Source organism: Flavobacterium enshiense, assembly GCF_022836875.1.
Lineage (GTDB): Bacteria > Bacteroidota > Bacteroidia > Flavobacteriales > Flavobacteriaceae > Flavobacterium > Flavobacterium enshiense_A.
This window is the reverse complement of the sequence record NZ_CP090376.1, coordinates 1,903,158-2,133,843: the sequence shown is the minus strand read 5'-3', so window position 1 is coordinate 2,133,843 and position 230,686 is coordinate 1,903,158. Positions and strand designations below refer to the sequence as shown.

202 protein-coding genes, 3 tRNA genes and 1 pseudogene (2 of these 206 only partly in view) are annotated in these 230,686 nt (G+C 37.3%); 103 read left to right on the top strand and 103 right to left on the bottom strand.

From position 1 onward, the window contains the following. The 5 genes from tilS to LZF87_RS09450 all read right to left on the bottom strand — a co-directional run. Nucleotides 1-427: the beginning of a tRNA lysidine(34) synthetase TilS gene (gene tilS / locus LZF87_RS09470; RefSeq protein WP_244338685.1), read on the bottom strand. It extends 878 nt beyond the left edge of the window; 427 of the gene's 1,305 nt are visible here — the first part of the coding sequence; the start codon lies at nt 425-427; the stop codon falls past the left edge of the window. Nucleotides 428-469: 42 nt separating this feature from the next. Then, nucleotides 470-820 carry a four helix bundle protein gene (locus tag LZF87_RS09465; protein WP_244338684.1) on the bottom strand — a complete coding sequence of 117 codons (351 nt, stop codon included), beginning with the start codon at nt 818-820 and terminating at the stop codon, nt 470-472. 95 nt (nt 821-915) lie between these two features. Beyond that, entirely contained in the window at nt 916-2,202 is a 1,287-nt protein-coding gene (locus LZF87_RS09460) for an anthranilate synthase component I family protein (RefSeq protein WP_244338683.1), read from the bottom strand. A 9-nt stretch (nt 2,203-2,211) separates the two neighbouring features. Beyond that, a complete protein-coding gene (locus LZF87_RS09455) occupies nt 2,212-3,570 on the bottom strand; it encodes a hypothetical protein (protein WP_244338682.1) in 1,359 nt (452 codons plus the stop codon). Beyond that, on the bottom strand, nt 3,567-4,994 hold the full coding sequence (locus tag LZF87_RS09450; protein ID WP_244338681.1) for a choice-of-anchor B family protein: 1,428 nt from the start codon (nt 4,992-4,994) through the stop codon (nt 3,567-3,569). The genes LZF87_RS09455 and LZF87_RS09450 overlap by 4 nt, the downstream gene beginning before the upstream one ends. 196 nt (nt 4,995-5,190) lie before the next feature. Here LZF87_RS09450 and LZF87_RS09445 point away from each other — a divergent pair, with 196 nt between their 5' ends. From LZF87_RS09445 to LZF87_RS09435, 3 genes are all read left to right on the top strand, one after another. Beyond that, a complete protein-coding gene (locus tag LZF87_RS09445; RefSeq protein ID WP_244338680.1) occupies nt 5,191-6,915 on the top strand; it encodes a tetratricopeptide repeat protein in 1,725 nt (574 codons plus the stop codon). 149 nt (nt 6,916-7,064) lie between these two features. After that, a complete protein-coding gene (locus LZF87_RS09440) occupies nt 7,065-7,967 on the top strand; it encodes a DUF4349 domain-containing protein (protein WP_244338679.1) in 903 nt (300 codons plus the stop codon). 64 nt (nt 7,968-8,031) lie between these two features. Beyond that, the gene (locus LZF87_RS09435) at nt 8,032-8,406 is read left to right on the top strand and encodes a DoxX family protein (protein WP_244338678.1); all 375 of its coding nucleotides are present in this window, start codon (nt 8,032-8,034) and stop codon (nt 8,404-8,406) included. A gap of 73 nt (nt 8,407-8,479) precedes the next feature. Here the strand turns inward: LZF87_RS09435 and lpdA are convergent, their stop codons facing one another. The 3 genes from lpdA to LZF87_RS09420 all read right to left on the bottom strand — a co-directional run bounded on the left by lpdA (nt 8,480) and on the right by LZF87_RS09420 (nt 10,823). After that, on the bottom strand, nt 8,480-9,883 hold the full coding sequence (lpdA, locus tag LZF87_RS09430; protein ID WP_244338677.1) for a dihydrolipoyl dehydrogenase: 1,404 nt from the start codon (nt 9,881-9,883) through the stop codon (nt 8,480-8,482). A 201-nt stretch (nt 9,884-10,084) separates the two neighbouring features. Next, nucleotides 10,085-10,282 (bottom strand): hypothetical protein, encoded by a 198-nt coding sequence (locus LZF87_RS09425; protein ID WP_244338676.1) that lies wholly within the window; start codon nt 10,280-10,282, stop codon nt 10,085-10,087. 82 nt (nt 10,283-10,364) lie between these two features. Continuing rightward, on the bottom strand, nt 10,365-10,823 hold the full coding sequence (locus LZF87_RS09420; protein WP_244338675.1) for an Lrp/AsnC family transcriptional regulator: 459 nt from the start codon (nt 10,821-10,823) through the stop codon (nt 10,365-10,367). A gap of 178 nt (nt 10,824-11,001) precedes the next feature. Here LZF87_RS09420 and LZF87_RS09415 point away from each other — a divergent pair, with 178 nt between their 5' ends. Together LZF87_RS09415 and LZF87_RS09410 are read left to right on the top strand one after the other, a co-directional pair. Beyond that, entirely contained in the window at nt 11,002-12,231 is a 1,230-nt protein-coding gene (locus LZF87_RS09415) for an aminotransferase class I/II-fold pyridoxal phosphate-dependent enzyme (protein ID WP_244338674.1), read from the top strand. A gap of 122 nt (nt 12,232-12,353) precedes the next feature. After that, nucleotides 12,354-13,604, top strand: a complete 1,251-nt coding sequence (locus LZF87_RS09410) for a T9SS type A sorting domain-containing protein (RefSeq protein ID WP_244338673.1) — start codon at nt 12,354-12,356, stop codon at nt 13,602-13,604. Nucleotides 13,605-13,763: 159 nt separating this feature from the next. Here the strand turns inward: LZF87_RS09410 and LZF87_RS09405 are convergent, their stop codons facing one another. Next, complete coding sequence (locus LZF87_RS09405) at nt 13,764-16,751, bottom strand: fibronectin type III domain-containing protein (RefSeq protein WP_244338672.1); 2,988 nt, start codon at nt 16,749-16,751, stop codon at nt 13,764-13,766. 205 nt (nt 16,752-16,956) lie between these two features. On the opposite strand from LZF87_RS09405, the gene LZF87_RS09400 reads away from it, so the two are divergent. Together LZF87_RS09400 and LZF87_RS09395 are read left to right on the top strand one after the other, a co-directional pair. Next, nucleotides 16,957-19,125, top strand: a complete 2,169-nt coding sequence (locus LZF87_RS09400; protein WP_244338671.1) for a S9 family peptidase — start codon at nt 16,957-16,959, stop codon at nt 19,123-19,125. 140 nt (nt 19,126-19,265) lie between these two features. After that, on the top strand, nt 19,266-20,558 hold the full coding sequence (locus LZF87_RS09395; protein WP_244338670.1) for an amidohydrolase family protein: 1,293 nt from the start codon (nt 19,266-19,268) through the stop codon (nt 20,556-20,558). A 152-nt stretch (nt 20,559-20,710) separates the two neighbouring features. On the opposite strand, the gene LZF87_RS09390 is transcribed toward LZF87_RS09395, so the two are convergent. Next, on the bottom strand, nt 20,711-22,411 hold the full coding sequence (locus LZF87_RS09390) for an amino acid permease (RefSeq protein WP_244338669.1): 1,701 nt from the start codon (nt 22,409-22,411) through the stop codon (nt 20,711-20,713). 260 nt (nt 22,412-22,671) lie between these two features. On the opposite strand from LZF87_RS09390, the gene LZF87_RS09385 reads away from it, so the two are divergent. The 3 genes from LZF87_RS09385 (at nt 22,672) to LZF87_RS09375 (ending at nt 23,953) form a co-directional block, all read left to right on the top strand. Further along, the gene (locus LZF87_RS09385; protein WP_244338668.1) at nt 22,672-23,307 is read left to right on the top strand and encodes a peroxiredoxin; all 636 of its coding nucleotides are present in this window, start codon (nt 22,672-22,674) and stop codon (nt 23,305-23,307) included. Nucleotides 23,308-23,384: 77 nt separating this feature from the next. Then, complete coding sequence (locus LZF87_RS09380; protein ID WP_244338667.1) at nt 23,385-23,693, top strand: thioredoxin family protein; 309 nt, start codon at nt 23,385-23,387, stop codon at nt 23,691-23,693. Nucleotides 23,694-23,695: 2 nt separating this feature from the next. Then, the gene (locus LZF87_RS09375) at nt 23,696-23,953 is read left to right on the top strand and encodes a DUF6952 family protein (RefSeq protein WP_244338666.1); all 258 of its coding nucleotides are present in this window, start codon (nt 23,696-23,698) and stop codon (nt 23,951-23,953) included. Nucleotides 23,954-24,021: 68 nt separating this feature from the next. Here LZF87_RS09375 and LZF87_RS09370 read toward each other — a convergent pair whose 3' ends face one another. From LZF87_RS09370 to LZF87_RS09360, 3 genes are all read right to left on the bottom strand, one after another. Then, nucleotides 24,022-24,441: an arsenate reductase ArsC gene (locus LZF87_RS09370; protein WP_345945644.1), complete on the bottom strand. Its 420-nt coding sequence runs from the start codon at nt 24,439-24,441 to the stop codon at nt 24,022-24,024. 145 nt (nt 24,442-24,586) lie between these two features. Further along, nucleotides 24,587-25,057 carry a DUF6428 family protein gene (locus tag LZF87_RS09365; protein ID WP_244338665.1) on the bottom strand — a complete coding sequence of 157 codons (471 nt, stop codon included), beginning with the start codon at nt 25,055-25,057 and terminating at the stop codon, nt 24,587-24,589. A 17-nt stretch (nt 25,058-25,074) separates the two neighbouring features. Then, entirely contained in the window at nt 25,075-25,398 is a 324-nt protein-coding gene (locus LZF87_RS09360; protein ID WP_244338664.1) for an ArsR/SmtB family transcription factor, read from the bottom strand. A 116-nt stretch (nt 25,399-25,514) separates the two neighbouring features. Here LZF87_RS09360 and tpx point away from each other — a divergent pair, with 116 nt between their 5' ends. The 10 genes from tpx (at nt 25,515) to LZF87_RS09310 (ending at nt 35,859) form a co-directional block, all read left to right on the top strand. Further along, nucleotides 25,515-26,012, top strand: a complete 498-nt coding sequence (tpx, locus tag LZF87_RS09355) for a thiol peroxidase (RefSeq protein ID WP_244338663.1) — start codon at nt 25,515-25,517, stop codon at nt 26,010-26,012. Beyond that, entirely contained in the window at nt 26,012-26,386 is a 375-nt protein-coding gene (locus tag LZF87_RS09350; RefSeq protein WP_244338662.1) for a diacylglycerol kinase family protein, read from the top strand. The genes tpx and LZF87_RS09350 overlap by 1 nt, the downstream gene beginning before the upstream one ends. Before the next feature lie 44 nt (nt 26,387-26,430). Then, nucleotides 26,431-28,980: a DNA translocase FtsK gene (locus tag LZF87_RS09345; RefSeq protein WP_244338661.1), complete on the top strand. Its 2,550-nt coding sequence runs from the start codon at nt 26,431-26,433 to the stop codon at nt 28,978-28,980. Beyond that, nucleotides 28,981-29,670, top strand: coding sequence for a LolA family protein (locus LZF87_RS09340; RefSeq protein WP_413614272.1), 690 nt, complete (start codon nt 28,981-28,983; stop codon nt 29,668-29,670). It abuts the gene before it with no gap. A gap of 7 nt (nt 29,671-29,677) precedes the next feature. Continuing rightward, complete coding sequence (locus tag LZF87_RS09335) at nt 29,678-31,153, top strand: LptF/LptG family permease (protein WP_244338660.1); 1,476 nt, start codon at nt 29,678-29,680, stop codon at nt 31,151-31,153. 1 nt (nt 31,154) lies between these two features. Beyond that, a complete protein-coding gene (ribB, locus tag LZF87_RS09330; protein ID WP_244338659.1) occupies nt 31,155-32,294 on the top strand; it encodes a 3,4-dihydroxy-2-butanone-4-phosphate synthase in 1,140 nt (379 codons plus the stop codon). 159 nt (nt 32,295-32,453) lie between these two features. Further along, nucleotides 32,454-32,538: transfer RNA gene (locus LZF87_RS09325), tRNA-Ser, on the top strand. Between the two features lie 319 nt (nt 32,539-32,857). Further along, complete coding sequence (locus tag LZF87_RS09320; protein WP_244338658.1) at nt 32,858-33,028, top strand: hypothetical protein; 171 nt, start codon at nt 32,858-32,860, stop codon at nt 33,026-33,028. 324 nt (nt 33,029-33,352) lie between these two features. Next, on the top strand, nt 33,353-34,588 hold the full coding sequence (locus LZF87_RS09315) for an MFS transporter (protein ID WP_244338657.1): 1,236 nt from the start codon (nt 33,353-33,355) through the stop codon (nt 34,586-34,588). Nucleotides 34,589-34,719: 131 nt separating this feature from the next. After that, nucleotides 34,720-35,859 (top strand): formylglycine-generating enzyme family protein, encoded by a 1,140-nt coding sequence (locus LZF87_RS09310; RefSeq protein ID WP_244338656.1) that lies wholly within the window; start codon nt 34,720-34,722, stop codon nt 35,857-35,859. 138 nt (nt 35,860-35,997) lie between these two features. On the opposite strand, the gene LZF87_RS09305 is transcribed toward LZF87_RS09310, so the two are convergent. Further along, nucleotides 35,998-36,549, bottom strand: a complete 552-nt coding sequence (locus LZF87_RS09305; protein WP_244338655.1) for a DUF4494 domain-containing protein — start codon at nt 36,547-36,549, stop codon at nt 35,998-36,000. Nucleotides 36,550-36,914: 365 nt separating this feature from the next. On the opposite strand from LZF87_RS09305, the gene LZF87_RS09300 reads away from it, so the two are divergent. After that, nucleotides 36,915-37,598, top strand: a complete 684-nt coding sequence (locus tag LZF87_RS09300; RefSeq protein WP_244338654.1) for a protein-L-isoaspartate(D-aspartate) O-methyltransferase — start codon at nt 36,915-36,917, stop codon at nt 37,596-37,598. Beyond that, nucleotides 37,599-40,016, top strand: coding sequence for a hypothetical protein (locus LZF87_RS09295; RefSeq protein WP_244338653.1), 2,418 nt, complete (start codon nt 37,599-37,601; stop codon nt 40,014-40,016). Nucleotides 40,017-40,114: 98 nt separating this feature from the next. Here the strand turns inward: LZF87_RS09295 and LZF87_RS09290 are convergent, their stop codons facing one another. Then, the gene (locus tag LZF87_RS09290; protein WP_244338652.1) at nt 40,115-41,245 is read right to left on the bottom strand and encodes a hypothetical protein; all 1,131 of its coding nucleotides are present in this window, start codon (nt 41,243-41,245) and stop codon (nt 40,115-40,117) included. Nucleotides 41,246-41,605: 360 nt separating this feature from the next. Here LZF87_RS09290 and LZF87_RS09285 point away from each other — a divergent pair, with 360 nt between their 5' ends. Then, nucleotides 41,606-42,169: a DUF4136 domain-containing protein gene (locus tag LZF87_RS09285; RefSeq protein ID WP_244338651.1), complete on the top strand. Its 564-nt coding sequence runs from the start codon at nt 41,606-41,608 to the stop codon at nt 42,167-42,169. A 127-nt stretch (nt 42,170-42,296) separates the two neighbouring features. Next, entirely contained in the window at nt 42,297-42,980 is a 684-nt protein-coding gene (locus LZF87_RS09280) for a hypothetical protein (protein WP_244338650.1), read from the top strand. A 103-nt stretch (nt 42,981-43,083) separates the two neighbouring features. Here LZF87_RS09280 and LZF87_RS09275 read toward each other — a convergent pair whose 3' ends face one another. Further along, the gene (locus LZF87_RS09275) at nt 43,084-44,034 is read right to left on the bottom strand and encodes a PhoH family protein (protein ID WP_244338649.1); all 951 of its coding nucleotides are present in this window, start codon (nt 44,032-44,034) and stop codon (nt 43,084-43,086) included. 96 nt (nt 44,035-44,130) lie between these two features. Between LZF87_RS09275 and LZF87_RS09270 the strand changes: the two genes are divergently transcribed. The 5 genes from LZF87_RS09270 (at nt 44,131) to dnaN (ending at nt 48,970) form a co-directional block, all read left to right on the top strand. Next, a complete protein-coding gene (locus LZF87_RS09270) occupies nt 44,131-44,958 on the top strand; it encodes an SAM hydrolase/SAM-dependent halogenase family protein (protein ID WP_244343811.1) in 828 nt (275 codons plus the stop codon). Between the two features lie 28 nt (nt 44,959-44,986). Then, the gene (locus LZF87_RS09265) at nt 44,987-45,283 is read left to right on the top strand and encodes a putative quinol monooxygenase (protein ID WP_244338648.1); all 297 of its coding nucleotides are present in this window, start codon (nt 44,987-44,989) and stop codon (nt 45,281-45,283) included. A gap of 58 nt (nt 45,284-45,341) precedes the next feature. Further along, nucleotides 45,342-46,067 carry a gliding motility-associated ABC transporter permease subunit GldF gene (gene gldF, locus LZF87_RS09260; protein WP_244338647.1) on the top strand — a complete coding sequence of 242 codons (726 nt, stop codon included), beginning with the start codon at nt 45,342-45,344 and terminating at the stop codon, nt 46,065-46,067. Beyond that, on the top strand, nt 46,067-47,755 hold the full coding sequence (gene gldG, locus LZF87_RS09255; protein ID WP_244338646.1) for a gliding motility-associated ABC transporter substrate-binding protein GldG: 1,689 nt from the start codon (nt 46,067-46,069) through the stop codon (nt 47,753-47,755). The genes gldF and gldG overlap by 1 nt, the downstream gene beginning before the upstream one ends. Nucleotides 47,756-47,851: 96 nt before the next feature. Beyond that, a complete protein-coding gene (dnaN, locus tag LZF87_RS09250) occupies nt 47,852-48,970 on the top strand; it encodes a DNA polymerase III subunit beta (RefSeq protein WP_244338645.1) in 1,119 nt (372 codons plus the stop codon). 143 nt (nt 48,971-49,113) lie between these two features. Here dnaN and LZF87_RS09245 read toward each other — a convergent pair whose 3' ends face one another. Continuing rightward, nucleotides 49,114-49,950: a universal stress protein gene (locus LZF87_RS09245; protein ID WP_244338644.1), complete on the bottom strand. Its 837-nt coding sequence runs from the start codon at nt 49,948-49,950 to the stop codon at nt 49,114-49,116. Nucleotides 49,951-50,172: 222 nt separating this feature from the next. Here LZF87_RS09245 and mnmE point away from each other — a divergent pair, with 222 nt between their 5' ends. Together mnmE and LZF87_RS09235 are read left to right on the top strand one after the other, a co-directional pair. After that, the gene (mnmE, locus tag LZF87_RS09240) at nt 50,173-51,606 is read left to right on the top strand and encodes a tRNA uridine-5-carboxymethylaminomethyl(34) synthesis GTPase MnmE (protein WP_244338643.1); all 1,434 of its coding nucleotides are present in this window, start codon (nt 50,173-50,175) and stop codon (nt 51,604-51,606) included. A 377-nt stretch (nt 51,607-51,983) separates the two neighbouring features. Beyond that, entirely contained in the window at nt 51,984-53,507 is a 1,524-nt protein-coding gene (locus LZF87_RS09235) for a T9SS type A sorting domain-containing protein (protein WP_244338642.1), read from the top strand. A gap of 124 nt (nt 53,508-53,631) precedes the next feature. Here the strand turns inward: LZF87_RS09235 and LZF87_RS09230 are convergent, their stop codons facing one another. Then, nucleotides 53,632-54,393, bottom strand: coding sequence for an XRE family transcriptional regulator (locus tag LZF87_RS09230; protein ID WP_244338641.1), 762 nt, complete (start codon nt 54,391-54,393; stop codon nt 53,632-53,634). A gap of 88 nt (nt 54,394-54,481) precedes the next feature. Here LZF87_RS09230 and dinB point away from each other — a divergent pair, with 88 nt between their 5' ends. Both dinB and LZF87_RS09220 read left to right on the top strand, forming a co-directional pair. Next, a complete protein-coding gene (gene dinB, locus LZF87_RS09225; protein ID WP_244338640.1) occupies nt 54,482-55,663 on the top strand; it encodes a DNA polymerase IV in 1,182 nt (393 codons plus the stop codon). Between the two features lie 4 nt (nt 55,664-55,667). Beyond that, complete coding sequence (locus LZF87_RS09220) at nt 55,668-58,724, top strand: DNA polymerase III subunit alpha (RefSeq protein ID WP_244338639.1); 3,057 nt, start codon at nt 55,668-55,670, stop codon at nt 58,722-58,724. A gap of 689 nt (nt 58,725-59,413) precedes the next feature. On the opposite strand, the gene LZF87_RS09215 is transcribed toward LZF87_RS09220, so the two are convergent. Then, nucleotides 59,414-61,564 carry an ATP-dependent helicase gene (locus LZF87_RS09215; RefSeq protein WP_244338638.1) on the bottom strand — a complete coding sequence of 717 codons (2,151 nt, stop codon included), beginning with the start codon at nt 61,562-61,564 and terminating at the stop codon, nt 59,414-59,416. Between the two features lie 7 nt (nt 61,565-61,571). Further along, complete coding sequence (locus LZF87_RS09210; RefSeq protein ID WP_244338637.1) at nt 61,572-62,210, bottom strand: viroplasmin family protein; 639 nt, start codon at nt 62,208-62,210, stop codon at nt 61,572-61,574. Between the two features lie 592 nt (nt 62,211-62,802). On the opposite strand from LZF87_RS09210, the gene LZF87_RS09205 reads away from it, so the two are divergent. Together LZF87_RS09205 and LZF87_RS09200 are read left to right on the top strand one after the other, a co-directional pair. After that, entirely contained in the window at nt 62,803-63,192 is a 390-nt protein-coding gene (locus LZF87_RS09205) for a (deoxy)nucleoside triphosphate pyrophosphohydrolase (RefSeq protein ID WP_244338636.1), read from the top strand. Beyond that, nucleotides 63,189-66,329 (top strand): DUF3427 domain-containing protein, encoded by a 3,141-nt coding sequence (locus tag LZF87_RS09200; protein WP_244338635.1) that lies wholly within the window; start codon nt 63,189-63,191, stop codon nt 66,327-66,329. The genes LZF87_RS09205 and LZF87_RS09200 overlap by 4 nt, the downstream gene beginning before the upstream one ends. Before the next feature lie 376 nt (nt 66,330-66,705). Here the strand turns inward: LZF87_RS09200 and LZF87_RS09195 are convergent, their stop codons facing one another. Both LZF87_RS09195 and LZF87_RS14765 read right to left on the bottom strand, forming a co-directional pair. After that, nucleotides 66,706-67,455 carry a hypothetical protein gene (locus LZF87_RS09195; RefSeq protein ID WP_244338634.1) on the bottom strand — a complete coding sequence of 250 codons (750 nt, stop codon included), beginning with the start codon at nt 67,453-67,455 and terminating at the stop codon, nt 66,706-66,708. A 303-nt stretch (nt 67,456-67,758) separates the two neighbouring features. After that, a complete protein-coding gene (locus tag LZF87_RS14765) occupies nt 67,759-68,061 on the bottom strand; it encodes a hypothetical protein (protein ID WP_319800005.1) in 303 nt (100 codons plus the stop codon). A 127-nt stretch (nt 68,062-68,188) separates the two neighbouring features. Between LZF87_RS14765 and LZF87_RS09185 the strand changes: the two genes are divergently transcribed. Then, nucleotides 68,189-68,482, top strand: a complete 294-nt coding sequence (locus LZF87_RS09185) for a GIY-YIG nuclease family protein (protein WP_244338632.1) — start codon at nt 68,189-68,191, stop codon at nt 68,480-68,482. A gap of 202 nt (nt 68,483-68,684) precedes the next feature. Here LZF87_RS09185 and LZF87_RS09180 read toward each other — a convergent pair whose 3' ends face one another. The 4 genes from LZF87_RS09180 to LZF87_RS09165 all read right to left on the bottom strand — a co-directional run bounded on the left by LZF87_RS09180 (nt 68,685) and on the right by LZF87_RS09165 (nt 70,739). After that, nucleotides 68,685-69,242, bottom strand: a complete 558-nt coding sequence (locus LZF87_RS09180; RefSeq protein ID WP_244338631.1) for a DUF6642 family protein — start codon at nt 69,240-69,242, stop codon at nt 68,685-68,687. Between the two features lie 293 nt (nt 69,243-69,535). Further along, complete coding sequence (locus LZF87_RS09175; protein WP_244338630.1) at nt 69,536-69,934, bottom strand: DUF2809 domain-containing protein; 399 nt, start codon at nt 69,932-69,934, stop codon at nt 69,536-69,538. A gap of 56 nt (nt 69,935-69,990) precedes the next feature. Then, nucleotides 69,991-70,371 (bottom strand): hypothetical protein, encoded by a 381-nt coding sequence (locus LZF87_RS09170; RefSeq protein ID WP_244338629.1) that lies wholly within the window; start codon nt 70,369-70,371, stop codon nt 69,991-69,993. A gap of 74 nt (nt 70,372-70,445) precedes the next feature. Next, nucleotides 70,446-70,739, bottom strand: coding sequence for a hypothetical protein (locus LZF87_RS09165; RefSeq protein ID WP_244338628.1), 294 nt, complete (start codon nt 70,737-70,739; stop codon nt 70,446-70,448). Nucleotides 70,740-70,913: 174 nt separating this feature from the next. Between LZF87_RS09165 and LZF87_RS09160 the strand changes: the two genes are divergently transcribed. After that, entirely contained in the window at nt 70,914-71,681 is a 768-nt protein-coding gene (locus LZF87_RS09160) for an oxygenase MpaB family protein (protein ID WP_244338627.1), read from the top strand. Nucleotides 71,682-71,814: 133 nt separating this feature from the next. Here LZF87_RS09160 and hmpA read toward each other — a convergent pair whose 3' ends face one another. The 4 genes from hmpA to LZF87_RS09140 all read right to left on the bottom strand — a co-directional run bounded on the left by hmpA (nt 71,815) and on the right by LZF87_RS09140 (nt 74,972). Further along, nucleotides 71,815-73,023, bottom strand: coding sequence for an NO-inducible flavohemoprotein (gene hmpA, locus LZF87_RS09155; protein WP_244338626.1), 1,209 nt, complete (start codon nt 73,021-73,023; stop codon nt 71,815-71,817). Nucleotides 73,024-73,284: 261 nt separating this feature from the next. Then, nucleotides 73,285-73,701 carry an OsmC family protein gene (locus LZF87_RS09150; protein ID WP_244338625.1) on the bottom strand — a complete coding sequence of 139 codons (417 nt, stop codon included), beginning with the start codon at nt 73,699-73,701 and terminating at the stop codon, nt 73,285-73,287. An 84-nt stretch (nt 73,702-73,785) separates the two neighbouring features. Further along, the gene (locus LZF87_RS09145) at nt 73,786-74,073 is read right to left on the bottom strand and encodes a chaperone modulator CbpM (protein WP_244338624.1); all 288 of its coding nucleotides are present in this window, start codon (nt 74,071-74,073) and stop codon (nt 73,786-73,788) included. After that, nucleotides 74,070-74,972: a DnaJ C-terminal domain-containing protein gene (locus tag LZF87_RS09140; protein ID WP_244338623.1), complete on the bottom strand. Its 903-nt coding sequence runs from the start codon at nt 74,970-74,972 to the stop codon at nt 74,070-74,072. The genes LZF87_RS09145 and LZF87_RS09140 overlap by 4 nt, the downstream gene beginning before the upstream one ends. Nucleotides 74,973-75,186: 214 nt before the next feature. On the opposite strand from LZF87_RS09140, the gene LZF87_RS09135 reads away from it, so the two are divergent. From LZF87_RS09135 to LZF87_RS09125, 3 genes are all read left to right on the top strand, one after another. After that, nucleotides 75,187-75,522: a hypothetical protein gene (locus tag LZF87_RS09135; protein WP_244338622.1), complete on the top strand. Its 336-nt coding sequence runs from the start codon at nt 75,187-75,189 to the stop codon at nt 75,520-75,522. A gap of 209 nt (nt 75,523-75,731) precedes the next feature. After that, on the top strand, nt 75,732-76,727 hold the full coding sequence (locus LZF87_RS09130) for a metal-dependent hydrolase (protein WP_244338621.1): 996 nt from the start codon (nt 75,732-75,734) through the stop codon (nt 76,725-76,727). A 184-nt stretch (nt 76,728-76,911) separates the two neighbouring features. After that, entirely contained in the window at nt 76,912-78,054 is a 1,143-nt protein-coding gene (locus LZF87_RS09125) for a saccharopine dehydrogenase family protein (RefSeq protein WP_244338620.1), read from the top strand. 20 nt (nt 78,055-78,074) lie between these two features. Here LZF87_RS09125 and LZF87_RS09120 read toward each other — a convergent pair whose 3' ends face one another. Continuing rightward, nucleotides 78,075-79,679, bottom strand: a complete 1,605-nt coding sequence (locus LZF87_RS09120) for a class I SAM-dependent methyltransferase (RefSeq protein ID WP_244338619.1) — start codon at nt 79,677-79,679, stop codon at nt 78,075-78,077. A 132-nt stretch (nt 79,680-79,811) separates the two neighbouring features. On the opposite strand from LZF87_RS09120, the gene LZF87_RS09115 reads away from it, so the two are divergent. After that, the gene (locus LZF87_RS09115) at nt 79,812-80,366 is read left to right on the top strand and encodes a 2'-5' RNA ligase family protein (RefSeq protein WP_244338618.1); all 555 of its coding nucleotides are present in this window, start codon (nt 79,812-79,814) and stop codon (nt 80,364-80,366) included. On the opposite strand, the gene LZF87_RS09110 is transcribed toward LZF87_RS09115, so the two are convergent. The 5 genes from LZF87_RS09110 to LZF87_RS09090 are packed head-to-tail and all read right to left on the bottom strand — an operon-like array spanning nt 80,363 to nt 82,331. Next, complete coding sequence (locus LZF87_RS09110; protein ID WP_244338617.1) at nt 80,363-80,926, bottom strand: hypothetical protein; 564 nt, start codon at nt 80,924-80,926, stop codon at nt 80,363-80,365. The two genes, LZF87_RS09115 and LZF87_RS09110, sit on opposite strands and share 4 nt — an antisense overlap. Beyond that, a complete protein-coding gene (locus tag LZF87_RS09105; RefSeq protein WP_244338616.1) occupies nt 80,926-81,312 on the bottom strand; it encodes a YchJ family protein in 387 nt (128 codons plus the stop codon). Before LZF87_RS09105 ends, LZF87_RS09110 begins: the two co-directional genes overlap by 1 nt. Nucleotides 81,313-81,357: 45 nt before the next feature. Further along, complete coding sequence (locus tag LZF87_RS09100; protein WP_244338615.1) at nt 81,358-81,660, bottom strand: hypothetical protein; 303 nt, start codon at nt 81,658-81,660, stop codon at nt 81,358-81,360. Next, complete coding sequence (locus tag LZF87_RS09095) at nt 81,644-81,784, bottom strand: hypothetical protein (RefSeq protein ID WP_165571682.1); 141 nt, start codon at nt 81,782-81,784, stop codon at nt 81,644-81,646. The genes LZF87_RS09100 and LZF87_RS09095 overlap by 17 nt, the downstream gene beginning before the upstream one ends. Further along, complete coding sequence (locus LZF87_RS09090) at nt 81,771-82,331, bottom strand: hypothetical protein (protein ID WP_244338614.1); 561 nt, start codon at nt 82,329-82,331, stop codon at nt 81,771-81,773. The genes LZF87_RS09095 and LZF87_RS09090 overlap by 14 nt, the downstream gene beginning before the upstream one ends. Before the next feature lie 214 nt (nt 82,332-82,545). Between LZF87_RS09090 and LZF87_RS09085 the strand changes: the two genes are divergently transcribed. Further along, nucleotides 82,546-82,920 carry a DUF423 domain-containing protein gene (locus tag LZF87_RS09085; RefSeq protein ID WP_244338613.1) on the top strand — a complete coding sequence of 125 codons (375 nt, stop codon included), beginning with the start codon at nt 82,546-82,548 and terminating at the stop codon, nt 82,918-82,920. Between the two features lie 132 nt (nt 82,921-83,052). Here LZF87_RS09085 and LZF87_RS09080 read toward each other — a convergent pair whose 3' ends face one another. Beyond that, complete coding sequence (locus tag LZF87_RS09080) at nt 83,053-84,327, bottom strand: Glu/Leu/Phe/Val family dehydrogenase (protein ID WP_244338612.1); 1,275 nt, start codon at nt 84,325-84,327, stop codon at nt 83,053-83,055. Between the two features lie 230 nt (nt 84,328-84,557). Here LZF87_RS09080 and LZF87_RS09075 point away from each other — a divergent pair, with 230 nt between their 5' ends. The 9 genes from LZF87_RS09075 to LZF87_RS09030 all read left to right on the top strand — a co-directional run bounded on the left by LZF87_RS09075 (nt 84,558) and on the right by LZF87_RS09030 (nt 92,266). After that, nucleotides 84,558-85,190, top strand: a complete 633-nt coding sequence (locus LZF87_RS09075) for a Crp/Fnr family transcriptional regulator (protein WP_244338611.1) — start codon at nt 84,558-84,560, stop codon at nt 85,188-85,190. Then, the gene (locus LZF87_RS09070) at nt 85,190-85,984 is read left to right on the top strand and encodes a sulfite exporter TauE/SafE family protein (RefSeq protein ID WP_244338610.1); all 795 of its coding nucleotides are present in this window, start codon (nt 85,190-85,192) and stop codon (nt 85,982-85,984) included. The genes LZF87_RS09075 and LZF87_RS09070 overlap by 1 nt, the downstream gene beginning before the upstream one ends. 59 nt (nt 85,985-86,043) lie before the next feature. Further along, nucleotides 86,044-87,459: an MBL fold metallo-hydrolase gene (locus LZF87_RS09065; RefSeq protein WP_244338609.1), complete on the top strand. Its 1,416-nt coding sequence runs from the start codon at nt 86,044-86,046 to the stop codon at nt 87,457-87,459. Between the two features lie 172 nt (nt 87,460-87,631). Then, nucleotides 87,632-88,756 (top strand): TlpA disulfide reductase family protein, encoded by a 1,125-nt coding sequence (locus LZF87_RS09060; protein ID WP_244338608.1) that lies wholly within the window; start codon nt 87,632-87,634, stop codon nt 88,754-88,756. A 159-nt stretch (nt 88,757-88,915) separates the two neighbouring features. Further along, a tRNA-Tyr gene (locus tag LZF87_RS09055) sits at nt 88,916-88,997 on the top strand. A 274-nt stretch (nt 88,998-89,271) separates the two neighbouring features. After that, nucleotides 89,272-90,510, top strand: a complete 1,239-nt coding sequence (locus tag LZF87_RS09050) for a site-specific integrase (RefSeq protein WP_023571584.1) — start codon at nt 89,272-89,274, stop codon at nt 90,508-90,510. 530 nt (nt 90,511-91,040) lie between these two features. After that, nucleotides 91,041-91,796 (top strand): hypothetical protein, encoded by a 756-nt coding sequence (locus LZF87_RS09040; protein WP_023571585.1) that lies wholly within the window; start codon nt 91,041-91,043, stop codon nt 91,794-91,796. A gap of 28 nt (nt 91,797-91,824) precedes the next feature. After that, nucleotides 91,825-92,103 (top strand): hypothetical protein, encoded by a 279-nt coding sequence (locus tag LZF87_RS09035; protein ID WP_023571586.1) that lies wholly within the window; start codon nt 91,825-91,827, stop codon nt 92,101-92,103. After that, on the top strand, nt 92,090-92,266 hold the full coding sequence (locus LZF87_RS09030; RefSeq protein WP_165569388.1) for a hypothetical protein: 177 nt from the start codon (nt 92,090-92,092) through the stop codon (nt 92,264-92,266). Before LZF87_RS09035 ends, LZF87_RS09030 begins: the two co-directional genes overlap by 14 nt. A gap of 93 nt (nt 92,267-92,359) precedes the next feature. Here the strand turns inward: LZF87_RS09030 and LZF87_RS09025 are convergent, their stop codons facing one another. Both LZF87_RS09025 and LZF87_RS09020 read right to left on the bottom strand, forming a co-directional pair. After that, on the bottom strand, nt 92,360-92,539 hold the full coding sequence (locus tag LZF87_RS09025; RefSeq protein WP_023571587.1) for a hypothetical protein: 180 nt from the start codon (nt 92,537-92,539) through the stop codon (nt 92,360-92,362). A 27-nt stretch (nt 92,540-92,566) separates the two neighbouring features. Next, nucleotides 92,567-92,989: a DUF6943 family protein gene (locus LZF87_RS09020; protein ID WP_023571588.1), complete on the bottom strand. Its 423-nt coding sequence runs from the start codon at nt 92,987-92,989 to the stop codon at nt 92,567-92,569. Between the two features lie 789 nt (nt 92,990-93,778). On the opposite strand from LZF87_RS09020, the gene LZF87_RS09015 reads away from it, so the two are divergent. Beyond that, on the top strand, nt 93,779-94,216 hold the full coding sequence (locus tag LZF87_RS09015) for a hypothetical protein (protein WP_035118367.1): 438 nt from the start codon (nt 93,779-93,781) through the stop codon (nt 94,214-94,216). A gap of 191 nt (nt 94,217-94,407) precedes the next feature. On the opposite strand, the gene LZF87_RS09010 is transcribed toward LZF87_RS09015, so the two are convergent. The 5 genes from LZF87_RS09010 to LZF87_RS14760 form a co-directional block, all read right to left on the bottom strand. Continuing rightward, nucleotides 94,408-96,399 (bottom strand): heavy metal translocating P-type ATPase, encoded by a 1,992-nt coding sequence (locus tag LZF87_RS09010; protein WP_023571590.1) that lies wholly within the window; start codon nt 96,397-96,399, stop codon nt 94,408-94,410. A gap of 11 nt (nt 96,400-96,410) precedes the next feature. Further along, nucleotides 96,411-96,776: a DUF3703 domain-containing protein gene (locus LZF87_RS09005; RefSeq protein ID WP_035118369.1), complete on the bottom strand. Its 366-nt coding sequence runs from the start codon at nt 96,774-96,776 to the stop codon at nt 96,411-96,413. 16 nt (nt 96,777-96,792) lie between these two features. Further along, complete coding sequence (locus LZF87_RS09000) at nt 96,793-98,061, bottom strand: efflux RND transporter periplasmic adaptor subunit (protein WP_023571592.1); 1,269 nt, start codon at nt 98,059-98,061, stop codon at nt 96,793-96,795. Nucleotides 98,062-98,072: 11 nt separating this feature from the next. Beyond that, on the bottom strand, nt 98,073-102,392 hold the full coding sequence (locus LZF87_RS08995; protein ID WP_023571593.1) for a CusA/CzcA family heavy metal efflux RND transporter: 4,320 nt from the start codon (nt 102,390-102,392) through the stop codon (nt 98,073-98,075). Nucleotides 102,393-102,490: 98 nt separating this feature from the next. Beyond that, nucleotides 102,491-102,817 (bottom strand): DUF6660 family protein, encoded by a 327-nt coding sequence (locus LZF87_RS14760; RefSeq protein ID WP_316928593.1) that lies wholly within the window; start codon nt 102,815-102,817, stop codon nt 102,491-102,493. A gap of 122 nt (nt 102,818-102,939) precedes the next feature. Between LZF87_RS14760 and LZF87_RS08990 the strand changes: the two genes are divergently transcribed. Genes LZF87_RS08990 through LZF87_RS08980 form a run of 3 tightly spaced genes read left to right on the top strand, consistent with a single transcriptional unit; the run spans nt 102,940 to nt 105,812 of the window. Then, the gene (locus LZF87_RS08990) at nt 102,940-104,142 is read left to right on the top strand and encodes a di-heme oxidoredictase family protein (protein ID WP_035118371.1); all 1,203 of its coding nucleotides are present in this window, start codon (nt 102,940-102,942) and stop codon (nt 104,140-104,142) included. Between the two features lies 1 nt (nt 104,143). Then, nucleotides 104,144-104,584: a Rieske (2Fe-2S) protein gene (locus LZF87_RS08985; RefSeq protein ID WP_023571595.1), complete on the top strand. Its 441-nt coding sequence runs from the start codon at nt 104,144-104,146 to the stop codon at nt 104,582-104,584. 1 nt (nt 104,585) lies between these two features. Next, nucleotides 104,586-105,812: a hypothetical protein gene (locus tag LZF87_RS08980; RefSeq protein WP_035118373.1), complete on the top strand. Its 1,227-nt coding sequence runs from the start codon at nt 104,586-104,588 to the stop codon at nt 105,810-105,812. Between the two features lie 83 nt (nt 105,813-105,895). On the opposite strand, the gene LZF87_RS08975 is transcribed toward LZF87_RS08980, so the two are convergent. The 17 genes and pseudogenes from LZF87_RS08975 to LZF87_RS08900 all read right to left on the bottom strand — a co-directional run bounded on the left by LZF87_RS08975 (nt 105,896) and on the right by LZF87_RS08900 (nt 124,198). Beyond that, nucleotides 105,896-106,117 (bottom strand): GDCCVxC domain-containing (seleno)protein, encoded by a 222-nt coding sequence (locus LZF87_RS08975; protein WP_035118559.1) that lies wholly within the window; start codon nt 106,115-106,117, stop codon nt 105,896-105,898. Nucleotides 106,118-106,165: 48 nt separating this feature from the next. Continuing rightward, nucleotides 106,166-106,504: pseudogene (locus LZF87_RS08970) on the bottom strand (MerC domain-containing protein); the annotation flags it as partial. 14 nt (nt 106,505-106,518) lie between these two features. Then, nucleotides 106,519-109,053, bottom strand: a complete 2,535-nt coding sequence (locus tag LZF87_RS08965; protein WP_073312196.1) for a heavy metal translocating P-type ATPase — start codon at nt 109,051-109,053, stop codon at nt 106,519-106,521. Between the two features lie 73 nt (nt 109,054-109,126). Further along, entirely contained in the window at nt 109,127-109,681 is a 555-nt protein-coding gene (locus LZF87_RS08960) for an AAA family ATPase (protein WP_073312197.1), read from the bottom strand. Between the two features lie 28 nt (nt 109,682-109,709). Further along, nucleotides 109,710-110,930 (bottom strand): efflux RND transporter periplasmic adaptor subunit, encoded by a 1,221-nt coding sequence (locus LZF87_RS08955; RefSeq protein ID WP_073312198.1) that lies wholly within the window; start codon nt 110,928-110,930, stop codon nt 109,710-109,712. Nucleotides 110,931-110,932: 2 nt separating this feature from the next. After that, nucleotides 110,933-112,177, bottom strand: coding sequence for an efflux RND transporter periplasmic adaptor subunit (locus tag LZF87_RS08950; protein ID WP_023579478.1), 1,245 nt, complete (start codon nt 112,175-112,177; stop codon nt 110,933-110,935). A 2-nt stretch (nt 112,178-112,179) separates the two neighbouring features. Next, a complete protein-coding gene (locus LZF87_RS08945) occupies nt 112,180-113,433 on the bottom strand; it encodes a TolC family protein (RefSeq protein ID WP_035677971.1) in 1,254 nt (417 codons plus the stop codon). Next, entirely contained in the window at nt 113,420-115,357 is a 1,938-nt protein-coding gene (locus LZF87_RS14730) for an efflux RND transporter permease subunit (protein WP_262917883.1), read from the bottom strand. Before LZF87_RS14730 ends, LZF87_RS08945 begins: the two co-directional genes overlap by 14 nt. A gap of 1 nt (nt 115,358) precedes the next feature. After that, complete coding sequence (locus LZF87_RS14725; RefSeq protein ID WP_262917882.1) at nt 115,359-116,648, bottom strand: efflux RND transporter permease subunit; 1,290 nt, start codon at nt 116,646-116,648, stop codon at nt 115,359-115,361. A gap of 90 nt (nt 116,649-116,738) precedes the next feature. Next, nucleotides 116,739-116,990, bottom strand: a complete 252-nt coding sequence (locus LZF87_RS08935; RefSeq protein WP_244338607.1) for a heavy metal-binding domain-containing protein — start codon at nt 116,988-116,990, stop codon at nt 116,739-116,741. Between the two features lie 93 nt (nt 116,991-117,083). After that, entirely contained in the window at nt 117,084-117,959 is an 876-nt protein-coding gene (locus tag LZF87_RS08930) for a DUF3347 domain-containing protein (protein ID WP_244338606.1), read from the bottom strand. A gap of 195 nt (nt 117,960-118,154) precedes the next feature. After that, a complete protein-coding gene (locus LZF87_RS08925; protein WP_244338605.1) occupies nt 118,155-118,625 on the bottom strand; it encodes a hypothetical protein in 471 nt (156 codons plus the stop codon). A 25-nt stretch (nt 118,626-118,650) separates the two neighbouring features. Further along, nucleotides 118,651-119,307, bottom strand: coding sequence for an ATPase (locus tag LZF87_RS08920; protein ID WP_244338604.1), 657 nt, complete (start codon nt 119,305-119,307; stop codon nt 118,651-118,653). After that, a complete protein-coding gene (locus LZF87_RS08915; RefSeq protein WP_244338603.1) occupies nt 119,291-120,178 on the bottom strand; it encodes a transcriptional regulator in 888 nt (295 codons plus the stop codon). The genes LZF87_RS08920 and LZF87_RS08915 overlap by 17 nt, the downstream gene beginning before the upstream one ends. A 97-nt stretch (nt 120,179-120,275) precedes the next feature. Next, entirely contained in the window at nt 120,276-120,554 is a 279-nt protein-coding gene (locus LZF87_RS08910; RefSeq protein WP_244338602.1) for a helix-turn-helix domain-containing protein, read from the bottom strand. A gap of 340 nt (nt 120,555-120,894) precedes the next feature. After that, a complete protein-coding gene (locus LZF87_RS08905; RefSeq protein WP_244338601.1) occupies nt 120,895-121,734 on the bottom strand; it encodes an RteC domain-containing protein in 840 nt (279 codons plus the stop codon). A gap of 37 nt (nt 121,735-121,771) precedes the next feature. After that, nucleotides 121,772-124,198: an aminotransferase class I/II-fold pyridoxal phosphate-dependent enzyme gene (locus LZF87_RS08900; protein WP_244338600.1), complete on the bottom strand. Its 2,427-nt coding sequence runs from the start codon at nt 124,196-124,198 to the stop codon at nt 121,772-121,774. Nucleotides 124,199-124,425: 227 nt separating this feature from the next. Between LZF87_RS08900 and LZF87_RS08895 the strand changes: the two genes are divergently transcribed. The 5 genes from LZF87_RS08895 to LZF87_RS08875 all read left to right on the top strand — a co-directional run bounded on the left by LZF87_RS08895 (nt 124,426) and on the right by LZF87_RS08875 (nt 127,719). Continuing rightward, nucleotides 124,426-124,809, top strand: coding sequence for a hypothetical protein (locus LZF87_RS08895; protein ID WP_244338599.1), 384 nt, complete (start codon nt 124,426-124,428; stop codon nt 124,807-124,809). Nucleotides 124,810-124,826: 17 nt separating this feature from the next. Then, nucleotides 124,827-125,738, top strand: a complete 912-nt coding sequence (locus LZF87_RS08890; protein WP_244338598.1) for a helix-turn-helix domain-containing protein — start codon at nt 124,827-124,829, stop codon at nt 125,736-125,738. A 95-nt stretch (nt 125,739-125,833) separates the two neighbouring features. Beyond that, entirely contained in the window at nt 125,834-126,277 is a 444-nt protein-coding gene (locus LZF87_RS08885; protein ID WP_051364352.1) for a MauE/DoxX family redox-associated membrane protein, read from the top strand. Further along, nucleotides 126,274-127,353, top strand: coding sequence for a hypothetical protein (locus LZF87_RS08880; RefSeq protein ID WP_023579492.1), 1,080 nt, complete (start codon nt 126,274-126,276; stop codon nt 127,351-127,353). The genes LZF87_RS08885 and LZF87_RS08880 overlap by 4 nt, the downstream gene beginning before the upstream one ends. 90 nt (nt 127,354-127,443) lie before the next feature. After that, entirely contained in the window at nt 127,444-127,719 is a 276-nt protein-coding gene (locus LZF87_RS08875; protein ID WP_035677982.1) for a DUF6520 family protein, read from the top strand. Between the two features lie 81 nt (nt 127,720-127,800). On the opposite strand, the gene LZF87_RS08870 is transcribed toward LZF87_RS08875, so the two are convergent. Genes LZF87_RS08870 through LZF87_RS08860 form a run of 3 tightly spaced genes read right to left on the bottom strand, consistent with a single transcriptional unit; the run spans nt 127,801 to nt 134,833 of the window. Then, entirely contained in the window at nt 127,801-130,443 is a 2,643-nt protein-coding gene (locus LZF87_RS08870; RefSeq protein WP_244338597.1) for an alpha/beta hydrolase family protein, read from the bottom strand. 2 nt (nt 130,444-130,445) lie between these two features. Next, nucleotides 130,446-131,873 carry a RagB/SusD family nutrient uptake outer membrane protein gene (locus tag LZF87_RS08865; protein ID WP_244338596.1) on the bottom strand — a complete coding sequence of 476 codons (1,428 nt, stop codon included), beginning with the start codon at nt 131,871-131,873 and terminating at the stop codon, nt 130,446-130,448. 17 nt (nt 131,874-131,890) lie between these two features. After that, complete coding sequence (locus tag LZF87_RS08860; RefSeq protein WP_244338595.1) at nt 131,891-134,833, bottom strand: SusC/RagA family TonB-linked outer membrane protein; 2,943 nt, start codon at nt 134,831-134,833, stop codon at nt 131,891-131,893. A 628-nt stretch (nt 134,834-135,461) separates the two neighbouring features. Between LZF87_RS08860 and LZF87_RS08855 the strand changes: the two genes are divergently transcribed. The 4 genes from LZF87_RS08855 (at nt 135,462) to LZF87_RS08840 (ending at nt 138,481) form a co-directional block, all read left to right on the top strand. Further along, on the top strand, nt 135,462-135,704 hold the full coding sequence (locus LZF87_RS08855) for a helix-turn-helix domain-containing protein (RefSeq protein WP_244338594.1): 243 nt from the start codon (nt 135,462-135,464) through the stop codon (nt 135,702-135,704). Between the two features lie 110 nt (nt 135,705-135,814). Next, the gene (locus LZF87_RS08850) at nt 135,815-137,323 is read left to right on the top strand and encodes a hypothetical protein (protein WP_244338593.1); all 1,509 of its coding nucleotides are present in this window, start codon (nt 135,815-135,817) and stop codon (nt 137,321-137,323) included. A gap of 305 nt (nt 137,324-137,628) precedes the next feature. Next, the gene (locus tag LZF87_RS08845; RefSeq protein ID WP_244338592.1) at nt 137,629-138,111 is read left to right on the top strand and encodes a Panacea domain-containing protein; all 483 of its coding nucleotides are present in this window, start codon (nt 137,629-137,631) and stop codon (nt 138,109-138,111) included. A 4-nt stretch (nt 138,112-138,115) separates the two neighbouring features. Beyond that, complete coding sequence (locus tag LZF87_RS08840) at nt 138,116-138,481, top strand: hypothetical protein (protein WP_244338591.1); 366 nt, start codon at nt 138,116-138,118, stop codon at nt 138,479-138,481. A gap of 442 nt (nt 138,482-138,923) precedes the next feature. Here LZF87_RS08840 and LZF87_RS08835 read toward each other — a convergent pair whose 3' ends face one another. Beyond that, a complete protein-coding gene (locus tag LZF87_RS08835; RefSeq protein WP_244338590.1) occupies nt 138,924-140,006 on the bottom strand; it encodes a Fic family protein in 1,083 nt (360 codons plus the stop codon). A 743-nt stretch (nt 140,007-140,749) separates the two neighbouring features. Between LZF87_RS08835 and LZF87_RS08830 the strand changes: the two genes are divergently transcribed. Together LZF87_RS08830 and LZF87_RS08825 are read left to right on the top strand one after the other, a co-directional pair. After that, entirely contained in the window at nt 140,750-143,485 is a 2,736-nt protein-coding gene (locus tag LZF87_RS08830; RefSeq protein WP_244338589.1) for an aminopeptidase, read from the top strand. A gap of 203 nt (nt 143,486-143,688) precedes the next feature. Continuing rightward, the gene (locus LZF87_RS08825; RefSeq protein ID WP_244338588.1) at nt 143,689-146,091 is read left to right on the top strand and encodes an alpha-ketoacid dehydrogenase subunit alpha/beta; all 2,403 of its coding nucleotides are present in this window, start codon (nt 143,689-143,691) and stop codon (nt 146,089-146,091) included. A gap of 225 nt (nt 146,092-146,316) precedes the next feature. Here the strand turns inward: LZF87_RS08825 and LZF87_RS08820 are convergent, their stop codons facing one another. After that, on the bottom strand, nt 146,317-148,587 hold the full coding sequence (locus tag LZF87_RS08820; RefSeq protein WP_244338587.1) for a cation:proton antiporter: 2,271 nt from the start codon (nt 148,585-148,587) through the stop codon (nt 146,317-146,319). Between the two features lie 158 nt (nt 148,588-148,745). Between LZF87_RS08820 and hemN the strand changes: the two genes are divergently transcribed. The 5 genes from hemN to LZF87_RS08795 all read left to right on the top strand — a co-directional run bounded on the left by hemN (nt 148,746) and on the right by LZF87_RS08795 (nt 154,308). After that, nucleotides 148,746-150,110, top strand: coding sequence for an oxygen-independent coproporphyrinogen III oxidase (gene hemN, locus LZF87_RS08815; RefSeq protein ID WP_244338586.1), 1,365 nt, complete (start codon nt 148,746-148,748; stop codon nt 150,108-150,110). 149 nt (nt 150,111-150,259) lie between these two features. After that, a complete protein-coding gene (locus LZF87_RS08810) occupies nt 150,260-151,786 on the top strand; it encodes a carboxypeptidase-like regulatory domain-containing protein (protein ID WP_244338585.1) in 1,527 nt (508 codons plus the stop codon). Nucleotides 151,787-151,955: 169 nt separating this feature from the next. Further along, nucleotides 151,956-153,080, top strand: a complete 1,125-nt coding sequence (locus LZF87_RS08805; protein WP_244338584.1) for a transglutaminase-like domain-containing protein — start codon at nt 151,956-151,958, stop codon at nt 153,078-153,080. A gap of 62 nt (nt 153,081-153,142) precedes the next feature. Then, nucleotides 153,143-153,583 carry an SRPBCC family protein gene (locus LZF87_RS08800; protein ID WP_319800004.1) on the top strand — a complete coding sequence of 147 codons (441 nt, stop codon included), beginning with the start codon at nt 153,143-153,145 and terminating at the stop codon, nt 153,581-153,583. Between the two features lie 242 nt (nt 153,584-153,825). Beyond that, nucleotides 153,826-154,308: a hypothetical protein gene (locus LZF87_RS08795; protein ID WP_244338583.1), complete on the top strand. Its 483-nt coding sequence runs from the start codon at nt 153,826-153,828 to the stop codon at nt 154,306-154,308. Between the two features lie 220 nt (nt 154,309-154,528). On the opposite strand, the gene LZF87_RS08790 is transcribed toward LZF87_RS08795, so the two are convergent. The 9 genes from LZF87_RS08790 to LZF87_RS08750 form a co-directional block, all read right to left on the bottom strand. Beyond that, nucleotides 154,529-154,759 carry a YdcH family protein gene (locus tag LZF87_RS08790; protein ID WP_244338582.1) on the bottom strand — a complete coding sequence of 77 codons (231 nt, stop codon included), beginning with the start codon at nt 154,757-154,759 and terminating at the stop codon, nt 154,529-154,531. A gap of 40 nt (nt 154,760-154,799) precedes the next feature. Further along, nucleotides 154,800-155,507, bottom strand: coding sequence for a sulfite exporter TauE/SafE family protein (locus tag LZF87_RS08785; RefSeq protein ID WP_244338581.1), 708 nt, complete (start codon nt 155,505-155,507; stop codon nt 154,800-154,802). 104 nt (nt 155,508-155,611) lie between these two features. Then, a complete protein-coding gene (locus LZF87_RS08780) occupies nt 155,612-156,058 on the bottom strand; it encodes a FixH family protein (protein WP_244338580.1) in 447 nt (148 codons plus the stop codon). 111 nt (nt 156,059-156,169) lie between these two features. Beyond that, nucleotides 156,170-157,588 carry a cytochrome c oxidase accessory protein CcoG gene (gene ccoG / locus LZF87_RS08775; RefSeq protein ID WP_244338579.1) on the bottom strand — a complete coding sequence of 473 codons (1,419 nt, stop codon included), beginning with the start codon at nt 157,586-157,588 and terminating at the stop codon, nt 156,170-156,172. Between the two features lie 23 nt (nt 157,589-157,611). Further along, nucleotides 157,612-158,550: a cbb3-type cytochrome c oxidase N-terminal domain-containing protein gene (locus LZF87_RS08770; protein ID WP_244338578.1), complete on the bottom strand. Its 939-nt coding sequence runs from the start codon at nt 158,548-158,550 to the stop codon at nt 157,612-157,614. Nucleotides 158,551-158,553: 3 nt separating this feature from the next. Further along, nucleotides 158,554-158,748, bottom strand: a complete 195-nt coding sequence (locus tag LZF87_RS08765) for a cbb3-type cytochrome oxidase subunit 3 (protein ID WP_023572227.1) — start codon at nt 158,746-158,748, stop codon at nt 158,554-158,556. Between the two features lie 5 nt (nt 158,749-158,753). Beyond that, nucleotides 158,754-160,949 carry a cytochrome-c oxidase, cbb3-type subunit I gene (ccoN, locus tag LZF87_RS08760; RefSeq protein WP_244338577.1) on the bottom strand — a complete coding sequence of 732 codons (2,196 nt, stop codon included), beginning with the start codon at nt 160,947-160,949 and terminating at the stop codon, nt 158,754-158,756. A gap of 2 nt (nt 160,950-160,951) precedes the next feature. Beyond that, nucleotides 160,952-161,128: a cbb3-type cytochrome oxidase assembly protein CcoS gene (gene ccoS / locus LZF87_RS08755; RefSeq protein ID WP_244338576.1), complete on the bottom strand. Its 177-nt coding sequence runs from the start codon at nt 161,126-161,128 to the stop codon at nt 160,952-160,954. Between the two features lie 114 nt (nt 161,129-161,242). Then, nucleotides 161,243-163,618 carry a heavy metal translocating P-type ATPase gene (locus tag LZF87_RS08750; RefSeq protein ID WP_244338575.1) on the bottom strand — a complete coding sequence of 792 codons (2,376 nt, stop codon included), beginning with the start codon at nt 163,616-163,618 and terminating at the stop codon, nt 161,243-161,245. A 99-nt stretch (nt 163,619-163,717) separates the two neighbouring features. Here LZF87_RS08750 and LZF87_RS08745 point away from each other — a divergent pair, with 99 nt between their 5' ends. Then, the gene (locus LZF87_RS08745) at nt 163,718-164,398 is read left to right on the top strand and encodes a Crp/Fnr family transcriptional regulator (protein WP_244338574.1); all 681 of its coding nucleotides are present in this window, start codon (nt 163,718-163,720) and stop codon (nt 164,396-164,398) included. A gap of 33 nt (nt 164,399-164,431) precedes the next feature. Here the strand turns inward: LZF87_RS08745 and LZF87_RS08740 are convergent, their stop codons facing one another. From LZF87_RS08740 to LZF87_RS08730, 3 genes are read right to left on the bottom strand one after another with little or no spacing between them, the layout of a single operon-like run. Beyond that, nucleotides 164,432-164,746, bottom strand: coding sequence for a rhodanese-like domain-containing protein (locus tag LZF87_RS08740; protein ID WP_244338573.1), 315 nt, complete (start codon nt 164,744-164,746; stop codon nt 164,432-164,434). Nucleotides 164,747-164,768: 22 nt separating this feature from the next. Then, nucleotides 164,769-165,383: a thioredoxin family protein gene (locus LZF87_RS08735; protein ID WP_244338572.1), complete on the bottom strand. Its 615-nt coding sequence runs from the start codon at nt 165,381-165,383 to the stop codon at nt 164,769-164,771. A 3-nt stretch (nt 165,384-165,386) separates the two neighbouring features. Continuing rightward, a complete protein-coding gene (locus tag LZF87_RS08730) occupies nt 165,387-165,923 on the bottom strand; it encodes a TlpA disulfide reductase family protein (RefSeq protein ID WP_244338571.1) in 537 nt (178 codons plus the stop codon). A gap of 230 nt (nt 165,924-166,153) precedes the next feature. Between LZF87_RS08730 and LZF87_RS08725 the strand changes: the two genes are divergently transcribed. From LZF87_RS08725 to LZF87_RS08715, 3 genes are read left to right on the top strand one after another with little or no spacing between them, the layout of a single operon-like run. Continuing rightward, entirely contained in the window at nt 166,154-166,609 is a 456-nt protein-coding gene (locus LZF87_RS08725) for a MarR family winged helix-turn-helix transcriptional regulator (protein WP_244338570.1), read from the top strand. 2 nt (nt 166,610-166,611) lie between these two features. Then, nucleotides 166,612-167,244 (top strand): NAD(P)H-dependent oxidoreductase, encoded by a 633-nt coding sequence (locus LZF87_RS08720; protein WP_244338569.1) that lies wholly within the window; start codon nt 166,612-166,614, stop codon nt 167,242-167,244. Nucleotides 167,245-167,295: 51 nt separating this feature from the next. Beyond that, a complete protein-coding gene (locus tag LZF87_RS08715; protein ID WP_244338568.1) occupies nt 167,296-167,868 on the top strand; it encodes a YceI family protein in 573 nt (190 codons plus the stop codon). Between the two features lie 50 nt (nt 167,869-167,918). Here LZF87_RS08715 and LZF87_RS08710 read toward each other — a convergent pair whose 3' ends face one another. The 14 genes from LZF87_RS08710 to LZF87_RS08645 all read right to left on the bottom strand — a co-directional run bounded on the left by LZF87_RS08710 (nt 167,919) and on the right by LZF87_RS08645 (nt 184,673). Beyond that, nucleotides 167,919-169,373, bottom strand: coding sequence for a TSUP family transporter (locus LZF87_RS08710; RefSeq protein WP_244338567.1), 1,455 nt, complete (start codon nt 169,371-169,373; stop codon nt 167,919-167,921). Between the two features lie 7 nt (nt 169,374-169,380). Continuing rightward, nucleotides 169,381-170,172, bottom strand: a complete 792-nt coding sequence (locus tag LZF87_RS08705) for a DUF2490 domain-containing protein (protein ID WP_244338565.1) — start codon at nt 170,170-170,172, stop codon at nt 169,381-169,383. Then, nucleotides 170,117-171,766 carry an NADPH-dependent assimilatory sulfite reductase hemoprotein subunit gene (locus tag LZF87_RS08700; RefSeq protein ID WP_244338563.1) on the bottom strand — a complete coding sequence of 550 codons (1,650 nt, stop codon included), beginning with the start codon at nt 171,764-171,766 and terminating at the stop codon, nt 170,117-170,119. The genes LZF87_RS08705 and LZF87_RS08700 overlap by 56 nt, the downstream gene beginning before the upstream one ends. Before the next feature lie 31 nt (nt 171,767-171,797). Continuing rightward, on the bottom strand, nt 171,798-173,459 hold the full coding sequence (locus LZF87_RS08695) for a diflavin oxidoreductase (RefSeq protein WP_244338561.1): 1,662 nt from the start codon (nt 173,457-173,459) through the stop codon (nt 171,798-171,800). After that, on the bottom strand, nt 173,449-174,264 hold the full coding sequence (cobA, locus tag LZF87_RS08690; protein ID WP_244338559.1) for a uroporphyrinogen-III C-methyltransferase: 816 nt from the start codon (nt 174,262-174,264) through the stop codon (nt 173,449-173,451). The genes LZF87_RS08695 and cobA overlap by 11 nt, the downstream gene beginning before the upstream one ends. A gap of 80 nt (nt 174,265-174,344) precedes the next feature. Continuing rightward, on the bottom strand, nt 174,345-175,256 hold the full coding sequence (gene cysK / locus LZF87_RS08685; protein WP_244338557.1) for a cysteine synthase A: 912 nt from the start codon (nt 175,254-175,256) through the stop codon (nt 174,345-174,347). 155 nt (nt 175,257-175,411) lie between these two features. Next, nucleotides 175,412-176,227: a serine O-acetyltransferase EpsC gene (gene epsC / locus LZF87_RS08680; protein WP_244338555.1), complete on the bottom strand. Its 816-nt coding sequence runs from the start codon at nt 176,225-176,227 to the stop codon at nt 175,412-175,414. Nucleotide 176,228: 1 nt separating this feature from the next. Next, nucleotides 176,229-177,461, bottom strand: coding sequence for a sulfate adenylyltransferase subunit 1 (locus tag LZF87_RS08675; protein WP_244338553.1), 1,233 nt, complete (start codon nt 177,459-177,461; stop codon nt 176,229-176,231). Between the two features lie 47 nt (nt 177,462-177,508). After that, nucleotides 177,509-178,414: a sulfate adenylyltransferase subunit CysD gene (gene cysD, locus LZF87_RS08670; RefSeq protein ID WP_244338551.1), complete on the bottom strand. Its 906-nt coding sequence runs from the start codon at nt 178,412-178,414 to the stop codon at nt 177,509-177,511. A gap of 60 nt (nt 178,415-178,474) precedes the next feature. Then, nucleotides 178,475-179,170, bottom strand: a complete 696-nt coding sequence (locus LZF87_RS08665; protein ID WP_244338549.1) for a phosphoadenylyl-sulfate reductase — start codon at nt 179,168-179,170, stop codon at nt 178,475-178,477. A 545-nt stretch (nt 179,171-179,715) separates the two neighbouring features. Next, nucleotides 179,716-182,910 (bottom strand): ABC transporter permease/M1 family aminopeptidase, encoded by a 3,195-nt coding sequence (locus LZF87_RS08660; protein WP_244338547.1) that lies wholly within the window; start codon nt 182,908-182,910, stop codon nt 179,716-179,718. Beyond that, nucleotides 182,907-183,788, bottom strand: a complete 882-nt coding sequence (locus LZF87_RS08655) for an ABC transporter ATP-binding protein (RefSeq protein WP_244338545.1) — start codon at nt 183,786-183,788, stop codon at nt 182,907-182,909. The genes LZF87_RS08660 and LZF87_RS08655 overlap by 4 nt, the downstream gene beginning before the upstream one ends. A gap of 158 nt (nt 183,789-183,946) precedes the next feature. Then, nucleotides 183,947-184,153, bottom strand: a complete 207-nt coding sequence (locus LZF87_RS08650) for a helix-turn-helix domain-containing protein (protein ID WP_023572205.1) — start codon at nt 184,151-184,153, stop codon at nt 183,947-183,949. A gap of 4 nt (nt 184,154-184,157) precedes the next feature. Continuing rightward, nucleotides 184,158-184,673, bottom strand: a complete 516-nt coding sequence (locus LZF87_RS08645; protein WP_244338543.1) for a DUF2975 domain-containing protein — start codon at nt 184,671-184,673, stop codon at nt 184,158-184,160. Nucleotides 184,674-185,003: 330 nt separating this feature from the next. On the opposite strand from LZF87_RS08645, the gene LZF87_RS08640 reads away from it, so the two are divergent. The 12 genes from LZF87_RS08640 to LZF87_RS08585 all read left to right on the top strand — a co-directional run bounded on the left by LZF87_RS08640 (nt 185,004) and on the right by LZF87_RS08585 (nt 197,108). Next, nucleotides 185,004-186,404 carry an anthranilate synthase component I family protein gene (locus tag LZF87_RS08640; RefSeq protein WP_244338541.1) on the top strand — a complete coding sequence of 467 codons (1,401 nt, stop codon included), beginning with the start codon at nt 185,004-185,006 and terminating at the stop codon, nt 186,402-186,404. 10 nt (nt 186,405-186,414) lie between these two features. Further along, nucleotides 186,415-186,984, top strand: coding sequence for an anthranilate synthase component II (locus LZF87_RS08635; protein WP_244338539.1), 570 nt, complete (start codon nt 186,415-186,417; stop codon nt 186,982-186,984). Between the two features lie 86 nt (nt 186,985-187,070). Then, on the top strand, nt 187,071-188,069 hold the full coding sequence (gene trpD, locus LZF87_RS08630; RefSeq protein WP_244338537.1) for an anthranilate phosphoribosyltransferase: 999 nt from the start codon (nt 187,071-187,073) through the stop codon (nt 188,067-188,069). A 96-nt stretch (nt 188,070-188,165) separates the two neighbouring features. After that, entirely contained in the window at nt 188,166-188,957 is a 792-nt protein-coding gene (gene trpC, locus LZF87_RS08625; protein WP_244338536.1) for an indole-3-glycerol phosphate synthase TrpC, read from the top strand. After that, nucleotides 188,954-189,559, top strand: a complete 606-nt coding sequence (locus tag LZF87_RS08620) for a phosphoribosylanthranilate isomerase (protein ID WP_244338534.1) — start codon at nt 188,954-188,956, stop codon at nt 189,557-189,559. The genes trpC and LZF87_RS08620 overlap by 4 nt, the downstream gene beginning before the upstream one ends. Next, a complete protein-coding gene (gene trpB, locus LZF87_RS08615) occupies nt 189,543-190,724 on the top strand; it encodes a tryptophan synthase subunit beta (protein WP_244338532.1) in 1,182 nt (393 codons plus the stop codon). Before LZF87_RS08620 ends, trpB begins: the two co-directional genes overlap by 17 nt. 121 nt (nt 190,725-190,845) lie before the next feature. Then, nucleotides 190,846-191,607 carry a tryptophan synthase subunit alpha gene (trpA, locus tag LZF87_RS08610; RefSeq protein ID WP_244338530.1) on the top strand — a complete coding sequence of 254 codons (762 nt, stop codon included), beginning with the start codon at nt 190,846-190,848 and terminating at the stop codon, nt 191,605-191,607. Between the two features lie 332 nt (nt 191,608-191,939). Then, complete coding sequence (locus LZF87_RS08605) at nt 191,940-192,563, top strand: TetR/AcrR family transcriptional regulator (RefSeq protein ID WP_244338528.1); 624 nt, start codon at nt 191,940-191,942, stop codon at nt 192,561-192,563. Continuing rightward, nucleotides 192,553-193,872 carry a TolC family protein gene (locus LZF87_RS08600; protein WP_244338527.1) on the top strand — a complete coding sequence of 440 codons (1,320 nt, stop codon included), beginning with the start codon at nt 192,553-192,555 and terminating at the stop codon, nt 193,870-193,872. The genes LZF87_RS08605 and LZF87_RS08600 overlap by 11 nt, the downstream gene beginning before the upstream one ends. A 16-nt stretch (nt 193,873-193,888) precedes the next feature. After that, on the top strand, nt 193,889-194,968 hold the full coding sequence (locus LZF87_RS08595; RefSeq protein ID WP_244338525.1) for an HlyD family secretion protein: 1,080 nt from the start codon (nt 193,889-193,891) through the stop codon (nt 194,966-194,968). 1 nt (nt 194,969) lies between these two features. Further along, on the top strand, nt 194,970-196,547 hold the full coding sequence (locus LZF87_RS08590) for a DHA2 family efflux MFS transporter permease subunit (protein ID WP_244338523.1): 1,578 nt from the start codon (nt 194,970-194,972) through the stop codon (nt 196,545-196,547). Between the two features lie 207 nt (nt 196,548-196,754). Then, complete coding sequence (locus LZF87_RS08585; protein WP_244338521.1) at nt 196,755-197,108, top strand: hypothetical protein; 354 nt, start codon at nt 196,755-196,757, stop codon at nt 197,106-197,108. On the opposite strand, the gene yaaA is transcribed toward LZF87_RS08585, so the two are convergent. Continuing rightward, nucleotides 197,105-197,863 carry a peroxide stress protein YaaA gene (yaaA, locus tag LZF87_RS08580; protein ID WP_244338519.1) on the bottom strand — a complete coding sequence of 253 codons (759 nt, stop codon included), beginning with the start codon at nt 197,861-197,863 and terminating at the stop codon, nt 197,105-197,107. The two genes, LZF87_RS08585 and yaaA, sit on opposite strands and share 4 nt — an antisense overlap. A gap of 249 nt (nt 197,864-198,112) precedes the next feature. Between yaaA and LZF87_RS08575 the strand changes: the two genes are divergently transcribed. After that, nucleotides 198,113-198,901 carry a slipin family protein gene (locus LZF87_RS08575; protein ID WP_244338517.1) on the top strand — a complete coding sequence of 263 codons (789 nt, stop codon included), beginning with the start codon at nt 198,113-198,115 and terminating at the stop codon, nt 198,899-198,901. 343 nt (nt 198,902-199,244) lie between these two features. After that, on the top strand, nt 199,245-199,733 hold the full coding sequence (locus LZF87_RS08570; RefSeq protein WP_244338515.1) for a cupin domain-containing protein: 489 nt from the start codon (nt 199,245-199,247) through the stop codon (nt 199,731-199,733). Nucleotides 199,734-199,814: 81 nt separating this feature from the next. Here LZF87_RS08570 and glmM read toward each other — a convergent pair whose 3' ends face one another. Beyond that, nucleotides 199,815-201,203 carry a phosphoglucosamine mutase gene (gene glmM, locus LZF87_RS08565; RefSeq protein ID WP_244338513.1) on the bottom strand — a complete coding sequence of 463 codons (1,389 nt, stop codon included), beginning with the start codon at nt 201,201-201,203 and terminating at the stop codon, nt 199,815-199,817. A 124-nt stretch (nt 201,204-201,327) separates the two neighbouring features. On the opposite strand from glmM, the gene LZF87_RS08560 reads away from it, so the two are divergent. The 3 genes from LZF87_RS08560 (at nt 201,328) to LZF87_RS08550 (ending at nt 204,459) form a co-directional block, all read left to right on the top strand. After that, nucleotides 201,328-201,912 carry an ACP phosphodiesterase gene (locus tag LZF87_RS08560; protein WP_244338511.1) on the top strand — a complete coding sequence of 195 codons (585 nt, stop codon included), beginning with the start codon at nt 201,328-201,330 and terminating at the stop codon, nt 201,910-201,912. Continuing rightward, nucleotides 201,912-202,577 carry a DNA alkylation repair protein gene (locus LZF87_RS08555; RefSeq protein WP_244338510.1) on the top strand — a complete coding sequence of 222 codons (666 nt, stop codon included), beginning with the start codon at nt 201,912-201,914 and terminating at the stop codon, nt 202,575-202,577. Before LZF87_RS08560 ends, LZF87_RS08555 begins: the two co-directional genes overlap by 1 nt. Before the next feature lie 61 nt (nt 202,578-202,638). Then, entirely contained in the window at nt 202,639-204,459 is a 1,821-nt protein-coding gene (locus LZF87_RS08550; RefSeq protein ID WP_244338508.1) for a chloride channel protein, read from the top strand. A 94-nt stretch (nt 204,460-204,553) separates the two neighbouring features. Here the strand turns inward: LZF87_RS08550 and LZF87_RS08545 are convergent, their stop codons facing one another. Beyond that, entirely contained in the window at nt 204,554-205,246 is a 693-nt protein-coding gene (locus tag LZF87_RS08545; RefSeq protein ID WP_244338506.1) for a hypothetical protein, read from the bottom strand. A gap of 348 nt (nt 205,247-205,594) precedes the next feature. Between LZF87_RS08545 and uvrA the strand changes: the two genes are divergently transcribed. The 4 genes from uvrA (at nt 205,595) to LZF87_RS08525 (ending at nt 211,489) form a co-directional block, all read left to right on the top strand. After that, entirely contained in the window at nt 205,595-208,426 is a 2,832-nt protein-coding gene (uvrA, locus tag LZF87_RS08540) for an excinuclease ABC subunit UvrA (protein WP_244338504.1), read from the top strand. Between the two features lie 35 nt (nt 208,427-208,461). After that, nucleotides 208,462-209,187, top strand: a complete 726-nt coding sequence (locus LZF87_RS08535) for a TIGR00730 family Rossman fold protein (RefSeq protein ID WP_244343809.1) — start codon at nt 208,462-208,464, stop codon at nt 209,185-209,187. 133 nt (nt 209,188-209,320) lie between these two features. Further along, nucleotides 209,321-210,397, top strand: a complete 1,077-nt coding sequence (locus tag LZF87_RS08530) for a DUF3667 domain-containing protein (RefSeq protein ID WP_244338502.1) — start codon at nt 209,321-209,323, stop codon at nt 210,395-210,397. 63 nt (nt 210,398-210,460) lie between these two features. Beyond that, a complete protein-coding gene (locus LZF87_RS08525) occupies nt 210,461-211,489 on the top strand; it encodes a M28 family metallopeptidase (protein WP_244338501.1) in 1,029 nt (342 codons plus the stop codon). Between the two features lie 48 nt (nt 211,490-211,537). Here LZF87_RS08525 and LZF87_RS08520 read toward each other — a convergent pair whose 3' ends face one another. Both LZF87_RS08520 and LZF87_RS08515 read right to left on the bottom strand, forming a co-directional pair. Further along, the gene (locus LZF87_RS08520) at nt 211,538-211,867 is read right to left on the bottom strand and encodes a YegP family protein (protein ID WP_244338499.1); all 330 of its coding nucleotides are present in this window, start codon (nt 211,865-211,867) and stop codon (nt 211,538-211,540) included. Between the two features lie 256 nt (nt 211,868-212,123). Further along, nucleotides 212,124-213,062, bottom strand: a complete 939-nt coding sequence (locus tag LZF87_RS08515; protein WP_244338497.1) for an SdiA-regulated domain-containing protein — start codon at nt 213,060-213,062, stop codon at nt 212,124-212,126. Nucleotides 213,063-213,706: 644 nt separating this feature from the next. Here LZF87_RS08515 and LZF87_RS08510 point away from each other — a divergent pair. After that, on the top strand, nt 213,707-214,198 hold the full coding sequence (locus LZF87_RS08510) for a hypothetical protein (protein WP_244338495.1): 492 nt from the start codon (nt 213,707-213,709) through the stop codon (nt 214,196-214,198). Nucleotides 214,199-214,235: 37 nt separating this feature from the next. On the opposite strand, the gene LZF87_RS08505 is transcribed toward LZF87_RS08510, so the two are convergent. From LZF87_RS08505 to LZF87_RS08490, 4 genes are all read right to left on the bottom strand, one after another. Beyond that, nucleotides 214,236-214,311: transfer RNA gene (locus tag LZF87_RS08505), tRNA-His, on the bottom strand. Between the two features lie 62 nt (nt 214,312-214,373). Continuing rightward, nucleotides 214,374-215,090, bottom strand: a complete 717-nt coding sequence (bshB1, locus tag LZF87_RS08500) for a bacillithiol biosynthesis deacetylase BshB1 (protein ID WP_244338493.1) — start codon at nt 215,088-215,090, stop codon at nt 214,374-214,376. Nucleotides 215,091-215,093: 3 nt separating this feature from the next. After that, a complete protein-coding gene (locus LZF87_RS08495) occupies nt 215,094-216,158 on the bottom strand; it encodes an isochorismate synthase (RefSeq protein WP_244338492.1) in 1,065 nt (354 codons plus the stop codon). Continuing rightward, on the bottom strand, nt 216,151-216,585 hold the full coding sequence (locus tag LZF87_RS08490; protein WP_244338490.1) for a PaaI family thioesterase: 435 nt from the start codon (nt 216,583-216,585) through the stop codon (nt 216,151-216,153). The genes LZF87_RS08495 and LZF87_RS08490 overlap by 8 nt, the downstream gene beginning before the upstream one ends. Nucleotides 216,586-216,749: 164 nt before the next feature. Here LZF87_RS08490 and LZF87_RS08485 point away from each other — a divergent pair, with 164 nt between their 5' ends. From LZF87_RS08485 to purL, 3 genes are all read left to right on the top strand, one after another. Beyond that, complete coding sequence (locus LZF87_RS08485) at nt 216,750-218,285, top strand: hypothetical protein (RefSeq protein WP_244338488.1); 1,536 nt, start codon at nt 216,750-216,752, stop codon at nt 218,283-218,285. Nucleotides 218,286-218,310: 25 nt separating this feature from the next. Beyond that, the gene (locus tag LZF87_RS08480; RefSeq protein WP_244338486.1) at nt 218,311-218,961 is read left to right on the top strand and encodes a DUF1579 domain-containing protein; all 651 of its coding nucleotides are present in this window, start codon (nt 218,311-218,313) and stop codon (nt 218,959-218,961) included. Nucleotides 218,962-219,130: 169 nt separating this feature from the next. Continuing rightward, complete coding sequence (purL, locus tag LZF87_RS08475; RefSeq protein ID WP_244338484.1) at nt 219,131-222,799, top strand: phosphoribosylformylglycinamidine synthase; 3,669 nt, start codon at nt 219,131-219,133, stop codon at nt 222,797-222,799. 191 nt (nt 222,800-222,990) lie between these two features. Here purL and LZF87_RS08470 read toward each other — a convergent pair whose 3' ends face one another. Then, entirely contained in the window at nt 222,991-223,581 is a 591-nt protein-coding gene (locus LZF87_RS08470) for a dual specificity protein phosphatase family protein (protein ID WP_244338482.1), read from the bottom strand. Between the two features lie 16 nt (nt 223,582-223,597). Next, a complete protein-coding gene (locus tag LZF87_RS08465; protein WP_244338481.1) occupies nt 223,598-225,520 on the bottom strand; it encodes an LTA synthase family protein in 1,923 nt (640 codons plus the stop codon). 408 nt (nt 225,521-225,928) lie between these two features. Between LZF87_RS08465 and LZF87_RS08460 the strand changes: the two genes are divergently transcribed. The 3 genes from LZF87_RS08460 to LZF87_RS08450 form a co-directional block, all read left to right on the top strand. Then, entirely contained in the window at nt 225,929-227,707 is a 1,779-nt protein-coding gene (locus LZF87_RS08460; protein WP_244338479.1) for an AMP-dependent synthetase/ligase, read from the top strand. Nucleotides 227,708-227,821: 114 nt separating this feature from the next. Further along, nucleotides 227,822-228,271 (top strand): MarR family winged helix-turn-helix transcriptional regulator, encoded by a 450-nt coding sequence (locus LZF87_RS08455; protein ID WP_244338477.1) that lies wholly within the window; start codon nt 227,822-227,824, stop codon nt 228,269-228,271. Between the two features lie 100 nt (nt 228,272-228,371). Further along, nucleotides 228,372-230,686: the 5' portion of a 3-hydroxyacyl-CoA dehydrogenase/enoyl-CoA hydratase family protein gene (locus LZF87_RS08450; RefSeq protein ID WP_244338475.1), read on the top strand. It continues 76 nt past the right edge of the window; the window shows 2,315 of its 2,391 coding nt (coding positions 1-2,315); its start codon is at nt 228,372-228,374; the stop codon falls past the right edge of the window.

Sequence of the window (230,686 nt, the reverse complement as noted above, 5' to 3'; positions counted from 1 at the left end):
CCAAGCCCGTTCCTCTCGTAAAATTGATTAAAAACGTTTCGATGGAATCGTCTAAATGATGTGCTGTTAGCAAATAATCAAAGCCTTCTTTTTCCAGTAATTCATTAAACCAGTTATATCGAAGCTGTCGTGCAGCTACCTGAATAGACAGTTTATGTAAATCAGCATATCTTTTTGTATCAAAATTATTTACAAAAAAACCAATGTTTAAATTTTTGCAAAATGATTTTACAAATTCTTCGTCGCCATTACTCTCATCACGTCTTAAATTAAAATTGCAATGCGCAACCGAAACATCAAATTGTAACTGATGTAAAAGATGAACCAAAACCATACTGTCGATACCTCCGCTAACAGCCAAAAGGAGTTTTTTTCCTTTTAAGAAAGGAAGGTCTTTATTCAGATGATTTTGTAATTTTTGAAGCATTTTATAGGAAAAAGGGATAAGCTAAAAGGGATAAGGGTAAGCCTACTCCATTTTTTTAATTAACGAATTTAGCATTTTTTCTACTTCTATAGAAAGTTCCTTAATTTCTTTTAATTCTTCTTCATTTAGAAATGAAAGATTTGCTGCAATTTCTAATTGTGTTTGATTTTCAAAAAGTGACCCTTTTGAAATTTGAAGAAATCTTGAATAATCTTTCCTGTAATTTCTTCCATATCCTTCAGCTATATTTGAAGGGATTGAAACAGCACTTCTTTTAATTTGTGATATTAACCCAAACTTTTCGTCATCGGGAAATTTACTTGCTAATTTATATATTGAAGTCACTAACAACATCGACTTCTTCCAAACTATCAAATCTCTATAACTGTTCATGGCGTATATAATTTAAAATTTATTTCTTGTTCTCTTCTTCTCCCTTCCTTCTTTTCCCTGATCCCTTTTCGCTTTTCGCTTTTCCCTTATCCCTTTCAACTCAACACTTCCCTCATCGCTTTAGCCTTCAACAGGCATTCCTCGTATTCACTTTCCGGTTTGGATTCTGCCGTAATAGCACTTCCCACGGAAAACGAAACATATTTCTCCTTGGAATTGTACAAAATACTTCGGATCACCACATTGAAATCGAAATCGTTGTTTGGGGTGAAATACCCCACTGCCCCACTGTATAAACCGCGTTTGGTTTCCTCTAGTTCTTCAATGATTTTCATAGCCGAAATTTTTGGAGCTCCGGTCATACTTCCCATAGGAAAAGTTGTTTTGATGATTTCCAAAGGAGATGTCGATTCCTTAACCTCGGAAACCACGGTCGAAATCATTTGGTGCACTTGTTTAAACGTATAAATACCACAAAGTTCTTCTACCTGAACGGAACCTTTTGTAGCGGTATGAGACAAATCATTGCGAACCAAATCGACTATCATGATATTCTCTGAACGTTCTTTGGGATTTTGAGACAATTCTGTTTTGGACTGTTCATCCATTTCCGAATCAAAAACTCGTTTTGCCGTACCTTTTATGGGTTGAGAAATAACTTTAAGACCTTCCTTGCGGAGATAACGCTCCGGCGAAGCTGAAAGCAAATAGTTGGTGTTGTTCTTAAAAAATACCGCGAACGGAGGTTCCGAAATGGCATTTAGTTTTTCATAAATTTCAAATGGATTGATTTGGGCGTTTTCGGCAAAGAATTCCATGCAGAAATTTGCCTCATAAATATCCCCGCGATGAATGTGCTTGAGCATTTCACCTACTTTTTCAAGATAACTTTCTCTTGAAATACGCTGCTGAATAGTTACTGATGACTGACTTATCCCTTTTTCCTCTTCCCTTTCGACTATTTTTACAAAATCATCTTCCAATTCATCATCACACATGTTCAGATAACAGATTTCCAATTCATTCCCTTTCAACAGGAAAAGTTTCTTTGGCTGAAAGAAAAACAAATCCGGAAAATGCAGGCCATCAAAATTCTGAGACTTCAAATCTTCAGTGTCGTTTTTTAAATCGTACGACAAATAGCCAAAAAGCCAATCTTTAGCTTGCTGCTGATATTGCTTTAAATCTTCAAAAGCATTGTGATAATCTGTTTTTATGGAAGTAAAAGCATCACAGGCCAAAACACAATCATAACTTCCGTAATGTTGCGGGTAATTGTTGCTGTCCAGAAAAACGATTTCTCTGAATTGCTGCGCCCAGGCCAATAGTTTGGCTTTGAACAAATCCGGCGCTGCAATCGGTTTAAAAACTGAAACTCTCAAAAAAGGAAATTATTTTAATTTCACCATCCACAAATCATTACCTCCTTTATTTTCAAGAACGTCCAGATTATTGCTTTGGGATTCTCCAACGAGTAGGATTTCATCATTTTTCGTCTGTATAAAATCTGTAGCAATATCAATTCCTGAACCTCCTAAGGTTTTCTGAAAATGTATTGGTGAATTTGGGTGAATATCAATTTCAAAATACCAAAAGTCGTTTTCCCCATTTCCGGAATTATTTTCAACATTCCCTCTGGTATTTCCGACCACCCCAAATTTACCGTTTTTTAATTTCTTAATTGATGTAGCGACATCAAAATCTGAAGTCCCAAAAGATTTATCCCATAGCAATTCCCCATGGTCGTTAATATGAATCACCCAGGCATCAGAATCTCCTTTTGGATTTGATACATCTCCGTCCTCACTATTGGAACGACCTGCCACCAAATATGAATTATTATCGGTCTTTACAATACTAAAAGCCTGATCAATACCGGAACCCCCGAAATTCTTTTTCCAATGTAAATGTCCGTTCGAATCCAGTTTTAGTATCCAATAGTCATAACTTCCTTTGTTGTTGTCGATGTCATAATCGGTACTTTCCGAATAGCCTGCCAAAACAATTCCGCCGTCATTCGCTTCCGCAATATCGTTGATTCTGTCGTTTTGTCTTCCACCGAAATAACGATACCATTTAAAATCACCGTTAGCATCCAAACGAATCCCAAAATATTCGCCAACACCATGTTTTGCAACATTCTGATTCTGTCTGAAAGAGTGTCCTTCCCCGTGATTTCCATCTCCGGGTGTACCTTCAATTCCAGCATAATCTGCGTATCCTGCAATGAAAAAACCACCATCTTTCAACTGTATTACTTTGTGAGCATGATCGTGGCTCACAAATCCGTAATTTTTACTCCAGATAATATTGCCTTCTCCTGTAATTTTTGTGATTAAAAAATCATGAAAACCAATATTTCCGGGTATATCACCATCATTACTTCCAGTATAACCTGCTATTACATAATTTCCGTCATTGGTTGCAATTATACTGGTCCCGAAATCGTCCTGAGAACCTCCAATAGTTTTTGTCCAAACCAGATTCCCTTCAGCATCCAGTTTTGCTAACCAAATATCCATCAAGGCATTGGATTTAACAATATTACCATCGCTACTGTTGGTAAATCCCAAAACCAGACTTCCACCATCCGGTGTTTCCACTACACTTGTAATTCTATCCTCAAGGCTTCCTCCGTATGATTTCGTCCAAGCCAATTCGCCTTTAAATTTATTTTCGTAGGAATCCGCACCATCATTTGAACAAGATAGCGATAAAAGCACTAAACTTAACCCTGCAACTATTCTCATTTCACTATCAGTTTCTTAGAAATCTCATTATTTATTCTGATCAGATAAATTCCAGAATCCAAATTGGATACCTCAAACGAATATTCCTGTACCTCCAGATTTGAAATTTCTTTTACTTTTTTTCCAAGAAGATCAAAAACTTCTATCAGCTTAATGCCTTTTTCATAGCTAATACGTACCTGATTATCTGTAGGGTTAGGATAAATTCCTATTGCATTTTTCTCAAAATCATCATTACTTAAAACTGTATTTTTCTTTACAATGAACAACCCTCTACTTATATCGCTCATGATGATGTTACCACTTGGAAAAAACGGATAAATATTCCAGACTCCATCAAATGCAGCGGAATCATTACTTGGATATGTATCGAAATATCCAATTTCATTCATCGTACCTGTTGCTGTGATGTTAGAAGTATTAATAATACGTATTCCTGCAGTGTAATTTGCCAAAAAGTAGTCGTTACCTACTACATAACCGTTATGCTCTATAGCCTTGGTTGGTCCAAAATAATTCCCTTTTAAAACAGGATTATTCAAATCAGTCATGTCTATAATTATCGTTTTGGAATTAAATCCTAAATCCACTTCATCCATTTCATCTCCCAACATCCAATACTTTTTATCGGCAGTAAACCAGCCTTGGTGTGTATAAGAAGCATTTGGGTATGTAAAAGTTGAGATTAAAACCGGATTTGACTTATTGGTAACATCCAAAATAACCACTTTATTTTCACGGCCATTGGCTCCGATAAAAATCTCATGCCCTGTATAATCCGTATCTGGCCCGTCGTAGGTTACAATCTGAGCATCGTGGGTATAGCCCTGAGCTGCATATCCAAACGATAAAGTCGGGGCTAACGGATTTTGCAGACTTATAACATGAGGTCCACCGCCGTAAGTATTGGAACCGTTACAATAAGCGTACCCCGAAGTAGCATTAATGGCTACTGTATGGCAACTTCCAAAACCGGTATAACGCCCATCCGGAGTAAAAACCTGAGGAGTAGTCACTCCTCTTAAACGTGTCAGATTAAAAATCTGCATACCGTGTCCTGATGCTTCACTAACGATATATAAATAATTGTTATACACGTTAACTTCCCTCCAAATGCTGCTAGTATTATTAGTCGAATTAATTTTACCCAAATAAACAGGAGCATGCGGAACTGTAATATCAACAATTGCAGTGTGAGTTGTACACCCCATTATCGCATATTCTTTATTGGTCAGGGGGTCTGTCCATCCCCAGCAGCCACTTCCTTTAGTTGAAGTATCTCCACCAATCTGAGAAAAATTCAAGTTAGCTTGTAAATCAATTTTGTTACACGGAAAGATTCCGGCCAAGCCATTTGTACATGGAGTTTGGGCAAATATGAATTCAGACATTAATACAATGCCGGCAAGTAAAATTCTTTTCATTTGGTTAGTTAGGTTATGTTTTTTGCCATTTAGTTTAGCTGCGGCTAATATACAAACTAATTCACAAAGTATTATATGTGAAATTATTCCCACAATAAACAACAGAAATCTTTAACTTAAAACAAAAGAAAAATCGCATAAACCATTCATTTTAAGTAACTTTATATAGATTTTCTATTCACTAAAAAATGCTGTCATGAAAAAACAAATTATCTTCCTGATGTTTGCATTTGCCCTATTTCTTTCGTGCAAAAAAGAAGTTCCTAAACCTGTTGAAACTGCAAAAACTGGAACAAACAGCATGAGCTGTGCCCCGCCGGTTGTTGATGCAAAATGGTATGAGTCCGATAATAAAGCACCGCTCTTCAAAGGCATGGATGTTATTAATTATCCCATAACTACCAAGAATCCGGAAGTACAAAAGTATTTTAATCAGGGATTAGCACTGGCTTATGGTTTTAATCATGCCGAAGCAGCCCGATCTTTTCATTATGCCACAAAACTTGATCCCGAATGCGCAATGGCTTTTTGGGGATTTGCTTATGTGCTTGGCCCGAATTACAACGCCGGAATGGAACCCGACAATTACGAAAGAGCCTACAAAGCAATTCAGCAAGCAATAAAACTACAAGATAAAGTCAGCGAAAAAGAAAAGGCATTAATCAACGCATTATCAAAAAGATATGTAGCCAAACCGGTTGAGGATCGAAGCAAATTGGACATTACCTATTCGAATGCGATGAAGGAAGTCAACAGCAAATATCCAGAGGATATCAATATTAATGCTTTGTATGCCGAATCGGTGATGGATTTGCATCCTTGGGATTTATACGAGAAGAACGGCACCCCAAAACCCTGGACTCCGGAAATCATTTCTCTGATGGAGAAAATTTTGAAGAAAGATCCTAAACACATTGGTGCTAACCACTTTTACATTCACGCTGTTGAGGCTTCTAATGAACCACAGCGAGGTTATGCCTCAGCTAAATTCTTTGACGACGGAAATGCGGCTGCTTTCGGACATTTGGTACATATGCCTTCGCACATTTACATCCGAACTGGTGATTATCATAAAGGTACCATGGCCAACATTAATGCCTGTAAAGTAGACAGCGATTATGTGGCCATGTGCCATGCGCAAGGCGCTTATCCAATCAGCTACTACCCTCACAATTATCATTTCATGGCGGGAACAGCCACGCTGGAAGGCAACTCAAAATGGGCAATGGTTGGCGCCACTGAAACTGCAAAATTAGTGCATCCTGAAAACATGATCATTCCTGGATTGGAAACCTTACAGCATTATTATATGATTCCATATTTCGTTTCGGTGAAATTTGGAAAATGGGATGATATCCTGAAGATGAAATTGGTTTCAGACACTTTAAAATACCCGAAAGCCATTTCACACTATGCCAGAGGAATGGCTTATTTAGGAAAAAACGATTTACGCAAAGCCAAATCAGAATTGATGAGACTACAAGTGTTATCCAACGACAAATCGCTTGAGAAAATGACCATTTGGCAAATCAATTCAATGAGTTCCATCGCAAATATTGCGGCCAATGTATTGAATGCCGAAATTTTAGCACACGAAAGAGATTATACCCAAAGCATCCATTTACTTCAAAAAGCCATCGTTATTGAAGACGGTCTGAATTACAATGAACCACCAGATTGGTTTTTCTCTGTCCGCCATCATTTGGGAGCCATTTTTATTGAAGACGGCAAATATAATGAAGCCATTAAAGTTTATGAAGAAGATCTAAAACGATTACCTAAAAACGGCTGGGCTTACCACGGATTGAAATTGGCTTATGAGAAACTGAACAACCAAACGAAAGTAAAAGAAATGGAACAGCTTATTGCGAAAAGCTGGGCTACAGCAGATATAAAGCTAACATCCTCAAGAATAAAATAAACTTAGTATCTGATTCGGATTCCGAATTTTCTGGCACGGTTTTTATTGGAACCAAAACAATAAAATCAACCAACGAAAGCCAGAACCTATTGACTGAAAATTACTATTGCAACTTTATCAAGTAACATTAACCCTCTAAATAGTAATTTATGAAAACAGTCACCGGACTTGCCCTGGCTTTGCTTGTAATTGGCATAGCAGTTTCCTGCAAGGAAAAAATGGAAGAAAAAGTAGATTATCCCACATCAGAAACTACAGAAACCGTTTCCCCCGAAGTCGTTTCATCTTCGGCGGCGGTTGAAAAAAAAGATTCAGACCGGAAATTCATAAGGACGGCCGACATAAAATTCAAAGTCAAAAACGTTGCTAAATCGACTTATGCTATTGAAGATGCCACGACTAAATTTGGAGGCTTTGTAACTTATACCAATCTGCAGAGTGAAATTTCGGAAAGAAACGAGACTAAAGTCAGTAAAGACAGTATTTTAGAAACTATAAAATATCAGGTTAAGAACGATATTACTATTCGCGTTCCCAATACCAAATTGGATACGGTAATCAAAACGATTGCCAAGCAGATTGATTTCCTTGATTTCAGGGTAATCAAAGCCGATGATGTTTCGCTGCAATTCTTAGCCAACCAGATGGAACAAAACCGATCTGTGTCCAACGAAAAAAGACTTGAGAAAGCCATTGATACCAAAGGAAAGAAACTTAATTCTGTAATCGATGCTGAACAGACACTAGCCGACAAAAAAGAACAGAACGACAGTAGTAAATTGAAGAATCTCTCGTTAAAGGATCAGGTTAATTTCAGCACCTTGACCCTTCAGATTTATCAGAACGAAGCCATCAAACACGAAATGCTGGCCAGCGAAGAAAGTATTGATGCTTACAGACCTCATATAGGTTTACAGCTGCTGGATTCCCTAAAAACGGGTTGGTATTTCCTGGAGAATATCATTGCTTTTATAGTTAGTTTGTGGGGCTTTATTCTGATTCTTTTCGGAGGTTATTTTATCTACAAAAAATACTACAAAACTAAAAGCTAAAACATAACACCCTGTTAATTAATTCATTAACTTTGTAATATAAACCTTTAAAATCATAAAAGTTATGAAAGTCGCAACTATTATCATCAGGGTACTTTTGGGGTCGCTGTTGCTGTTTGCTTCCATTTCGTACTTTTTGACCTATGGGGAACAACCGGCACTTGCAGGCGACCTGAAAACCGTTTTTGAGGGATTCAAAGCCACAAAGTATTTGCTTACATTGGTAAAAATCATTGAATTACTGAGCGGACTGTCTTTCCTTACCGGGAAATTCATTAAACTATTCAGTCTCGTATTTTTACCGGTTTCAATAAATATTTTACTTATGAATGTTTTTTTGATTCCGGCGGGACTTCCAATTGCGATGTTTGTCTTTTTGGGAAATATTTTTCTGATTTACAGAAGTTGGGAAAGTTATAAAGGAATATTGGGTAGTTAGTTATTTTCTATAAAAAGAAAACCCGTCCCGTTGCGAACAACGAGACGGGTTTTTATTTTAATATAATTCCGAATTATACGTGTAACGCTCTGTTATCCGTAGCTGCTAAAGCTGCTTCTTTGATAGCTTCAGCGAACGTTGGGTGCGCGTGAGACATTCTTGAGATATCTTCTGCAGAAGCACGGAATTCCATAGCTGTTACTGCTTCAGCGATTAAATCTGCTGCACGGGCACCAATCATGTGGATACCTAATACTTCATCCGTTTTAGCATCGGCAAGGATTTTCACAAAACCTTCGATGTCAGCACTTGCACGTGCACGACCTAAAGCTTTGAACGGAAAGCTTCCTGATTTGTAAGCTACTCCTGCTTCTTTCAATTGCTCTTCGGTTTTACCAACAGCAGCAACTTCCGGCCAAGTGTAAACAACTCCAGGGATTAAGTTATAATCGATATGTGGTTTTTGACCCGATAAATATTCAGCAACCATTACTCCTTCTTCTTCCGCTTTGTGCGCTAACATGGCTCCGCGAACTACGTCACCAATAGCATAAATGTTAGAAGCCGATGTTTGTAAATGATCGTTTACTTCAACCTGACCTCTTTCTGTAATTTTAACTCCGGCTTTCTCAGCGTTCAATCCATCAGTATAAGGACGACGACCAACAGAAACCAAAGCATAGTCACCTTCTAAAGTGATAATTTCTCCTTTTGCGTTTTCTGCTTTCACAACCACACCTTCTCCTGCTCTGTCAACAGCTTGTACTTTGTGAGAAGTGTAGAATTTCATTCCCTGTTTTTTCAACACTTTTGTCAGTTCTTTAGACAAACCTCCGTCCATACCAGGAATGATTCTGTCCATAAACTCAACAACAGAAACTTTAGCACCTAAACGTAAGTATACCTGTCCTAACTCTAATCCGATTACTCCACCACCAATAATTACAAGGTGTTCTGGGACTTTTGGTAATTTTAAAGCTTCGGTAGATGTAATGATTCTTTCTTTATCAATTTTGATAAAAGGCAAAGAAGATGGTTTTGAACCTGTAGCAATAATAGTGTTCTTAGCTTCAATTTTCTCTACTGAACCATCTGCTTTAGTCACATTGATTGTAGTTGCATTTTCGAATGAACCAACACCATTGTATACAGTGATGTTATTTTTGTCCATTAAATATTTTACTCCTCCTGAAGTTTGGTCAACAACTGCCTGTTTGCGGGCAATCATTTTCTCTAAATTCACTTTTACGTCTCCTGAAACCTCGATTCCGTGATCTGCAAAGTGCTGTAATTCTTCGTAATGGTGAGAGGAAGCCAGTAATGCTTTAGACGGAATACATCCTACATTAAGACAGGTACCTCCAAGGGTTGAATATTTTTCGATAATGGCAGTTTTCATTCCCAACTGTGCACAACGGATTGCTGCTACGTACCCGCCGGGACCTGAACCAATAATAACTACGTCAAATGAACTCATAGTATTTATTTTATGATGTGTTTTTAAAAAATTCGAGTGACAAAATTAAGGAATTTTGTTTATACCGAGTCGGTTTATTTTAGGAAAATAAAGATGATTTCTTTTTATGACAGAATTTCAACCAGGCATTAAAAATCACACAAAATCACATAAAAAAAACCCTAAAATCTCTTTTAGGGCTTCGCATTTTATTGGAAATGATTATATCTCATCATTACAAGTATACACTTGCGGGCATGCTATATATTTCACACAATAATCCGGTCCTATAACGGCTCCACTGCATGAACATCCGCAAAGTGATAAATCCGGGTTACCTTTTCCGGATCCTTGAATCATTTTTTGACTTTCTCTAGAAAGTACTTCAACACCTTTAATGTTTAGAAGTCTTGTTTTCATAAAAATTACTTTTTTTGATTAATAAGTATAAAAGTAATCTTTTATTTACATCACGCAAATATTTTTCAAAAAATGTAATCTTTTACATATAAAAAGCTGTAGTGTTCTTTACTTCGCCGATCATAAAAGTACTGTGTGTACTTCCAATATGTTGTAACGTAGTGAGTTTTGTAACCATGAATTCGCGGTATTCCTCCATGTCTTTAACGCACACTTTCAGAATATAATCGTAATCACCACTTACGTGAAAGCATTCCAAAACTTCATTCAGCTGAACCACTTCTTTCTCAAACTGATTGATGAATTCTTTGGTATGTTGTAATAATTTCAGATGACAGAATACCACAAACCCTTTTTCAATCTTGTTTCTATTGACCAAAGCAACGTACTTATCAATTATACCTTCTTTTTCAAGTTTTTTGATACGTTCGTACACGGCAGTAACTGAAAGATTCAATTTCAGGGAAAGCTCTTTTGTTGTCTGTTTACTGTCTGATTGCAGTAATTTCAGTAATTTTTTATCGATTGCATCAAAAGTCATCGGAGATTATTTTTTGGTTTAAAGTTCAAATTTAACAAACTGAATCCAAATTTCATCTTTAAAAATGAATTTTAATAGTTTTATTATCTAATTATCAATACATCGGTTGATTTTTTTTCTTAAATAAACTTATTTTGATTTCTATATAACTGAAACAACATACAAAAAATACCTATTTATGGAAAAATTTAATCCGGCAGACAAAATTCAGGATTTACAGTATTTTGGCGAATTTGGCGGCGTAAACCCTTCTATTTCTGACAGTTCAACATACACTTTTCTTTCAGCAAAAACAATGTTTGACACCTTTGAAGGTAATGCAGAAGGCTGTTATTTATATTCCCGTCATTCTTCTCCTAGTAATTTATACTTAGACAAAGCTTTGGCAGCAATGGAAGGAACTGAAAGCGCGAACGTCGCTGCTTCGGGAATGGGTGCCATCACTCCTACTTTATTACAATTATGCGGAAATGGTGACCATATTGTATCCAGCCGTACTATTTATGGGGGAACATATGCATTCTTAAAGAACTTCGCTCCACGTATGGGTGTACAAACCACTTTTGTTGATATTACAAAATTAGATGTAGTTGAAGCAGCTATTACTCCGGACACAAAAGTATTATACTGTGAAACGGTAAGTAATCCACTATTGGAAGTAGCCGATATTGCTTCATTGGCTAAAATTGCGAAAAAACACAATATTAAATTGGTGGTAGACAATACGTTCTCACCATTATCGGTTGCGCCTGCGAAATTAGGTGCCGATATTGTAATCCACAGTTTGACAAAATACATCAACGGAAGCAGTGATACTGTTGGCGGTGTGGTTTGTGCTTCGCAGGAATTCATCAACGCTTTAAAAAATGTAAACGATGGTGCCAGTATGTTATTAGGTCCGACAATGGACAGCATGCGTTCGGCGTCTGTAATGAAAAACCTTCGCACGCTTCATATCCGTATAAAACAACACAGTCAAAACGCACAGTATTTAGCTGAAAAATTTGAAGCAGACGGAATTAAAACGGTTTATCCGGGATTGAAATCACACCCAAGTCATGAAATTTACAAAACCATGATTAATCCTGAATACGGTTTTGGAGGTATGATGACAATTGATGTTGGTTCATTAGACAACGCCAATGCTTTAATGGAATTAATGCAGGAAAGAAACCTGGGTTACTTAGCCGTGAGTTTAGGGTTTTACAAAACTTTATTCAGCGCACCAGGAACTTCAACATCTTCTGAAATTCCGCTTGACGAACAAAAAGAAATGGGTCTAACCGACGGATTAATTCGTTTCTCAATCGGTTTGGATAATGATATTGAAAGAACCTATACAATGATGAAACAATGTATGGAGGAACTTTCGATTTTAAATAAGGAACTTTCGATTCTAAATAATTAAGAAGTTTATTTTGGTTTAAATGTAAAATCCGCTTTTGAGCAATCATGAGCGGATTTTTTATTATTTTGAAGCCTTTACATTTTTCTTATTTTTCTTATATATTTGCGCAAAAAATATATAAAATGAAAAAATTCTTACTTATTTTTATTCTATCCGTTTATACAACAGGGTTCGCCCAAACAATCTCTGTAGTCAATATTACTACCAATGATATCGTTTACAGCACTTATAACAGTAAACTTTATGCTACAGTACCAAGCGCAAATGGAACCAACGGCAACAGTATCGGGAGGATTAATCCACTGACTGCAGCACTTGAAGGAACAACCCCTATTGGAAGTGAGCCAAGTGTAATGGCAATTTCTTCAGATGGGCAGACTATATATTGCGGTTTCAACGGAACTTCAACAGTAAGAAAATTCAATACTACAAACAACACTGCCTCTACCCAATTTTCTTTAGGTTCAGATACTTATTCAGGAGCATTTTATGCCGAAGATATTGAAGTTATGCCTAACAATCCGAACACAATTGCCGTGGCAAGAAGAAACTTAGGCTATTCACCTAAACATGAAGGTGTTGCGATTTACGATAATGGAATTATGAGAGCGACTACCACCCCAGACCATTCAGGAAGTAATCAAATTGAATTTGATGATGAATTTTCTCTGGTAGGTTATAATAATGAATCTACGGAATATGGATTTAGAAGAATGAGTATTAACGCTGGCGGGGTCACTGAAACAAGCTTATCAAGAAGCTTGGTTCATGGATTTGGATTAAATTTTAGCGCGTATAACAAAAAGGCATTTTTTACTAACGGAACTGTAATCGATTTTAACTTTTCTCCTTTCGTTTCCGGAACTTTTTCAAACGCAAATGGTCCGACAATTTATGACACTTTTACCGGACTGGTATGTATTGCCAGTAATGACGCTAACGGAGCAATTACGTTTAAGAGATATAATCCTGAAACTTATTTATTGGTAGATAGCTTACCAATACCTCAAGCAAACGGACAGGCAAAAAATATTACAGTGTGTGGTAATGGATGTTATGCTTTCAATACAACAAATAACAAAGTAATAATTATTAAAAATTTCCTTAATCTAAATTCAGAAGAGTTTAAAGCCAAGTCATCTCTCTCCCTGTACCCTAACCCCGTAAGCAGCACTTTGAGTTTTTCACATGACAATACTTTAAATATAGAGAAGGTTGAAATTTATAGCAGTATTGGCCAGAAAATAAAAACCCTGGAAAGGAATGATATTACTATTTCACATCTTGAAGTCTCCGATTTGACAGCGGGTATTTATTTTGCTGATATTTTTACCAACGAAGGAAAAATAACGAAGAAGTTTATTAAAAAGTAAACAAAAATTACACAACCAATTAATCCGCTTTTGAGCAATCATGAGCGGATTTTTTATTATTCTGCATTTTGTGCGTTTTTCAAATCATAAAAAAAGTCGGTTGGAACTATTTTCCAACCGACTTTTTTTATTGGGAGTTATATTTCCAGGGAAATTTTCCTAATGTTTGATAACAACTTTTGTAGTAGTCAATACATCATCAGAATAAATTCCTATGAAATACAATCCATCAGACACTTCTGAAGTATTAACATTAAATACGTTAGTTCCTTCTACAGCGTCTCTGTTTTGTACAATTATCTCTTTTCCGTATAAATCCAACAATTTAACCTGAACTGGAGCTACTTTGTTTGAAGAATAAGAAACAGAAACCGTTCCATTACCAGGATTAGGGTATGCCAACAACTGAGAACGAGTCACAAATCTAGATTCCATCGACCAGTTAGCGGCTAAAGTAGTTCCATTAGCACAAACAGCCGACACCTGCCATACATAAACTGCTCCAAGAGTCAAATTACCAATTTGAACCGAATTGGTTGTCGATGTAACAGTTGTAAACGCCGCATCACTATAAGCCGGCTTGTATCGAACAATATAAGCAGCTACACCTGCAACACCATTCCATTGAAGTAATGCTCCATTTTGACTGATATTTATTGCAGATAAATTAGTCGGAACCGGACAAGCTGGCGCCGGACAATCACCCGTTGCAAATACAGCTCCAACAGACCACGGACTTAAAGCAAGTGCCCCGCTAGCCGTTGTGCCGCAAATCTTCTGTGCCTGCCATTCATATCTTGTATTGCATCTCAATTCTTTTAATTGGAACGGAACAGCAACATTGTTCAATGTAATCCAGGTTGTGGAATTCGGGCCATGGTAACGGATGTTATATCTTCCATCAGTTGCAGTCGTTCCAAAATGAAGCACTGCTCCATTTGGACCGATATTCGTTGCTGTTAAATTAGTCGGCGAAGGACAAGCCGTGTCGGGACAAGCAGATGTTGTGAATGCTGCTCCAACTGACCAAGGACTTAAGTTATTGTTTACAGTTCCCGGAGTAGCACAAATCTGTTGCGCCTGCCATTCATAAGTAGTATGGCAAGTTAAATTACCCAACTGGAACGGAACCGTAACATTGTTAAGCATAATCCAAGTTGTAGAGTTTGGACCATGATAACGGATGTTATACCTTCCAGTCACTGTACTGCTTCCAAAATGAAGCACAGCTCCGGTTTGGGTGATATTTGATGCTGCCAAATTAGTCGGAACTGAACATGGTGCAGGATCAGAACAAGCAGTTGTTGTGAAAGCCACTGCTGTAGACCAATTGCTCAAAATAGCTGTGGAATTATCTGCATTAGTACAAACTTTTTGTGCTTGCCATTCGTAACCTGTATGACAAGTCAACCCATGTAATTGATGAGGCATCGTAACATTATTGATAACAATCCAGTTTGCAGCATTCGGAACACGATAACGGATATTGAAAATTCCGGTATTCGCAAGAGTACCTAAATTAAGTACTGCACCTGTTTGGCTAATATTTGTAGTTGACAAATAAGTCGGCACAGGACAAGTAGTCGTTGGACAATTAGCTGTAGTAAAAGCTGCCCCTGTTGACCAATCACTTAAAGCACCTGGTGTTCCTGCTGAATTGGCACAAACTCTTTGTACCTGCCATTCATAAACTGCATGACAAGTCAAATTACCCAATTGATAAGGCATTGTAACATTATTAACAGTAATCCATGTTGTGGAATTTGGACCATGATAACGGATGTTGTACACTCCCGGATTGCTTGTAGTTCCTACATTAAGTACTGCACCTGATTGACTAATATTTGTTGCTGATAAATTAGTAGGAACCGGACAATTAGAAACCGGACACCCAGTCGTACTGAAAGGTAGTGGTGCAGACCACTCGCTTAAAATAATCGTGGAATTATCCGCGTTAGAGCAAATTTTCTGTGCTTGCCATTCATATGCCGTATGACAAGTCAATTCATGCAGCTGGTACGGCATCATAACATTATTGATAACAATCCAGTTTGCAGCATTCGGAACGCGATAACGGATATTGAAAATTCCGGTATTCGCAAGAGTACCTAAATTAAGTACTGCACCTGTTTGGCTGATATTCGTAGTTGACAAATAAGTAGGAACAGGACATGATGGTGCCGGACAGGCAGCTGTTGTAAACACTGCTTCAACTGACCAATCACTTAGATTATAATTTGTAGCACCGGTAATAGAACAAATCTGTTGCGCCTGCCATTCGTAAGTTGTATGGCAAGTCAAATTGCCTAACTGGAATGGAACCGTAACATTGTTTACAGTAACCCATGTTGTGGAATTCGGACCATGATAACGAATGTTATATCTTCCGGAAGTTGCATTCGTTCCAAAATGAAGGACAGCTCCCGTTTGACTGATGTTTGTTGCTGTTAAATTAGTCGGAACCAGACATGGTGTTGGTGTAGTACAGGCCATCGTAGTAAACGCAGATCCGACAGACCACGCACTTAAATTAGCTGTACCAGCCGAAGTACCACACACTTGTTGCATTTGCCACTCATAAGCAGTACCACATGTTAAATCACCCAGTTGATAAGGAATCGCTACGTTATTAACAGTAATCCAGTTTGTAGAATTTGGACCGTGATAACGAATGTTATACACTCCATTTGTTGCATCAACTCCCAAAGAAAGTACAGCCCCATTCTGACTAATGTTTGTTGCGTGCAAATTGGTAGGTACCGGACAAGTTGGCGTTGAGCAAGCTGAAGTAGTAAATGCTGACCCTAAAGACCATGCACTTAAAATAGGTGCATTATTAGGCGTCACACCACAAACTCGTTGTGCCTGCCATTCATAGGCGGTGTTGCATATCAAATTTCCTAATTGAAACGGAACGATGACATGGTTCAGTGTAGTCCAAGTCGTAGTTCCCGGACCATGGTAACGAATATTGTATGTCCCCGCGTTCGCAGTAGTCCCTATATAAAGTACCGCTCCTGTCGGACTGATATTCGCTGCCGTTAAGTTAGCAGGTGTTTCACAATTTATTTGTGCCATTAATCTGCCTGGAATAGACAGAAAAAGAAAAAACAAAAGAAACACGATTCGAGTAAAGTTTTTTCCCATCTTATTCTTATTTAAGATTTTACAATTTTAAAATTAACATTTTTTTATTACAAATAACTCACTAAACACCTGATATTTAATTGCACATTATAACAATTTTGTTAAAATTGTAACTATTTTACATAAGAATTGATTTTTAGGATTCCTTTACCACATCAGATTATAAACTTTATATAAATTAGCCATCAAATTATTTAATCAAACAATGAAAAAGTTTACTTTATTCTTTCTTCTGACAGGATCAATGACATTCGCCCAGCGAAACCTGACCATCGAAGAAACTGTAATGGGTGGAAGAAAATATGCTCCAACCACACAAACAGCGCAACAATGGCGTAAAGACTCCAAGTCAATAACTTATTTAAGTGCCGATTTTTCAACATTATTTGAGAAAAGTGCAGCAACATCTTGGAAGGAAACCACGTTAGCAACAAAAGCTGAATTAGAAAGCGCTCTGAAAGCAAAATTCCCTAACGAAGAGTTTTCGGTTAGAACATTTCCTGTTTCAATTAACTGGAAAACCACCAATTCATTTGAAACCGAAATAGCTGGTAAAAAAAACAATTATAAAGTGATTTACGATGTAGCTTCTAAGCAAATCACAAACACAATTGCTTATGATGTTCAAGGCACCAGCGCTGCATTTTCTTCAAACAACAATACAGCCTGGTTAAAAGGTAACAACATCAGAATTACAGATGCTTCAGGAAAAATAATCGAAGTAACCAACGATGAAAACCCTGCAATTGTGAACGGTAATGATTATGTTCACCGTCAGGAATTTGGTATCGACCGCGGTATGTGGTGGAACGAAGCCGGAACACAACTTGCTTACTACAGAAAAGATGAAACCATGGTGGGCAACTACCCTATCATTAACTGGAACGAGCGTGAAGCAGCAAACAAAGAAGTTAAATACCCGATGGCTGGAATGACGAGCGAGAATGTTTCGCTTGTAATTTATGATGTTGCCACAGGTAAAAAAGTTACCGTTCAAACCGGCGAACCAAAAGAGCAGTATTTGACTATGGTTTCATGGGAGCCGACAGGTAAATACATTTTCATCGGAATATTAAACCGTGAGCAAAATCACCTGAAATTCAACAAATACGATGCAAAAACAGGAGCTTTCGTAAAAACACTATTCGAAGAAAAAGCAGCAACTTGGGTTGAGCCTCAGCATGCTTTAACTTTTGTACCTAATAATCCGAACCAATTCATTTATCAGACAGATTTCAATGGTTTCAACCAAATGTATTTATACAACACTGACGGTAAACAATTGAAAAACCTTGCTTATAAGGATGTAATCGTAAAAGACTTTTTAGGTTTTGATGCTAAAAACACAAAAATCAATTACATCGGAACTTCAAACAACGGTTTAGACAGACAATTATATCAGGTCGATATCAAATCGGGAAAAACAGTTCAATTAACATCGATTTCCGGAACACACAATGCATCCGTTTCTTCAGACGGAACTATGATTTTGGATCAATACAGTAATGTTACCACTCCAAATGAAATTTCGGTTATCGACGTAAAATCAAATAAAGCAACCACTTTAGTAAAAGCTGAAAACCCGTTCACAGGAAAAGTGGAAATGCCAAAAATGGAATTGGTAACCATCACTTCTGCAGACGGTAAAACGCCTTTAAACGGAAGAATCATCTACCCTGCTAATTTTGATGCTACTAAAAAATATCCTGTAATGCTTTATGTTTACGGAGGTTCGCATGCACAATTGGTAAACAACCGTTGGATGGGCGGCGGAGGTTACTTCGATTATTACATGGCTCAGGAAGGATACGTGGTATTTACATTGGATAACCGTGGAAGTGATGCACGCGGAAAGAAATTCTGTGATGTAAACCACCGTCAGTTAGGTGTAAATGAAATGGCCGATCAGATGAAAGGGATTGAATTCCTTAAATCGAAATCGTTCGTAGATGCTGATAAAATCGGTGTTTTCGGATGGAGTTTTGGTGGATTTATGGCTACTTCTTTAATGACCAGCCAGAACAATGTATTTAAAGTTGGTGTTGCCGGTGGTCCGGTAATCGACTGGAAATACTATGAAGTAATGTACGGAGAGCGCTATATGGACACGCCTCAGGAAAATCCGGAAGGTTATGCCAAAGCTTCATTATTGGATAAAGCAAAAGACTTAAAAGGAAGATTGTTGATTATTCACGGAGCTCAGGATCCGGTAGTAGTTCAACAACAGAGTATGAACTTTGTCGAAGCATGTATCAAAGCCGGCAAGCAGGTGGATTACTTCTTATATCCTAACCACGAACACAATGTGGGAGGTAGAGACAGAATTCACATGTATGCAAAAATCGCTGATTACTTTAATGTGCATTTGAAGTAATAGACTTCTTAGAATTCTTAGAATTCTAAGAATTTTAGATAATTAGAAAATCCGTTGTGAAAGCAGCGGATTTTATATTTTTATACAGAAAAGTTTTATAAATTTGAATCACATTCAAGTACAACGCATCATACTGAAAAATGAAAAAATTTCTTTGCATTCTGATAATTCTTAGTTTTCAAATCGCTTTTTGCCAAAATATAGAAGCCGATTTCATCATTACCAATGTCTCTGTAGTCCCGATGAATACTGAACTGGTTCTTAAAAACAAGTCAGTTGTAATTAAGAACGGAAAAATCATTGAAATTACCGATGACAGGAAATTAAAAACCAAAGCGAAACAAACCATTGATGGTAAAGGAAAATTTTTAATTCCTTCCTTAGCCGATGCACATGCTCATCTTCCGGAAAATGATGTAGAATTAGAGAAGTATTTCAAACTCAACCTTATTAACGGCGTTACAAAACTTCGTTCAATGCGAGGCGATTCGAAGCATATTGAAATGAAAAAGAAATATAACACCGAGAATTCATATTATCCGAAATTATACCTCTCTCCTAATCCTATCACAAAAAATCTAAGCTTCACAAAAGAGCAAATAGTTACATTCGTAAAAGAAACAAAAGAAAACGGATTTGATTTCATAAAAGTTCTGAGCATTAAAAATCAGGAATTATTTGACGAATTAAACGCAGTTTGTAAAGAATACGATGTGAAAATCGGCGGTCATTTTCCGAGCAATCCAAAAGGTGTTATCATTAGTGATGAAAGCTTTTTTGGATCAAACTATACTTCTTTCGAGCATTTGGGCGGACTTATCGGTGAGCCAAATTCTTTTGAATCGCGAGTAAAATCAATAAAGGAAAAAAAATTATTTGTCTGCCCTACCCTGCAATGGTACATAATTAGTTACGGACAATATTCGGTTGAGGATATGATAAAACAAAAAGGAATGCAATTCATCAATCCTGAAACAGTAAAAGAATGGGCCGAGAAAACAAATTTGTATCGGGAAAAAACGGGCAAAAAGGAGTTTGAAGAAGAAGTAGCCCTTTATGCTAAAGAATTACAGGAACGTCATGCTGTTATCAAACGATTAAATGATGAAGGGGTTCCTTTATTATTGAGTCCGGACAGCAGTTCAAAATTCATCGTGGCGGGTTTTGCAATGCACGAAGAAATGAAATCATACCAAAAAGCCGGTTTAACAAATTATGCTGTTTTAAAAACTGGAACAGTAAATTTTGCCAATTTATTTAATGAAAATTACGGAACGATTGAAGTCGGAAAAAATGCAGATTTCCTTATTGTTTCAAAAAACCCATTGGAAAGATTAGATGCTTTGGAAAAAATTGAAGGCATTTACTTTAACAATCAGTATTTGAATAAAAATATACTTGAAGAAATGTCAAGATCAATTTTACCAAATTAAAAATTATTGTCTTCTTATCATCAATAAAACCCTGAGCTTTACTCAGGGTTTTTTAATTCCGCCGAGCAAAATTAATTGGAGATACATCAAAGTTTAATCGCTGAGCGTCCTATGATAAAAAAATCCCGAGCGTTAAACTCGGGATTCTTCTTTTAATCTTCAATTGTCGCTTTAATTCTGTTGAAATTCAGTTTACTGTTTTTATAGCCGAAACTGAAATAGAACACCAATCCGATTATCAGCCAAACTCCGAACCATTTCCAGTTGGAAACCGCCATCCCGGTTAACAGGTAACAGCAGGAAATCAATCCCAATAACGGAATTAACGAAAGGTTTTTAAGGAACGCCATCACCGCCATCACACCACATAAAACAAAGAATACCACCATCGAAATATTTGTCGCGAATTTGTCTCCCGAGAAATCAAACGTATCGGTAAAGAAAGTTGGGAAAACATAGTTTACGATAAAAATGGTTCCCACCACGATGGCTGGGAAAATAAACTTTGAATTTATGTAAGGTATTCTGAATTTACCATTGCTTTTGCGTTCAGCCAATTCTTCTTCGCTCTGTGGAGACAGCAGCAATACACCGCCACAAACCAATACGAAGGCGAATAAAGTACCGATACTTGTAAAATCCAACACGAAATTCTCATCGGTAAAGAAAATTGGCAGACCTACCACTAAACCGGTCACGATTGTTGCAAATCCCGGCGTTTTATGCTTCGGATGAATTTCCGCAAATTTCTTCGGCATCAGTCCGTCACGGCTCATGGTCATCCAGATTCTCGGCTGTCCCATCTGAAACACCAGCATCACACTGGTCATCGCCACAACGGCCGCAATGGACACAATGAACAACATCCATTTCACCCCTTTTAAAGCAAAAATTTCAGCTAACGGATCGGTTACACCCAATAAATCGTATTTTACCATGCCGGTTAAAACCAAGGCCAAAATGATATAAATCACGGTACAAATCACTAAAGAATAAATCATTCCTTTCGGTAAATCCCTTTGCGGATTTTTACTTTCTTCTGCCAAAGTCGAAACGGCATCAAAACCGATATATGCAAAGAATACTGCCGATACTCCGGCCATAACACCGCCAAAACCATTCGGCATAAATGGTGTCCAGTTGTCGATATCCACATAAAAAACACCTACCGCAATTACCAAAGCAATAATAGCTAATTTAATGATTACCATGACATTGCTAAAGTTTTTTGATTCCTTGGTACCTTTATAAACCAAATAGGTAATCAACAAATTAATCACCACAGCAGGTAAATCAAAAATCACTTTCAGGCTCCCCAGCATTGGTGCATTTTGCCATGCATTGAAACCTTCCCCGGCTTTATTTTCAAGGAAAGCAGAATGAGCCGACTGATAATTAATCGTTAGCCACTCCGGCAAATGAATGTGGAAACTCTCTAACAAATTGGTAAAATAACCACTCCATGAAAAGGCGATATAAATATTTCCGATGGAATATTCCATAATCAATGCCCAACCGATAATCCATGCGAATAATTCGCCAAATGAAACATAGGCATACGTATAAGCACTACCTGAAACAGGCACTCGTGAAGCGAATTCGGCATAACACATAGCTGTAAATCCGCACGCGATTGCACAAATAATATACAAAAGCGTTACACCCGGACCACCTGAAAAACAGGCATTCCCGATAGCAGAAAAAGTTCCGCCACCAATAATTGCTGCTATCCCGAAAAAGGTTAAATCGCGAACGGTAAGAACTTTGTGTAATCCAGTGGCGTGATCTCCGTCCCCACCCTGTTTCAATATAGTTGATGTTGATTTTCTTCTGAATAAATCGGTAAAAGACATAAAAATTCTTTGTAAATAGTGTTAGTTTATCGGCAAAAACCTTTCAAAATCACAGAATATCCCTGCTTTTTTTTAAGGTAAACAAATATATAAAACCAATTGAATAAATAACATTTTGGGTTTGAAAATTTAAAAAAACGTTACGATAACTATTTGTTATCATTAAATAAGAAATTATAATAAAGGGTAATGGTAAAGCAATTCAGGAATCGCTATTTTTGCACTGTTAAAAAAAAATAATCTTTAAAAACCGATACATTATGTCATTAGTTGGAAAAAAATTCCCGAACATTACAGTAGATGCTATTTCAGAAATGGGTGATAACTTAAGAATCAACATTCTTGAAGAAGCAACAAAAAACAATAAAAAAGTATTATTATTCTGGTATCCGAAAGATTTCACATTCGTTTGTCCAACAGAATTACACGCTTTCCAGGCTGCTTTACCTGAGTTCAATGCAAAAAACACTATCGTAATCGGTGCTTCTTGTGATACTAACGAAGTACACTTTGCTTGGCTAAATACAGCCAAAGACAACGGTGGTATCGAAGGTGTTACTTACCCTTTATTAGCTGATACTACAAGAAACTTATCTACTGCTTTAGGAATTTTAGATGCTGAAGAAGTATTCAACGAAGAAACAGGAGATTATTTAATCGAAGGTTCAAACGTTCCTTACAGAGCTACTTACCTGATTGATGAGACTGGAAAAATTTTCCACGAAAGCGTAAACGACATGCCACTAGGAAGAAATGTTGGTGAGTACTTACGTTTAATCGACGCTTACACTCACGTTCAGACTAAAGGTGAAGTTTGTCCTGCAAACTGGGAAAACGGAAAAGAAGCTATGACAGCTGACAGATTAAGTACTGCTGCTTACTTAAGCAAAAACTAATCAGTAAAACCTATACAAAACTCCAAATTCCAATAAAAATTGGGATTTGGAGTTTTAATTAAAAAATCAAAAACGCCATGTTAATAGAATTAAACGAAGACACGCTTCAAAATATAGTTGATACAAACGAAAAAGTGGTAGTACAATTTTCTGCCTCATGGTGCGGGAACTGCCGAATCATGAAACCGAAGTTCAAAAAACTTTCAACTGAAAATGAAAATATTGCTTTTGTTTTAGTCGATGCTGAAAATTCTCCGGAATCAAGAAAATTAGCAAATGTTTCCAACCTTCCAACATTTGCAACTTTCGTAAACGGGAAACTGGTAAACGAAACGCAGACCAACAAAGCGGAAGTTTTGACCGAACTGGTTAACGAAATTGTATAATTATGAAGTTACCGGTAATAAAACAACTGACTCAGTTTATTGAAGAAAACGATCAGGATTACATTGTAGAAACCATCGAAGTATTGGAAGCCTTAACGGAAGTTCCGTCGTTAAAAGATGAAGAACTGGACGTTATCGGAGAATTACTTTCCAATATGTATGGAGCACTGGAAGTAAACAAAATGATAAAGGACGGAACCGATAAAAAAGAAGCATTAAATACTTTCATGCAACGCGTTTTGGGTTCTATCGACAAATAATATTTTTAATACCAAAGCCCTTCTTTTGACAAGAAAGGCTTTTTTAGTATCCAAAATAGCGATTTGAATTATAAATTATCCTCCACAAATTGCTTACAATACATTTTTATTTCCCCGCGAACTAACCGGAACTGGTTCAAAATTTCTTCTTCATTTCCTATAGCTTTGGCAGGATCCGTAAAATTGTGATGAAATTTCACTGCATTGCTTGGGAAAAACGGACAGCGTTCTTTTGCATTATCACAAACGGTGATTACAAAATCAAACGGGATCCCGTAATACTCATTAATATTATTTGAAGTATGATTGGAAATATCAATTCCGTCTTCCTTCATGATTGCCACAGCCTTCGGATTAACACCGTGAGTTTCTACCCCGGCACTGTAAACATCTGCTTTCTCTTTTGAAAAGTAACGCAGATACCCTTCAGCTATCTGACTTCTGCAACTGTTACCGGTGCAAAGGACTAAAATGTTTTTTTTCATCATCCTAAACAAATAACCAAACCATATTGATGATGCAGAATTTTGGGTCGAAGCCAAAAATAAGCTGAAGTACAATAACTGAAGTAGTTATTATGATAGGCTTTTTATACTTTAAAATCTTTTCTTTCATTTTAATTTGAGATTATTATTAGCAACATGATGAATTTGGCGTGCAACATGATGATTGTTCCTGCAAATCTTTTAAAGAAACTTTCATCTTTTCTTTCGGTACACCGCATTGGTCCTGCGCTAAACAGGCCGTTTTCTTAACAACCAAAACAAAATCGGTTCCGTTAAAATCCAAATCATACTTTCCTATGGTTGTGGATTGGTATTCCACTTCGATTTCATTATCATCAATATTCAATATTCTTTCCGATAATTCGATGATGTGTGACAGCTTTTGCGGTTTTAATCGATGCTCATAATCATTGGCATCCCACAGCTGAAAATTCACTACGGTTTCTTTTCGAACCGTTCCTCCGCAGTCGATAAAATTCTTGGTAATCTCCCCTATTTCTGTCACGTGAAAATGCTCCGGAACGAAACTTCCGTCAGGCAATTTAAAGTTTACCGTTTCAACTGTTTTCAAAACTTCTTTAATTTCTGATAGTCTCATAATTACAGTATTTTATATTAACAACATTTCATTATTAGATTATTCGATATTCCTGAAAAATAATTTTCCAGTTTTTTCATAGTGTCCGGATTTAAGCAATAACAAATCGCTGTACCTTCGATGTTTCCCTTAATAATCCCAACACTTTTCAATTCCTTCAGATGCTGGGAAACTGTAGGTTGTGCCAAGGGTAATTCATTTACGATATCACCGCAAATACAGGAATCCACTTTTAGCAGATACTCAATTATGGCCACTCTTGCCGGATGCGAAATAGCTTTAAACAATGACGCCATTTCATTTTGCTGCTCCGAAAAGAATTCTGATTTTGAAGCTCCCATTTGATATATTTTTATATTGCAATATTACAATAAACAAATGAAATAAAAAAGCAATTCGCCAAAAAACCAATTCTAAAATAAATTCATTACTTTTGAAACTCTAAAAAAACAGAATTATGGCTCAGATAAAATTGAAAGGAAACCCAGTAAACACAACGGGTTCATTACCTCAGGTAGGTACACCTGCATTAGACTTCACTTTAGTAAAAACTGATTTATCAACGGTTTCATTAACCGATTTCAAAGGAAGTAAATTGGTTTTAAATATATTCCCAAGTATTGATACAAGCACTTGTGCTACTTCGGTTCGTAAATTCAATGAAACAGCAAGCAACTTAACAAACACGAAAGTATTATGTATTTCTCGCGACTTACCATTTGCTCAAAATCGTTTTTGTGGAGCTGAAGGTTTGGAAAATGTGGTTAACCTATCAGATTTCAGAGACGGATCTTTCGGAGAAACATACGGATTAACCATTACTGATGGCCCATTAACAGGATTACATTCCCGCGTGGTAATCGTTTTGGATGAAAACGGAGTTGTGAAACATGCTGAACAGGTTGAGGATATTGTTGACGAACCAAATTACGAAAAAGCTTTAGCAGCACTTTAATGGAAATAAACAAAGATAACGCCTTTATTTCAGGACGAATAAAAAGTGTTGGATTTGCAGTAAAAGGCGCTATAAAACTGATTACTACCGAGCACAGCGTCATGGTTCAGTCCTCAATTGCTGTGCTTATGATTGCTGCCGGATTTTATTTTAATATCTCACAAACCGAATGGATGTTTCAGATACTCATTTTCGGTTTAGTATTAAGTATTGAAGGTTTAAATACGGCTGTTGAAAAAATGGCCGATTTTATTCATCCCGATTATCATGAAAAAATCGGTTTCATCAAAGATATTGCTGCCGGCGCAGTTTTTTTCGCTGCCATGGCTGCAATCGCAATTGGATTAATCATATATTTACCAAGAATAATCTAATTTAGAAACGATTATCTATTTTTTACCAAATTTTAGTATTCTAAATGGCGAAGACATCAAAAAAAGAAACATCTGAACCAAAATCTAACGACGGAACTCCAAAAACTCCTTGGAAATTAAACCGCAGAAACAAAGTCCTTTTTGGGGCTTTGCTCGTTTTATTTGCAGTCGCTTTACTACTTTCCTTTGTTTCCTATTATATTTATGGAGAATACGACCAAAGTGCAATTGGCTCATTTGCCGACAGAAGCGAAAAAACCTACAACTGGTTAGGGAAATTCGGAGCCTATCTTTCTAATTTCTTTTTATACAAAGGATTTGGGATTTCCTCATTTTTGTTAGTACGCCTTTTCTTTTTAGCCGGGTCGTATCTTTTGGTTGACATTTCATTGGCTAAACTGAAAAGTTCCATTTTCTGGGATATGTTTGCCATGGTAATCATTTCCATTCTTTGCGGTTTCTTTTGGAATTATATCCCGCAATTAGGTGGCGTTATCGGTTATGAAATGAATCTTTTCGCTCAAGATTATATCGGTAAAACAGGAACATTCCTGGCACTTCTTTTTGGAGTTATCGTTTATCTGATATTAAAAATTAAGATTTCCACTGAAGGAATCAAGAACTTCTTCGAAAGCAGAAGCCGATCATTTGAAGAAGAGTTAAACGAAGGGAAAGAAGTTACTAAAAACAATATAAACACCCCTACCCCACTAGTTGCAGATAGTAACGATTTTAATGACATTATAGAGGAGGAAGTTCCGACTTCAAATCCGAGTCTTGATTTTAATGATGCCGAAGACGATGAGATTTTGTCCAATATCGAATTAAAAACAGTTCCTTCAGCATTCGAAATAAACAAGGAAGCTTTAAAACCAACGATCGAACATCCGTCAGAGATCACGCTGAAACCCGTTCCTCCAGTGGCAGTTCAGCATGTTCTTGATACAGCAACCCCTGTAGTTTCGGAAACACCGAAATCAGAAATTATTCATACCGATGACGACAGTTTCACCATAGAGAAAATCGAGGAGGAAACTACCATTGAAGAAAATATGGCAGCCCGATTGGTTCAGGATTTTGGCGAATTTGATCCGACATTAGAGTTATCAAATTACCAATTCCCGTCAATCGATCTTTTAAAAGAATATTCGTCTGGCGGAATTACCATCAATCAGGCTGAATTGGAAGAAAATAAAAACCGAATTGTAGACACGCTGAAAAACTACAACATCGGAATTTCCCAAATCAAGGCCACTGTTGGTCCGACAGTTACCTTATATGAAATCGTTCCGGAAGCCGGTATCCGAATTTCAAAAATCAAAAACCTTGAAGACGATATCGCACTTTCATTAGCGGCGTTAGGCATCCGTATCATTGCCCCTATTCCGGGCAAAGGAACCATTGGTATTGAGGTTCCGAACAACAATCCGACGATGGTGTCGATGAAAAGCGTAATCGCTTCACCGAAATTCCAGACTGCCGAAATGGAATTACCTATTGCTTTGGGTAAAACCATCTCAAATGAAACCTTTGTGGTGGACTTGGCAAAAATGCCACACTTATTGATGGCTGGTGCTACCGGACAAGGTAAATCGGTTGGATTAAATGCCGTTCTTACATCAATATTGTACAAAAAGCACCCTGCCGAAGTAAAATTTGTTTTGGTAGATCCAAAAAAAGTTGAGCTTACCCTTTTCAATAAAATTGAAAGACATTATCTAGCAAAACTTCCGGATGACGGCGATGCTATCATCACGGATAACACCAAAGTAATCTACACTTTGAACTCGCTTTGTATTGAAATGGACAATCGTTATTCTTTACTAAAAGACGCAATGGTACGTAACATTAAGGAGTACAACGAAAAGTTCAAACAAAGAAAACTGAATCCGGAAAACGGACACCGCTTTTTACCATACATCGTTTTGGTTGTCGATGAGTTTGCCGATTTGATTATGACCGCTGGAAAAGAGGTAGAAACCCCGATTGCCCGTTTGGCTCAGTTGGCCCGTGCTATCGGAATTCACCTTATTATTGCAACGCAACGCCCTTCGGTAAACGTAATTACTGGTATGATTAAAGCGAATTTCCCTGCCCGTATTGCCTTCAGGGTAACATCAAAAATCGATTCAAGAACGATTTTGGACACTGGTGGTGCCGATCAGCTAATTGGCCGCGGAGATTTATTGTATACACAAGGTAACGATATCGTTCGTGTACAATGTGCTTTCGTGGATACACCTGAAGTGGAAAAAATCACGGAGTATATCGGATCGCAAAAGGCTTATCCTAACGCTTATCTGCTTCCGGAGTACGTTGGCGAAGAAAGTGGCATAAGTCTTGATATAGATATTTCAGAAAGAGATTCTATGTTCAGGGATGCTGCCGAAATCATTGTTACGGCACAACAGGGTTCTGCGTCGTTACTGCAACGAAAACTAAAACTAGGTTACAACCGCGCCGGCCGACTTATCGATCAGCTTGAAGCCGCCGGAATTGTTGGTCCGTTTGAAGGCAGTAAAGCAAGAAGCGTTAATATTCCTGACCTGGTAGCTCTGGAGCATTTTTTCGCTAACGAACAAAACAATATGTAAATGAAATCGAAAATACACCTATATAACAATACTCCCCTATTTCTTGGCAAAACCATGATTGCGCTTGTTTTTGCTTTATTTATGTGGATTCCTGTAACCGCTCAGAATTCTCAAAAAGCCAAAGAACTATTGGACGATGTTACAGCCAAAGTAAAAAGTTATGATAATATCGTAATTAACTTCAGCTATTCTGTACAGAATTTAAAGCAGAACATCGATCAGGAAAGCAAAGGGAATGTTACCCTGAAAGGAAATCAATATGTTCTGAATTTCATGGGGGTAACCAAAATTTTTGACGGAAAGAAGAATTATACCATTGTACCGGAAGACGAAGAAATCACGATTTCCAAACACGATGATAATGACCCAAACACTTTGACCCCGGCTAAAATGCTCACTTTCTTCAATTCGGGATTCAAATATTCATGGGATATTTTACAGAACATCAAAGGAAGACAAATTCAATATGTAAAGTTAGTTCCGATAAACCCAAAAGACAACCGAAAAGAAATTTTACTAGGAATAGACGCACAGACAAAAAACATTTATAATTTAATTGAAATGAATAAAAATGGCTCTAAAACCACGATTGTAGTTAATTCTTTTAAAACAAATCAACCTATTTCGAAAAATCATTTTACCTTTACCCAGAGTAAATATCCTAATTACTACATCAATAATTTAGACTAGATTTCGGGTGAAAATTTTAGATCGTTACATTCTTAAATCGTTCCTAACTACATTTACTTCGGTATTTGTAATTCTTTTTTTTATATTCATTTTACAGGGAATCTGGCTGTTCATATCCGAATTGGCCGGTAAAAACCTCGATTACATGGTAGTTGTAAAATTCCTTGTTTTTTATTCGCCAAAAATCGTTCCTTTAGTTTTACCGCTTTCGATATTACTGGCTTCCATTATGACTTTCGGAAGTTTTGCCGAAAATTATGAATTTGCTGCTATGAAATCGGCAGGTATTTCTTTGGGAAGAGCCATGAAAGCATTGACTGTTTTCATCCTTTTACTGAGTTTTGCCGCATTCTTTTTTGCCAATACCGTAATCCCAAAGGCCGAATATAAATTCATCAATCTTCGAAAAGACATTCTACAGACCAAACCAGCCATGGCAATTGCCGAAGGACAGTTCAACACCATTGGAAATTCCAACATCAAAGTAGATAAAAAAGCTGGAGAAAATGGTGAATTATTGGAAGGCGTGACCATGCACATTAAATCTGCCCAAGGTTTTGGAAATAAGACAGTCATAAAAGCCAAAAGAGGTGTTCTTAAAAGCGAAGAAGGCTCAAACATCCTCAAGCTGGATTTGATTGACGGCTATTATTATGAGGACGTTTATCCTAAAAAACACGAAGAACAACAAAGACTTCCTTTCGCCAAAGCTACATTTAAAAAATACACAATCAATATCGACCTTACCAGTTTAAACAAGAAAGAAACGGAAGGTGAAATCGCTAACACCAATACGATGTTGAACGTGAGTGAATTGAATTTTACTATCGATTCACTTCAGAAAAACTATAAAAAAGATGTTATTTCGTTTACAGAAAATATCTCTCAAGGCATTGAATTTACATTAAGACCGAAGCATTATACTTCTCCAGGAAAATTTAAAAGCACAGACGATGTCCTGGCTTCTTTTACACCATACCAAAGAAGCCAAATTTTCGAAACGGCGTTGAATAATATTTCCAGCACTGATTTTTCAATTCAAAACAACAAAAACGATTTGTTTGAAAAGAAAAAGAACATAAACAAACACTGGATTGCACTGCACGATAAGTTCGTTGTTGCGTTCTCCTGTCTTCTTATGTTCTTTATCGGAGCGCCTTTGGGCGCCATCATCCGAAAAGGAGGATTGGGATTACCGATAGTTTTTGCGGTATTGATATTTATCATCTTCCATTTCATCAATACTTTCGGAAAAAAAGTGGCTCAGGAGAACGGTATTCCTCCATTTTTGGGTTGTTGGTTGTCCTCGATGGTCTTATCCCCATTGGCAATATCATTAACTTACCGGGCTACCAACGATATTGGCGTAATGGTTAATTTTGACTGGATCACAGAACCTGTCCAAAAATTAATAAACAGAGTATTAAACAACACTGAAAAAACAGATCTCGAAGACCAAAGAGATGAAATAAACGAAAACTAAAATGTCAACTACTGAAAAAATACAACTCAACACTATTGAAGAAGCAATAGAAGATATCCGCCAGGGGAAAGTAATCATTGTAGTAGATGATGAAGACCGTGAAAATGAAGGCGATTTTTTAGCTGCTGCGGATAAAGTTACGCCGGAAATGATCAATTTTATGGCAACACACGGAAAAGGTCTTATTTGTACGCCTTTAACCGAAAAACGCTGTAAAGAACTTGATTTACATGTGATGGTGGGTAATAATACCGATCCTATGCAAACCGCTTTCACAGTTTCTGTTGATTTAAGAGGCAACGGAGTAACTACCGGTATTTCTGCAGCTGACAGATCCAAAACAGTTGAAGCATTGGTAAATCCGAACACAAAGCCTTTCGAATTAGGGCGCCCTGGACACATTTTCCCTTTAATTGCAAAAGAAGGAGGCGTTTTGAGAAGGACAGGCCACACGGAAGCTGCTATTGATTTTGCACGTTTGGCCGGATTCCGTCCTGCGGGAGTTATTTGTGAAATCATGAACGATGACGGTACGATGGCGCGTTTACCTCAATTAGTTGAAGTAGCTAAGAAATTAGATCTGAAACTGGTTTCCATTGAAGATCTAGTGGCTTACAGAATGCAGCACGACAGTCTTATCCACAAAAAAGAAGATTTTGAAATACATACCCGTTTTGGGGAGTTTCGTTTGCGTGCTTATTTGCAGATTACTAACAAACAGGTTCATATTGCATTGACCAAAGGAAGCTGGAGTGCGGGTGAACCAATTTTAACGCGTATCAATTCCACGCACATCAATAACGATATATTAGGGACACTGACAAACGACGATGCCGACAAAAAACTGGACGATATGTTCAAACGTATCAACGAAGAAGGAAAAGGCGCTATTTTGTTTATAAACCACCAAAGTCAGGCTTCTGACCTACTTAGTCGTTTATCAGAATTAAAAGGATTGCAAGAAAAAGGTGTTCACAAAGCGCCGCAAATTAAGATCGATATAAAAGATTTTGGAATCGGTGCACAGATTTTACACGATTTGGACATTTCAAAAATCCGATTATTGACCAATTCGGCACAAACAAAACGTGTCGGAATGATTGGATACGGACTTGAAATTACAGAATACACAAGTTTTTAAAAAAATATTTTTAACTTTTTTTATTTTGTAAAACAAACGAAATGAAGCAGTTAAAAAAAGATTGAAATTTATTTCATTTTTTTATCCGAAAAAGGTTTGCAGAAATAAAAAAACCGTCTATATTTGCACTCGCAATACGGAAGTAAAGCGAGACATACTGGAGAAATGGCAGAGTGGTCGATTGCGGCAGTCTTGAAAACTGTTGACTGTAACAGGTCCGGGGGTTCGAATCCCTCTTTCTCCGCAAAAAATTAAAGCACCTCAAAGAGGTGCTTTTTTTGTTGATAATACAGCCGAAAAAGTATAAATTTTAGTCACTTATCTATTTTGTTGCTTCTTACCTTTTGTGCCTTAGAAATTCAACTATTACGTTTTATTAATTAAATCAAACCGTTTTTCCTGACGTTCTTTAACGATTTTTAGATTTTCAATTAAAAAACAATCTGAATTCAAAAAAAACTTTTGATTCAAATCTACAACAAACACATATAACTAGCCAAAAAACAGTAGATTACAAACATAAAGGATGAAAAAATTGATTATCTTTAATAAAATTTGTAGTCATGAAAATCTCTGTAATCATAATTGTAGCGGTTGTCATTGTTTCATTATTATTGGTGGCATATCTAATTATACGAAATGAAAAGGACAGAAAAGAATTGGAAAATTTCTTAAATAATGATTATAAAAAACCAGAAGAATCTGAATTTAATGATGGTGGGAAGAAGGATTAATGCAGTTACCGTATTGAATCCAAATCATCTACAGGTGATTAACAATACTGGAAGCACCACGAAAAAGCATTGAATAAAAATTACCGGTATCCAAAAGAACAAATCGTTCAATGCTATTAACGTTCCGGTTCCACCCATCAATAAATATTATTTTCGCTGCAAAAATTAAAGTATCTTATCTTAAAGAGGTACTTTTTTCATTTAAAGGTTCTTCTTATTTTTACCGTCAAATAAACCTCGATAGGGAACAAATGAAAAAGCAAAAACAAGTTTAGGATAACCTTAAAACTAAACTTGTTTCTAATATACCTAGAACGATTTAAAATGGAAGGCATAACACTCGGTTTAAAAGAAAATTGGAAACAATTTACCGTTTTGGTTATTATTAATGCTTTTGTTGGTGGTATGATCGGGATGGAACGATCCATCTTCCCAGAATTCGCCCATAGTGAATTTGGCATAGCCTCTAAAACAGCCATACTTTCCTTTATAACGGCTTTCGGGATTACAAAGGCACTCACGAATTATTTTACCGGAAAACTGGCAAATAGGTATGGACGCAAAAATCTTTTATTATTCGGTTGGTTAATCGCCATACCAATCCCTTTTTTACTGATTTATGCCCCAAGTTGGGGTTGGGTAATTTTTGCAAACGTGCTTTTAGGAATCAGTCAAGGGTTAACCTGGAGCAGCACTGTTGTTATGAAAATAGACCTTGTCGGAGAAAAAGACCGAGGCCTTGCTATGGGACTCAATGAATTCGCAGGCTATTTCGCTGTGGGGCTCGTCGCTTTCTTAACCGGTTATATTGCGAATAAATATGGCATTACCCCCTACCCTTTTTACATTGGGATTGCAATTTCTGTAATCGGTTTTCTGTTAACCGCTTTATGGGTAAAAGACACCAGAATTTTTGTCCACAAAGAGAGTACAACCGACACTACGGCACACTTAGACAATGTATTTATCGAAACCACTTTCAAAAACAAAACTTTAAGCTCAGTTACTCAGGCCGGATTGATCAACAACCTTAACGATGGTATGATTTGGGGATTACTACCAATCGTTCTTGTTTCCCTACAATATAATACCGAGAATATTGGGATAATTACAGCTATTTATCCTACTGTTTGGGGAATAGGGCAACTTTTTACAGGTAAAATGTCAGACCATTATTCTAAAAAAGCTATGCTGTTTTGGGGAATGTTGTTACAGGGAATAGCTATTCTGATTCTTCCATACAGCAGTAGCTTTGTGGTTTTAGCTACACTTTCGGCATTTTTGGGATTAGGAACTGCTTTAGTGTATCCAACGTTCTTATCCACTATTGCTCAGGCCACCAGTCCGAAACAACGAGCGGAAAGCATCGGTACATTCCGACTCTGGAGAGATCTGGGTTATGCCTTTGGCGCAATAATATCAGGTATCATGGCTGATTTGTTCGGAATTGAATATGCCATTCTTTTTATTGGGGCACTTACAATTGTTTCGTCGTTAATAATTCAATTTCGCATGCCTGAGAAATTGAAAACACAAAAGAAGGCATTGAGAAACAGATAAGCAGCATAGTCCTAAAATATTATTTTTCGCAATCTGAGTAATCACTTACTACTGATTAAGTGTATTTTTCTTAACTTTAAATTCCTTTTTAAGTACTGACTGTCAATTACATTCAAATAAAATTGGAGATTATGAAAAATAAGACTTATTTGATTTTTGCAATACTCAGCATCTCAATTATCTCTATCCTTTGCGGTTATACTAAATTTACTGTTCCAAAAGATAAAATGGGTGAAATGAATTGTACAGAAAACCCAACAACTTTGAGAACATCATTATTTGAGCCAACAATCGAAAATAAATACATTCCTTCCACAAATAAAACTCCGAAAGGAATGGTATGGATACCTGGAGGCGAATTCTCAATGGGCAGTAATATTGAAGATGAAAGTTTATGCAGTTTAAAGGGAGTTACAAAAGATGCTTCACCAATACATCGGGTATATATCGACGGATTTTACATGGACAAAACCGAAGTTACTAATGAAGAATATGAAAAATTTGTAAAAGCAACCGGCTATGTCACCGTAGCAGAACAAAAACCAACCAAAGAAGAATTTCCTACCGCTGCCGAGGAAGATTTAATTACAGGTTCTGTTGTTTTTACTCCGACACCTACCGCAGTAAATCTAGATAATTTCCTTCAATGGTGGAGTTATGTTGGCAAAGCCGACTGGAAACACCCTGAAGGCCCGGGAAGCTCTATAAAAGGAAGAGAGAAATATCCTGTTGTTCACATAGCTTATGAAGATGCATTGGCATATGCTACATGGGCAGGTAAAAGACTGCCAACAGAAGCAGAATGGGAATTTGCCGCCAGAGGTGGAAAAACCGGCAACTTATATACTTGGGGAAATACACTGAAACCAAACGGAAAGTTTCAAGCCAACATATACCAAGGTCGTTTTCCGGTTAAAGAAGGTGATACCGGAGAAGATGGTTTTAAAGGAATCGCTCCAACTGCACAATTTACACCAAATACATACGGCTTATACGACATGGCCGGAAATGTTTGGGAATGGACAAATGACTGGTACAGTAACGACTATTATCAATACCTGAGCACAAAAGAAAAAGTATCAAAAAATCCTCAAGGGCCCATCGCCAGCAATGATCCTTCTGAACCGGATCAAAAGAAAAAAGTGCATCGTGGCGGATCATTTTTATGTACCGACCAATATTGTACCCGTTACATGGTAGGAACAAGAGGGAAAGGCGAAGTGCGCTCAGCTGCAAACCATTTAGGTTTTAGATGTGTCAAAAGCAAGTAAATAATATTTGCATCCTATTTTTCAAGAGCCTATTCAAATTTCAATTCGAATTTCAATTCGAATTTCATTATCTAACTCAATCGAATCCAATACAAGATAATGGCCCCGACTTTCAGGGCCATGAATAACATCATTTCTTTAGTCTTCTACCGCAATTTCAAATTCCATAGGATCCAAAATTTCCACTCCATTCCCTCTTTCCAATTTAGATGCTTTGACAGCATTAAATTTCTCCAATTGTTCAAGACTTCCTTCTTCCCCGCTGAAATAAGGAAAAACATCTAAAATCGGAGATTCCGAAATAGCCGGTATCGTATACTCCCCCATGGTGTTTTTCATTGCATAAGTAGTATTATCGAAAGCTTCTTTAATATCATTGGCCTGCACCAGTAAATACAGATTTGTTTTTCGTTCTTTCCCGCTTTCTTCATCATAAGCCAGCAAGGAAACTTTTGACTTAAACCATCTGTCTGTATTTTCGAAAGGATGTATTTCTGAATAATTAGCCACTTTTATATTCGTGATTTTAAACTCTTCACTAACATAAGCTGACATCTCCTGATTGATTCTTGTTTCTGCTTCTGTATAAGATAAAGCATCTACCAAGTAAGGTTCTGTAGTGACTTTTTGTACTCCATTTTCATCTGTCTTTCTGTATTTTACCTTGCATTCATACCAAATTGTGCTCATCTTTTTATTTTTTTTAATGGGTGTCAAAGATAAATTTTAAGAGCAAAAAATTTCATCTCTCACAAAATAGATATTCACAATTTTGGAATGAAAGTGAACACATGCTTGTTCCAATTTTTGAAGACCATAATACAAAAATTAAAGATATGGTTGGCTTTTAATACTCTCCAGGAATACTCGAGCGCTATGAAACTTATTTAAAGCGCACAAAGGACTTTACTCTATAAAAACTCAACATAATTTAATTTAAAAAACTGAAATACAGTCAGTTATTTAGACAAAATAGGACCCGAAATTATTTCTGAAATCACTAACTTTGATAGGAAAGCAATTTTTGAAATGATTATTATTTAAACCACTTAGTCATGAAGTCTGCATTATTTTTATTACTAATAGGAGCGTTGTTTTCGACCCAGACAGACAATTTTTCAAAGAAACGTGGAGAAATGGTGAAGAATCAGATACAAAACAGGGGCGTAAAAGATGCTGCAGTGCTTGATGCAATGCGAAAAGTACCACGCCATCGCTTTGTTCCATCTGATAAAGTTTCGGATGCTTATGGAGATGGTCCATTACCTATTGGTTATGGTCAAACCATATCCCAACCATATATAGTTGCGTATATGACAGAAATAATAAATCCGAAACCTGCTCACCGCGTGCTTGAAATTGGCACGGGATCAGGCTATCAGGCAGCAGTACTGTCTGAAATTGTAAGTAAAGTTTACACCGTTGAGATTGTTGATGAATTGAGCAAACAGGCGGCCAGCCGTCTTTCCAATTTGAACTATAAAAATGTGCATGTTAAAACCGCTGACGGATATTATGGCTGGAAAGAACATGCTCCTTATGATGCCATTGTTGTTACAGCTGCTGCAGAACATATTCCGCCACCATTAATTGAACAGCTCAAAGAAGGAGGGAAAATGATTATTCCGGTAGGATCGCCTTTTATGGTTCAGGAACTTATGTTAATAGAAAAGTCCAAGGGAAAGATTCGGACATCGGCAAAGATGCCTGTGCGGTTTGTTCCTTTTACAAGAAAATAAATGAAAGAAATGTTCAACTATCCCAGCCGCCTTCTTGCAGCCACGGGGTTGCTATCGATTGCTCTGATTGCATACCAGATTGCCATCATACAGGTGTTATCGTTCACACAATGGCATCATTATGCATATATGGTTATTTCTATAGCATTACTGGGATTTGGTGCTTCAGGTACTTTTCTTTCATTAAAACGCGATGTACTGCTTCGTCAAAGCAAAACGCTACTGCCATTTCTTATGATTCTCAGCGGGGTACTAATGCTTTTACCATTATGGGTTGGTAATAGTGACTTGGTGCGATTTGATTCCTATCTTTTATTCGCGGAACGCAAGCAATGGTTTGCTCTGGTAATTAATTACCTATTATATTTCCTTCCCTTTTTCTGCGGTGCATTAGCACTTGGAATTATTTTTATAGGTAAGGTTTCTCAAATAGGAAAGTTTTATTTTTCCAATCTTATCGGATCGGGTATTGGGGCAGTTATTGCAGCCCTGCTTGCCTGGTATTTTGTACCGGCTTCATTACCGGCTGTTGTTTCAATAATAGCAATAGTTTCAGGAATAATTTTATTTTCAAAGGATAGTCACAAACTGTTGATTGTTTTTGCAGCAGCAGCAACTGCAATATGTTCTTATAGGATTTTATATCCTGTAACCCTTGTCGCATCTGAATACAAAAGCCTGAGCCGCACACTCAATTTGCCGAATGCAACTGTTTTATTGGAAAAAGCCAGTCCTTATGGATTGGTTCAGGTGGTATCCGCAGATGCTTTACGTTATGCACCCGGATTAAGTCTTTCCTTTACAGGGGAAGTCCCTGTTAAAAAGGCAGTCTTTAATAATGGCGACTGGTATGGGCCGTTAATTTCATGGAGTGTAAAAGATACTTTTCATCTTCTTGACTATACTACCAATGCCCTTCCTTATGAATTAAAGAAATTAAATAATGTGTTGACACTTCATTCAGGCACAGGTATGTTTGTTTCTCACGCAATCAGCAGGAATGCCTCTTTCATTGACGCAGTCGAACCTCACTCGGCAATCGCTGGTCTTTTAAAGCATGAACTTGCTTCAGATAATGATTCTCTGTTTTTTCATCCTGCCGTACACCTGCATACCGTTGAGCCGCGTACATTTTTGACTTTCACAAAAAATAAATACAATCTTATTCAGCTTCCGATTATTGGTGACTTCGGTGGAACGTCGGGCTTGCATGCCACACGGGAAGAATATATTCTGACCAAAGAGGCTTTTTTGCAGATGTGGAATTTGCTTGATACTGACGGAATGGTATGTGTAACATCATGGATGGACTATCCTTACCGAAACCCGTTAAAAATTGCGTCAACAATTGCTGAAGTGATGGATGAAATCAAAATTGCCAATCCTGAAATGCATTTAGCTGCCGTGAGAAATTGGGGAACCATCACTTTTATTTTAAAAAAATCCTCCCTAACAGATATTGAAATTGGCAGGATCAGAAAATTTTGCGACCGTTATTATTTCGATCCGGTTCTGCTCCCGGACATTTCCACAGATGAGCGTATGCAGTACAATGGCATGAGCGACCCTACCTTTTTTAAATTCATTGATCAAATTTTATCAGATAAGGTAAAGAGAGAGGAATTTTACAAAGAATATGATTTTCAACTGCAACCCGCAACAGACAACAAACCTTATTTTTCACAGTTTCTTCGCTTAAAAAGTTTACCCAAACTTTCCGCACTGTTTGGATCGGAGTCTGTTCCGTTTATAGAACTGGGATTTATTATATTAGTTTTGACTGTTATTCAGATTTCGCTACTGGCAATATTGCTTATTATTTTACCGCTGTTTAAAATTGGATGGAAAGGCAAAAGCAGGAATTGGACATTTTTATATTTCAGTTGCATTGGTATAGGATATATGTTTCTCGAAATTGTTTTTATGCAAAAATTCATATTGTTTCTGGGCAATCCAGTATATGCAGCCACGTTGGTTATTGGAATTATGATGTTAGGTTCAGGAATCGGTAGTTTGATTTCATCATATTTCCCTATAAACCGTCATACTTTAAAGTTAATCTTATTAATGATCGCGTTACTGCTGTTACTCTATTCATTTTTTCTTCCCTCATTGCTTGAAAATATTTTAGGGCTGCCTGCTTTTCAAAGAATATCAGTATTAATAACTTTGGTTATAATCCCCTCTTTTATAATGGGTTTCCCTTTCCCCATTGGTTTGAAATTACTGTCTCAAATTGAAGAAAAAAATGTCCCATGGGCCTGGGGAGTTAACGGATGCATGTCTGTAATCAGTGCTTCCCTGGCAGCTTTAATAGCCATAGAATCAGGTTTTACGATGGTCATAATACTTGCCTCTTTTGCTTATGCGGTTTCTTTATATTCACTATTGCGATTGAAAATACCATCCAAAACCTAAAGAAACCAACAGATACTTCTGCATAAAAACATACATGTCGAGTGCCGGAATGAAAGAGAGGAATGGAACAAATAATCCGTAAATTAAAATCCTATTCATTACCGCATCCAATTGGATCCCAGCACGATATAGTAACCCCAGCTTTCTGGACCATGAGCAACATCCAATCCCATTCGGAGTTTAAGCTTTCGGGCAATCAGGTATCTGCCACCTAGACCTCCGGAAACCCTCCAAGGCGAATTATCAAAGTCGGACCAATTTTCCAGTGCTTTGGCTGTACCAACAAAACCAACAATACTATACCGGGGAACAACGTCCCAACGCCATTCCGTTTCTGCCAGCGTAGTAACTTCCCCCTGATAACGGACAGCAGGAATGCCTCTCATGTTAATATAAGGTTTAATATAGAATGGAAAATCCCCAAAAACCTGCTGATATTCCACCCGGTAACCGGATATCAGTTTAGGAGTAATCGGTACATAGCCTATTAAAGCCGAATTAACCGATTCATAATTATAATCACTGCCTATAACATCAGATGAGGCGGCAACCAGAGTATTCCAACGAAAACCTTTATCAGGTGTAAAAATATTATCCCTACCGTCATAATCCACCAAAATCCCCAAACGGCTGACTATGCTTTTAATCTCTTTTGGCGTATGAAATTCCGCATTGGTTCTTGCTAATTCGGTATTCAGAAATAAATAACTCAATCCCGCAAACCAATCGCTTCGTCCAAATTGTTTGATTAAATGCCCATTAATCGGAAAACTTCTTAGATTGAATTCAAATGACTTCTCCCCTGCCAATTCTGTTTCTCTATAGAATTTCAGATTCACATCAGCGTAAGCAGTCCCGATTCGATAATTGGCTCTCCATTTCTTTATTACCCCCATCATCATTCCTCCAACAAACCAGGTACCGTTTGCCGTATAAGCTCCACCTGCACCATAAATATTAGGTTTCACCCTGGACTTAACAATATTACCGTTTATCGTATCGGTATAGGGTGTATTCTTATCCACAAATACTCCGAATAAAGCTCCTCCTATTCCTCCCAAAGCAGGCTCAGTAATAAGCATGGGAACAGGAATAAACCCATTAGCTTCTAATACCCAATCACTTAAATCGAGTTTTTGATCTAATGAATCCTTCAATGAGATTTTTTGCTGACTATGAACACAAATTGTAAACAAACCTAAAATTGAAGCAAAGAGAATCTTTTTCATATTGGCGATGTTTAAGCACAACTAATTTACTGAATTTTCCGATATGTTTACGATTAGCATCTCCTAATCAATATTTTAAGTTTTTTATAAATATAAATAGACATTTTTCAATTTCATGTTCCAAATCAATATTATACAATATATAAACTTTACACATAAAATCCTTTGATTAATTATCATTTAATCATTTTACGTCGTATTTATTTGTAAGAACATCGATAATACAGTTAAAATAACAAATTAAATCAAACGATTATACCTATATTTACATACAAAATTTGCTACAAAAACTAATTCATAGGGTTAAAAACTAAAAGTAGCAAAGAACACAGTAAATGGAATAAACTAAATTTCAATTCAATGAAAACAATTAGACATTTCTTACTACTTTTTCTGGCAATCTCTGCATTATTAATTTCCTGCAACTCAGTAACCGTACAAACCGACTACGACAAATCGGTTGATTTTTCAAAATACAAAACCTTTTCTTTTTATGAATTGGCGGACAAAAGTGGATCCATAAGCCAATTAAACAAAAACCGAATTATTAATGCCGTGCAAGCTGAAATGATAAAAAAAGGCTTGACTGTATCAGCAGATAACCCCGATGTTTTAGTTAACATCACTACTATTTTGACAGACAAAAAATCAGTTACGGCTAATACCGATTATTACAATTACGGAGGATACTATCGCCCTTACCATTGGGGAGGCGGATATGTAGGCAGCACAACCACATATAACGTTTATGAATACAAAGAAGGCTCCCTGATTATTGATGTTGTCGATGCTTCCAACAAGCAACTGATATGGCAAGGCATAGGCAATAAGGAAATAGATTCGCCTTCTAAAAATCCGGACAAGAACATAACTGAAGCGGTTGCTAAAATCCTGGAGAATTATCCTCCAAAACCAAAAAAATGATATTTACCATTCATAAATCAGGCGTTTTTTTAAGAAAACACAGAGCCTAGTAACAATTTGCGTTAAAATGAAACAATAGCTAAAAAATTAATCCAAAACCAAAATAAGAACTTAAAACAAAAAAAACATGAAAACAAGATCAATCTTAATAACAGGTTTTCTATTGGTTTCCTCACTTTTTGTACAGGCTCAAACCAGTAGCGGCGGTGCTCCCAGTTCAGGCGGAATCAGGCTAAACCTTTATGGCTCATATGCCTTTGAAGACAGTTTTGATTCGTATTACGACTACGGTTATTATTACAATGGAAAAATAGAAGATGGTTTCCTGTATGGAGTCGGAATCGAGTATGAAGCTGCCCCGATGACTTTTGTAGAGCTATCCTGGCAAATGATGGATACAAACGTACCAGCACAATACTACAATGGTGGAATTTTTGATGAGACTGCTAACTTTGATGTAGGGCTAGACTACATCATGTTGGGCGGAAATCGCAGTTTCAGAAAACCAGGCTCGAAAGTGGAAGGCTTTTTTGGTTTAAGCGCTGGTGTTGGTATCATAAAGTTAGAAAACCCTATTAATGGAAATTCAGATTCCACAACTAAATTCGCATGGGGAATGAAAGGTGGTGCAGCTATTTGGGCTACTGAAAAAGTAGGTATTAAACTTCAGGCTCAACTGTTGTCTATAGCACAATCAGTTGGTGGCGGTGTATATATCGGCACAGGAGGACCTGGAGCCGGTGTTAGCAGTTATTCTTCTATTTATCAGTTTACGCTGGGAGGCGGACTCGTATTTAACGTGGGAAATTAATTCATCTCTCCTAATAAAAAAACCTACATGACTTTTGTTATGTAGGTTTTTTTATATTCCGGTTTTTTTATTAATTGTCCGGACGTTTAATAGCTTATTCTATTTAATCGTTATTTTCAATGCTCTTATAAGCATCAATTACCTTCTTAACTAATCGGTGGCGTACAATATCTTTATCATCAAGATAGATGATTCCGATTCCTTCAATATCTTTCAGTACCAATAAAGCTTCTTTTAAACCGGAAATTGTTCTTCTAGGTAAATCCACCTGCCCGGGATCTCCCGTAATGATAAACTTAGCATTCTTACCCATACGTGTAAGAAACATTTTCATTTGCGAGTGCGTGGTGTTTTGTGCCTCATCTAAAATTACAAATGCGTTATCCAATGTACGTCCACGCATAAATGCCAACGGTGCAATCTGAATAATTCCTTTCATGATATAATCATCCAGTGTTTGCGGTGGTATCATATCACGCAGAGCGTCATACAACGGCTGCATATACGGATCTAACTTTTCCTTCATATCACCGGGAAGGAAACCTAAATTTTCGCCGGCTTCAACGGCAGGACGCGTTAAAATGATTCGTTTTACCTGTTTCTCCTTTAAGGCTTTTACTGCCAAAGCCACTCCAGTGTAAGTTTTCCCTGTTCCGGCAGGACCTACGGCAAATACCATATCATTTTTGGTTACATAATCAACTAATTTTTGCTGATTAGGCGTCATGGCTTTAATCAACTTACCTCCTAATCCATGTACCAGAATTTTGTCATGATCCGCCATACGTTGCTCGTCCTGACTGTTCGTTTGCACAATGCGCTCAATTACATTGTCGTCAATGGAATTGTAACGCGAAAAATGATTGATTAAGCGATTAAAGCGTATCTCAAATTCATCCAAAATTTCCTTTTCTCCGTAGGCTTTCACCAGCGTGCCCCGGGCTACAATTTTTAATTTCGGGTATAATTTTTTAATTACTTCAAGATGTGCATCTTGAGCACCCCAAAATTCTTTGGGAGTGATGTCTGTCAATTCGATGGTTCTTTCGTTCAAAAGCAGCTGGATTTAATTAAAAAATAAGTTAGCTTTGCATTATCTCAAATCTAGTGAATTTTAGAAAAACTTTCTGTAATAATTATAAACAAAATGATGTCAATAATTACGCTAACTACCGATTTCGGCTTGAAAGACCACTTTGTTGGCGCGTTAAAAGGCAAGATTATCACAGAACATCCTCAGGCACAGATTTTTGACATTTCGCATAACGTAGATTTGTTCAATATTTCAGAAGCAAGCTATATCATTAGTGCCGCCTACAACAGCTTTCCGAAACAAACCGTGCATATTATTGGGGTCGATTCAGAACGTACTCCGGAGAATAAACACATTGCTATGCTATGGAACGATCATTATTTTATTTGTGCCGATAACGGCATCCTAAGCATCCTCACCCAAAAAATAGTCCCTCAGAAAATTGTGGAAATCAATGTACATGATCGTTTCCCCGAAGGAACTTCTGATATGGAGGTGTTTGTAAAAGTAGCCTGTCACCTGTCAAAAGACGGTTCAATGAGCGTTATCGGAAGAGAAATTACATCATTAAAAACAATAAATGAGTTGCAGGCTATTGTGGTATCTGACTCCAGCTCCATCAGAGGTGCCGTGGTATACATTGATCATTTCGGAAACTGTGTAACTAATATTTCCCGAAAACTGATTCAGGATACGGCAAAAGGACGCTCTTTCGAGATTAAATTCGGAAATAAAACCATCAGAAGTATCCATAAAAGTTATTCTGATTTTAAAGTATCTGACAAATTCACCCTTAAAGACTTCGAAGGAGAACGGCTGGCACTGTTCAATGAGGCCGATTTTCTGGAAATTGCCATTTACAAAAGTAATCCGTCAACCGTTGGTTCTGCTACTTCTTTGCTAGGCCTGAAGTTCAGGGACACTGTTACTATTCAATTCATATAATCAAATCATCAAATAATAAAAAATTAGTATGTTTGTACGCATTGTAAAGCTGAGTTTTCACGAAGAGAATATCCCTGCATTCCTGGAGAATTTTGAACAAATGAAAGAGAAAATCCGAAACGCACCGGGAAACCGTTTACTTGAACTATATCAGGACAAAAACAATCCGTGTATATTTTTCACTTACAGCTATTGGGAAAAAGAGCAGGATCTGGAAAATTACAGAAATTCCGAATTGTTCTACGACGTTTGGACATTCACAAAAAAACTGTTCAACGACAAACCCGAAGCGTGGAGCGTGGACAAGTTAGTTACTTTAGAATAATTAATAAATAATAATAAACAATGAGGATTAAAATGGTTTCAATCCTCGCTTTGACAAGATGAAAGCATTATTACTAAGAGAAATCAAATCCTTTTTCGGTTCGCCAATCGGGTATTTGGTTATCGCTATTTTCCTTTTGATCAACGGATTATTCCTATGGGTCTTTGAAGGAGATTTCAATATTTTAAAAAGCGGATTCGCTGACTTGAGTCCGTTTTTCACTTTAGCTCCGTGGATTTTAATTTTCCTGATTCCTGCTGTAACCATGCGCAGTTTTTCGGATGAGAAAAAACAGGGAACCATCGAATTAATGCTGACCAAACCGTTAAGTACCTGGGAAATCGTAAACGGGAAATTCTTCGGCGCCTTTTTACTGATTGTCATAGCAATCATTCCAACAATCATATATGTTTTCATTATCTCCGATTTAGGAAATCCTACCGGAAACCTTGATATGGGAAGCACTTTAGGTTCATATTTCGGGTTATTGTTCTTAATTGCTGCTTACTCTGCGATTGGAATCTTCACTTCCACCCTTTCAGACAATCAAATTGTTGCTTTTATCCTGGCCGTTTTCTTCTGTTTTATTTTCTATTTCGGATTTGAAGGTTTAGCAACGTATATGGGTGATTTTGGAAGTTTATTTTCAAGCTTCGGATTCGATTATCATTTCAAAAGTATGAGCCGCGGGGTTTTAGACACGCGAGATATTTTATATTTCGTTAGTGTTACCATTACTTTTTTGGCTGGAACAGTGTATCAACTTAAATCTTTGAAATGGTAATGAAAGAAGCTAAAAAACAAGGATTAAAGCAATTAGGATTACTGATCGCCGGATTAATTGCCATTAACGTTTTCGGAAATTACTTTTTCAAACGATTCGATTTAACAGCAGACAAACGATATACTTTATCGGAAGCCTCGTTGAACATCATCAAACAAATTGACAGTCCGCTTTACATTGATGTATTTTTAGAAGGTCAGTTCCCAGCTGAATTCAAGCGTTTACAAGGAGAAACCCGGCAGACCTTAGAAGAATTCAAAGCCTACAACTCCAACATCATTTTCCAGTTTGTAAATCCATTGGAAAAAGAAGAAGAGCGCGAGGCCAATATGAAAATGCTGTATCAAAGAGGTTTAACACCTGTAAGCATCACGGTTGATGACAAAGGAAAACAATCTCAGGAAGTGGTTTTCCCTTGGGCTATTGCAACCTACAACGGTAAAAGCACTAAAGTACAATTGCTGAAAAACATGATGGGCGCTTCTACGGAAGAAAAAGTAGTGAGTTCCGTTCAGCATTTGGAATACGCTTTAGCCGATGCTTTCAATAAAATCACTAAAGCGAAAGAAAAGAAAATCGCTGTAATCAAAGGTATTGGCGAATTGCACGACATTCAGATTGCGGATTTCCTGAAAACGATCCGCGAAAGCTATTATATCGGGCCGTTTACGATGGATTCCGTAGCTAAGAGTCCACAGCGCTCGCTTGAAGCTCTTAAAAAATATGATTTAGCCATTATTGCTAAACCATCCAAACGCTTTACTGAAGAAGAAAAAGAAGTGCTGGATCAATTCATCCTTAACGGAGGAAAAACACTTTGGATGGTAGATGATGTTCAGGCGGAAATGGACAGTCTATACAATGAATCAGGTGCTATTTTGGCCTATCCGAAAGATTTGAACCTTACCGACATGTTCTTCAAATATGGTGTGCGAATCAATCCAACGCTGGTAAAAGACGAACAGGCGACGCCAATAAAACTGGCAACAGGAGAACCAGGAAGCAAGACAGAATACCAGCAATACCCTTGGAAATATGCACCTTTTGTATATCCGCAATCGCAGCATCCAATCGTAAAAAATATTGAAGGAGTTAAATTTGATTTCGTCAATCCGATTGAATTGCTTAAAAACGATATTAAGAAAACTGTTTTAATGGAATCATCCAAATATTCCAAAGCCGTTGGGGTTCCAACCGAAGTTAACCTTGAAATGGTAACGGAAGAAACCAGTCCTAAAGACTATCCTCCAGGAAGTGGTTCATTACCTGTAGCCGTATTATTGGAAGGAAAATTCCATTCGATGTATGAAAACCGCGTACTTCCTTTTAAAGACAAATCATTTGTAAATCAGGGAAAAAACAACAAGATGATTATTATTTCCGACGGTGATGTAATTAAAAACCAGTTGGATCAGGCTTACCAACCTTTGGAATTGGGTTATGACAAATGGACGAATAACCTGTTCGGAAACAAGGAGTTCTTATTAAACTGTATAAATTATCTGCTTGATGACAACGGACTTATCAACATTCGTGGCAAGGACGTAGATCTTCCATTATTGGACAAAGAAAAAGTACACGAAAATTATACGTTCACACAAGCTGTAACTGTCGGATTACCAATAGTTGTGCTGGCTATTTTCGGATTCCTGTTTACCTTCTTGAGAAAGCGTAAATATGCCCGCTAGTTGTTAATAAAAAATATTTTTAAGTTACATAGTTTAGAATATATTTGTGAAGCGTAAAATGAAAATAAAGTTTTACAGCTCTAAAAAAGAAAGAAGATGAAGTTTATTGTATCCAGTTCCTATTTGTTAAAACAGCTACAGGTTTTAGGTAGTGTAATCAACAGCAGCAACACCCTGCCTATTTTAGATAATTTCTTATTTGAATTAGACAACAACCAGTTACGTGTTTCAGCATCTGATTTAGAGACTACCATGTCTTCTACTTTAGAAATTGATTCTACCAGTCAAGGCAGCGTAGCCGTTCCGGCAAAATTATTATTGGAAATACTTAAAACGTTCCCTGAGCAGCCTTTAACATTCACTGTTGAGGATAACAATACTATCGAAATCAGCTCTAATTCGGGTAAATATGCATTAGCATACGCTCCGGGAGAAGAATTCCCTAAAGCTGTTGTTTTAGAAGAACCGTCTTCAACATTAGTTCCTGCCGAAGTATTGGCAACTGCGGTAAGCAAAACCATTTTCGCAGCCGGAAACGATGATTTACGTCCGGTAATGTCAGGAGTTTTCTTCCAGTTCTCTACAGAAGGATTGATTTTCGTAGCAACGGATGCTCATAAATTGGTAAAATACGCCCGTGCAGATGTAAAAGCATCGCAGGCTGCCGATTTCATTATGCCGAAAAAACCTTTGAACATTTTAAAAGGAATCCTTGCAACATCAGATGCAGAAGTAAAAATCGAATACAACGATTCTAATGCAACTTTCTCTTTTGACAACTATACATTAACATGTCGTTTAATTGATGGTAAATACCCTAATTATGAAGCGGTAATTCCAAAAGAGAACCCTAATAAACTGGTTATGGACAGATCACAATTTTTAAGCTCTGTTCGTCGTGTGGCTATCTTCGCCAACAAAACCACGCACCAAATACGTTTAAAAATTGCGGGAGCTGAATTGAATATTTCAGCAGAAGATATCGATTACTCAAACAAAGCTGAAGAGCGTTTAACATGTGATTATCAAGGTGACGATATGCAGATTGGTTTCAACTCACGTTTCTTAACAGAGATGCTTACAAACTTACAATCGGATGAAATCCAATTGGAAATGTCTTTACCAAACCGCGCCGGAATCCTTACTCCTGTTGACGGATTAGACGAAGGCGAAACAGTTACCATGTTGGTAATGCCGGTAATGTTGAATAATTAGTAAACAGTCACAGTAAAAAGTAAAAAGTGAAAACTGAGACTGAAAACTAAAAAAGTCTATAACTAACCCTTTTATACCAAAAAACCGCAATCCAGTTATGAGGAATTGCGGTTTTTTATTGTTGTATATTCTTTAACTACCACTTATTTACTCTCATGAAACGCTAAAATAGGTGTTTCGATGTGGTAAGAAAGTTTTTGTGTCAGGCTGTGGGTAAACAATTCCTGGAAGAAGTTGCGTTTATGTGTAACCATCGCCAGCATATCAATGTGTTGATGCTCGATAAAGTCAAGAATGGTTTCCTTCACATCATCGTGTGGGATCAAAAAGAACTCCACCGGTTCGTTTTTAAATGGCGCTTTCCAAAATTCCATACCTTCTTCGGTTACATTAAATCCGTGTGTTCTGACGGTTACACATTTCACTTTGGCGTGGAATTTCTTAGCAATAGCCACTACTCGATGCAATACTTCACTATCTTGATCGTTGAATGTTGTAGTGAATCCTATATTTTGCAATAATTTGAATTTGGCTTTATTAGGCACACTCAAAAGTGTTACAGGTACATTCACAATCGCATTTCCAGTATTGGAACCCAAAAACACTTCTTGCATGCCGGAAGCACCATTAGTACCCATCACAATCATGTCTATTTTTTCGTCATGACACATTTCTTTCATGATGCGCACCAAATCACCGTGGCGCAACACGTGACTCATCTTAACATTCCCAAGCTGGTGTTTATCTGCTATTTCGCGTAAAATCGGAATTTGATCCTTAAAATTTTCAAAGTTGTCCAATTCAATAGAATCGTAAATCTCAACCAATGTCACCGGAACTTCCCCGAATGACACCGTAGGCAAATCATAAACATGGAGTACAATGACTTCCGCATCGATAGATTTTGCCATATCCAAAGCATAAACAAACGCATTGTTTGCTGTTTCGGAAAAATCGGTAGGGAAAAGTATCTTTTTCATAACTGTCGGTTTTCGTGTTGGTTTTCAAATTGTTACATAAAGTTACTAAAAGAAAAGCAAATAAAATCTGATTAATATGAGTTTTTCAATTATTTAACCGTGAGGAAGTTATGAGCTATGAATCATAAGTTATGAGTTACAGAATATGGTATTTGGAATCTGGAATTTGAAACTTTGAAATTTTGTAACTTTGCAACCGGTAAACCAAGTAACTCAAAAAAAATGATTCCAAACGATACTATTGTAGCCTTAGCAACACCTTCCGGAGCCGGTGCGATTGCTGTTATCCGTCTTTCAGGGAAAGATGCTATTGCTATTGCTTCGCTGGTATTCCAGTCGGTTTCCGGGAAGGACATTACCCTTCAAAAAACCCATACGCTGCATTTAGGGCATATTGTCGACGATAGTAAAGTAATCGACCAGGTATTGTTATCACTTTTCAGAGGAACGAATTCGTATACCGGAGAAAATACCGTTGAAATCTCTTGTCACGGCTCAACCTATATCCAACAGCAGATTATCCAGCTATTGCTTCGTAAAGGATGCCGAATGGCACAACCGGGTGAATTCACGCTCCGTTCGTTTTTGAACGGGAAAATGGACTTATCGCAAGCCGAAGCTGTAGCCGATTTGATTGCTTCGGATAATGAAGCATCCCACCAAATTGCCATACAGCAGATGCGTGGCGGATTCAGTAATGAAATTGCGAAACTGCGAGAAGAACTTTTAAACTTCGCTTCCCTTATCGAGTTGGAGTTGGACTTTGCCGAAGAAGATGTTGAATTTGCTGACCGTACACAGTTTCATGACCTGTTAAACCGAATTGAATTTGTTCTTAAGCGTTTGATTGATTCATTTGCTGTGGGTAACGTAATCAAAAACGGAATCCCCGTAGCAATTGTAGGTGAACCGAATGTTGGAAAATCTACCCTGCTGAATGCGTTGCTGAATGAAGAACGTGCCATCGTATCCGACATCGCCGGAACAACCCGCGACACTATCGAAGATGAGTTAGTTATTGACGGTATTGGGTTTAGATTCATCGATACAGCCGGTATCCGTGAAACACAGGATCATGTGGAAAGCATCGGTATCAAAAAAACATTTGAGAAGATCGAATTAGCTCAGGTGGTTTTGTATTTAGTTGACGGTTCACAGTTTGCGGCTGACAGTCAATTAGACACTTTTATTAATGAAATAGGTAAAATCCAAAACCAATACCCGCTAAAATCGTTAATCGTTATTGTTAACAAAAAAGACTTAATTCCTCAGGATACTTTGACCCAAATCAACAACAGGTTAAGTACTTATCAAGAGGAACTATCAACAATCAACCGTACACTTTCAACTATCTTCATATCTGCCAAAAACAAAGAAGGCATCGACGACCTGAAAAACCAGTTACTTTCTTTTGTAAACACTGGAGCGCTTCGCAACAACGAAACGATCGTAACCAACACAAGGCATTACGATTCGTTACTGAAAGCCTTGGAAGAAATCCAAAAGGTACAATGGGGCTTACAAAGCGGTATTTCCGCCGATTTAATGGCAATCGACATCCGTCAGGCGTTGTTCTATTTCGGTGAAATTACAGGACAGGTTACTAACGATGAATTGTTGGGGAATATTTTTGCTAATTTCTGTATCGGAAAGTAAACCCAGTTCGTTAGTTGGCAGGTTTGATTCCTTCAAAAACAGGCAATATTCCTATGTGACCTCACTTCATATTCTGTTAGCACATTCTTGACAGAATCAACACACAATCACTTGTAATTCAATTATTTATTATTAATTTTAACAAATAAAACAGTATATTAAACCAATTTTGGTTTACAATTTTGCTATTCTAAATCTAACTTGGTTAGAATGATTTTTAAACAGTCGTATTTTTCTATTTTCGATTAACAAAAACTTTAAAAAACATCTTTCAGAAGAAGTCTGCTAAAAACTCTGAGGCCCCATTTCATAAAATTTATTTTTAAGTGAAGATACTGTAGAGACCGACCTTCACAGTTCTTAAAAAATTAAATAGTATGAAAACATATTTTACTTTTTTAATCGGATTATTACTTTCTTTTCTTAGTTATTCCCAACCCGCCATACAATGGCAAAAAAACTATGGCGGCTCAGCAGATGATTACGGAAAGAGCATTTGTCAAGCCTCAGACGGTGGTTATCTTATTTCCGGACTGACAGGTTCTAATGATGGTGACATTACAGGATTTCATGGAGATTATGATTGTTGGATTGCAAAAATAAACAGCACCGGAACGATTCAATGGAAAAGAACATTGGGAGGTTCCGGTTTGGACAACATTAACAGCATACAACAAACCTTGGATGGCGGCTATATTCTCGCAGGCTCAACCAATTCATCAGATGGAGATATTACAAGCAATCAGGGAGGTTATGATTGTTGGGTTATAAAATTAAATAGCTCAGGAACCATTGTGTGGAAAAAAACGTTTGGGGGTACCGGTTGGGAATCAGTACTAAGCATCCAACAAACCTCAGATGGAGGATATATATTTGCCGGTTATAGCGGCTCTGCAAATGGTGATGTCGCATCAGTTTATGCGGGTACTAATTTTTGGGTAGTAAAGCTGGATGCTGCAGGAACTATTCTGTGGCAGAAAACATTTGGCGGCAACGGGCAAGACTATGCATGGAGTATACAGCAAACTACAGATGGCGGATACATTGTTGCCGGGGAAACCAATTCTACTGATGGTGATATTACTTCAAATGTCGTAAATTACGATGGCTGGATTGTAAAATTGAATGCAAACGGAATTATGCAATGGCAGAGAACCTTGGGAGGAGACAATGCTGATAGTATTTATTGCATTCGACAAACCTCTGATGGTGGGTTTATCCTTGTAGGGAATAGTTATGGCAATATCTACATCCATAAATTAAATGCAAACGGCATTCCTCAATGGTATGAAATTGCTGGAGGTACAGGCGCTGATATCCCCTATGACATACAACAAACTGTTGATGGTGGTTATATTGTTGCAGGTGTCACTTCTTCTACTGACGGAGATGTGACGGAAAATCATGGTGGTTATGATTATTGGATTGTAAAATTTGACGCATCAGGAGGAATACTGTGGCAAAAAACACTGGGTGGTTCAGGTGATGACAGGGCCTTTGCTATCCAAAAAATTTCTGATGGGGGCTATATTATCGCAGGAATGAGCAATTCTACAAATGGAGATATAACAGAATATCATGGCGATTATGATTATTGGATCGTTAAATTAACATCCGAACAATTAGCAACTAATGACTTCCAACAAGAAAATTCATTTATAATTTATCACAACCCAATTTCAAATTTAGCAACGATCTCCTTGTCCCTTTCACAACCGGAAAATGTTTCCATCCATCTTTTTGATTTAAATGGAAGATTCATAAAAAGTTTATTTGATGGTGATTTGGATTTTGGCAAAAAATCCATCGACATGAATACCAGTCATTTAACAAGTGGGATATATTTAATTCAAATAAAGATAGGCAGACATTATAAAACTCAAAAATTGATAGTCAGATAATCTTCATCAATGAAATAATTCAATAAAAAAGACGTGGCTTCGACAGGCTCAGCCACCGGAACTCCAATTTAATGACTGCATGGATCCTGAGCCTGTCGAAGGGTCGAAGGGTCGAAGCCCTTTTTCACCTATTCTTCAATTCATTAATTTCCCTTTTCAATTCCAGGAACATATCTTTTACACTTTCCGTTTCTGAGACCTCCTGTTTTCTGTCGCTTAGACCTATATTACATTTATATTCCCAAATTTCAAGAATGTCCGAAGCCTTGACTTCATAGGGCGGGTAAAAGCTGTTATCCGATTCAACCACCAACACGTTTCTTTTGTTCTTATTCAATCGTTTATAGACTATACCTTCATCTTTAGTAATAAAAATATAGGTCTTACCATCCACTACCCCACCTAAATTCTCAACATAACGTCCTACGATTATGCTTCCGTCTTCATGGGGCGGCATGGAATCGCCTTCTACAGGAAAACCCCTGAATTTTCCCGAACCTAAAAAAGGCAGGGAAATATGTTGCAGGCTTTCTATAAACTCAGGGTCTGCATATCCGGTAAGGTAACCAGCTTTTGCTTTATGCGGAACGACTTCAATAAAACTTTCGCCGTATTTATCCACTGTAATTGGCAAAAGGAGCCTGTTATCTTCCAGTTTCAGCAGTTCATCCATAGGCACTTTCCTCACATCCACAGAAAGTAGCAGATCAATACTGATATGATAAAAATAAGATATGCTTTTTAATATTTCATAAGGAGCTTCCGAAGTCCCGTCTTCATATTTAACGTACCTGCCCCGGGTTATACCCAGTGATTCGGCAAGCTTTTCCTGAGAAATCTTCTTTTCTGCTCTAAGATACCTGATGTTGTCCGAAAATAAAGACATGGTTATTTTGTTACAATTTGTAACATCAAATATACTAAATTTTGTTACAACCTGTACTAATTTTGTATGATACAAATAGAGAAAGATTATGGCAAGGGCAATTGTACACATGGATTTAGATACATTTTTCGTATCGTGCGAAAGAAAAACAAACTCCCAATTAATCGGAGTTCCACTGATTATAGGAGGCGGAGACAGAGGTGTTGTGGCTTCCTGTTCGTATGAAGCCCGTGTCTTTGGAGTGCGTTCAGCTATGCCTGTCAAAATGGCCTTACGATTATGCCCTCAGGCCAAAGTAATGAAAGGCGACATGGAATTGTATTCCCGATTATCGCACGAAGTAACCGAAGTCATCAAAGAAAAAGCTCCTATTGTAGAAAAGGCAAGCATCGATGAGTTTTACCTCGACATTACCGGCTTGGACAAGTTTTTCGGCTGCTACAAATGGACGGATGAACTGGCCCAGTCAGTTACCAGGGAAACAGGTTTACCAATAAGCTTTGCGCTATCAGTCAACAAAACGGTTTCTAAAATTGGAACCGGAGAAGCCAAGCAAAAAGGAAATCTCGAAATTCCTGAAAATAGGGTCAAACAATTCTTAAATCCGCTGTCCATCCAAAAAATCCCTATGGTGGGCGATGTGACGTTCCAGTTACTGTCCCGTATCGGAATTCGAACGATTCAGACGCTTTCCGAAATGCCTGTGGAGGTATTACAGCGCATGATCGGTAAAAACGGCATTGAGTTATGGAAAAAAGCCAATGGTATCGATAATAATCCTGTTGAACCATATACGGAACGGAAATCTATTTCAACCGAACATACTTTTGTACACGACACCATCGATGTTCACAAACTCAAAGCGGTGCTTTCCGGCATGGTCGAAAAACTTGCTTTTCAACTGCGGTCAGAACAATGGTTAACATCAACGGTGACGGTCAAAATCCGATACGCCAATTTCGATACCGAAACCAAACAGTGCCGAGTACAATATACTTCGGCCGATCATATCCTGACAAAAACGGTTACCGATCTATTCGATAAAGCCTACCAGCGTCGCATGCGGCTTCGGTTAATCGGAATCCGTTTCAGCGGACTGGTAAGGGGAACGTATCAGATAAACATGTTTGAGGATACCGAGGAAATGCTCTCACTGTATCAGGCTATGGATAACATAAAGAACCGGTTCGGTTATGATGCTGTAATGCGCTGCGCCGGCGCAACTTTCAAACCCAACAATAAGGCAGAAATCTTAAAACGTAAATTATAACGCGATGTACCTGAATTGTCATTCCTTTCATTCCCTGCGCTACGGAACTATTCCTGTTTCCGAATTGGTCCAGCAGTCTGTTGCCAACAATGTACAGGCAATGGCTTTAACAGACATTAATACGGTAACCGGCATTTATGATTTTATAAAACTATGCAATGAAGTCAATATCAAACCGCTTATTGGAATGGAGTTTCGTTGCAGTCACAAATTACGTTACATCGGCTTGGCTAAAAATGCAAACGGACTGGCCCAAATGAACCGCTTTCTTACCAAACACAATTTTGACAACACTCCCCTACCGGTTTTAGCTCCGGAGTATAATGATGTGTATTTCATTTATCCTTTCGAAGATACGCCTACTGAATTGAAAGAAAACGAATATATAGGCATCCGTCCAGAACAGCTTTCAAAATTATTTCTCCCGCATTGGAAAGCCTGGCTGCATAAAATGGTGATACTTCAGCCTGTTACCTTCCGAACAAAAAAAGAATTCAATTTGCATAAGATAGTACGAGCCATAGATACCAACGCAATCTTATCCAAACTTTCGGATGACGATTATTGCAAAACTTCAGATGTAATGATTCCTTTGGAACAATTGCTTGCGAAATTTTCAGAATACCCGCAAATCATAGAAAACACTGGAAAACTAATCGAACAATGCAATTTTGAATTCGAATTCAAAAAACCCAGAAACAAAAAATTCTATACCGAAAGCCGGGAAAGCGATATAAAACTGCTGACCAAACTCGCTCTTGAAGGATTATCAAAAAGATACGGTCAAGATAATCTGCAAGCCTTGGCAAGAGTTGAAAAGGAATTAAAAGTAATTGATCAATTGGAGTTCAGCGGTTATTTCCTGATAACCTGGGATATCATCCAATACAGCAATAGTCAGGGGTTCCTCCATATCGGTCGTGGCAGCGGCGCGAACAGTATCGTGAGCTATTGCCTTGGCATAACGGATATCTGTCCCATCGAACTGGATTTATATTTTGAACGCTTCCTGAATGAAAACCGCAAGAGCCCTCCCGATTTTGATATTGACTGGTCATGGAAAGAGCGTGATACTATTCTCGCATACATCTTTAATAAATATGGAGCCGATTACGTTGCTTTTTGCGGAACGAATGTAGAATTTAAGTACCGTTCCATATTCAGGGAAGTGGGGAAAGTTTTTGGTTTACCGAAAGAAGAACTAGACGTATTGGCCAAAAATCCCATGGCGCTTCATGATACTAATTCTGTGGTAAAACTTGTTCAGGAATACGGAATGCTGCTCGAAAAATATCCCAATCAACGCAGTATGCATTCCTGCGGGATATTGATTTCCGAAGAGCCCATAACCAATTACACCCCCTTGGAAATGCCTCCGAAAGGTTTTCCAATTGTTTTATTTGACATGCACATTGCAGAGGATATCGGTTTTGAAAAATTCGACATCCTTAGCCAGCGTGGCATTGGCCATATCGATGAAAGCGTAAAAGTGATTGAAAAAAACCGGAATATCAGAGTAGATATCCGCGATACTTCTTTATCAAAAAATGAAGCAACGGCTAACGAATTCCTGAGCCGGGGAAAAACAATCGGATGTTTTTATATTGAAAGTCCTGCCATGCGGGGATTATTACGCCGTCTGAAATGCGATAACTATAAAACCCTCGTCGCCGCTTCATCCATTATACGTCCCGGCGTGGCACAATCCGGTATGATGAAGGAATATATCTTCAGGCATAACCATCCCGACCGTTTCGAATATTTCCATGATGTTTTTAAAGAACAGCTCGGAGAAACCTATGGCATTATGGTGTATCAGGAAGACGTAATTAAAATCGCCCTGCATTATGCCGGACTTCCGGCTGCCGATGGCGATATTCTCCGCCGGGCCATGAGCGGTAAAGGACGTTCAAAATCGGCATTGCAAAAAGTAAAAGATAATTACTTTGCCTGTTGTGCCCAAAAAGGACATCCATTGAAATTGAGCGAGGAAATCTACAGACAGATTGAATCCTTTGCCGGTTATTCATTCTGCAAGGCGCACTCTGCTTCCTATGCTGTGGAAAGTTACCAGAGTCTTTATCTGAAAGTACATTATCCCATCGAATTCATGGTGGCTGTCATCAATAACCAAGGCGGTTTTTACCGTACCGAAGTATATGTGCATGAAGCCAAAATGTCTGGGGCGACAATACAGAATCCATGCGTAAACAAAAGCGAATTCGAAACTACGGTATATGGCACAGATGTATATTTAGGATTCATGCATCTGGATAGCTTTGAAACCAAAATAGCACAGTTTCTGATTAAAGAGCGTAAGAATAATGGTGAATTCAGATCATTGGAAGACTTTATCACCCGAATTCCCATTGGTATCGAAAGCATTCAGATTTTAATTTTTATCGGGGCTTTCCGCTTTACCGGAAAATCGAAAAACGAGTTGCTGGTGATTGCAAGACTGCTTTTGGTAAACTTCAAACCTGAAAACAGAAATCTCATGCTCCTTCAGGAACCCATAAAAGAATATGAATTGCCGGCACTCGAACGCTCACCGTTTGAAGATGCTTTTGATGAAATCGAACTGCTGGGCTTTCCGGTTTCCTTTACGCCATTCGATTTATTACAGACAAAATATCGTGGAAGCGTATTGGCCAAAGATTTATTGCACTACCATAAAAAAAGCGTAAAAATGCTGGGGTATCTGATTTCAAGAAAACATGTTCCTACCAAAATGGGCACCATGTATTTTGGTACCTGGATCGATAATGACGGAGAATATTTTGACACTGCCCATTTTACAAACAGTCTGGAACAATACCCTTTTCAGGGTGGCGGATGTTATCTGCTGCTCGGAAATGTCGAAGTCGATTTTCATTTTCCTACGATAACCATTACCAAAATGGCTAAAATGCCCTTTGTCGCCGATCCCCGATATTCGAATGCAAACGACAGGCAGTATAAAGTACATCAGCAAATCCGTGAAGATGTCAGCATGACACATCGTGCTCCCTATCCGCAGGAACATGAAATTAACCTGCCAAGGAGAAAGATGAACTCGTAAATTATATATATCATCTGCTAGGTGGCTGAGACTCTCTTCGTTCCAGTGACTAAGTCTGTCTTCGCTCCGGTGACTGAGGCTCTCTTCGTTCCAGTGGCTGAGGCTCTCTTCGTTTCGGTGGCTGAGGCTCTCTTCGTTCTGGTGGCTGAGGCTCTCGAAGCCTCACTTTCCAGAAACCATTACAACTGGCATCTGATGCTCTCTTCTTCCCAATGCATGAAGCTCTCTTCGCTCCGGTGGCTGAGGCTCTCGAAGCCCCGGCTCATTAACTTTTAGAACGGTCGAAGCCCGGTGCCTGCGCCAAAGTCAGCCACTTCGATAGCATCACACCTAATCCCTCATCTCTATTGAAATCTTTAAAATATCACATTCAGAAGTTACAACTCCATTAGTCACACTTTGTATTTTACAGGAACCATTATCAAAAAAATAATAAAAAGCAATCTGCCCTTTTAGTTTCAAAAAACCATTTTGTTTTTCATTCCTCAATTTTACCCTCCATATTGTGCCAAGTTGTACCGAATAGAACAATAAAAACTCAGGATATATTCCTGTTTTTTCAAAAGCCTTGAATCCTCCCTTTTGTATTGTTAGCGTAAAATCCATCGCCATTATTTACTTGTATTTTAGGATTATCTTTTCTTAATTAGGCCATCCTTTTTTTTACGGCTAGATTACAGTTATCACAACTACAACTTCACAATAGAACCGCATTTTGGACATGCGACCCAATCCTCTTTTACGGGCGCATGACAATTTTCACACTCATTTTGTCTATGATTAATTTTCTCCAATTGCTTGCTTCTTGATGTGTATACTTCCGGAATTTCATTTAAAAAACTAGATTCATTTCCTTTTTCAGTAACCAGATATAATTTATCCTTTGCTCTTGTAATAGCCACATAAAACAATCTTCTTTCTTCCTCTAAAAGCAAATTATAGTCGGCTGTTTTGATGATTTGAAACAACCTGTCTTCTAACCACACATCTGGAAATCCTCCTTTACCTTCTGTTAAACCTATAATAAAAACTACTTTAGCTTCTAATCCTTTTGAAGCATGAATTGTTTTTGCATTAACAAAAAACTTATGTTGCTTAAACTCATCTCTGTAGTTTGAAAACATATTGTTTCTTCTGTATAAAAACAAAATGTCGTCTTTTGCATAGCCATCTTCAAGCAATTCTTGTATTTTTTCAATACAAAATCTAACATTATCGTCTAAATTATTTCCTTTTTGGATGATGATTTTTTGCTGCGTATCTTTAACTGCGGCAATATCTTTATCAATTTTGTGCTTATTATATTTGATTACTTCGTTACTGGCATCAACAATGTTTTTTTCACTTCGGTAATTTTGATTGAGTTTGATTACTTGCGCATTTGAAAAATATTTTTCAAAATTGATAATGTATTCTACATTTGACCCTCTAAAACCGTAAATACTTTGCCAATCATCTCCCACGCAAAACAATTGGGTGTCAGGCTTTATAAGTAATTTTATAAGTTCAACTTGAAGATTATTCACATCCTGGAACTCATCTACTAATATGTATTGAAACTTATCTTGATAGCGTTGTCTCACATCTTCATAATTCGTAAACAAAGAAGCTGTTTTAGTAATCAAATCATTAAAGTCTAAATAGGATTTATTAGTACTATAATTGATATAATCGTTAATAATCGGAATCGCTAATTCATAAAACACTCTGATTCGTTCGTGTTTGTCGTTGGCGGCTCTTTTAATAACATCTTCAATAGCAATATTTTCAACCTTAATCATGTCGCAGATTCGAATGATTTGGCGAACAAAATCTTTTACTTCTTCATAATAGCCGTTAAACTCTTCCAAGTAACTTAACTGTTTATCCTGATGAAAATTAATGGGCAATCGACTTTTAACGATCTGGTCTAAAGTATGATTAAATAATGCTGAATCTTGTGTATGATTTTCAAAAGTTTTGGCATATAAAATATTTCCTTTGGCAAACTGCTTTTCTTTAGCCTCCATTGGATAGCTTTTATCACTTACATGCTCTAAGTATAAATTGGCATCCTGAATATAAAAATCAGGATGAAAATCAAAGTCTTTTACATTCAGCAAAGGTTCGTATTCAAAAGGAATGCTGTGCCGATACAACCAGTCTGCAATATATTGCTCTGATTTAGATTTTACTTTGGTTCCATTTAGAGAAGTATAATATTTTCCGTTGGTTACTTTAGGGGTTTCAAATTCTTTTGCAATGTGAATTTTATCCACCAGATAATCCAAAATATAGCGCTTGGTTTTTAAAAGAAAATCATTGTTTTCACATTTTTCAATAAACAATTTGTGAAAAACTTCAAAAACCGTTTCATCAGCAATTCTATTGGAAACATCTTCTAAATCGCTGGCTTTTTCATCGCCAATAATCTTAAACTTATTGTCAAATTCCTTAACACCATCAGAACGCAAAACACTGTAGCAAAAGCTGTGAAAAGTTCGTACCGTTAAACCTTCTATCCATTTATACTTTCGCTGCCAGTTTATGCGTTCAATATCTTTTTCTTTTTTGGTTAATACCTTACTGAAAATAATACGTTCATACATACCTGTACTGTCTGCCGAAACAATCAGACGATCCATCATTTCGTTAGTGGCATTTTTAGTAAACGTAATGGCTAAAATGCTGGAAGGATGCACTTTCTTTTCTTCTATTAAATAGATAATTTTTTGCAATAACGTTTTGGTCTTCCCCGAGCCTGCTCCAGCCAAAACCAATAATCGCTTCGCATCACTAACGACAGCTTCTGTTTGTTTCTCGTTTAATCCTTCTAAAATAGCAGTGTTTTGTTCTGGCATACTTTTTTTATTTTCTTCCGAAGTCAGCAGGATTTTCCCCCCAGGCTTTGGTTTCCCATTTTAAAATATTATTTTCATAGGTATTATTTGCCAGCCATTTTTCGGCTCTATCCAACATTTCAAATAATTTTTTATTCTTTTCACTCGGCTCATGATTAGTGCGGACTTGTTTATCGCTAACCCAACCTATTGCAATTTTACTATCGGAATAAATGGGCAACGTCCATTCTTCTTGTTTGGACAACGCCAAAGCATGGACAATAGCTAGAAACTCTACCATATTGATGGTGCCGTCCTCTAAGGGCCCTACGTGAAACAATACCTCTTTTGTTTTATAGTTCACACCTTGATACTCCACTAAACCTGTATTGTTATCCCAGGCACCATCTACCGCGATACTTTCCTCAATAGGACTGCCAATTAACAGTAGTTCCTCTTCTGATAATTGACTGACTACCTTTTTATCTTTACCGATATAGTCGTAACTTGAACTGTGAAAAGCCTTTTCCGCCAGTTCTTTAGTTTCAAACGATTTAAAAACCGCACCATCAAACCCATTGGTTTGTTCTTTACAGTCATCCCAAGAAGTAAAAACACCTGTTTTTCTTCCTTTCCAGACTACATAAAATTTAGTTTTCTTTGCCATTTAATTTTCTTTTACAAACTTATTTCCTAACATTACTTAGCCTTGAAAAAACTAATCTAATGTTCAAGAATTGAAATTTAGAATTGAATTCGTTCAGCCCTTTAGAGCTAATTTACTATCTAGACAGTCATCCTTGGCATTTCTGGAATGTCTTGACCAAATAGTTTTCTAATTGTAATTGGTATTTTCTTGACACAAATTCTTCTTTTTTATTAGATTTTTAATGTTTTTGCCAAACTTGCGGCTAACTAATTCATATATACAGCATTATTCCTTTTTAATCAAAAATTAAAATACACGCACACATCATCACTAATTTAACAAAAAGTTTAAATTACATCAACACAAGACTTAGCTTTATAACAAAGTTTTCAACATGCCATGTTTTTTTTTACAATTTAATAATAAGGAATTCTTTTTATTTGTTTTATATCAGAGAATGCGTAGCGATTAGGAAATATGTTTAATCAGATTGTTTTGATAAAAAGACAAAAGATAATCGTAAATTGTTGAAAACTTCAAAAGTGAAAATTAGTGCCCCCTTTCTGAATCGCTATTTTTGTTTTTAATCTTATTCCTAAAGCAATTTTGTATGATTAATGTTACCTGTGCAATAATTTTTTTCGACGATAAAATATTGGCTGTTCAAAGAAGTGATAAAATGAAGTTGCCTTTAAAATGGGAATTTCCTGGAGGAAAATTAGAACAAGGAGAAAGTGAAATAGATTGTATAAAACGAGAAATAAAAGAAGAGATTAATATTGAAATTGACATTATTAAGAAGATTTCTAATAGCATTTACGATTATGGAGACTTCAAAATCAATTTGATACCATTTCTAGCGCATTATACGACCGGTGAAATCCAATTATATGAGCATTCCGATTATAAATTATTATCAAAATCAGAGTTGTTAAATTTAGATTGGGCCGAAGCAGATTTACCAATTGTTGACGAACTCTTAAAGATTGGACAGTTATGAATCAAGGCATTTATGAAGAACTAGTTACAAAACTAGTGAATAAGAAAATTGAAGAATTAGACAAAAGTGTTTTCCAAATTAAAACAACTACAATAGATAAAGCCGAAGCTGCTCAATTGTTATCACAACATATCGGCAGTACTATTAAACATGCCTTTAACCTTATTAAAGCAGATGATGTTTTAGAGAGGCAAATAGATGTTGCTAATAAAATTATTCTGTTCTTAAGAGATGAAATAAACAAAGAAGAGTTTGATAATGATTTAATCATCACGGAAGGTAAAATCCTTAAAGCTGTCTTTACGAAAATTGACTCTCATTTCACTGATTTAGATTTACGTCTTAAAGAAATAACTCCATATACAAGATTAACTCATAGCGAACTATTCACAGGTGGTAATTCGGGAACAACGCTCGAAAGTGAATTAAGAAAAGAAATTCTTTCTTCAGATAGAGTGGATTTGTTGGTGTCTTTTATCAAATGGAAAGGCATTAGAATTTTAGAACAAGAATTGAAAGAATTTACCAATCGAGGAGGAAAACTACGAGTTATAACAACCACATATGTTGGAGCAACTGACTCCAAAGCTGTTGAATTTTTAGCTTCTTTACCTAATAGTGAAGTTAAAGTTTCTTATAACACAGGCAATGAGAGATTACATGCTAAAGCATATTTGTTCGAAAGAAATAGCGGATTTCATACTGGTTATATTGGGTCATCTAATTTTTCGCGTTCAGCATTGACCGATGGTTTAGAGTGGAACCTAAAAATTACGACAAAAGAAGTCGGTCATATTATCGATAAATTTCGTAAAACTTTTGAATCATATTGGCAAAACACAGATTTCGAATTGTTTGATCCTAAAAATCATGTTGAGAAACTTGCAAAAGCATTAAATGAAGGGAAATTCTCTAAAGATTTTCAATTAAATGTTTCTTTTTTTGATATTAAACCGTTTACATATCAAAATGAAATTCTTGAAAAATTAGAAGTGGAACGATCGATCCACGGGAGAAATAAAAATCTAGTTGTTGCTGCAACCGGTACCGGAAAAACTGTAATTTCTGCGTTTGATTATAAAAACTTTAAAAGAAATAATACTTCTTTTAAGTTATTGTTTATTGCTCACCGCAAAGAAATTTTGCAACAAGCAAGAGCTACCTTTCAAGGAATTTTACAAGATAATAATTTTGGAGATTTATGGGTTGATGGCTTAGAACCTTCAAATAACGAGTATGTATTTGCATCCGTTCAAACATTGAATAATAAATTAAATAGTGTAAAACTTTCACCTGAGTACTATGATTTCATAATACTTGATGAAGCACATCATATTTCTGCAACATCATACAGGCCTATTTTAAATTATTTTAACCCCAAAGTTCTTTTAGGACTTACTGCCACACCAGAACGTATGGATGGTGAAAATATTTTAGATGATTTTTGTAATCGTGTTGCTGCAGAAATTAGACTTCCTGAAGCATTGAACAAAAAGTTACTTTGCCCTTTTCAATATTTTGGAATTACCGATAGTGTTGATTTAACAAAAGTTAAATGGGAAAAAGGTAGATATGTTGCTAGTGAATTAACTAATCTTTATACCAATAATGATTCACGAGTTGGTCAGATAATTAAAAATCTCCAAAAGTATACAATAGATTTAAATAACGTTTGCGCACTTGGATTTTGTGTTAGCATCGAGCATGCAATTTTTATGGCGGAAAAATTTAGTCTTGCGGGCCTCAAAGCAGCCTATTTGACCGGTAAAAATTCTACTGAAAGAGAACAATTAAGATGGCAATTAAAGAACAAAGAAATAAATTATTTATTTGTTGTAGATATTTTTAATGAAGGTGTTGATATTCCCGAAATAGATACCGTTTTGTTTCTAAGACCAACAGAAAGTTTAACTGTTTTTTTACAGCAATTAGGTCGTGGTCTACGTTTGGCTGATGGAAAAGAATGTTTAACAGTACTTGATTTTGTTGGGAATGCTAGGCCTGAATATGATTTCGAAAGCAAGTTTAGAGCCATAATTGGTAAAACAACTACTTCAGTTCAAAAAGAAATTGAAAATGATTTTCCACACTTACCTTTAGGCTGTTCAATTGTTTTAGAGAAAAAAACAAAAGAGACAATCCTTGAAAACATTAGAAAAGCCACTTCTTTAAATGTAAATCAGCTCTTAAATAAAATCAGAAACTATCAGCATCAAACTACTTTACCCCTAACATTAAATAATTTCATTGAATTTAATCATATTCCTATTGAAACAATTTATAAAAAAGATAGTTGGTCAAGGTTGCGTCAAAGAGCCGGAGTCATTGAAAATTTTGAAGACATTAATGAAAAACAAATTTATTCCGCTATTAGAAATAAATGGTTGTCAACTAATTCTACTAGCTATTTCAATTTTATTTTAGACATAGCCAATCAAGGTTTCAACATTAATATCAATGAATTTAATGAAAATGAAAAAATGATGTTATTAATGTTGCACTACGACGTTTGGCAAAATGCAGGAGGATTTGATTCATTAGAAAAAAGTATAAATGAAATAGGAAAAAACAAAGTCCTAGTTAAGGAAATTATAGAAGTTTTAGAGCTATTAATTGATAAAGTTGATTTTAAAGAAGTTGATATTCAATTACCATATAATCAACCATTAAAACTACATGCTCGCTACACAAGAGATCAAATATTAGCTGCATTCAGGTTAAGTACTTTTGAAAAAAAATCATCTAGTAGGGAGGGTAATGCTGAAAATATAAATTTAAATACAGAAATACTCTTTATTAATTTAATCAAATCGGAAGAAAATTTTTCTCCAACAACTATGTATGATGATTACGCTATAAGTGAAACATTATTTCATTGGCAGTCCCATAATGCTTACAGACCTGATAAAGGAAAAGGATTGTCTTATATAAATCATGTTGTGGATAATAAAAAGATATTACTTTTTGTTAGAGAAAAGGCAAATGATGAAAATGGAAACACATTAGGTTATGTTTTTATAGGCGAAGGAATTTTTAAAGAGACAGAGGGATCAAAACCTATGAATGTAAAATGGGAACTAAAAGAACCGTTGCCAAATTATCTTTGGAAAGACTCAGCTAAAATGGCTATAGGATAATTTTTTTATGGAAAAAGATTGGGAAACAGAAAAACACAAAATAAAACCTAATCAGGAATAGTTGGTATAAAAAAATAGAACGGAATATTCAACGATAATGAATATCTGTCAGTAAATCTAAAGGAGGCTCAGCCACCGAAACGATGAGAACCTTATCTGTAAGAAAAGCTATTTTAATGCCAACGTGGTACCTGATACTACACTGAGCCTGTCATAGGGTAAAAGTCACATTTATTTCTCCTAGATTTTGTGGCAGATAAATTAAAATTAATGTCGTCACGATGGTTGAGGCTCTAGAAGCTACATCTGCAAAAAAAGAAACCCCATGCTATAAAAAGCACAGGGTTCCATCATTGCGAACAGAGCGAAGCAACCTCTAAATCACCTCCAAAATATTCAGCACATTATACTCCTCATTCTTCATAGAATACTGCACTCCGTTCACCTCCTGATAAAATGATAAGAATAGTACGAAAAACTGCTGTCCCGTTCCCGTAGGTACGCTGCTGGGCGTTAAAGTAATGGTAGTCGGAGTCAGGTTGAGCGGACGGTTCACAATATTCGAGTACGCCACTTCCCATTTCTCCGTACCGAAATCCAATGCCAAAACCGCCCCTTGAAAACTCACATGAGTGGCCCCTTGTGGAAACAAAACCTGCTCGGCAGGAAGTACATTATTTAAAGAAATCACGCCCGTTGCGGTGTCCAGATCATAAGCGGCAAACAACACACTGCTAAGTTCCGCACGATTATTAAAATCAAACCCTTTTAAGGCTTGTTTTCCTTCCGGAGTAGCAATCCCTTCCGCCACATTGCGTTTTCCTCTTGCCGATACCGTATCGAAACCCTTAACTCGGGACATCGTTTGTAACAAGCGGCTGGCCAAACGGCTGTCTTTAGCCTTAAACACCATCGTACCCAAAGCCGTGCGCAGCAGTTTACCGCTTCTGCCACTACCCCCAAATTCCGAATTGTTCTCTCTCGTACGGATAAAGTTCGCATCCTTAGCGATACGGCTTTTATCGATACCTCCTTTTTTGCGCACATAATACACCCCATCTTGTTTATAGAATGTTAAATCTTCTACTGTTCCCTCAATCTTGATAATTCCTTTGGACTTTGCCATAATCTAAAAATTTAAAAAAGTTAGTAATTGTTTCATGCCAAAGTCAAAACAAAGCCCGGGCCAAAAAACCATGCCATTGCCGAAATTGCCGCCTTTTGCCGAAAAACACCAAAACCGCCACTTTTAGACCATAATCTCCAAAACAATATATTTTCTTACAAATATGGCATAATATTTGTATTTCAAATTTGAAAGAAAAATCATAAATATTTAAACCATATTTACTCCATACTTAAGCCATACCAAAGCCATACCAAAGCCATACCAAAGCCATACCAAAGCCATATATAAGCCATACAAAAGTCATGTAAAGCCGAGTAATAAAATGAGCATCAAAAACAGTAAAACAACCACAAAAAAACAGCCATGAAAAGAATGTGTATCTACCCCAAAGACATCCAGCAAATCACCGGAAAAAGCGAGCGCCAGTCCCGCAACATCTACGCCAGGATCAAAGAACAAAACAACAAACAAAAACACCAGATGGTCACCATCCACGAATTCTGCGAATACATGGGCCTCGACCCAGACACCCTCCTGATGAAATAATTCAGTGAAAAGACGTGGCTTCGACCCTTCGACAGGCTCAGAAACCTCATCAGCCACCGGAACGTAGTAAAAGAGAAAGCCAATTTAACGCCAGCACGGTGCCTGAATTAATTCCCTGAGTCTGTCGAAGGGTCGAAGGTCGGTGCCTGAGGTTCTCGAAGGCACATCAAAAAAACAAAAAAAAATGAAAGGATACTTATACATCTTAGAATGCGCAGACGGAAGCTACTATACAGGAAGCACAACCGATTTAGAAAGAAGGCTCGAACAACACCAACGAGGAGAAGGCGCAAATCACACAAAGAAACGACTCCCCGTAAAACTTCGCTACTATGAAGAATACCATAGAATTGACCAAGCCTTTTACAGAGAAAAACAAATACAGGGTTGGAGCAGAAAAAAGAAAGAAGCACTAATGCAAGGCAATTTAGAACTTCTGTCCACATTAGCCATTTCATATAAAGATTTAAATAAATAAGTGTGGCTTCGAGAACCTCAGCCACCGGAACGCTGTAAAAGAGATAGCTGCTTTAATATTAGTACGGTGCCTGAAGTCCTCGAAGACACATCTTTTTACAGCCTAAAGCACGTGTGGCTTCGAGAGCCTCAGCCACCAGAAGGGACTAAAAGAGATAGCCAATTTAATGCCAGCTCGGTCCCTGAGCCTGTCGAAGGGCCCCTTAATAATAAACCCTAAACCCCATACCGGCACACAATGTATACTGCTTCTCAAACAAAGCCTCAGTCAACTCCACCACGTCGTCATACTCCTGACTAAGCGAAAAATACAGATTGTCCAGCATCGTACTTAAAATAGGAACCGAATTTACATAACCGGAAACCGCTTTGGCTCCGGTAACATCTAAGAAGTACTGAAAGGTTTCCTCTTCCAGGTCCAGTTGCAGGGTATTGGCAAAGTGGATGATCTTGCCTTTCAGTTTGCCTTCAAAAAACTCGGCAATTTCCTCGAAGCTATAGTAGTAATTGTCTATTTTGAGTTCATTACTTCTCCCCTCAAACACTAGATAAATAAGAGCATAATCCTTAAAATGACGGTCTTCATACAACAAGGTACTGATACTCTCTTCAAACCCCTCTATGCAGTCGCAGGCTTTGTATACATTAGTAATACCGTACTGCATCGCTAACGCTTCCAGCGATGGGACAATAGGGCTCTTTCCGGATACTTCTGCATCCTGGACCGATTCAAGACAGTATATATACTTCTTATCAGACATAATAATCATAAACAGTTGTACTAAAACCTCTCCTTCTCTATCCTCTACTCTATTCCCTTCTCTCTTTTCCCTTTTCCCTTTTCTCTTATCCCTTTTCTCTTATCTCTTATCCCTTCCTTATCCCTTATCCCTTATCCCTTTATAACTGCTTATAACAAAGTTACCACAATGTCTGCCCAAATGAAAATATGATGTTGATTTATCTCCCTAAACCTCATCGCGTCCAGCCCTATCACCTTTTTACTGATACATTTTCGGTTTATAATGATTTTGATTTAGCATAACCTAACCAATCACACGTTTTCCGACAGTGTTTTAATATCTTTATTAAACCAATACTTTTCTGCAGCAATTACAATAGAGATTCCTGCAACATAGGTCAATAAATCAATCCAGGAGAATGAAGTTCCTATTACCGTTCTGGCCACTTTTGATGATTCTAAATGCAGTTTTTCGACTATATCCAAAAATTGAAGAAATTCTATACCGAACGCAAAAAGCAGTACAGCTACCGAGGCCGTCAAAACAGGAAGCTTTATGAACGATTTCAAAAAACAATAAATTAAAATAACAACCAGAACATCCCCAAGATAAGGACGTACAAAATTGTCATGTACAAATAGAGCAATCAAAACCTCAACACAGAAAATCAAGACTGTCAAGGCAAAGTAGTTTTTATTAAATAGCAACATATAATTGATTTTAGTTGGAAATATTCAAGAGCAGCATTCGGAATCATTTCTCTGCTTTATTCGTGTATCAAAACAGCTTCAACCATACTCTTATCCGAAAGTCTAAGCACCAATGTTTTAGTGTGCAATGGAAAAAAACCGAGACGTTCCTGTGCGATAGTATAAAACAGGTAATTCTTATCTTCCCGATTGGGCTGACCAAGTAAAGCCAGGACTTGCGATTTATTCAGTTTCTTCAGTTTATCATTCGCACGTAAATCGGTAAGCATTTTATCCCTGTACGGATAATCCTGACCGTCCTTAGTATTCCATTTTGTTTTATCGAAAGTTATCGTCTTTTCCGATGATTGATTTTCTTCCTGAAGGTTTCCATCATCTGAGTTTTTACATGACAGGCAACTCAAAATAAAGCATAGGGCTAAAAGCTGTATTCGCATAATAAAAGTATTGTTGATGATTTGAAGAATGTATACTTGATAATATGGTTTAGGTTATAAATTCAAGCAAGCGTTTATAAATTCAGATCCGTTATCATAAGATGTATTTTATCAAACAATTCCCCTACTCCCAGCGCCGCCCAAAGAATAAAGACCCCTATGACAATCTTTAACCAGCTCGGAACAGCCAAACCCGTTTTCTTCTTAACAGACTTATTTAAAGGAGGAAAATAAAGCAACGAAAGAAGAAGTATAAAAATCCCAAATCCAGGATCATTACCCCAAAAGGTATTCACTACTCCAATTGCGAATGCAAGCAGGCCAAATAGCCAACCGATTACATTCCCTATGTTTGATTTGTTAAACATAACTATTGATTTTTTGATTAATGATTCTTTTGTATACCATATGAAAGTGGCTTTTCCTATTCTTAAACAGCCGTCCCTCTTTCTGATTTCTATTTACAAATGTAGCAAACTTTGAAACACAAAGTACTTTTGATAAAATAATTATTTGTAGCTTTACAAAAAGAAACGGATCCAATGAACTACTTTGTAAAACATAACTCGATTGTTAGAAAAATATGGGGAAAGAGTGACACCATTCTCTTTATTTTTGCCGGAGCGTCTGCTGAATTTGCCCTCAACAAAGCTGTGGACTGGCTGTACTATACCGGCAAACTTCCTTCCGACCCATTAGGCAGACTGTTCTCCACCGTTAGCTATGCCAGAAGGATTGTTTTTTCATCTATGGAGCAAGCTAATAAAGCCATTGATTCCATGCGACACATACATACCGCCGTGGAACAAAGCCGTGGAACTTCAATACCCGACTGGGCGTACCGCGATGTATTGTTTATGCTGATTCATTATTCGATTGCAGCACACGAGTTGCTTGAAGAAAAACTGAGTGATGAGGAAAAAGAGGAGGTTTACAATGTTTTTTACCGTGTAGGCCTAAGAATGGGATTGAAAGAACTCCCTACTACTTATCTTGAATGGCTACCTGTGAGGGAGTCCCATCTGAAAGAAAACCTTCAAAAGAGCACCTATACCGAAGATCTTTTCAAACAATATAAAAAACATCTTGGTGCCATGCGCTTTAAAGTACTGCTGGAAGCTCAAAAGCTTGTTGTTCCTGACAGGGCTAAAAAGTTATTGGATTTCAGTGAATTTTCTTTTCTGACCCCGGTAGTTCCGTTATATAAAATCAGTAAACTAATGAAACTGGACTGGTTGTTCAAGAATATTTTACTTCCTCCTGATTATAAGGAACAGATTAATGGGTTGGATGTAGCTGCAGCAATTTGACAGATTCAGGTCCCAATTCCCAATTAAGTCACAGTTCCAACCAAGCAAAAAGCAAAAAAACCGCTTCAGTAATTGAAGCGGTTTCTTTTTTTAGCAGTTAATCTTTGACTGCCATATCTAACGTGTTGAAATTTTAATTCAGATTAATGACATTCGGGCCAAACTCCTCATAAAAGATATTTTCCTTATTTACATTGAGGTTAATCAGCGCCTTATACTGAGTTTTAATAAACAGTTCCGGGCCACAGATATAATAATTGGCTTCATCCAATAAAATGGCTTCTTTGCATTTTTCCAGATCGACCTGGCCTGCAATAACTTGGTTACTGCCATTATCATAATTTGCTACCGAATCATAAAACGTATAGGTTTCCAATGGTATTTCATTTTTGAGCTGCTCCACCTGGGTTTTAAATGCATGCACCGAATGATTTCGGCAACCGTGAATCCATACATTCTTGTTCTGACCGCGATTGGCTTTATTGGTCTCCAACATGCTCAGCATAGGCGTAAGCCCGATACCGCCACTTATCAATACCAACGGTTTCTTAGCATCTTGCTGTAAATGGAATAAACCTGCTGGTGCTGAAAGCATTACTGTATCACCTTCATTTTTAGCATGAAGCGTCTGTGAAACCATTCCGGATGGATTACCTTCCATACATGATTCTTTCTTCACAGAAATGCGGTAATATTCCGGATGAAACGCACTTGACAAACTGTATTGTCTTGGCTGCAATAAATCCAGTTCCGGCACATAAACCTGTACACTCACAAACTGACCAGCTTTGTAGTCGGCGATCTGCTGCCCGTCTTCCGGATATAAGTAAAACGATTTTACCTCTTCTGATTCTGTAACGATATTTCTGATTACGAATTTGCGCCAGCCATTCCATGCTCCAGGTTTCGCGTCGTTTTCGGCATACATTTCTTTTTCAATGGAAATCATGATTTCAGCCAGTTCATTGTAAGCTGCAGTCCATGCATCAAGTATTTCAGGAGTAGCACCCTCTCCTACCACTTCGGCAATCGAATGGATAAGATGGTTTCCGACAATTTGGTATTGTTCCGGTTGTATATTTAAGCTTCGGTGTTTGGTCCCCATGCTTTTCAACGCCCCTATTAACACACCCGGGTTGTCAATATTCTCAGCATAAGCCAGTACCGCATTCGCCAAAGCCGATTTTTGCCTTCCATTGGCTTGATTTCCCATATTGAAAACATTCTTCAACTCAGGATTATGCGTAAACATTCGGTTATAAAAGTGAGCGGTCAATACTTCTCCGCCGGTCTGTAAAATTGGGATTGTGGCTTTAATAAGTTCTTTTTGTTCTGTGGTCATTCTTTTTGTTTTTTTAATGGTCCACAAAAGTATCTGCCACAAAACTCTACATTTATGACTTAAATCATAAAACGAAAAATAAGCGGTATTGCATTAATCATACTGTCAAAGTAATTGTTCCTTTGAAGACTACAGGTATCTAGGCCTGCAATTTATTATTGACTCTTCAAGATCACATCCTCCGAACCTCCTCAAAAGGAAGTCCGGATAAAATGAGATGGTTTGGTAGTACTTGCTCACAATAAGAGTACAAATTCTATATTACACCAATGCAGCACTCAGGCTAATTGCAGCTTTAATTGATTTAGAAATCGGACAGGTTTCTTTGGCTTCTGCAGCAATTTTCTGGAAGGCCTCATCACTTATGCCTGGCACTTTGGCTTTTAAATCCAAATGACTTTCTGTAATGGCACCGTCTTCAAAAGTAACTTTAGCTTCTACTTGCAAATCATCCGGTACAAAACCCGCATCCGTAAGCAAAAAACTCAGTTTCATAGCAAAACAGCCGCAATGTGCCGCCGCAACAAGTTCTTCGGGATTAGTCCCAACCCCTTCCTCAAATCGGGACTTAAAAGAATATTGGGTATTGTTTAATACGCTACTCTGCGTGGTTACGGTTCCTTTTCCTTCCATGCCGCTTCCTTTCCAGTTGGCACTTGCTCTCCTGTTGAATTTCATAATCGTGTATTGTTTGGTTAAACTTTTATATATTATTCCCTAAAATCTTATACTTGCGTCTCTCTTTTCCCTTTTCCCTTTCACTCACTCCCCAAATCTTCTTTTCAACAAGTTTAATTCAGCCTGCATTTCCTCCATCTTAGTTAACAAACGGGTTATCACTTCGAGTCCTTCAATGTTAATTCCCAACTCGTAATGCATCCTGATGTACTTTTCCAATATGTCAATCTGTTGGTTCAAGAGATAGAGTTCTTCCTTCTCTTTTTGTAAATCCAACAGTCCGCTTTCTTGCAAAGCATAAACAAAGTCAGGTTCTATCTGATGGTACTGACAAAAAGTAATGACGGATATTTTAATGGATTTGTCACTCATAATGCTTGTTTTCTGATGGAACGTAATTGCTCGAAAAGTTCTTTTTCTTTAACCGACAAATGTTTGGGGAGTTCCACGGCATAGGTAATATACATATCACCATGAACACCTTCCTGCTTGTATATGGGCAGCCCTTTACCGCGCAGCTTGACTTTTTTATTGTTCTCGGTTTCGGGGGCAATGGGTACTTTTACTTTTCCGTTAAGGGTATTCACAATCACTTCTCCTCCCAAGAGGGCGTCATACATATTGATTGGCACTGTTTTATATAGGTCATTTCCTTTAACTTCAAATGTGGTGTTGTTTATGATATCGAATGTGATGTACAAATCACCATTAGGCCCGTTATTATAACCTTTACCGCCGTGTCCTGCTATTTTTATCGTCTGCCCGTTGGTAACGCCAGCCGGAATGGTAATTCGTATTTTTTTGCCATTTACTTCCAATACTTGTTTTTGCGTGGTTAAAATATCTGTCAGATGCAATCGCAGGGTCGCCGAAACATCCTGACCTTTAAAACCCGTAGTCTTCGTCCTGCCTTCTTTACCGAACATCGATCCGAAGAAATCGGAAAAGGCTTCGTAATCATTAAAACCTTCTGCTCCCTGTTGGTCCTGAAAACCTCCACCTCCGTATTGCTGTTGTTGTCGGCGAGCCTCTTCATATTGGTCGGCATGTTCCCAATGCTCCCCGTACTCGTCGTATTTCTTGCGCTTTTCGGGGTCACCCAACACCTCATTGGCTTCATTGATCAGCTTAAATTTATGGCTTGCCTCTTCCTTGTTAGGATTCACATCGGGATGGTATTGACGTGCCAGCTTCCGGTAGGCCTTTTTAATCTCCTCCGCGGTTGCTGTTTTTTGGACGCCCAAAACGGCGTAATAATCAATGTATGCCATAAACCTCAGCGTTACTTTGACTTTAAATTTACAATTTTATGTTATCCAATTCAAAGAGTTACGATAAAAGGCACAGTTTTGAAGTTATACGGTTTTTCTGTAGTCACAGAATTGCCACAATATTTTTTTATTCAGAAAATTAGGATTTTGTCCATTTTTTTTTATATTTATAAAACCAACTGATTTTTTTTAACCGTAAAACCAACCAAAAAACATGAAAAAAATTATTCTTACTTTATCAGTAGTGTTAGTAATAACAAGTTGTGCCGTAAAATTGGTAACTCCTGCCCAGCCTGATGTCGACAGAATGCAGACTAAATATCCTGGTTACACTTTAGATGAACTAAGTCAAGGTAAATCAATGTTTGAGCAACACTGTGCCGAATGCCACAAACTGAAAAACCCGACTAAATTTTCAGAATCCGAGTGGGAAAAAATCGTACCGATAATGGTTAAGAAAGTAAACAAAAAACACCCTAATACACTAGATGAAAAATCTCAGGATCTGATCCTGAAATATGTCATCACCATGAACGGGCATAAGAAATAAAAAAGAATGCTGTCTAAAAAGTAACAACAAGTCATTTTACCATAATAATAAACGTGACAGGCTTTTTAGACAGCTTTTTTAATGCGTTTAAATTACTTAAACGTGCTATCCTCTTTCATCAAAATCCTTAAATTCATCAAAGTAATGCACCAACAGGAAATTTTAGAACTTCCGTTACCAATTCTGTTATTCCGCTTACTTTTGTAATTATGGATTCACTGACCCAAATAGTATTAGGCATTGCCGTAGCTGAAGTATGCGCCGGAAAAAAACTCCAGAACAGAGGGTTTGTTTACGGAGCCGTCCTGGGCACTGTCCCCGATCTGGATGTGGTTGTTGCAAAATTCATGGATCCTCTGGACGGAATAATGATTCACCGTGGAATGAGTCATTCCCTGCTATTCCACCTGTTTCTCGCTCCTATCTTTGGCTGGTGCATCCAACGGATAGAAAAAAAACGAATATCCTTTAAATCAGCCACCTGGATGGCTTTTTGGTGTCTTTTCACCCATCCGCTTTTAGACATGTGCACGACTTGGGGCACCCAAATACTGTGGCCGCTGCCCTACCGCTATTCCCTGAACTGCATCTTTGTCATCGATCCGCTCTATACCATACCGTTTCTTATTTTTTTAATAATGGTCTGGCGTACCAAGAACAACGAGCTGCGTGCAAAATATGTACGCCGTGGATTGTACATAAGCACGGGGTACATGTTGCTGGCATTAAGTATCAAATCGTATGCGCTTTACAAGTTTGAAAAAGCACTGGTGGACCAAAACATTTCCTATAATGAAATCATGGTAAAACCAACTCCGTTCAATCTTATCCTGTGGAATGCGAATGTTGCCTCCAAAGAAGGGTATTTCTTGGGCGATTACTCCCTTTTTGACACACAGCCCATACATTTTACCCTTTATCCGAAAGATTACAACTTAGAAGCTTCCTTAAAAGACAACACCTACTTTAAAAAACTTCGTATTATCAGCGAAGGTTGGTTCATCGTAAACCAAATCGATAACAAAATTTACTTTAACGACCTGCGTTTCGGAATCTTAAACGATAATCCCAAGACGCCTCAGTTTGTTTTCAGCTATCAGTTTATCCAATCCTCAGAAGGTTTGAAAGCCGTTGAAGTACCTAAAAACAGAGGAGACGCTAAGGCTTTATTAAAAAGATTATTCATCCGTCTGAAAGGGAATTAATACTGGACCAATTCATCCCTTTTACATATCGATATATCCCAGTCAACCAAAAGACTCTTTCGAAAGTAGAAGGATTTCTTAGTATTTACAAAATATGGTGTAATAAATTGCGTTAGTACCTAAATACAAAATTGGAAAAAAACAGTAACTTTAGTCAGACAAAAAAACACCTCAACCCTGATATATGAAAAAACATCATACTATTATTATTGCCGGAGCCGGAGGCATTGCCGAAGCTGTGGGTTTACTACTTGCGGAATGGAGTGAAGTACATCCTACTCTTTTCATTGGGGATCGCATCCCTGAAAAAGCCAAAAAAGTAGCCCAGTGGATTATGGAAGGCACTACAAAACCCTGTTCAGTCCAGGATTTCTATCTTCCAGAAGACGGTATTACCGACGAGATGAAAGTATTGTTTGATGAAGGGGATATTATCCTGGACTGTCTTCCTGGTAGTCAGGGACCAAGGATAGCGCAGTTTGCTAAAGATTTCCATATGCATTATGCTAACCTTACCGAATATGTGGCTGAAACCGAAATGATTAAAGAATTGGCTAAAGATGCCAAAACTGGCTTTGTCCTTCAGACTGGCTTAGCACCTGGTTATATCGATTTACTTGCGCACGGACTATTCCAACAGTTTTGCAATGATTTTGGAGTTGACAAAGCAGACAAACTTGAGTTTAAAGTTGGCGCACTTACCAATCATGCCGTTGCTCCTCATTTTTACGGATTTACCTGGAGTCCGGTAGGTGTGGCAACCGAATACCTAAAAGACACTATTGTGTTGCGTGACTTCAAGAAAACGACTTTACCTTCTTTATCAGAACGGGCTTCCATAATCATTGATGGCATTACGTATGAAGAGGATCTTACCTCTGGCGGTGCGGCTGATTTACCGGATGCATTATTAGGCAAAGTACGCTCACTTGACTACAAGACATTACGTCATCCTGGACATTATGCCTGGGTTGCGAAACAGTTATCAGGGTCTGGGAATTCAAATGATGCGATTAAGGATTTACAAGAAAAAATGGAAGCTGTAATCCCACACATAGAAAACGATCAGATTGTTTTATATGCAACCGTTGAAGGCAAAGATGCGACCGGTATCTTACGAAGACGTGAAATTGCGAAACGCATCTTACCTCTAAAAGTAGGAAACCATCAGCTAAGAGCCATCCAAACCACTACAGCGGCTCCTTTGGCACAAGCAGCTCAACTATTACTAGAAGATTCCCTAACTGGAGTTATACAACAAAGTCAGATTGATTCAACGGCCTTTTTAAATGGGGATTTTATTGTTCCTGTTTATGGGAAGTTTTAAATATTGAAGCGCCTAAGCAACTATCCCTTCAATAAATTAATACTAACGGTAGCATAATCGGTATTAGGAAATTTTCTGAAGTATTGCGGATCGGGTTGCAAACCGGCTTCTGCAGCTATTTTGTGCAAGACATCTATCTCTACAATATATTGGTCTGAAAAGCCGTGGGTTGTATCATAAGCGGTAGCTGCAGTTTTACCAAGATTAGCGGCCGTAAGTTCAGGTGGTATAGTATGAAGTTCGATAATAAGCAGACCGAATTTATGTACGAATGGAGCCCACTTGTTGAAATGATCCAACAGATTATCTTCCACATCATTATTACTGATGCGTTTTCCCCTGTGTGCAAAGGCTCCGGTTGAAGTACTGACCCTGTCCGGAGTAACAAGTGTTGGCAGTTCCCAAATGCGGTTATGGTCTAAGAACGTACGAACATTCAATAAGTCTCCTAAATCGATATTGTAGTTTTCCTTTAAATCCTGAGCTAACAAATCGGGTTTTCCGATATCACCCCATATTACTTTTGCCCAAATGTCCGCTTTTATCAGGTTTGCTCTGGAGACTTTCAACGCAGCTTGGTTATAATCTACTCCCACCAGAAAAAGGGGATATTCTTCTAACATTTTTCCTCGCAGGGTCTGACGTTCTATCACATCAAAAACATGCTGCAGGAAAGCACCGTTTCCACATCCCATGTCTAAAATCCCTTTGGGTTGTTCTTGTATTGGTTTATTAAAAATTTCAATAAGAATATCATCGACCACTTTAAAATAGGTGGCGTGTGCTCCTCCACTGCCCCACACATTCATTTCTCGGTTTACGTGGAGTTCGTCTTCATTAACGCCAATATTACGCAAGGTTGACGGGTTGCCAAACAACAAATCATCCATAGCCCTAAACATTGGCAAATAAGAAACAGTTACCCCATAAGCCGTTGCGCGTTTAGCAAAAAAGAGTCCGGTTTCGGTAAACTGATAATACCCTTTTTTTTCGGTAAACCAATCGAGATGGGTAAAGAAATCCAGTATAATCTTGAAAACTTCGGGTTCTTTGTGGAATTCTTCAGGGCGGAAAGAGGTTTCCATAAAGTACTTATGAAACATCCCTGTCATTCCCAAACTGACAATAATTGGTCCTACCAAAAAACCTTCAATATGGTTCAGCACCTGCTCTTGCAATGCTTTTTCTTTCGGATCAGATGAAAAAGTAATACCAAAATGGTTTATGTATTTATTGAAAACCGTTTGCAATTCCGGAAGAAAGGCCGTAGCGATATGTACGCTCGTAAACAAATCGGAGTTCTTAAGCAGATCAATCACATCCTTATACAAGGGAAAAAGCGAAAAAGCAAACTCACTGTTAGCGTTTGTGTTAACCACTATTTCTTCTGTCGCATTGTTAACGCTATAATCCAGAAATCCCTGTGAAGCTAATGTCCGCAAAGCAACATTCAAATAGCCCTCGTTGGCATTAAATTTTTCGGTTAGCTCTTTTAAACTGATTGTTTTGACCGCCAGTAACGTATCAAGTACTTTTTTATGATGCAAAGAATAAGCAACCGGAGCGGTTACAAGGCCATCTAAATGGTTAAAAATGATACTGCGCTGTTCTGGCTTTACGGTCATAGGATAGTGATTTTCTCAAATTTAAGAAAAATTAGTTTATGTATTCTATTTAAATTTATAGGTATTCTATTCGTTTTTTGAGCATATCTTTTATCCAAATATTTAGTAATTTTGATACAGATACAAACTATTATGGAAGGACATTACTCAGTTGCAATAATTCCGTCGGAACAAGTTATCGCTTTGGTTAAAACGATGAAACTAGAACTTGCGGATAAAGTGGGCTGGTTTAACAGTAAGAACTCGATGGGACATATCACCATTAATGAATTCAAAGCTTCGGATGCGGTAATTGAAAAAGTTAAACAGCAATTAACAAGGCTGTGTGATGGTTTTAAGCCAGTTGAAGTACATCTGACAGGTTTTGGCTCCTATCCGAATGGGGCTTTCTTTATCGATCCTGATGAAGACACCAAAAACAAATTGAAGCCAATCATGAAACAGATTAACGATACGCTCATCATCAAAGATTTACACATAAGCAACGATCCGCATCTTTCTATTGCCCGAAGGTTGTCCCGTGAAAAACTGGGGATAGCCAAAAGCTATTTTACTACCATAGATGAACGCTTCCTGTGCAGCAGCGTAGTCCTGCGCACATTCGATGAAAACGTAAAACAGTATTATATTTCCGATATTTTTCCTTTCCGCAGTAATCCGACGGAAGTACAAGGAACCCTTTTTTAAGTTGGAAAGCTGTCGGTAACTTCCCTTTTTATCACTTCGAGGGTTTTATCGGTATTGATTAATTCGTACACAATCCGTTTTCGAAGTTCCTTAATATCCTGATAATAATGAGTAGCCCATTGGGTTAACGTGAGGATATTACGGATGTTCTTCAAACGCTTCCGTGTTTCTGCTGTGGTGCGTAAAATATTAATTCCGTTGTAATCCGGACAGTTTTTATGAAAGTAGTTTGCCGTTTGGTTTTCGAAATCAGCCTCGATGTAGTAATTTTTTTCAGTAGCATTATCAGGATAAAAATCTTCCCACTTGGCAAAACCCAATTTTATTTTAGAAGACGTGGGCGGATCCATAGCCAATAATCGCCACTTACTGTTGGCCAGCCGCCCCCAATGATTAGAAAGACGGTACATTCCTTCAACAGTATAATAATACGCACTCCCCGACTCGCTTTTAAACCGTTCTTCCAGTTGTTCTATTTCTGATAAGGGAACTTCCCTGAAAATACAAAAGGTATTTTTGAAAGCATCTTTCTTAGGTTGAAAAGAAGATACCGGGATCATTACCGAATAGCTTCGTTGAAAATACCATCCACATAAAACCAACAATCACCCTCCTTTTTGAATGTGGATTTCTCGTGATGGATATGGTTTTGCAAACTATTGTCCATAAAATAGGCTTTGAATTCAACCTTATTTTCAGAAGAATTAATGATTTCCAGCTTAATCCAATTGTTTTCTTTCGACCAGGCTAAAATATCTTTTTTATTATGATAACGACGGGTAGAACTATGTGTCGTAGCTACCAGATAATCCGCTTGCTGGGTGCAATACGCCGAATAACGTGAACGCATCAGAGCTTCGGCAGATGGCGCTTTTTCTTTCCCTAAAATATAAGGCTGACAGCAATTTTCAAATGGTTTTCCGGAACCGCAATAACAGTTATGCAAAATACTTTGAGTTATAAGTTATGATTTATGAGTATGCGAGCATATTTAACAAAGGTAATTTTCTTCATCACTGTTTTTATCGTCCATTCCATATCTCATATTCTTCATCTCATTTATTTTTTGGTGCAATTGATTCAGCAACACTTGGTATCGGCTTATCTCAATAATATCCTCATCAGTTTCAGCATGGTCTATCAAATCAGTAATGATTTCGTCTGCATCAACTAATTTTAGTGTTGCGGCATTAGTATCCTTGTCAACAACCAAAAAATCAATTGCTTGTTGAATGGTTGCTCTTATTATGGTATAATTGATTTGCATTGTACTGACTTTAACTGTTCTGATCATTAAACTGCTGCACAATAGCTTTGAGTTTTTCTTTTCTAAGTTGTGCTGCTTCCTTTTCCCTGTTTTTCTTTTGGTCGACTTTCTTTTTGTGCGCCAAACGATTAGTTTCATTACGTCGTCCCATACAACTCTCCTATTTTGCGTTTTATTTCAAGAAATGTCTGATTCGTAGTGATCAGTTGTTTTATCACTTCTTTCCGCAAGTCATTTATACTATCAAATTTAATGTATTTTGCCCAATTTTCGGTGGTAATTACCTCGTTAATTTGCCTTATTACGCGAGCTGTTTCAGCAGCATTACGGACTTGTGCTTTGCCATCGTATTTTGGGTTGGACTTGTGCTGAAAGCTGACTTCTCTGGTATCAAAATCCACTTCGATATAAAACAGGTTTTCGTTTTCGTTATTCGGATAAAAATCCGTCCAGTCGGCATAACCTATTTTGGTTTTTAATCGAGTTCCATTTTGCAAAGGCAATAATCGCCAGCGACAGTTCGCAGCACGCCCCCAATGATCGGAAATTCTATACAGACCGTTCTCGGTGAAATAATAATTACTCCCCGATTTGCTAGTGTAACCAAGTTTTAAACCGTCAATTTCAGTTGACAGCACCTCTCGGTATATACAAAATGTATGCTTGTGAAAATTGGTTTTATTGTAAGTTTTCTGCATGACGGCAAAGATAAAGTTTTGAAACTTAACCACAAAAAGTATAAAAGTTAGTTCGAAAGGACCTGCATCGCATTAATATCAACAAAAGGACTAATTCGTTACCTTTGAAAAAACAATATTTATGAAATCGCCATTAACAATAGGTTTGCACTAGCAAACACTAATAAATAAAAGCGATACCATATATGACAACTTATAAATAAATTTTACATATATGAAAGAAACCGTTTTGGCATTTGGTGCTTTATATGGAGGACTTGCCGTTATTTTTGGGGCTTTTGGTGCTCACGCTTTAAAGAAACGAATGAGTGAAGATTTACTAAAAAGCTTTGAAACCGGCGTAAAATACCAAATGTATCACGCCATAGTATTGCTGGTACTTCCACAGCTGTTAACTTTCAGTTCTACTTTGGAAGAAAGTATCGGTTGGTGTTTTATAGCCGGAATACTTTTGTTTTCTTTCAGTATTTACGGTTTGTGTCTTACTTCTATGACTGGCAACAAATGGCGTTTTCTTGGTCCAATCACTCCGTTGGGAGGCTTATTATTGGTTACAGGATGGACCCTGCTACTTCTTAGCGTCATTTAAAAATCCTGCAATCTTAATTCCTAGACAACATTTTCTGTATATAACTACAGATAATCAGTAAATACCGAATTAATTACAATAATAAAAAAACCACTCAAATGAGTGGTTTTTTTATTTCGGAAAAGACATCTATTATGGGAAGATACCTCTTTGTTTGTATGCCATTTCAATACGCACTAACGCTTGAATGTAAGCTGCTGTTCTCCAGTCTGTTTTGTACTGACCTCCGGTGATTACCACACGGTTGAACGCATCTTCCATTTTCTTTCTCAATTTGATGATTACATCGTCCATAGTCCAGATTTCTCCGTTACGGTTTTGTAACCACTCAAAGTAAGAACCGATTACACCTCCTGAATTACATAAAATATCAGGGATGATTTCAATGCCCTTAGCTAATAAAATTTCTTCACCTTCTGTATCTGTAGGTCCGTTAGCTCCTTCAGCGATTACCTTTGCTTTTACAGATTCTGCGTTCTCAGCTGTAATTTGGTTACCCAAAGCAGCAGGAATAATGATATCACATTCAATTCCGAAGAATTCAGCTGAGTTATAATCTTGTGTGTTTTTGAAACCTGAAATAGTTCCGTTATCAGCCTGGAAACGTAATAATGCTTCTGGATCGATTCCTTCAGGATTGTAGATAGTTCCTGTAGCATCCTGAACTCCAACAAGGATTGCTCCGTTTTTGTTCATGAAATGTGCTGCCCAGTATCCAACGTTACCAAATCCCTGAACGATATATTTTTTTCCTTCTAAAGAAGTGTTTCTTAATTTTGCCCATGATTCCAAAGTAACCACTACTCCGAATCCTGTTGCACGGTCACGTCCTTCCAAACCTCCAGATCCTACTGGTTTTCCGGTAACTACGTGTTGGTTTTTAGAACGCTCAGCTGGAGATTTTGTAGACATGTACGTATCTGCAATCCAAGCCATCATTTGTGCGTTAGTGTTCACGTCCGGTGCAGGGATATCATGCTCAGGACCGATGTTGTCACCTAATGCATAAGTAAAGCGACGAGTAATACGCTCTAATTCACCCTGAGAATATTTTTTAGGATCCAATTGGATTCCTCCTTTACCACCTCCGTAAGGAAGTCCGGCTAAAGATGTTTTCCATGTCATCCATGTTGCCAATGCTCTTGCAGCATCGATATCAACTGTCGGGTGGTAACGTAATCCTCCTTTGTAAGGACCTAATACATTGTTATGCTGAACTCGGTATCCCGTAAATACTTCTACGCTTCCGTTATCCATTTTCACAGGAAAGTTAACTATAATTTCATTGTTTGTAGAGGAAAGGATTTTCTTAACAGTATCATCCAATCCCATAACGTTAGCAGCTTTTTCAAACTGTATCTTAACGTTTTCATACATGCTCGGCTGGGGCTTTGCTGTTGTTGCCATAATTTTTATGATTTTCAACTTAAGTTTTTCGTTTGTTTATTCCTTGCTCTGTAAAAAGCAAGCAAATATATGTTTTTTAAAATTACATAAACTGATTTTTATCATTAAAAATGTAACACAAACCAACAATTTAACAACGCCTTAAGGGTTATTTGTGAATTATAGCCAGATTAGTAACAAATGTTACTCTCTTAAGTTTTTCAAAATCTTACATTTGCAAAAAACAAGTCATGTATCAGCAATTAAAAGAATCCTACTCCTATTTGTTTGAAGATGAATTACTAAAAGAAATTGCATCAGCAGGCATCCTACGAAAATTTCATCAGGATGAAATTCTTATCGAAATTGGCGAACAAATAAAATCCATGCCACTTCTCCTAAATGGCGCCATAAAAATTCTTCGTGAAGACGAAAACGGAAACGAATTACTATTGTACTTCTTAGAACGCGGAGACACTTGTGCAATGACATTAACTTGTTGCATAGGTAAAAGCAAGAGTAAGATAATGGCCGTTTCCGAAACCGAAGGCGATTTAATCATGATCCCTATTGACAAAATGGAAGAATGGCTTGTCAAATACAAATCATGGCGCAATTTCGTCTTTGAAAGTTACAACACACGCTTACTGGAAATGCTGGAAGCTATAGACACGCTGGCTTTCATGAAAATGGACGAACGCCTGTACAAATACCTTACGGACAAAGCCAAAGTTTTAGGAACTTCAGAAATTGCCAACACACATCAGGAAATTGCAACCGACATGCACACGTCGCGAGTGGTTGTTTCCCGCCTGTTGAAAAGTCTCGAACTGGAAGGCAAAATTAAACTGAACCGTAATAAAATAGAAATACTGCAATTTTAATGGAACTACTAGGATATATTGGCGCTTTACTTATTGGATTGATACTGGGGTTGACAGGTGGCGGCGGTTCTATACTAACAGTTCCGATTTTGGTCTATATTTTAAGTTTCAGTCCGGTTACTGCAACAGCTTATTCCTTATTTATAGTAGGAACGACTTCAGCCTTTGGTGCTACTCAGAATTTTTTCAAGGGATTTGTTGATGTCAAAAAAGGATTTCTTTTTGCAATCCCTTCTTTCATGGCGGTTTACTTAACCCGACGTTTTTTAGTCCCGAAACTACCAGATACTATCATATCACTTTTTGGGTTCAGCCTGACTAAAGAGGCTTTTCTGATGATATTGTTTGCTGTAATAATGCTATTTGCAGCTACATCGATGCTGAAGAAAAAGAAAATCGACGATTTTACAACTTCCGAAAAAGGAGAATCAAAGCTCCTTTTTATCGCTCAAACTTTTGGAATTGGGATTTTAATTGGTTTCGTAGGAGCTGGTGGTGGTTTTCTAATCATTCCTTCACTGGTATTTTTCGCCAAACTTCCCATGCGAAAAGCCGTAGCCACTTCCCTATTCATAATCTCCCTAAATTCGCTGATTGGGTTTGCCGGCGACATGCAGACAATGGAAATCGACTGGCTTTTTTTACTGAGTTTCTCGTCCTTATCGGTAATTGGTATTTTTATCGGAATTTATCTTAATAAGTTCTTAAATGAAGCCCAACTTAAGAAAGGGTTTGGTTACTTTGTACTGTTAATGGCTATTTTTATTTTATCTAAAGAATTCCTCAAACTGTAACCAATGTTACTTTTGATTTTAAATAATAAATTACCTTTACAAAAAATTTGAACACAGATATGAAAATAGAACAAATTTATACCGGATGTATGGCTCACGCCGCTTATTATATCGAGAATAATGGCGAAGCAGCTATTTTTGACCCTTTACGTGAGGTGCAATCCTACATCGATAAAGCAACTAAAGACAACGCAAAAATCAAGTACATTTTTGAAACGCATTTTCATGCCGATTTCGTTTCCGGACATTTGGATCTGTCGAAAAAAACAGGAGCTCAAATTGTTTACGGACCAACAGCAAAACCTAACTTCGAAACGATCATAGCCGAAGACAACCAGGAGTTCAAAATTGGAAATTACACTATTAAGGCAATCCATACTCCAGGACATACTTTAGAAAGTACAACATACCTTTTGATTGACGAAAACGGACAACAACACGGAATCATAACCGGTGATACTTTATTTATCGGAGATGTGGGAAGACCTGACTTAGCTCAGAAACTGGTTACCGATTTGACTCAGGAAAAACTGGCGGGAATGCTTTATGATTCACTTCGAAATAAAATCATGCCATTATCCGATGATTTAATCGTATATCCTAATCACGGAGCTGGTAGCGCCTGTGGGAAAAACATGAGCAAAGAAACCACTGATACTTTAGGAAACCAGAAAAAGGTTAATTATGCTTTGCGTGCCGACATGACCAAAGAAGAGTTCATCGCAGAATTATTGGATGGCCTTAGCGCTCCTCCTGCTTATTTCCCTCAAAATGTTTTAATGAATATCGAAGGGTATGACAGTTTGGAAACTATCATGACCAAAGCCAATACTGCATTGGAACCATCTGCTTTTGAAGCTCTTGCAAATCAATCAGAAGCTTTAATTTTGGATGTGCGACACGAAAACAACTTCGTCAAAGAACATGTTCCTAATTCCATATTCATAGGTTTACATGGAAACTTTGCTCCTTGGGTTGGCGCTTTGATTATGGATGTCAAACACCCAATTTTATTGATTACACCTGAAGGAAAAGAAGAAGAAGCTATTACGCGTTTGGCACGTGTTGGGTTTGACAACTGTCTTGGCTATCTGAAAGGCGGCTTGGAAGCCTGGAAAGCTGCAGGTTTTGAAAGCGAGAGCATAGTTTCCATTTCTCCTGAGCAATTTGCTTCGGAAAAAAATCAGACAAAACATCCTATTGTAGACTCAAGAAAACCGGGTGAATATAAAGCCGAACATGTAGAAAACGCAATAAACATTCCGTTGGATTTCGTAAACAGCCAATTGGCCGAAGTACCGAAAAACGAAGAATTCTATCTGCATTGCGCCGGAGGGTACCGTTCTGTAATCATGGCTTCGATATTAAAAGCCCGCGGGTACCACAATATGATCAATGTTGAAAAAGGAATCAGCGGAATCCGCAACGCAGGAGTACCATTAACGCAATTTGTTTGTCCTTCTACTTTAAAATAAGAACGTAACAATCGTGAAATAGGAAAATCAGGCTCTTGCCTGATTTTTTTATTCTATAGACTAACAAAAATTAGTCGTACGAATTATCATTCCTAAAAATTAAATACTTTTGCATCACTAATAAATAAACGCTAAAGAATCTGACGATTCACAAATGCTAAAAAATCAAATTATGACTAAAAAACTTCTTTTATTGGCCGGATTATCCATTTTAGCTTCATGCAGTAAAGTTGGAGATAATGAATTCCTGATTACCGGTAAGGCAGAAGGTATCGACAATGGAAAAATGGCTATCCTCCAAATTCAGAATGAAGCAGGGCCCATTTCAAAAGATACTGTAAAAATAGAAAACGGAAAATTTGAATTTAAAGGAGAATTCAAAGACGGACCGGAAATTGGTTTTATCGTTATTGATGATCTAAACAATATGGTTCCGTTTATCCTTGAAAATGGAGAGATCAATATCACTGTAGATAAAGACACCATCCAAAAATCTAAAATCGGAGGTACTCCAAATAATGATAAATTCCAGGAATACAACGACGGTTCCAGCGTTATTTTCAAAAAAATGATAGCTTTCCGAAAAGCCAACCAGCAAAAATTCATGGATGCTCAAAAAGCAAAAGACACAGCTGTAATGAATTCGCTTTCAAAGCAAAACATGGGCTTCCAAAATGATATGGATAAATTTTCTGAAACATTCGTTGAAAAAAACCCAACAGCATTCCTTTCGGTTCTTTTATTGGAAAACTTTATTGGGCGACAAACTTTAGAGTCTGATAAAATTGTAAAATTATACAATTCCTTATCTACAGACATCAAAAAAACTAAAAGCGGAAAACGTGTAGATGAACATGTAAACCGTCAAAAAGCAGTAAATACAGGTACTGCTGCTCCAGATTTTGCTGCTCCAACCCCGGAAGGAAAAACCACTTCTTTAAAAGAATCTTTGGGTAAAGTAACAATTATTGATTTCTGGGCTTCCTGGTGTGCTCCTTGCCGCAAAGAAAACCCTAACGTAGTTGCATTATATAATGAATTCCACGAAAAAGGATTAAACATCATTGGTGTTTCATTAGACCAGGATGCAGACAAATGGAAAGAGGCTATCGCAAAAGACAAATTGACTTGGACACAAGTTTCAAATTTGAAACATTGGAAAGAGCCGATCGCAAAACTATACAATGTTGAATCAATCCCTGCTACTTTTATTCTTGATGCTTCAGGAAATATCGTTGCAAAAGATTTAAGAGGAGCTGAATTGAAAGCAAAAATTGCCGAATTATTAGCTAAATAATTCTCTTTTCAAACAAAAAATAAAAAAATCTCCTCAGGGAGATTTTTTTATTTTATTCACAACCAACACATTAAAAAAAAGTTATGAATTATCTTTAAAATAAGTTTGGATACTTAAAAAACAGCCCTATATTTGCACCGCAATAAACAATTATGCGCTGGGGAGATACTCAAGCGGCCAACGAGGGCAGACTGTAAATCTGCTGACTAAGTCTTCGCAGGTTCGAATCCTGCTCTCCCCACAAATAAAAAAACAAACGGTATCAAAACCCAGTAAATCTTATGATTTTACTGGGTTTTTGCTTTTTAGGTACTTTTAAAATATTCATTCAATCTTAAATCTTAAGGAGAAAAATCGAGACCCTGAAAAAATCTCAAATTTAGGGTCTCGCTAAATTCACTTAAGCCTTGCAAACACTGTACTATCAGCCTGTTCATTATTCGGTTCAAATGATGTACATCTTGTTTGTTATTACTCAGAAATTTAAATTGAATAATAATTAAAAGGTTACCATTATGAAAACAAAAATCACTCTTCATTTTTATGCTAAAAGCACAAAAGTAAATGCTAACGGTAAATTACCAATTTATGTTCGACTAACTGTAAATGGCCAACGACTGGAATTTAGTTCTAAAAAATTCATTGAAAAAACTAAATGGTCCTCTGAGCTAGCTAAAATGAAAGGTAATACAGAAGAAGCTCGTTCAATTAATAGTTACCTTGATATGATGAGGTCTAAGGTTTTGAGTGCCGAAATGGAATTACTACATAAAGAAGAGGAATTATCCATTGAAAATTTCCAATCAATACTGCTTGAGAACAATAAGAATCATAGAATGTTGATACCGGTTTTCCAAGATCATAATAATAAAATGAAAGAGCTTTTAGGTAAGAAATATGCTCCTGGAACATTACAGCGCTTTGAGGTTACTTTAAATCATATTCAGAACTTTCTTCAATGGAAATACAATGTAACAGATATTCGAATCGATAAAGTAGACCATTGCTTTATTACCGAACTCGAATTCTATTTAAGAAGCGTAAAAAATTGCAGTAATAACACTTCCGTGAAGTATGTGCGCAATTTTAGAAAAATTATAAAGATTTGCCTAAACAATGACTGGTTAGAAAAGAATCCGTTTAGCAGATACGAAGGAAAGGTTATTGAAGTCGATAAAGAATTTCTAACCGAAGAAGAAATACAAAAAATCTACAATAAGAAATTTAGTAATACGCGTCTGGAATTAGTTAAGGACATATTCATTTTCTGCTGCTTCACCGGTTTGGCCTACATTGATGTTCAACAATTACGAAAAGACCATTTAGGGATTGGTATCGATGGTAATAAATGGATATTCAAAAACAGGCAAAAGACAGATACTAGATCTAAAATTCCCTTACTCCCTATTGCTGAAGAATTGATAGAGAAGTATTCTGACCACCCGAAATGCCTAAATGAAGATAGAATTCTGCCAGTATTGAGCAATCAGAAGATGAATAGCTATCTAAAAGAAATTGGAGACGTCTGCGGCATTCCAAAAGAAATAACCTTCCATATGGCTAGACACTCTTTTGCAACCTCTGTAACACTTACTAATGGCGTGCCAATTGAAAGTGTAAGTAAAATGCTTGGTCATAAAAGTCTTAGAACTACTCAGCACTATGCTAAGATTGTAGACAAGAGAGTGAGCGATGATATGGCTATACTAAAGCAAAAATTATCAATACAAAATCTTCAAACCAAACAAGCATAATTAATATTCTAGGCGATTTACTAAAAATTTATCGCCTAGAATATTTCTTTAATATACCTTTTAGCCAATAATATGCTGTTCAATATCTTCATACTTTAAGCCTGCATATTGACAGAACTCTTCAATACTTACAAAGTTGTCTTTGGACTTATTTAAACCCTCCTTTATCTTCTGGAGAAGTCTTGTACTTTGACGGTAACTTTTCCCTGTAATACGTTGTATGTCCTTTGGGTAAATACATACTCTTTTAGGCTCTGATTTCATACTTTATCTATGCTTTTGATATGGCTTTGCTATACTCTATTTGTTGTCTTGAAGAGCTAAAATAGATAATTATTAGAATCGTTTTCGATGGTCATTTATGTTTTGTTTGGACATTTATATCATTTGATGTCATTTGGTTTAATATGATTAATTAAAGTGTTTTATTAATTATAATATTTGTTCTCAAATCCTTCAGGAATTGTTGCAACAAGATGAAGATTTATGAATTTGAACACGAATTATTAATCTAATCTATTTAAAATATTATGGCTAGACAGAAAGGCATAATTAAACTAAAAGGTACTATCGGGGATATTACTTTTTATAAAACACAAGACGGGCATTTGGCTCGAGAAAAAGGCGGAATTGATGCGAGCAGAATTGCGAGTGATCCAGCTTTTCAGAGAACAAGAGAAAACGGTTCTGAGTTTGGAAGAGCCGGAAAAGCCGGTAAGGTTTTGAGAACATCATTAAGAGGTTTGCTTTTAAATTCTGCCGATGGTAGAATGGTAAGCCGATTGACGCAGCGAATGGTAAAAGTTATTCAGGCTGACACAACCAGCGAGCGTGGTTTAAGAAATGTTATCGATGGTGAGGCTGAATTGCTGGCAGGTTTTGAATTCAACATTAGAGGAAAGTTGGGAACCAGTTTATTTGCTCCTTTTGTAGCAACCATTGATAGAGTAACTGGGGAAATCAAAGTTGATTTGGCTTCATTTATACCATCGAATATGATTGCTGCACCAACTGGAACAACGCACTTTAAAATTATTTCTGCGGGTACTGAAATCGATTTTGAAGCAGAAACTTTTGTTGAAGCTCATTCCGAAACGGCTATTTTGCCTTGGGATACTACAGCAACTGCCGCTATCAGTCAAACGAATTTGGTAACTGCGAATAGTACACATCCTTTATTTTTAGCATTAGGGATTGAGTTCTATCAACAGGTAAATGGTCAGATGTACCCTTTGAAAAATGGGGCTTTTAACCCATTGGCTTTGGTTTCTGTAAGCGGATTGTAATAATGTCTAATCTTAAAATAGAGAATTTATGAACATTGTAGAGAGAGCTAAGGCTCCAACACCAAAGTTTTTCAGAGTTTTGAGAACCGTAGGTTTAGCATTATTGGCGGTAAGTGGTAGCATTGTTGCTGCTCCAGTAGCTTTGCCTGCGATTGTAGTTACAGTAGCTGGTTATGCTGCAGTTGCTGGTACTGTATTATCTGCTGTAAGTCAGGTTACGGTTGATGATGATGCAAAGCGTGAGCAGGAAATTGTAAAACGACTGCAGGAAGAAAACAAATATTTACCTCGTGATGGAATCAAATAATTCAATCCATGCGGGAACTGCAGCCGGAACCGTTTTAAGTATAGTGCCTAATATCAGTTCCGAAGATATTTTAAAAACGATTGTTTTGGCAATTGTCGGAGCAATTGTAAGTTTTACAGTCTCGTTACTATTAAAGAGGCTGACAAAATTCAAAAATAAATAGTGCTTCGATGTACTCAGCAACCATCCGGTTTTGATTGGTAACCTTTTCCGGATAATTAGAAAGCCTGGTCACGTGATCAGGCTTTTTTGTATGCTATCCTTCCTGAAATTGATTTAACGTTACTTCTTCAATTACTACCTCAGCATCTGAAGTATACAATCCGTTATACTTTGCAATATCGACGGCTTTAATTCTGCTGTCGAATATTCCAAAATAAATTCTCGATGATTTGGTTTTCCAAACATCTGTTCGGTACAAAATAAATAGTGTCATAGGCTGGTTATGTTATTGGCTTTTACTTTATCGCTTACAGTACCTGTACAGGATAGTTCTACGCAAATCATTAATAAGATTGATATTTTCGTGAAATTGCTTTTCCTTTAATTCCAAAAGGCGTAATGCCTGAATGTTTTTTTTGTGCTGTTCGTAATCTTCATAAATTTCTGTTACTCTTGGAAATAACTCTTTTTTAAATTCCTGCAATCGAATAAAAGGAATAACAGAACCTATTAAAAATTGATGCCAAAATTTTGATTTCCATAAACTGAAAGTTACCCAGTAGATATTTTCGCAATCTTCTTCGTTTTGGAAAATGAGTACAAAACTATTTGTAAATGGTTCCTTCTGCGGTTTACCGCTGTTAAGTCCTTTGTTAAGGATAAATAAATGAGGTTTGCTGTAAATAGTGTCCTTTCTGTGGGTTTTAACGATGTAATTTATCATGGCTTCGGATTTTAGTTTAATGCTCAGTCCCTTCCTTACACAACATTTTTTTCAAAAGAAAAAAGAGTAAAAAAGAAAGCCTACTACCCCTGTGGAGGGGTTCAGAAAAGCAAGTTTTTCTGGAAAAATACTACCCGGATGGGTGGAGATTTTTACAGAAACCCGTAGGGTTTGAACTTGCTTTTTTGAAGACCGGAACTAATCTTTGCCTTCTTTTTTTCTCTTTTTTGTTTTGATTACGAATTGTTTCTTCTGAAATCCTGATCTTCATGAATTGAGAGCTAATCGTCTTGAAAGGGTTAGAAATTTTTGGGCATTTTGAATAAAAGAAACTTGTCAGTAAAACCAGAGTGCGTTTCAAAATGCCCAAAAATTTGTAACTCTTTCTTAGGACTTGATTTTTGGGGATGCCAAAAGCAGTGTTCAGTGAACAGTTAGCAGTATGCAGTGAGGTTTTTGTTCTGAAAATGGAAGGCATCTCCAAAAAATAACTATAAACCACTCCTAGTGCGGTGGCAGTAGCGGAAGCATGGGTATTGTTTCTTTATTTGTCAACTAAAGGTCTTCTGATTGGTTTTATGCCGGCTTGATGCCTTTATAGGTGTACAATATTCCGAACTTCGTTTACAAGAAATTGTGATTATGGAATTGTAAGGCATTGAGCTGGCGTGAAACCAATTATGGCAATGCTACTGGCAAATAAAGAAACAATACTTATGCGGGCAAAATTTGGCTTTGTGGGTGCTGTTTGGTTTCTGCGGTGGGATTAACTTGAATTAAAGAGAAAAGTTGCTTAGGAATTGTTACAGCGCTTACAAAGGCAATGCAAACACTACCGCTTTAAACACAAAGAAGCTAAAAACAGGAAACGGAAACTTCTTCTGGAATGAATTTAGCCTAAAAATTTCTGTTGAAAAACTGCGCTTGTTAAAGGTAGTGGCGAAGGGCGGTGTTTTTGGTAGCTGGTTGGTGCGATGGAAGCTGCCAAAAATGTTGCCCTGGAGCCACTACCCTGCGCGGCTGTTTTACATAATGACATCTTATAGTGCTTGGCTTTCCAAAAATACAATAACTAGGTCTGGCATGAACTATAAGACTGCATTATGTAAAACAGCTTGGGGAAAAAAATTACTGGCGCAAGTTGCGAAGCATACGTGTTTTTGTACTAAAAACTGTGACAGTAATTTTTTTAAAGCGTTGGAAAATAATTCTATTGAGCTACTCTAAAAAAAATGAAACGATTAATAATTACACTTAAGGAAATTAGCGAAATGAAGCAAACAAAGAACCGACTTTAGGAATACTTGGACTAAAGACAGTTTTTGTGTAGCTGAATGAGATAATGACTATTATGCAAAAAAAAAGATGCTTACTTATTACAGCAAACATCTCTTTCATTTGAATAATATAACTAACACTTAAAATTTCATTTTTTGAATCCGAACCGCATTAAGGATTGCCAATAAAGCCACACCTACATCGGCAAAAACGGCTTCCCACATCGTGGCTAAACCTCCTGCACCGAGTATAAGCACAATCGCTTTTACGGTAAATGCTAATCCAATATTTTGCCACACAATTTTTTTAGTTTGTTTCCCAATATTGATTGCCATTGCAATTTTACTTGGTTTATCGTCTTGTATCACTACATCAGCCGTTTCTATGGTGGCATCGCTTCCTAATCCTCCCATAGCAATACCTACATCACTTAAAGCTACTACCGGAGCATCGTTTACACCATCACCAACAAAAGCGACGGTTTCCTTTTTAGACTTAATTTCTTTTACCTTGTTTACCTTGTCTTCGGGAAGTAAATCGCCAAAGGCATTGACAATTCCGAGTTTTTGAGCTACAAATTGTACCACTGTATTTTTATCGCCACTTAACATTGTTGTTTTGACACCTAACGATTTGAGCATTTCAATGGTAATTTGAGCATCTTCTTTGATACTATCGGCAATGGTAATGTATCCCGCAAATTTAGAATCGTATGCAATAGCGATTAAAGTATAAACAATACTTGTTGGATCAATATCATACGAAATAGAAAATTTGTCCATCAGTTTGAAATTACCAACCAATAATTCTTTGCCGTTTACAGTGGCTTTTAATCCGTGACCTGATATCTCTTCTGTATTTTGCAAAACTATTGATGTATCAATTGTTCCAACAAATTGATGAATAGCTGTAGCAACAGGATGGGTACTTTGTCCTTCAAGTGCATTGACCATTCGTAAAATTTCATTTTTATCGAATTCTGGCTTAATGACAACCTCCTGAACATTAAAAACGCCTTCGGTCATTGTTCCGGTTTTGTCCATTACTACGTTCTGAATAGTTGCCATTACATCAAGAAAATTGCTTCCTTTGAAAAGGATTCCGTTTTTACTGGCTGCACCAATTCCTCCAAAATATCCTAACGGAATACTGATTACTAAAGCGCAAGGGCACGAAATAACCAAGAATACTAGAGCTCTGTATAGCCATTCACTAAAAACATAATTATCAACAAACAGCATTGGCAAAACACAAATAGCAACAGCTAAAAACACTACAATAGGCGTATAAATTTTGGCAAACTTCCTTATGAATAGTTCTGTAGGTGCTTTTTGTGCGGTGGCATTTTGTACTAATTCTAAAATTTTACTTAGCTTACTGTCTGTATATGCCGTGGTTACTTTTACTTGCGAAACAGTATTCAGATTTATCATTCCCGCTAAAACTGTTTCGCCTTTACTTTTTGTATCGGGTTTACTTTCTCCTGTTAAAGCCGCTGTGTTGAAGGATGCCGTTTCAGAAAGCAGTTCACCATCTAAACCCAATTTCTCCCCTGCTTTAAGCTGAATAATATCTCCAATTTTAGCTTCCGAAGCTTTTATGATTTTAGCCATCTTATTTTCAAGAATGGTTACTTCATCCGGTCGCTGGTCAAGTAACGATTTAATATTGGATTTTGCTCTTGTAACGGCTAATGTTTGGAATATTTCTCCAATGGCATAAAATAGCATTACCGCAACACCTTCGGGGTATTCACCAATAGCAAATGCTCCAATAGTTGCAATACTCATTAATAGAAACTCTGAAAATATTTCGCCTTTGCGCATACTTCCTACGGCTTCTTTTACTACCGGTAAACCGACAGGAATATAAGCTAAAATATACCACCCAATTCGCACCCAACCCTTAAACCAAGTTTGAGTAAAATAATTATCAAAACCTATTGCCACAAGTAACAATGTAAAGCTTATAATCGCCGGGACAAACATTTTAAAAGTACTTGTACTTTCGTGCGAATGTTCGTGATTATGACCATCGTCATCAGAATGCTTCTCGCTTTCGTGATTTATTTTATCCTCAAGTGTGCAGCATAGCTGCTTACCTGTTGCATCGTATTTATGCTGATGTTCCATATTGGATTATTTTAAGAATTAGCATTGATAATTTCCTGAATGTCTTTTGGTATTTCCATCGATTTTAATGGTGGCACATTTGAACCACCTGTATTACCCACCGGAATATGACCTACAAATGACTTAACGCCTCCAATGAGTAATCTTGGTATTTGTCCGATTACCTCTCTGGTACTTTTTATTTTAAAGCCAAATTGCAACATTTTCCAATGCACATAGGAATGCTCATAAGGATACTTTTGCCCTATAATGTGCGCCCGCTCTAAGTGATACCAAGCCATATTTAGGTTATCTATCTGTAAATTGTCCTTGAATGCTTCTAACTCTTTTTTATAAAAAGGAATTAGAATACTTGGCATTATTGTGTTAATTTTCATAACATTAAAGTATTAGTTAGTGTTCGTGTTCTCCACCTCCTTTAGAAGTTGCTAATAGATAGAACGCCCCTTTGATTACTATTTTTGCATCCGCAGGAATTTCCCCAACCAATTTGACTTCGGTATAACCTAAATCTGTAGTGCCAGGAACTACTTCAATGGCTTTAAAGTGAATTTCATTGTGTCCTTCTTCTTCGCCTTCTGCGTGTTCCGAATGGGCTTCGCCTTCTTTGTGTATATGCTCTTCTACTTTAGCTTTTGGTGCTTCTTCGCTGTGTTCTTCTTGAATGTAAATAAAATATTTATCTCCGTTTCTAACAATGGCATCTTTTGGCAATGCCTGAACCGTTTGATTGGTAATATTGATATTAGCAGCTACATACATTCCTGAAATTAAATCTTTAGCATCGCTTGGATTAATTTTTGCGTGTACGGCTACCGACTTACTTTCATTAGAAAAGGATTTATTAATACCGAATATTTTCCCTTTGATGGATTTGTTGGATTGATTGGTTAAAACAAAATCGACTTCCTGACCTACTGAAATTTTGCCTAAATCTTTTTCAAATACATTCAAATCCAAATGCATTTGGCTATTGTCAACCACTTCAAAAAGTGTCACTCCTGTTTCTGCAAAAGCGCCTTTGGTTATGCTTATTTTACCTACGTAACCACTAATTGGAGAAACAATAGGAATAAGTGAAGTACTTCCGCTTAAACTTACGTGTAATGCTTGTAGTTTATTTTTAGCGGCTTGTGCTCTTGCTCTTTCAACTGCTAATTTTGACTTTACTTCCTGAAATGTTTTGCGAGGATTTACATTTTCATCGCTCAATGTTTTTTGACGGTTGTATTCCAATTGCAGGTATTCAATGTTAGCAATGGCAGAATTATAATCTTCCTGCATTTCTGTAACTTCAAGATTTTGAATGGTTGCCAATGTTTTGCCTTTTGCAACAAATGTACCTTCTAACACATAAATATCTTTAACAACGCCTCCTATTAAAGTTGAAATATTAGCCATATTTTGTGGCGGAACTGCTGTATATCCGTTAGCTTTAATTACGGTATTAAGATTTTTCATTTCAATACTACCCGTTACAATACCAATGGTTTTGAATTGCGCTTCGGTCAACGCTACTTCGGTTTCTGACTTTTCTTCCTCGTGGGCTTCTTCGGTTTTCTTCTCGCCACAAGAATTTAGAAAAAAGAGAAAAGAAAATAGAACAAAGAGATTGAAGAACGAACCCAGATTATAATTTATTTTTAAAAATATATTTTTCATTTTGTTGAGTATTAATTATTGCTAAAAGATGGGAATTGCAATTGAATAGCGCTTTGATTATAAGCATTTACCGCTTCGGCATTTTGCTTTTTTATATCGATTGCCTGATTTAAAAAACTGATGTACGACCAGTAACTCATATCGCCATTGGCATAACTTTTTTGTGCCGTTGTTATGATTTGGTCTGCGTATTGCAATCCTTCATTTTGATAATACAGCATTGCTTTGTTCTGTTTATCGAACTCGCTTTTCAATTCTTCTTTTTGCAGTTTTAAAGCTAATTTACTTTTATCTAATTCCAGTTGTGCCTGTACCACACTTATTTCTGAAGCCTTGGCACGAGCCGAATTTACACCTCCAAAAAGTGGAATTTGTAGCCCCGCCGTAAATCCTTGGAAATAAGATTTTGTATCGATGGTCTGTCCAAAATAACCTAATCCTAATTTTGGTGTTCTCATTGCCTTGAAAATATTGGCTTCTTTTTGATAAACTGAAATTTGTTGGGTGTAATAATCGTTTACCAATCCTTGCACTTTATCCTCGGCAATTGAAACATTCTTTTCATACTTTAACGGAGTTGCGGCATCAGGAACAATATTTTCATCGGTTTGGATAAAATACTGTAACTGCTTTTGATACACCGCCAAATCGTATTCCAACTGTAATTTTTGGGTTTCAATTTCTTTTACCTTGGCTTTGGCACTTATGACTTCTATATTACCACTTTCACCTGTTTGAAAACGAAGTTCAGCATTTTTTAAAAACTTGATATAAATGTCACTCAATTCGTTGTTTAACTTTTGAATGGAAACACCATACAAATATTGATAGTAAGCTAATGTTACCGCTTTTTCAATTTCGTATTCTGATAAGGCTTTTCTTTTCTCAGCTAATTTTGCCAATTCTTCCTGTAATTGTCTGTTTGCCTTAGTGATTTTACCAATTGGGAAATATTGCTGAACAGAAACATTATGGTCATAATCAACACTATTAAACTGTCCGCCTTGGTATTGGACTTGCAAAGGATCTACTTGAAATGCCGCTTTTTTAAGCGTCGTTTGTTTTTCAATTTCTTTATCGGCAATTTTTAAATCGATATTGCTTTTCTTGGCTAAGGTAATTGCTTGGTCTAAAGTTACCGTTTGCTTGTTTTGTGATAATGCTACACAGCTAATCAATAGAAACCAAAGGGTTACAAATGGTTGTCTTTTTTTAAATTTTCTTATTTTCATTCCGTTTTCAAATAATAAATAAAGTATTGGTAATACTATTAATGTCAGTAATGTTGCCGAGAACAAACCGCCTATAACTACTGTTGCCAATGGTTTTTGTACTTCGGCACCGCCACTGGTTGATAATGCCATAGGCATAAATCCTAAAGAAGCCACTGCCGCTGTCATTAACACAGGTCTAAGTCTTGTTTTTGTCCCCATTAATACACGTTGCAACGGATCGGTTATACCTTCTGATTTTAGTTGATTGAAATAGGAAATCAATACAATTCCGTTTAAAACGGCAATACCAAACAAAGCAATAAATCCAATTCCTGCTGAAATACTAAAAGGCATTCCTCTAAGCCATAACGCAAAAACACCACCTATCGCTGATAAAGGAATCGCGGTGAAGATTAACAAGGACTGTTTCACACTGTTGAATGTAAAAAACAGTAAAACCATGATAAGTCCTAATGCAATGGGCAACGCTATTGAAAGACGCTTATTGGCTTCAACCAAATTTTCAAATTGTCCGCCATAAGTAATATAGTAACCCGCAGGAAGCTTGAAATTGGTTTCCAGTTTTTGCTGAATTTCTTCTACCACACTTTTTATATCACGACCACGAACATTTAACCCAACTGTTATTCTACGCTTTCCATTTTCACGAGAAACTTGTACAGGACCTTGCTCATAACTAATGGCAGCCACTTGGGATAGTGGTACTTGCTGACCATTTGGCAATGGAATAAACAAATTGCTTACGTCTGTAATATCGCTTCTGTTGGCTGCATCCATTCTAACCACAACATCAAAACGCTTACTCTCTTCATAGATTTTTCCTGCGCTTTCCCCTGCAAACGAGGAACGAATAATTTTATTGACATCAGTAATATTTAAACCATACAATGCAATTTTATTGTAATCGTATTTTACAGTTATTTGTGGGAGTCCGGTTACTTTATCAGCCTTTAAATCGCCAATACCTTCTATTTTATTTATTTTAGAAATCAATTCTTTGGCTTTTGTATCTAAAACTTCTAAATCGTCACCAAAAATTTTAATGGCTATATCGCTTCGGCTACCCGTCATTAATTCGTTAAAACGCATTTGAATAGGCTGTGAAATTTCGATATTCGCCCCAGGAATAGCTTCCATTTCTTCTTTCATCAAATTGGCTAAATCTTCCCAATTATCGGCAGATGTCCACTCAGATTTGTCTTTCAAAACAATAATCAAATCGCCACTTTCAATTGGCATTGGGTCGGTTGGGATTTCTCCACTTCCAATTTTGGTAACGATGGTTTTAATTTCTGGGAATTTTGCTTTTAGAATTTTCTCATATTTGGTTGTTGTTTCTACCATTTGGGTTAATGAACTACCTGTCATAATGGTAGCATTAATGGCTAAATCGCCTTCTTCAATGGTTGGAATAAATTCGCCACCCATATTTTGAAAAGTTATTACAGCCAAAGCAAATAATCCTAATGCGATTACTAAAACCGATTTTTTAATTTGCAATGCTTTTTCTAAAAAAGGGGTATATATCTTCTCGAACCACGCCATCATTCTATCGCTAAAATTCGATTTATGCTCAGTATTTTTCGATAAGAACATAGCACTCATCATTGGCACATAAGTCAATGATAAAATAAATGCTCCAATAACTGCAAAACCTACTGTCATTGCCATTGGTTTGAACATTTTACCTTCTGTTCCTACTAAGGCTAATATTGGCAGATATACGATAAGAATTATTATTTCCCCAAATGCTGCACTATTTCTGATTTTTGAAGCAGATTTATATACCTCGCTATCCATTTCGGATTGGGTTAAATCCTTTTGCCTTTTGAGTTTTTGTAAATGGTGCATTGTGGCTTCGACAATAATAACTGCCCCATCGACAATGATACCAAAATCGATTGCACCTAAACTCATTAAGTTTCCACTCACACCAAAGTAATTCATCAGGATTACTGCAAAAAGCATTGACAAAGGAATTACGGAAGCTACGATTAATCCGGCACGAAGATTTCCTAAAAATAATATCAGTACAAAAATTACGATTAAAGCTCCTTCCAATAGATTTTTTGTAACCGTTCCTATGGCGTTGTCTACTAATTTACCTCTGTCAATAAAGGCTTCGGCAACTACTCCTTCAGGTAACGTTTTATTGATTTGAACCATTTTTTCTTTCACTCTTTCCACTACAGCACTGGAATTTTCGCCTTTTAACATTAATGCTAAACCGCAAACAATTTCTCCTTTACCGTCTTTTGTAGAGGCACCATATCGCAATGCAATACCTTCACGTACTGTTGCAACGTCACGCACTAAAACAGGAGCACCATTTCGGTTTTTGACTACTACATTTTCTAAATCCTTGATGCCCGTTGCCATACCCACACCACGAATGAAATAAGCGTATTGGTCTTTTTCAATATAGGCACCACCAGTATTTTGATTATTTTTTTCTAACGCATCAAAAATCTCAGTGATAGTAACGCCTAAACTATTGAGTGTGTTTGGATTAACTGCAACTTCATATTGTTTTAATTTTCCACCCCAAGTGCTCACTTCAGCAACGCCTTCAATACCTTGTAATTGTGGTATAATTATCCAATCTTGAATGGTTCTTAATTTGATGGCATCGTACTTATCTTCATACCCTTTTTTAGCATATACATCATACTGATAAATTTCTCCAAGACCTGTTGAAATTGGTGCCAATTCAGGCGAACCAGCATAGTCAGGTATATTTTCTTCGGCTTGCTTTAATCGTTGAAAAATTTGTTCCCTTGCCCAATATATATCTACATCGTCTTTGAAAACAACCGTAACTACCGAAAGCCCGAAACGAGAAATACTTCGTAACTCAATTACTTTGGGGATGGTTTTAACGGATTGCTCTAACGGATAGGTAATTAATTGCTCCACTTCCTGACTGGCAAGAGTGGGCGCAGTAGTAATAATTTGTACCTGATTATTGGTTACATCAGGCAAAGCATCAAGCGGTAATTGTTTAATAGAATAGCTACCCCACGCTATAAGGACTAAGGTTAGCAATAGTATAATGAATTTATTCTTTATACTGAATTGTATTATTTTGTCTAACATTGAAAATATTGTAATGAATTAGAAATTAGCAAATTAAAGTACTTGCCATTATATGTGATTAAAACACACTTTTCTAACCCGAAATTACTCGGGCATCATTATACTATTTGAGGAGGTTGCCAAATACTTCCAAAGAAATAGGAAGCAAAAACTGGCTTATAAAATGGCTCTTTGGTCTTTATAACTGTAGCAATTACAGGAAAATCATAACTGATGGAAGGAAAGTAACTCAAAACCTGCGCTCCACAGCAATTGCAAATGCAAAAAGGCGAACACAAATCTTTACTCTTGTCGTGTGAATGGTTGTCATGGTCAGCCCGATGCGCTTCCAAAGAATGCCCAGCACTATTTACTTCCATATCAGCACAAGGCATAGATGCCAAGACTATTAAATAAATTGATAATATGATATTTAACCATTTCACGAGTGTAAAAATAGCAATAAAATTTATATGAACTAATCACATTTAATTTTTTTAATGCAATTTGATGCGATTCGAAATATTTTTTTAGCTTTGCCTAAAAATAATATTAAGCATATATAAAAATGAAAAACAAGGCATATCTAATTTTAATTGTTATGACTTTAGGGATAAGCACCCTAACCTCTTGTGAAGATATATTAACAGATGCTCCTGCCGATGAAGAAATTTTAGACGGGCCCGTTGAAGGATTGACTTCTTCGGAAATGTTAGAATTCTTAGAAGGTGATGTTGCTTTCAATGAAGAAGTATTTACAACCGAAACAGGTTTGGGACCATTATTTGTTTCTACCAGTTGTGTGTCCTGTCATGCGGGGGACGGAAAAGGACATCCTTTTACTACTTTAACCCGATTTGGACAAACAGATGCCACAGGTAATCAATTCATGCATTTGGGTGCGCCACAGTTGCAAAACAGAGCCTTACCGGGGTATTTACCAGAGCAAATTCCTGCGGGAGCTACTTCAGCTAAGTTTATGCCTCCTGCAAATACAGGTTTAGGTTTTTTAGCCGCTTTAACCGATGCACAAATTTTAGCAAATGCAGACCCCAATGATAATAATGGAGATGGAATTTCAGGTGTACCAAACTATATTACACCTCCAGCTTTCTTTTTGCCAAAATGGTTTCATCAGGAAATTAACGGAAAATACATTGGTCGCTACGGAAAAAAAGCGGCAGCTATCGATTTGTTGCATCAAACCGTTAATGCCTATAATCAGGACATGGGAATTACCTCTTCTTTTTCTCCAATCGACACCTATTCGGGATTAGAAATTGACCCTGAAGTTTCAAACAAAACAGTAAACAGTGTAGTGTTTTACTTGAGAACCTTAAAAGCACCCAAACGAAGAAATCAAAATGATGCTGAAGTTCAAGCAGGTGAAGCTTTATTCTCAAATTTAAAATGTGCAGAATGCCATAAACCGCAATGGACAACACCAAACAGTGATATTGCCAGTTTATCCAACAAAACTTTTTACCCATATACCGATTTACTGTTACACGATATGGGAAGTGGCTTAAACGACGGTTATACAGAAGGAACTGCATTAACAAGCGAATGGAGAACTCCGCCTTTATGGGGAATTGGGCTGGCTAAAAAATCGCAAGGTGGACAATATTTTTTACTGCATGACGGTAGAGCCAGAAGTATTGAAGAAGCAATTTTAATGCACGGCGGTGAAGCTAACAGCAGTAAAAATGCGTACCAGCAATTAACATCGGGTGAAAAACAAAAACTGATAAAATTCATTGAAAGTTTATAGTATGGACAGAAAAGAATTTTTAAAGATTTGTGGCTTTTCCTGTTTAGGAGTTTTGGGATTGTCTGGGATGATGCAAAGTTGTGGAACAACTCATTATGCTTCTACAAATGTTCAAGGCAATCGATTGATTGTGTCTAAAAAAGAATTTGAAATAATCAAAAACGACACCATTCGTTACAGAAATCATGTTGTTAGCAAAATAGAAGGTATCAACTATCCGATTATCATATACAAAAACCTAAATGATACTTATTCAGCATTTTTGTTAAGATGCTCTCATCAAGGAGCCGAACTTACCGTTAATGGTGATGTATTAACCTGTTCAGCTCATGGAAGCGAATTTGGTAAAAACGGTGAGGTTATTCAAGGACCCGCAGAACAACAATTAACCGCATTTAAAGTGCAAACCGATGCACAAAACATTTACATTCAATTATCCTAAAATGAAATCACTATATATAACTGTATTAATCTTATTTTTTAATTTTTCAGTACTGGCACAGGTTGATTCAACAAAAGTCGTAACGACACAAAAAGACACTACAAAATTAGCTTTGAATATGGATGCAGTTTATGCACGTCCGTTTTTGAAATTAGGGAAACTTCCCATTTCCATAGGTGGTTATGTTGAAGCCAATACGAGTTATTTTGCTACTGATGGAGTCACAGAAGGTATGTCTTTTCAGATGCCGAGAATGACATTATTTGTTTCATCCACCATCAGAAACCGAATTAAATTTTTATCGGAAATTGAGTTTGAAGAAGGCGGAAAAGAAATAAATATTGAATTTGCTTCGCTTGATGTGGAGTTACATCCACTATTCAATTTGCGTGGTGGTATTATTATGAACCCTATTGGCTCTTTCAACCAAAATCACGACGGTCCAAAATGGGAATTCATTGACCGTCCAATATCTTCAACAACCATAATCCCATCTACATGGAGTAATGTTGGTTTTGGTTTTTTCGGAAAGTATGCCAAAAATAATTTGGTTTGGGCGTATGAAGGTTATTTCTCCAATGGTTTTGATGATACGATTATATCGAATACCGAAAACAGAACATGGCTTCCTGCTTCAAAAGAAAATAAAGAACGCTTTGAGGAAAGTTTTAACGGAGTACCATTGATTACCGCCAAGACTGCATTAAAACACAGAAAAATAGGTGAATTTGGTATTTCTTGGATGGGTGGTGTGTACAACAAATTTCAGGAAGACGGTATTCAAATTGACAAAAAACGTAGAGTGGACTTATTCGCATTGGATTTTAACACAGTGCTCCCGAAACTAAAAACATACATCAATACGGAATGGGTTTGGGCTTATATAGATGTTCCTGACACCTATACTCAACAATTTGGCTCAAAACAAAAAGGGGGCTTTATCGATATTGTGCAACCCATTTTAAAGCGCGATGTATTGGGTTGGCAAAACAGCACACTTAATTTGGCTTTTAGAATGGAATACACAGATTATAATGTTGGAACGTTTAAAGAAACTAACGAGAATATCCACGATGATGTAATGGCTATAACTCCGGGAATCAGTTTCAGACCCTCTTCACAAACGGTTTTCAGAATGAATTACCGCTATATTTGGGAAACAGATATTTTTGGTAATGATCCTTCGAAGACAGCTGGGATTCAATTTGGGTTTTCCACTTATTTTTAGTCTGATTTGCATGAAAATCACCCAAGATCAGAAAAGTTTTTCATGCAAATTAACTATGTTTTTCCCATGACTAATAAATTTTGCTAGCAACAATCTCCGTCTGCTTGTATGGGTGGACATTTTACAGTTCCGTAACTGCAATAAACGCAACAATCACCCTGTTTCGGTTTTAATACTGTTTTGCATTTTTCACATTCGTAAAAATACTGACATGCATCAGTAGGCATCATTTCTTCCTTTTTATGCCCGCAATTGGGACAAGTAATCGTAGATTTTAATTCAACCTCTTTTCCTCCATACGAAATACAGGTATTACAATTACCCTGAACTTTATTTTGATAATAATTTGCTATTGTAGCAATAAAAAGCCCAAGCATACCAGAATAAATTAAATAGACTGCATTTTCCGATTTACTAAAATAATATGCGAAGAATATTAATATTCCACTTGGTATTGCTATTAATAAAGGATACACGCAACGATGTTTACGGTAAGAAATGATTAAGCCAACAATTGAAATTAAAACCATTGCTTGAAAAATCCACATCGTCCATCCACCAAATAATTCAAAGCTGCCGAGTCCAAGAGCTGAAGCACCAAATGCAAATAGCGGAAAACAGCAAGGCGAAAATAGTGCTGTGAAGAAAAGTCCAATCGTACCTAATTTATCAATGTTATTAATTATTTTCATTTTTGTTTTTGTTTTTAAATTTTTAAATTTCGTAATCTCAGGGCATTTGCAATTACTGATACAGAACTAAAAGACATTGCTAATGCGGCAATCATGGGTGATAATAAAATTCCGAATGTCGGATATAAAACGCCTGCTGCAATAGGTACTCCCAATACATTGTATATAAAAGCAAAGAATAAATTTTGCTTGATGTTTTTCATCACGGAATGGCTTAGATTTTTAGCCTTTACGATTCCCTGCAAATCACCTTTTACTAATGTAATTTTAGCACTCTCTATGGCTACATCGGTTCCGGTTCCCATTGCAATTCCTATATCGGATTGCGCTAAGGCTGGTGCGTCGTTTATTCCGTCGCCTGCCATTGCAACAATTTTGCCTTCGGATTGTAATCGCTTAATTTCTTTAAGTTTATCTTCTGGTAAACAACCGGCTTTGAAAGAACTTAAATGCAGTATATCGGCTACAGCTTTAGCAGTATTAGCATTATCGCCTGTAAGCATAATTACCTCGACTCCTTGGCGCATTAGTTCTTTAATCGCTGCTGCACTAGATGATTTAATAGCATCGGTAATCGATACAAAACCGACTGCTATATTATCCACTGCTATATAGGATACTGTTTTTCCTAGTTTTTGTTCGGTTATAATTCGATTTTCTATGTCATCCGAAACAACTACATTCACTTGCTCCATTAGCTTTTTATTTCCTAATGCTACTATTTTACTGTTTACTGTACCAACAACTCCTTTTCCAGTAACATTTTCAAAATCTTTAACCTCGATCAAAGAAGTGTTTTTTGTTTTAGCGTAATTTACAACGGCCTGTGCCAATGGATGTTCGCTATATTGATTTAAAGAAGCAATATTTTGCAATAAACTATTTTCGTCACTATTAGATGCATAAATTTTTTCTACTGATGGTTTTCCTTCAGTAATAGTCCCAGTTTTATCGGTTATTAAAACATCAACTTTGTTCATGTTTTCTAACGCTTCTGCATTTTTTATCAAAACACCTGATTGTGCTCCCTTACCTACCCCAACCATTACTGACATTGGCGTTGCTAGTCCTAAAGCACAAGGACACGCAATAATTAAGACTGCAACCGCATTGATGAAACCGTAAACTAATGCCGGATCAGGTCCGAATTTTGCCCAAACGAAAAATGTTAGTACTGCAATAATTACCACAATGGGGACAAAGTATTTTGAAATACTATCGGCTAATTTTTGGATTGGTGCTCTTGAGCGACTCGCATCATTAACCATTTTAATAATTTGCGACAATAGTGTTTCTGAACCAACTTTCTCGGCAACCATTACAAAAGATCTATTTCCGTTTATAGTACCGGAAGTTACCTCGTCTCCAGTTTTTTTATCTACCGGTATGGGCTCTCCGGTAATCATAGATTCATCAATAGTACTTGTGCCCTCCATGATTTTCCCATCAACAGGAATTTTGTCTCCGGGTTTTACACGTAATAAATCCCCTTTCTTAATATCATGAATGGAAATGACTTTATCCTTTCCGTTTTCCACTAAAGTTGCTTCTGTGGGCGCCAGTTTCAATAACTCTTTTATCGCACCGCTGGTTTGGCTGTGCGCTCTAGCTTCTAATAGTTGTCCCAACAAGACCAACGTGATAATTACTGTTGCTGCTTCGAAATAAAGATGAATAGTTCCGTGTTCGGTTTTAAATTCTTCCGGGAAAACATTCGGAAACAACATCCCTACAATACTAAACACAAAAGCTACTCCGGTTCCTATTCCAATCAGCGTGAACATATTCAAATTCCATGTGATTATTGATTTCCATGCACGGGTAAAAAACATCCAACCTGCATAGAATACAACCGGAATCGAAAGCAGAAATTGCACCCAGTTCCACTTGCTGCTGTCCATTATCTGAAACAACGGGTTGTTATGCAGCATTTCCATCATGGCGATAATGAAAATCGGAACCGTACAAAGCGTGGCAATCTTCATTTTTTTCAGCAAATCCAGATAGGTTCTGTTTTCTTCAGTATCCGTTGGTTCCATCGGAACCAAATCCATTCCGCAAATAGGACAAGAACCTGGCCCCTCTTTAATAACTTCGGGATGCATCGGACAGGTATACATTTTTGGGATGGTATCCAATTCAACCAATTTTTCCAGATTCATTCCACAAACCGGACAATTACCTGGTTTGTCATAAGTTTTATCTCCTTCGCAATGCATCGGACAATAATATTTCCCTTTGGTATTTCCGGAAACTGCCATTGTCATTTTGGAATGATGAGTATGGTGTTCAAGAGATACTTTTTCTCTCGCGGCTTCGGATGTTTGATGGTTATGAGCTAAATTGCTCATAGTTATGGTGTAGTTACCGGCAATTGCAAGCGCTTGCTGAAGCTGTTCCGTCGGTATGTGCTTTTCCATAGTTATAGTGGCTATCGGTGGGTTTAAGGAAACTGTAGCTTCAACCCCATCAATAGTATTTAATGCATTTTCTACTTTTGACTTGCAGTTATCACATGTCATGCCAGCTATATTATACGTATGTGTCATCAGTTTAATTGTTTAAAATAATGGGATTTATAAATTATTGGATAGCTTTAGTAATGTTTATTTTTTTTCATCATTAAAGATTTTTCAAAATAAAATCTACCCTTTCTTCAGCCGATAGAACCGGAACATGAACTACCGGAAAGGGTAAGGATTCGTAAACTTCGGTAATTAACTCATGAATTTTTTTTTGTGCCTGTTCATCTTCACTTCGGGCATAATCATTTTTTAATGGAAGGGAATCCAGAATAAAAATCTTTTTATAAGAAACCATTTGTAGTGCTTTAGCTAACTTTTCATCTACCGATAGGTTTAAAAAACGATAGTAGGCAAGAGCGTCCGGAATTGCTCTATCAAGAAATACCTGAACGTTTGGTGCAATTTCATTTTCTTGTTCAATCTGCATATCCAAAACTCCCAATTGGAATTCTCTTTGGTTTTTTCTTGCTTCTTCAACTGTTCTTCCCTTTAGTCGTTGCGTGTCTAAATAATGTCTCGCATGCTCAAAAGTTGTTATGTACCCTCTTTCTTTCAGTAAATTGACAGTGGTGGTTTTACCCGAGCTTGGACCACCTGTAATGACATACCAATTTGTTTTTCTTTGCGGAGTATTTATAATATTAGTTTCCATAGTTTCATTTTGGATTCTTACAAAAGACCTACATCTTCATTCCTTCCATTGGGTCAGTCCCTTTTCGGAATTTATATTCGCTATTTATGGCATAAGCCCCAGTAATTACAATCTTTTTTGAAACATCAATCTCTGATTTAATTTCAATCAGTCCATTGCTTTCTATCCCTGTCTCCACCATAAGGTTTTCGAATATCCCCGGACTTTTTTCAATCCAAATGTAAGAGGCATTTTCTTCTCGGATAACCGCATCTACCGGAATAAAAATCCCTTTTTTAATTGATTGGTTTAACTTAACCATTGCCTGCATTCCGGGTTTCAATTCCAAATTTTTATTTGGCACTTGCAATCGGATTAAAAGCAGTCGGGTATCCGGATTGATTTCGGGATTGATGAAAGAAACTTTCGCGTTCATTGTTTTATCGGGGAAATCGGTAAAAGAAACTTTGGCATTTTGTCCAAGGCTAACATTTTTTGAATAGTTCACGTTTACTTGTGCTTCGAGCCAAAGATTACTTAAATCAGCCAATTTTATTATAGGGGAACCTTCCATCATATAAGTTCCTTCTGTGGCTATTATTTCTGAAATATAACCACTTGTTGTGCTGTAAAAAGTTGTATACGGTGAAATTACCTTGCTGTTTCTTATGTTCTCGATTTGTGCATTCGACAATCCGAAGAACAAAAGTTTTTGTTTGGCCGCATTTAGCATATTTTGAGCATTTTTCCCAAAATCACCCGGCATGGAAAGTTGTTTGTAAGCCGTAAAATAATCCTGCTTGGCTATGGCGATATCTTCACTGTATAAAGAATACAAAGCATCATTTTTACGCACATATCCCCCAATCGTTTTAAAATAAAGCTTTTCAATTCGTCCCATTGCTCTTGCTGAAATGGTATTGATTTTTTCTTGGTTAATGGTTAAAACTCCCGTATAGCTTTGTTCTAAGCTGTTTTGCGTTGCTGCAATAGTTTGCGTGGTAATGTTTCCCAGTTGTATTTGTTGTTTGCTTAAACTTATTTCATTTGCTTCTGTATCGTTGTTTTTTATTGGTGTTAAAGGCATGTGACAAATAGGGCATTTTCCCGGTTTGTCTTCCTTTATTTGTGGATCCATGGAACACGTGTAGAAAGTAGTTTCTTTCCCCATATCATGTCCTGAATGGTCTTCTTTGTTTTTAGTAGTACATGCAATTACCATCATGAATACTAATAGTACTGTAATACTGCGGTTTATCATCTTTTTCATTCTTACTCGGTTTTAATGAAGCTTTCACTGTCTATTAAATACTGTGCATTTTTAGCTATAGTATCTTTAATGGAAATTCCGTTGATGACTTGAATATAATCTCCCATTTCAATTCCCGTTTTTATTTCTTTTGCCTTAAAGCCGTTATTCATTTTTATAAAAACTATTTTCTTGTTACCAATGCTGACGAATGCCTGTTTTTGTAACCAAGTCGCTTTAATCGGGTTAGTTTTTACGCTACCCTGCAAACGTAAACCAATAGGTAGTTTTAATTTAGCATTATTTAAATACACCCGAATCCTATTGGATTTATCAGATGCGTTAAACTGCGTTTCTATGAAATTTATATTTGCATTGATGCTGTTATTTTCATCTAATTCTGTAGTAATGGTAATGGGTTGATTCATTTTTAGTAATCCGTTATATCCTTGTAAAACATTAAAAACACCCCATACTTTATCGGTATTCACTAATTTAAAAACAGTTTCGCCCTTTTTTATATAGTTTCCTTCCTTCACATTTAGTATTTCGGAAGTAGCACTTGCGTTTGACATTGTATTACTATTGACCTCCATTGTTTCCGTCGCGTCAATTATGCCATAAGCAGGGCTATAAATTGAAATTACGGGATTTGCCCGTTTTGTTGCCATTAAGGAATTAATATGATTACCGCTCATTCCGTAGAGCATTAATTTTTGTTTTGAAGCTTCAACAATGGAAGTATTAGCAGCATCATTTGAAATTAAATAAATGAAATTTTGCTGTTCCGTAAGTAATTCGGGGCTGTATAAATCAAACAGTTTTTGACCTTTAGTGACCTTTTGGTATTTGTAATTCACATACATTTTTTCAATTCTTCCACTTATTCTTGCCGCGATGTTTACGGAGGAATTTGGATCGTATGCCACAAGCCCAGGTAAATTAATTACATTGCTTATCGTTGTATCTTTTGCCATTGTGGTTTGATAATTTCCAACAATAAAATTATCCGTTGGCTTTAAAACATTTTCGATTGAATTGTTTTCTTCTGTATGATTGTTTGTAATCTTTTTTACTAAAGTCATACCGCAAATAGGACAATTTCCCGGTTTATCCCGAATAATTTCCGGATGCATCGAACAGGTATAAACCACTGCTTGTTGTTCGTGACTGGAATGGTTATCCGATTTGGTTGCAAAATAATAGACTGCAAACCCAATCGTTACAATCGCAATGGTTATTAAGCTGTATTTTAAATATCTGTTCATAATTATTTCGTTTCCAGTTGTTTTTCAATTTCAACCTGTGTTGCCAAAATAGCTTGTAATTTATCTAACGAATCCATCTGTGCCATATTTAACGCTTCCCAGGCATCGAGTACAACAAACAAATCTCCCGTATTATTTTGCCAGGCAATAATGGCAGTATCGTAGTTTTTACGCAAGGCCGGAATAATATTTTTTTCAGCTATATCATATTGTTTTTTAAGATTTGTCAGTTCCGTTTGCATTCCTGAAATCATTCCCGACGCTTCATTCAGTATCATTTGTTTTTGCCAATTAAGACTTTCATTTTTAATTTGAAAACTACTAATGTTGGCTTTGTTCATTTTGGTTGACCAAGGCATTGGAATGGTAACCATTCCCATTAAAGAGAATTGCTGGGGTTGCTGTCCAAAAGCAAACATATGGTCGTATTTAACTCCAAACTCCGGCAAAAACTTTGTCTTTTCGGCTTCTATTTTCAGTTGATTTAACGCCATTGTTTTTTCAATAGCTTTAATGTCACTTCTGTTTTGGGAAAGCAGCGTTGTATCGGTCTTTATCAGATTAAAATCGGTTAATTTATATGCCGAATCAATATCAAATGGGGTATTTTTATCCCTTGCCATCAGCATATTAAGCATAATTCGTTTTTGTGCTATGTCATTTTGCAGCATGACAATCATACTTTGTAATACACTGTATTGAGATTTTGCTTTGTAATATGTTGGTAGTTTGTCCATGTTATATTGATAGCGTATCTCCATACTTTTAATCATGTAGTCCAAAAGCAATAAATTATCATTGGCAATTTTTATTTTCTTATTCAGTACAATCCATTGGTAGTAATTTGTTTTTGCCAAAGCATTGAGCTGATTAATCGTATAATTTTTGTTTTCCTTTTCCACGGAAGACATTGCGTTCATATACTTAAAATCGGCATTCAGCTTTCTGGAATTCGGTATCATTTGCGTGATTCCCAACATATAAGACCCCATTCCGGGTGACATTTCATCAGCCTTCCACATTTTAGAATTGTAAGGTGTCATGAAAAAACCTGTTTCGACCTGTGGTGGCATCCAGCTTTTAGCACCTTTTGCAGCTGTATCCATACTTTGGATATCAGCGTCATACATTTTTAATTGCGGATTGTCAGTTTCTATTTTCTTCAAAACTTCATCCAACGAAAGTGTTTGAGCCCTACTTGAAGTGAGGCTTAAAATCAAACAACCTATTACGATATAATACTTATTCTTTAGCATCTAAAATTTCTATTTTACCATTTGCTTTTAGCTCGCGGAGTTTTACCATTTCAAAAACAACTGGTGTTACTAATAAAACATAAATAGTGGACGTAATTGTACCGCCAATAAGTGGAACAGTAATAGGAAGCATTACATCGGCTCCGGTTCCTGTTGCCCAAAGAATAGGAATCAGACCAAATAATGAAACGGAAACCGTCATTAGTTTTGGTCGTAACCTTTTTGCTGATCCATCAATAATATATTGTCTCAATATTTCTTCGGTGATAACCTCATTGTTATTTCCGTATTTCTCCACCATTTTGTTCATGGATTCATTTAAATAAATGGTCATTAGCATTGCCGTTTCTATGGCCATTCCAAACAAGGCAATAAACCCGACAGCTACCGCTACAGACAAGTTAATACCATAAAAATAGACCATAAAAATTCCACCAATTAAGGCAAATGGTACGGTTATCATGGTGATTAAGGCTTCTTTCATGGAACGATAGGTAAAGTATAGGATAAGGAAAATAATAACGACCACTATAGGCAATATCAGACTCAATGTTTTGTTGGCTCTGATTTGGTTTTCCCATTGTCCGCTCCATTCCACATAATACCCTTTGGGCATTTTAGTCATCATTGCATTTAATTTTTTCTGTGCTTCTTTTACCGTACTGCCCAAATCACGTTCACGAACATTAAACAATACGCTTCCTCGAAGCATCGCATTTTCACTGTTTATCATGGGCGGACCATCACTTATCTTTACATCAGCCACCGTTTCTAACGGAATTGGGCCAAATTGCATCGTTTGTATTTGTAATTTCTTTAATGCGTCCAGACTATTTCGGTATTCCTGAGCATATCTTGCATTTACAGAAAACCGTTGTCTTCCCTCAATGGTTGTGGTTAATTTCATTCCACCAATAGCCGCTTCGACAACATTATTGATATCATCAATAGAAAGTCCGTATCGTCCAATAACATCTCGTTTTGCTTGAATATCTATGTATTTACCTCCTGTGATGGGTTCTGCATATAAATCTTTTACTCCGGAAGTCCCTTCTAAGGCTTTTTTGATTTTTTGAGATAAAACATCGATTGTATCTAAACTTGCACCGTAAATTTTTATTCCAACATCCGTTCGAATACCTGTAGAAAGCATGTTGATACGATTGATGATAGGCTGTGTAAAACCGTTTGTTACTCCCGGAATTTGCAGTTTATTATTTATTTCAGTTATAATATCATTTTTTGTTTTGTCTTCTCGCCACTCGTCTTCAGGCTTTAATAAAATAATCGTTTCAATCATGCTTATCGGACTGTTGTCTGTTGCCGTATTTGCTCTACCTGCTTTTCCTAAAACGTGATCTACTTCGGGTACTGATTTTATCAATTTGTCCTGTACTTGCAAAATCCTTTTTACTTCAGAATTGGATACATCTGGCAATGTTACCGGCATAAATAAAATAGAGCCTTCATCTAACGGAGGCATAAATTCCGACCCCAGACGGGTAAACATTAACACGCCAAACAGTAATGCCACAATATTGAAACCCAATATTGTTTTACGCCATTTCAAACAAAAGGTTAGTATAGGCGTGTAGATTGCTTCCAGTTTGCTATTGATTGGATTTTTTTCTTCCGGACGAAGTTTTCCTTTGAGCAAGAAGCTAATTAGTACCGGTGTTAGTGTGATAGCCAAAAATGCATCAACAATAAGAATAAAGGATTTTGTATACGCTAATGGGCTAAACAATTTACCTTCCATTCCCGTGAGAAGAAACACCGGTAAAAAAGAAGCAATTACAATGATTGTTGAATAAAAAACACCCGGACCCACCAATTTAGATGATGCTTCAATTATCTTGAGTTTTTCTTCTGAAGACAATGGATCCTGTTCTTTTTTGAATATTTTTATTAGTTTCTCTTTCATCTTAAACGGATTCTTTATTGTTAACCATTTCTTCCTGTTTTTCCGAAATATTTCGATATGAATTTTCCACCATTACAATACCATCGTCAACCACGACTCCAATAGCCAGAGCAATACCCGTTAGTGACATAATATTAGAGGATATACCGAAAGCCTCAAGCAAAATAAACCCAACGGCTACAGATATAGGAAGCTGAATAAGTATAATTAAGGCACTTCTCCAATGGAAAAGAAAAATGAGTATAACAACTGATACTGCTATCATTTCTTCAATTAGCGTTCCTTTGACTGATGCAATGGCTTTTTCTATCAGTTCACTCCTATCATACGAAGTTTTAAAAGAGACCCCTTCCGGTAACCCTTTTTCGACCTCTTTCATTTTTTCTTTTACCGCTTTTATTACTTTGTCGGCATTTTCTCCGTAACGCATTACTACAATTCCACCAACAACTTCTCCTTTTCCGTTTTCATCAAAAATTCCCAATCGTAAATCACCTCCCATTTGTATCGAACCAATATCTTTTACCCGCACAGGAACAGCATTGTAATTTTTTATGGCAATATTCTCTACATCTTTGATATTCTTGATATATCCCAAACCTCTTACGATATACGACATATTGCTCATTTCAAATTTTCGCCCTCCAACATCGTTGTTATTTGATTTTACGGCATTCATAACTTCCATCATGCTGACATTATAATATTGCATTTTGAGCGGATCTAAAACCAATTGGTATTGTTTTTCGAATCCACCAAAAGAAGCTACTTCCGCTACACCAGGAACTGTTTGCAATGCAAATTTCACATACCAGTCTTGTAAAGCTCTTTGTTCTCCCAAGTCCATACCCTTGGCGTCTAAATGATACCAAAAAATATGGCCAACTCCTGTACCATCAGGACCCAATGTTGGAACAACGTCTTGTGGAAGTAGACGTTGTGCATAATTTAGTCTTTCCAATACTCGGGTTCTTGCCCAATAGGTATCTACATTATCTTCAAAAATGATATATACAAAGCTCATCCCAAACATGGAGGCACCACGTATGTTTTTAACTTTTGGTATACCTTGAAGGTTGGAAACCAAAGGATAGGTCACTTGTGCTTCTATTACCTGCGGACTTCTTCCCATCCATTCCGTAAAAACAATAACCTGGTTTTCTGATAAATCAGGGATGGCATCAATAGGATTCTGTTGCACACTGTAAACTCCCCAACCAAATAGTCCAGCTGCAACAAGCAGCACTATAAAACGGTTTTTTAAGGAGAATGAAATCAATTTTTCGACCATACTGTTTATTATTTATTAGTCAGGAAGTTCTACAAAATTCCAGAAGATTTGCAGGACATTCTTATCTAACTAATGGTATTAATTTACGAGCTATTTTGTGACTTCTTCAGTCAATTCCATACCGCATTTTGTGCATTTGTCCCCTTTATTTCCAGTAACTTCCAGATGCATTGGACAGGCATACATTTTTGAATCGCTTTCCATAGTTTTAGAATTATGATCCACCATGGTGGAGTCATGGCTCATCATTTCTGAATTATTAGTTTCAGCTTCTTTGTTTTTTTGGTTACAAGAAGTCATTACGAATGCCATTAGAACGGCAGAAAAGATTATTTTTTTCATATTATTAGATTTAGATTATGTATTACTTTTATTATTAAAAGTACGAATAATCATGTACAATTAATTATAAATTAAAACGTTACAGTTTTAAAACTAATTAATTGTTTCAACAGTTTTACCACAACTTAACATCATTGAACCATAGTATGGATTTTTGACTGCATTCTCTTTACTTAACCAATTTGCCCCTTTTCCATCATTATACATTGGACAAAACTGATAGTAAACTGGAGTCTCATTTTTTGAAACTTTGATTAAAGCGTAGATGTCTTTTGATAAAGTCATAAAATGTTCCCGTTGATGTTTTACATCTTTAGTGTCTGCAATATGTTGCGCATCTTCTTTCAATTGGTTTACAACTTTCATCCACACCATGTGAACATCCATTTCCAGTTTGTCCATCTTTATAGTATTGATTGCTGTTAACAGTTCTTTAGAAGCAGTAGCGGTAGCATTACCATCAGACTTAACCAAAGCATCCTTTACCAAAAAGTAATTATCAATAACTGACTTAAGTTGATTTTCATTTTGATTTTCAGATACTGATGCTTCATTGTGATTACCGTGAACTGAATGGTCTTCATTGGATGCCATAGCGGTCGTTGTTTCTTTTACAGGAACTTTGGCAACCCTGTCGTATTGACAACAGCCATGAAGGTTATTGTAAACATCATCTGGGGCAAGGAATTTATCGCTATCGTACCCAGCTAATGCAATTTTCTTTAGTATTTCATCCTGAGTTGTTTTTTTAGCATCATAGGTTAATGTTGCCATTTGAGTGTCTTGATTCCAGTCTACTTTAGCTACTTTTTTTAAACTCCCTGATTTTTCGATAGTTGCCTCACACATACCACAGTTTCCATATATCTTAACGGTTTCTGTTTTTGCGTTCTTAATTTGTGCGTTGGACACAATTGCTGATAACAAAAGTGTCATTACCACTACTGTTTTTATAAATGATTTGTTCATTGAATTATGATTTAAGAAACAATGCTTTAGAAACAATGTTTCAATTTTAAAATTGATTTAATTAGATATACAGCTTGATTAAGTCAAAACAAACTATAAAGAATGTCTTAAAACAACAATCATGAAACTGCAAATGAATTTGGAATAGCAATACTGCTATAAGATTGACACACTTATGGCTGTCAAAAAAGAAATTTAGCTTATTTTAGGTATAAGCCATAAAGAATAAAAGCCAGAAGAAATATTGGCCTCGTTGTGAAAAAAGTTTTGCTTTTTATCACTTATAACATAAAGATTGTTTTTGATTTCAATGTCGTTGAAAGTAACCACACTAAAATGTACTGTGGACGTGGATGTACAATTTGAATTACCACATTTACCACCACATCCTTTTTCAGAATTATTTTTTTTATCGCAGCACGATTTTTTTTCAGATTTAGTATCTGTTTTCTTTTTATCGCAACAAGATTTTTCTGTTTCGGGATTGTCCTTACTACACGCAAAAGCCTCACCAGGCATAAAAAATATGCCCAATACAAAGATTAAAACTAGATGAAACTTTTTCATTTGCGCTGAATAACTAAAAACAAATTTATAAAAATTTAAATCAATTTGTATTAAATAATTGCAAAAAAACTCATTCTTCTTTATTTTACCTAAAATCACTATTCTGAATTATTCATCAGTACTTTCAACGTTTGTCTTTTGAATTTCTGTCAAAAGTTATAAGATTTACCATACTTCTTAAACGACTTCTAAGCCGGTTTCCATAGACATTTTCAATTTCGGTAGCCGATAAATTAGTGGTAATGTGTGTAACTGATCCATTTTCGATAAAATTTTCATAGCGATTAATCAGAATTTCAGCCATGACATTGCAATCGTTACCAAAATGCTTGATTTGCTGTTCAGCTCCCAAATCGTCAAAACAATAACCTGTCAAACGGGTTTGATTGGCCGCTTTTTGAGTATATAAATTTAAAGCTTCATAACCTCGTTTTGCAAATTCAAAGGAAACTTCCCTAGTCGATTTTATTTTGTAGTCATACTTGGATGGTACGAACGGTTTTATCAGGTGCATGATTGATGTTTTTCCACAACCAACGGGACCCGATAGTATGATTCCTTTATTTAGATCTAAACCTAACTTCAAAGCATTTTCGGTATCTTGGATTGCATATATAAGTAACTTACAAATAACCGGTTTATCCTCTTCGTATATTTTGAAGCTTTTCCCATATGCTTCTTTACCTTGTTGCTCAAGATATCTAAAACATTGTTCCAAATTGTACGTTCTAAAATTATCTTTTACAACGAACGTGCTGGTAAAACTATAGTGGTTCTGCATAATTTTTCTGAATTACTGTGTGAAGATGATTTGGTTTAGGTCCTTCGGCAAGCTCAGGATGACGATTGGTTTTTGTGTTAAATTTTTGACTGTTCAGCATCCAATTTCTCGCAGCAGCTTTCCAGTTTTTCATTTTGGACTTACCGCTTACCAGCCAGCCATTGCTTTGAAAATGGTTATAGTATTTTTGCGCTTCGATTTCTGAAACATTGCATTCGCTGAAAAACTGCACTACACTTTGCCATTGTGGTGGGATTGCGTTTTCTGTTGTTTCACCTTTTTTTTCGCGCAACTTTTTTTTGGGTCCTTCGATACTTCGACTTGGCTCAGTACAGGCATGCTCAGGATGACAATTATTATCACCTGACTGATTTTTGAACTCGTCTTTTTTTAAGTCATTTTTGCTTTTGCCAAAGTTTAAAATGTTTGTATTGTTTGTACTGTTTATATTGTTTATAGAAGATACCAGCGCTTGTTCAGTAGCTATTTCACTACTTGTTTGCTGCTTGTTTACTTCCTGTTCAATAACTTGTTTATTTTTTGAATTGGTTTTATCGCTTCGCTTTAATGGTTTTAGCTCATGGGATAAATTGACCATTTGAAGCATACTTCCTTTAAACGGATTGTATGAAGGTTCGTAAATGACATAGCCTTTATCATGTAGTTCCCGCATGCATTTATGATACGTAGCTTTTGAACATATCTTGCTGATTCGCATGACCTCATCGCGAGTGATACTTATAGGGTTCTGAAACCGGTTAAGGTTCCAGAACTGAAAGAGTGCAATGTATAGGCTGATGTGGGTTGGGTTTAGGGAATGGTCGTCTACCACCCTATCGAAATAGGCTGTGAGGTGTTTTATGTAATTCATATTTTTTGAGGTTCTGAGTTACTAAGGTTCTGAGTTGTTGAGTTTTTTTGACTTGCGCCTTTGTCATGCCTCATATGCCCTAACATTTGGCTATTAGCTAGTTAGTTGAATTCGTTTTGTTCTGTGAAAGTATCTTTTCGATATCGTCGTAGGAATAGAAAAGAGTACCGCCGATTTTAGTATAAGAGAGGCTTCCGTTTATTCTATAATTTTGGAGTGTGCCCGAGGAAATACCGAGTAGTTTTCTAACCTCGCTTGATTTTAACCATTGTTTTGAAGCGGATGTGGACTTGACATCCAATAACTTTTTAATATCCTCCAATAGTTCTTTCTTGAATTCTCTTAAATCTTCGGTTGTAATAATTGTTGCTGCCATATTGCTTTTTAAATGTTAAACGATTTTGAATGACGTCATTTCTTGTTACTTGTTTTGTTTTGTTCGAACAGGGCAAAATTGTTGTATTTTATTCTTTTCTTTTCCCAATGCTTATCGTAGTTACGAGAAAATTTAACATCAAAACGCTAAAAAATGCCTGTTTACAAGACAATTGAAATCAAACTTTTTTAATCGTATTACCTTTATCCACCAACAAAAAATCCGAATTAGTGTTTTACTACCAATTCGGATTCCATACTCCTGCTTTAAAAAATGTAATTAATTCAAAACCAACAATAAAAAGATTAAAAACTTCGTAGTTACGATTCCCTACGAAACCTTAAACGCTCTCTTCTTTGCTGATTTTATGTTGCAAATTGAGCATTAATTCTTCAAGGAATTTGGTTTTACTACTTTTTCTTTCTTTTATCTCATTATAGGTTTTGTAAACATTGTCCAGCTTTACATTAAAGAAATCTTCGAAAGACGAAGTAATAGTATTGATATCAGCAGCACCATGATTTAATGCGCCACTGGAATAGAGTGCGTAAATGAGCTCAATTAAAGCCGTTTTCGGTGCTGTCCAAACCAAGACTTTATGTCTTTTCTCTTCAAAAATTTCTGAGTCATTAACTTTTAAATTCTTTAGTGCTTCCCTTATGTAGTGGATGAACCGATACATAGCTTTTACCTTAGACCAAAGCATATCCTGAGCGGTAGAAAATTCAGGAAATTGGTAGTAATCGGTCATTGGGGTAAAAGGGAAATTATCTCTTTGATTCCTAGTGAAAAACTGATGATCCAGGTAACTGTACCCCTGCTCCATATAATGCACAAAATCGGCATTTTTACAGAAAAACTTATTGACTTTTTTTAACTCCTTTTGAAGAAACTCAATCTTATAAGAAGTACCGGCTTTCGGCATGCGCAGCTCACACGACCTGACTTCCGTGAAATAAATGAGATAACTCATTGGAATGGGTTTATGATTTTTGAAGAACTCGATTTCGTCTGGTACGTTTTCAAAATCATGTTGTTCTACTTTATCTTTTAAAACCGAAAGTGTTCTGTTACATAACTGAATACCTTCGTTTGCTTTCTTTAAATGGTTTTCGTTTGTTTCTAAAATGGCATTGCACTTTTGGTTGAAATCTGTAATTTGTGCTGTAATAGTTTTCATTTGTTGTGTTTGGCTAATAGTGAGCATTGTTGGTTTGTTACTTTATTTCGTTTTGTAAACTGTTTAATGCCTCGAATGCATAATTATCTTTGGCTTGTATGTAGGCAATTTTAGGTGTTATTTCTGCTCCCAGTTTTCGTTTTTCGAATGTGGCCGAAAAGCCTAAATCTATTTTTGAACACCCTAAAGTATTGGCTCTCTTAATAATCTGGAACAATAACTGACGGTACAAATTCAATTCCTGTACATAGCTGTAATTCATACCTATTAGGGTTGGAACATAAGTCCTTTTAAAATTTTTATACCCGAATACCACACCAACCATTTCAGGTTCTGTGGATTCCTTTCCTTTTAAGTACAGCACTATAAATTCCCATGAAGCATAGTCGCTCATTTTCCTGAAAACACTCAATGGATAACTGAAGGTGTTAATTGCAAAATTATTGTCTTTTACATTCGTATATAACTCGTATGCTTTTTCTAATTCTATCTCTGACAAGCTATTTTTAAACTCAACATTAAAACAAGATTCAAAAGGAAGTATTTCTTTATTAAAATGTTTTCTGGAACGAGGTGACAACTTCTTTGTAAAATCTTCAATCGTTGACCAAGTGTTGTTTGTTACTGTGCAAGCTTCCGGCATATCTACTTTTACAAAACCTTGATTGTGTAGTACATCATTCCAATTATTATCCGTTTCAAAATCTCTAAATACCAGCATATCCGCATTTACATCATGGTATAATTCCTCAACTTTTGTAAGCAATAATTTGATTGCTTCACTTTTTAAATGATGCTGACTATTAAAGTAATAATGCTTTCCTTCCGTAAAAAGTGATCCCATGCTCAGTACTTTTGAAGTATGGTACAACGGATTTGATTTTCGTTTTTCCTCCAACTGTTTTGAAACGGATTCCGGTAGCAGCATATCATCTTTCCATAATGTACAAGTGAAAAAAGTAATCATAATTGGAATATTGTCATTGTCTTTTATGATCCAATAGTAGAAATCCCAATTATCCTGTGGATTTGGATTATTCTTGAATACTTCTTCTAAATAACACATTCCCTCCCAATCAAAAACACTTTGACCACCCAGTGAAGTATTCCAAAAATCTTTATCTATCTTGTGAATTGATGTTTCAAACTGGAATTTCAACAACCCAGAATCGACACTCACTTTTTTGACTTTATTAAATATTCTTTCAAGTCGAAAACTTCTTTGAATTTTTTCCAGACTATTATCGGTTTCTTCTAAAGCTTTTGGAAAATGAAATTGCAAAGCATCTGCCAGTGCTTTAATATCTACCTTTTGATTGTGCCTTGATATCGTTATGCGAATACCTGTATTCTTAACCGGAACAGCAGGATACAATCCCGGATTCACAAAAAAGCCTTCTTTGAAAAGCTTTTGAGTAAGATTATAAGCTGTGGCCGGCATGCCCGTTCCTATAAAGAAAACAGGGGAATCATTCTTCACGATTAGCGGCACATTTGATTCTTCTAATAATGAATTGAAGTATGTTATTCTTTCTGTTAATTCATCTTGCAATACTGTGATTTCGGGTGATAAATGAATATCGGCAGAGCTAGAAGCTGCGGCTAGTGAAGCCGGTTCCAATTGTGCAGAAAATGTTAGTGGTCCTCCAAAGTTTTTGATTTTCTCTCTTAGCTTCCTATCTGAACAAATAAGCATTGCGCCGCTTGCTCCAAACGTTTTACTTAAAGTGGAGACAATTAAAACATTGTTTGGTAATTGATTAAATGAGTCAAAAACATAACCTGTCCCATTTATACCTTTCCAGCTCATACCATGGACATCATCAAAATATAAATGAAGTTGAGGATACTTTTGTGTCAGTTTTATCAATTCGGAGATTGGTGCAAAATCGCCAAACATTGAATATACGCCATCGGCCATGTACCATATCTTTCCGTTTCTGTTACTGAGTTCTTTTATTTTGTCTTCCAACATATTGAGGTTGTTATGACGAACCATTTCTACTGGAATTCCTCTTAGTTTGAGCTGCTGACAGGCGTTTTGCACACTCCAATGTACCTGATGATCTAAGATAACAGCATCTTCGTCGCGAACTACTGTTGGAATAACTGCCAAATGCCCTAGTGTACTGTTTTTAGTAATCACTGGAGTTATACCATACATCTTTTCAATTTTAGCTTCCAATTCGGCATACAATGGATTTGAAATGTATGTTTTGGAAAGCGGGAACTGGGTACCGAATTTTCGAATAGCGTTTATTGCCGCCTGCTTAATTCTTTCATCCTGCTCTAAACCGAGGTAACCGGTAGTTCCGAAATGATACATTTGCTTTCCTTGTATTTGCAATGTTCTACCGTTAAAAAAGGAATCTTCGGCATACAAATGAAGTACTCCTTCATTTTTTGCTCCCGAAATGACACTATTTACGGTGTCGATAAAGTTGTTGTGTTTAATTTTAGCCATTTCTGTTTTGATTAGTAGTGGGTTACGTTTGAGTTAATAAGGCGCCAAAATTGTAGATAAATTTTGGTGTGTTTTACAGTGAATTGTGCTTACTCCTATTTTGACAACTCATATTCCCGAATTGACAAACACTAATTGATTTTAGGGACAATTAGTTTGTTTTGTAGGTTTTTTAATTCAGTATTATTTTTATTTTTGCAGCATTGTATCATTTTATTTAATACATCATGAATGCAGCTCATGATTGTTACGAAAATGCGCATGCACGATTTTGCATAGCGCACGGCATTCTCTATTTTGAATATAAGCCGGAGACCGTTATTTCCTTAACTGTCGCCCGAAAAGTCGTGTCTGACCGAATCCAATTTCAAAACGAAACAACTTATCCTGTTTTATGTGATATCAGAGGTGTAAAAGATTCGGATAAAGCCGGCAGGGATTACCTGGCTCAATTTGGTTCGGTCCTTACTAAAGCTGTTGCCATTCTTGGTAATCCACAAGTTTCTGAAACTATGGGAGATTTTTATCTAAGGATAAACAAACCCACTATTCCCACTTCATTTTTTACTGATGAAGAACAAGCATTAGCGTTCCTGAAATCTTATTTATAATTAAATTTTAAGCGTATATGCACAGGGAAATCAATCAGAAAAGAATGCACAGTATCCGGCAAATGTTACTTGAAATGGCCAGTGGTAATTTTAGTCAGCGGATAATGCGAACTGAGGAAGATGATGAGCTGGAATCCTTAGCGGTACTTATCAATATGGTAGCCGAGGAAATGCAAGAAACGCTGTTTCCCAAAGGCTATATCAATACACATCATTTGCAACAAAGCCCTACTACTTTGAGTTTCATTGTTAATGAAGACTTTATCATTCACAGTACAATACCAGAAACTTATCTCGTTTTAAATTACGATACAACTTCACTTGAAGGACTGAAATTTGTAAAAATTTTAACGGACAGCTCTTCTCATAATTTTGACAGATTATTGCCAACCATCTTAGTCAATGAAAAGGTTTCTACTCTTTCCTTGAGCTATCTTACTTCCGACCAAAAGGAAGTCGTATCATTGTTTAGTAGCATATCAAAAATATCCAATGAAAACCGTTTTATTATTCATTCCATTCTTGCTGATTCAACGGAGGGTGATAATAACTCTGAGGATGTAAATTCCGCTTTCAGACAACCTAAAACGAGACGGGACGATGCACGATTAATGCAACAGGTATATGATTATATTTTATCGAATTTAGAAAACCCGCTTCCCTCCCTAAAAGAGCTTTCCAAAATTTTTGGAACCAATGAACATAAGCTAAAAGAAGCCTTTAAGTACTTCTTTAATACAAGTATCTATCAGTTTTATAATGACGAACGACTAAAAAGAGTTCACTTACTTATTGAGCAAACCAACATGCCACTAAAGAGCATTGCTTATATGAATGGTTTTAATACCTATCCTAATTTCTCGAAGGCTTTTAAGAAAAAGTACGGTTACTCACCCAACGATTTAAAGAGAGACAACGACAACCTGTAATTTCTCCCTTTTGGATAAGTTGTTGTCCCGAATTGAAAAGTCTTTATTAATTGTATTTCAGAATTTTACATCATTAAACTAAACCAGTTAATGCTATGAAACTGAATGACCCATTAAAGAAGATTTTTGTTGAGATTGTCTGTTTGCTATACATTCTTTTGTTTGTATATGCTGCTGTGAGTAAACTTCTTGATTTTGAAAACTTTCAAGTTCAGATAGGGCAATCACCATTACTTAGTGCCTTTGCAGGCTGGGTGGCTTGGGGTGTTCCTGTCCTTGAATTAATAATTGTGTCTCTTTTGGTTGTTCCAAAATCCAGATTATTAGGTCTTATTGCCTCCTTTACCTTGATGGTTATGTTCACGGTTTATATCGTAATCATTTTGAATTTCAGCTCGTTTGTACCCTGTTCCTGCGGTGGGATACTTGAAAAGATGGGTTGGACGGAACATTTAGTTTTTAACCTTGCTTTTGTTGTACTGGCAGCTACAGCTGTTTTGATTATTACAAAGCAAAATCCTAAAACCGAATTATTATGAAATGGAGAAAAATATACACAGTCTTATTACTCTGCCTGTTTTTAGCAACGGGAATTGTAACCTTGCTTTTTGTATTATCTGAAGGTATTATGCATCACCACAATACATTTGTGCGCCGTTTTCCAAAAATGTTGGCAACACCCTCATATCAAACCGATATAAAATATAACTCTTACTATTTTGCAGGCGTTGGTGATGGTAAAATTTATTTAGGAAATTCCACTGCACCGCTACAGATAATGGTTCTTGATACACTTTTAAAAACGAGAGAATATCATACCATTACTCTTAATGATACTACCCTGCCCTTTCGTTCGGTACAGGTTAAAGTAACTCCCCCTTACTTTTATGTTCTGGATGGTACAGTTCCTTGTATTTACAAAGGAAAAACGAAAAACTGGAAGGCATTCCTTAAGTATAAAGGAACAACTAATTTCTCTCAAGCTGAAATTATGGATTCTACCAATATCGTATTTAGAGGACAGAGCAGTGTTGGTGAAAACATAATTGGAAAATTCGACCTTACTGATACCAAAAGTATTGTTTACGGAACTGACTTACTACAAAAACAAATTGACGGTGTTTTTGATACCGATGGTGTTTTGAACTATGATTCAAAAATGAAACAAATCGTTTATCTATACCGTTACCGAAACCAATTTATTGTAGCCGATTCTAATCTTAAACTCAAGCATAGAGGAAAAACGATAGATACCATTAGCAAAGCACAGTTAAAAATAGCGTACATCAAGAACCGACGAGAGAGAACTTTTGCCGCACCACCCCTTGTGGTGAATAAAACAAGTAACACATCCAGCGGTTTACTTTTTGTAAATTCAGCTTTGTTGGGAAAATATGAATCACTAGAAATATGGAAACATGCCAGCATTATCGATGTTTACAACACCTCAAATAACACTTACCTATCAAGCTTTTATGTATATGACAGTAACGGTAAAAAAATGAAAAGCTTTGTGGTCTATGGTAATCGATTGTTTGCCCTGATTGATACCGAACTTGTTTCTTATGAACTGAATAAATATCTATTATATGGTTTTAAACCAATTAAAAAATAAAACAACTGTTTAAAATATACCGGCCAGTATCAGGGGTAAGATTGAAAACCTGTAGAAAAGAGTAAATCATCACTTTTAATTTTTATTATCATGAAAAGCAATTTTTTAAAAATGATTTTGCCGATGGCCACCATTGCGGTTGCTGTAACAGGCGCATTTAGTACTAATGCCATGAATACCAAATCTAAAACAGTGGCTTTAGTACAAGGGTACCATTTCATTTCACAAAGTAATCCTTGTCAGGCTGCTGATATGTGTGAAACAAGTGGAACTTCTTTTTGCCGCGTTGGCGGTGGTGTTGCCACACCACGTCTTTGGGCCAAGGATACCAATGGTAATTGTGTAATCCCGCTGTACAAACCATAATTTTTAAAAAAATATGGTTGTAAAAAATGCAATGCAGTCTTTACTATGACTGCATTGTTTTTTACTTTATACCCTACGGATTTAGTCGTAATAATTCGGAATCATCCAAGAAGAGGATTCTTTTCCTTTTAAATAATAATCGAACCAAGACTCTGTCTTATTGGTTAAGTCTTCTGTATTAGTGCTTTCACTCAGCGCGTGTTCTTCACCGGGATAAACTAACATGATGCTTTTCTTTTTTAACCGGCGAAGTGCCAAATAAAACTCATAACTCTGTTTTGCGTTAATTTGTAAATCCATTTCACCAGTCCAAGTTAAAAGTGGTGTATTAACATTTGCAGCTTGAAGTACCGGTGAATTTCGTAAATATCCTTCAGTGTCTTCGAATAAGGATTTTCCCATACGGAACTGATGGTATTCAAATCTCCAAAAATCCGGTTTTGAGTAGTTCCACGATACTCCGAGATAAGCGCTAACAAAATCGGATAACCCTGCTCCTGACACCGCAGTAGCGAACATATCAGTTTGGGTTATGATGAAATTGGTTTCATACCCACCAAATGAATGGCCTATCAATCCTATTTTATGAGAATCAACAATCCCCATATCAATTACTGCTTTTGTTGCAGACGTAACACAATCGGTAGCCGAAGCCCCTGTATTGCCTAATTCATAAACAATATCCGGATAAAGCACAAAATATCCCTTGGTGGTGAAATTTGTATGGTTCCAGCCTTCATTATTATGTAACGACGGATTTACATATTTATGCAATTCCCTTGACTGTTTCTGGTATATGTGTACCACCATTGGATATTTTTTGTCCGGACTGTAATTAGCCGGATAAAAAAGCACTCCTGTTAACGGAACACTTGAAGCATTTGTATATTTTATTTGAATTGATTTACCCCAAAAATAGTTTTGTTGTTGTGGGTTACTGTTGACTACAGCCTCTTGTTTTGAACCCTTTATACTGCTTAGTACCAAACGTGGTGAAACATCAAAATTCTCTTCAACATACATTATATCTTGCTTGTTCGCTGCCCATTGAAGCTGGCTGATTTTCATTTCTTTGTACACTATTGGTTTTTCTCCCTGTGAGCGTTGCCAATAATAATATCCTGAAGCTACATGATCTTTTCCTGTGGCTTCCAAAAGCAGTATTCCCTTGCTATCAAATAACCCAGTTGAATTTCCCTGGTATTTCACATCTGGTTTTTGAATTGCTGATTGCATTGAAATTCTGAATGTAATTTCTTTTTCTTTTCCTCTGGTTAAACGGGTACAAAAACTTCCGTCTACTGACACCTCCCATATATCGTATTTATCATATAGTAAAAGTGATTTTTCATCGGTAGTGAAACCGGGATTACCATAAGGTATCCAATCTGTACTCATTTCAAAATCGGGTCTTGATAATTCTGCTATCCTGTTTTGAGTGATATTGGTATGCTTATCCTTTTTAATGTCGTATATAAACCAGTCAGACTCTTTAAAATAAGTGATGTACTTCCCTTTTGGTGACATTAACACCATTTGATTAGCACCTGAGTATTTTTTCAACAACAACTTTTTTGTTCCTGTTTGCAAATCCACTCCATAAAAATCGCGGTCGGCCTCTCTTTTTTCCTGTGGTTCATAGGTTTCCTGATTTGAGACAATAGCATAGGTTTGATTTCCATTGAGCGCCACCTGCGGTAAAGCGTTATCTGCTATCTGAAAAAACCGATTGCTTTTTGGATACCAAACCGATAATTTTTCTACTTTATCCCATCCGCTTATTTGTTTTTTTAAAGGATATATTGACTTGTCTTGGGTATTCCAAACCTGCACGGCTGTTTTGGGATTCTTTTTTGCAAGCTGTACTTTTTTTAAACCAAAAAATATACGCTCTCCATCGTCGGATAGTGATAATGGATTATAATCGCTGTCTGAAATAGTACACTCTTCCGGAAAATCCTTCTGTGCTTTAGGATCAAATACAAATGTTCTTTTGTCCTTACTTCTGAAGGTGAACAGCTTTCCTTTGGTGTTCTGTTCCTGTAACCCCTCCAAAGGATGGTGCAAAAAACAAAAGGCTTCACCGTTACTTTGCCATGCAAAATTGTGAAAGCCAGCACCAGTTTCTACAACTACGGTGTGAGTTTGTATCTTTTTATCTATTTGTAGTACCTCAACCGTATGCTGTTTGCCGCTATCCGTAACATAAGCTATTGCTGAATTTTGCGGATTTGGATACCATGCTTTGACGTTCTCAATACTTTTGAGTTTCTGTCCTTTCCAATCCTGCACCACTAAACTAAGCTTGTTGTTTACTCCGGTTTTAAGTACTACCAAATAATTACCGTTAGCTGCAATTTTATAATCTGTTACCTCTGAAATGGTTTGCTTTTCTGCTGTTTTAAGATTTAAAATGTTTAGTGTATTATTAGCCTGCTGACAGACAAACCAACTGTCATTACTAAAATTGCCGTTTTTCCCTTTAGGAAATGACACGGTTTTTCCGTTACGGTTTTTTACAAATAAGGTATCTTCTCCCGACTCGTAGCGTAGCGCGTAGCTTACCTGATTGCCGGTAGATGAAATTTTATCGGGCTGTAACTCACTCCACAAGTGATACTCCTGAGACGTAAGGTGTTTCTTTTGTTTTACCTGCCCCATTACAGGGCAGGCAACTACTAACAAAAACAAAAAAAATGAAAAGGGACATTGTATTGTTCTCATGATTAATAACCGGGATTTTGAGGATTGAGATTCGGATTCATGAGTAATTCGGATTCCGGCAACGGTAACAATCTATCGGTAGTGTTCCACCCTGTTTTGACTCCTGACAACGCTGCATCGAGATTGTTAGTTCTTTTTAAATCAAAAAACCTGTGTCCTAGTTCGGTAAAAAACTCTACTCTTCTTTCCTGAATAATGGCTGTTATAATATCCTGTTGGGTGAGAGCAGCCGTATCAGGCAAACCAGCTGTATTCCTGATTTTATTTAAATCTGTCTTTGCTCCTGAAAGGTCACCTAATTGTGCTAAGGCTTCGGCACGTATTAGATACTGCTCAGCCAAACGAAATATAATGGAGTATTCCTGTGATGTTCCGGTGTTTGTGAACTGTTTGTATTTATAAGCATGGTACCACGTATTTACACCATCGGTAACTGCCTTCGTCCAATGGTTTTTACGCTCGTCCCCCACTTCGAAAGCCGCTATAAAATTATCGTTTAGTGCCACAACCGGAGGAGGGCCTTGGTTGAAAATAAATGTACTACCCTCTTCGGTATTTCTGCCAGCTGATTGGGGTATGAGTTGCCAGATGGTTGTGGTGCTTTCTTTTAGGAAAATGTTATCCAAATTGGTATCCCAAACATATAAACCTGTGTTGTTTATTATATCTGAAGCTTCGTTTACTGCTGCGTTCCAATCACTTGTATAAAGATAAACTCTGGCCAATAGTGCTTTTACGGTTGCTTTGTTTGGTCTTACCCTTTCCGGCGTAATATAATCGTCAGACAACATTGAGGACGACAGCAACAAATCTGTTTTAATATTGGCATAAACCTGTGTTGAAGACATACGAGATACAATACTGTTTACCCTATAATCTGTAGTAGTGATATAAGGAATATCCCCAAAAAGATTGAGCAGATAGAAATGTACTAATGCTCTTGTAAAATAAGCTTCTCCCAATAGTTGATTTTTCTCTGCTACTGATAAGCCAGTGGAATTGGTAGCACCTTCTATAACCGCATTCGTCGCATAGATTTGGCTGTAACTGTTATTCCACAACGTTGCAATATCGGCATTGGAAGGGATTAAAGTATTGTTATAAAAATTAATAGTTCCCATAAAACTGCTACCGTAAAAAGTGAGTTCATCGGTGTAATTTCCCATTTGATTGGAAACTCCGGTAACGGTTCCTGCCAGTACTCCGTTATTTCTTATTTGAGCGTAAATATCTACCATGGCAGCAGTTGCCGTGGTATAGTTCTCGAATACTGTGGGTGATGTTAATTGTGATGTTGGTAAATCTACCTCAACAAAATTATCGCAGGCTACCAATAGTCCCAATAAAGTGATAGACACTAAACGTTTGCCTTGCTTTATCAGATTGTATCTGAAAGAAGTTTTATTGCAACTTATATTATGATGGTTCATGATTTATAGTTTTAAAGTTAAAATGACACTTGAATTCCTGAAGTGATAATACGCAGTGGCGGTAAGAAGCCTAAAGCGGTAAACTCAGGATCGCCCCCTTTGTAGGATGTAAACGTTAACACGTTTTGCCCCTGCAACGAAACTTTACACTGAACATTTTTCATCCATTTCTTAGGTACTTCATAAGACAAGGCAATGTTTTTGAGACGAATGAAAGAAGCATCTGTAATTACGGCATCGCTGCTGATGTATTTGTAAAAGGCATCTACAGCTGCACCGTTTGCTCCTGAACTGTATTGCTGGTATGGAGCGGAATCTCCCGGACTTTGCCAATGATTACCAACTATTGTTGACTGATTGGACATTGTACCCGGCAAAGCCAATGTGGCTGCCGTATTGTAATTTTCCTGCTTTACAAATTGAAAAAGGAAATCCAGTTGCCACTGCTTGTATTTGAGTTGATTTTGTAAACCTCCGTAAAATTCAGGGTTTAGGTCTTTTACTGTTTTCTTGTCTTCGGTGGCCGTAATTATTCCATCGTTATTTACATCTTCAAACTGATAAATACCCGTTTGCGGATCTACTCCTGTAAAGTGATACACCTTTTTGATGTTTAAAGGCTGACCGATTACCAACTGATTGGCATAGGTTGAGGTTTCCAAACCAGGGAACGACAATAATTTATTTCTGGTTGTTGTAAAATTCAGACTTGTTGTCCAACTGAAATTCTCTTTCTGAAAATTAACCGTTCGCAATGTGAATTCCCATCCTCTATTTTGAACGGCAGCATCTAAATTAGCCTGCATGGAAGGAAACCCTGTTGTACCCGGAAGCGGAATCCCTACCAATTGGTTTGAGGAACGGTTGTTGTACCAAGCTGAAGTAAGGGTAATACGGTCGTTTAAAAAACCGGTTTCGAGTGCCGCTTCGAACTTTTTGTTCGTTTCCCAGCCAAAATCGGGGTTGTATAATCGTGTTGGGTGTAAACCGATTGTACCCTGATAATTGTTACCCGAAGTACTGTAGGTATTTAAAAACTGGTAATTCCCTATTTGATCGTTACCGGTTGTACCATAACTGGCGCGCAGTTTTCCGAAACTTAAGAAGTTTACATTGTCTTTAATAAACGCTTCGTTTGAAAAAATCCAAGCCGCACCAATGGCCCCGAAATTAGCGAATTGCTTACCGGGCCCGAAACGGCTTGAACCATCGCGACGCCCTGTAATGTTTATGATGTAGCGTTTGTCCCAATTTAAGTTTACGCGACCGAAAAAGGCTTGGTATTTGTAAACCGTAGCTTCATCGGTAAACACTGAAATATTTGATGCTGCTGCCAGATTATAAATAAGGCTATTGCTCATAAAACCACTTGCCTGCTGCACTAACTGTACGTTGTTTTGCTGTTGGAAAGTGGTTCCTATTAATGCTTCTACTCTCGCCTTCCCAAACTCTTTGTTCCAATGAAGTTGCGGTTCTATAATCCAAGAATTACGGGAAGTGTTGTTTGCGAAAAGGACTGAATACTCACTACCCAAACCATAAGCCGGATTGTAGATGGTTGAAGGAAAGGTACTGCTTTCGGTATGATGCAAATCAGTATATCCGAAGCTTGATTTGAGTTCCAAATTCTGCAAGAGTTTGTAGGATAACAGCATATTTGCTACTACGTCTTTCGTATTGGCCAACGACTTCCCTTCGAGATTGCGAAGCGGATTGTTAAAGGTGCCGTTTTCCCAATTCAGATTTCCGTTTTCGTCATACAATGCCGGAGCATTGGGTGCGATTGACCACGCTTCGGGTGTTAAATCTGTAGATGGCTGATTGTTGTCCTGTACTGTATAGCCGGCGGTGAAATTTATCCTGAACTTTTTGTTGTCGGACTCATGATTTAAGTTCGTATGCAAGTTTCCTTTTTTATAACCGAATTCGCCTGGAAAAACTGTTGTTTCCTTACCGAAATTTCCGCTTACTAAAAACTGTGTTTGAGCAGTGCCTCCGGATAGCGCTGCTTGGATGTTTGTAATTTCGTTTGTGCCGCCCAAGAGTGTTTTTTGCCAATCGGTATATCGGTTTTGATCCCATGTACCGTTGATGTCATAAGCATCAGATGGGTATGGAGTGATACCGTCATTCACATAGGCTTCGGCACGCATTTGTAAATACTGCGGGGTTTTCATCATGTCCATGAATCGGGTTACTTTACCCAAACCACTATTTATGCTTGTTGAGAACGTTGTTTTACCTTTCTTTCCCTTTTTGGTTGTGATAAGCACCACCCCATTTGCGCCACGAGAGCCATAAATAGCAGTAGCATCGGCATCTTTAAGGACTTCGAGACTTTCTATATCGCTAGGGTTTAAATTGTTTAACGGGCTTGTGAGTGCGGGCATGACCGTTGCCGTGATACCACCCCCAATTGCTTCGGAAGAATACGGAACGCCATCGATAACATACAATGGTGCATTACCATTTGCCCGAAGGCTGTTTTGCCCTCGTATTTGAATATCGAAACCACCCCCGGAAACGCCGGTACTTTGCGTTACCGAGACGCCAGCCATTTGCCCCTGCATGGTAGCCAGTACATTGGTTACGGGTTGTTTTTCGATATCCTTCGAAGTTATTCTTGCGATACTGCCCGTGCGTTCTTTTTCTTTTACGGAATAGTATCCCGCATTGATTTTGACTTCCTGTAACGAAGTTGCCTCCTCTGACATAGATACATTTATAGTATTGCGACCTAAAATCGCAATTTCCCTTTTGGCATATCCCATCATAGAAAATACCAATGTATCTTTTGTTGTGGTTTTGATGGTGTAACTGCCATCGTAATTAGAGATTGTTTGGACCGTTGTCCCTTTGACGGTTACACTGACACCTGGTAAAGAGGACAAATTATCATAAATTTTACCCTGGACGGTTATAGCCTGTTGCCCCCAAGCAACAGACGATAAGAGGTTCATGGCCGTAATGCAAAAAAAAGAGCAAAAAACGGACTGCCTATACCCCTTGAATGAAAAAATTTTCATAGTATTGGATTAGTTAAGTTAAACGAAAGTTTTATTAGCGTAAACCTTCTGCCTGATGCGCCAACACTGGGACAGGAGGTTTTTATTTTTAAGAGAATTTACACCATAGGCACAACTATTTAGTTTGACATTGTAAAACAATGCCACTATTTGCTTAATGCAGCTAAGCCATAGTGGCATATAAAGGCAAGGAAAACCCAGCCGGTTTTATTTTGATTTTGCGAGCCTGTGAAGAGACGTTTTGCTTTGAAAAAAGGAAAGTTTAGCGCATAAAAAAGCGTGGAACTCAGCTTACTGCGCCGAAGGTACTGGTATACCGTGCAACAATAAGTGAGCCCACGCCTATAGACGTGAGCATCTTACTTATCATCTCGTTGCTTAAAATTACCAGTTTTTCGACGCGAGATTCAAAGCGAATGCTTCAATTTTTTATTTGAAGAATCGCAAAAATAATAATTATTTAAAACATTTTTAATTTATACTAAAAGTCAAATGTACGAATTTATTTTACAATTGTCAAATTTGACAATTTATTTTTTGAATTTCAATGCACTTTCACATTGTGAAAGAAATTAGAAAACAATACTTCATAAAGTTTGGAGAAAACCTTCAAAGATTACTTATCAAGCATCAAAAAGATGTTATGACAGTCTCGTCTATAGGAAAAATAGAGCCAAAACAAGTTTACCGAGTTTTAAACGGTGAGCATGGGGCTTCTATGGGAACAATAATTTCTATTGCTAAGGGATTAGAAATTCATCCTAAAGAGTTATTTGATTTTGAATTTGATTTGGGAAAAGAATAAATAAAAAGATGCTAAAGCATCTTTTTTTGTAGGTAAAATTTTAATAGTTATATTCGTGGTTGAGTATATTTATGAGTTAGCTATAATTGTAAAATAAAATTTTTCATAAAATGGGACTATTTGATAATAAAGAATTAACTTCAAGAATTAAAGATGTTGAAAAAAATCAGCAAAAATTAGCTCATTCACATAGTCAATTCACTAATGCTATTTCTAGTATAAAAAAAGAATTAGGTGAAGTAACTAAAAGGAGCCCAGAATATGAAAAAGAAGCTCAACAGGCATCTAAAAAAACTTCTGAGTTTAAAAATAGAGCATTTGAAACTTTAGAGGAAGTTAGAGAAATTCAAGGAAATGTATCAGAAAGCCAGTTAAGCATTAATTCAGCTAAAGATAATATCTTAACAAAACATAATGAAATAAAACAATTGTTCGACAAATTCAATACCGAAAGAGATGAATTTAACGAAACAATGAGTACTCTACTAGAAAGAATTGGAAATGTAAATCAAAATATTTCCTTACTTGAAGAAACAATTGAAAATCACCCAGATTTTGAAGAAGAAATAAGTGAACTAGAAACCTATATTTCTAAAATTAAAGAAAATGAAAGTAAATCTTCGCAATTAATAAAGTCGATTACAAATCGTAAAATTGAATTAGAAACATTATATAACGAAATTCTTGGATTTAATTCTGAAAATGAAGAAACTGGTGAAGAAGTTTTAGTTAAAGGATTAAAGCAAGAATTAGAAGAATCACTCGATGGACTGGAAGAAAGAACTGAAGAGTTAAAATTAAATTTTAATAAATTAGAGACAAACACTAATGAAAATGTAAATAATTTACTCAAATCTAATAGTGAAAAAATTAATACTCAAATAAATGAATGGGAAGACAAGTATAACAAATTAAATGAAAAAATTGAAAGTCTACTTCCAAATGCTTTAACAGCTGGTTTGTCATCTGCATTTTCTAAAAAGAAAGACGAGGAAGTAAAAGCATACGATAATCATAAAACTCAGTTTAGCATTGGTATAGGTAGCATGATAGCAGTTTCATTAATACCCTTTGCAATTAGTGTCTTTACATTAATGAATGATACTAATTTTGATATTATTATTAATAGGGCTCCAAAAATTGTTATTGCTATTTTACCATTATATATCCCAGTATTATGGTTATCTATTTCTTCAAATAAAAAAATGAATCTATCTAAAAGACTTATTGAAGAATATTCACACAAAGAAGTCTTAAGTAAAACATTTGAAGGATTATCTAAACAGATTCAAAATCTTGGAGAAGACAGTATATCAAATGAACTAAAAATAAAATTACTGCAAGACTTCTTACAAATGTATTCTGAAAATCCAGGCAAATTAATTTCAGATTACAACACTTCTGATCATCCCATAATGGAACTACTAGAAAATTCTAATAAGCTAGAAAGAACTATTTCTAAGTTAGAGAAAATTCCTGGTTTACAAAAAGTTGCAGATATATTAGAAAAAAAATCGGAAAAAAAATTAGAACAAGCCACTAATGTTATTGAAAGAAATCTTGATAGAATTGTAGGCTTGAATGATACCAATAATGATGATGAAATAGAAAGTGCATAAAATAATATCAGAAGGGTAAATAACAGAAGGTTTAAGCAAGTGGGGTTTATAGAGTAAAACTGAAAACTTCATTCTTTGTATTTGCCTGATTGATAACACAAACTAACTGAAGAAGTAAGTACAAATCTTATAATCTGCAATTAATAACCAAAAAGGTTAATCTATTTCAATACTAGATACGAGGACAAAGAAAAAGAAACAAGTTAAAATACTTACAAATTATTCTTACAGATTTAAAAATTCGTTTGTTTTTAGTATCTTTGTGAAAAGTGGTTAATTATATTTACTTTTATACACTTGATGTTATGGCTTATAGTTCAACAACAATTGCAAATTATTTCATTCGTAATTACTCAAAATACGGAGAAATTACCCCTATGAAAGTTATCAAAATGACTTACTTAGCCTATAGTTGGTTTTTAGCACTAACAGACGGGGAAAAAAAACTAATTGAAGAAAGATTAGAAGCTTGGGACTATGGCCCTGTTTTTCCCTCATTGTATCAAAACCTTAAAAATTACGGTAAGACTAAAATTAACGAACCCATTCCTTCGAATGTAGAAGAGGTTGTTGACGTTGAAGATGCTAGATTTTTAGATAAAATATGGTCAATGTATGGAAAATACGATGGAGTTCAACTTAGTGCAATGACTCACAGCCAAGACACACCTTGGAAAAATTCCTATTGTTTTGGATGTAACTCTGAAATTACTGATGAGGAAATTTTGAAACATTACTTACCAAAACTTAAACCAAAACAAGATTTAGAAATAGAAGGTGTTAATTAAAAATATGGATGATTTTTTTAATAGGTTGCCCGACAACCCTTCTGTAAATTTCACTGAATCTGATTATTTAGAGGCTAAAAGAGACGAACAAAAACTAGATAATGATATAAAGAAAGCATCTGTTAAAAGATATGAAAGAGATACAGAACTGAGAGGCTCTTTAGCTGTTATTTTCACAATCATCATTTCAGCTTGGCTTGTTTCAGTAATTTTAATTTTAATGAACAACCATTACCAATTTAAGCTTAGTGATACCGTCTTAGTCACTTTACTTACAACTACAACAGTTCAAGTTTTAGGAATGATGCTTATTATTCTTTGGGATTTATTTCCAGGTGGAAAAGATAAGAACAACCATAACGAAAAATAACAACTATCCACAACAATAGTTCTGTAAAAGTGGGTTTTAACGTTTAACAGAAAACTTATTTACCATTTATAAAAAAGATACCTTAGGGTATCTTTTTGTTTTTATACCTCATGTTATAGTTGTCAATTTAGGATAAATAGTTATCCAAAACGGAGCATTTACCCATAACATAAACACAAAGACCTTACTTATTATATTTTTGAGGTATGGAATGGTATGAAATTTTAGGATTGATTGTGTTTGTACTTGCCGGGGTTTGGTTGAGGGGGAAATTGTATGATAGCCGGAAGCATCGTGGGTATAATGATAGTTGGGGTTGCCGCGTCGTGCCTCCTCGCAATGACAGGAAATGAAGGCGCTTTTGGGCGTCTTTTTCATATTATCTGACAATAAAAAAGGTTTGACTTTGTTAAATCAAACCTTCTAGTTTTAAATATCTTAATTATTTAAGCCTATATGTAGTACTCCTACCGCTTCCTTCCTGCTCCAGTATATCTTTTAGCATAAGATCCTTAATATCGCGCAAGGCAGTATCTGTAGAGGTTTTATTGATTTTTGCGTATTTAGAAACATTGAGTAATCCAAAGAAATCGTCGAGAAGTAAATGAAGTATTTTTTGTTGTCTGGCATTGAGTTGTGTTTCCCTATGTGTTTCCCAAAATTTTGCACGTATTAATGTTTTAGAAACTACTTCGTCTGTTTGTGCCATAGCATGCATAAGGCAATCCAGAAACCATTCTAACCAGGGCGTTATGTCTAAGTCTCCTTTTTGGGTGTTTTCCAGTATATCGTAATACTTATTTCTTTCTGCCTGTATTTGTGCTGACATGGAATAGAATCGCTGTGGGCTTTGGTCTGCTCGTGCTAATTGTAAATCGGCAATTGCTCGGGCAATACGTCCGTTACCGTCGTCGAACGGGTGTATGGTTACAAACCATAAATGTGCAATTGCAGCTTTTATTACGGGATCTATACCTTGGTCTGTTTCCATCCAGCCTAGAAACTGTTGCATTTCTGCGGGTACTTTGGTTGCTGGTGGAGCTTCAAAGTGTATTTTTTCCTTACCCATAGGTCCCGAAGTTACCTGCATTACATCATCACGCCACGCGCCGACATTGATTTTATACATACCGCTTCTTCCGGTTGGAAATAATGCTGCGTGCCAATCAAAAAGCCGTTCGGCTGTTAATGGTTTGGCGTAGGATTGTGTTGCATCTAAAAGCATTTCTACAATTCCCTCGACGCTACGCTCTGCCGGTACAGCTCCGGCAATTTCAATACCCAAACGTCTGGCTATGGAGGAACGTACTTGTTCCGGATTAAGTTGTTCGCCTTCAATCTGACTTGTTTTTACCACATCTAAAGTAAGTGCCTTTAACATGGTTTCTTCCTGTAGTTTAAAACCTAAAGCCTGCATTTGGCCAAGTATTTTTCCTTGATTGTGCCTCACTGCTCCCAATAATGGAGAGATTTTATCGGCATCCCAAGTGAAGTTTGGCCAGTCTTTTCTTTGATGTATGTACATAATCACCGCTGTTTTGCGGTAAATATAAGATTTTTTTACCGCATTATGATTGGTTTGCGGTGATTATTTGATTTTTTTACCGCATTTTCGCAGTGATTATGCGCGCTATTCACCGCAATATGACAATAAATTTGTAAAAAAAAAGTTATTTAGATCTCAAAAATCTCTCAAAACCTGTTCGTTTTTTGGTCTGATTTAAAGCCTTTTATTTGGTCAAATTACCAATTATAACTATCTTAGCAATATAAGATTTGAAGATGTTTGCAGTACAGATGCAAAATCGAGACCCTTGTTTTTTTGGTTACTTGTAACCCTTATAAATAAACGGATTAGTTAGGATGTTCGAATCCTGCTCTCCCCACAAAAAAAGCAAGCTACAACAGCTTGCTTTTTTCATTTAACATGCAATCTAAGTTTACTTTGTAAAAACAGAAACAGACAATCAGGTTCAGCTCAAAACACAAAAGGCCATTTATCTTTTACACTTGCAACATCACAGTAATAGATGGGCTAGTCGCACAATAAACCTCTTTCAATTAAAAGCTCTTGGAATAGCTTTAATTTTTTGTCTTAAAATTAGGGCAATCCGATGTTTTTCCTAAATTTACGACTCGATAATTACAAGCACATAATTCACAAAACATTTGAAAGTCGTATTTAAATTTTTCTCTGTCCTTTTTTTGCTTTTAAATGTAAGTTATTCATTTGCACAACATCGCAACAATCTTATTGTAAATGTCGACATGGCCAACAAGGTTCTTAACATTGAACAGGAAATCACCTATGTTAACAACACCAATCACACTTTAAAAGAGCTCGTATTAAACGATTGGAACAACGCCTATTCCGATAAAAACTCACCATTAGGAAAACGATTTTCAGATGAGTTTATCCGCAGTTTCCACCTGGCAAAAGATTCAGAACGAGGAAGGACTTCCATAATCTCAATCACCGATCAAAACAACCTTGGTTTACAATTTTCAAGACCCGAAAAGCAGGTTGACTTGCTAAACATTCATTTAGACACTCCTATTTATCCAAATCAGGAATTAAAATTGAAAATAATTTATAGCGTTCAGGTTCCCAATCAGCGTTTTACTCGTTTTGGCTACGATGAAAATTTAGGCAGTTTATATCTGAAGAACTGGTTCTTAGCTCCTGCTCGATTTGACAATGGCAACTTTGTAAAAAACAGTAACGAAAATCTGAATGATATCTCAAATGCGCTTTCCGATTACGACATCAAATTAACTCTACCAACAGGAATTCACGTTTATACCGATTTAGACAGCACTAAAACAGACGGAAATGAAGGTGATTACGAAACAACTTATCAACTGAAAGGAAAAAACATTACCGATTTCAACCTTATCATTGAAACCCTGCCTACTTTTGTCAGCCATAAAAACCAATATCAGGAAGTAGTTACCAACCTAAAAGACAAACGATTAAACGATATTCAAAAAGCCATCGTTATTGATCGCGTGGTTAGTTTTGTTTCGAATCAATTAGGAAAATTGCCTCAGGAAAAAATAGTTGTTTCCCAAGTGGATTATGACAGGAATCCGTTTTATGGACTGAATCAGCTTCCCGCCTTTTTGAGTCCGTTTCCGAATGAATTTCTGTATGAATTAAAATTTCTGAAAACATATATCAATAACTACCTGAAAACCTCGTTGCATATCAATCCCAGAAAAGACACCTGGCTGATTGACGGGATTCAGACTTACGTTATGATGAGATATATCGAAGAGAATTACCCTGAAATGAAAATGATGGGCAGGCTGTCTCAATTCAAATTACTGAAAGGATATAATCTTTTTACATCTGATTTTAACGACCAATACTACTATCTCTATCTTTTGATGGCGCGAAAAAACCTGGATCAGCCAATCGGAGATTCAAAAAACTCTTTTATCAAATTCAACGAACAAATATCCGGAAGATATAAAGCCGGAATGGGGCTCGATTACCTAAACGATTATTTAGGCGATGATAAAGTTTCCAAAACAATAACGGATTTCGTAAAACTGAATGAGACCCAACAAACCGGCGAAGAGGATTTCAAAACCCTTTTAAACCAAAAAACAGACAAAGACACCGATTGGTTTTTCAAAACCCTTGTACACACCCGGAATCTGATTGATTATAAATTCGGAGATATCAAAAAAAACAATGACTCTATTGAAGTAGTCATTAAAAACAGAACCAACACCAATGTACCTGTTTCGGTTTACGGAATCAATAAAGACACAATTGTTTTTAAACGATGGGTTGAAAACGTTACCAAAGACAGTGTTTTGACTTTCCCTAAAGAGAATGTCGACAAGCTTGTATTGAATTACGAAAACAAAATTCCGGAATACAACGCCCGAAATAACTGGAAAGCAACAAAAAGCTTTTTAGGAAACAATCGTCCTATAAAATTCACTTTCATAAAAGACCTTGAAGATTCATCCGTAAATCAAATATTTTACGTTCCGGAATTATCCTATAACTATTATGACGGTGTTTCTCCAGGTTTAAGCTTTCATAATAAATCATTATTGGACAAACCTTTTATTTTTGACATTAACCCTATTTATTCGGTCAAAACAAATTCACTCGTTGGGGGAGCCTATTTTACCATAAATAAAAACGTTCGCGAAGAACGTTTATACAATATCCGTTACAGCCTTGGCGGGTCTACCTACCATTACGCGCCCGATGCCGCTTATACCAAAGTAACTCCTTCTATCAACTTCCGTTTTAGGGATTTAAATTACAGATCCAATGAGAAGGAAAACGTTTTGATACGTCACGTATTTGTGGAAAGAGAGCACTCTAACATAGTAATCAGCAAAGATGAAAATTATTCGGTTTTTAATTTGCGCTATTCCAAAGGAGCTTCCGAAATTACCAGAGTTTATGGCATGATGACCGATGTCCAGATTGATAAAAACTTTGGAAAGTTAGCTGGTGAATTTCAATACCGAAAGCTTTTTGACAATAACCGACAAATCAATTTACGTGTTTTTGCTGGTGCTTTCATGTATCGTGACACCAAGTCAGAATTTTTCAGCTTTGGTTTAGACCGTCCAACAGATTATTTGTACGATTATGCTTTACTGGGCCGCTCAGAAACCACCGGTATTTTCAGTCAGCAATACATAATGGCTGAAGGAGGATTTAAATCAAAATTAGATCCCCCTCTGGCTAATCAATGGATGACAACCATGAATGCAAGTTTCAACATTTGGAACTGGATTGAAGTTTATGGTGATATCGGTTGGGTAAAAAATGAAGGTTTTAACTCTAAATTTGTGTATGACAACGGTATACGATTGAACTTTGTACCAGATTATTTCGAATTGTATTTTCCGATTTCTTCCAATAACGGATGGGAAATAACACAGCCTCGTTATGGCGAAAAAATACGTTATGTAATTACATTGAGTCCGAAAACCCTGATATCATTATTCACAAGAAAGTGGTTATAACGGCTTAAATCTAAAAAAGAGCCTTTATTTTTAATCTATTTTATTAAAAAAATATCATAAAAACTCGTTTTTAGATACGAATAATTTATTAAAAACTCAGTATCAAACAATATTATTATCAAAAGTGAAATTATTATTTTATCGTCCCATTGTTTTATATCGAAGAAATAATTAAATTTGTCACTTAACATATCATTAGCTATATGAACCAAACAGCCACTAAAGAAGTACTTTCATTTGAAGATTTCAAAACAGAAGTACTTAATGATTATAAAATTGCAACCACAAGCCGGGAATGTAGTTTATTAGGAAGACGTGAAGTTTTAACCGGTAAAGCAAAATTTGGAATTTTCGGTGACGGAAAAGAAGTACCGCAATTAGCCATGGCAAAAGCATTCCGTAATGGTGATTTCCGTTCGGGATACTATCGCGATCAGACTTTCATGATGGCGATCGGTCAAATGACGATCCAGCAGTTTTTTGCAGGTTTATACGGTCATACCGATTTGGCTCATGATCCAATGAGTGCCGGACGTCAGATGGGTGGTCACTTTGCAACCCATTCACTTGACGAAAACGGAAACTGGAAGAACCTTACACAACAGAAAAATTCAAGTGCCGACATCTCTCCTACAGCGGGACAAATGCCTCGTTTATTAGGTTTGGCTCAGGCTTCTAAAATATACAGAAATGTTGGTGGTATCAACCAAACGAATTTCTCCGAAAAAGGGAATGAAGTAGCATGGGGAACCATCGGAAATGCCTCTACCTCTGAAGGTTTGTTTTTTGAAACCATCAATGCAGCCGGAGTATTACAGGTACCAATGGTAATGAGTGTTTGGGATGACGAATACGGAATTTCGGTTCACGCAAGATACCAGACCACAAAAGAAAACATTTCAGAAATCTTAAAAGGTTTCCAACGCGATGAAAACAACAAAGGGTATGAAATCATAACCGTAAAAGGTTGGGATTATCCTACTTTGGTGGAAACCTACCAGAAAGCATCACAAATTGCACGCGAAGAACACGTTCCGGTTTTGATTCACGTTTTGGAATTAACTCAACCGCAAGGACACTCAACCTCAGGATCTCACGAACGATACAAAAATGCGGATCGTTTGGCTTGGGAAGCAGAATTTGACTGTTTAGCACAAATGCGAAATTGGTTAATCAGCAATAATTTGGCTACAGCCGAAGAAATAGAAGCGATTGACACTCAGGCTAAAAAAGACGTTCTTGAAGGCAAAAAAGCGGCATGGTCAGCATTTGTTGAACCAATGAAAGCAGAACAACAAGAGTTAGTTGCTTTATTGAATTCGATTGCTGCATCAAGTGAGAACAAAGTTTTCATCGAAAAACAGGTTAACGATTTGGCTTCCATTAAAGAGCCAATCCGAAAAGATATTATCACTACAGCCCGTAAAGTTTTACGTTTAATCGTAAAAGAAAACGGAAAAGCACAACTTTCGGCATGGATTACCGCTTATATCGAAAAAATCCAGCCGAAATTCAGTTCGCATTTATTCTCACAATCGGATAACAACGTATTCTCTACAAAAGAAGTTTTACCTAAATATGACGAAACTTCGGAAGAAGTTGATGCTCGTTTGATTTTGAGAAATAACTTCGATGTTATTTTCGACAAACATCCTGAAACTTTGATTTTCGGGGAAGATTCAGGAAATATTGGTGATGTTAACCAAGGTTTGGAAGGAATGCAGGAGAAATATGGCGAATTCCGTGTATCTGATGCTGGTATCCGCGAGGCTACTATTTTAGGTCAGGGAATCGGTATGGCGATGAGAGGTTTACGTCCTATCGCTGAAATTCAGTATTTGGATTACCTTTTGTATGCTATCCAGATTATGAGTGACGATTTAGCCACTTTACAATACAGAACTGCCGGTCGTCAAAAAGCACCGCTAATCATAAGAACGCGTGGTCACCGTTTGGAAGGAATCTGGCATTCAGGTTCACCAATGGGTATGATTATCAATGCAATCCGCGGTATTCACGTTTTGGTTCCAAGAAACATGACTAAAGCAGCTGGTTTCTATAATACTTTATTGGAAACTGACGAACCAGCTTTATTAGTGGAATGTTTGAATGGTTACCGTTTGAAAGAAAAAATGCCAACGAACTTAGGTGAATTCAAAACACCTATCGGAGTTGTGGAAACCATTAAACAAGGAAGTGATATCACTTTAGTTTCATACGGCTCTACATTGCGTTTGGTTGAACAGGCAGCAAAAGAATTACTTGAAGTTGGTATTGATGCTGAAATCATCGACATTCAATCGTTGCTTCCGTTCGATATTAATCATGACATCGTAAAATCGCTTGCTAAAACAAACCGTTTATTGGTAATCGACGAGGATGTCCCTGGTGGAGCTTCTGCTTTCATTTTACAGCAGATTGTAGACGAACAAAAAGGATATAAATATTTAGACAGTAATCCTGAAACATTAGCTTCTAAAGCACACCGTCCTGCGTATGGTACTGACGGGGATTATTTCTCTAAACCTTCAGTTGAAGATATTTATGAGAAAGTATATGATATCATGCATGAGGTTAATCCGGTAAAATACCCAAGTTTATATTAATCGGATTTAATCAAAAGAGATACTTTTAAAATTCAGATTCCGCTACTATCCAGTAGCGGAATCTTTTTTTGTCTCAATTTCAATTGGGTACATTCGGAAGATAACTCATTTGAAATAAAATAAAACTCCGTTTTTGAACAAATCAAAAACGGAGTTTTATTTTTAGATGTTCATCCCTGAAATCCAATCAGAAATGCGATATCATTTAATCTAAAGAGAAGGGTTTTATTTCTTTATTATCAGCAAAGAAGGTGTTTTATTCAACCATGAACTTTGGGAATCCAATAGCTTTTTCCAGCTTTCCACACTTATAATCATCAAATCCTGTTCATCCAAAAGCGCCTTCTCAATTTTTCTTTCCGTTGCCAGCTTAATGTGTTTTGGATGCTTGTGCTCAATTTTATGGATACAATCGAGTAATTCACCATTGTTTTTAAAATTTCCGGCCTTATCCAAAACAGTCACATACGAATTTACATTATGAATCAATTGTTTAGCATAGTCCATTAAAAACAAATCTGATTCTTCCAAAAGCAATACGAAAACTCGTTTAGCATCGGTAAAATTCTTGTCAACCAATATTCCTACAGGAACATCAGTACGCGACAAAACGTGCTCTGTACGTTCATCAAAAGGCGAATTTTCGAATAACTTTTCTTTTCCGGTAAACTTATTCAATAAACTTTCCGGGTTGATTATGCGCGTTGTAAATCCAAGTACTTTTCCTAATAGGGTTCCTTCAAAAATGGACTGACTTAAGCTCATCAGTACCAAATCGAAATCACCTTGATTAGATACTTCAATTAAATCCCCTTCCGTATCAATGGAACTTTTGAATAAGGTCGTTACTTTTTGATGCAATTCTTCCGAAGCCTGCAAAATAGGTTTAAAACTGTCCTCTTCGTACTCATCAATATTATACGGATTCAATTCATTGATCGGTAAAATATGCATAGCGGTAACTATGGAGTTGTTATGGTTTTTCTTGACAAAGTTGTTAGCCAATCGAAGTAAAGACCTACCCTCTTCTGCATTATGAAATGAAAAGAGGACTTTAAATTTATTATTTTGAATGATTTCTTTCGGAACGATTTCAGTTTTCGATTTAAATACATATTCAATCAAATCCAAAGCAGGTCCCGTCATAAAAGTAGTTGCTAAAGCCATAATCACCATCATCGCAAAGATTTCCGGCTTTAAAACACCCAAATCATACCCAATATTTAAAACCACGAGTTCCATCAAACCGCGGGTATTCATCAAGGCACCAATAGTCAAACTGTCTTTCCAACTTTGCCCTACAAACCTCGCTGTCAATGCACTTCCCACAAACTTTCCGACAACGGCTACCAAGACAATGTAACCGCAAACTTCCCATAAATAGGCATCATCCAACAAACCGATTTGTGTACGAAGTCCAGTGAATACAAAGAACAGCGGTAAAAGCATAACTTGCGAAACATCTTCGACTTTTTCGATAAAAATATTACGAAAACGCATACTTTCCGGCATGATTACACCCGCCATAAAGGCTCCAAACAAAGCATGAATACCAATAACTTCCGTAGCATACGATGAAATCAGCAACGTAAGGAAAAATATTGCTATTACCGGTTTTGTAATAGTTTCAGTATTTTCATACAAATCACCTATTCGTTTCAAAAACGGTTTTACTACTTTAAGCATTAGCAGAACGTATACTATAGCAAGTGCCATGATGTAAAGCGAACTTAAAAACGAACCTGCCTTAACAATTGCAATAACGGCAGCCAGAATACACCAAGCCGTAATATCGTCGGCAGCAGCACAGGTAATCACCATAGCACCAAGTCGCGTTTTATGCAAACCACGCTCCTGCACTATTCGGGCTAAAACCGGAAAAGCTGTAATACTCATGGCAATCCCTGTAAAAAGTGCAAAGGATATAAACTCGACACCGTCCGGAGCAAATTGTTGGAATATAAAATAAGCCAAAACAAGTCCTAACGTAAACGGGATTACAATACTGGCATGGCTAATAATTACCGCCTCTTTCGCTTTGTTCTGAAGCACTTTCAAATCGAGCTCCATCCCAACTACGAACATAAAGAGAATCAGTCCAATCTGACTTAAAAACTGGAGATTTCCAAGTGATGCGACGGGAAATAAAGCATTAGAAAATTCAGGAAAATAATTTCCCAACAATGAGGGCCCTAGCGCAATTCCGGCAAGGATTTCTCCAATTACGGATGGCTGGCCTATTTTTTTGAAAATTGCACCAAACAATCTTGCCACGAAAACAATCGTAACAATTTGGGCTAATAATATGGCTAATGGATGGGTTAGATTGTGTGTAAGTGAAATTATAAATTCTTCCCACTGGCTTTTCCCGTTATTGGGAAGGACGACATTTCGGCCTTCTTCCAGGATTTTCCCGTTTTGAATCGTCCAATACATTATTGCGGTTGTTACACCAACAATTCCGATATAAAAAAAGCTGTTTTTAAATTTTTTCATACTAAAACCAAGCGGTTTTTTTGCCTTTCGCTTACGGACGCCAATATTACTAATAAAATAAATGGAAAACAATTTTTCTTACACACCTAAAAATATGACAATTATCATTTTAGCAGAAGGTATTCTAACCTACTTTTGATGTAGAAAAATGGCAAAGTATGACAACTTCATTAGTACAAAAATATAATGTTCCGGGACCAAGGTACACAAGTTATCCAACAGTTCCTTATTGGGAAGATGAAAGTTTTTCAGGTAAAATATGGCAGGATACTTTTATCCGATCCTTCAACGAAAGCAATGCTTCAGAAGGAATCAGCCTTTACATCCATCTGCCGTTTTGCGAAAGTTTATGTACGTTCTGTGGTTGCCATAAACGAATCACCAAGCGACACGAAGTTGAAAATCCTTACATAGAAGCAGTTCTGAAAGAATGGAATCTGTACTGCGACATGTTTCCGGAAAGACCGATAATCAAAGAAATTCACTTGGGAGGAGGAACACCAACCTTTTTTTCACCGGAAAATCTTAAAACTTTAATTGATGGGCTATTCCTAAGAGCTGAAAGAGCCGAACAGCATGAATTCAGTTTCGAAGGTCACCCCAACAACACTACAAGGGAACATCTGAAACAACTTTACGATTTAGGATTTCGCCGCGTAAGTTTTGGCGTTCAGGATTACAGCGAAACGGTGCAAAAAGCAATACATCGAATCCAGCCTTTTCATAATGTGGCCAAGGTTACGTTTTGGGCAAAGGAAATAGGCTATACTTCCGTTTCTCACGATTTGATTTTCGGATTACCTTTTCAAACAATGGAAGATGTTGTGGATACCATCGAAAAAACAAAATCGCTTTCCCCTGACCGTTTAGCCTTCTACAGTTACGCCCATGTGCCATGGATTAAAGGTAACGGACAGCGTGGTTTTAAAGACGAAGACGTTCCAAAAGACGACGAAAAGAGAAAACTTTATGAAATCGGGAAACAATTGCTGACAAAAAAAGGCTATCACGAAATCGGCATGGATCATTTTGCTTTGAAAAAAGACAATATGTTTACTTCCTTTCGGGAAGGAAAACTGCACCGTAATTTTATGGGGTATACTTCTTCCAAAACACAGTTGATGATTGGATTGGGATCTTCTTCCATAAGCGACAGCTGGTATGGTTTTGCCCAAAATGAAAAAACGATTGAGGATTATTATGCAAGACTGGAAAAGAACGAATTACCTGTTTTCAAAGGGCATTTTCTAACGAATGAAGATTTAATCATTCGCAAACACATCCTGAATTTAATGTGCCAATTTACCACTTCCTGGGATGAATCACATTTATACTTTAAAGAACTTCCCGAAGTTATTGCACAACTCGGTGAAATGGAAAACGACGGTTTACTGGTAATTCAGAAAAATGCCATTACCGTTACTGAAAAAGGCAAACCATTTGTCAGAAACATATGCATGGCGTTCGATTTACGTCTGAAACGAAATGCACCTCAAACACAGTTGTTTTCAATGACCGTGTAATTTTTTTAAATCATAACTTTTTTTTAAGAAATTTCTTCATACTATTGCGGTTGAAGGAATTTTTTTATTTTTAATATTATTGCTATATTACTCTCAATAAATTAAAAATAACACACAAATCATCAATCATCATAATCAAAAAGAAAAGTATGACTCGAATTTTTTTTAATTTAGTTTTAATTCTATTCGGATTTCATGTTGGATCTGCTCAAAACCTTAGTGGGAAGATTATCGATTCCAAAACCGGCGAAACCCTACCTTATGCCAACATTATTGTAAACGAAACAGTAAATCTTGTGTCGAATGCTGAAGGTAACTTCACCCTGACTGAAAGTAACAATAGTGATACGACTGTACTGACCGTTTCGTATCTCGGATATGTTAAACGCAAGATAACTGTGGGCGAATTGAAAACCCTGCAATATACAATTAAACTTGAACCGGGCGTTTTTGAACTCGAAAACCTAACCATTTCCAACGTCAAACCGGATCCCTATGCAATTATGGCAGAGGTTAAAAAGAATCTTCCGGTTCATTACAAAAATGGCGGACAATCAGCTAAAAATATGTTGTTTTACCGTGATGGAACCTCTTTTAAACCAAAGAAAATAGATGTGGAAATCACAAAATCGACAGGTTTTACAGAAAATGCACTTAAATCGACCAACGCAGAAATGAATGCATTTACCGCCAAACTCATTTCACACCCGCCAAAAGAATTAAAGGATATGTTGTGTAATTATTATACGCTTTCAAAAAAGAAGGACGATAAACAAACTATCTTACAAAAACTTGAGGTAATAAAAGCTACCGTGCTTAAGAATGGTGACAATTCAGTATCATTGGACGATATAGAGAAAACAGGAACAAATATCGTTCTGAAACATTTGGACAGCACCAAGTTTTACAGAATTAAAAGCGGGTGGTTTGGTTCCCGTGATACCATTTCATTAAGTAAAAATTATAATGAGAAAAAAAACAAAAAGTATGTCAAAAACAAAAACACCAAATTGACTTCTTCAAAAGCCAATCTTACAGGATTTATCACCGAAAACAACCCGCTGAACAGCAAACTAGATTTCTTAAACAAACCTGAATTGTATGAGTATGCGTATGAAGGTAAGATATATAATGATGAAAATGATGGCATGTATGTACTGAAATTCGAACCCAGAAAAAATAAAGCAAAATATTCCGGAAAATTATACATTTCAGAAACGGATTATGCGGTAGTACGCTGCGATTATAACTTAGCTGACGGGAAAGATCTTGGCGGATTCAGCATGAAACTTTTGTTGGGAGTGAAAGTATCTGAAAATATGAGCAAAGGCACACTTCTTTATAAGAAAAACCCTGACGGCACGGGTTATTATTTGCAATATGCTTCAGAGGAAACCGGCCAATACTTTTACGTAAACAGACCGCTAAAATTCATTGAACTGACACATAGCGAAAAAGATGTGGTAGCCTTTGACTTTAAGGTAGAAGGAAATTTGAGTGAGAAAACCGAATTCCTGAATATTTCCAAATCGGAAATCAGTGAAAATGCCTTTGAAAACATTAAAGAGGAAGATTTCAATTACCTGGTCCTTAAACGTTATGATCCTGCAGTATGGAAAGATTTCGTTTCTATGGAACCATTGGAAGAAATGAAGCAGTTTAGGGTTGCTGAATAGCCACTAAAGCCTCTATTACATATTTTCTTATGCTGAAATCAGATAACTTAAAAAATAACGATTTCCCGCAGTTGGCTTTAAAAAATGAGGCTTAAAGACTAAACTAATGTAATCCCCTAATCGGGATGTTGGGTGACACTCTAAAATACTAAACTAAAAAGCAAAACAAATGAAAGCTAAATTATTACTTCTGTTATGTCTGGCGCAAATAGCGTTTTCACAAAAAAAGTTACCCGTAATAAAAGCCAATTCCACATCGGTTGACATCAAAGACGGTAATAATTTTAAACGTAAAGCCTGGACAATATCTCCGGAAATAAATCCGGATATTTATACGACTTCAAGTAACAAAATAACGTTCTTCACCGATACAGATTCCATTAAAATCAAAATAAGCCCGAAAAAGGACACTTTTGATTTCATTGTTTTGCTTAACAGTAAAGATTCTGCTTTTACACGAATCAAATATCAACTTCCTTATTCTGAAAAATTAAAAAAAGCAGAAAAATACAATTACTCCGACACGAGATTTGTACCCAACTTCAGTTATCAGGCAATGGACAATCCCAACCTTGTTAAAATCAGGCAAGATTTAAAACTAGATTCAATAGCAGGCACTGGAAATGAAACCTCCAAAATCCTCAATTTATTACATTGGGTTCATAACACAATAAGACATGACGGAAGCAGTAAGGATCCAACGGTTAAAAACGCGATTGATTTAATCAAAGTCTGTAAAACCGAAAACAGGGGCGTTAACTGCCGAATGATGGCAACAGTCTTGAATGAATGTTATTTGTCATTAGGCATTAAATCAAGATACATAACCTGTATGCCTAAAGAAACAAAATTTGATGATTGCCACGTTATCAACATGGTTTACAACACTGATTTAAAAAAATGGATTTGGATTGACCCGACGTTTGACGCCTATGTAATGAATGAAAAAGGGGAATTATTGGGAATCGATGAAGTTAGAAAAAGACTGATTAACGGAAAAACATTAATTCTGAACCCAGATGCCAATTGGAACAAAAAGAGTTCGCAAACAAAAGAATACTATCTGGAAACCTATATGACGAAAAACTTATACCGACTGCAAGCACCTTTGGTTAGTGAATACGATTCCGAAACCTGGAAAAGCGGAAAAGAAATAACCTATGTTGAGTTGCTACCCTTAGACGGCATCGAACAAACGCCGCAGAAAACTGAACAAACAAATACAAAAACAGGTGTAAAATTCATCCTTTATAAAACAAATAATCCTGATTTATTCTGGACTGAACCAAAATAAAAGCACAAAACACAACAACGATTTCATGAAAGCAATATTTTAAGAATTCTAAAAAAATCAGAATGATGAAATACACAACAGAAATAGAAATCAACAAACCGATAGACAAGGTAATAGCCCTTTTCGATAATCCGGAGAACCTAAAAAAATGGATGGAAGGTTTGGAGAGTTTCGAACATATCAGCGGTACACCAGGACAACCCGGAGCTAAATCCAGACTGAAATTCAAAATGGGCAAACGCGAAATGGAAATGATTGAAACCGTTACAGTTCGAAATTTACCCGAAGAGTTTACAGGTACTTACGAAGCAAAAGGAGTTGTCAATATTGTAAAGAACTCTTTTGTTAAGATATCCGATTCTAAAACGAAGTATATTACTGAGCATGAATTTCAGTTACAAGGTTTGGCGATGAAGATTATTGCGTTTCTGATGCCTGGCGTTTTCAAAAAACAATCCTTGAAATACCTCACGGCATTCAAAAATTTTGCCGAAAGCCAATAGTAATTGACAGCTGTTCTCAAACCTTTTAAATACACCTATACTTTACAGACAAAATACGAAAGAACTTAAACACATATCAAGTAATATAACTTAAGAAAAGTCGTTTCAAATTTTAACATTTTACTTTTTTCTTACACTATAAGTCACTATCTTTAAACTGTTTACCATCAGACTTAAAACGAGTCTATCATCATTATCAGGATTACCACATTATTTCTAACCAATTAATCAAACTTAATCCTATGAAAAAAATCACATTACTTTTAGCTGTATTCTTCGTTAGCACTGCTACGACCTATTGCCAGACATCTGATGCAGAAATGGAAGCTATGGTTAATCTTTTGGGTGTTCAGAAAAAAGAAGCTATGGCCCGACTTGTAAACGTTACAGGAAAAGATGCAGATGCGTTCTGGAAAATTTATGATGAATATCAAAAAGAAAACAAAAAGACCGCAACCCAAAGGATGAAATTGTATGAGAAAACTGCACTATCCTACAGTAATCTGACTCCGCAAAGGGCAGATTCTTTAGCCAACCAGTATTTTGCAAACCGGATGGATCAGGAAAAAAAACTGGAGGTTTATTACAAAAAGATCAAATCAGCCACTAACGCTACAGTAGCTTTTCAGTTCTATCAGGCCGAAGTCTACCTGCTAACCCTTGTAAGAGCACAAATCATGCAGCAGATACCTACTTACGGAGAGATACAGGGTACCAAAAAATAAATATCAGGAAATATTCGTTCCAGCGGACTTTAGTATAAAAGAGAAGTTTTAATCCTACTTGAAAATCAGAGGAGCTACTCCATCGAAAATACTAAAGTGGTTAACTTACTACGAAAATAAAAACCTAAAAATATCAAAAGAAGAACCGCAGATTCACGATTTAATATATTTAATTCGCGAATCTGCGGTTCTTTTTTTCGAGCTTCAAAATGACTTCTATTCAGTTTTGAAGCATCGAAAAAATTTCATCCTTAATAAAAAGCAGCCTTGCTTTCATTTCGTGAGTTGCCTCATCCGTAACAACTTCCTCTCCCGTGTTGATTCGGTGAATTTCGTGTTCCAGTTTGTCATATTCGTCAAATAATTCTCTAAAATGAGTATCAGACGTTTTTAATTGGTGAATTTTGTCCTGATGCTCAGGAAACTCGTGTAATAAATCATGTCTTTCCATAGTGCTTCAATATCAAGTTAATATCTTACTATAAAGTTACTTAATCCGTTTTACATATTGAATTACCCTGCACAAAAAGACTCATATTACTTGGTGAAACAAACGGAATATCCAATCCCAATCCACGCATGATAAACAACATTCCTATGCAAATGGTAACAATCGGTATGATTTTCTGAATTCTATTCCGAACCGGAACTGTCAGAAACCCGGAAACAAACGTGATCATGCTCATCATCGGAATGGTTCCTAATCCGTATAAAAACATATAGGTTACCCCCAAAGTTTCATTTTGCATGGCAATAGCCCCAAAAAGAGCTACATAAACCAATCCGCAAGGCAAAAATCCGTTAAGTAAACCAATAGTGAAAAGCGCTTTAAAAGTTTTCTTTTTGAACTGACTTCCCAGTTTGGTTTTAAGTGCTGAAATGACTTTATAAACCGGTTTTGAAAAATTATATCGGGCAAATACTTTTTCCGGAATTAAAACGAAAGTAATCATCAAAACTCCAATAAATATCGACAATTGCTGCTGCATTCCGGCCAAATAAATCCCTTTTCCCAACAAGCCAAAAACCAGACCCAGCGTCATATAAGCAGTTATCCTACCCAAATGATACGTAAGAAGTTGCGTTGTTTTCTTAGCCGGATTCTTATGATCGACAGGCAGCATCATCGCAATGGGACCACACATCCCTATGCAATGCAAACTGCTTATTAAACCTAGTATGAATCCTGAATACAACATATTTTAATTTTGAGAAAAAAGATACTAGAACAAAGATGATAGAAGGAGGAAACCTCTGTCTCCTTTTTCCTTTTTCCTTTTCCCTTATCTCATTTCCCTTGTCTTTACAAACTAATCCCCTTTCTATTCAGGTATTCCTTCCCATCATATTCCCATTCTACAGCAATGTCCCAACGACCGTCAACCAAATTTGTTTTAGGTATGAGCAAATTTGAAGTAGACAACGAAATCGGAACTTCGAAATCTAATTTCTGGTTGGACGGTCGGTATAAGGACACTTTTCCTTTTATTTTGGCAATATCAAAGGCTTTCGGAAAAACAATCAACAAACCATTTCCATTTGATTCGATTGAAACTCTTTCCGTAAGATTATTAGCGTTTTGTTGCTTATCGATCTGATTCTGAAAATCAAGTTCTTTTTTATAGTATTCTTCAGTAACCATTTCATGGTCGTACTGCGAGTCAACTTGCACCTTGAAAACGAAGTATAAAATAAACGTCATAAACAAAGCAAATGCAATCACGACTCCTGTTCCCCAATTGATTCTCATAATTTCTCTTTTTTATTTAAAGCGTCCCGATTGCTATCGGGACAGGGCTATTTCGTAAACCATTTACCTTTTTGTAAGCAACTTTTTTAAATTGTCTCTTCGGTTTTTCATCTAATTAAAACTTCTCGGGCCAAGGAAATTAGTCGTTGTCGTTTCCAAAAGCAAATCTCCGTCATACACTTCAATTTTAATCTTGGTTTTATCTCCTTTTAAAAACGCAGGGTGAATCTCTATAAACAATGTTCCTTGGGCCATCCCTTCTTTTTTGATTATAAACTCAGGTTTTCCCACCACTTTAATTTCACCTTTAATGTCAACTAACTTAAAGTGTACGTGATTAAAATCCTTAACCGTCTTGTTTACAATTTTATAAGTAAACACATTGCTTATGTTTTCTCCTTTGTGTTCAAATAATTGTCCAGGTAAGCGTAAAACCGTAGCCTGTACGTCGTTTCTCAGGAACAACATTCCAATAAAAACACCGGTCAAAATAGCTAAAACGGCTACATAACCTTTCATTCGCGCTGTGAAAACGAATTTTTCCTTTTTGACGATTTCGTCTTCCGATGCATAGCGTATCAACCCTCGCGGCAAATTAACGCTTTGCATGATAAAGTCGCAAGCATCAATACAGGCGGTACAGTTGACACATTCCAATTGTGTTCCGTTACGAATATCGATTCCGGTCGGACAAACATTTACGCATAGGCGATCATCAATACAATCACCTTTTCCTAACGCATTTCTATCTTCATTTTTATTGAATTTGCCGCGACCTTTTTCAGCCTCACCTCTTTTATGATCGTAGGCAACAACTACCGATTTATTATCAAGTAAAACCCCTTGCAGGCGCCCATATGGGCACGCAATGATACAAACCTGCTCCCTGAACCAGGCATATATGAAATAAAACACACTGGTAAAAATCAGTAATGCAAAAAGCGTTGTTGTGTTATGCAACGGGCCTTCGGTTACCATTTTCAGAAGTTCATCACTTCCAATAATATAGGCAAGAAAAATATTCGCTATTAAGAACGAAATAATGAAAAAGATGGTCCACTTAGTACTTCTCTTTCTTATTTTCTCGCTATCCCACTTCTGTTTAGCCAATCTCATCTGTGAGCCTCTGTCCCCATCAATCCAAAATTCGATTCTTCTGAAAACCATCTCCATGAAAATGGTCTGAGGGCAAATCCAACCGCAGAAAATACGTCCAAAAGCAACGGTAAAAAGAGCCAGTCCGACAACACAGATAATCATCATAGTAACGAACAGATAAAAATCCTGAGGCCAGAACGGAAATCCGAAAATATTAAACTTCCTGTCTATTACATTAAACAATAAGAACTGATTTCCATTGATTTTGATAAACGGTGCCGAGAATAAAAAGAGTAACAAAAAATAACTCACCCATTTTCTTCTCTCATACCACTTACCTTTTGGAATTTTTGGAAAAACCCAGGCGCGTTTGCCCTCTTTGTCAATGGTTCCAATGGTGTCTCTAAAACTATCTTCTGGTGATTTGGACATACTTGTTTTTATTTTGCTGTCATTTATGGTGCAGCAGTTTTTGCTGTATCCGCTGTTGGTGCAGCTGTTTCTGCTGGAGCAGCACCTTCTTCAGCCCAAACATCTCCTTCTTGTGCTTTTGGATTTGGTGGATTTGATCCCTGTAAACTCAAAACATAACTTGCCACTTTTTGAATATCTGACGGTTTGATTGTTGCTTTCCAGGCTACCATTCCTTTTCCGTCACGACCACCTTCCATGATTGTATTGAAGACATTTTTGATTCCTCCACCTAAAATCCAGTGATTATCGGTCAGGTTCGGTCCAATTGCCCCACCTCCATCAGCACGGTGACACGCTACACAATTGGTTTCGAAAATGGTTTTACCGGCAGCAATACTTTCAGCATCTGTCAGCAAAGTAACTTTTTCCTTATCCATAATATCCGGAGCTGTTTTTTTGTACTCCTCTACAGCAATTTTTGCAGCTGCCATTTCTTTATCAAATTCTTGAATCTGATTATCATGCCCCAAAATATGGAAACGAACCATATAAATAAAGGCAAAAGCGACACAGGCATAGAAAAGATACACCCACCAAGGAGGAAGCACATTATCAAGCTCTTTGATACCATCGTAATCGTGATGCAGCAATAACTCTTTTTCCTCTTCCATTTTATTGGAACGCGTTAATTTGTGCATCAGATTTTTATAGAATTGAGTCTCTTTAAACGGAAGATTTTCTTCTGCTTCTTTAGCTTTTAGCTGTTCTTCTGTCAGTAAACTGTTCAAAACGTTGTTAGACGCTTTAACAACAATCTCCATTGCTATTAACACGAACAGGAACAATAGAAGCAATACCATGACAATCGGGTATTTTATAAATGCCGGTTTGTCTCCGGAATCGATAAAGAATTCCATTGCCATATAAAACAAGAAGAACAATACCGGAATTCGAACGTATATTGGAAAAAACTTTTTCATCTTTTAGCTGTTTAAAATATCATTGGTTTTCTCATCCGCAAAAGGAATGTTGCTCATTTCGTCTATTTTTTCTTTTTTATAGGTAAATACCCATATATATAATCCAATAAAGAAAACAAAGAAAATCAGTAATGAAATGATTGGATAAATCTCAACTCCCGAGATCGTTTCCAAATTATGTTTAACAAACTTCAGCATACCTTTTATTTTTGAAGTTGAGCTACATCTTTAACTTTAATATCAGTCCCTAATCGTTGTAAATAAGCAATCAATGCTACTATTTCACGATCTTTCATAGGTATAAAACGCTCGCCTCTGGCTTGTGCATTTTTCTTACTTTCCTCATAACTTTTTACGAAATCAGGATCGTTAGTTAGGTTCTTTTCAATTTGTTCAGACTGTTTTGCAACACTTTGCTTAGCATTGGCAATATCCTGTTCAGTATATGGAACTCCTAATTTTACCATTGCTCTCATTTTCTCCTCAGTATTGGCATAATCCATCGGTTTATTTTCGAACAGCCATTTATAACCCGGCATGATTGATCCCGAAGAAGTACTTTGCGGATCCCACATATGGTTAAAATGCCAGTTGTCTGAATATTTTCCGCCCACACGATGCAAGTCGGGCCCTGTACGTTTTGATCCCCAAAGGAACGGGTGATCATAGACAAATTCTCCTGATTTAGAATACTCTCCATAACGTTCCACTTCCGAACGGAAAGGACGTACCATCTGCGAGTGACATCCCACACATCCTTCTCGTATGTACAGATCGCGACCTTCCAGTTCAAGGGGCGTATAAGGTTTTACACTTGAAATCGTCGGAATGTTTGATTTCACAACCAGCGTTGGAATAATCTGGATGATTCCACCGATCAAAATCGCAATAGTAGCCAAAATCGTAAGTTGGACAGGTTTTCTTTCTAACCAGGTGTGGAATTTTTCACCTTTTAATCTTCTAGCGGCTATTCGTTGTAATTCAGGTGCCTCAGCCAATTCATCTTCAACACTTTGTCCTTGTCTTACCGTCATGATAATATTATATACCAAGACTAACATTCCGGTAAGATATAAGGTTCCTCCAATGGCACGCATCGCATACATTGGCATAATTGCTGTTACAGTTTCCAGGAAGTTACCGTATACTAAAGATCCGTCCGGATTAAATTGTTTCCACATTTGTGCTTGGGTAAATCCGGCCACATAAAGCGGTAAGGCATATAAAATGATTCCAAGTGTTCCTACCCAGAAGTGGAAATTAGCCAGCTTAATAGAATACAGATTCGTTTTTGTCATTCTCGGAATCAGCCAGTAAATCATACCGAAAGTCATGAATCCATTCCATGCCAGAGCTCCTACGTGAACGTGAGCCACGATCCAATCTGTAAAGTGAGCAATAGCGTTTACATTTTTAAGGGATAACATTGGCCCTTCAAAAGTGGCCATACCATAACCGGTAATAGCAACCACGAAGAACTTCAAAATTGGTTCTGTGCGGACTTTATCCCAAACTCCTCTAAGGGTTAATAATCCGTTGATCATACCTCCCCAAGACGGAGCAATTAGCATCACAGAGAAAACTACACCTAGATTTTGAGCCCATTCCGGCAACGCAGTATAAAGCAAATGGTGCGGACCTGCCCAGATATATAAGAAAATAAGTGACCAGAAGTGAATGATTGATAATTTATAAGAATATACAGGTCGGTTGGCAGCTTTAGGAATGAAATAATACATCAATCCTAGGAAAGGTGTCGTAAGGAAGAACGCTACCGCATTGTGTCCGTACCACCACTGCACCAGGGCATCCTGAACGCCGGCATAAACCGAATAACTTTTCAATCCCGCCACAGGAATTTCCAAACTGTTAACAATATGCAATACAGCTACCGTTACGAAAGTGGCAATATAAAACCAAATGGCTACATACAAATGACGCTCCCTGCGTTTTAAAATGGTCATCATCATATTGATACCAAACACTACCCATACAATGGCAATGGCAATATCAATCGGCCATTCTAATTCGGCATATTCTTTAGAAGTTGTATAGCCGAGAGGTAAAGTAATTGCGGCTGCTACGATAATCAATTGCCAGCCCCAGAAGTTAATGTTACTCAGAACATCACTATACATCCTTGCTTTTAAAAGGCGTTGCAAAGAATAATATATCCCGGCAAAAATGGCATTCCCCACAAATGCAAAAATTACCGCATTTGTGTGTAATGGTCTCAAACGACCGTAGCTCAACCAAGGGATTCCGTCAGTCAGGTTAGGAAAAAGGTAGAATACCGCTACCAATAGCCCAACTAACATTCCTACTACACCAAAAACGATTGTAGCATACAGGAACTTCTTTACAATTTTGTTGTCATAGTAAAATTGTTGCACTTCCATAATTAATTTTGTTTTTCGGATTTATTTTGATCTTTTTTCAATTCATCGTCAAAAAGTATTCTGACAGAGGGAGTGTAATCGTCGTCAAACTGGCCACTTTTTACGGCTCTTATAAAAATGTATAAGAACACCAGGGCCACAACGATACTGATGGAGATTAACAGATAAATAACGCTCATACCTTAAATTTTGTTTATCAAAGTTAGTTTAGCGATATGGGACAAAATATGACAATTGTCATATCTGAAATTATAGTTTAAATTAATAATAATTTTCTGAACAACAATGCATTACTAGTCCTTTTTCGAGAAAAGGTTACTTATAACCGTTACGAAGCTTATAATTGTGACGGTGCTAAGAGGCATGATAATCGCCGCAACTATAGGTGAAAGATTCCCTGTAATTGCAAAACTCAGCCCCACTACATTGTAGAGTAATGAAAGTCCGAAGCTCATCATAATGGTTCGCATCGCATTTTTGGAGAAGTTGAGGAAATAGCTGATTTTCGGAAATTGAGAAGCGTCCAATATACCATCACACGCCGGTGAAAACACGTTTACATTTTCGGTAATGGAAATCCCTACGTTACTTTGTGCCAACGCTCCTGCATCGTTAAGGCCGTCTCCAATCATAAGTACGTTCTTCCCTTGTCTCTGAAGGTTTTCAATAAAGGCCAGTTTTTGTTCCGGTTTCTGATTAAAAACCAGTTCGGTAGTTTTAGGAAGCAATCGTTCCAAAACTTCTCTTTCTCCTTCGTTATCGCCGGAAAGTACCTTCACATCATGAGTCTTACTCAAATTGAAAAATAACTTTTCTAATCCTTTCCTATATTGATTGTCAAACACATAATTCCCTAAGTAATTATTATCGATACTGATATGAACCGAAGTCTGCTTAATTTGATTATCTTTCTCTTTTCCAACAAATTCAGCCGAACCTACCTTAACTGTTTTCCCATCAATAGTCCCTGAAATCCCCTTTCCGGTTATTTCCTCAAAATGCTCGACCTTTTTAATTCCCGTTTGAGGAAGAAATTCATATAATCTTCGGCTTAACGGATGGTTTGAGCCTCTCAGTATATTTTTCACAAGGATTAACTCGGTTTCAGAAATTGGCGTTCCAAAGAATTCAATCGCCGATTTTTTATTTGACGTAATTGTCCCTGTCTTATCAAAAACAATCGTATCGACTTTTGCCAATTGTTCAATCACTGTGGCATTTTTCAGGTATAATTTTTTGTAACCGATTATCCGCAGGACATTCCCCAAGGTAAAAGGTGCTGTTAAAGCCAAAGCGCATGGACAGGCTACAATTAAGATTGCCGTAAAAACATTAAATGCCATGCTTGTATCGATAAAAATCCAATATCCGAAGGAAACAAAAGCCAGAATCAGCAAAGCGGGCGTAAAATAACGGCTAAGCGAATCTGTTATGGTTTTGTATTTCTGATCGACTTTTTTCTGAAAAACATCGTTGCTCCATAATTGCGTCAGATAACTTTGGGAAACCGAATGCAGAACTTCCATCTCAATAACTTTTCCCAATTGCTTTCCGCCGGCAAAAATCTTATCACCTGATTTTTTCTCTATTGGCTCAGCCTCACCGGTTACAAAACTGTAATCGATTCGCGTAGATTCCGACATTAATATACCGTCAACAGGAATTAACTCCTGATTCCTGATTAACAATCGGTCGCCTTTTTCTACATCATATACCTGAATCGCTTCTTCAGTACCATCAGAGTGTATTTTGGTAACCGCAATCGGGAAATACGATTTGTAATCGCGTTCGAAAGATAAAAAGTTGTAGGTTTTCTGCTGAAACAACTTGCCCAGAAGCATGAAAAAAATCAGTCCGCACATACTGTCGAAGAATCCCTGACCGTAATTGAATGCAATATCGACAGTACTTCTTACGAACATAACAACAATTCCCAATGCAATAGGAATATCGATGTTAAGCATTCGTGACTTAATACTTTTCCACGCAGAAACGTAATATCCCCACGCTGAATAAAAAAAAGCCGGTAAAGACAGCGCGAAAATCAGCCAGCGAAAGAATCCTTTATATTGTTCTATCCAGAATTCGCCGACTTCAAAATACTCGGGAAATGACAAAAGCATGATATTTCCAAAACAGAAAAAGGCGACTCCAATTTTGTAATACAAACTTCGGTCGACTGCTTCTTTTTTTGCATCGTAATTTTCCAGACTGATGTATGGCTCATATCCTATGGAACTCAGCAACAATACGATTTCTTTCAGATTGGTTTCGATCGGATTGTAAGTAACCCTCACTTTTTTGCTGTGGAAGTTTACCTGAGAAGTAGTAATCCCATTTTGGAGCTTGTGCAGGTTTTCCAGAATCCAAATACATGAACTGCAATGCACATGTGGAATATAAAGTGAAACAATACGAATTGAATCCTCGTCGAATTCAAGGAGTTTTGAAACAATGTCTTCATTCTCCAAAAAATCGTATTTGCCTTTAATATCTTGTGGTGTTGCTCCAGGAGCATTTTCAAAATCGTAATAACAGGTTAAATCATTCAGACTGAAAATTTCATATACGGTTTTGCAACCGTTGCAACAAAATATTCTTTCATCGAAAACAATTTCATCTACTTTTACAATATCGTTACCACAATGGAAACAATTAGTGTTATTCATAAATTTGCTCATTTACCTGTCACAAAGGTTACAATTTACAAAATTTTAAGATATGATATTTGTCATCCTTTAGTATCTTTGCAAAAACATTCTATTTCAATGAGTAAATGTGAGCAATGCATTGTTAGGGAGTTCAGCGCCTTAAAAGCCCTGAATAAGGATGAATTACTAAAGCTTTCCGATTGTAAAACTTCCTTTACCGTAAAAAAAGGCGAAACTATTTTTGAAGAAAGCGACATTCTTGATGGAATTTATTGTGTTAAAGACGGCGTTTGCAAACTTACCAAGCTAAGTTCTAACGGTAAAGACCAGATTGTCAAACTAGTAACAAAAGGAGAACTATTAGGACAACGTTCCCTGATTAGCGAAGAGCCTACCAATTTGGGAGCGATTGCTTTGGAAGATATGCAGGTATGTTTTGTTCCTAAAAGTCAGGTAATGGAATTTTTCAACGCAAACAACAAATTTTCACTTAGTATGATGAAAAATGTTTGCCATGATTTAAAAGAAGCCGATAACGTTTTGGTGAACCTGGCTCAAAAAAGTGTAAAAGAAAGGCTTGCCATTACACTTTTATATCTTGAAGACACCTTTGGAATTAACGAAGACGACTCTTTGAAAATTCAGTTGTCTAGAGAGGAGATTTCCAGTATAATTGGAACCGCTACAGAAAGTTGCATCCGATTACTTTCGGAATTCAACAAAATCGGTCTGATTGAACTTACCGGAAAAAAAATAATATTGAAAGACAAAAAAGGGCTTAGAAAATTAGCCGAATAAAAAAAGGAGCTTGAAACAGCTCCTTTTTTATTTTTATTCTGGTGAAACAACAGGTCCGTCCCACTCCATTATACCTCCGGAAAGGTTGAATGCGTTTTCAAAACCCATTTGTTGCATAATGTTACATGCCTGACCACTGCGGGCTCCAGAACGGCAATACACATAATATTTTTTTGATTTATCAAGTTCATCCAATTTATAGATGAAACCCTGTCCTTTATAAATATCGATGTTAATTGCTCCTGGTATAATACCTTCATTCCATTCACCTTCCGTTCTTACATCAAGCATTACAGCATTTTCATTATCCTGAGCACCTTGCCACCATTGTTCTTGTGAAATATTCATAGTTGTATTTTTTGCAAAAATACTATGCTTTGATGGAACATCCAATAGCTTTGGTTGTTTTTACCGGAACCTCCTGATTCTTTAAAAGAGCATCTACAGCATTTTCAACATATTTTGTCTTTACGGCCGATTCATCTGAATAGTTGTCATCAATAGCTCCAATATATTTCACAACATTGCCGGCTTTGGTTTTCTCCAGAATGTACACATGAGGCGTTTTAGTAGCTCCGTACTGTGGATAAATTTTTTGGCCTTCATCAAATAAATACGGGAAAGTATATCCTTTTTCTTTTGCTCTTTTCTGCATCATTTCAAAACTGTCATCAGGTTGAACAGCAGGATTGTTGGGATTGATTGCAACAACGGGATAACCCAATTTTTTGTATTTCTTGTCCAAAGCCATAATTCTCTCTTCGTAGGCTTTTGCATATGGACAATGATTACATGTAAAAACAACTATAAATCCCTTCGCATCTTTAAAATCACTTAAAGATACTTTTTTCGTGTCTACATTTTGAAGGCTGAAATCGGTAGCAACGTCACCAATCTGATAACCTCCCAACTCTGATTTAACCAAGGTAAAAGCACTCACGATGCTCACCAATAACACTAATGCTGCAATTTTGACTGTTTTCATAATTTATTTGTTGATTGTTGTTAATACTTCTTTTTCAAGTTCTTCAAATGTAAAGGAGCGCTCGTAGAACTTTCTGGTTTTACTGTTATAGATTATCGTAGCCGGAATTGACCCGCTCCAGCTTTTATCGACTTTTTCTATCCAGGCATTAGCGTCGGGATCATCAAGATGAATAATTTCAGACTCCAGCTTTTTTTTCTTCACAAATGGAATCAAAGCGGATTCCACCTTCTTTGGCATATCTATACTGACCAATATCACTTTTACGTTTTTATTTCTGTATTTCTTATTAATCTGTTCGAAATAAGGCAATTCCTTTACACAAGGCAAACACCATGTAGCCCAAAAATTAATCACATAAATTGTATCGTCATTTTTATGCAGAATGGGTTCAAGGGAATTAAAATCAAAGGAAGCAATCTTAACCCCTTCACTATTATAAATCCTGGTGGGTTTCAAATCAGCACCAGCTTCACCCTTATTGATTTGCGCGAAGGATAAAAAACCAGTAAATAACAAAAGAATGGACAAACTTCTCACGGAATTACTTTTTTATTTTGCTTAAAGATAAAAAATCTTACTTTTTTTAAGCCTTATATTAACATAAAATTTTAATCAGAAAATAAAAAAGAGTAAATCACAATATTGAAATACCAATACTAGATTGATAAGCTAGCACCGCTTTTTATAACATTAACAAAAATTTAATAACACATTTGTATATACAATTAAAAACATTACTACATTTGTATCAACAAATTAATGAAGATATGAAAATCGAAGAAATCATAAAATCGACAAAAGAATTAACTACGGCTAAAAAGACCGTGCTTAATATCTTCTACACGCAAAATATCGTTTCCGACAAATTTTCAGAAATACTAAAACCTTATGATCTGTCCGGGGAACAATATAATGTACTCCGAATTTTGAGAGGACAAAACGGCAAAGCCACTAATATGTGCGATATCCAGGAACGAATGCTGGCCAAAACAAGTAACACTACCCGATTGGTCGACAAACTTTTACTGAAAGACCTGGTTACCCGAGAAGTCTGCCCTGAAAACAGGAGAAAAATGGAGGTAACTATTACCGAAAAAGGAATGCAGTTGTTAACCGATCTGGATCCGAAAGTAGAGAATCACGAACATCTCTTTTCTCAAAACCTGACACAGGATGAACTGGAACAATTAAATAATTTATTAGAAAAATACAGAACAATTTAAAGATGAGCAATTTCATAAAACATCAAAACTGGCGTTATGCCACCAAAAAATTCGATGCTTCCAAAAAAATATCGGAACACGATTTGGAAATATTAAAAGAAGCCATCCGATTAAGTTCTTCTTCTTATGGTTTACAACCTTATAAAGTTATTATCGTTGAAAACCCTGAATTAAGAGCAAAAATACAACCGGTGGCTTGGGGACAAACCCAAATTACAGAAGCGTCTCACCTGTTCGTTTTTGCCAATATGGTAAATTTAGGCGAAAAAGAAATAGACAAGTATATTGCCAACATAGCTGAAACCAGAGGAATTCCAGCTGAAAATTTGGAAGGTTACGGAGATTTCATGAAATCTAAAATTATATCTTTACCGGAAAATGTAAAGAACAACTGGACTTCAAAGCAAACGTATCTGGCTTTAGGAAATTTACTGAATGCTGCTGCCGAACTTCAGATTGATGCCACTCCGATGGAAGGTTTCGAAGCAGAAAAAGTAAATGAAATCCTCGGACTGGATGCATTAGGATTGAATGCGTCACTAATTGCTACCGTTGGTTACCGTCATGAAGAGGACGCAACGCAGCATAATGTGAAAGTCCGCAAATCAAAAAAAGAATTATTTATCAATTTATAATTATAAACACTAACCAATAAATTAAATCAATTAAATTAAACAATTAAAATCATGAAACAATTAAAATCAATTGCATTGGCATTAGTAGTAGCTTTAGGAACATTAACAGCTACAGCTCAAACAACAAAAAAAGTAGATGTATCGAAAAGTAACATTGGGTGGGTTGGTAAAAAAGTAACCGGTCAGCACGAAGGAACAATTGCTCTTAAAGAGGGTGCTTTAGTATTCAAAGGAAAAAAATTAGCAGGTGGTAACTTCACAGTGGATATGACTTCCATCAATGTAACTGACATGCAAGCAGGAAATGGAAAAGAAAAATTAGAAGGTCACTTAAAAAATGATGACTTCTTCGGTTCAGAAAAATTTGCTACTTCAAAATTAGTTTTCAAAACTATCGCTGCTAAAGGTAACAACACTTATACTGTTACTGCCGACTTAACAATCAAAGGAATCACAAACCCTATTACTTTTGACATGGTTGTTGCAAAAAATACAGCTACAACTAAATTGATGGTTGACAGAACTAAATATGACATCAAATACGCTTCTAAATCGTTCTTCGACAGCATTGGAGACAAAGCTATCTATGATGAATTTGAATTGAATGTTACTTTAGCAATCTAATTCCTGATGTATTATAAAAAAAGCCGCTTACTTTAAGCGGCTTTTTTTATTTATATAATTTTAAACAACATCCGGATACTGAAAACAATTACCAGAAAAGCAACGGCCAATATTGCCGTTTTTTGGGGAAGTTTACCTGCCACTCTAGCCGCTAACGGTGCTGCCAACGATCCGCCGAGTATCAATCCAACCACTATATACCAATGGCTGACGCCTATCGAAGCAAAAAAGGTCAGTGAAGCCGCCAAGGTTACAAAAAACTCAGCCAGACTTACCGTTCCCACAACATAACTTGATTTTCTTCCTTTGGATAAAAGTGTAGAGGTCACGATCGGTCCCCAGCCTCCTCCTCCAAAAGCATCCAAAAGTCCGCCGGAAAAACCTAAAATCCCCGTATTTCTCACTTTTTGTTTTACTATTTTCTTTCGGAAAGCAATGATAATCAAGCGAATTCCGATAATCATCGTATAAGAAGCCAAAATAGCATAGGTAATGGTTTCGTATTTATTACCGAGGTAAACCAACAGCAAAGCACCGCTCACTGCTCCTATTACTCCGGGAACTGCCAGCCACAGCAACAGTTTCTTATTGACATTTCCGAATTTATAATGCGAAAAACCACTGATACCGCTGGAAAACATTTCCGCCGTATGAATGCTTCCGCTGATGGCCGGCAGTTTGACTCCAAACAACATCATGCTCGTGGCACAAGTCACGCCATAGCCTAATCCTACAGCCCCATCCACCATTTGCGCAAAAAAACCAACCGCTATCATCGCATAAAAAGCGGGCGGAATATCACTCGCAAAAGAATTCAAATCCTGAACCGAAATCACCGTCGACAATCCGTAACCAAAGAAAAGCGCCAGGAAAACCACCGCAATTTCAAACGTCAGTTTCTTATATTTTTTTCCTTGTTTTTTAGGGGTTTCGTCGTCAATCAAAGAGGATGTGATTTCATTCAATAATGCCAGTTTCGCCTGAAAATCACCTTTGTGCTTGTCCCTGAATTGATTCAGATTTTCAATGCTTTCATTGATATCATCTGGAATCGCTTCTTCCAGATGTTCGCGCAAACGCCTTGCCAAGACAGGCGATTTTCCGTTGGTGGAAATAGCGATTTTCAGATTTCCTTTCTTTACAATCGAACCCAGGTAGAAATCGCATAAATCCGGCTGATCTGCGGCATTGACCAATATTTTCCGTTCGTTGGCCTGCCACTTAATTTCGGCATTAACTGTTCTATTGTTTGTGGCTGCTATCACAAAATCGGTTTCATTCAAATCGGCTTCCTGAAATGGACGTTCGTGAAAATCAATATGAGGATGTTTCGCCAAAACTTCTTTCAAAGCCGATGAAATTTCACTGGCCACCAATTTTATATTTATGTCGGGATTCTGTCTTAATAAGGTTTCCGTTTTTTCCAAACCTACATTGCCGCCCCCAACGATCAAAAATCGGGCGGTTTCGGTTTTCAGGAATACCGGAAATAATGTACTACTCATATTTTTTCTATTTTACTATCAGATTATGGAAAAAGGAGAACCGGATAATATCGCGATTATAAAAATCGACACCCGATTTCTGTTGCTGAAACCAATTCATGTAACCGGCTTCGATAGCAATTGCAGGGCTTACCATATAATTCAATGCCAGATAAATACGGTTCTGATCAAAGGAGTTTTTAACTATTTTACTGCCGACATTGAACATTACCTCATCTTTCAGTTTCAGAATGACTCGTTCCTGATTTTCTTTTTTTACAACCGGAATATCAAATCCTAACTGGTAGCGCAACCGGAAATTCGAAAAACGATAACCTCCTGTCAACTCTTCATTTTCAACATCATGAAAAAAACGGGCTTCGGCTTTATATCGATGCGAAATGGTCAGAAAGGAAAGTTTCTGTTTATTGTTGAAGCCGATATTCGGGCGTAATTCCGGAACAACCAGATCACTGTCTGAATTAGGGTCATTCGGACTCTGTAAAAAGAATGCACCTCCAACAAAAACATTCCAGTTTCCCTCCAACTTGTATTCCAAATCCGTACGGAAAAGCAACTGATGCTGCGCTGTCGGATTGATGAACTGCCGTTCCTGAATTTCGCTCTTTAAACACCAGTTCTCGTTAAACGCCAGCGAATTGTAATAACCATACCAAATCTGTTGCTGATGTGTCATGTTCTTCTGAGCCAAAAGATTCAGTTGAGAAAACAACAATACTACAAGTACTACTGTTCTATTACTATTAATTTTGTGAAATGATTTTCCTGAACGTAAAATCGCCAAAGGTTTCGTTCTCATTTTTCTCTTTTGTATAGCGATCCAGCAAATGGTCGACTTCGGTTAAAATTTCTGCTTCCGTCTGTTTTTCTTTGTATAATTTGTTTAGTCTTTCACCAAATCGGTCGCCTCCCAACATGAAATTATACTGCCCTGGTCCGGTTCCGATAAAACCCAATTCAGCCACATACGGACGGCCACAACCATTTGGACAGCCTGTCATTCGGATAGAAATCTCCTCATTATGAAGGTTGTATTTTTCCAAGATAGGTTCGATTTTCGTAACCAATTCCGGTAAATACCGTTGGGCTTCCGCCAAAGCTAGCGGACAGGTTGGCAACGCAACACACGCCATCGAATTTTTACGAAGTGCGCTGTCGCTTTTGTCAATTTCATGTTTGATTAGCAAGGCATCTATTTTCGCTTTTTCATTATCCGCAACTTCCCCTAAAATCAGGTTCTGGTTTCCGGAAAAAATGAAGTTGGAGATTTTCAGTTGCGCCACTTCATATAAAAACTGCTTCTGATATGGTTTCACCACGCCATGCTCTACAAATAAGGTATAAAACCACTTCCCTTCATGATTTTTCTCCCAACCAAAGCGGTCACTTCTTTCGGTAAAAATGAACGGCTGCTCGGGTAGCAATTCAAACCCGATGCGGTTTTCCAACTCTTTTTTGAAACCTTCCACCGTTAATTTATCCACAGTATATTTCATACGCGAAAGCTTCCTGTCCTCTCGGTTACCGAAATCCCTTTGCACCGTTAGTATCTCATACACTGCTTTCAATGTTTTTTCTTCGGTATCGGTAAATCCGATGATGGACCCCAAACGTGCATAGGTATTCGGATTCCCGTGAGTTGTTGCCAATCCGCCGCCCACAGCAATGTTGAAACCTTTCAGTCTGTTGTTTTCGATAATTGCAATCAGTCCGATGTCGTTGGTAAAAACATCCACATCGTTAGAAGGCGGAATCGCAATAGCAATCTTGAATTTTCTCGGCAGATAACGATCTTCATACAACGGATCGGCTTCCGAAGAACGTTCGTAAATCTTTTCTCCGTCTATAAAAACCTCATAATACGATTGCGTTTTAGGCAATAACAATGTTGAAATTTTATCGGCATATTCATAAATCTCCTGATGCAATGGTGAAAGTTGCGGATGCGAACTCACGATTACGTTTCGGTTCACATCACCACAGGCTGCAATCGAATCCAGTTTAGCCGTGTTAAACGCCTGAATCGTCGGACGCAATTGGTGTTTTAACAAGCCGTGCAATTGCACTGTTTGACGAGTCGTAATTTTTAGTGTTCCGGTTCCGAATTCTTCCGAAATACCGTGTGTGGCCAACCATTGATCGGCATTAATGACTCCACCCGGAATCCTCAACCGAATCATAAAGGAATACAATTTGTCCAGTTTTTTAGCCGCGCGTTCTGCTCTTCGGTCACGGTCGTCCTGTACGTACATTCCGTGGAATTTCACTAAGGTTTCATCATCCGGACGTACATTTCCCGTGTGATTGTCTAAATCAATACTTTCTTTTAAAGTGCCTCGCAAACCGTCACTTTTGGTTTTTATGGCTTCTACTGGTGATAATTTATTGCTCATTTTATTTTAGCATTTAGCTATTAGCTGGTTATTAATACACGTCTTTTTGATATTTACCGGCAGTTTCCAAATCGTCCAGAACCTGCTTGGCTTCGTTTAAACCGATATTTCTTTCGGAAGCAATCACTTCGATTATGGTATTTTCAACATCGGTGCTCATCGGATTTTTTTGTCCGCAGATGTAAATCGACGCCCCGTTTTCCAACCATTGGTTAAACTCATTTGCTTTTTCCCTTATGCGGTCCTGCACATAGATTTTCTTTTGCTGGTCACGTGAAAAAGCCGTGTCTAATTTGGCCAGTGTGCCTGTAGCCAACCATTCCTGAATCTCCGTTTGATAATAAAAATCCAACACGAAATGCTGCTCACCGAAAAACAACCAGTTCTTGCCTTCCGCACCCTCTGCATCACGGTGAGCAATGAAACTTCTAAAGGGAGCTATCCCCGTTCCTGGACCAATCATGATAATATCCGTATCATCTGATGGAAGTTTGAAATTGCTGTTTTTGTGGATGTAGAATTCGATTTCCGTGTCTTTTGGAAAATCGGCCAAAAACTGCGAACATAAGCCTGTTTTAGTGGTTCCGTCAACCGAAAATGTGTTTAGGTTAACCGTCACATGCACTTCGCCATCATGCGCATTCGCAGCAGAAGAAATCGAATACAAACGTGGTGCAATTGGATGAAGTACAGTAACGATATCATCGAAGGAAACCGACTCAGGTTTGGGATATTTTTTCAGGATATCCAATAAATCTACTTTCTCTTCATGGATATCAATTCCAAATAATCCGGAAATCGATTGAATTGATTTTTTACCTAATCCGCGTATATTTTTATCAAAAAGTATTTCTTTTTTAGCATTTTCATCAAAAAATGAAGCAATTTCATCAATTTCATGTTCATTGTTTTTTGGATAAAACCCGATAGCATCGCCGGGTTCGTAAACCACTTCTTCGTTTGGCGTGATTTCGATATGATAGGTTTCCTTGTTCGAACCTCTGTCGTTTAAAACCACTTTATGCGAAACGATTCCACTGTAATTCTTTTTATTTCCAACGGAAGAAGCAGTACTTTTTTGTGTCGGAACAGATGATGGCGAAACATTTTTCGAAAACACCTGCTGCAAATCGTTTTCCCATTTCGTTACGGTTTCGGCGTAATCCACATCGGCTTTAACCAAGGATAATAAGCGTTTGGCTCCTTTCTGTTCCAAAACCTCATCCAATAATACACCGGCATTACAGAAAAGCGGATAGGACGTGTCGCCCAATCCCAAAACCGCGAAATTCAGAGTACTTAAATTCGTTTCTGAGGCTTTCAGTTTTTCGTAAAAAGCAACGGCATTTTGAGGAAATTCACCTTCCCCCTGCGTACTTACAATGAAAAGCACCAAACTTTCTTTCTCCAATTTCGAAACATCTAACTGAAAAATATCGGTGGACTTTGCCTGTATCTTGTTCTTCTTAAAGTTCGTAAGCAATTGCGAGGCTATTTTCTTCGCATTTCCGGTTTCGGTACCATAGACAATCAATGGTTTTACCGTTACCGCGGTTGGCGTTTCAACAGTTGGAACCGTAAGTTGATTGCTGTCCAGAAAACCAGCCAGATAACCTTTCGTCCAGATGATTTCCTCTTTGGAAGCCTGCTGAACGAGTTGCTGCAATAGCGTTAATTTAGTTTCAGATAGCATTTTGATAGGTATTTTTATGGTTATCGAAATAAGATTCAATAGTGTTTTTCTCTTTTATCCAGGAGAATTCCTCATGAAGATTCACGACAGCGCCTACAATGATGAGTGTCGGAACATATTCAAATTCGGGCAAGGATTTCGTTTGCAGATCTTCAAAAGAAAACACCGTTGTTTTTTGGTTTGGCGTAGTGGCCTGTTGTACAACAGCGATACCTTTTGAGGTACTGATACCGTTTTCCAAAAGGGATTCCGTCAACGCATCCAAACGTTGTCCGCTCATATAAAAAACCAGTGTATCACTCGTATTAGCCCAATCTTTCCACTGACTGGGTGCTACGGTTTTCAAATCATACAACGTCAGAAAACGGACACCTCTCGAATACTCCCTTGCCGTAAGCGGAATCCCGGTATAGGAAGCTGCACCAAAAGCGGCCGAAATACCTGGTATGATTTCATAAGCAATGGCATTGGCTTTCAGTACCTTTAGTTCGTCCAGAATATTGGAAAAAAGCATGGAATCACCTCCTTTTAATCGGAGTATGAGTTTCCCTTGAAGCGCAAATTCCACCATCAACTCATTGATGTCCTGCTGTGGTGTGTGAATTCCTTTGGAACATTGCTTACCCACATAAATCACCAAAGCGTTTTTATCGGCATATTCTTCAATCAATTCCGGTGAAACCAAACGGTCTGTTAAGACTACATCAGCTTTTTGAAGATATTTGAGTGCTTTCAGACTGATTAAGTCCGGATCACCGGGGCCTGCGCCTGCTAAAATCACTTTTCCTTTATTTAAATATTTCATTTCCTTTGTTTTTTTAGGCATGAGAATCCCCTACTCGCTTGAAAAAGCGAGGAAAAACCACATGTTTTATTAGTTGTTTTTTAGAAGAGTCCTTCTATGGAAAGGTAGCGTTCGCCGGTGTCGTAATTGAAGGTTAAAACGTTCGCGCCGTCCGGAATGGTTTCCAGTTTTTTAGCTACCGCCGATAAAGAAGCGCCCGTTGAAATTCCGACCAAAATCCCTTCCTGTTTGGCAATGTTACGGGTGTTTTCAAACGCTTCGTCTCTTCCAACCTGAACCACTTCATCGATAAATTCGTTGTTGTAAATTCCCGGTACAAATCCCGCTCCGATACCTTGTAACGGGTGTGGTGCAGGCGAACCTCCGCTTAAGACCGGAGATAATTCTGGCTCTACGGCGATAACCTTCAATTTGGAAAATTTCGATTTCAGTGCTTTCGCCACACCGGTAATGTGTCCGCCGGTTCCCACTCCAGTAATTAGGTAATCCAGTCCTTCCGGGAAATCAGCTATAATTTCCTGAGCGGTCGTTCTTTCGTGAACTTCCACGTTCGCAGGATTGTCAAACTGTTGCGGTGACCAGGCATTAGGGATTTGGCTGACCAATTCATTGGCCTTTTCAATAGCACCTTTCATTCCTTTTTCACGAGGCGTCAATTCGAATTGCGCACCGTAGATTTCCATTAGTTTTCTGCGTTCCACACTCATGGATTCCGGCATTACAAGTATCACTTTATAACCTTTAACAGCCGCTACCAAAGCCAGACCAATACCGGTATTCCCTGAGGTTGGCTCGATAATCACGCTGTTGGGTTTTAATATTCCTTTGCGTTCCGCATCTTCAATCATCGCCAGAGCAATTCGGTCCTTGATACTGCTACCCGGATTGGTTCTTTCCAGTTTAATCCAAACGTTTTTATTTGCTCCGAAGAGTTTATTGATTTTTACCACGGGTGTGTTTCCTATGGTTTCTAAAATAGTTTTCGCTTTCACTGTATTTACTTTTTGTTGGTTTTATTTCTATTATCAATTTATTTCTCGCAGATATAGCAGATTAAGTAGATTTTCAAATTATTGCTTCTTATCACTTACTCTTATCCCTTATACCTTATACCTTATACCTTATCCCTTATACCTTATCCCTTCCACTATATCACAAAATTCAGTGGCTCTGGAAATTCAGCTTTACTCTTAATAATGATTTCACTTTTATGATACACCAGAGATTTTGCGGGAATCGACTGAGTAATCCAAACGTTTCCGCCAATCACGGCATTATCACCGATTATTGTATTTCCCCCCAAAATGGTCGCGTTCGCGTAAAGTGTCACATTGTTTCCGATGGTTGGATGACGTTTTTCTGCCGCTTTGTCCTTACTCACCGTTAACGCCCCGAGTGTAACTCCCTGATAGATTTTCACATCGTTCCCGATTACCGAAGTTTCACCAATTACGATTCCCGTTCCGTGATCGATGAAAAAACGCTCGCCTATTTTTGCCCCCGGATGGATGTCGATTCCGGTTTTACTGTGAACATATTCAGCCATTATTCTCGGAAGTATCGGAATATTGTTTTTCCAAAGTTCATGTGCCAATCGGTAAACCGTTATGGCAAAAAAACCGGGATAGGCAATCAATACTTCGCTCACCGATTTTGCCGCGGGGTCGAAATTGAAGACCGCTTCCAAATCGGCTTCCAATTGTGTGTGAATCGTTTCAAGTTTGCCGAAAAAACAGTTTGCCGTTTCGAATCTGCTTTCATTATCGGTAAGAACGTTATCCAGTAATTCGGTCAATGCCGACCAAAGCTGTGCTTCCTCTTTCAGGAAGAGATCGTAATCAGCATAGCCTTCCACTATCGAAAAGAGCCAGTGAAAAATGGCTTCGGTCCAGGCTTCGGTTCTCGCTTTATCAGGTAATTTTTTTTCACTCCGATTGTTTTTTATGTAAATGGGATGTTTCATTTTATAAGAACATTAAGGCGCCTACGGTACTGAAATTGGTCTCATCAATTAAAATCGCATTCCCGTTTTTTGAATTTTCTGTAAAAGCGTCAAAAAACAAAGGCTGGTTTGTTCTTAGTGATATTTGTCCTATATCGTTGAGTTTTACTTCATTTGACTCATTGAACTGCCACTCATTGATGTCCCATTTCCGATCGATTTCCTGAATTTTTACGCGAACGGTTCTGAAACGATGCTGCAATAAATAGGTTTTCCCAATCTGCAAAGGCGAATTATCCAGCCAGCAAACCCAAGTTTTCAGCTCATTGGAAGCAATCGGAAGATTATCCGTTTTAATGATACTGTCACCGCGACTGACATCAATATTATCGGCCAAATGCAGTACCACATTTTCTCCGGCAATCGCTTTTTCGATAATTTGCTGATGTTTTTCAATCTTTACGATTGTCGTTTCAATTCCGCTTGGTAGAACTTTTACCTTGTCACCAATTTTATAATTCCCGCTTAAAACTTGTCCGGCATAACCGCGGTAATCGTGGTTTTCTTCATCTTTCGGTCGGATTACCCATTGCACCTGAAAACGGGGAGCCAGATTTTCCTTAGTGGGAATTTCGATGTGTTCCAGAGTTTGCAACAGCGTATCGCCTTCAAACCAAAGTGTTTTTTCTGATTTCTCTACGATGTTATCGCCCACCAGCGCACTTACCGGAATATAGGCGATTTCATCATAATTAAGATTTCCCTTAATGGCTTCGAAAGCGGCTTTAATATCGTTGAAAATCGTTTCGGAATAATTCACCAAATCGATTTTATTCACGGCGATGATGGCTTTTTTAATTCCCATCAGCGAACCAACCGATGCATGACGCTTGGTTTGGATTGTAATTCCTTTTCTAGCATCGACTAAAATGATAATCAAATCGGAATTGGAAGCTCCGGTAATCATGTTACGGGTGTATTGCTCGTGTCCCGGTGCATCGGCAATGATGAATTTTCTCTTTTTTGTCGAGAAATATTTATAGGCTACATCTATTGTTATTCCCTGTTCGCGTTCGGCACGCAATCCGTCGGTTATCATTGATAAATCGATTTCGACACCTTCCTGCTTGGTTTGCTTTTGCAATAGACCCAATTGATCAGTGTGTATACTGTCGGAATCGTATAGCAAACGACCGATTAAGGTGCTTTTCCCGTCGTCTACATTTCCTGCTGTTATAAATTTTAATGTGTTCATTTCTTTAAAATTTTAGTTAATGACTAATTCCCCTGCCCCTTGTCTCTCTAAAAATACCCTTGCTTTTTTCGATCCTCCATTGCCGCTTCCGAAAGCTGATCGTCCAATCGGGTTTGTCCCCGTTCGCTGATTCGGGTTTGGACAATATCATCGATAATATCCTTAATTGTAGCTGCTTCGGAAGGAACTGCTGCTGTACATGTCATATCGCCAACAGTTCGGTATCGAACTTTTTCTACTACCACTTTATCGGTTGGTAGTGGCTGAATGAATTCGGAGGTTGCTACCAGTTTGTCCTGATGCACAATACATTCCCTATCATGGGCGAAGTACAGGCTCGGCAATTCGATATTGTACTTTTGGATGTAATTCCACACATCTAATTCTGTCCAATTGCTTATCGGGAACACGCGGACATTATGGCCTTTTTCCACTTTACCGTTCAAAATATCCCAAAGTTCCGGGCGTTGCAGTTTTGGATCCCACTGGCCAAAATCATCTCTGACAGAAAAAATGCGTTCCTTGGCTCTGGCTTTTTCCTCGTCACGTCTCGCTCCTCCTATGCAGGCATCAAATTCATTTTCCTGAATCGTGTCCAATAAAGCATAGGTTTGTAGAGCATTTCTCGATGGAAAGCGGCCTTGGGTTTCTTTCAGGTTGTACTTCCTGATACTTTCTTCCACCGAACCTACAATTAGTTTTTCACCGACCTTATTTACCAGATAATCCCTGAATGCAATGGCTTCCGGGAAATTATGTCCGGTATCAATATGCACTAAGGGAAACGGAAATTTTCCCGGGCGAAAGGCTTTCAAAGCCAGATGTACCAATACGATAGAATCTTTTCCACCGGAAAACAACAAGGCAGGTTTTTCAAACTGTGCCGCTGTTTCACGAAGAATGTATATGGCTTCGTCTTCCAATTGGTTTAAATAATTTGTTGAGTTATTCATTTTGATCAGTGATTATAATTATTAAGTATTTCTTTTGAAAACTGCGACTTCGAGCGAAAACTACTTATGAAGCCCGCATTCTTTTTTTGAAGCCTCTTCCCACCACCAGCGGCCTGCCCTAAAATCTTCTCCTTCCTTAACCGCTCTGGTACAAGGTGCACAACCGATACTTATGAATCCCTGGTCGTGTAAAACGTTGTATGGGATGCCTTTTCGGGTAACATGTACTTTCACTTCTTCGGTTGTCCAATGCAGCAATGGATTGTATTTGTAAAGCTGGTATTGTTCGTCCCAATGCACTATTTCAATTGAGTTTCTGTTCGGCGAATGTTCCGCTCTGAGTCCTGTTATCCAAACACTTGCGCCTGCCAAAGCTCTTTGCAGTGGTCCTACCTTTCGGATGTGACAGCACTGCTTTCGTAATTCCTGACTCTCGTAAAAAGGATTGATTCCGCGTTCATTAATGAAGATTTCCAGGTTTTCAGTATTCGGATAAAACGACTTAATCTTCTGGCTGTAATGCAATTCGGTTTTATGCCATGTTGCATAGGTTTCCTGAAATAATCGTCCGGTATCCAAAGTAAAAACTTCAATATTGTTCAGTTTTTGAGAGAAAATTACATCGGTAATCAATTGGTCTTCAATTCCGAAACTGGTTGAAAACACAATCTTTCCCGATACGTTTTCGGATAGGAATTTCAGGTTTTCTTCGATGTCCTGATTTTGATTTAATTTGTTTATAATTTCAGTATTCATAGTGGGTTATTTGACAATTGGAAATAAAAAAAGCCCCTTGGAATCAAGAGGCTTGCGTTTTCATATACTATTCTTTACTTCAAATAATACAACAGACGGCCTCCTGCGAAGTTTCGCATACAACACATCATCATCATACAAACTGCAGATGTTGTTATAATGGACGTTACTATTGTTATTGTATTCATTTTTGTGTTTCTTATTGTTGTTAAAATTCAGAGAAAAAAAAACTCCCCAATTGCTTGAGGAGTTTTTGCCGAATATTTATGATTTTAAATATTAACGAATAGCAAAGCCCTCCTCATTGTCTGAGCAGCACATACACATCATCATATTTAAAACTTGGTTTTTCATTTTTTTCGGTTCTTTTGAACTCTGCAAACCTATAAAGTTTTTTTTATTAATCAAAGATAATTTTGCAAAATTGTTATTATTACCCATAAAAGCCTTTATTTTTCCGCATATATAACAAAAATAAACCTTCACAGAATATGGAAAATCCAAGAAAAACAATCATGTCCTCAAAAATAAAACTTCTTTTTTCGTTACTGCATTCTCAAATCGCTCTCTTTTAAAGGCTCAATTTTAGTAAAAAGTGATTCAATCTTTGCATGATACTTTTTATCCGAAACCTTGTATAATTCTGCAATGAAATCCGTAGAAACCGGTTTAGGATTTGGAAATTTATTGTTTTGTAAAAATCGCTTTAAAGCCAAATTCATCTTGTCTTCCCCTATCATTTCACTCAAAAGACACATCACGATTGCTCCTTTCGAATACGAAATATGACTGGCATTGGCTTTTACATGATACAAAGGCATTTCATTTGAAAAACCTCTCTCATTATTGTAAATATCCAGATGCATCTGAACGCGTTTCAACATTGCTTCTTTCCCGTACATTTTCTTCAATAGCATCATTTCGGTATACATCGCTAAGGTTTCGGTGAGCATGGCGGCTCCATCCCTGTCGTCAGGAACAATCTGATTACCACCCCACCACAAATGCGCCAATTCATGACCTGCCAGTTCATTGATTACATCTTGCTGTTCATCGGCTTTGATATTGCTGTGAAAAATCATATCCTCCGTCATGTAAACCGTTGCCGGATAAGCCGTAGCCGCAAAACCTTTGGTAAAACCTGAAACCTCTGCAAAACGAATAGTTTTATAGGGATAAGGTCCGAAATTATGCTCGCAGTAATCCATCGTCAGTTTGGCATTTTTCAGTAAATGCTGTACATTTTCATGATGGGAAGGGTGATAATACACTTCAAAAGTTTTGCCTTTGTATTGTTCTTTTTTAACCGCATATTCCGCCGATGAAACAGCAAACCTGAAAGGAATTTGTTTCACCTGATATTGAAACCCATTTCTGTTTCCTTTTTTCCATTGTCTGACTAATTCTCCCATCCCTATTGCTGTTTGAGTATCGGAAGTTACTATGGTCATATCCAAATTGATAAAGTCAACATTCGGTCCTTTTGGTGCATTAAAGGCTTTCGGCTCCGTTTTAGCCCCCAAGTGAAACTGTTTCCGAATAGACTCTTCCTGAATTTCATTATCCGAATTATAACCTATTTGCGGATAATAGCGGCTAATTCGCATAAAGGAACCGTTTTCCACTATGGCATTAAACGATTGATGACCGTTTACCGGTTGCCATCTATAGGACAGCTTAAAGGTCAATTTCGCTTTTTCTCTCGGTAACATTGATTGCTTCAACTTCACAATTTGATACTGACTTACAACAGTTTGCACTTCATAATTAAACTGAAAATCAGCTTTGGCTACCATAAAACCATCTGAAAAACCAATCAGTATTTTTTCAATATTCCTTTCTGTCTTATTTTCTAGAATATAAGTTCCTTCAACCGTATACGAATTGCGTTCCGGAAATAATTCAACGGTGGTTTTTACATCGGTAATGGTGGGCTGTGGCAGATTTTGGTAACGACTAAACTGTTTTTCATAATCGGCCTGTGCCAGCCATTGGGAATTTTCGTCTTTTGGCAAATAACCCTCGCTGATTTTATGCCTCAAACCGAAAGCACTTAGCCCAAGGACAAACAATGTCAGATAGATATAAACTTTTCTGAAATGGAATTTTCTCAGCGTAACGACGTAAAACAAAATCGCTAAAAGAAGAAAACCGAACATCAATCTGTAAATAAAAAAGCCTTCATAACTGCCAAAGCCATTCATGTCACTGTAATCGAAATTGATACTGTACAAAAATTTCAGAAACGGCACTGCAACCAGTTTTTTTCCAAGCGATGTCGCCATAACAAAAGCAAATAAAGCCGCAAGTCCCAAGGCAACATACTTCTGTCGCACCAGTTTTTGAATAGCCAATAAAAATCCACTTAAAACGAATAACGGTAATGTGGTAAACAACAACACTCTACTGTAAAGGGACCATTCCAAAACCGGATACCCGTAAAGAAACTGGAACGCAATTCCTTCAACAATCAAGACCAGTGAAAAGCTTGCAATCACAAACAATAACGTCAGCCAATGTGCCCAGAATTGTGTTTTCGCATTGGAAGTGCTGTTTTCAATCAGATTAAAATTGACATTTTTGCTGCGCCAGAAAACATCATGGGTGTAAAACACCACCACAATTACGCCCAACACATAAAAATTCTGAATGATTGTGGAAACCATTAATCCTGAAGTGGCATACTTCTGCGGAATCCGGATGCCTTTTTCAATTTCCGCATACATCTCCATCCCGACAGCAAAAAGGAGTGCCAAAACAATCAGTACAAACGGAATGCTTTTAAAAATGTAAATCAGATTGATCTTTACGAATGACACTAATGCCATCATTTTTACTTTTAGACCTTCTTTTGTATCCACGAAAGTAAACGGAATAGCAGTAATTTCCTGATTTTCTTCTGATAAGCCAACCTTTTTATACTTGGTTTTTGCGGTAAAAGAATAATCTCTGAAAGCAATATAAAGCAGAACAAAAGCCATGAGCAAAGCACCTGCGCGATTGCCGAGAAAAACGCCGTCAAAACCTATTATTGCCGAATTTCGCTGTTCTACTGTCCATTGTGCCGTCTGATTGAAAAAAGCCGACAACCCGAAAGGATCCAAAATTCCCGAGATGAATTTCGTTTTCTCCGATTGTGGTAAACTCTGCGCCATAAAAGGCGAACTGGAAAACACCAAGGCTACCATATAGAAAATATACAGCAGTAAACCGCTCACATAAATAGGCATTTTACTTTTCGTAAACCAAGCCACCACACACAGGACAGCAGTTACAAAAATCGTGTTGATGACCGTAAAATATAGCATTGGAACCAGGTAGTGCGTCAAATTGAAATGACCGCTTTCTAAAATTCGTGAGTTTGTTGCCTGACCGATGAAAAAGCTGACGGTTAAAACAATTGTACACAAAAGGCTTACTATCAAAACCGAAGCATATCGACCCGAAAGAAATTGTTTCTTTTGAATCGGAGCGCTGAAATAAATCTGTTCAAAGCGATTATCTACTTCCTTAATAGCGAGTTGGGCAACAAAAAGCGTACTGAAAAAAATAGTGGTCAAACTGATAAAAGCCGTTATGAAACCCACTTGGTAAGGCGAATTGTAAAACACATTTTCGCCAACCGAAAAACGGGCGTTTTGTCCGCCAAAAACTCCGAAAGCAAAAATCAATAGTACCACCACGTAAAAACCCCATCTCTTGAAATACCCTTGAAGGTCGAACCAGAATACTGTTTTCATAACACAAATGATTTTTGGTTCAGCGCAGTAAAATAAACATCTTCAAGCGTTGGATTTACTTTCATAAAATCGGCTGGTTGTTGTTCAGAAAATACATGAATATTCATTTTACCGGCCGTAAACTGGGATGAAATCACTGAATATTCCCTTTTGTAATGGGTCAACTCCTCTTTCTGAATCTGCTTTCTCCAGATTTTATTTTCAAGGGATTGCAGTAAATCGGCCGGAGCGCCTTGCAAGAGAACCTGCCCTTCATCCATAATTGCCATTTTTGAACACAAGTTGCGTACATCTTCTACCAAATGGGTGGATAAAATCACGATTCGGTCTTCCCCTATTTCACTTAAAAGACTGTTGAATCGGTTGCGTTCCTCCGGATCAAGACCTGCGGTTGGTTCATCCACGATGATGATTTTCGGATTACCCAATAAAGCCTGAGCAACACCAAACCGCTGACGCATACCGCCTGAGAAAGTGTGCACTTCTTTTTTTCGCTGGGCAGACAAATTCACTTTTTCGAGCAACGACAGCACTTGTTCTTTCCGTTCTCTTGAATCACTGACTCCTTTCAGAACCGCTAAATGATTCAACAAATCGTAAGCAGAAACTTTAGGATAAACCCCGAAATCCTGAGGCAAAAAACCCAATTGTTTCTTAATGAAATCCGGATGTTCCAAAACATTGACATCATTGAAGAAAATCTGGCCGCTATCAGCAGATTGTAAACCGACAATAGTACGCATCAATGATGATTTTCCTGCTCCATTCGTACCTAACAACCCAAACATCCCGTTTCCGATTTCAAGCGAAATGCCGTCAATGGCTTTTACTCCGTTTCCATAGGTTTTTTGAAGATTTTTGATGATTAAACTGTTCATTTTGATTGATTTTTTTCCGCTGCGCTCCAAACAGTTCGGCTGCGCCTCGGGTGTGATGATTATTGATTAATTTTCATGAATTCCGTGCGGAAAATTTGGGCAAAAAAATCCCTGTCGGTTAAAAAAACCGATATTTTATATTTACTAAAAGATAGTATTTATTCGCTGACGTATTCTAAAACATCCCCCGGCTGACAATCCAACGCTTTACAAATCGCTTCAAGAGTTTCAAACCGGATACCTTTTGCTTTTCCCGTCTTAAGGATTGACAGATTCGCTGGGGTAATACCCAAAATTTCCGCCAATTCCTTGGACTGCATTTTACGCTTAGCCAGCATCACATCCACATTTACTATAATTGGCATACTTCTAAATATATAAATCCTGTTCGTTCTGAAGACTCACTCCCTGCTGAAAAATAGCAGCCATAAAAAAGATAAAAACCCCCATAATCGCATGAGCCACAATCATGGCCAAAAAAGGAAAATCCTCAATACTGATAACCGACCAAAGTACAGCAACGACAGGATACAACAACAGATTGAACTGGTAAAACTGTTTCAAATTCCTTAGTCCATCTTTGGTAAACAAACGTTCCTGTTTAAAGGTTTTAAAAACATTGCCCAATACCCAAAAAAACAAACCGTATAAAGCCAAACCTAAAACCATTTCCGAAACATATTCCAATGTAAATTCAGATCCTAAAAGAAAATGCTGATTGGTAAACGGAAAGTTAATTGCAAAACGATTCTCTTCCATTCTTTCAAAAAACGGACCTTCAAAAACACAATTAATCAAAGCATAAAAAGCCGTTAACAAATAAGCAACAGCTACAATTTTTACCACTATATGCAAATAAGAAGCTATAATCCTAACTAATTTCATATATCAGAAATTTAAATTCAACAAAGCAAATGTAACAATTAATTATCGTAAAACAATAATTTATTATCAAATTTTTATAATTTCAGAATTATCAATATTTACAGAGTGAAAATTTTTTTCGCTAAAAAACTTGTGTATTCGAAAATCATTTCTATAACTTTGCATCAAACAAAAACACAAAATGAACAACATTTTAAACAATACATGGTGGTGGAACAACTTACGTCGAAAATCGTGAGCGAATCCTCCTATCTGTATTTTTAAAAACAACATAGATAAAAGGCTTGTCAATCACGACAAGCCTTTTTTTATTCCCAAAACTTAAGCATTATGAAAAAATATAAATTACATACCCATTACAAACAAATCCTTGCTGACACCATTACGCCGGTAAGCGTTTATCTGAAAATCAGAGACAAATTCCCGAATAGTCTTTTGCTGGAAAGCAATGATTATCAGGGTAACAACAATAGCTTTTCATATATCTGTTGCAATCCCATTTCGAGCATCAAAGTGGAAAACGAGACAATCACAATGACTTTTCCAGATGGGGCATCAATCAGCAAAAACATTGAAAATCAAAAAAATGTGATCGAAGGCATTGAAGAATTTGTTGGAATGTTTGAGCCTGAGAAAAACGATTTCAAATTCATCTCAAACGGATTATTCGGATTTACGAGCTATGATGCTGTTCGTTATTTCGAAAAGGTGACTGTCGATAAAAAAGCGTCAGATTTACAGATTCCTGATCTATTTTATGCAATATATCAGAATATCATCGCTATCAATCACTTTAAAAATGACGCTTATATTTTCTGCCACAGCATTGACAATCAAAATAATATTACAGAAATCGAACAACTGATCCAGTCAAAAAATTTTGCCTCCTATTCGTTTTCAAAAGAAGGTAATTCGGTTTCCAATCTATCCGATGAAGATTTCAAATCCAATGTAACTTTAGCAAAAAAACACTGTTACCGTGGCGATGTGTTTCAATTGGTTTTGTCCAGACGATTTTCACAAGGGTTTAAAGGTGATGAATTCAACGTTTATCGTGCTTTACGAAGCATCAATCCATCACCTTATTTGTTCTTTTTCGATTACGGAAATTTCAAAATCTTGGGTTCCTCTCCTGAAGCACAATTGGTTGTCAAGAACCGAAAAGCAGAAATCCATCCGATTGCCGGAACATTCAAACGAACAGGCAATGATGAACAAGATGCGCTATTGGCCAAACAATTATCAGAAGATCCGAAAGAAAACAGCGAACACGTCATGCTTGTAGATTTAGCAAGAAACGATTTAAGCAGAAACGCTTACAGTGTTGAAGTTGAAAAATATCGTGAAGTTCAGTTTTTTTCGCATGTAATTCATCTCGTTTCGAAAGTCACCGGACAAATGCACGACAAGGCTTCCACCATGCAGATTGTTAGCGATACATTTCCAGCCGGAACCTTGTCTGGTGCTCCGAAACATAAAGCCATACAACTGATTGAAACCATTGAAAACACTAGTCGGAATTTCTATGGAGGTGCCATTGGATTTATGGATTTTGATGGTAACTTTAACCACGCCATTATGATTCGGACATTTTTAAGCAAAAATCATCAACTGCATTATCAGGCTGGGGCCGGAATTGTAGCAAATTCAAATGAAGAAAGCGAAATGCAGGAAGTCTATAATAAATTAGGAGCACTGAACAGAGCGTTAGATTTAGCCGAAACAATTTAAAATCAGAACCATGAAAAAGATAGTAGTCATAGACAATTACGATAGCTTCACATATAATTTAGTGCATTATCTGGAAGATTTAAATTGCAAGGTAACCGTTTTCCGAAACGATGAATTTTATATTGATGAGCTCAAAGACTTCGATAAAATCCTCCTTTCGCCAGGCCCGGGCATTCCTGACGAAGCCGGATTATTAAAAGAAGTCATCAAAACCTATGCTCCTACCAAAAGTATACTTGGCGTTTGTCTTGGCCAGCAAGCGATTGGGGAAGTTTTTGGAGGAAGCCTGACCAATCTTGAAAAAGTCTATCACGGTGTTTCTACAAAAGTCAAAATCACAGTTCCCGATGAAATCCTTTATCAAGGTTTACCCAACGAAATTGAAGTGGGGCGTTACCATTCCTGGGTAGTAAATACAAGCGATTTCCCAGATGTACTTGAAGTCACTTCAACCGATGAAAACGGAGAAATCATGTCGCTCCGTCACAAAACCTACAATGTCCGCGGGGTACAATATCACCCCGAAAGCGTTCTTACTCCCAACGGCAAGAAGATTCTAGAAAATTGGGTGAATAGCTAATTAACAACTCTTTTATCGAAAATATCAATCAGTTTTAAGTTGAAAAAACTTAAGACCTGGCACAACTCATACCTAATTCAGACACTATGAAAATAATACTAAACAGACTCATACAGCACGAAACGCTCAGCAAAGAAGAAGCGAAAACCGTACTCAAAAACATCTCCAACGGACAATACAATCCTTCACAAATAGCCAGTTTCCTGACCGTTTACATGATGCGAAGCATTACCGTTGAGGAATTGGCAGGATTTCGAGAAGCATTATTAGAACTGTGTATCTCGATTGATTTAACCGATTACGATACCATCGATTTATGTGGAACCGGTGGCGATGGAAAAAACACATTTAACATATCAACATTGGCTTCTTTTGTAACTGCCGGAGCCGGAATTCAGGTTGCTAAACACGGAAACTACGGTGTTTCTTCCATTTCAGGATCGAGCAATGTCATGGAAACTCTAGGTGTAAAATTCAGCAATGAAGAAAACTTTCTGAAAAAAAGCATTGAGGAAGCCGGAATCTGTGTGTTGCACGCTCCGCTCTTCCATCCGGCAATGAAAAATGTGGCACCGATTCGTAAAGAACTGGCGGTAAAAACCTTTTTCAATATGTTGGGACCAATGGTGAATCCGAGTTTTCCAAAACATCAAATGGTAGGCGTTTTCAGTCTGGAATTGGCTCGGATGTATGCTTATCTGTATCAAAATACCGAAACCAATTTCACGATTCTGCACAGTTTGGAAGGCTATGACGAAATTTCACTGACGGGAAATACCAAAATCATTTCCAAAAACACAGAGCAAATCTTGAAACCCGAAGATTTTCAAACAAAAAAACTCAATGAAACCGAAATTCTAGGTGGAGTAACCGTTGAAAAATCGGCAGAAATATTCCTTGCTATTTTGTCAGGAAAGGGAACTGAAGCTCAAAACAATGTGGTTTGCGCCAACGCCGGAATAGCTATTTCCACAGTAAAAAACTGTTCGATTTCAGATGGATTTGGATTTGCTAAAGAAAGCCTACAAAGCGGAAAAGCATTTGAAAAACTTAAAAAACTACAAGAAATCAGTTATAAGGGATAAGACATAGATAAGTCGCAACCTTTTCCCTTTTCCCTTTTCCCTTTTCCCTTTTCCCTTTTCCCTTTTCCCTTTCAACGAAATAAAAACATAAAAATCATGACCATTCTAGATAAAATAATATCCGACAAAAAAAGAGAAGTAGTTCTTAAAAAACAACTTATTACTGTTAACCAACTGGAAAACTCAGCGCTATTTGGAAGCCGAACGCACTCTTTAAGCAAGAATTTACGAAACAATGCGGTGGGAATCATCGCTGAACACAAGCGTCGTTCACCATCGAAACCGATAATAAACAACAATTTTTCCGTGGAAGAAGTAGTAATGGGTTACCAAAATGCCGGAGTTTCAGGGATTTCTGTTTTGACCGACGGAAAGTATTTTGGGGGTTCGCTGGACGATTTACTCTTGGCAAAAGCATCGGTCAATATTCCGATTTTAAGGAAAGAATTCATCATTGACAAATATCAGATTCTGGAAGCCAAAGCCCACGGCGCCGATGCTATCTTACTGATTGCAGCTGTTTTAACTCGTAAAGAAATAAAGCAGCTTTCCGAATTTGCTCAATCTTTAGGCCTTGAAGTATTATTGGAAGTACACAATCGTGAAGAATTAGACAAAGCCTTTATGCCAAGTTTAAACATGATCGGCGTCAACAACCGCAACCTGAAAAGCTTCGAAATAAGTTTGAAATACAGCAAAGAATTAGCCAAACACATTCCAAATGAATTCGTAAAAGTTTCCGAAAGCGGAATCAGTTCTACTGAGGCAATTATAGAATTGCAACAATATGGTTATCAAGGATTTTTAATAGGTGAACATTTCATGAAAACCGAAAATCCGGGAATAGCTGCAAAATCTTTAATCAATACTTTACTTGTAAAACCATGAAAACAAAAATCTGTGGCATGAAATATTCGGCTAACATTGAGGAAGTTGCAAAATTACAACCCGATTATCTGGGTTTTATCTTCTATGAGAAATCACCAAGGTTTTTCAATAAAGTAATACCAATATTGCCCAAATCAACACAAAAAGTAGGCGTCTTTGTAGATGCTTATTTAGATGATATACTAGACAAAATACGACGTTACAATTTACAGCTCGTTCAGTTACATGGAAATGAATCACCTGAATTCTGTTATCTGTTGAAACATATAAATATTAAAGTGATCAAAGCATTTTCAGTTGATGATAACTTTGATTTTCAAACCATTACGCCCTACGAAAATGTTTGTGATTATTTCTTATTCGACACTAAGGGGCAATATCAAGGTGGTAACGGAACAACTTTCAACTGGCAGATTCTGGAAAATTACACTTCCCAAAAACCTTTCTTCCTAAGCGGAGGCATTGGTCTAGAAGAAGTTAAAGCCGTGCAACAACTGAATTTACCCATTCACGCAATCGATGTCAACAGCAAATTTGAAATCGAACCAGGATTAAAAAACACACAACTTTTAAAACAATTACAACATGTCATATCAAGTTAACGAACGAGGATTTTACGGCGACTTCGGCGGCACTTTCATCCCAGAAATGCTCTATCCGAACGTAGAAGTATTACGTCAGAACTATCTAAAAATAATAGAAACCGAAAGCTTTCAGGCCGAATTCCAACAACTCCTGAAAGACTATGTCGGACGCCCTACGCCACTCTATTTTGCCGAACGTTTATCCCAAAAATACAATACCAAAATCTACCTAAAACGTGAAGATTTGTGTCATACCGGCGCCCATAAAATCAACAATACCATTGGACAAATCCTGTTAGCCAAACGATTGGGCAAAACCCGAATCATTGCCGAGACAGGTGCGGGTCAACATGGTGTGGCCACTGCAACGGTTTGCTCTTTGATGGGGTTGGAATGCATCGTCTATATGGGCGAAATTGACATCCAAAGGCAAGCACCAAATGTAGCCCGAATGAAAATGCTCGGTGCCGAAGTTCGTCCAGCAATTTCCGGTTCAAAAACACTAAAAGACGCTACCAATGAAGCGATTAGGGATTGGATCAATAATCCGGTCGATACGTTTTACATCATCGGTTCGGTAGTAGGGCCGCACCCATATCCGGATATGGTGACACGTTTTCAAAGTATTATTTCTGAGGAAATTAAACTGCAATTATTAGAAAAGGAAAGCCGAGGAAATCCTGATTATATAATAGCTTGCGTGGGCGGCGGAAGCAACGCTGCAGGGGCTTTTTATCATTTCCTGGATGAAGAAAACGTGAAACTCATTGCAGTCGAAGCCGCCGGAAAAGGTGTTGATTCTGGGGAAAGTGCCGCAACTTCGGTATTGGGGAAAATCGGTATTATCCACGGAAGTAAAACCCTGTTGATGCAATCGGAAGACGGTCAGATTACTGAACCATATTCCATATCTGCCGGCCTGGATTATCCTGGCGTCGGACCGTTGCACGCCCATTTACACGCAACGAAAAGAGCTAAATTTATGGCTATTACCGACGATGAAGCCATGAAAGCAGGATTGAATCTCTGTAAAACGGAAGGCATCATTCCCGCTATTGAAAGTTCGCACGCTTTGGCGGTTTTAGAGCAAAAAACATTTGACAAAAATGATGTTGTAATCATCAATTTATCAGGTCGCGGCGACAAGGATTTGAACACATATATAGACTATTTCAACTATTAATTTGGGCGTTACCACAAAGGTCGGGCTGTCCATTTTATCTTTTTACGGTCATTTCGAGAGCCTCAACGACCGTAAAAAGGATGCTATTCCCATCCCTAACGCAGACACAAAACACTAAAAAATGAACAGAATAAACATAAAATTACAAGAGGAAAAGAAGCTGCTTTCCATCTATTTTACAGCAGGATTTCCTAACCTCAACGATACGGTTTCCATTATTGAAGAACTCGAAAAAAGTGGTGTCGGCATGATTGAAATCGGTTTACCTTTTAGTGATCCGTTAGCAGACGGACCGACAATTCAGGAGAGTTCAACCATCGCTTTACAGAACGGAATGACCACAAAATTGCTTTTCGAACAGCTGAAAAACATCCGAAAAACAGTCAAAATTCCGCTCCTGATTATGGGCTATTTCAATCCAATTTTACAGTATGGAGTAGAGGAATTTTGTAAAAAATGTGCAGAAATCGGTATCGATGGACTCATCATTCCAGACCTTCCTTTGGAGGTTTTCGAGGATGAATTTAAGGTCATTTTTGAGCAAAATAATCTCAAAAACATCTTCCTAATTACCCCCCAAACTTCGGAAGAAAGGATACAGAAAATTGACGGATTGTCCGATAGTTTCATCTATATGGTGAGCAGTTCAAGCACCACCGGAAGTCAAAATTCGTTTGGAGAAATACAACAAAATTACTTCGAAAAAGTCTCAAAAATGAACCTTAAAAACCCTCAAATTGTCGGCTTCGGAATCTCAAATAAAGAAACATTTTCAGAAGCAACCAAGCATCAAAAAGGAGCCATTATCGGAAGCTCATTCGTAAATCACCTCAAAAACAACGAAATAAGCAGTATTGAAAAACACATTAAACAGGTAGTTTAACATAACAAATATAAAACACTGGTAATAAATCATTTAAACATAAACTATAGATTTTATTTATATACAAAAAAAACCACTTTTTAAAGGCTTAAAAAGTGGTTTTCAGTATCCGACAACCTATTTAGATTGTCAATTTTTCATTTGATAAAACTACACAAATTATTGGTTCAAAAAAGAATTCGAACCACTTAATTTTCACTCACCTCCTCCATCTAAAAACCATCAAAAATCAATCAAATTCATTTTGTTAAAAAGATGTTAAAATTAATTTAAACAAACGTTTAATTTAAACAAGTGTTTAATTTTGTATCCGAATTTAAAATCAAATAAAAATGACTGATTTTAACGATAAGCAAATTGAAATTTTACAGGCAGCCGAAAAGCTGTTTGCGGAACAAGGTTTTGACGGAACTTCGGTACGCGATATTGCCAAATTGGCCAACGTCAATATTGCAATGATCTCCTACTATTTCGGTTCGAAAGAAAAGTTGCTCGAAGCGTTAATTATTTACCGGATTTCGGATATGCGTTTGCAGATGGAAAATTTGTATCGCGAAGACCTCACCCCTTTAGAAAAAATTGATCGCTTAATTGAATTATACATCAAGCGCATCAACCGAAACAAAAGCATCTATCAGATTATCCACTTTGAAATTTCATCCGGAAAAAGAATCATCAATTGCGATGCTTTCAATGAAATAAAAAAATACAATCTGGAGATTTTGAAAAACATTATTGCCGAAGGTCAGGACAAAGGTTTTTTCCGTAAAGATGTCAATACCATTTTGATTCCCACTACCATCATGGGAACGTATTTTCATTTCCAGATGAACAAACCCTATTTTAAAGACATTCTGAATTTAAATACGCCGGAAGATATAGACAACTACGTTAACACAGAACTTACGCGTCACATCAAACAAACTATTAAAGCCCTACTGACATATGAAAAATAACACTATCAAGCTTGGAATTTTCTTCCTGCTTGGAATTTCTTCCGCATTAGCGCAGGAGAAAAAAAACATGACTCTTGAAGAAGCCGTTCAGATGGCTACCGCACAGAGCAACGAGGCCAAATTGGCAGATACCAAAGTGGCTTCGAAAGAATTCGAAATGCAGACGGTTAAAAACAAGCAACTTCCCGATGTAAAAATCAACGGGCAGTACCAGCGACTTACCAATGCAGATGTGGATTTCAAATTAGGAAACCAATCGCAAGGCAGAAGCACGCCGGAAGTGCACCAGCTTATTTTAGGAAACGCGATGGCAACTGTTCCGGTATTTGCAGGTCTTAAAATCCAAAACAGTATCAAAGCCTCACAAAGTTTGTATGAAGCGGAACAATTCTACTCCAAACAAACCAAGGAAGATGTAGGGATACAGGCTGTAAAACTTTACGTAACGTTGTACAAAGCTCAGGAAAATGAAAAACTAATTCAGGAAAACATCAAAAGAGCCGAACAGCGTGTGGTCGATTTCAAAGCGATGGAAGAAAACGGACTAATTGCCCGAAACGATTTGTTGAGAGCACAATTACAGGTTTCTAATTATCAGATTGCCTTGGAAGAAGCCAGAAAAAATATGAGTACCGTAAATTATCAACTGGTAACTCTTTTGAAACTACCCGAAGAAACAATCATAAATCCCGATTCTGACACTTTCAAGAAAAAAACTGGTTTTGATACACCTTCAGACGATATTTCCGGCAGAAACGATTTAAATGCAATCCGATTGCAACAAAAGGCAGCCGAAACCAACGTAAAAATAGCAAAAGGCAACTACTACCCTGCTTTGACCCTTATGGGAGGCTACATCGGTTTTGATTTGCAGAATACTGTTACCGTTACCAATGCCATGAACTTCGGGGCAGGGCTGTCTTATGACCTATCTTCCGTTTTCAAAAACGGAAAAGATGTCAAAGCAGCTAAAAGCAAAGCAAAAGAAGCAGAACAATCATTGGATATAATGACCGATAAGGCAAAAATACAGATTCAGCAGGCTAATGAAAATTATCTTCTGGCTCAGAAACAAAACAAAGTGTATGAAGAAGCCGTTGCACAGGCCGCTGAAAATTTCAGAATTGTGAAAGACAAACACGACAATGGTTTGGCCGACACGGACGAATTACTGGAGGCAGATGTACAACAACTGCTTTCAAAAATCAACGAATCCTCTTCAAGAGCCGATATCGTTGAGAAATATTATGAAATCTTAGCGGCTTCAGGCAAATTAACCTCATCAACAGTATTACCAACCAAAAACTAAATTAACATCACTCATCATGGAAAATAAACCAGCAAATAAAAAATTCATTCTAATAATTGGCTCTTTAGTTCTTCTGGGGGGTGTATACGGAACTTTCAAATACATGCACGGTCAGGCACACGAAGAAACCGATGATGCCCAGATCGAACAAAACATGAATCCGATCATACCGCGTGTGGCAGGTTATGTATCAAAAGTTTATATCAAAGATAATGACTTCGTAAAAAAAGGCGATACGCTTTTGGTAATCGACAATAAGGACTTTTTAGTTAAAGTTGAAGAAGCAAAAGCCGCTTTGGCCGTAGCGGAAAATTCCCTTGAAGTTTCAAAAGCCGATGTGGGAGCTACAGCCGCAAATATTTCAATTTCAGAGGCTACAATTCAATCCAACCTTGGGAGCATCGAAGCAGCTAAAATACGTTTAGGAAGAGCTACCAATGATTTTGAACGCTATTCGAATCTGTATAAAAACCATTCCATTACGAAACAGCAATACGAGCAGGCTTTAGCAGCTAAGCAGGAAGCGGAAAAACAAGTTGAAATCCTGCAACAACAGCGCAATGCCAGCGCGCACCAGCGTGAAGCCGTGGTTTCAAAAACCAATGTAGCCAATAAACAAATCGGCGTGGCAAACGCTAACATAAAACGTGCACAATCAGTTTTAGATGCTGCCGTACTTAACTTAGGTTATACCGTTATAACAGCTTCTGTAGACGGTCAGGTTTCAAGCGTGGATGTACAGGCCGGTCAGATGATACAACCGGGACAGTCTTTATTTTACATCGTAAACAATGCAGACACTTGGGTAATCGCCAATTTCAAAGAAACGCAATTAAACAAAATGCGTGTGGGACAAAAAGTTACATTCAAAGTAGACGCTTATCCTGATACAGAGTTTGAAGGCGAAGTAAACTCGTTCTCTCCTGCAACCGGGTCGCGTTTCTCTATCCTGCCTCCGGACAATGCAACGGGTAACTTCGTTAAAACGATTCAGCGCTTACCGGTTAAAATAAAATTGTCTGCAAATAATGATCAGGAAAAAGTAAAATTACTACGTCCGGGTATGAATGTGGAAGTAGATGTTCACGTAAAATAATATGACAACACAAGCAGAAGATTTAGTAGAATATGGCTTTCGTAGAGTCATCATCACAATTACGGCAGTACTTTGTGCACTGCTGGAAATTGTAGATACTACTATCGTAAACGTTGCCCTGAACGACATGAAGGGTAGTTTGGGAGCCACTCTGACCGATGTTGCCTGGGTAATTACCGCTTATGCTATTGCCAATGTAATCATCATTCCGATGACTAGTTGGCTCTCCCAACAATTCGGAAGAAGAAATTATTTTGCGGCTTCCATTATCATATTTACCGTCTCCTCTTTCCTTTGCGGAAATGCGTCCAGCATTTGGGAATTGGTATTTTTCCGATTCATCCAAGGAATGGGTGGTGGTGCACTTTTGGTAACGGCTCAAACCATTATCACCGAAAGTTATCCGGCAGCCAAACGCGGAATGGCACAAGCTATTTATGGAATGGGAGTAATTGTGGGTCCGACTTTAGGTCCGCCTCTTGGGGGATATCTTGTGGATAATTTTTCGTGGCCTTATATTTTCTACATCAACATACCATTAGGAATAATTGCGACCATTTTGACACTTTACTTTGTAAAAAGTCCGAAATACGGCGAAAAATTAAAAGCTAATCAGGTGGATTGGTGGGGAATCGTGTTTCTGGCATCCTTTATCGGATCGCTGCAATTTGTTTTGGAACACGGGCAACAAGACGACTGGTTTGAAGATATTACAATCATCATCCTTTCTGTGGTTTCGTTTTTTGGATTAATTTTATTTATCTGGCGACAACTCACTTATAAATACCCAATTGTAAACCTTCGTGTGCTCCAGGACCGAAATCTACGCATCGGAACCATAATGTGTTTTATTTTAGGTTTCGGATTGTATGGCTCAACGTTCATTATCCCGATTTACACGCAGGCTATTTTGGGATGGACAGCCACCGATGCAGGATTATTGCTGATTCCTAGTTCAATCATGACTGGGATTATGATGCCAATTATCGGGAAAATGATTCAAAAAGGAGTTCCGCAGGCCTATCTGGTAGCTATCGGATTTATGATTTTCTTCGGATTTACTTTTTGGATGTACAGCATAATGACTCCGGACACAGGAACGGAACATATGTTCTGGCCATTAATTTTGCGTGGTATGGGACTCGGCCTCCTTTTCGTGCCGATTACAACGCTGGCCTTGTCAACTTTACATGGCAGACAAATTGGCGAAGGTGCCGCATTTACAGGGATGATGCGACAATTGGGAGGTTCCTTCGGAATTGCCATTATCACAACATTCATTTCCCGTTTTACACAAGCACATCGTGTAAACCTAATCGCTCATCTGGATTCAACAAAATTTGAAGTACAGCAACGGATTCAACAATTGCAAATGGGTTTCATGTCTAAAGGTTTCAGCGCAAGCGAATCGTTGGACAAAGCGCATAAAGCCATTGAAATGTCGGTAATGAAACAAAGCACCGTACTCTCTTACATGGATGTCTTCCTCTACTTAGGCATTATGTTCGTGATCTGTATCCCGTTTGTACTTTTAATCAAGCGAGGAGCAGGAAAAGTAGACATGTCGAATGTTCATTAATTTAAGCATAGTTGTTATTTGATTAGGAAACTCTGAACAGTAATTGTTCAGAGTTTTTTTATTAGTTTTTCGCTTAGTCGTTTTTTTTTTCATTTAATCGATTTGCAAAAAAAATAACTATTATTTAAGCTAATTTTAAAACGCAGTTAAACTTATTTAATTGTTAATCAGATAGTTATAATCTATTAACCAAAAACTACATTCATCATGGGCATTTTTACTAAAGGAGACAGAAGAATTCTAAAAGAATTTTTAATGAAAAGTGAACATAATTGTCACGATATCGAGAAGGAAATTGATGAGTTTCTAGTAGACTTACAAGCGGAATATGATGAAAACAGTTATACAATGAATGAATTTTCTGAATTCGTAAATGAACTTCGCGAAAAACTTCATCCTTCCGATGCGAATAAACTAATGGAATTCTCCTCAAGATTGACAAGAGTTAAACATTGTGCCCGCAAAGGTGTTGAAGCTCTGCGTGAAATATCTCGCGATCAGCGCAAAATGACACGTGACACTTTCCGAGATTATGAAGAATATTTACATTTAGGATATTAACGTGTAAAAACCAGAGTATTGCCCTTGCTCAGGTTTTCGTCGAATTTATAACCCTCATAATTGAAACCCTTCAAATCCTGGAGAGTTTCTGCATTTGTGTCAATAATGTAACGCACCATCATTCCCCTGGCCTTCTTAGCAAAGAAGCTTATCATTTTAAGTTTTCCGTCTTTGTAGTCTTTGAATTCCGGAGTAATTACAGGGACTTTCAATGCTTTTACATCTACAGCAGAAAAATACTCATTGCTGGCGAGATTAAGGAATAAATCTTCCTTTTTAAGTTCCTTGTTCAGCTCTTTGGTGATTTTCGTTTTCCAGAACTCATAAAGGTTTTTGTTTTTACCGATTGGCATATGCGTGCCCATTTCCAGACGGTATGCCTGGATTAAATCCAATGGTTTCAGAAGGCCATATAAACCGGAGAGAATTCGGAGTTTATTCTGCAAAACGTCTAATTTTTCAACCGGTAGATTATAAACATCCAAGCCGTGATAAACATCCCCATTAAAAGCATAAACTGCCGGACGTGCATTTTCGGGAGTAAAAGGAGTTGCCCATTCCTGGTTGCGTTGCCAGTTCAGATCGGCCAGCTTATCCGAAATATCCATTAATTCCATCAGCTGTTTCGGTTTCTTTTTCTTCAACACTTTATGCACCGAATTAGCCTCTTTTAAAAAGCAGGCCTCGGTAAATTGAGGTGTTGGCAGTTCTTTTTCAAAATCCAATGACTTAGCAGGAGAAATAACGATTTTCATTCTTGGTTTTTTAATGGTTTTCAAAAGTACAAATTCCAATCATAAATCCATATACGACTGAATTGATTGTACCGATTTGAATATTGATAAAAATGATTACAACTGTAAAACAAAACATCCAATTCGTATATAACTCACTGAATTTATTTACAAAAGACTCATTTATTGCAAACATTAGTCGTAAATTTATAGGTTGATTCCAATCAAAATCAACAAGTCAATAATGAACAAATTTTATCACAAAAGATTATGACAACTATTCAAATCATAGGAATTATCGTTGTGATCCTCCTTCTTTCAGGGTTTCGCATAGCACAGGAATATCAGCGAGGCATTGTTTTCAGACTCGGGCGGTTTTATAAGGTAAAAGGCCCGGGACTTTATTATAATATTCCTTTAATAGATTGGCAGCAACGAGTTGACATCCGTACAAAAACCGTGGATCTGGAACAGCAGGAAACCATTACAAAAGATAGCGTTACCATAAAAGTAAACGCGGTGCTTTGGTTCAAAATCACCAATCCGGAAGACGCAATTATTAAAGTAGCCGATTTCAATAAGGCCGTGTATCAATTTTCGGTAACTGCATTACGAAATATCATCGGACAGCACTCGCTGGATGAAGTATTAAGGGAAAGGGAAAAAATAAACGGAACGCTGCAACGGATTGTCGATTCGGCAACGGAGCCTTGGGGAATTAAAATTGAAATGGTAGAAATGAAAGACGTGGAAATCCCCGAAGGCATGCAAAGAGCCATGGCGCGCGAAGCCGAAGCCATTCGGGAAAAAAGAGCAAGAATTGTCAAAGCCGAAGCCGAGCTCGACGCTTCCATCAAACTTACACAAGGAGCAACAAAAATGGCGGAAAGTCCAATAGCTCTGGAACTAAGAAGGATGCAAATGCTATCCGAAATTGGTATTGATAACAACACGACTACTATTGTGCTGATTCCTTCCGATTTTACCAATGCGGCAAAGAACTTTACGGAAGTCATCTCCAAAAAGAAATCAGAGAATAAAAAACGAAAAGGAAAATAAAACCCTGAACTTTTACTCAGGGTTTCTTTTTATGTAAAACTGAGATACTCCTGCTTAAATACCGGCAATCTGTTTGAACCTGCAGGAAGAATACCCTTCTAAAATCACCCTGTGTTTTTATGTTGTCAATTTAACAAAAAAACTTTTAAAACCCTGATTATCAAGTTTTATACTTAACTTTATAGGTCGTAAAAGTCATTAAAAAACAAAGCTAAAAAATAGCAATCTAACACAAAAAAACCCCATTTTTATTATTTACAACCTGGTGCGGGTATATTATTTATTTTGCATTTGAAAACAGAATGAAGCGATATTAAAAAACTAAACTAATAAAAATGGACAAATGAAAACAACACAAAAAATTGCTGTTTTGATACTGTTGAGTATCTTCAGCGCAGTTCTTAAGATTCAGGCACAAGACATGAAAATGCCTGCCGACCACATCATGGTCATGCCCAGTGATATTAAATGGTCAGATGCTCCACCTGCTTTACCTCCAGGCGCAAAAGTAGCAGTAATAGAAGGCGACCCCAAAGTTGCAGGATTATTCACCATGCGAGTTAAAATTCCCGCCAATTATACGATAATGCCGCATTATCACCCTGCTGACGAGCATATTACTGTCATTAAAGGATCATTTAATATGGGACTTGGTGAAAAATTTGATAAAAAAATAGCGAGAGAGATGCCAACAGGCGGATTTGCAGTAATGTTGATGGGTACCCGCCATTTTGCATTTGCTAAAGAGGAAACTATCGTACAAATACACGGTATGGGGCCTTGGAATATCATCTATGTTAATCCTGCCGATGATCCGAGAAATAAGAAATAAATGTTAATTCTGGAAAAATAAATAAACCCTGAGCTTTCACTCAGGGTTTCATTTTATATAAAGAACTGAAACAACTTCAAATTAAATTCCGGCAATCTGCTTCAACTCACCAACAAAACGTTCCGCCAAAACATCTGCAGCATTTTGCGTTGGAGCTTCGGTATAAATACGGATAATCGGTTCGGTATTAGATTTTCTTAAATGCACCCATTCCGTTGGGAAATCGATTTTCACTCCGTCAATAGTTGAAATATTTTCCGAAGCATACTTTTCAGTCATCGTCTTCAAAACAGCGTCCACGTCAATCTGTGGAGTCAACTCGATTTTGTTTTTACTCATGAAATACTGAGGATATGCTGCACGCATTTCGGCAACAGTTTGTGTCTGGTTTGCCAAATGAGTCAGGAACAAAGCTACACCAACTAACGCATCGCGTCCGTAATGGATTTCAGGGTAGATGATACCGCCATTCCCTTCTCCTCCGATAATCGCATTGGATGCTTTCATCAGTTCCACCACATTTACCTCTCCTACTGCACTTGCCTCATAACTTCCGTTGTGTTTTTCGGTAATATCTCGTAATGCTCGTGAAGAAGACATGTTGGAAACCGTATTTCCAGGTGTTTTGCTCAATACATAATCGGCAACTGCCACCAAAGTATATTCTTCCCCGAACATTTCGCCATCGTTTAAAATGAAGGCCAAGCGGTCTACATCCGGATCTACTACAATTCCGAAATCGGCTTTTTCTTCCACAACCAATTTACAGATATCACCTAAATGTTCTTTCAAAGGTTCCGGATTGTGCGGGAAATGACCGTTTGGTTCGCAGTATAATTTTACTACTTCCACGCCCATTTGCTCCAATAGCTTCGGAATAATGATTCCTCCCGAAGAATTCACGCCGTCAACAACTACTTTGAACTTTCTTTTCGCTACTGCATCCACATCTACTAAAGGCAAATTCAATACCTCATCAATGTGAATGTCCATATAAGCGTCATTTTCAGTTACTGTTCCTAAACTGTCGACATCCGAAAAATCAAAAGCTTCTGCTTCGGCTATTTCCAGGATTTTGGCACCATCAGCACCGCTTAAAAACTCACCTTTCGCGTTTAATAACTTCAAAGCATTCCATTGTTTCGGATTATGCGATGCCGTTAAAATGATTCCGCCATCGGCTTTTTCCAAAGGAACAGCCACTTCTACTGTTGGTGTTGTTGACAAACCTAAATCGATTATGTCAATCCCAAGTCCAACAAGCGTATTTACCACAAGATTGTGAATCATCGGTCCGGAAATACGTGCATCACGGCCAATAACCACGGTCAATCTCTCTTTATTTATATTTTGCTTCAGAAAAGTTCCGTAAGCTGATGCGAATTTAACGGCATCAACCGGCGTCAGATTATCGCCCACTTTACCACCGATGGTTCCGCGGATTCCAGAAATGGATTTTATTAAAGTCATATAAAGGGTTATTCTAAATTTTAAATGTTAATTTTTAAATGCAGTGACAAATATAGCGAATTGTGGTTTTGAGAAAATCAATTAAAATTTAAAAATCATCATTTAAAATTATTATATTAGTAATATGAACTTTTTAGCACATATCTATCTTTCCGGCGAAAACGATCTAATCAAAATCGGAAATTTCATGGCGGATGGTATTCGCGGGCATGACTATGAGCAGTTTCCACTGGATGTACAAAAAGGAATTTTACTGCACCGCGCCATTGATACCTTTACCGATGCGCATCCTATTTTCAGGCAGAGCAAACACAGATTGCATGATGCTTACGGACATTATTCGGGCGTGATCATGGATATTTTCTACGATCATTTCCTGGCGAAAAACTGGGCACAATATTCCGATGAAAATCTGGAAGAGTATGCCAATCGGTTTTACAATTCGCTCAGGGAAAATTACGACTGGCTTACTTCAAAAACCCAAAGTATGATGCCGTCGATGATTGGCAGGAACTGGTTAGCGAGTTATTCTACCGTGGAAGGCATCGGAATGATACTTTTTCAGATGGATCATCGCACCAAAAACCGGGTTGCCATGCAAAATGCGGTTAAAGAACTTGAACAATACTACACCGAATTCGAATCGGAATTCACTGCTTTTTTCGAAGATTTACGCGCTCATGTACAACAAAAACTATCCATTTTATAATGTATTTTGTTGCTGAACTCGAAAATGCTTTCATCCAAAATGCTTCTTTGGAAACAGCGGCATCAATGGAAACTTACATGAAAAACAATTTCTCTTTCTTCGGAATCAAAACCACTCCCAGAAGAGAAATCCTGAAAGAACTCTGGAAAACTCATAAGGAAGAAGTCAAGCAAAACGCTAGAACCATTGTCTGGAAATTGTTCTCAAAAAAAGAACGGGAATTCCATTATTGTGCCATCGAAATCCTGACAAAAGAGCTCAAAAAGAACTATATCAAAGAAGATATACTACTAATCGAGAAAATGATAACAACCCATTCGTGGTGGGATAGTGTAGACACAATTGCCAAATACCTGCTAGGAAATTATCTTGTTCAGTTTCCGGAAGAGACAGGAAAAATCATTTCAAAATTTTCCGCTTCCGATAATATGTGGCTCAACCGCTCTGCCATTCTTTTTCAATTGGATTACAAAGATAGAACCGATGCGGAATTACTGTTTTCACTGTGTGAAAAGCACAAAGACTCCAAAGAGTTTTTCATTCAGAAAGCCATCGGATGGGCTTTACGTGATTACAGTCGGTTCAATCCAGAAGGTGTCAGGAATTTTGTAAGCAAAACAGACTTAAAACCGCTCAGTAAAAGGGAAGCGCTCCGAAATTTATAACAATGTTCTCACAGAAATGGTGTATTTTAGCATTTCATCCGTTTGAAAATACAAAAAATCAATGCCCACCAAAAAAGTTTCACCGTTTATTTTGTTGTTACGCAAACAATTAAAGCGTTTTGAAGCTTTTTTGTTTTTACTGAAATCTATTTTAAGCAACCGTCAGTTCCTGTACGTTTCCTGTGTGTTGGTGGGAATTTCTTCCGCTTTAGCCGTAATCGTACTGAAAACGTTTGCCCATTCGGTTTTTCGATTTGCGAACTATATTGACAGAATACTTCATTTACCTTATTCCAACAGTATCCTGCCTATTTTTGGGATTCTGTTAACCGCTTTTGTCGTTAAAAAATTCCTTGACGGAAGCATAGAAAAAGGCACCTCGCAAATCATGATTGCCGTAGCTAACAAATCAGGGATCATGCCCAAAAAACAAATGTATGCGCAAATCATAACCAGTTCACTTACTGTTGGCTTGGGAGGTTCTGCCGGATTGGAGTCACCCATTACCATTACCGGTGCGGCTTTCGGGTCTAATTACGCTCAAAAATACCGTCTGAATTATAAAGACCGGACTCTTTTGCTGGCTTGCGGCGTTGCAGCGGGAATTGCTGCAGCTTTCAACGCTCCCATAGCCGGGGTTTTGTTTTCCATCGAAGTGATTTTGGCCGATATGAGCGTCACCGCCTTCATCCCAATCATGATTTCGGCTGCAACCGGCGCTTTAGTTTCTAAAGTGATTTTACAAGAAGGAATCTTGCTGAGTTTTAAAAACCAGCTTACTTTCGACTACCACAATATCCCTTATTATATCATCCTGGGAATTTTAGCCGGATTGGTTTCGGTTTACCATGCACGAAGCTTTCGAAAAGTCGAGCATTTTTTTGGTAAATCAAAATCGCCCACCTACAAAAAAGCATTGGTTGGAGCTTCCGCTTTAGCAATTCTTATCTTCTTTTTCCCGACATTATTCGGTGAAGGTTATGAAAGCATCAAAACACTTTCGTCAGCCAATCCTGGAGTTTTACTAGAAAATACCATCCTCGATGAACACAAATCGAGCCAATGGATTTTACTGATTTTCATCGGTTTGACATTAATGATAAAATCAATAGCGACTGGACTGACATTAGGCAGTGGCGGTAATGGCGGTAACTTCGCCCCTTCCCTTTTTGTGGGTTCGTATCTTGGCTTTTTTGTGGCTCAATTTTTCAGGCTTACAGGAATCGACCGTGATTTACCCATAAGCAATTTTTCTGTAGTCGGTATGGCAGGAGTTTTAAGCGGTTTATTTCATTCGCCTTTAACTGCCATCTTCCTAATTGCCGAAATTACTGGAGGCTATGGTTTGATGGTTCCGCTTTTAATTGTGTCTTCCATCAGTTTTGCCATCTCAAAAAATCTGGAAGGCCACTCAATGGACATAAAAAACCTTGCCAATACAGGAACCGTTTTCACTTCTGATAAAGACAAAAACATCCTTTCGTCAATCGAATTGTCAAAACTCATCAAAACTGATTTTGTAACCATCAAATCCTCTTCAAAAATCGATGAGGTTGTAAAACTGCTTTCTGAAACAAAACAATCTGTTTTCCCGGTAATCAACGAACAGGATTCATTTGTTGGTGTGATTTATTTTGATTCCATCCGTCACATCATTTTCAATGCGTTTCAGGTAAAATACTCTTTACTTAGTGACATTATCGAAAGACCGGCAGCAACCATATCGTATGACGAAGTCATGGAAACAGTTATAGAAAAATTTGAAACCACCAATGCCACGCAACTGTTTGTTTTAAAAGACAACAAATGCCTGGGTTATGTCACCAAAGTAGACATTCTGGATACCTATCGCGAAAAACTGAAATCCTTCCGAATAGAATAGCTTTATCTCTAATACTACACATTACTTCTAAACAAAATAGCCCGTCACAAATTGACGGGCTATTTGTAAATGTATTGTAGCTAAATATAAGAAACTATTCCTCAATTAATCGTAATTGCAATATTTTTAAACGATTGTTGCCATCGTATGGTTTCCAAAAATAATCTTTAAGACGATCATCAAAAACCGGATACGTTCCGGCTGCTACTTCAATGTCAGCATCTGAGTCTAGATTTAAATTACTTGGTACTTTTATGGTAAGGAATTGATCGGTTACAGTTAAATATCTTGCACGGCGACTTGCATCAACGGTTAATGACCCGGCAGAACATAATTTATAGTAGCCATCAATATCAGTTCCTTGAACAGTACTAGCACCAACAGCAGGACAAGTCCAAATTCCTACAGTTCCTCCACCTCCCAGTGCTTTTGCAAAAATTGAATAGGATGCGGGGCCACTTGGATTAAGATCTGGCAGTGAAAACCTTGCAATACCATCTTTTGGAGCTAATATTTGATATTGATCAGCTTGAACCATCTGAATTTTCGTTCTTCCTTCCAGAGGAACAAAAATTTTATTGGTCATGTCCGGCCAAGGTCCTAGAAAATTTTGTGGAACCCCGATAATGTCTAAATTGTGAGATGCCTTTGCTACAGAAGGATTTTCACTAGCTCTTTCTGTTGAATTTTCATCAGCTTCTGATGAAATAGCGTCTTCTTTTGAACAGCTAATCACACCTAGCAATGTTGCCAGTGCAACAACTGCTAATAATTTAATGTTTCTCATAAATATCTTAATTTGGTTAATGATTCGAAAAAAGCGAATAGGTAGTTGGAGAAAAATACAACCTGATTTGTTTTTCGTGGATTAGTTAAGACAAATTTGAACACAAAAATTTGAAGCAAAAAAAAAATATGACTAACTGTATGAAAAATCGTTAACAGGTGATAATCAAAAAGTTAAAATAGGAAAAAATCAAAAAAATTTTATTATTTATTACTTTTCTTGATATTCATAACAATTTATTACTTGAAACAATATTGGTGCTGCATCAAAACAAAACCTTTCCCATTCCACTCTTCAATTTCGCTTCAAAATCGTACCTTTGCGTTTTGCACAATTACAAAATAAATTATGCTGAATACCGAGGATACTATTGAAGTTATCGGCGCACGCGCTCATAACCTGAAAAACATTGATGTTGTCATTCCGCGTGAAAAACTTGTGGTGATCACTGGGCTGTCGGGTTCCGGAAAATCGTCATTGGCTTTTGACACCATTTATGCCGAAGGACAACGCCGTTACATTGAGACGTTTTCCGCCTACGCCCGTCAGTTTTTGGGTGGTCTGGAGCGGCCGGACGTTGACAAGATAGATGGACTTTCCCCGGTAATTGCAATTGAGCAGAAAACAACCAGCAAAAGTCCGCGTTCCACCGTTGGAACCATCACCGAAATTTATGACTTCCTCCGATTGTTGTTCGCCAGAGCCGGAGAAGCTTACAGTTATAACACCGGTGAAAAAATGGTCTCTTATTCCGACGATCAGATTAAGGAACTTATTTTTGAAAACTTCAACGGAAAACGCATCAACATATTAGCTCCAATAATCCGTTCACGTAAAGGACATTACCGTGAATTATTTGAGCAAATCTCCAAACAGGGCTTTGTAAAAGTACGTGTCGACGGAGAAATCCGCGATTTGGAATTCGGAATGAAAGTCGACCGTTACAAAACCCACGATATCGAAACGGTAATCGACAGAATGGCAATTGATTCGACCGAAGAAGTAGACAAACGCCTGACGGAAAGTATCAAAACGGCCATGTACCACGGAGACGGCATTATGATGGTTATCGAACAGGAAAGTCAGGAAGTTCGTTATTTCAGTAGAAATTTAATGTGTCCTACCACGGGAATCTCCTATCCGAATCCGGAGCCGAACAATTTCTCGTTCAACTCTCCAAAAGGAGCCTGCCCGCATTGCAACGGACTGGGAACTGTAAACGAAATCAATCAGAACAAGATTATCCCAAACCAGAAATTATCCATCAAACAAGGAGGATTTGCCCCATTGGGCGAACAAAAAAGCACATGGATTTTCAAGCAATTGGAATTTATCGGTGAAAAATTCGGTTTCAAACTAACTGATCCCATCGAATCCATTCCAGCTGAGGCCATGGACATGATTTTAAACGGTGGAAACGAGAAATTCTCAGTGGTTTCCAAAGTGATGGGCATTACCAAAGACTATAAAATCGATTTTGAAGGAATTTCCAATTTCATCAAAAATCAATATGAGGAAAGTGATTCAGCTTCCATAAAACGCTGGGCCAAAGAATTCATGGACGAAATCGAATGTCCGGAATGCCACGGAACCCGCTTACGAAAAGAATCCTTATATTTTAAAATAAACGAAAAAAACATTGGCGATTTATCGTCTATGGATATCGATGAACTGAGCGGATGGTTTAAAAATCTGGACGCTCATTTATCCGAAAAGCAAAAAGCCATTGCAGTCGAAGTGGTTAAAGAAATTAAAGCCCGTCTTCAGTTTTTGGTGGATGTGGGACTAAATTATCTGGCATTGCACAGAAGTTCAAAATCCCTTTCCGGTGGTGAAGCACAACGAATCCGATTGGCAACTCAGATTGGTTCGCAATTGGTTGGAGTACTTTACATTCTGGATGAGCCTAGTATCGGTTTACATCAACGCGATAATGAGAAACTGATCCATTCGTTAGAGCAATTACGCGACATCGGAAACTCGGTTATTGTGGTCGAACACGATAAAGACATGATAGAGAGAGCCGATTATGTGATCGACATTGGTCCAAAAGCAGGGCGTTTTGGAGGAGAAATTATCAGTATAGGAACACCGGCCGAATTACTCAAAGAAAACACCATTACAGCACAATTCCTGAATGGTAAAATGGAAATCGCCGTTCCGAAAACACGTCGAGAAGGCAATGGAAAAGTCTTGAAGTTAACCGGAGCGACAGGAAATAACCTGAAAAATGTTTCGGTGGAATTACCGTTAGGCAAGCTTATTTGCGTTACGGGGGTTTCAGGAAGCGGAAAATCGACATTGATTAATGAAACGCTTTATCCTATTCTCAATACCCATTTCTTCAATGCCGTAAAAAAACCACAGCCTTATAAAAAAATTGAAGGCCTGGAACATATCGACAAGGTAATCGATATTGACCAAAGTCCGATCGGGCGTACACCACGCTCCAATCCGGCTACGTATACCGATGTTTTCTCGGAAATCAGAAGTTTATACACACAAACACCTGAAGCAATGATTCGCGGTTACAAACCGGGACGTTTCAGTTTTAATGTATCCGGCGGACGTTGTGAAACCTGCGAAGGCTCGGGTGTGAGAACCATCGAAATGAGCTTCCTTCCGGATGTTTATGTGGAATGCGAAACCTGTCAGGGCAAGCGTTTTAACAGGGAGACACTGGAAATCCGCTATAAAGGAAAATCGATTTCGGATGTATTGGAAATGACTGTAGATGAAGCGGTTCCTTTCTTTGAAAACATTCCGAAAATCTATCGTAAAATCAAAACGATACAGGACGTTGGATTGGGGTACATTACACTTGGTCAGCAAAGTACAACGCTCTCGGGAGGTGAGGCCCAGCGTATCAAACTGGCAACCGAATTATCCAAAAAAGATACCGGAAATACCTTTTACATTCTTGATGAACCAACAACAGGATTACACTTTGAAGACATTCGCGTATTGATGGACGTAATCAACAAACTCGTTGACAAAGGAAACACCGTTTTGATTATCGAACACAACATGGACGTAATTAAACTTGCCGATTACATAATCGATATCGGATATGAAGGAGGAAAAGGCGGAGGTGAATTAATTGCCAAGGGAACACCTGAAGAAATCATTAAAAATAAACGTAGTTACACCGCCCAATTCCTGAAAAAAGAGTTATCTTAGTAAGACTAAAGACTAACTTTTACTTAATGGAAAAGATGATGAAAGATGATTATTTAAATGACGAAGACAGAATTCATGATAAATTTAAAAGAAAAACCTGGAACGAGATTCGTGCTAACGACTCGTGGGCTATCTTTAAAATTATGTCGGAATTCGTTAATGGTTATGAATCCATGGGGAGAATTGGTCCCTGCGTTACCATATTTGGATCCGCAAGAACACAGCCGGATAATAAATATTACATTTTGGCAGAAAAGATTGCCTATAAACTCAGTCAGTCGGGTTATGGTGTAATTACCGGTGGAGGTCCCGGGATCATGGAAGCCGGAAACAAAGGAGCCCATTTAGGCAACGGAATTTCGGTGGGTTTAAATATTGATTTACCCTTTGAGCAACATCACAACCCATATATTGACAAAGACAAGAACCTTAATTTCGATTATTTCTTCGTTCGTAAAGTAATGTTCGTGAAATATTCTCAGGGCTTTGTAGTTATGCCGGGAGGTTTTGGAACTTTGGACGAATTTTTCGAAGCGGTTACCCTTATCCAAACCAAGAAAATAGGCAAATTCCCTATCATTTTGGTTGGAAGGAGTTTTTGGTCCGGACTATTGGAATGGATCAAAAACGTACTCATTAACGAAGAGAAAAATGCAGATATAGAAGACATGAACCTGATTAAGGTTGTAGATACCGAAGATGAAGTTCTTGAAGTACTTGATACATTCTATAAAAAATACAATCTCAGTCCGAACTTCTAAAAAATCACAAGCCTTCATTTTGGAGGCTTTTTTATTTAAAATCAGACCGATAAGTCAAAATCAAAAAAAATAAGAAAAGTACTTCTTTGAAAAATTTTTCATAACTTTATTTACGGTAAACAATTTTTCAACCATGAGTAAAGGAGCACTTCGCGAAGACAAAACCTGTTTAAACTGCGGTACAAAGGTTGAAGGCCGTTTTTGTCCTCTTTGCGGACAGGAAAACACAGAAACGCGAAAGTCATTTCATTATCTTTTTACCCATACCGCTGAAGACCTTGTTCACTACGACAGTGGTTTTTGGACAACCATAAAATACTTACTCTTCCACCCTGCCCGATTAACCCGGGAATATCTTTCAGGAAGAAGGAAAAGTTACGTCGTACCTGTTAAATTGTATATTTTTATAAGTTTTATTACCTTCTTCATCACGAGTTTCTTTATCAATCTGGACGACATGACTGTTAATGATAAAAGTGGTCCGGTTGCCATTAATGAAACAGCTCCAAAAGAATTTCAAGAAAAGAAAGGAATCAATATCAACTATTCCACCGAGAGTCCTGTTGATGAAAAAGTGATTTCAAACAGTGGTGAAAAAGTAATTTCAAACAGTGCTGAAAAAATAATTTCAAAAAATGATGAGTACGGGTGGGTTCCCGGTAGTGAATCAGTACGCGAACTCGATTCGGTTCAGAATTCACTTCCGGAAAACAAACGGATGTCGAAACTGCAATACTGGTTTACCAAAAGGTTGGTTATGATTGCCGAACACAATACCATGCAGGAAGCCTTCCGAAAATCGCTTGAACTTTTTTTCCGGAATCTTCCAAAACTTCTCTTTTTGTACATGCCCTTTTTTGCTTTTTGGCTGTGGCTGATCCATGGAAAAAAACGTTGGTTTTATTTTGACCACGGAATCTTCACGCTCCACTATTTTTCATTCCTTCTTTTATTGACAAGTATCCTTATGATATTGGTGTGGTTATTAAATATGGGCGACGGGCTTGCAATGGATATCATTTTGGGCCTTTTATTTACCGTTTACATGTTCTGGCCCATTATTTATTTTTACAAAGCCCATAAAAGACTTTATGGTGAAAGTAAAATAATTTCATTTTTGAAAAGTTCAGCATTATTTTTAATAAATTTCACTACCTTTTGGATTATTCTTGCATTGTACAGTTTATACACTTTTATGAGCATTCATTAAATACTGTACTTTTTTTGAAACAAAAAGTTCTTTTTAGCTACTAATTTGAGAAACACACCATCTATGAAAAAGATACTCATCCTAAGTTTTGCACTTTCGCTAAGTTTCGCTAGCTGTACCTCACAGCAGAAACTGGCGGAACCCACTAAAAATTCACGTGATACTTATATAAAATCAATAAGTTCAGAAAACTTAAAGAAAAACCTTTTTGTTATTGCCTCAGATGAAATGGAAGGTAGAAATACCGGAGAACCTGGCCAGAAAAAAGCCGGGGAATACATAATCAGTCAGTACAAAAAAATGGGAATCTCTTATCCGAAAGGAGCTGACAGCTACTACCAAAAAGTACCTTCCGAATTCATGAAAAAAGGATTTGCTCCGAAATTAAATGATTCTGAAAACATTTGGGCATTTATCGAAGGTTCTGAAAAACCAGAAGAAGTATTGATTATTTCCGCTCATTATGACCACGTTGGAATGAAAAACGGAGAAGTTTACAACGGTGCTGATGATGACGGATCGGGAACAGTTGGGGTTATGGAAATTGCAAAAGCATTTATGGAAGCTAAAAAAGCAGGACACGGACCAAAACGTTCCATTTTATTTCTTCATGTAACAGGAGAAGAACACGGACTTCATGGTTCGAGATATTATTCCGAGAATCCGTTATTCCCGATTGCCAATACCATAGCCGATATCAATATTGACATGATCGGGCGTCGCGACAACCTAAATCCTAACGACAATAATTATATTTATGTGATTGGATCGGATCGTTTAAGTTCTGATTTGCACCGAATGAACGAAGAAGCGAATAAAGAAACTGTAAACCTGCGTTTAGACTACAAATACAACGACAGAAACGATCCTGAGCAGATTTACTATCGTTCAGACCATTACAACTTTGCAAAAAAAGGAATTCCGGCTATTTTCTTTTTTAACGGAATTCACGATGACTATCATAAGTCTACCGATACTCCAGATAAAATCGAATATGATTTGTTAGCCAAAAGAACAAAACTGGCTTTTGCTTTAGCGTGGAAACTGGCGAACAGCGAAAATAGACCGGTAGTTGACAAAGACGGTAAATAATAAAAAAAGCTCCTATTGATGTAGGAGCTTTTTTGTATGTATTCAAATCTACAATTCTTCTTTTACAGCAGCGTCGGGTGCATTTTTCTTAACCGATTCGATGCCATTTTCACGAGCTGATTCTGATTCATACATTTCACTGTTTCCAATGATTTGTCCGTTTGATGCTTTCAGATTAAAATAAGGCTTTCCGTTTTTTGATTCCAATCTCTCAAATCGGCCATCATCCTGAGAATTTTTCTTAACCGATTCGATACCGTTTTCGCAGGCCGCTTTTGTTGTATACCCTTCACTAGCCAAAATAACCTGACCATTTCCTGCTTTTAAAACAAATTGAAACTCGCCATTTGCTCTTTTTGTAATTAAAAATGAACCCATAATTTATATTTTATTGATTAGTAATTGATTTACTACTAAAATAGTAAGATTATGGTTAACTTTTCAAAAATTGAAGAAATTTAATATCAGCATGCTAAAGTCTTTTTCACATAGCATTTTAGGCTCTGCCTTGTGTAAATTCCCTGACTGCACGAATCTTTCTCCTGAATACTCTCTTTTGTTATTCCTAATACCATTGTAAAAGACAGTATGCCAATTTCGAAGCTACGTTGAATTTTCATTTTTAAAACAAGCATCATTTTGTCGGCTTGAATATTAACAACGTAGGTACTCTTCCTGCAGCTTCATTTGTAATTATCATTGTGCCATCCTTCAAAAAAGTTATTCCTTCCGCTTTAGCAAATAAATCGTCATTGAGACGTTCCATATTACGTATTTCACCTTGCTCATTTATCACCAATAGTAACTTATCCGCTGCTGATATAATATAAATATCTGAAGTTTGCGGGTGGACAGCCAGACTTGAGGGCCGGAAATTAAAAGGCCTTAGTTTTCCTGTCTCCGTATTGTTTTGCTGAACGATACTGAATTCTCTAGCAGCAGCCTCCAGTTCAATTGTATTTATACTATAAACAGGATTTTTATTTAATTTGTTTTTGATCAAATCAAACTCATAAATAAATCTTTCCGATTTATAGTCATGATTCATTGGTTTGCTTTTTGCTGCAATAAGGAGTCGGTTTTTTCTGTTGTCAAAGCAAAGTCCTTCATTATTTGTCGTTTGAAGTGGCAGCATAGTATGAGAGACTTTTCCCGACCCCGTTTTTGGGTTAAAATTTTTCCATTCCGTCAACCTTCCGTCACTCCTCAGGATAAAGAGTGATTTACCGGTGAAAGTCAGCCCCTCAAAATCGCCAACACTGTCAAATTTATGTCTGGCTATAATAGAATCAACCAGAAAATTATAAATAAACACCGTTCCAATCTCATCTTGAACGCAAGCTACGTGAGCCGAATCAATATCTGTTAATCCCGACACTTCTTCGAGAATAGCAGGTAAATGATATTTTTTGTTTGGTTTACTAAGGCTGTACGGTATCACAGAACGGGAACTGTCTGTTGGAGCCGAAATATTATTCTGAATTTTAAAAACGTTATTTGGTCTTCTGGTTGTCTGCGATTCACAACTGGAAACAAATAAACAAACCAAAAATAGCTTAAAAAATCTGTTCATAACAAAAGGATATCTAGTAACGTTACATTTGATTTTAAAACAACTGAGACTTATTTTTTCAAAATGATTTTTTAATTGACGATTCCGAATTCAGTTTCAATTTTCACAAAACACACACCGTCGTTAATTTCCTTTAAGCAGTTTTATCGCAATAACAAATATACGAAAGAAACTTCAGTCAAAGTGATTATGAAAAGTCTTAAAATAAACTTCCAAAAAACAATTAACTCTAAAAATCAAACACTTACACAGGCAAAAAAGTGATTTACCTTATAATTACAAAGCTTGCTGCTCTACGCTAAAAAGGAACGAAATACCGGTTTGTAAATTCTCTTTCAATTGAAATATTCTCCAAATAAATACATTTTTTATTTTAATTAAAAAACACATGTTGCTCACAATCAGCAACATAGTAAAAATATAACTAACTTTACAACAAATTTCAGCATCAATATATTTAACAAAATTAAGTTAGAAGATCAAAGGAACAGTTAAAACAAAATTTCGGATTTCAGGGAGAGGGATTTTAGTTTTTGATGGCAAAAGATAAAATGATGAGCACATTTAGGTAAAATAGTTATTACTAAAAAGTGTCTCTTATTTTATTCAATCGTTTTAAGTCGAAACTTAAACTAAAAAAGACAATGAAAAAATCTATATTTATACTGACCATATCAAATTTCTTAGCAGGAATACTAGGGACAAGTTGTAAATCGGATGCAGATACAGAAATTACAACTGAAGAAGCTCAGATAAAGCGAGAAGCAATTGAACGCATGGAAATGGAAATGGAAGAGGAAGAATTGATTGACTCTATCAAAAAGATAAATATTGCCAAAAATGACAGCATAGCATGGAACGCCTTTAAAAAAGAAGTTAAGAATGAGATAGAAGTCAACAAAAAACTCATCGACAATTTAAAATCACAAATCAGAAAGACAACTAAAAAGTCAGATGAGGCTCTTTTAGAAAATGTCAGCCAGATTGAAAAGACAAATGTCGATTTACTCGTAAAAGTAGACAGTTACACAATTAGTAGCGAAGATGATTGGGAAGACTTTAAAAAAGAACTCGAATATCAACTGGAGGAACTAGACAAATCAATCGACAAATTAATACACACCAAGAAAAAATAAAAAAGCTCCGAGTTTCCTCGAAGCTTTTCAGTAGTAAGGGTGAAAGACGGGTCTCGAACCCGCGACCTTCGGAACCACAATCCGACGCTCTAACCAACTGAGCTACAATCACCATTTGATTACGGGTGCAAATATAGGGCATTTATCGTTTTTCGCAAATATTTTTTAAAAAAAATTATCGCAAATCTCCTAAACTATTGACAGCCAAATATCTTTCAACCGTAAATCCTTCGCCAAAATCAGTTCCAATGAGCCTTCCAAGGTCCTGAGCCCGGTAAATCAGACTGTCTTTAAAGTTTTTTGTGGCTATTGGCGTAATCGGTTCGTTGGAATTAGGCTCATAAAATTGCGAACTGTAAGCCATAATTGCTTCAACCTTTTTTTCGACAAACCCGGTTACGTCCACTACAAAATCAGGTTCGATGTTTTTCCACTGTATATAATGGTAGACTAAATTCGGTCGCCATGCTTCCTGCTGTGCTCCGTCCGCCTCGGTTTCTATTCGGCGTAACCCGGAAAGAAAACAAGCATCGGAAACCAACTTACTTCCTTTTGCATGGTCGATATGCCTATCGTCTACCGCATTGCACAAAACGATTTCCGGCTTATACTTTCGAATCATCTTGATAATTTCCAACTGATGGGTTTCATCATTTACAAAAAATCCGTCACGGAACCTCAAATTTTCACGAACAGTAACCCCCAGCATTTTAGCCGCTTTGGCTGATTCTTCATCACGTATTTCAGCCGAGCCTCTGGTTCCCAGCTCACCTCTTGTCAAATCAACAATTCCTACTTTCTTTCCCAACGAGATTTCTTTAGCAATCGTTGCTCCGCAGCCTAACTCAACATCATCGGGATGCGACCCAAAGGCAAGTATATCTAATTTCATATATTAATTCAGAATTTTTTTCATCGTCATTGATTTGTTGACCGTTTCCAGGAATTCCTTTTCCGGGTCACTATCCTTGGTGATTCCGCAGCCTACAAACAAATGTGCTTTTTTATCTTTTATTTTCATACACCGTAAATTGACAAACAAATCGGAATTTTTACTTCTTCCCGTTGCAAAATCCATATTCAGTTCGCCTAAAAAACCGGCATAATATTCACGATCGTATCCTTCGTTCTGCAGAATAAAATCTTTGGCCAACAATTTCGGATAACCACAAACAGCGGGCGTTGGGTGCAAAATTTTCAACACAGGTTTTAGACTGTTGGCGTTATTCATTTTTGCGGAAATATCCGTTTTGATATGCAGCAAATTACCTGCATAAGCCGTATAGGGACTGGAAACTGTCTGCTCCGAAACATGATCTTTAAGATTTTCCAATATAAAATCAGTCACCAATTGCTGTTCGTCTTTTTCTTTCTGCTTCCAAATCACATCTTCTTTCCCTTTATTTACTTTGGTTCCAGCCAGGGCCACAGTATGAATTTCAAAATCTTTCACTTTTAAAAGCTGCTCTGGAGTTGCTCCCATCCACATACCTACTTTCGGATGGAAAAAACAGTATTTAAAGGCCTGAGGGTAATTGATTAAAAGCTTCTGAAAAAAATCGACTGTATCAAAGTGGTCTAAGTTCACGATTTCTTCTCTGGAAAGCACTACTTTTTTAAAATATCCGGCGTGAATTTCGTCTACTGCTTTTGCAACCAGATTTTCGAAATCATTCTTGGCTTTTTCGTCAATTTCGTAAAAAATCGCCGGAAGATTCTCAGTAGGAGAACTTTTAAAAGACTCTACAATAACGTCCAGATGATTTTCGGGCAAGATAATATAATTTTCCCCATCGAAGGGCGCAAATACAAATCCATTCTCCTCAAATGATTCCACAAAATACAAATGATCATTGCGCTGAAACAACCCTACAATTTCTTTCGCATTCGGCTTGGAATATAAAACAAAAGGAAGCTGTTGTTCCTGATGCGTTTTTACTTTTAAAAATATATCAGTCATGTTTCTTTTTTCTTGGCAGCACCATCGTTGTGAGTTTGCACAATGAAACCAGTTTTTCCTCTTCATCAACGATTCTGATTTCCCACAAATGAATACTGGCGCCTTTGTGAATAATTTTAGCGGTGGCCGTAACCACCCCTTCCCTTTTACTTCTTAAATGATTGGCCGAAATTTCAATGCCTCTCACTTCCTGCTTTTCCCCATTAACAAACATCATAGATGCAGCACTCCCTACACTTTCTGCAAGAGCAACGGAAGCACCACCGTGCAAGAGGCCCATCGGCTGATGTACTCGTGGGTTAACAGGCATGGTGGCCGTTAAAAAATCTTCACCGGCATCGGTAAATTGAATTTCCAACGTTTCCATTAAAGTATTTTTACCATATGAATTGCAGCGTTGTAGTACTTTATCTTTATCAAATGACATATTTTTTTCTTTAGATGTGTAAATTTATAAATGTAATACCAATTCAACTACCCTGATTTAAACTAATTTGCTAAAAATCTATTTAAAAATAGTTAATTTGGCTAAAGCAAACTTCTTTTAAGTTTAAAAAAATCAATACTTTTACAGAAAACAAGTTTTTTCTTATGCGTCATTACATTTATATACTTTTTATCGGATTTATACTAACGCTTACCTCCTGCCGACAGGATTTTGAATTTGAACCAAGTACCGGAGGATTACAATTTTCGAAACAAACTGTATATCTTGACACTGTTTTCACCAATATCGGCTCGAGCACTTATAACCTTAAAGTTTACAATAACAGCGATAAAGACATTAAGATACCAACAATACAGCTTGGCGAAGGCGAAAATTCAAAATACCGCCTGATGGTAGACGGAATACCAGGCAAAGTATTCAATAATGTAGAATTACTAGCCAAAGACAGCATGTTTATTTTCATAGAAACTACTATTGATTACAACGAATATGCCAACCCGGATTCAGAATACCTTTATACTGACAAAATAGAATTCCACAATATCAGTGGCGCTCCGCAAACCGTTGATTTGGTTACTTTGGTGAGAGATGCTTATTTTTTGTATCCGAAACGTTTTTCCGACGGAACCTATGAAACCCTCCCTATCGGAGAGGAAGAAATCTATGGTTTTTTCTTAGACCATAATGATCCTGTAAACGGAGACGAATACCATTGGAATAATTCAAAACCCTATGTGATTTATGGTTACGCAGCAGTTCCCAGCAACGAAACCCTGAATATAGACCCAGGTGCGAAAATCCATTTTCATGCCGATTCCGGTTTGATCATCGGAAACGGAGGAACTATCAATGCTCTTGGTGATTATTCCACTTACGATTCTGAAGGGAATATTTTAGTCGATAATGAAATCACTTTTGAAAGCGATCGTCTTGAACCTGATTTCTCAGATATCGCCGGACAATGGGGTACCGTTTGGATGACTGAAGGAAGTGCAGGAAGTTTCAAGAACATTACCATTAAAAACGCAACCGTTGGCTTGCTGATAGACCATAATCCAAGTGTAATTAACATGACGGATGTACAGATTTACAATTGTTCGAATTTCGGAATCTTAGCCAGAACAGCGACAATCAACGGACAAAACGTGGTAATCAACAACTGCGGTCAGGCCGGATTAGCCTGTTCACTGGGTGGTGATTACAATTTTACACATTGCACGTTTGCTAATTACTGGCCAAGACCTAACCAAGTTCCGGTTTATATCGACAACGGCAATGAAACAAATCCTTATGATCTGACCAATGCAAATTTCACCAACTGCATTATTTACGGATCGGGTAGTTACGGAATTTCATTAAAAAAGACGGATGCAGCCGCTTTTAACTATAATTTCAGAAATTGTCTGATCAAGTTTATTGATTTTGGCCAATTTGAAGATGATCCCTTATATCCAATAGCAAACACGGCTAATTACCCAGGCTGTATCATCGCCGAAAACTCAAATACCAATAAACCTAATTTCAAAAATCCATCGAAAAATCAGTTGATCATTGGTGATAATTCAACAGCAAAAGGTACTGCAGATCAAACGTTTTCAACATTCAACGATATTTTAAATAAGCCAAGGACCGGTGCAACAGATATGGGCGCTTATAACCACATTGTTTTTCCAAATTAATTATTAATCAACAACCAAAATAATTATGAACAAAACAATTTTAACTCTGGCAATTGCATCTTTAAGTTTGATTGCCTGCAAAAAAGAAGAAGAGAAAAAAACAGAAACCCCTGAAACAACAACGGAAACTCCTGCCGCAGAACCTGAAACAACTGCAGCAGTCCCGGATTCGGCAACTATTACCAAAGCATGGACAGAGTACGCCACTGTTGGTGAGGCTCAAAAAATGATGGCCATGGAAAACGGAATGTGGTCCGGTGACATGACCATGTGGATGTCTGCCGGTGCGGAGCCGACTAAGAGCACTACCACTGCCGAATACAAAATGGTATTGGGAGGCCGTTATCAGGAAGGAATCTACAAAGGAAACTTCATGGGATCGCCATTTGAAGGAAAGGGTACCCTGGCCTACGATAATGCCACTCAGGAATACACTTCTACTTGGATTGACAACATGGGTACCGGAATAATGATCATGAAAGGGAAATACGACCCAGCCACAAAAATGTTCAGTTTTGAAGGCGACGCTGTGGATCCGGTAACAAAAAAGACGAAAAAAATGAGAGAAACGATTACCATAGTTGATGACAATACCCGAAAAATGGAAATGTACGACACAGGTTATGATGGTAAAGAATTCAAAACCATGGAAATCATTTCGACCAGAAAGAAATAGAAATCGTATGAATAATACTGTAAAAAGCACAAGTCAAATCTTGTGCTTTTTTTATGAAAACAAACTTTGTCAACTGACTTTTTTAGAATAAATTTGCACTTTAAAAACAACAACACATCCGAGGCGAGCCGAACTGTACGGAGCGTAGCGGTATAAAACAACTCATACAATGATTCATTTCTTCGGAAACCAAACGAACACTGTTTTTGCAGTCCAAACGCAAAACGAATTATCGACTGAAGACATCTCAAAATTAAACTGGCTTTTCGGCAACGCACATAAAATAGAGAAATCCGTACTTGCGGATTTTTTTGTTGGACCCCGTGCCGCTATGGTAACACCATGGAGTACCAATGCCGTTGAAATCACTCAGAATATGGGAATTTCGGGTATTATCAGAATTGAGGAATTTGAAAAAGTTTCGGCTGATTTCAATACTTTCGACCCGATGATTTCCCAAAAATATGCTGAATTAAACCAAGATATTTTTACTATCAACATTGAGCCGGAAGCAATTCTGGATATTGATGATATCGCTACATACAACAAACAGGAAGGTTTAGCTTTAAGCGATGAAGAAGTAGACTATCTGAATAATTTATCAACCAAACTTGGAAGAAAACTAACGGATTCTGAAGTTTTTGCTTTCTCTCAGGCTAATTCGGAACACTGCCGTCACAAAATTTTCAACGGAACTTTTGTAGTGGATGGTGAAGAAAAACCGACTTCCTTATTCAAATTAATCAAGAAAACATCGGAAACAAATCCTAACGATATTGTTTCGGCGTATAAAGATAACGTTGCTTTCGTTAAAGGTCCGAAAGTGACACAGTTTGCACCAAAAAGTGCCGACAAACCTGATTTTTACCAGGAAAAAGAATTCGATTCTGTGCTTTCCCTAAAAGCAGAAACCCACAACTTCCCTACTACTGTGGAGCCGTTTAGTGGTGCAGCAACAGGTTCAGGAGGAGAAATTCGTGACCGTTTAGCAGGTGGACAAGGTTCATTGCCATTAGCAGGAACTGCAGTTTACATGACATCTTACTCAAGATTAGAAGAAAACAGAGCCTGGGAAGGAGCCATGAACGAAAGACCTTGGTTGTACCAAACACCAATGGATATCTTAATCAAAGCTTCCAATGGAGCTTCTGATTTCGGTAACAAATTTGGTCAACCGTTAATTACAGGTTCCATTTTAACCTTCGAACACGAGGAAAACAACCGCAAAATAGGTTACGACAAAGTAATCATGCAAGCGGGCGGAATCGGTTACGGAAAATTAGATCAAGCTATTAAAAAGAAACCACAGGAAGGCGATAAAATCGTAATACTTGGTGGAGAAAATTATAGAATCGGAATGGGTGGTGCTGCTGTTTCCTCAGCAGATACCGGAGCTTTCGGTTCAGGAATCGAATTGAATGCTATCCAACGTTCCAACCCAGAAATGCAAAAACGTGCTGCCAACGCCATTCGTGGTTTGGTGGAAAGCGATAACAACCCAATCGTATCTATTCACGATCACGGAGCGGGAGGACATTTGAACTGTCTTTCTGAATTAGTGGAAGAAACCGGAGGTTTAATCGATTTAGATAAATTACCGGTGGGTGACCCTACCCTTTCTGCTAAAGAAATTATCGGAAACGAATCTCAGGAAAGAATGGGATTGGTTATCGGTGAAGAAAACATTGACACTCTTCAGAAAATTGCAGACAGAGAGCGTTCACCTATGTATCAGGTTGGTGATGTGACTTCGGATCATCGTTTTACATTCGAATCCAAAACAACGGGTGCAAAACCAATGGATTATGCGTTGGAAGATTTCTTCGGAAGTTCTCCAAAAACCATCATGAACGACAAAACAGTTGCTGCTAATTATTCTGATTTAAATTATACAACTGAAAATATTCCAGCTTACTTAAATCAGGTTCTACAATTGGAAGCTGTAGCTTGTAAAGACTGGTTGACCAACAAAGTTGACCGTTGTGTGGGCGGACGCGTAGCTAAACAGCAGTGTGCAGGACCATTACAATTACCATTGAACAACGTTGGGGTTATGGCGTTGGATTTCAAAGGAAAAGAAGGTATTGCAACTACAATCGGACACTCGCCAGTTTCGGCATTGGTTGATCCAGTTGCTGGTTCCAGAAACGCAATTGGTGAAGCTCTAAGTAATCTTGTTTGGGCGCCATTAAAAGATAATTTAAAATCGGTTTCCCTTTCTGCAAACTGGATGTGGGCTTGTAAAAACGAAGGTGAAGACGCAAGATTATACGAAGCTGTTAAGGGTTGTTCGGATTTTGCCATCGAATTGGGAATCAACATTCCAACCGGAAAAGATTCACTTTCAATGAAACAGAAATATCCAAATGACGAAGTAATCGCGCCGGGAACGGTTATTATTTCAGCAGCCGGAAACTGCTCAAACATTACTAAAGTTGTTGAACCTGTTTTGAAAAGAAACGGAGGAAACATCTATTATATCAATTTATCTCAGGATACTTTCAAATTAGGAGGTTCTTCCTTTGCTCAGGTTTTAAACAAAGTAGGCTCTGAAGTACCAACCGTTACCAATGCGGAATTCTTCAAAAAAGCCTTCAACGTTTTACAAGATTTAATCAAGGATCGTAAAATAAATGCGGGACACGACGTAGGAAGCGGTGGTTTAATCACTACTTTATTGGAAATGTGTTTTGCAGATGTGAATTTAGGCGCTTCATTTGATTTAACTACTTTAGGTGAAAACGATACGGTTAAAGCATTATTCAACGAAAATATTGGTGTGGTTTTCCAGGCAGATGCATCCGTAGAAGCTGTTTTTGCTAAAAACAACATTGAGATTTTCAACATCGGTTCGGTAGCGGAAGGAAATTCAGTTACCATTAAAAACAATACCGATTCGTTCACATTCAATGTATCCGATTTAAGAGATACTTGGTACAAAACGTCTTTCCTTTTAGATTCAAAACAATCTAAAAACGGAACCGCTTTAGAGCGTTACAACAACTATAAAAACCAACCGCTTACTTACACTTTCCCATCTCATTTCGACGGAAAAGCACCGGTTATTGATAATTCAAAGCCAAGACCAAAAGCAGCTATCATCCGTGAAAAAGGAAGTAATTCCGAGCGTGAAATGGCAAACTCAATGTACTTGGCAGGATTCGACGTAAAAGACGTTCACATGACGGATTTGATTTCGGGTCGCGAAACATTGGAAGACATTCAGTTCATCGGAGCTGTTGGAGGTTTCTCTAATTCCGATGTATTAGGTTCTGCTAAAGGTTGGGCCGGAGCATTCTTATACAACGAAAAAGCAAAAACGGCATTGGAGAATTTCTTCAAACGCGAAGACACTTTATCTGTAGGTATCTGTAACGGTTGTCAGTTGTTCATGGAATTGGAATTGATCAATCCGGAACATGAAGTACACGGAAAAATGCTTCACAACAATTCACACAAACACGAAAGCGGCTTTACTTCGGTAACGGTACAGAAAAATAATTCGGTAATGCTTTCTTCTTTAGAAGGTGCTACTTTAGGAGTTTGGATTTCTCACGGAGAAGGTAAATTCAAGTTACCATACTCTGAAGACAAATACAACATCGTTGGAAAATACGGCTACGAAGCATATCCGGCGAATCCAAACGGCTCTGCTTTCAACACAGCTATGATGTGCGACAAAACAGGACGTCATTTGGTAACCATGCCACACATTGAACGTTCTACTTTCCCTTGGAACTGGGCACATTACCCGGAAAACGGAGAGAAAAACGAAGTGACTCCATGGCACGAAGCTTTTGTGAATGCCAGAAAATGGATTGAAGCAAAGAACAAATAAGATTTTCTATAAATTCTGAATGAAAGCACTCTAATTTTAGGGTGCTTTTTTTATTGTTACAAGATCTTACTTCATTTCAGCATACACCATAACAAATACTCACTTTACATAGGTAAATATTGTTCGTATTGTGAATTCGGACATTTCATATCAGACATAAAAAAAAGCCCCTTTCAAAGGGGGCTTTCATATTATTTCTCCGAAACAAAATCTTTCCGAATTTCGTTTCTCGACTTATAATTATGTAAATAATCACCTTTAGGTTTCCCTAGATCGAATGAACTCCATTTGGTTAGGAAACGAGTAGAAGTTCTTGCTTCATCCCTATCCATTCCTTCATATTCAATGCGATACAATGCCGAGTACATCTCCGCACGTCCAACACCATGATAACAGTGAATCAGTACCGGGTAATTTTTCGGATTATCCATAATTTTAAAAAACGTGTCCAGATTATTTTGTTGTGGAACCTGATCGGAACCGTTGTTAAAATAATTCACTCCAGGGATTTTAGCTATAGCTTCTCTTTCCGCAATCAATTCAGCAGGAATTTCAGGATTATTTACATCATCGCCCGTACCCGGAAAACGTAAATCCACAATGCTTTTAATATGGTACTTCTTCACATAATCCTCTATTTCATCCGGAGGGATCACACCACTTTTATACACTTTCCCTTCCGTGATGGTTTCGAAATTGTGGTTGATGTTCATATCGTAAACATATTTACCCACTCCAGCTACAATAATTAAAAGGACCAATAACCCTATTTTCTTTTTCATATCTGTTATCTGTTATTTAATAATATAATTTCTGATCAATAATTCTTTCGAAATAATCCTGAATAATTGCTTTACAAGCTTCAGCGTTTTCCAACATTTCTTCGTTGGGTTTGGCAATTAAATTTCGCTCCAGGGCTTTATCATTTATATCATAATATCCTACTATTTCCTTACCATCGAAAGTACATATATAATTGCCACGCTGAAACTGATACAGGTTTCCGTTAAAGTTAATCGTATACGGCTTTATCTTTTTGTCGCCGATCAAACTTCTCCCCCAACTCCTAAACGGTTTGTCATAGCCCACCATATCTAAAATGGTCGGATAAATGTCAATCTGTTGTGCTAATTCTTTATTGACACCTTTAAGACTTCCGTCAGGCTTGTAAATAAGAATCGGTGTTGCCGTTCTGTTAACAACCTTCCCATATTCATCATAATACGTTTGGTTACCGTGATCAGCTGTGATAATGAAAATGGTATTTTTAAACCAAGGCTGCTTTTTAGCTTCTTCGAAGAATTTTTTAAACGAATAATCGGTATATCCAACGCATTGGTGCATCGGCAAATGCCCTTTTGGAAAGGTATTCTTGTATTTTTCCGGTACAATATAAGGTTCGTGGGAAGAAACCGTAAATATCGTGCTGAAAAACGGTTTTTGCTTTTTATCCAACGTCTGTTTCATGAACTGAAGGAAAGGCTCGTCCCAAATTCCCCAAACACCGTCAAATTCGGCATCGTTATTAAATTCGGTTTTACCATAATAATGGTCAAAACCCAGAATATTTCCGAAACCGAGAAAGCCCATCGAACCGTTTGGCGCTCCATGAAAGAAAGAGGTATCATACCCCATCTCTTTCAGACAGGAAACCAACGATTGTATTTTCTGTTTCGGATATGGTGAGGATGTAAATGCGTCCCTGAATGAAGGAACTCCTGCTATAATTGATGACATCCCGTGAATTGACTTGCTTCCGTTAGCAAAACCGTTGTTATAAATCATACTGTGCTGCGCTAAAGAATCCAAAAACGGGGTATAACCAACATAATCAGGGATTTTCATATCCTTATTGAAAGAGCCCCAATATTCCCTACCGAAACTTTCCGTTATAATTAAAACGATATTCGGAGTAGATTTCGGATTGCTTGTGTAGTGTTTAATCGGCTGAAAATTCGCTTCAACTACACTTTCATCTACAAGATTTATTTTTTTAAAACTTGTCGTGCCAATAGTCCTTATTATAGCAAACGGAGTATTTAAAACGATATCAGCATGTTGCGGTTGCCCTACATACCTATTAGCGTCTATTAAATTTATAGGACGCGTACTCTTTTTAAAATCACCTCGTATACCACCAACCGTTAAAAAAGCAACTACCAATAAACCGATTACGGAAAAAGGAAAATACTTTGCCTTACTGTGTGTAGCCTGTTGATGAATGACTCTGACTTTCTTGTACAGGTAAATCCAAAGTACTGCTATAAGAAAAAACAACAAGTAAACGTGCCAATAACTTATCAGAAAACGGAACATCATTGCGCCTTTATCCTTTTCATGCTCCAGGGAATCCCAAACGGCAATTGTGGTGCGGGCGTAAATGAATTTGTAGTAAATCAAATCAATGAAATTCGTTGCATACGTTATCAAATTAGTAACGAAATACAGATAGAACAAGAATTTCTGATAACCCTGCTTAGTATTAACCCACAACGGTAAAACCGAAAAAAGAATGAATAATCCGTTGATATAAAGAATCGCGGTAGTGTCAAATGTTAATCCGTGATAAGCAAGCCTCAAAAATTCACCCACAGAATTTACTTTCAGCAGACTGCAATTGTAAACAAAAAATAAGGTACGGGCAATGAAATAAAAGAAATACACCAGCAACAACCTATACAACAGCGCTTTATATTCGCTTATACGGAAGAAATTTTTCATATTAAACTAATGAAAATCATTTTTTTTAGCGCCCAAAAGTACAAAATACGGAGGACAAAACCCCTTCATTGTGAAAACATTAGTAAACTCTTAATTCTTCAATTAAATTCCGTGCCAACGAAAAAAAAAAAAAAAATACTATGAAAGCATACTATTTTACTTTTTCCAAACTACGCTTCAATCCAGCTCTCTATTCATTTCATTAAAAAAACACTGAAAAACTGGGCAACTTGGAGAAATTAAAAACAAAAAAGGAATTCATCCTAAAACCCAAAACAATAGATATCAACGAGTTATTTATTATTTTTCAGAAAAACACATCCAAAACCAAAAAACATCGATGCAATTTTCTTTTTTTTTGCAATAACCTTTAATTTTTCCTATTTTGCAGTAATAAAATTTGAGAAAATGAATCAAATAACACGTCTTTTTGATTTCCCATACTATCAGCTGGAAAAATACAATTTGTCCGATGCTTTGGTTACTAAACTAAACGGAGAATGGGTCAAAACTTCCACAAAAGAATATATAGACAAGGCCAATGCCATTTCACGTGGATTGCTTCGTATGGGAGTCCAGAAAAATGACAAAATAGCCATTATATCTTCCAATAACAGAACCGAGTGGAATATTACAGATATAGGCGTTTTACAAACAGGCGCTCAAACGGTACCTATTTATCCGACTATTTCGGCCGAAGATTACCAATACATCCTAAACCATTCCGAATCAAAGTTCTGTTTCGTATCAGACAGTGAGGTTTTTGCCAAAATAGATTCAATTAAACAGAACGTTCCTTCATTAAAGGAAATTTATTCTTATAATGATATTCCCGGCTGTAAAAGCTGGAAAGAAGTACTGCAATTAGGAACAGACGAAAGCAACCAAAACGAAGTTGAAGATAGAAAAAACAGCATTACGACAAATGATCTGGCCACTTTGATATATACTTCCGGAACTACAGGCCGTCCTAAAGGCGTCATGCTAAGTCATAACAATATAGTATCCGACGTATTGATGAGCGCACCAAGAGTACCATTAAGAGCAGGTGACTGCCGAGGATTGAGCTTTTTACCAGTTTGTCACATTTTCGAAAGAATGATTTTGTACCTCTACCAATATTATGGTATTTCAATCTACTTTGCGGAAAGTATCGAAAAAATGAGCGATAACCTGAAAGAAGTAAAACCAAATGTAATGACTGCGGTTCCGCGACTTTTGGAAAAAGTGTACGATAAGATATACGCGAAGGGAGCTGATTTAACCGGAATCAAGAAGAAACTTTTCTTTTGGGCTATTGAATTAGGCCTGAAATATGAACCTTATGAAGCCAACGGCTGGTGGTATGAATTTCAACTGAAGATTGCCCGTAAACTTATTTTCAGCAAATGGAAAGAAGGACTTGGAGGACAATTGGAATTAATGGTTTCCGGAAGTGCCGCTTTACAGCCCAGACTTACCCGAGTATTTGCTGCAGCGGGAATCCCAATCATGGAAGGTTATGGATTGACTGAAACATCACCTGTAATTTCAGTAAACGACCAAAACAACAGAGGATTTAAAATAGGAACTGTGGGACGTGTATTAGAAGGTGTTGAAGTTAAAATTGCTGAAGACGGCGAAATCCTTTGCAAAGGTCCGAATATTATGATGGGCTATTACAAAGACGAGTCCCAGACTGAAGAAGCCCTTAGGGGAGGATATTTTCACACGGGAGACATCGGCGAGGTAGACACTGATGGCTTCTTAAAAATAACCGATCGCAAAAAGGAAATGTTCAAAACCTCAGGAGGAAAATATGTTGCACCTCAAGTGCTGGAAAACACCTTTAAACAATCCCGCTTCATCGAACAGATTATGGTCGTTGGAGACGGCGAAAAAATGCCGGGTGCTTTCATCCAGCCTAATTTTGATTTTATAAAAGAATGGGCTAAATTAAAAGGCATAAATATCGGAACAACCACAGCTGAAATTTCATCCAACCCGGATGTAAAACAGCGTATCGACGAAGAAGTGGAAGGATTGAACAAAAAATTCGGAAGTTGGGAACAAGTTAAAAGATTTGAACTTACTCCTGATATCTGGTCAATTGACGGCGGACATTTAACGCCAACGATGAAATTAAAAAGAAAAATCATAAAAGAAAAATATCAAGATCTTTATGATAAAATCTACAATAATGCTTAAAAATAAGCAGACTCCTCTCAATTGAGGAGTTTTTTTTTAATTTTATTAAAAAATATTCATTTTTATTATGCATGCATAGTATTTATTTATATATTTGAATTCCTTAACAGCAATATGAAAGACAAAACAATTGATTATATCCTAAGAGCCACCTGGCAGGCAGTAGCAAGAATGTATAATGAAGAAGCTACAAAATACGGCGCTACAATGGCTACCGGATTTGCCCTGCTGAGTATCGACAAGGAGAAAGGAACGCCTTCAACAGCAATAGGAACCCGAATGGGAATGGAAGCAACAAGTCTGACCCGTACGTTAAAGTCGATGGAAGAAAAGGGCTTAATATTACGAAAGAAAAACCCAACCGACGGAAGAGGCGTCATAATCCACCTCACCAAACTCGGAAAAGAAAAAAGAGAATTATCAAAATCCACCGTAATAAAATTTAATGAAACCGTAAAAAATTATGTTACCGATGAACAATTGAACAGTTTCATGGAAGTGGCTGAAATTATAAATGAATTGATTGCTGATAAAAACATATTCAATACAGAAAACAAAGAATAAAAAAACTAACAATCTAAAACGAATGGATACAACCTTTGCTTTACCCCTAGACCAAAATCAAAGATTTGAGCCCCTTTCAATAAACAACAAACTCAAACAGATGAAACGACTTATCAAAAAAGTAGCGGTGGTAGGATCCGGAATTATGGGATCCGGAATTGCTTGTCACTTTGCCAATATCGGAGTTGAAGTGCTGCTTCTCGATATTGTTCCGAGAGAACTGACCGAAATAGAACAAAAGAAGGGTCTGACTTTGGAAAATAAAGCGGTTCGCAACCGAATTGTAAATGATCATTTAGCTAATGCACTTAAATCGAAGCCCTCTCCTATTTACGATCAGAAATTTGCAAGTCGTATCACAACCGGAAACACTACAGACGATTTAGAAAAAATCAAAGACTGTGATTGGATCATCGAAGTTGTTGTTGAACGATTAGACATCAAAAAATCTGTTTTTGAACAGATTGAAAAATACAGAAAACCGGGAACACTGATTACTTCCAACACTTCCGGTATTCCGATTCATTTTATGAGCGAAGGAAGAAGCGAGGATTTCCAGAAACATTTCTGCGGAACACACTTTTTCAATCCTGCCCGTTATTTAAAATTGTTCGAGATCATTCCTGGTCCTCAAACTTCAACAGAAGTATTGGATTTCTTGAATGAATATGGTGAAAAGTTCTTAGGAAAAACCTCAGTAGTTGCAAAAGATACGCCTGCATTCATCGGAAACAGAATCGGAATCTTCGGTATTATGAGTTTGTTTCATCTTGTAAAAGACATGGGATTAACCATTGAAGAAGTGGATAAACTAACCGGACCGGTAATAGGTCGACCAAAATCAGCTACTTTCAGAACCGTGGATGTCGTTGGTTTGGATACTTTGGTTCATGTTGCCAATGGTTTATACGAAAACTGCCCGAACGACGAAGCACACGAATTGTTCAAACTTCCTGATTTCATTAAAATAATGTTGGAAAACAACTGGTTCGGAAGCAAAACAGGACAAGGATTCTACAAAAAAGTTGATAAAGACATACTTTCCTTAGATTTAGATACTTTAGAATACAGAGCGGCTAAAAAAGCATCTTTTGCCACTTTGGAAATGACCAAAACGATTGACAAACCTATTGATCGATTTAAAGTTTTGGTAAAAGGAACCGACAAAGCAGGTGACTTCTACAGAAAGAACTTCACTGCTATGTTTGCTTATGTTTCCAACCGTGTTCCCGAAATCACCGATGATTTCTACAAAATTGACGATGCCATGAAAGCCGGTTTCGGTTGGGAAAACGGTCCGTTTGAAATCTGGGATGCCATCGGAGTTGAAAAAGGAATCGAACTAATGAAAGCGGAAGGATTGGCTCCCTCAGCTTGGGTAACCGAAATGCTTACATCAGGCAACAAATCTTTCTATACTGTTAAAGAAGGTGCTACTTATTATTATGATATTACTTCAAAATCACAGGTAAAAGTTCCGGGACAAGATGCTTTTATTATTCTAAACAATATCCGCGAAAGCAAAAAAGTATGGAGCAACAGTGAAGCAGTTATTCAGGATTTGGGAGACGGTATTTTGAATTTAGAATTCCAGTCGAAAATGAATACTATTGGTGGGGGTGTAATTCAAGGGATCAACAAAGCCGTCGATTTAGCCGAAAAAGATTTTCAGGGTCTGGTTATTGGAAATCAGGCAGCCAATTTCTCGGTTGGAGCCAATATAGGCATGATTTTCATGATGGCGGTTGAACAGGAATACGACGAATTAAACATGGCCATCAAAATGTTCCAGGACACCATGATGCGTTTACGTTATTCTGCAATCCCGGTAATTGCAGCGCCTCACGGAATGACGTTAGGTGGCGGTTGTGAACTGACTATGCACGCCGATAAAGCCGTAGTGGCAGCCGAAACCTACATTGGTTTAGTGGAATTTGGCGTTGGCGTAATTCCTGGTGGTGGCGGGTCTAAAGAAATGGCGCTTCGTGCTTCGGATACGTTCCGCAAAAACGACGTAGAATTAAATGTATTACAGGAATATTTCCTTTCGATTGGTATGGCGAAAGTGGCCACATCTGCTTATGAAGGCTTTGATATAGGCGTACTTCAAAAAGGCAGAGACATTGTCGTTGTTAACAAAGACCGTCAGATTGCAGAAGCAAAAAAACATGCGTTACTAATGGCAGAAGCTGGTTACACACAGCCTGTAAAACGCAAAGACATTAAAGTTCTAGGAAAACAGGCATTGGGAATGTTCTTAGTGGGAACGGACAGTATGGTTGCGGGCCAGTATATTTCTGAACACGACCAGAAAATTGCAAATAAACTAGCTTATGTAATGGCTGGAGGTGATTTATCAGAGCCGACGTTAGTAACCGAACAATATTTATTGGATTTAGAACGGGAAGCTTTCTT

Excerpts from the sequence above, each read along its gene's own strand:
- LZF87_RS08490 (WP_244338490.1), bottom strand. The coding sequence starts at position 216,585 with ATGTCATTTGATAAAGATAAAGTACTACAACGCTGCAATTCATATGGT.
- LZF87_RS09290 (WP_244338652.1), bottom strand. The coding sequence starts at position 41,245 with ATGAAAAAGATTCTCTTTGCTTCAATTTTAGGTTTGTTTACAATTTGT.
- LZF87_RS09440 (WP_244338679.1), top strand. The coding sequence starts at position 7,065 with ATGAAAACAGTCACCGGACTTGCCCTGGCTTTGCTTGTAATTGGCATA.
- LZF87_RS08655 (WP_244338545.1), bottom strand. The coding sequence starts at position 183,788 with ATGAACAGTTTAATCATCAAAAATCTTCAAAAAACCTATGGAAACGGA.
- hmpA (WP_244338626.1), bottom strand. The coding sequence starts at position 73,023 with ATGACCACAGAACAAAAAGAACTTATTAAAGCCACAATCCCAATTTTA.
- LZF87_RS09050 (WP_023571584.1), top strand. The coding sequence starts at position 89,272 with ATGAAAACAAAAATCACTCTTCATTTTTATGCTAAAAGCACAAAAGTA.
- LZF87_RS09010 (WP_023571590.1), bottom strand. The coding sequence starts at position 96,399 with ATGGAACATCAGCATAAATACGATGCAACAGGTAAGCAGCTATGCTGC.
- LZF87_RS08850 (WP_244338593.1), top strand. The coding sequence starts at position 135,815 with ATGGGACTATTTGATAATAAAGAATTAACTTCAAGAATTAAAGATGTT.
- tpx (WP_244338663.1), top strand. The coding sequence starts at position 25,515 with ATGGCTCAGATAAAATTGAAAGGAAACCCAGTAAACACAACGGGTTCA.
- LZF87_RS08765 (WP_023572227.1), bottom strand. The coding sequence starts at position 158,748 with ATGCTGAAGTTTGTTAAACATAATTTGGAAACGATCTCGGGAGTTGAG.
- LZF87_RS09120 (WP_244338619.1), bottom strand. The coding sequence starts at position 79,679 with ATGACCGTAAAGCCAGAACAGCGCAGTATCATTTTTAACCATTTAGAT.
- LZF87_RS08535 (WP_244343809.1), top strand. The coding sequence starts at position 208,462 with ATGATGAAAGATGATTATTTAAATGACGAAGACAGAATTCATGATAAA.
- ribB (WP_244338659.1), top strand. The coding sequence starts at position 31,155 with ATGTCAACTACTGAAAAAATACAACTCAACACTATTGAAGAAGCAATA.
- hemN (WP_244338586.1), top strand. The coding sequence starts at position 148,746 with ATGACAACTTCATTAGTACAAAAATATAATGTTCCGGGACCAAGGTAC.
- cobA (WP_244338559.1), bottom strand. The coding sequence starts at position 174,264 with ATGAAATATTTAAATAAAGGAAAAGTGATTTTAGCAGGCGCAGGCCCC.
- ccoG (WP_244338579.1), bottom strand. The coding sequence starts at position 157,588 with ATGTCCAAATCACCAGAAGATAGTTTTAGAGACACCATTGGAACCATT.
- LZF87_RS08880 (WP_023579492.1), top strand. The coding sequence starts at position 126,274 with ATGAAATGGAGAAAAATATACACAGTCTTATTACTCTGCCTGTTTTTA.
- LZF87_RS09095 (WP_165571682.1), bottom strand. The coding sequence starts at position 81,784 with ATGGGACGACGTAATGAAACTAATCGTTTGGCGCACAAAAAGAAAGTC.
- LZF87_RS09395 (WP_244338670.1), top strand. The coding sequence starts at position 19,266 with ATGAAAAAATTTCTTTGCATTCTGATAATTCTTAGTTTTCAAATCGCT.
- LZF87_RS08740 (WP_244338573.1), bottom strand. The coding sequence starts at position 164,746 with ATGAATATTTCACAAGAACAATGGTGGCAAGGTGCTCAGGATAATGAA.
- LZF87_RS08530 (WP_244338502.1), top strand. The coding sequence starts at position 209,321 with ATGAGTAAAGGAGCACTTCGCGAAGACAAAACCTGTTTAAACTGCGGT.
- LZF87_RS08820 (WP_244338587.1), bottom strand. The coding sequence starts at position 148,587 with ATGAAAAAATTTAAAAACAGCTTTTTTTATATCGGAATTGTTGGTGTA.
- LZF87_RS08735 (WP_244338572.1), bottom strand. The coding sequence starts at position 165,383 with ATGAAAACAGTCAAAATTGCAGCATTAGTGTTATTGGTGAGCATCGTG.
- ccoS (WP_244338576.1), bottom strand. The coding sequence starts at position 161,128 with ATGAGCGTTATTTATCTGTTAATCTCCATCAGTATCGTTGTGGCCCTG.
- LZF87_RS09295 (WP_244338653.1), top strand. The coding sequence starts at position 37,599 with ATGAAAGAAATGTTCAACTATCCCAGCCGCCTTCTTGCAGCCACGGGG.
- LZF87_RS09310 (WP_244338656.1), top strand. The coding sequence starts at position 34,720 with ATGAAAAATAAGACTTATTTGATTTTTGCAATACTCAGCATCTCAATT.
- LZF87_RS08795 (WP_244338583.1), top strand. The coding sequence starts at position 153,826 with ATGAAAAAAATCACATTACTTTTAGCTGTATTCTTCGTTAGCACTGCT.
- LZF87_RS08875 (WP_035677982.1), top strand. The coding sequence starts at position 127,444 with ATGAAAAGCAATTTTTTAAAAATGATTTTGCCGATGGCCACCATTGCG.
- LZF87_RS09075 (WP_244338611.1), top strand. The coding sequence starts at position 84,558 with ATGTATCAGCAATTAAAAGAATCCTACTCCTATTTGTTTGAAGATGAA.
- LZF87_RS09425 (WP_244338676.1), bottom strand. The coding sequence starts at position 10,282 with ATGAAAACAAGACTTCTAAACATTAAAGGTGTTGAAGTACTTTCTAGA.
- LZF87_RS09450 (WP_244338681.1), bottom strand. The coding sequence starts at position 4,994 with ATGAAAAGAATTTTACTTGCCGGCATTGTATTAATGTCTGAATTCATA.
- LZF87_RS09360 (WP_244338664.1), bottom strand. The coding sequence starts at position 25,398 with ATGGGAGCTTCAAAATCAGAATTCTTTTCGGAGCAGCAAAATGAAATG.
- LZF87_RS08990 (WP_035118371.1), top strand. The coding sequence starts at position 102,940 with ATGAAAAACAAGGCATATCTAATTTTAATTGTTATGACTTTAGGGATA.
- LZF87_RS08845 (WP_244338592.1), top strand. The coding sequence starts at position 137,629 with ATGGCTTATAGTTCAACAACAATTGCAAATTATTTCATTCGTAATTAC.
- LZF87_RS08545 (WP_244338506.1), bottom strand. The coding sequence starts at position 205,246 with ATGAGAAACATTAAATTATTAGCAGTTGTTGCACTGGCAACATTGCTA.
- LZF87_RS09455 (WP_244338682.1), bottom strand. The coding sequence starts at position 3,570 with ATGAGAATAGTTGCAGGGTTAAGTTTAGTGCTTTTATCGCTATCTTGT.
- LZF87_RS09435 (WP_244338678.1), top strand. The coding sequence starts at position 8,032 with ATGAAAGTCGCAACTATTATCATCAGGGTACTTTTGGGGTCGCTGTTG.
- LZF87_RS09110 (WP_244338617.1), bottom strand. The coding sequence starts at position 80,926 with ATGATCCCGGTATCTTCTTTTCAACCTAAGAAAGATGCTTTCAAAAAT.
- LZF87_RS09220 (WP_244338639.1), top strand. The coding sequence starts at position 55,668 with ATGTACCTGAATTGTCATTCCTTTCATTCCCTGCGCTACGGAACTATT.
- LZF87_RS09245 (WP_244338644.1), bottom strand. The coding sequence starts at position 49,950 with ATGAAAAAGATACTTTTCCCTACCGATTTTTCCGAAACAGCAAACAAT.
- LZF87_RS09185 (WP_244338632.1), top strand. The coding sequence starts at position 68,189 with ATGAAAGGATACTTATACATCTTAGAATGCGCAGACGGAAGCTACTAT.
- LZF87_RS09270 (WP_244343811.1), top strand. The coding sequence starts at position 44,131 with ATGTCAATAATTACGCTAACTACCGATTTCGGCTTGAAAGACCACTTT.
- LZF87_RS09135 (WP_244338622.1), top strand. The coding sequence starts at position 75,187 with ATGAAAAAAATTATTCTTACTTTATCAGTAGTGTTAGTAATAACAAGT.
- LZF87_RS08590 (WP_244338523.1), top strand. The coding sequence starts at position 194,970 with ATGACAACACAAGCAGAAGATTTAGTAGAATATGGCTTTCGTAGAGTC.
- LZF87_RS08595 (WP_244338525.1), top strand. The coding sequence starts at position 193,889 with ATGGAAAATAAACCAGCAAATAAAAAATTCATTCTAATAATTGGCTCT.
- LZF87_RS09025 (WP_023571587.1), bottom strand. The coding sequence starts at position 92,539 with ATGACACTATTTATTTTGTACCGAACAGATGTTTGGAAAACCAAATCA.
- LZF87_RS09020 (WP_023571588.1), bottom strand. The coding sequence starts at position 92,989 with ATGATAAATTACATCGTTAAAACCCACAGAAAGGACACTATTTACAGC.
- LZF87_RS09200 (WP_244338635.1), top strand. The coding sequence starts at position 63,189 with ATGAATCAAGGCATTTATGAAGAACTAGTTACAAAACTAGTGAATAAG.
- LZF87_RS08585 (WP_244338521.1), top strand. The coding sequence starts at position 196,755 with ATGGGCATTTTTACTAAAGGAGACAGAAGAATTCTAAAAGAATTTTTA.
- LZF87_RS09300 (WP_244338654.1), top strand. The coding sequence starts at position 36,915 with ATGAAGTCTGCATTATTTTTATTACTAATAGGAGCGTTGTTTTCGACC.
- LZF87_RS09060 (WP_244338608.1), top strand. The coding sequence starts at position 87,632 with ATGACTAAAAAACTTCTTTTATTGGCCGGATTATCCATTTTAGCTTCA.
- LZF87_RS09385 (WP_244338668.1), top strand. The coding sequence starts at position 22,672 with ATGTCATTAGTTGGAAAAAAATTCCCGAACATTACAGTAGATGCTATT.
- LZF87_RS08870 (WP_244338597.1), bottom strand. The coding sequence starts at position 130,443 with ATGAGAACAATACAATGTCCCTTTTCATTTTTTTTGTTTTTGTTAGTA.
- LZF87_RS09000 (WP_023571592.1), bottom strand. The coding sequence starts at position 98,061 with ATGAAAAATATATTTTTAAAAATAAATTATAATCTGGGTTCGTTCTTC.
- LZF87_RS09365 (WP_244338665.1), bottom strand. The coding sequence starts at position 25,057 with ATGAGACTATCAGAAATTAAAGAAGTTTTGAAAACAGTTGAAACGGTA.
- mnmE (WP_244338643.1), top strand. The coding sequence starts at position 50,173 with ATGATTCCAAACGATACTATTGTAGCCTTAGCAACACCTTCCGGAGCC.
- LZF87_RS08955 (WP_073312198.1), bottom strand. The coding sequence starts at position 110,930 with ATGAAAAAGATGATAAACCGCAGTATTACAGTACTATTAGTATTCATG.
- ccoN (WP_244338577.1), bottom strand. The coding sequence starts at position 160,949 with ATGGAAGTGCAACAATTTTACTATGACAACAAAATTGTAAAGAAGTTC.
- LZF87_RS09375 (WP_244338666.1), top strand. The coding sequence starts at position 23,696 with ATGAAGTTACCGGTAATAAAACAACTGACTCAGTTTATTGAAGAAAAC.
- LZF87_RS08860 (WP_244338595.1), bottom strand. The coding sequence starts at position 134,833 with ATGAACCTCTTATCGTCTGTTGCTTGGGGGCAACAGGCTATAACCGTC.
- LZF87_RS09165 (WP_244338628.1), bottom strand. The coding sequence starts at position 70,739 with ATGTTTAACAAATCAAACATAGGGAATGTAATCGGTTGGCTATTTGGC.
- purL (WP_244338484.1), top strand. The coding sequence starts at position 219,131 with ATGATTCATTTCTTCGGAAACCAAACGAACACTGTTTTTGCAGTCCAA.
- LZF87_RS08620 (WP_244338534.1), top strand. The coding sequence starts at position 188,954 with ATGAAAACAAAAATCTGTGGCATGAAATATTCGGCTAACATTGAGGAA.
- LZF87_RS09180 (WP_244338631.1), bottom strand. The coding sequence starts at position 69,242 with ATGTCTGATAAGAAGTATATATACTGTCTTGAATCGGTCCAGGATGCA.
- LZF87_RS08710 (WP_244338567.1), bottom strand. The coding sequence starts at position 169,373 with ATGAGTAGTACATTATTTCCGGTATTCCTGAAAACCGAAACCGCCCGA.
- LZF87_RS09305 (WP_244338655.1), bottom strand. The coding sequence starts at position 36,549 with ATGAGCACAATTTGGTATGAATGCAAGGTAAAATACAGAAAGACAGAT.
- LZF87_RS08865 (WP_244338596.1), bottom strand. The coding sequence starts at position 131,873 with ATGAACCATCATAATATAAGTTGCAATAAAACTTCTTTCAGATACAAT.
- trpC (WP_244338536.1), top strand. The coding sequence starts at position 188,166 with ATGACCATTCTAGATAAAATAATATCCGACAAAAAAAGAGAAGTAGTT.
- LZF87_RS08900 (WP_244338600.1), bottom strand. The coding sequence starts at position 124,198 with ATGGCTAAAATTAAACACAACAACTTTATCGACACCGTAAATAGTGTC.
- LZF87_RS09145 (WP_244338624.1), bottom strand. The coding sequence starts at position 74,073 with ATGAGTGACAAATCCATTAAAATATCCGTCATTACTTTTTGTCAGTAC.
- LZF87_RS09005 (WP_035118369.1), bottom strand. The coding sequence starts at position 96,776 with ATGAAAATTAACACAATAATGCCAAGTATTCTAATTCCTTTTTATAAA.
- LZF87_RS08495 (WP_244338492.1), bottom strand. The coding sequence starts at position 216,158 with ATGACTGATATATTTTTAAAAGTAAAAACGCATCAGGAACAACAGCTT.
- gldG (WP_244338646.1), top strand. The coding sequence starts at position 46,067 with ATGAAAGAAGCTAAAAAACAAGGATTAAAGCAATTAGGATTACTGATC.
- LZF87_RS08945 (WP_035677971.1), bottom strand. The coding sequence starts at position 113,433 with ATGCTAAAGAATAAGTATTATATCGTAATAGGTTGTTTGATTTTAAGC.
- LZF87_RS08570 (WP_244338515.1), top strand. The coding sequence starts at position 199,245 with ATGAAAACAACACAAAAAATTGCTGTTTTGATACTGTTGAGTATCTTC.
- LZF87_RS08635 (WP_244338539.1), top strand. The coding sequence starts at position 186,415 with ATGAAAAAGATAGTAGTCATAGACAATTACGATAGCTTCACATATAAT.
- dnaN (WP_244338645.1), top strand. The coding sequence starts at position 47,852 with ATGAAGTTTATTGTATCCAGTTCCTATTTGTTAAAACAGCTACAGGTT.
- LZF87_RS08520 (WP_244338499.1), bottom strand. The coding sequence starts at position 211,867 with ATGGGTTCATTTTTAATTACAAAAAGAGCAAATGGCGAGTTTCAATTT.
- LZF87_RS09350 (WP_244338662.1), top strand. The coding sequence starts at position 26,012 with ATGGAAATAAACAAAGATAACGCCTTTATTTCAGGACGAATAAAAAGT.
- LZF87_RS08835 (WP_244338590.1), bottom strand. The coding sequence starts at position 140,006 with ATGTACATACATCAAAGAAAAGACTGGCCAAACTTCACTTGGGATGCC.
- LZF87_RS08825 (WP_244338588.1), top strand. The coding sequence starts at position 143,689 with ATGAACCAAACAGCCACTAAAGAAGTACTTTCATTTGAAGATTTCAAA.
- LZF87_RS08645 (WP_244338543.1), bottom strand. The coding sequence starts at position 184,673 with ATGAAATTAGTTAGGATTATAGCTTCTTATTTGCATATAGTGGTAAAA.
- LZF87_RS14730 (WP_262917883.1), bottom strand. The coding sequence starts at position 115,357 with ATGAAAGAGAAACTAATAAAAATATTCAAAAAAGAACAGGATCCATTG.
- LZF87_RS08695 (WP_244338561.1), bottom strand. The coding sequence starts at position 173,459 with ATGCTATCTGAAACTAAATTAACGCTATTGCAGCAACTCGTTCAGCAG.
- LZF87_RS08465 (WP_244338481.1), bottom strand. The coding sequence starts at position 225,520 with ATGAAAAATTTCTTCCGTATAAGCGAATATAAAGCGCTGTTGTATAGG.
- LZF87_RS09215 (WP_244338638.1), bottom strand. The coding sequence starts at position 61,564 with ATGCCAGAACAAAACACTGCTATTTTAGAAGGATTAAACGAGAAACAA.
- LZF87_RS09415 (WP_244338674.1), top strand. The coding sequence starts at position 11,002 with ATGGAAAAATTTAATCCGGCAGACAAAATTCAGGATTTACAGTATTTT.
- LZF87_RS08700 (WP_244338563.1), bottom strand. The coding sequence starts at position 171,766 with ATGAGCAATAAATTATCACCAGTAGAAGCCATAAAAACCAAAAGTGAC.
- LZF87_RS08515 (WP_244338497.1), bottom strand. The coding sequence starts at position 213,062 with ATGAACAGATTTTTTAAGCTATTTTTGGTTTGTTTATTTGTTTCCAGT.
- LZF87_RS09030 (WP_165569388.1), top strand. The coding sequence starts at position 92,090 with ATGGAATCAAATAATTCAATCCATGCGGGAACTGCAGCCGGAACCGTT.
- LZF87_RS09230 (WP_244338641.1), bottom strand. The coding sequence starts at position 54,393 with ATGTCTTTATTTTCGGACAACATCAGGTATCTTAGAGCAGAAAAGAAG.
- LZF87_RS08555 (WP_244338510.1), top strand. The coding sequence starts at position 201,912 with ATGTATTTTGTTGCTGAACTCGAAAATGCTTTCATCCAAAATGCTTCT.
- LZF87_RS08745 (WP_244338574.1), top strand. The coding sequence starts at position 163,718 with ATGAGTAAATGTGAGCAATGCATTGTTAGGGAGTTCAGCGCCTTAAAA.
- LZF87_RS08790 (WP_244338582.1), bottom strand. The coding sequence starts at position 154,759 with ATGGAAAGACATGATTTATTACACGAGTTTCCTGAGCATCAGGACAAA.
- LZF87_RS09405 (WP_244338672.1), bottom strand. The coding sequence starts at position 16,751 with ATGGGAAAAAACTTTACTCGAATCGTGTTTCTTTTGTTTTTTCTTTTT.
- LZF87_RS08910 (WP_244338602.1), bottom strand. The coding sequence starts at position 120,554 with ATGGCAGCAACAATTATTACAACCGAAGATTTAAGAGAATTCAAGAAA.
- LZF87_RS09125 (WP_244338620.1), top strand. The coding sequence starts at position 76,912 with ATGAAAAAACATCATACTATTATTATTGCCGGAGCCGGAGGCATTGCC.
- LZF87_RS09085 (WP_244338613.1), top strand. The coding sequence starts at position 82,546 with ATGAAAGAAACCGTTTTGGCATTTGGTGCTTTATATGGAGGACTTGCC.
- LZF87_RS08840 (WP_244338591.1), top strand. The coding sequence starts at position 138,116 with ATGGATGATTTTTTTAATAGGTTGCCCGACAACCCTTCTGTAAATTTC.
- LZF87_RS08510 (WP_244338495.1), top strand. The coding sequence starts at position 213,707 with ATGAAAAAATCTATATTTATACTGACCATATCAAATTTCTTAGCAGGA.
- LZF87_RS08460 (WP_244338479.1), top strand. The coding sequence starts at position 225,929 with ATGAATCAAATAACACGTCTTTTTGATTTCCCATACTATCAGCTGGAA.
- uvrA (WP_244338504.1), top strand. The coding sequence starts at position 205,595 with ATGCTGAATACCGAGGATACTATTGAAGTTATCGGCGCACGCGCTCAT.
- LZF87_RS09205 (WP_244338636.1), top strand. The coding sequence starts at position 62,803 with ATGATTAATGTTACCTGTGCAATAATTTTTTTCGACGATAAAATATTG.
- LZF87_RS09465 (WP_244338684.1), bottom strand. The coding sequence starts at position 820 with ATGAACAGTTATAGAGATTTGATAGTTTGGAAGAAGTCGATGTTGTTA.
- LZF87_RS09065 (WP_244338609.1), top strand. The coding sequence starts at position 86,044 with ATGAAAATAGAACAAATTTATACCGGATGTATGGCTCACGCCGCTTAT.
- LZF87_RS09090 (WP_244338614.1), bottom strand. The coding sequence starts at position 82,331 with ATGCAGAAAACTTACAATAAAACCAATTTTCACAAGCATACATTTTGT.
- LZF87_RS08560 (WP_244338511.1), top strand. The coding sequence starts at position 201,328 with ATGAACTTTTTAGCACATATCTATCTTTCCGGCGAAAACGATCTAATC.
- LZF87_RS09035 (WP_023571586.1), top strand. The coding sequence starts at position 91,825 with ATGAACATTGTAGAGAGAGCTAAGGCTCCAACACCAAAGTTTTTCAGA.
- epsC (WP_244338555.1), bottom strand. The coding sequence starts at position 176,227 with ATGAAACATCCCATTTACATAAAAAACAATCGGAGTGAAAAAAAATTA.
- LZF87_RS08780 (WP_244338580.1), bottom strand. The coding sequence starts at position 156,058 with ATGAGAATCAATTGGGGAACAGGAGTCGTGATTGCATTTGCTTTGTTT.
- LZF87_RS08455 (WP_244338477.1), top strand. The coding sequence starts at position 227,822 with ATGAAAGACAAAACAATTGATTATATCCTAAGAGCCACCTGGCAGGCA.
- LZF87_RS09285 (WP_244338651.1), top strand. The coding sequence starts at position 41,606 with ATGAAAACAATTAGACATTTCTTACTACTTTTTCTGGCAATCTCTGCA.
- LZF87_RS09280 (WP_244338650.1), top strand. The coding sequence starts at position 42,297 with ATGAAAACAAGATCAATCTTAATAACAGGTTTTCTATTGGTTTCCTCA.
- LZF87_RS09040 (WP_023571585.1), top strand. The coding sequence starts at position 91,041 with ATGGCTAGACAGAAAGGCATAATTAAACTAAAAGGTACTATCGGGGAT.
- LZF87_RS08810 (WP_244338585.1), top strand. The coding sequence starts at position 150,260 with ATGACTCGAATTTTTTTTAATTTAGTTTTAATTCTATTCGGATTTCAT.
- LZF87_RS08720 (WP_244338569.1), top strand. The coding sequence starts at position 166,612 with ATGAGCAATTTCATAAAACATCAAAACTGGCGTTATGCCACCAAAAAA.
- gldF (WP_244338647.1), top strand. The coding sequence starts at position 45,342 with ATGAAAGCATTATTACTAAGAGAAATCAAATCCTTTTTCGGTTCGCCA.
- LZF87_RS09265 (WP_244338648.1), top strand. The coding sequence starts at position 44,987 with ATGTTTGTACGCATTGTAAAGCTGAGTTTTCACGAAGAGAATATCCCT.
- LZF87_RS09070 (WP_244338610.1), top strand. The coding sequence starts at position 85,190 with ATGGAACTACTAGGATATATTGGCGCTTTACTTATTGGATTGATACTG.
- LZF87_RS09160 (WP_244338627.1), top strand. The coding sequence starts at position 70,914 with ATGAACTACTTTGTAAAACATAACTCGATTGTTAGAAAAATATGGGGA.
- LZF87_RS08650 (WP_023572205.1), bottom strand. The coding sequence starts at position 184,153 with ATGCCAATTATAGTAAATGTGGATGTGATGCTGGCTAAGCGTAAAATG.
- LZF87_RS09420 (WP_244338675.1), bottom strand. The coding sequence starts at position 10,823 with ATGACTTTTGATGCAATCGATAAAAAATTACTGAAATTACTGCAATCA.
- LZF87_RS08915 (WP_244338603.1), bottom strand. The coding sequence starts at position 120,178 with ATGAATTACATAAAACACCTCACAGCCTATTTCGATAGGGTGGTAGAC.
- LZF87_RS08750 (WP_244338575.1), bottom strand. The coding sequence starts at position 163,618 with ATGAATAACACTAATTGTTTCCATTGTGGTAACGATATTGTAAAAGTA.
- LZF87_RS09170 (WP_244338629.1), bottom strand. The coding sequence starts at position 70,371 with ATGCGAATACAGCTTTTAGCCCTATGCTTTATTTTGAGTTGCCTGTCA.
- LZF87_RS09080 (WP_244338612.1), bottom strand. The coding sequence starts at position 84,327 with ATGGCAACAACAGCAAAGCCCCAGCCGAGCATGTATGAAAACGTTAAG.
- LZF87_RS08660 (WP_244338547.1), bottom strand. The coding sequence starts at position 182,910 with ATGAAAACAGTATTCTGGTTCGACCTTCAAGGGTATTTCAAGAGATGG.
- LZF87_RS09210 (WP_244338637.1), bottom strand. The coding sequence starts at position 62,210 with ATGGCAAAGAAAACTAAATTTTATGTAGTCTGGAAAGGAAGAAAAACA.
- LZF87_RS08605 (WP_244338528.1), top strand. The coding sequence starts at position 191,940 with ATGACTGATTTTAACGATAAGCAAATTGAAATTTTACAGGCAGCCGAA.
- trpB (WP_244338532.1), top strand. The coding sequence starts at position 189,543 with ATGTCATATCAAGTTAACGAACGAGGATTTTACGGCGACTTCGGCGGC.
- bshB1 (WP_244338493.1), bottom strand. The coding sequence starts at position 215,090 with ATGAAATTAGATATACTTGCCTTTGGGTCGCATCCCGATGATGTTGAG.
- LZF87_RS08470 (WP_244338482.1), bottom strand. The coding sequence starts at position 223,581 with ATGAAAAAGAAAATAGGGTTATTGGTCCTTTTAATTATTGTAGCTGGA.
- LZF87_RS08920 (WP_244338604.1), bottom strand. The coding sequence starts at position 119,307 with ATGCAGAACCACTATAGTTTTACCAGCACGTTCGTTGTAAAAGATAAT.
- cysD (WP_244338551.1), bottom strand. The coding sequence starts at position 178,414 with ATGAATAACTCAACAAATTATTTAAACCAATTGGAAGACGAAGCCATA.
- yaaA (WP_244338519.1), bottom strand. The coding sequence starts at position 197,863 with ATGAAAATCGTTATTTCTCCTGCTAAGTCATTGGATTTTGAAAAAGAA.
- LZF87_RS08575 (WP_244338517.1), top strand. The coding sequence starts at position 198,113 with ATGACAACTATTCAAATCATAGGAATTATCGTTGTGATCCTCCTTCTT.
- LZF87_RS08525 (WP_244338501.1), top strand. The coding sequence starts at position 210,461 with ATGAAAAAGATACTCATCCTAAGTTTTGCACTTTCGCTAAGTTTCGCT.
- LZF87_RS08805 (WP_244338584.1), top strand. The coding sequence starts at position 151,956 with ATGAAAGCTAAATTATTACTTCTGTTATGTCTGGCGCAAATAGCGTTT.
- LZF87_RS08480 (WP_244338486.1), top strand. The coding sequence starts at position 218,311 with ATGAACAAAACAATTTTAACTCTGGCAATTGCATCTTTAAGTTTGATT.
- LZF87_RS09400 (WP_244338671.1), top strand. The coding sequence starts at position 16,957 with ATGAAAAAGTTTACTTTATTCTTTCTTCTGACAGGATCAATGACATTC.
- LZF87_RS08800 (WP_319800004.1), top strand. The coding sequence starts at position 153,143 with ATGATGAAATACACAACAGAAATAGAAATCAACAAACCGATAGACAAG.
- LZF87_RS08600 (WP_244338527.1), top strand. The coding sequence starts at position 192,553 with ATGAAAAATAACACTATCAAGCTTGGAATTTTCTTCCTGCTTGGAATT.
- LZF87_RS08885 (WP_051364352.1), top strand. The coding sequence starts at position 125,834 with ATGAAACTGAATGACCCATTAAAGAAGATTTTTGTTGAGATTGTCTGT.
- LZF87_RS08935 (WP_244338607.1), bottom strand. The coding sequence starts at position 116,990 with ATGAAAAAAATAATCTTTTCTGCCGTTCTAATGGCATTCGTAATGACT.
- LZF87_RS09320 (WP_244338658.1), top strand. The coding sequence starts at position 32,858 with ATGAAAATCTCTGTAATCATAATTGTAGCGGTTGTCATTGTTTCATTA.
- LZF87_RS08675 (WP_244338553.1), bottom strand. The coding sequence starts at position 177,461 with ATGAACACATTAAAATTTATAACAGCAGGAAATGTAGACGACGGGAAA.
- LZF87_RS08995 (WP_023571593.1), bottom strand. The coding sequence starts at position 102,392 with ATGTTAGACAAAATAATACAATTCAGTATAAAGAATAAATTCATTATA.
- glmM (WP_244338513.1), bottom strand. The coding sequence starts at position 201,203 with ATGACTTTAATAAAATCCATTTCTGGAATCCGCGGAACCATCGGTGGT.
- LZF87_RS09380 (WP_244338667.1), top strand. The coding sequence starts at position 23,385 with ATGTTAATAGAATTAAACGAAGACACGCTTCAAAATATAGTTGATACA.
- LZF87_RS09410 (WP_244338673.1), top strand. The coding sequence starts at position 12,354 with ATGAAAAAATTCTTACTTATTTTTATTCTATCCGTTTATACAACAGGG.
- LZF87_RS08965 (WP_073312196.1), bottom strand. The coding sequence starts at position 109,053 with ATGACACATACGTATAATATAGCTGGCATGACATGTGATAACTGCAAG.
- LZF87_RS08665 (WP_244338549.1), bottom strand. The coding sequence starts at position 179,170 with ATGAATACTGAAATTATAAACAAATTAAATCAAAATCAGGACATCGAA.
- LZF87_RS14725 (WP_262917882.1), bottom strand. The coding sequence starts at position 116,648 with ATGGTCGAAAAATTGATTTCATTCTCCTTAAAAAACCGTTTTATAGTG.
- LZF87_RS09175 (WP_244338630.1), bottom strand. The coding sequence starts at position 69,934 with ATGTTGCTATTTAATAAAAACTACTTTGCCTTGACAGTCTTGATTTTC.
- LZF87_RS08770 (WP_244338578.1), bottom strand. The coding sequence starts at position 158,550 with ATGAAAAAGTTTTTTCCAATATACGTTCGAATTCCGGTATTGTTCTTC.
- LZF87_RS09115 (WP_244338618.1), top strand. The coding sequence starts at position 79,812 with ATGGAAGGACATTACTCAGTTGCAATAATTCCGTCGGAACAAGTTATC.
- LZF87_RS08895 (WP_244338599.1), top strand. The coding sequence starts at position 124,426 with ATGAATGCAGCTCATGATTGTTACGAAAATGCGCATGCACGATTTTGC.
- LZF87_RS08930 (WP_244338606.1), bottom strand. The coding sequence starts at position 117,959 with ATGAACAAATCATTTATAAAAACAGTAGTGGTAATGACACTTTTGTTA.
- LZF87_RS09390 (WP_244338669.1), bottom strand. The coding sequence starts at position 22,411 with ATGTCTTTTACCGATTTATTCAGAAGAAAATCAACATCAACTATATTG.
- LZF87_RS09150 (WP_244338625.1), bottom strand. The coding sequence starts at position 73,701 with ATGAAATTCAACAGGAGAGCAAGTGCCAACTGGAAAGGAAGCGGCATG.
- LZF87_RS08705 (WP_244338565.1), bottom strand. The coding sequence starts at position 170,172 with ATGAGAACGAAACCTTTGGCGATTTTACGTTCAGGAAAATCATTTCAC.
- trpA (WP_244338530.1), top strand. The coding sequence starts at position 190,846 with ATGAACAGAATAAACATAAAATTACAAGAGGAAAAGAAGCTGCTTTCC.
- LZF87_RS09140 (WP_244338623.1), bottom strand. The coding sequence starts at position 74,972 with ATGGCATACATTGATTATTACGCCGTTTTGGGCGTCCAAAAAACAGCA.
- LZF87_RS08715 (WP_244338568.1), top strand. The coding sequence starts at position 167,296 with ATGAAACAATTAAAATCAATTGCATTGGCATTAGTAGTAGCTTTAGGA.
- LZF87_RS09445 (WP_244338680.1), top strand. The coding sequence starts at position 5,191 with ATGAAAAAACAAATTATCTTCCTGATGTTTGCATTTGCCCTATTTCTT.
- LZF87_RS08725 (WP_244338570.1), top strand. The coding sequence starts at position 166,154 with ATGAAAATCGAAGAAATCATAAAATCGACAAAAGAATTAACTACGGCT.
- LZF87_RS08950 (WP_023579478.1), bottom strand. The coding sequence starts at position 112,177 with ATGAACAGATATTTAAAATACAGCTTAATAACCATTGCGATTGTAACG.
- LZF87_RS09315 (WP_244338657.1), top strand. The coding sequence starts at position 33,353 with ATGGAAGGCATAACACTCGGTTTAAAAGAAAATTGGAAACAATTTACC.
- LZF87_RS08830 (WP_244338589.1), top strand. The coding sequence starts at position 140,750 with ATGGCCAACAAGGTTCTTAACATTGAACAGGAAATCACCTATGTTAAC.
- lpdA (WP_244338677.1), bottom strand. The coding sequence starts at position 9,883 with ATGAGTTCATTTGACGTAGTTATTATTGGTTCAGGTCCCGGCGGGTAC.
- LZF87_RS08785 (WP_244338581.1), bottom strand. The coding sequence starts at position 155,507 with ATGTTGTATTCAGGATTCATACTAGGTTTAATAAGCAGTTTGCATTGC.
- LZF87_RS09130 (WP_244338621.1), top strand. The coding sequence starts at position 75,732 with ATGGATTCACTGACCCAAATAGTATTAGGCATTGCCGTAGCTGAAGTA.
- LZF87_RS08890 (WP_244338598.1), top strand. The coding sequence starts at position 124,827 with ATGCACAGGGAAATCAATCAGAAAAGAATGCACAGTATCCGGCAAATG.
- LZF87_RS08960 (WP_073312197.1), bottom strand. The coding sequence starts at position 109,681 with ATGGAAACTAATATTATAAATACTCCGCAAAGAAAAACAAATTGGTAT.
- LZF87_RS08485 (WP_244338488.1), top strand. The coding sequence starts at position 216,750 with ATGCGTCATTACATTTATATACTTTTTATCGGATTTATACTAACGCTT.
- LZF87_RS09195 (WP_244338634.1), bottom strand. The coding sequence starts at position 67,455 with ATGGCAAAGTCCAAAGGAATTATCAAGATTGAGGGAACAGTAGAAGAT.
- LZF87_RS08550 (WP_244338508.1), top strand. The coding sequence starts at position 202,639 with ATGCCCACCAAAAAAGTTTCACCGTTTATTTTGTTGTTACGCAAACAA.
- LZF87_RS09345 (WP_244338661.1), top strand. The coding sequence starts at position 26,431 with ATGGCGAAGACATCAAAAAAAGAAACATCTGAACCAAAATCTAACGAC.
- LZF87_RS09370 (WP_345945644.1), bottom strand. The coding sequence starts at position 24,441 with ATGATGAAAAAAAACATTTTAGTCCTTTGCACCGGTAACAGTTGCAGA.
- LZF87_RS09340 (WP_413614272.1), top strand. The coding sequence starts at position 28,981 with ATGAAATCGAAAATACACCTATATAACAATACTCCCCTATTTCTTGGC.
- LZF87_RS09100 (WP_244338615.1), bottom strand. The coding sequence starts at position 81,660 with ATGATCAGAACAGTTAAAGTCAGTACAATGCAAATCAATTATACCATA.
- LZF87_RS08980 (WP_035118373.1), top strand. The coding sequence starts at position 104,586 with ATGAAATCACTATATATAACTGTATTAATCTTATTTTTTAATTTTTCA.
- LZF87_RS08905 (WP_244338601.1), bottom strand. The coding sequence starts at position 121,734 with ATGAAAACTATTACAGCACAAATTACAGATTTCAACCAAAAGTGCAAT.
- LZF87_RS09235 (WP_244338642.1), top strand. The coding sequence starts at position 51,984 with ATGAAAACATATTTTACTTTTTTAATCGGATTATTACTTTCTTTTCTT.
- dinB (WP_244338640.1), top strand. The coding sequence starts at position 54,482 with ATGGCAAGGGCAATTGTACACATGGATTTAGATACATTTTTCGTATCG.
- LZF87_RS08985 (WP_023571595.1), top strand. The coding sequence starts at position 104,144 with ATGGACAGAAAAGAATTTTTAAAGATTTGTGGCTTTTCCTGTTTAGGA.
- trpD (WP_244338537.1), top strand. The coding sequence starts at position 187,071 with ATGAAAATAATACTAAACAGACTCATACAGCACGAAACGCTCAGCAAA.
- LZF87_RS08640 (WP_244338541.1), top strand. The coding sequence starts at position 185,004 with ATGAAAAAATATAAATTACATACCCATTACAAACAAATCCTTGCTGAC.